182 protein-coding genes, 1 tRNA gene, 1 pseudogene and 1 riboswitch are annotated in these 181,707 nt (G+C 67.2%); of the genes and pseudogenes, 107 read left to right on the top strand and 77 right to left on the bottom strand.

Features of this window, described 5'->3' with window-relative positions; genetic code table 11:
- The first annotated feature begins 170 nt into the window (after window positions 1–170).
- A tRNA-Asn gene (locus Q0907_RS15110) sits at window positions 171–247 on the top strand.
- A gap of 68 nt (window positions 248–315) precedes the next feature.
- Here Q0907_RS15110 and Q0907_RS15105 read toward each other — a convergent pair.
- The 6 genes from Q0907_RS15105 to Q0907_RS15080 are packed head-to-tail and all read right to left on the bottom strand — an operon-like array spanning window position 316 to window position 6,470.
- Window positions 316–744: a type IV pilin protein gene (locus tag Q0907_RS15105; protein WP_299346344.1), complete on the bottom strand. Its 429-nt coding sequence runs from the start codon at window positions 742–744 to the stop codon at window positions 316–318.
- 3 nt (window positions 745–747) lie between these two features.
- The gene (locus Q0907_RS15100; protein WP_299346341.1) at window positions 748–4,047 is read right to left on the bottom strand and encodes a PilC/PilY family type IV pilus protein; all 3,300 of its coding nucleotides are present in this window, start codon (window positions 4,045–4,047) and stop codon (window positions 748–750) included.
- Entirely contained in the window at window positions 4,044–4,589 is a 546-nt protein-coding gene (locus Q0907_RS15095) for a PilX N-terminal domain-containing pilus assembly protein (RefSeq protein ID WP_299346339.1), read from the bottom strand. Before Q0907_RS15095 ends, Q0907_RS15100 begins: the two co-directional genes overlap by 4 nt.
- Window positions 4,586–5,443, bottom strand: a complete 858-nt coding sequence (locus Q0907_RS15090; protein ID WP_299346338.1) for a prepilin-type N-terminal cleavage/methylation domain-containing protein — start codon at window positions 5,441–5,443, stop codon at window positions 4,586–4,588. Before Q0907_RS15090 ends, Q0907_RS15095 begins: the two co-directional genes overlap by 4 nt.
- The gene (locus Q0907_RS15085) at window positions 5,440–5,925 is read right to left on the bottom strand and encodes a prepilin-type N-terminal cleavage/methylation domain-containing protein (protein ID WP_299346335.1); all 486 of its coding nucleotides are present in this window, start codon (window positions 5,923–5,925) and stop codon (window positions 5,440–5,442) included. Before Q0907_RS15085 ends, Q0907_RS15090 begins: the two co-directional genes overlap by 4 nt.
- Window positions 5,922–6,470, bottom strand: coding sequence for a GspH/FimT family pseudopilin (locus Q0907_RS15080; protein WP_299346332.1), 549 nt, complete (start codon window positions 6,468–6,470; stop codon window positions 5,922–5,924). Before Q0907_RS15080 ends, Q0907_RS15085 begins: the two co-directional genes overlap by 4 nt.
- Window positions 6,471–6,627: 157 nt before the next feature.
- Here Q0907_RS15080 and Q0907_RS15075 point away from each other — a divergent pair, with 157 nt between their 5' ends.
- Window positions 6,628–7,659 carry a histidine kinase gene (locus Q0907_RS15075; protein ID WP_299346329.1) on the top strand — a complete coding sequence of 344 codons (1,032 nt, stop codon included), beginning with the start codon at window positions 6,628–6,630 and terminating at the stop codon, window positions 7,657–7,659.
- Between the two features lie 6 nt (window positions 7,660–7,665).
- Here Q0907_RS15075 and ppnN read toward each other — a convergent pair whose 3' ends face one another.
- From ppnN to grxD, 5 genes are all read right to left on the bottom strand, one after another.
- Entirely contained in the window at window positions 7,666–9,048 is a 1,383-nt protein-coding gene (gene ppnN, locus Q0907_RS15070; RefSeq protein ID WP_299346327.1) for a nucleotide 5'-monophosphate nucleosidase PpnN, read from the bottom strand.
- A 129-nt stretch (window positions 9,049–9,177) separates the two neighbouring features.
- Window positions 9,178–12,594 carry a TonB-dependent receptor gene (locus Q0907_RS15065; protein ID WP_299346325.1) on the bottom strand — a complete coding sequence of 1,139 codons (3,417 nt, stop codon included), beginning with the start codon at window positions 12,592–12,594 and terminating at the stop codon, window positions 9,178–9,180.
- 261 nt (window positions 12,595–12,855) lie between these two features.
- Entirely contained in the window at window positions 12,856–13,458 is a 603-nt protein-coding gene (locus Q0907_RS15060) for a YhgN family NAAT transporter (protein WP_299346323.1), read from the bottom strand.
- The gene (locus tag Q0907_RS15055; RefSeq protein ID WP_299346320.1) at window positions 13,455–14,201 is read right to left on the bottom strand and encodes an SDR family NAD(P)-dependent oxidoreductase; all 747 of its coding nucleotides are present in this window, start codon (window positions 14,199–14,201) and stop codon (window positions 13,455–13,457) included. The genes Q0907_RS15060 and Q0907_RS15055 overlap by 4 nt, the downstream gene beginning before the upstream one ends.
- Window positions 14,198–14,518 (bottom strand): Grx4 family monothiol glutaredoxin, encoded by a 321-nt coding sequence (gene grxD / locus Q0907_RS15050; protein ID WP_296278784.1) that lies wholly within the window; start codon window positions 14,516–14,518, stop codon window positions 14,198–14,200. Before grxD ends, Q0907_RS15055 begins: the two co-directional genes overlap by 4 nt.
- A gap of 157 nt (window positions 14,519–14,675) precedes the next feature.
- Here grxD and Q0907_RS15045 point away from each other — a divergent pair, with 157 nt between their 5' ends.
- The gene (locus Q0907_RS15045) at window positions 14,676–15,254 is read left to right on the top strand and encodes a Fe-Mn family superoxide dismutase (RefSeq protein WP_296278785.1); all 579 of its coding nucleotides are present in this window, start codon (window positions 14,676–14,678) and stop codon (window positions 15,252–15,254) included.
- 156 nt (window positions 15,255–15,410) lie between these two features.
- Entirely contained in the window at window positions 15,411–15,836 is a 426-nt protein-coding gene (locus tag Q0907_RS15040) for a hypothetical protein (RefSeq protein ID WP_296278786.1), read from the top strand.
- Window positions 15,837–15,909: 73 nt separating this feature from the next.
- On the opposite strand, the gene Q0907_RS15035 is transcribed toward Q0907_RS15040, so the two are convergent.
- Window positions 15,910–17,052, bottom strand: coding sequence for a 5-(carboxyamino)imidazole ribonucleotide synthase (locus Q0907_RS15035; RefSeq protein ID WP_299346315.1), 1,143 nt, complete (start codon window positions 17,050–17,052; stop codon window positions 15,910–15,912).
- On the bottom strand, window positions 17,049–17,558 hold the full coding sequence (gene purE, locus Q0907_RS15030; RefSeq protein WP_299346313.1) for a 5-(carboxyamino)imidazole ribonucleotide mutase: 510 nt from the start codon (window positions 17,556–17,558) through the stop codon (window positions 17,049–17,051). The genes Q0907_RS15035 and purE overlap by 4 nt, the downstream gene beginning before the upstream one ends.
- Window positions 17,559–17,621: 63 nt before the next feature.
- Here purE and Q0907_RS15025 point away from each other — a divergent pair, with 63 nt between their 5' ends.
- The 3 genes from Q0907_RS15025 to Q0907_RS15015 are packed head-to-tail and all read left to right on the top strand — an operon-like array spanning window position 17,622 to window position 19,097.
- A complete protein-coding gene (locus Q0907_RS15025) occupies window positions 17,622–17,891 on the top strand; it encodes a Trm112 family protein (RefSeq protein WP_296278789.1) in 270 nt (89 codons plus the stop codon).
- Window positions 17,888–18,754: a carboxylating nicotinate-nucleotide diphosphorylase gene (gene nadC, locus Q0907_RS15020; protein ID WP_299346309.1), complete on the top strand. Its 867-nt coding sequence runs from the start codon at window positions 17,888–17,890 to the stop codon at window positions 18,752–18,754. Before Q0907_RS15025 ends, nadC begins: the two co-directional genes overlap by 4 nt.
- 7 nt (window positions 18,755–18,761) lie before the next feature.
- Window positions 18,762–19,097, top strand: coding sequence for a DUF3301 domain-containing protein (locus Q0907_RS15015; protein ID WP_296278790.1), 336 nt, complete (start codon window positions 18,762–18,764; stop codon window positions 19,095–19,097).
- A 34-nt stretch (window positions 19,098–19,131) separates the two neighbouring features.
- On the opposite strand, the gene Q0907_RS15010 is transcribed toward Q0907_RS15015, so the two are convergent.
- The 6 genes from Q0907_RS15010 to Q0907_RS14985 all read right to left on the bottom strand — a co-directional run bounded on the left by Q0907_RS15010 (window position 19,132) and on the right by Q0907_RS14985 (window position 24,134).
- Window positions 19,132–19,587: a ClpXP protease specificity-enhancing factor gene (locus tag Q0907_RS15010; protein WP_296278791.1), complete on the bottom strand. Its 456-nt coding sequence runs from the start codon at window positions 19,585–19,587 to the stop codon at window positions 19,132–19,134.
- A gap of 55 nt (window positions 19,588–19,642) precedes the next feature.
- On the bottom strand, window positions 19,643–20,278 hold the full coding sequence (locus Q0907_RS15005; protein ID WP_192269987.1) for a glutathione S-transferase N-terminal domain-containing protein: 636 nt from the start codon (window positions 20,276–20,278) through the stop codon (window positions 19,643–19,645).
- A 180-nt stretch (window positions 20,279–20,458) separates the two neighbouring features.
- Window positions 20,459–21,205: a cytochrome c1 gene (locus Q0907_RS15000; protein WP_296278792.1), complete on the bottom strand. Its 747-nt coding sequence runs from the start codon at window positions 21,203–21,205 to the stop codon at window positions 20,459–20,461.
- On the bottom strand, window positions 21,198–22,457 hold the full coding sequence (locus tag Q0907_RS14995) for a cytochrome bc complex cytochrome b subunit (protein ID WP_296278793.1): 1,260 nt from the start codon (window positions 22,455–22,457) through the stop codon (window positions 21,198–21,200). Before Q0907_RS14995 ends, Q0907_RS15000 begins: the two co-directional genes overlap by 8 nt.
- A 3-nt stretch (window positions 22,458–22,460) precedes the next feature.
- On the bottom strand, window positions 22,461–23,072 hold the full coding sequence (petA, locus tag Q0907_RS14990; protein WP_299346303.1) for a ubiquinol-cytochrome c reductase iron-sulfur subunit: 612 nt from the start codon (window positions 23,070–23,072) through the stop codon (window positions 22,461–22,463).
- 165 nt (window positions 23,073–23,237) lie between these two features.
- Window positions 23,238–24,134 carry a lytic transglycosylase domain-containing protein gene (locus tag Q0907_RS14985; RefSeq protein ID WP_299346300.1) on the bottom strand — a complete coding sequence of 299 codons (897 nt, stop codon included), beginning with the start codon at window positions 24,132–24,134 and terminating at the stop codon, window positions 23,238–23,240.
- Window positions 24,135–24,350: 216 nt separating this feature from the next.
- On the opposite strand from Q0907_RS14985, the gene miaB reads away from it, so the two are divergent.
- Entirely contained in the window at window positions 24,351–25,787 is a 1,437-nt protein-coding gene (gene miaB, locus Q0907_RS14980) for a tRNA (N6-isopentenyl adenosine(37)-C2)-methylthiotransferase MiaB (protein WP_299346296.1), read from the top strand.
- 56 nt (window positions 25,788–25,843) lie between these two features.
- On the opposite strand, the gene Q0907_RS14975 is transcribed toward miaB, so the two are convergent.
- From Q0907_RS14975 to Q0907_RS14955, 5 genes are read right to left on the bottom strand one after another with little or no spacing between them, the layout of a single operon-like run.
- On the bottom strand, window positions 25,844–26,215 hold the full coding sequence (locus tag Q0907_RS14975) for a hypothetical protein (protein WP_299346294.1): 372 nt from the start codon (window positions 26,213–26,215) through the stop codon (window positions 25,844–25,846).
- Window positions 26,216–26,249: 34 nt separating this feature from the next.
- Complete coding sequence (locus Q0907_RS14970) at window positions 26,250–27,335, bottom strand: ABC transporter permease (RefSeq protein WP_299346291.1); 1,086 nt, start codon at window positions 27,333–27,335, stop codon at window positions 26,250–26,252.
- Window positions 27,332–28,258, bottom strand: coding sequence for an ABC transporter ATP-binding protein (locus Q0907_RS14965; protein ID WP_299346365.1), 927 nt, complete (start codon window positions 28,256–28,258; stop codon window positions 27,332–27,334). Before Q0907_RS14965 ends, Q0907_RS14970 begins: the two co-directional genes overlap by 4 nt.
- A gap of 13 nt (window positions 28,259–28,271) precedes the next feature.
- Window positions 28,272–29,231: an HlyD family efflux transporter periplasmic adaptor subunit gene (locus tag Q0907_RS14960; RefSeq protein ID WP_299346288.1), complete on the bottom strand. Its 960-nt coding sequence runs from the start codon at window positions 29,229–29,231 to the stop codon at window positions 28,272–28,274.
- On the bottom strand, window positions 29,221–29,928 hold the full coding sequence (locus tag Q0907_RS14955) for a TetR/AcrR family transcriptional regulator (protein WP_299346285.1): 708 nt from the start codon (window positions 29,926–29,928) through the stop codon (window positions 29,221–29,223). The genes Q0907_RS14960 and Q0907_RS14955 overlap by 11 nt, the downstream gene beginning before the upstream one ends.
- 151 nt (window positions 29,929–30,079) lie before the next feature.
- Between Q0907_RS14955 and Q0907_RS14950 the strand changes: the two genes are divergently transcribed.
- The 10 genes from Q0907_RS14950 (at window position 30,080) to Q0907_RS14905 (ending at window position 40,308) form a co-directional block, all read left to right on the top strand.
- Window positions 30,080–30,373, top strand: a complete 294-nt coding sequence (locus Q0907_RS14950; protein WP_299346283.1) for a hypothetical protein — start codon at window positions 30,080–30,082, stop codon at window positions 30,371–30,373.
- 29 nt (window positions 30,374–30,402) lie between these two features.
- Window positions 30,403–31,389 carry a PhoH family protein gene (locus Q0907_RS14945; RefSeq protein ID WP_299346280.1) on the top strand — a complete coding sequence of 329 codons (987 nt, stop codon included), beginning with the start codon at window positions 30,403–30,405 and terminating at the stop codon, window positions 31,387–31,389.
- A gap of 92 nt (window positions 31,390–31,481) precedes the next feature.
- Window positions 31,482–31,970 carry an rRNA maturation RNase YbeY gene (gene ybeY, locus Q0907_RS14940; protein WP_296278803.1) on the top strand — a complete coding sequence of 163 codons (489 nt, stop codon included), beginning with the start codon at window positions 31,482–31,484 and terminating at the stop codon, window positions 31,968–31,970.
- 4 nt (window positions 31,971–31,974) lie between these two features.
- Window positions 31,975–32,559, top strand: a complete 585-nt coding sequence (locus tag Q0907_RS14935) for a hypothetical protein (protein WP_299346277.1) — start codon at window positions 31,975–31,977, stop codon at window positions 32,557–32,559.
- A gap of 40 nt (window positions 32,560–32,599) precedes the next feature.
- Window positions 32,600–33,475 (top strand): transporter associated domain-containing protein, encoded by an 876-nt coding sequence (locus Q0907_RS14930; protein WP_296278805.1) that lies wholly within the window; start codon window positions 32,600–32,602, stop codon window positions 33,473–33,475.
- Entirely contained in the window at window positions 33,468–34,646 is a 1,179-nt protein-coding gene (locus tag Q0907_RS14925; protein WP_299346274.1) for a DUF4105 domain-containing protein, read from the top strand. Before Q0907_RS14930 ends, Q0907_RS14925 begins: the two co-directional genes overlap by 8 nt.
- 45 nt (window positions 34,647–34,691) lie before the next feature.
- Window positions 34,692–36,728: a glycoside hydrolase family 97 protein gene (locus Q0907_RS14920; protein WP_299346272.1), complete on the top strand. Its 2,037-nt coding sequence runs from the start codon at window positions 34,692–34,694 to the stop codon at window positions 36,726–36,728.
- Between the two features lie 138 nt (window positions 36,729–36,866).
- On the top strand, window positions 36,867–37,880 hold the full coding sequence (gene corA / locus Q0907_RS14915) for a magnesium/cobalt transporter CorA (RefSeq protein ID WP_296278808.1): 1,014 nt from the start codon (window positions 36,867–36,869) through the stop codon (window positions 37,878–37,880).
- A gap of 112 nt (window positions 37,881–37,992) precedes the next feature.
- Window positions 37,993–40,080, top strand: a complete 2,088-nt coding sequence (locus Q0907_RS14910) for a carbon starvation CstA family protein (protein ID WP_299346267.1) — start codon at window positions 37,993–37,995, stop codon at window positions 40,078–40,080.
- A gap of 3 nt (window positions 40,081–40,083) precedes the next feature.
- Window positions 40,084–40,308: a CstA-like transporter-associated (seleno)protein gene (locus tag Q0907_RS14905; protein WP_142123676.1), complete on the top strand. Its 225-nt coding sequence runs from the start codon at window positions 40,084–40,086 to the stop codon at window positions 40,306–40,308.
- A 64-nt stretch (window positions 40,309–40,372) separates the two neighbouring features.
- Here the strand turns inward: Q0907_RS14905 and Q0907_RS14900 are convergent, their stop codons facing one another.
- From Q0907_RS14900 to Q0907_RS14890, 3 genes are all read right to left on the bottom strand, one after another.
- Entirely contained in the window at window positions 40,373–41,614 is a 1,242-nt protein-coding gene (locus Q0907_RS14900; protein WP_299346362.1) for a DUF819 family protein, read from the bottom strand.
- 31 nt (window positions 41,615–41,645) lie between these two features.
- Complete coding sequence (locus tag Q0907_RS14895) at window positions 41,646–43,712, bottom strand: S9 family peptidase (RefSeq protein WP_299346264.1); 2,067 nt, start codon at window positions 43,710–43,712, stop codon at window positions 41,646–41,648.
- Between the two features lie 93 nt (window positions 43,713–43,805).
- Entirely contained in the window at window positions 43,806–45,755 is a 1,950-nt protein-coding gene (locus Q0907_RS14890; RefSeq protein ID WP_299346261.1) for an oligopeptide transporter, OPT family, read from the bottom strand.
- Between the two features lie 112 nt (window positions 45,756–45,867).
- Here Q0907_RS14890 and Q0907_RS14885 point away from each other — a divergent pair, with 112 nt between their 5' ends.
- Window positions 45,868–47,679 carry an oligopeptide:H+ symporter gene (locus tag Q0907_RS14885; protein WP_299346258.1) on the top strand — a complete coding sequence of 604 codons (1,812 nt, stop codon included), beginning with the start codon at window positions 45,868–45,870 and terminating at the stop codon, window positions 47,677–47,679.
- A gap of 49 nt (window positions 47,680–47,728) precedes the next feature.
- Here the strand turns inward: Q0907_RS14885 and Q0907_RS14880 are convergent, their stop codons facing one another.
- The 6 genes from Q0907_RS14880 to Q0907_RS14855 form a co-directional block, all read right to left on the bottom strand.
- A complete protein-coding gene (locus tag Q0907_RS14880) occupies window positions 47,729–49,735 on the bottom strand; it encodes a S9 family peptidase (protein WP_299346255.1) in 2,007 nt (668 codons plus the stop codon).
- A gap of 68 nt (window positions 49,736–49,803) precedes the next feature.
- Complete coding sequence (rfbD, locus tag Q0907_RS14875; RefSeq protein ID WP_299346253.1) at window positions 49,804–50,691, bottom strand: dTDP-4-dehydrorhamnose reductase; 888 nt, start codon at window positions 50,689–50,691, stop codon at window positions 49,804–49,806.
- Window positions 50,688–51,245, bottom strand: a complete 558-nt coding sequence (gene rfbC, locus Q0907_RS14870) for a dTDP-4-dehydrorhamnose 3,5-epimerase (protein ID WP_299346250.1) — start codon at window positions 51,243–51,245, stop codon at window positions 50,688–50,690. Before rfbC ends, rfbD begins: the two co-directional genes overlap by 4 nt.
- Window positions 51,242–52,129, bottom strand: a complete 888-nt coding sequence (gene rfbA, locus Q0907_RS14865) for a glucose-1-phosphate thymidylyltransferase RfbA (RefSeq protein ID WP_299346247.1) — start codon at window positions 52,127–52,129, stop codon at window positions 51,242–51,244. The genes rfbC and rfbA overlap by 4 nt, the downstream gene beginning before the upstream one ends.
- A gap of 12 nt (window positions 52,130–52,141) precedes the next feature.
- The gene (gene rfbB / locus Q0907_RS14860; RefSeq protein WP_299346244.1) at window positions 52,142–53,197 is read right to left on the bottom strand and encodes a dTDP-glucose 4,6-dehydratase; all 1,056 of its coding nucleotides are present in this window, start codon (window positions 53,195–53,197) and stop codon (window positions 52,142–52,144) included.
- Window positions 53,198–53,258: 61 nt separating this feature from the next.
- Window positions 53,259–53,756 (bottom strand): single-stranded DNA-binding protein, encoded by a 498-nt coding sequence (locus Q0907_RS14855; protein WP_299346241.1) that lies wholly within the window; start codon window positions 53,754–53,756, stop codon window positions 53,259–53,261.
- Between the two features lie 153 nt (window positions 53,757–53,909).
- Here Q0907_RS14855 and Q0907_RS14850 point away from each other — a divergent pair, with 153 nt between their 5' ends.
- A complete protein-coding gene (locus Q0907_RS14850) occupies window positions 53,910–54,908 on the top strand; it encodes a polyprenyl synthetase family protein (protein ID WP_299346238.1) in 999 nt (332 codons plus the stop codon).
- Window positions 54,909–54,924: 16 nt separating this feature from the next.
- On the opposite strand, the gene Q0907_RS14845 is transcribed toward Q0907_RS14850, so the two are convergent.
- From Q0907_RS14845 to Q0907_RS14825, 5 genes are all read right to left on the bottom strand, one after another.
- The gene (locus Q0907_RS14845; protein ID WP_299346235.1) at window positions 54,925–55,707 is read right to left on the bottom strand and encodes a dienelactone hydrolase family protein; all 783 of its coding nucleotides are present in this window, start codon (window positions 55,705–55,707) and stop codon (window positions 54,925–54,927) included.
- Window positions 55,708–55,778: 71 nt separating this feature from the next.
- Window positions 55,779–57,182: a UDP-N-acetylmuramoyl-L-alanine--D-glutamate ligase gene (gene murD, locus Q0907_RS14840; RefSeq protein ID WP_299346232.1), complete on the bottom strand. Its 1,404-nt coding sequence runs from the start codon at window positions 57,180–57,182 to the stop codon at window positions 55,779–55,781.
- The gene (gene murL / locus Q0907_RS14835; protein ID WP_299346229.1) at window positions 57,163–58,518 is read right to left on the bottom strand and encodes a UDP-N-acetyl-alpha-D-muramoyl-L-alanyl-L-glutamate epimerase; all 1,356 of its coding nucleotides are present in this window, start codon (window positions 58,516–58,518) and stop codon (window positions 57,163–57,165) included. Before murL ends, murD begins: the two co-directional genes overlap by 20 nt.
- Entirely contained in the window at window positions 58,515–59,009 is a 495-nt protein-coding gene (locus Q0907_RS14830) for a hypothetical protein (protein WP_299346226.1), read from the bottom strand. The genes murL and Q0907_RS14830 overlap by 4 nt, the downstream gene beginning before the upstream one ends.
- A complete protein-coding gene (locus tag Q0907_RS14825; protein WP_299346223.1) occupies window positions 58,993–61,623 on the bottom strand; it encodes a bifunctional aspartate kinase/diaminopimelate decarboxylase in 2,631 nt (876 codons plus the stop codon). Before Q0907_RS14825 ends, Q0907_RS14830 begins: the two co-directional genes overlap by 17 nt.
- A gap of 87 nt (window positions 61,624–61,710) precedes the next feature.
- Here Q0907_RS14825 and Q0907_RS14820 point away from each other — a divergent pair, with 87 nt between their 5' ends.
- Window positions 61,711–62,589: a PhzF family phenazine biosynthesis protein gene (locus tag Q0907_RS14820; protein ID WP_299346220.1), complete on the top strand. Its 879-nt coding sequence runs from the start codon at window positions 61,711–61,713 to the stop codon at window positions 62,587–62,589.
- Between the two features lie 30 nt (window positions 62,590–62,619).
- A complete protein-coding gene (locus Q0907_RS14815) occupies window positions 62,620–63,498 on the top strand; it encodes a PhzF family phenazine biosynthesis protein (protein WP_299346217.1) in 879 nt (292 codons plus the stop codon).
- Window positions 63,499–63,614: 116 nt separating this feature from the next.
- Here Q0907_RS14815 and Q0907_RS14810 read toward each other — a convergent pair whose 3' ends face one another.
- From Q0907_RS14810 to Q0907_RS14795, 4 genes are all read right to left on the bottom strand, one after another.
- Window positions 63,615–65,249 carry an amidohydrolase gene (locus Q0907_RS14810; protein ID WP_299346215.1) on the bottom strand — a complete coding sequence of 545 codons (1,635 nt, stop codon included), beginning with the start codon at window positions 65,247–65,249 and terminating at the stop codon, window positions 63,615–63,617.
- A 166-nt stretch (window positions 65,250–65,415) separates the two neighbouring features.
- Window positions 65,416–66,126 (bottom strand): glycine zipper 2TM domain-containing protein, encoded by a 711-nt coding sequence (locus Q0907_RS14805; protein ID WP_299346213.1) that lies wholly within the window; start codon window positions 66,124–66,126, stop codon window positions 65,416–65,418.
- 70 nt (window positions 66,127–66,196) lie between these two features.
- Entirely contained in the window at window positions 66,197–66,892 is a 696-nt protein-coding gene (locus Q0907_RS14800) for an alpha/beta fold hydrolase (RefSeq protein WP_299346210.1), read from the bottom strand.
- Window positions 66,889–67,323 carry an OsmC family protein gene (locus Q0907_RS14795; protein WP_056878156.1) on the bottom strand — a complete coding sequence of 145 codons (435 nt, stop codon included), beginning with the start codon at window positions 67,321–67,323 and terminating at the stop codon, window positions 66,889–66,891. Before Q0907_RS14795 ends, Q0907_RS14800 begins: the two co-directional genes overlap by 4 nt.
- A gap of 203 nt (window positions 67,324–67,526) precedes the next feature.
- Here Q0907_RS14795 and fusA point away from each other — a divergent pair, with 203 nt between their 5' ends.
- From fusA to Q0907_RS14755, 8 genes are all read left to right on the top strand, one after another.
- The gene (gene fusA / locus Q0907_RS14790) at window positions 67,527–69,572 is read left to right on the top strand and encodes an elongation factor G (protein ID WP_299346206.1); all 2,046 of its coding nucleotides are present in this window, start codon (window positions 67,527–67,529) and stop codon (window positions 69,570–69,572) included.
- Between the two features lie 244 nt (window positions 69,573–69,816).
- Window positions 69,817–70,215 (top strand): HU family DNA-binding protein, encoded by a 399-nt coding sequence (locus Q0907_RS14785; RefSeq protein ID WP_296278832.1) that lies wholly within the window; start codon window positions 69,817–69,819, stop codon window positions 70,213–70,215.
- A 135-nt stretch (window positions 70,216–70,350) separates the two neighbouring features.
- Window positions 70,351–70,992, top strand: a complete 642-nt coding sequence (locus tag Q0907_RS14780; RefSeq protein ID WP_299346203.1) for a tellurite resistance TerB family protein — start codon at window positions 70,351–70,353, stop codon at window positions 70,990–70,992.
- A gap of 4 nt (window positions 70,993–70,996) precedes the next feature.
- Complete coding sequence (locus Q0907_RS14775) at window positions 70,997–71,569, top strand: M23 family metallopeptidase (protein ID WP_299346200.1); 573 nt, start codon at window positions 70,997–70,999, stop codon at window positions 71,567–71,569.
- Between the two features lie 107 nt (window positions 71,570–71,676).
- A complete protein-coding gene (locus Q0907_RS14770; protein WP_299346197.1) occupies window positions 71,677–71,988 on the top strand; it encodes a DUF3861 domain-containing protein in 312 nt (103 codons plus the stop codon).
- A gap of 25 nt (window positions 71,989–72,013) precedes the next feature.
- Window positions 72,014–72,313 (top strand): helix-hairpin-helix domain-containing protein, encoded by a 300-nt coding sequence (locus Q0907_RS14765; protein WP_299346195.1) that lies wholly within the window; start codon window positions 72,014–72,016, stop codon window positions 72,311–72,313.
- A 53-nt stretch (window positions 72,314–72,366) separates the two neighbouring features.
- Window positions 72,367–72,936, top strand: a complete 570-nt coding sequence (locus Q0907_RS14760; RefSeq protein ID WP_296278837.1) for a DUF1439 domain-containing protein — start codon at window positions 72,367–72,369, stop codon at window positions 72,934–72,936.
- A gap of 9 nt (window positions 72,937–72,945) precedes the next feature.
- Window positions 72,946–73,503 (top strand): hypothetical protein, encoded by a 558-nt coding sequence (locus tag Q0907_RS14755; RefSeq protein ID WP_299346192.1) that lies wholly within the window; start codon window positions 72,946–72,948, stop codon window positions 73,501–73,503.
- Window positions 73,504–73,543: 40 nt separating this feature from the next.
- Here the strand turns inward: Q0907_RS14755 and Q0907_RS14750 are convergent, their stop codons facing one another.
- Window positions 73,544–75,754: a DUF5916 domain-containing protein gene (locus Q0907_RS14750; RefSeq protein ID WP_299346190.1), complete on the bottom strand. Its 2,211-nt coding sequence runs from the start codon at window positions 75,752–75,754 to the stop codon at window positions 73,544–73,546.
- Between the two features lie 113 nt (window positions 75,755–75,867).
- Complete coding sequence (locus Q0907_RS14745) at window positions 75,868–76,341, bottom strand: SET domain-containing protein-lysine N-methyltransferase (protein ID WP_296278840.1); 474 nt, start codon at window positions 76,339–76,341, stop codon at window positions 75,868–75,870.
- Between the two features lie 123 nt (window positions 76,342–76,464).
- Here Q0907_RS14745 and Q0907_RS14740 point away from each other — a divergent pair, with 123 nt between their 5' ends.
- Window positions 76,465–77,031, top strand: a complete 567-nt coding sequence (locus tag Q0907_RS14740; protein ID WP_299346187.1) for a c-type cytochrome — start codon at window positions 76,465–76,467, stop codon at window positions 77,029–77,031.
- 15 nt (window positions 77,032–77,046) lie between these two features.
- Here Q0907_RS14740 and Q0907_RS14735 read toward each other — a convergent pair whose 3' ends face one another.
- Window positions 77,047–77,250: a hypothetical protein gene (locus Q0907_RS14735; RefSeq protein WP_299346184.1), complete on the bottom strand. Its 204-nt coding sequence runs from the start codon at window positions 77,248–77,250 to the stop codon at window positions 77,047–77,049.
- Between the two features lie 205 nt (window positions 77,251–77,455).
- Between Q0907_RS14735 and Q0907_RS14730 the strand changes: the two genes are divergently transcribed.
- The 17 genes from Q0907_RS14730 to Q0907_RS14650 all read left to right on the top strand — a co-directional run bounded on the left by Q0907_RS14730 (window position 77,456) and on the right by Q0907_RS14650 (window position 95,213).
- On the top strand, window positions 77,456–77,917 hold the full coding sequence (locus Q0907_RS14730; RefSeq protein WP_299346181.1) for an SUF system Fe-S cluster assembly regulator: 462 nt from the start codon (window positions 77,456–77,458) through the stop codon (window positions 77,915–77,917).
- Window positions 77,918–77,932: 15 nt separating this feature from the next.
- Window positions 77,933–79,372: a Fe-S cluster assembly protein SufB gene (gene sufB / locus Q0907_RS14725; protein ID WP_299346178.1), complete on the top strand. Its 1,440-nt coding sequence runs from the start codon at window positions 77,933–77,935 to the stop codon at window positions 79,370–79,372.
- A 158-nt stretch (window positions 79,373–79,530) separates the two neighbouring features.
- Window positions 79,531–80,295 (top strand): Fe-S cluster assembly ATPase SufC, encoded by a 765-nt coding sequence (gene sufC / locus Q0907_RS14720; protein ID WP_299346176.1) that lies wholly within the window; start codon window positions 79,531–79,533, stop codon window positions 80,293–80,295.
- Window positions 80,295–81,557 (top strand): Fe-S cluster assembly protein SufD, encoded by a 1,263-nt coding sequence (gene sufD, locus Q0907_RS14715; RefSeq protein WP_299346173.1) that lies wholly within the window; start codon window positions 80,295–80,297, stop codon window positions 81,555–81,557. Before sufC ends, sufD begins: the two co-directional genes overlap by 1 nt.
- Window positions 81,554–82,801 (top strand): cysteine desulfurase, encoded by a 1,248-nt coding sequence (locus Q0907_RS14710; protein WP_299346171.1) that lies wholly within the window; start codon window positions 81,554–81,556, stop codon window positions 82,799–82,801. Before sufD ends, Q0907_RS14710 begins: the two co-directional genes overlap by 4 nt.
- A 39-nt stretch (window positions 82,802–82,840) precedes the next feature.
- A complete protein-coding gene (locus Q0907_RS14705; RefSeq protein WP_299346168.1) occupies window positions 82,841–83,380 on the top strand; it encodes a GNAT family N-acetyltransferase in 540 nt (179 codons plus the stop codon).
- Window positions 83,377–83,709 carry a non-heme iron oxygenase ferredoxin subunit gene (locus Q0907_RS14700; protein ID WP_296278848.1) on the top strand — a complete coding sequence of 111 codons (333 nt, stop codon included), beginning with the start codon at window positions 83,377–83,379 and terminating at the stop codon, window positions 83,707–83,709. Before Q0907_RS14705 ends, Q0907_RS14700 begins: the two co-directional genes overlap by 4 nt.
- A 96-nt stretch (window positions 83,710–83,805) precedes the next feature.
- Window positions 83,806–84,174, top strand: a complete 369-nt coding sequence (locus Q0907_RS14695) for a hypothetical protein (protein ID WP_299346165.1) — start codon at window positions 83,806–83,808, stop codon at window positions 84,172–84,174.
- Between the two features lie 145 nt (window positions 84,175–84,319).
- Window positions 84,320–86,611, top strand: a complete 2,292-nt coding sequence (locus tag Q0907_RS14690) for a TonB-dependent siderophore receptor (RefSeq protein WP_299346163.1) — start codon at window positions 84,320–84,322, stop codon at window positions 86,609–86,611.
- Window positions 86,612–86,675: 64 nt separating this feature from the next.
- Window positions 86,676–87,362: a Fe2+-dependent dioxygenase gene (locus tag Q0907_RS14685; RefSeq protein ID WP_299346161.1), complete on the top strand. Its 687-nt coding sequence runs from the start codon at window positions 86,676–86,678 to the stop codon at window positions 87,360–87,362.
- 102 nt (window positions 87,363–87,464) lie between these two features.
- Window positions 87,465–87,920: a hypothetical protein gene (locus Q0907_RS14680; protein WP_296278374.1), complete on the top strand. Its 456-nt coding sequence runs from the start codon at window positions 87,465–87,467 to the stop codon at window positions 87,918–87,920.
- A 92-nt stretch (window positions 87,921–88,012) separates the two neighbouring features.
- Window positions 88,013–90,394, top strand: coding sequence for a TonB-dependent receptor (locus Q0907_RS14675; protein WP_299346157.1), 2,382 nt, complete (start codon window positions 88,013–88,015; stop codon window positions 90,392–90,394).
- 106 nt (window positions 90,395–90,500) lie between these two features.
- Window positions 90,501–91,136, top strand: coding sequence for a PepSY-associated TM helix domain-containing protein (locus tag Q0907_RS14670; protein WP_299346155.1), 636 nt, complete (start codon window positions 90,501–90,503; stop codon window positions 91,134–91,136).
- A gap of 23 nt (window positions 91,137–91,159) precedes the next feature.
- On the top strand, window positions 91,160–91,690 hold the full coding sequence (locus tag Q0907_RS14665; protein ID WP_296278377.1) for a DUF2271 domain-containing protein: 531 nt from the start codon (window positions 91,160–91,162) through the stop codon (window positions 91,688–91,690).
- Window positions 91,691–91,719: 29 nt separating this feature from the next.
- Window positions 91,720–92,532, top strand: a complete 813-nt coding sequence (locus Q0907_RS14660) for a DUF4198 domain-containing protein (protein WP_296278378.1) — start codon at window positions 91,720–91,722, stop codon at window positions 92,530–92,532.
- Window positions 92,533–92,577: 45 nt separating this feature from the next.
- Window positions 92,578–93,570, top strand: coding sequence for an FAD:protein FMN transferase (locus Q0907_RS14655; protein ID WP_299346152.1), 993 nt, complete (start codon window positions 92,578–92,580; stop codon window positions 93,568–93,570).
- On the top strand, window positions 93,567–95,213 hold the full coding sequence (locus tag Q0907_RS14650) for a sulfite reductase subunit alpha (RefSeq protein WP_299346149.1): 1,647 nt from the start codon (window positions 93,567–93,569) through the stop codon (window positions 95,211–95,213). Before Q0907_RS14655 ends, Q0907_RS14650 begins: the two co-directional genes overlap by 4 nt.
- A gap of 9 nt (window positions 95,214–95,222) precedes the next feature.
- Here Q0907_RS14650 and Q0907_RS14645 read toward each other — a convergent pair whose 3' ends face one another.
- Together Q0907_RS14645 and Q0907_RS14640 are read right to left on the bottom strand one after the other, a co-directional pair.
- Window positions 95,223–95,813 carry a HutD family protein gene (locus tag Q0907_RS14645; RefSeq protein WP_296278381.1) on the bottom strand — a complete coding sequence of 197 codons (591 nt, stop codon included), beginning with the start codon at window positions 95,811–95,813 and terminating at the stop codon, window positions 95,223–95,225.
- 284 nt (window positions 95,814–96,097) lie between these two features.
- Window positions 96,098–96,436, bottom strand: a complete 339-nt coding sequence (locus Q0907_RS14640) for a helix-hairpin-helix domain-containing protein (protein ID WP_296278382.1) — start codon at window positions 96,434–96,436, stop codon at window positions 96,098–96,100.
- A 241-nt stretch (window positions 96,437–96,677) separates the two neighbouring features.
- On the opposite strand from Q0907_RS14640, the gene Q0907_RS14635 reads away from it, so the two are divergent.
- Together Q0907_RS14635 and Q0907_RS14630 are read left to right on the top strand one after the other, a co-directional pair.
- Window positions 96,678–98,168: a M20 family metallopeptidase gene (locus Q0907_RS14635; RefSeq protein ID WP_299346146.1), complete on the top strand. Its 1,491-nt coding sequence runs from the start codon at window positions 96,678–96,680 to the stop codon at window positions 98,166–98,168.
- Between the two features lie 247 nt (window positions 98,169–98,415).
- Window positions 98,416–98,682: a GlsB/YeaQ/YmgE family stress response membrane protein gene (locus Q0907_RS14630; protein ID WP_296278384.1), complete on the top strand. Its 267-nt coding sequence runs from the start codon at window positions 98,416–98,418 to the stop codon at window positions 98,680–98,682.
- 318 nt (window positions 98,683–99,000) lie between these two features.
- Here Q0907_RS14630 and Q0907_RS14625 read toward each other — a convergent pair whose 3' ends face one another.
- Complete coding sequence (locus Q0907_RS14625; RefSeq protein ID WP_299346143.1) at window positions 99,001–100,407, bottom strand: mannose-1-phosphate guanylyltransferase/mannose-6-phosphate isomerase; 1,407 nt, start codon at window positions 100,405–100,407, stop codon at window positions 99,001–99,003.
- Window positions 100,408–100,478: 71 nt separating this feature from the next.
- On the opposite strand from Q0907_RS14625, the gene Q0907_RS14620 reads away from it, so the two are divergent.
- The 5 genes from Q0907_RS14620 to Q0907_RS14600 are packed head-to-tail and all read left to right on the top strand — an operon-like array spanning window position 100,479 to window position 104,048.
- On the top strand, window positions 100,479–101,495 hold the full coding sequence (locus Q0907_RS14620) for a phosphotransferase (protein ID WP_299346140.1): 1,017 nt from the start codon (window positions 100,479–100,481) through the stop codon (window positions 101,493–101,495).
- Window positions 101,492–102,199 (top strand): N-acetylmuramate alpha-1-phosphate uridylyltransferase MurU, encoded by a 708-nt coding sequence (gene murU / locus Q0907_RS14615; RefSeq protein WP_299346137.1) that lies wholly within the window; start codon window positions 101,492–101,494, stop codon window positions 102,197–102,199. Before Q0907_RS14620 ends, murU begins: the two co-directional genes overlap by 4 nt.
- Window positions 102,200–102,240: 41 nt before the next feature.
- The gene (locus Q0907_RS14610) at window positions 102,241–102,789 is read left to right on the top strand and encodes an RNA polymerase sigma factor (RefSeq protein ID WP_299346135.1); all 549 of its coding nucleotides are present in this window, start codon (window positions 102,241–102,243) and stop codon (window positions 102,787–102,789) included.
- Window positions 102,779–103,162, top strand: coding sequence for a hypothetical protein (locus Q0907_RS14605; RefSeq protein ID WP_299346132.1), 384 nt, complete (start codon window positions 102,779–102,781; stop codon window positions 103,160–103,162). Before Q0907_RS14610 ends, Q0907_RS14605 begins: the two co-directional genes overlap by 11 nt.
- Window positions 103,163–103,172: 10 nt before the next feature.
- A complete protein-coding gene (locus tag Q0907_RS14600; protein ID WP_299346129.1) occupies window positions 103,173–104,048 on the top strand; it encodes a PDZ domain-containing protein in 876 nt (291 codons plus the stop codon).
- Between the two features lies 1 nt (window position 104,049).
- Here the strand turns inward: Q0907_RS14600 and hda are convergent, their stop codons facing one another.
- The 3 genes from hda to Q0907_RS14585 are packed head-to-tail and all read right to left on the bottom strand — an operon-like array spanning window position 104,050 to window position 107,044.
- On the bottom strand, window positions 104,050–104,784 hold the full coding sequence (hda, locus tag Q0907_RS14595; protein WP_299346126.1) for a DnaA regulatory inactivator Hda: 735 nt from the start codon (window positions 104,782–104,784) through the stop codon (window positions 104,050–104,052).
- A complete protein-coding gene (locus Q0907_RS14590; RefSeq protein WP_299346124.1) occupies window positions 104,781–105,944 on the bottom strand; it encodes an AI-2E family transporter in 1,164 nt (387 codons plus the stop codon). Before Q0907_RS14590 ends, hda begins: the two co-directional genes overlap by 4 nt.
- A gap of 14 nt (window positions 105,945–105,958) precedes the next feature.
- Entirely contained in the window at window positions 105,959–107,044 is a 1,086-nt protein-coding gene (locus Q0907_RS14585; RefSeq protein ID WP_343229821.1) for a DUF2066 domain-containing protein, read from the bottom strand.
- Window positions 107,045–107,214: 170 nt separating this feature from the next.
- On the opposite strand from Q0907_RS14585, the gene purM reads away from it, so the two are divergent.
- Genes purM through Q0907_RS14560 form a run of 5 tightly spaced genes read left to right on the top strand, consistent with a single transcriptional unit; the run spans window position 107,215 to window position 110,932 of the window.
- Entirely contained in the window at window positions 107,215–108,231 is a 1,017-nt protein-coding gene (gene purM, locus Q0907_RS14580) for a phosphoribosylformylglycinamidine cyclo-ligase (protein WP_299346121.1), read from the top strand.
- Between the two features lie 7 nt (window positions 108,232–108,238).
- Complete coding sequence (locus tag Q0907_RS14575; RefSeq protein ID WP_299346118.1) at window positions 108,239–108,859, top strand: DUF2238 domain-containing protein; 621 nt, start codon at window positions 108,239–108,241, stop codon at window positions 108,857–108,859.
- Window positions 108,856–109,509, top strand: a complete 654-nt coding sequence (purN, locus tag Q0907_RS14570) for a phosphoribosylglycinamide formyltransferase (protein ID WP_299346116.1) — start codon at window positions 108,856–108,858, stop codon at window positions 109,507–109,509. Before Q0907_RS14575 ends, purN begins: the two co-directional genes overlap by 4 nt.
- A 53-nt stretch (window positions 109,510–109,562) precedes the next feature.
- A complete protein-coding gene (locus Q0907_RS14565; RefSeq protein ID WP_299346359.1) occupies window positions 109,563–110,240 on the top strand; it encodes a DUF3108 domain-containing protein in 678 nt (225 codons plus the stop codon).
- A 2-nt stretch (window positions 110,241–110,242) separates the two neighbouring features.
- Window positions 110,243–110,932, top strand: coding sequence for a DUF3108 domain-containing protein (locus Q0907_RS14560; protein WP_296278395.1), 690 nt, complete (start codon window positions 110,243–110,245; stop codon window positions 110,930–110,932).
- Between the two features lie 51 nt (window positions 110,933–110,983).
- Here the strand turns inward: Q0907_RS14560 and Q0907_RS14555 are convergent, their stop codons facing one another.
- The 3 genes from Q0907_RS14555 to Q0907_RS14545 form a co-directional block, all read right to left on the bottom strand.
- A complete protein-coding gene (locus Q0907_RS14555) occupies window positions 110,984–111,319 on the bottom strand; it encodes an EF-hand domain-containing protein (RefSeq protein WP_299346111.1) in 336 nt (111 codons plus the stop codon).
- Complete coding sequence (gene murA / locus Q0907_RS14550) at window positions 111,316–112,587, bottom strand: UDP-N-acetylglucosamine 1-carboxyvinyltransferase (protein ID WP_299346108.1); 1,272 nt, start codon at window positions 112,585–112,587, stop codon at window positions 111,316–111,318. The genes Q0907_RS14555 and murA overlap by 4 nt, the downstream gene beginning before the upstream one ends.
- A 63-nt stretch (window positions 112,588–112,650) precedes the next feature.
- The gene (locus tag Q0907_RS14545) at window positions 112,651–112,890 is read right to left on the bottom strand and encodes a BolA family protein (RefSeq protein ID WP_296278398.1); all 240 of its coding nucleotides are present in this window, start codon (window positions 112,888–112,890) and stop codon (window positions 112,651–112,653) included.
- Window positions 112,891–112,943: 53 nt separating this feature from the next.
- Here Q0907_RS14545 and Q0907_RS14540 point away from each other — a divergent pair, with 53 nt between their 5' ends.
- The 18 genes from Q0907_RS14540 (at window position 112,944) to Q0907_RS14455 (ending at window position 129,049) form a co-directional block, all read left to right on the top strand.
- A complete protein-coding gene (locus Q0907_RS14540) occupies window positions 112,944–113,948 on the top strand; it encodes a KpsF/GutQ family sugar-phosphate isomerase (RefSeq protein WP_299346105.1) in 1,005 nt (334 codons plus the stop codon).
- A gap of 46 nt (window positions 113,949–113,994) precedes the next feature.
- Window positions 113,995–114,540 (top strand): HAD hydrolase family protein, encoded by a 546-nt coding sequence (locus Q0907_RS14535; RefSeq protein ID WP_299346102.1) that lies wholly within the window; start codon window positions 113,995–113,997, stop codon window positions 114,538–114,540.
- Entirely contained in the window at window positions 114,537–115,100 is a 564-nt protein-coding gene (lptC, locus tag Q0907_RS14530; protein ID WP_296278401.1) for an LPS export ABC transporter periplasmic protein LptC, read from the top strand. Before Q0907_RS14535 ends, lptC begins: the two co-directional genes overlap by 4 nt.
- A complete protein-coding gene (gene lptA, locus Q0907_RS14525) occupies window positions 115,078–115,587 on the top strand; it encodes a lipopolysaccharide transport periplasmic protein LptA (RefSeq protein WP_296278402.1) in 510 nt (169 codons plus the stop codon). Before lptC ends, lptA begins: the two co-directional genes overlap by 23 nt.
- On the top strand, window positions 115,587–116,306 hold the full coding sequence (gene lptB / locus Q0907_RS14520; RefSeq protein ID WP_055936391.1) for an LPS export ABC transporter ATP-binding protein: 720 nt from the start codon (window positions 115,587–115,589) through the stop codon (window positions 116,304–116,306). Before lptA ends, lptB begins: the two co-directional genes overlap by 1 nt.
- Before the next feature lie 46 nt (window positions 116,307–116,352).
- A complete protein-coding gene (locus Q0907_RS14515) occupies window positions 116,353–117,789 on the top strand; it encodes an RNA polymerase factor sigma-54 (RefSeq protein ID WP_299346099.1) in 1,437 nt (478 codons plus the stop codon).
- 258 nt (window positions 117,790–118,047) lie between these two features.
- The gene (gene raiA, locus Q0907_RS14510) at window positions 118,048–118,368 is read left to right on the top strand and encodes a ribosome-associated translation inhibitor RaiA (RefSeq protein WP_296278404.1); all 321 of its coding nucleotides are present in this window, start codon (window positions 118,048–118,050) and stop codon (window positions 118,366–118,368) included.
- Window positions 118,369–118,574: 206 nt separating this feature from the next.
- Window positions 118,575–119,525: an HPr(Ser) kinase/phosphatase gene (gene hprK / locus Q0907_RS14505; protein ID WP_296278563.1), complete on the top strand. Its 951-nt coding sequence runs from the start codon at window positions 118,575–118,577 to the stop codon at window positions 119,523–119,525.
- The gene (gene rapZ / locus Q0907_RS14500) at window positions 119,522–120,442 is read left to right on the top strand and encodes an RNase adapter RapZ (RefSeq protein ID WP_296278405.1); all 921 of its coding nucleotides are present in this window, start codon (window positions 119,522–119,524) and stop codon (window positions 120,440–120,442) included. The genes hprK and rapZ overlap by 4 nt, the downstream gene beginning before the upstream one ends.
- Before the next feature lie 174 nt (window positions 120,443–120,616).
- Window positions 120,617–121,009, top strand: coding sequence for a PTS fructose IIA subunit family protein (locus Q0907_RS14495; RefSeq protein WP_296278406.1), 393 nt, complete (start codon window positions 120,617–120,619; stop codon window positions 121,007–121,009).
- The gene (locus tag Q0907_RS14490) at window positions 121,002–121,271 is read left to right on the top strand and encodes an HPr family phosphocarrier protein (protein WP_296278407.1); all 270 of its coding nucleotides are present in this window, start codon (window positions 121,002–121,004) and stop codon (window positions 121,269–121,271) included. Before Q0907_RS14495 ends, Q0907_RS14490 begins: the two co-directional genes overlap by 8 nt.
- A 4-nt stretch (window positions 121,272–121,275) precedes the next feature.
- Complete coding sequence (ptsP, locus tag Q0907_RS14485) at window positions 121,276–122,997, top strand: phosphoenolpyruvate--protein phosphotransferase (RefSeq protein WP_299346094.1); 1,722 nt, start codon at window positions 121,276–121,278, stop codon at window positions 122,995–122,997.
- Between the two features lie 203 nt (window positions 122,998–123,200).
- Window positions 123,201–124,562, top strand: coding sequence for a magnesium transporter (gene mgtE / locus Q0907_RS14480; RefSeq protein WP_162339172.1), 1,362 nt, complete (start codon window positions 123,201–123,203; stop codon window positions 124,560–124,562).
- 3 nt (window positions 124,563–124,565) lie between these two features.
- The gene (locus Q0907_RS14475) at window positions 124,566–125,183 is read left to right on the top strand and encodes a DUF1294 domain-containing protein (protein ID WP_299346087.1); all 618 of its coding nucleotides are present in this window, start codon (window positions 124,566–124,568) and stop codon (window positions 125,181–125,183) included.
- Between the two features lie 161 nt (window positions 125,184–125,344).
- The gene (locus Q0907_RS14470; protein ID WP_299346084.1) at window positions 125,345–126,193 is read left to right on the top strand and encodes a DNA ligase; all 849 of its coding nucleotides are present in this window, start codon (window positions 125,345–125,347) and stop codon (window positions 126,191–126,193) included.
- A 70-nt stretch (window positions 126,194–126,263) separates the two neighbouring features.
- Window positions 126,264–127,067: a prolyl oligopeptidase family serine peptidase gene (locus tag Q0907_RS14465; RefSeq protein ID WP_299346081.1), complete on the top strand. Its 804-nt coding sequence runs from the start codon at window positions 126,264–126,266 to the stop codon at window positions 127,065–127,067.
- A 3-nt stretch (window positions 127,068–127,070) separates the two neighbouring features.
- Window positions 127,071–127,349, top strand: coding sequence for a hypothetical protein (locus Q0907_RS14460; RefSeq protein ID WP_299346078.1), 279 nt, complete (start codon window positions 127,071–127,073; stop codon window positions 127,347–127,349).
- A 149-nt stretch (window positions 127,350–127,498) separates the two neighbouring features.
- Window positions 127,499–129,049 carry a GGDEF domain-containing protein gene (locus Q0907_RS14455; RefSeq protein WP_296278414.1) on the top strand — a complete coding sequence of 517 codons (1,551 nt, stop codon included), beginning with the start codon at window positions 127,499–127,501 and terminating at the stop codon, window positions 129,047–129,049.
- 154 nt (window positions 129,050–129,203) lie between these two features.
- Here the strand turns inward: Q0907_RS14455 and Q0907_RS14450 are convergent, their stop codons facing one another.
- The 3 genes from Q0907_RS14450 to Q0907_RS14440 form a co-directional block, all read right to left on the bottom strand.
- Entirely contained in the window at window positions 129,204–130,148 is a 945-nt protein-coding gene (locus Q0907_RS14450) for an aspartate carbamoyltransferase catalytic subunit (RefSeq protein ID WP_296278415.1), read from the bottom strand.
- 20 nt (window positions 130,149–130,168) lie between these two features.
- A complete protein-coding gene (ruvX, locus tag Q0907_RS14445) occupies window positions 130,169–130,618 on the bottom strand; it encodes a Holliday junction resolvase RuvX (RefSeq protein WP_296278416.1) in 450 nt (149 codons plus the stop codon).
- An 81-nt stretch (window positions 130,619–130,699) separates the two neighbouring features.
- The gene (locus Q0907_RS14440; protein WP_299346075.1) at window positions 130,700–131,266 is read right to left on the bottom strand and encodes a YqgE/AlgH family protein; all 567 of its coding nucleotides are present in this window, start codon (window positions 131,264–131,266) and stop codon (window positions 130,700–130,702) included.
- Between the two features lie 100 nt (window positions 131,267–131,366).
- Between Q0907_RS14440 and Q0907_RS14435 the strand changes: the two genes are divergently transcribed.
- Window positions 131,367–131,912 carry a DNA-3-methyladenine glycosylase I gene (locus tag Q0907_RS14435; protein ID WP_299346072.1) on the top strand — a complete coding sequence of 182 codons (546 nt, stop codon included), beginning with the start codon at window positions 131,367–131,369 and terminating at the stop codon, window positions 131,910–131,912.
- Between the two features lie 85 nt (window positions 131,913–131,997).
- Window positions 131,998–133,512 (top strand): acetyl-CoA hydrolase/transferase family protein, encoded by a 1,515-nt coding sequence (locus Q0907_RS14430; RefSeq protein WP_299346356.1) that lies wholly within the window; start codon window positions 131,998–132,000, stop codon window positions 133,510–133,512.
- 107 nt (window positions 133,513–133,619) lie between these two features.
- Here the strand turns inward: Q0907_RS14430 and Q0907_RS14425 are convergent, their stop codons facing one another.
- From Q0907_RS14425 to Q0907_RS14405, 5 genes are all read right to left on the bottom strand, one after another.
- On the bottom strand, window positions 133,620–134,129 hold the full coding sequence (locus Q0907_RS14425; RefSeq protein ID WP_299346069.1) for a DUF6622 family protein: 510 nt from the start codon (window positions 134,127–134,129) through the stop codon (window positions 133,620–133,622).
- 37 nt (window positions 134,130–134,166) lie between these two features.
- Entirely contained in the window at window positions 134,167–134,559 is a 393-nt protein-coding gene (locus Q0907_RS14420; protein WP_296278421.1) for a hypothetical protein, read from the bottom strand.
- A 99-nt stretch (window positions 134,560–134,658) separates the two neighbouring features.
- Complete coding sequence (locus Q0907_RS14415; RefSeq protein ID WP_296278422.1) at window positions 134,659–135,198, bottom strand: hypothetical protein; 540 nt, start codon at window positions 135,196–135,198, stop codon at window positions 134,659–134,661.
- A 185-nt stretch (window positions 135,199–135,383) separates the two neighbouring features.
- Window positions 135,384–136,514 carry a PilT/PilU family type 4a pilus ATPase gene (locus tag Q0907_RS14410; protein ID WP_296278423.1) on the bottom strand — a complete coding sequence of 377 codons (1,131 nt, stop codon included), beginning with the start codon at window positions 136,512–136,514 and terminating at the stop codon, window positions 135,384–135,386.
- A gap of 66 nt (window positions 136,515–136,580) precedes the next feature.
- Complete coding sequence (locus Q0907_RS14405; protein WP_062352229.1) at window positions 136,581–137,618, bottom strand: type IV pilus twitching motility protein PilT; 1,038 nt, start codon at window positions 137,616–137,618, stop codon at window positions 136,581–136,583.
- Window positions 137,619–137,711: 93 nt separating this feature from the next.
- On the opposite strand from Q0907_RS14405, the gene Q0907_RS14400 reads away from it, so the two are divergent.
- From Q0907_RS14400 to Q0907_RS14390, 3 genes are all read left to right on the top strand, one after another.
- Window positions 137,712–138,395 (top strand): YggS family pyridoxal phosphate-dependent enzyme, encoded by a 684-nt coding sequence (locus Q0907_RS14400; protein ID WP_299346353.1) that lies wholly within the window; start codon window positions 137,712–137,714, stop codon window positions 138,393–138,395.
- Window positions 138,396–138,425: 30 nt separating this feature from the next.
- Window positions 138,426–139,268 (top strand): pyrroline-5-carboxylate reductase, encoded by an 843-nt coding sequence (proC, locus tag Q0907_RS14395; RefSeq protein ID WP_299346066.1) that lies wholly within the window; start codon window positions 138,426–138,428, stop codon window positions 139,266–139,268.
- A 61-nt stretch (window positions 139,269–139,329) separates the two neighbouring features.
- Entirely contained in the window at window positions 139,330–139,785 is a 456-nt protein-coding gene (locus tag Q0907_RS14390) for a DUF4426 domain-containing protein (protein ID WP_299346064.1), read from the top strand.
- Window positions 139,786–139,913: 128 nt separating this feature from the next.
- On the opposite strand, the gene Q0907_RS14385 is transcribed toward Q0907_RS14390, so the two are convergent.
- Both Q0907_RS14385 and pdxH read right to left on the bottom strand, forming a co-directional pair.
- Window positions 139,914–140,711 carry a cobalamin-binding protein gene (locus Q0907_RS14385; RefSeq protein ID WP_299346062.1) on the bottom strand — a complete coding sequence of 266 codons (798 nt, stop codon included), beginning with the start codon at window positions 140,709–140,711 and terminating at the stop codon, window positions 139,914–139,916.
- A gap of 100 nt (window positions 140,712–140,811) precedes the next feature.
- Entirely contained in the window at window positions 140,812–141,414 is a 603-nt protein-coding gene (gene pdxH, locus Q0907_RS14380) for a pyridoxamine 5'-phosphate oxidase (RefSeq protein WP_299346059.1), read from the bottom strand.
- Between the two features lie 33 nt (window positions 141,415–141,447).
- On the opposite strand from pdxH, the gene Q0907_RS14375 reads away from it, so the two are divergent.
- Window positions 141,448–142,302 carry a kinase gene (locus Q0907_RS14375; protein ID WP_299346056.1) on the top strand — a complete coding sequence of 285 codons (855 nt, stop codon included), beginning with the start codon at window positions 141,448–141,450 and terminating at the stop codon, window positions 142,300–142,302.
- A 77-nt stretch (window positions 142,303–142,379) separates the two neighbouring features.
- Here Q0907_RS14375 and Q0907_RS14370 read toward each other — a convergent pair whose 3' ends face one another.
- Window positions 142,380–142,583: a dodecin family protein gene (locus Q0907_RS14370; RefSeq protein ID WP_299346052.1), complete on the bottom strand. Its 204-nt coding sequence runs from the start codon at window positions 142,581–142,583 to the stop codon at window positions 142,380–142,382.
- A gap of 102 nt (window positions 142,584–142,685) precedes the next feature.
- Between Q0907_RS14370 and Q0907_RS14365 the strand changes: the two genes are divergently transcribed.
- The 6 genes from Q0907_RS14365 to Q0907_RS14340 are packed head-to-tail and all read left to right on the top strand — an operon-like array spanning window position 142,686 to window position 146,838.
- A complete protein-coding gene (locus tag Q0907_RS14365) occupies window positions 142,686–143,228 on the top strand; it encodes a shikimate kinase (protein ID WP_299346049.1) in 543 nt (180 codons plus the stop codon).
- Window positions 143,225–144,328 carry a 3-dehydroquinate synthase gene (aroB, locus tag Q0907_RS14360; protein ID WP_299346046.1) on the top strand — a complete coding sequence of 368 codons (1,104 nt, stop codon included), beginning with the start codon at window positions 143,225–143,227 and terminating at the stop codon, window positions 144,326–144,328. Before Q0907_RS14365 ends, aroB begins: the two co-directional genes overlap by 4 nt.
- 9 nt (window positions 144,329–144,337) lie before the next feature.
- Window positions 144,338–144,592 (top strand): WGR domain-containing protein, encoded by a 255-nt coding sequence (locus Q0907_RS14355; RefSeq protein WP_093300856.1) that lies wholly within the window; start codon window positions 144,338–144,340, stop codon window positions 144,590–144,592.
- Window positions 144,593–144,610: 18 nt separating this feature from the next.
- Window positions 144,611–145,681, top strand: a complete 1,071-nt coding sequence (hemE, locus tag Q0907_RS14350) for a uroporphyrinogen decarboxylase (protein ID WP_299346043.1) — start codon at window positions 144,611–144,613, stop codon at window positions 145,679–145,681.
- Window positions 145,682–145,712: 31 nt separating this feature from the next.
- The gene (locus Q0907_RS14345; RefSeq protein WP_299346040.1) at window positions 145,713–146,351 is read left to right on the top strand and encodes a hypothetical protein; all 639 of its coding nucleotides are present in this window, start codon (window positions 145,713–145,715) and stop codon (window positions 146,349–146,351) included.
- Window positions 146,352–146,355: 4 nt separating this feature from the next.
- The gene (locus Q0907_RS14340; protein WP_299346037.1) at window positions 146,356–146,838 is read left to right on the top strand and encodes a hypothetical protein; all 483 of its coding nucleotides are present in this window, start codon (window positions 146,356–146,358) and stop codon (window positions 146,836–146,838) included.
- 6 nt (window positions 146,839–146,844) lie between these two features.
- On the opposite strand, the gene Q0907_RS14335 is transcribed toward Q0907_RS14340, so the two are convergent.
- Together Q0907_RS14335 and Q0907_RS14330 are read right to left on the bottom strand one after the other, a co-directional pair.
- The gene (locus Q0907_RS14335; protein ID WP_299346035.1) at window positions 146,845–147,807 is read right to left on the bottom strand and encodes a hypothetical protein; all 963 of its coding nucleotides are present in this window, start codon (window positions 147,805–147,807) and stop codon (window positions 146,845–146,847) included.
- On the bottom strand, window positions 147,804–151,379 hold the full coding sequence (locus Q0907_RS14330) for a hybrid sensor histidine kinase/response regulator (RefSeq protein ID WP_299346034.1): 3,576 nt from the start codon (window positions 151,377–151,379) through the stop codon (window positions 147,804–147,806). Before Q0907_RS14330 ends, Q0907_RS14335 begins: the two co-directional genes overlap by 4 nt.
- 114 nt (window positions 151,380–151,493) lie before the next feature.
- Here Q0907_RS14330 and Q0907_RS14325 point away from each other — a divergent pair, with 114 nt between their 5' ends.
- From Q0907_RS14325 to Q0907_RS14315, 3 genes and pseudogenes are all read left to right on the top strand, one after another.
- Window positions 151,494–152,156, top strand: a complete 663-nt coding sequence (locus tag Q0907_RS14325; protein WP_299346031.1) for a YceI family protein — start codon at window positions 151,494–151,496, stop codon at window positions 152,154–152,156.
- Window positions 152,153–152,719, top strand: a pseudogene (locus Q0907_RS14320) (cytochrome b); the annotation flags it as partial. The gene Q0907_RS14325 and the pseudogene Q0907_RS14320, both read left to right, overlap by 4 nt.
- 46 nt (window positions 152,720–152,765) lie before the next feature.
- Window positions 152,766–153,326, top strand: a complete 561-nt coding sequence (locus tag Q0907_RS14315; RefSeq protein ID WP_299346029.1) for a YceI family protein — start codon at window positions 152,766–152,768, stop codon at window positions 153,324–153,326.
- Here Q0907_RS14315 and Q0907_RS14310 read toward each other — a convergent pair.
- The gene (locus Q0907_RS14310) at window positions 153,295–153,918 is read right to left on the bottom strand and encodes a hypothetical protein (RefSeq protein WP_299346026.1); all 624 of its coding nucleotides are present in this window, start codon (window positions 153,916–153,918) and stop codon (window positions 153,295–153,297) included. The two genes, Q0907_RS14315 and Q0907_RS14310, sit on opposite strands and share 32 nt — an antisense overlap.
- Before the next feature lie 92 nt (window positions 153,919–154,010).
- Window positions 154,011–154,238, bottom strand: a complete 228-nt coding sequence (locus Q0907_RS14305; RefSeq protein ID WP_299346024.1) for a glutaredoxin family protein — start codon at window positions 154,236–154,238, stop codon at window positions 154,011–154,013.
- A gap of 71 nt (window positions 154,239–154,309) precedes the next feature.
- Here Q0907_RS14305 and Q0907_RS14300 point away from each other — a divergent pair, with 71 nt between their 5' ends.
- The 4 genes from Q0907_RS14300 (at window position 154,310) to Q0907_RS14285 (ending at window position 160,695) form a co-directional block, all read left to right on the top strand.
- Window positions 154,310–155,692, top strand: a complete 1,383-nt coding sequence (locus Q0907_RS14300) for an L-serine ammonia-lyase (protein WP_299346023.1) — start codon at window positions 154,310–154,312, stop codon at window positions 155,690–155,692.
- A 5-nt stretch (window positions 155,693–155,697) separates the two neighbouring features.
- Window positions 155,698–156,105, top strand: coding sequence for a DUF4279 domain-containing protein (locus Q0907_RS14295; protein ID WP_299346020.1), 408 nt, complete (start codon window positions 155,698–155,700; stop codon window positions 156,103–156,105).
- A 503-nt stretch (window positions 156,106–156,608) separates the two neighbouring features.
- Window positions 156,609–159,641 carry a ligand-binding sensor domain-containing diguanylate cyclase gene (locus Q0907_RS14290; RefSeq protein WP_299346017.1) on the top strand — a complete coding sequence of 1,011 codons (3,033 nt, stop codon included), beginning with the start codon at window positions 156,609–156,611 and terminating at the stop codon, window positions 159,639–159,641.
- 55 nt (window positions 159,642–159,696) lie between these two features.
- Window positions 159,697–160,695, top strand: a complete 999-nt coding sequence (locus tag Q0907_RS14285) for an alpha/beta hydrolase (RefSeq protein ID WP_299346014.1) — start codon at window positions 159,697–159,699, stop codon at window positions 160,693–160,695.
- A gap of 110 nt (window positions 160,696–160,805) precedes the next feature.
- Here Q0907_RS14285 and Q0907_RS14280 read toward each other — a convergent pair whose 3' ends face one another.
- The 3 genes from Q0907_RS14280 to Q0907_RS14270 are packed head-to-tail and all read right to left on the bottom strand — an operon-like array spanning window position 160,806 to window position 164,097.
- Window positions 160,806–161,882 (bottom strand): homoserine dehydrogenase, encoded by a 1,077-nt coding sequence (locus Q0907_RS14280; protein ID WP_299346011.1) that lies wholly within the window; start codon window positions 161,880–161,882, stop codon window positions 160,806–160,808.
- Window positions 161,879–163,102 carry an O-succinylhomoserine (thiol)-lyase gene (locus Q0907_RS14275; RefSeq protein ID WP_299346009.1) on the bottom strand — a complete coding sequence of 408 codons (1,224 nt, stop codon included), beginning with the start codon at window positions 163,100–163,102 and terminating at the stop codon, window positions 161,879–161,881. The genes Q0907_RS14280 and Q0907_RS14275 overlap by 4 nt, the downstream gene beginning before the upstream one ends.
- A complete protein-coding gene (locus tag Q0907_RS14270) occupies window positions 163,099–164,097 on the bottom strand; it encodes a homoserine O-succinyltransferase (RefSeq protein ID WP_299346350.1) in 999 nt (332 codons plus the stop codon). The genes Q0907_RS14275 and Q0907_RS14270 overlap by 4 nt, the downstream gene beginning before the upstream one ends.
- Window positions 164,098–164,232: 135 nt before the next feature.
- Window positions 164,233–164,349, bottom strand: a riboswitch (SAM riboswitch).
- Window positions 164,350–164,463: 114 nt separating this feature from the next.
- Between Q0907_RS14270 and Q0907_RS14265 the strand changes: the two genes are divergently transcribed.
- From Q0907_RS14265 to Q0907_RS14240, 6 genes are all read left to right on the top strand, one after another.
- A complete protein-coding gene (locus tag Q0907_RS14265) occupies window positions 164,464–165,558 on the top strand; it encodes a phytase (RefSeq protein ID WP_299346007.1) in 1,095 nt (364 codons plus the stop codon).
- Window positions 165,559–165,560: 2 nt separating this feature from the next.
- On the top strand, window positions 165,561–166,481 hold the full coding sequence (locus Q0907_RS14260; RefSeq protein WP_299346004.1) for a M23 family metallopeptidase: 921 nt from the start codon (window positions 165,561–165,563) through the stop codon (window positions 166,479–166,481).
- A gap of 73 nt (window positions 166,482–166,554) precedes the next feature.
- Complete coding sequence (locus Q0907_RS14255; protein WP_299346001.1) at window positions 166,555–168,171, top strand: peptide chain release factor 3; 1,617 nt, start codon at window positions 166,555–166,557, stop codon at window positions 168,169–168,171.
- Between the two features lie 188 nt (window positions 168,172–168,359).
- A complete protein-coding gene (locus tag Q0907_RS14250) occupies window positions 168,360–168,557 on the top strand; it encodes a hypothetical protein (protein ID WP_296278447.1) in 198 nt (65 codons plus the stop codon).
- A 103-nt stretch (window positions 168,558–168,660) separates the two neighbouring features.
- On the top strand, window positions 168,661–169,353 hold the full coding sequence (locus Q0907_RS14245) for a hemolysin III family protein (protein WP_299345998.1): 693 nt from the start codon (window positions 168,661–168,663) through the stop codon (window positions 169,351–169,353).
- Between the two features lie 87 nt (window positions 169,354–169,440).
- Entirely contained in the window at window positions 169,441–171,390 is a 1,950-nt protein-coding gene (locus Q0907_RS14240; RefSeq protein ID WP_299345996.1) for an AsmA family protein, read from the top strand.
- A 6-nt stretch (window positions 171,391–171,396) separates the two neighbouring features.
- On the opposite strand, the gene Q0907_RS14235 is transcribed toward Q0907_RS14240, so the two are convergent.
- From Q0907_RS14235 to mtgA, 3 genes are read right to left on the bottom strand one after another with little or no spacing between them, the layout of a single operon-like run.
- Window positions 171,397–171,825 carry a CBS domain-containing protein gene (locus tag Q0907_RS14235; RefSeq protein ID WP_296278450.1) on the bottom strand — a complete coding sequence of 143 codons (429 nt, stop codon included), beginning with the start codon at window positions 171,823–171,825 and terminating at the stop codon, window positions 171,397–171,399.
- Window positions 171,785–172,822, bottom strand: a complete 1,038-nt coding sequence (locus Q0907_RS14230) for a glycosyltransferase family 2 protein (RefSeq protein WP_299345994.1) — start codon at window positions 172,820–172,822, stop codon at window positions 171,785–171,787. Before Q0907_RS14230 ends, Q0907_RS14235 begins: the two co-directional genes overlap by 41 nt.
- Entirely contained in the window at window positions 172,819–173,598 is a 780-nt protein-coding gene (gene mtgA / locus Q0907_RS14225) for a monofunctional biosynthetic peptidoglycan transglycosylase (RefSeq protein WP_296278452.1), read from the bottom strand. Before mtgA ends, Q0907_RS14230 begins: the two co-directional genes overlap by 4 nt.
- Window positions 173,599–173,649: 51 nt before the next feature.
- Between mtgA and Q0907_RS14220 the strand changes: the two genes are divergently transcribed.
- The 4 genes from Q0907_RS14220 (at window position 173,650) to Q0907_RS14205 (ending at window position 178,415) form a co-directional block, all read left to right on the top strand.
- Entirely contained in the window at window positions 173,650–174,942 is a 1,293-nt protein-coding gene (locus Q0907_RS14220; RefSeq protein WP_299345991.1) for an aspartyl/asparaginyl beta-hydroxylase domain-containing protein, read from the top strand.
- Window positions 174,939–175,820: an Hsp33 family molecular chaperone HslO gene (locus Q0907_RS14215; RefSeq protein ID WP_299345988.1), complete on the top strand. Its 882-nt coding sequence runs from the start codon at window positions 174,939–174,941 to the stop codon at window positions 175,818–175,820. The genes Q0907_RS14220 and Q0907_RS14215 overlap by 4 nt, the downstream gene beginning before the upstream one ends.
- A 113-nt stretch (window positions 175,821–175,933) precedes the next feature.
- Entirely contained in the window at window positions 175,934–176,803 is an 870-nt protein-coding gene (locus tag Q0907_RS14210) for a hypothetical protein (protein ID WP_299345985.1), read from the top strand.
- A 73-nt stretch (window positions 176,804–176,876) separates the two neighbouring features.
- Window positions 176,877–178,415: a sulfotransferase gene (locus Q0907_RS14205; protein WP_299345983.1), complete on the top strand. Its 1,539-nt coding sequence runs from the start codon at window positions 176,877–176,879 to the stop codon at window positions 178,413–178,415.
- On the opposite strand, the gene Q0907_RS14200 is transcribed toward Q0907_RS14205, so the two are convergent.
- Together Q0907_RS14200 and Q0907_RS14195 are read right to left on the bottom strand one after the other, a co-directional pair.
- A complete protein-coding gene (locus Q0907_RS14200) occupies window positions 178,409–180,007 on the bottom strand; it encodes a methyltransferase regulatory domain-containing protein (RefSeq protein WP_299345981.1) in 1,599 nt (532 codons plus the stop codon). The genes Q0907_RS14205 and Q0907_RS14200 overlap by 7 nt on opposite strands.
- 22 nt (window positions 180,008–180,029) lie before the next feature.
- Window positions 180,030–181,574 (bottom strand): sulfotransferase, encoded by a 1,545-nt coding sequence (locus Q0907_RS14195; RefSeq protein ID WP_299346347.1) that lies wholly within the window; start codon window positions 181,572–181,574, stop codon window positions 180,030–180,032.
- Window positions 181,575–181,707 lie beyond the last annotated feature (133 nt).

Here is a 181,707-nt window from a genome sequence, read left to right as displayed (position 1 = left end):
GCATCGACCACATGCCAGCCTTGGCTACAGGCCACCCATCACCCGAATCCCACTGAACAACGTGGTGGGTTTACACAACTAGCGATGGCTGCCGGACATCCCTCGAGATTACCGGGTACAAAACCCAAGGCTTGTCCCCGCCGGAATCGCTGGCTACAATACGCGCCCCCGCCCGAATAGCTCAGCCGGTTAGAGCACTTGACTGTTAATCAGGGGGTCGTTGGTTCGAGTCCAACTTCGGGCGCCAGGTTCAAAAAGAGCCGCATCGAGAGATGCGGCTTTTTTTATGACCGACCGTCAGACTGGCCCAATCCTCTACCAGCAGCCGGTCGTCGCCGGCGAACGGGTGCCGGCCTGATTGATGGTGAGGGTGCCACAGCTGTCGCCCGCCTGCTTACCGATCGGCGTCGCGCTCAATGTGTAAGAGCGCGCAGCCACAGCGGCGGGCGCCACCGTGTAGAACTGGGCGGTGTCCCCCTCGCAAGCGAAGGCTGCTGGAGACCCCGCCCCGTTGTAGGCGAGAGCGGTCGTGTAGAAGCGCTCCATCTGCTGGGCGGCCTGCATGAGGCACGCCGTTCCTGCCGCACGACGGCTCTTGCGAATGTGTTCGTTGTACGCAGGCAGCGCGATCGAGGCGATGATGCCGATGATCGCGACTACGACCATCAACTCAATCAGCGAAAATCCGGCGTGGGCCCCTGCCTTCGCACCCTGGCGCATAGACCTATCCATCTGCATCTCCATCCGTCAGTCCCTCCGAAGCTCGCGCCATGACGCCCGATCCCACCGTGGCCGGGCTGTCTGCGGTGAGTTCAAGCCACTGCCTCCCGTGCCACCCACGACCAGCAGACCCCTGAGCAGGTTGGGCAGCGTCGGCATGCCATTGCCGACGTTCACCGAACCGACCGGCAGACCTCCGCTCACGGACGTGTCGTCCGTGCCATTCCTGCCATCGAGGTCGAAGTAGGACATGCCACCGCTCGTGCCGGTGAACGCATCCAGCGCGTTGATGTAACCCGTGCCGTTCGCATTGCAGGCATCGCCGGAGGGAATCACGCTGGCAGTGACCATGAACCGCGCCGCAAGCTGCGCATCCTGGATGATTCTCTCACCACGCACAGGCAGATCGATGTACCACCCCTTCGAAGCGGCGGGAAGCGCCGACTTCGACTCGAATGCCCGCACGTTACCTTCGGTCACCTGGATGGTGCGGGGCGTAAGGCTCGCCCGGGTAAGGCTGGCACCTTCGTCCACGAAACCATACATCGTCTGCACATCGACATTCGTGGATTGCGCGTCCTCGGCTGTCAGGTAACGACCGGTACCGAAGAATACCCAACGCTTCTTCGTAACAGGATGGATGCCCAGGGCCACCGCACCACTGATGGGCTGCGCCTTGCCGCCGGCATCCTGGGCGGTAAACAGCCGCGTTGCGCTCCAGGCACCGGGGGTCGGACTGGTCAGATCGAACTTCCATACATTGCCCAACATGTCGCCGGCGTAGACATATGCCAATGTCCGGCCATCAGGCCCGTAAATACCCGTAGGCGTCGAAAGCCCATTGGGCAATGCGGTGGAACCTACGCCAGTGTCGATCTCGCGGATCACGGCGCCTGTATCCGCATTCAACACCATCAACACAGCGCGCTCGTTGGTACTGTTGATGCCGTTGGCAGTCACCACAGCTGCCACGCCGGTCTGAACCCGTGCAAAGAAAGGCTTGCCGAGTATCAGGCCCATGTTGGCACCCGACGCACGCTCCCACTTGTAGACGGACGTTGCGCTCGCTGCTGCCGGATTCGTCACATCCAACGCGTAGAGTCCCTTGCCCCCCTTGCCCAGCGTTCCGACCAGCACGTTCCGGTTTGACGTCACCGCACGATTGCTCACTGCAACCGGCCCATCGACGAAAAACTTGTGTGCGTAGTCACCGCGACTCAGCGTCGACAGGTGGTTTATGTTGATGATGCTCGGAACGTAGGAAAACAGTTCCACGCCCGTCGCAGCATCGAACGCATGCAGCATGCCGTCGTTGGCGCCCACATAAAGGGTGTTGGTCTCCTTCACGTAAGCAGGCGACGACCCGATGATGTCACCGATCTTGGTGGCGATTCGGTTGCGGAGTACGCCCCCGCCCGTATGCTCCTCGAGTCGCTCCTCACCCTTGATGTAGTTCGCATTGTCGGACGCGCTGACCGGATAATTCAGTGTGCTGCCCGTGCGGGCCAGCAAAGGCAGCTGCGTAGCGGAAGGAAACGTCGTACCGCTCGTACCGGTGGACGTGAAAACCTTGCGACTATTCCACGCCGGCAGCGTGGCCGCCCAGCTGATCGTACTGGCCACGCCCGAAGCGGTGACCGAGCGTGCGGTCACCTCGCCCGTCCAGCTTCCTGGGACATAGCTGGCATTGAACACTTGAGCGCCCGTATCCAGCGACACCGTATTGCTTGCGACGTTGGAGAATGAGCTTGCACGCCCACGGATCTCGCTCAACGCACTACGCAGTGCCCGGGCGAAATCTTCGGCGTTGTTCGCCAACACGAACGTACCGCGACCGTTCACTGCCGCGTGCCACAAATCGTCGATGCTGGGAGGCTGGTTGTTCGTGGGGAATGGCCAGGTCTTCGTGCCCGCGGTGATTGCCGGCAGGTCCGTCTCAGGATTGAGCGTACCCGCGGCGCCGAGCGACACCGAAAAGGTCACCATGTGCTGCCAGAACGCAGGGTTGGCCGTGGACGTGGGCACCACGTTATCGAGGTCCGGGCGCAGATCGGTCTTCCAGTACCGCATGGCGATATCGGCCAGAGTACTGGAATAGGCGCTCCTGTAAGGAAGCGACGGCGTATAGGTATAGGGTGCGCCGCTGGGATTTGCGATTTCCGCGCCTGCGACATTGTCCTCTTCGCCGACGGCATTCCATCCGTCGCTATCATTCCGATAGCCATCGGTCGTCAGAATGGTGAAGTTCTGGCGGCAGGCAAACTGATCCTCGCCCCAGGGGCCCGTGTTCGATCTGTCCGTGGCGAAGTACTGACCCGCCTGGTACAAGGCTTCGCGCAGTGGGGTATTGCCGCCACCGGTCTCCGCGTAGAGCCGCTGATACCATGCCGTCTTGTTGTTGTTCGCACCGGTAGGTCCACTGGGATCCTCGAACAGACCCTTGTTGCGCGTCACGGGAATAGGCTTGCCTTGCTGGATAGGATGGCCACTCCAGCTTACGCCGCCGCTCGAGCCACTGCTGGGCGTATTGCCGGTGATGTTGCGATAACCCACGCGATACTCGGAGCCGATCTCGGCAAAGGCACGCCCCGAGGCCGCTTTGGCGATCTTGTAGCGGGTGCGATGGTAGGAATACCAGGTCGCATAATTGATCAGCTCATCCGCTTCCGAACGGGCAGTCGGCCTGACTCGGTCACAGTTCCGGAAATTGTTGCCGGTGTCCGTAGAGCACCCGCGGCCGTCAAGACCCCGGTTGTACGGGAAGGATGTCCCCACCCGTGGGCCGAAATCGCTCCGGATGATCGCACCATCCGAGTGAATCTGATAACGCCAGAAATTGGTCTGATCGTTCAGATTTCCGGCCGGATTCTTGACGACGTAAAACGTCTCGTTGATGAACGCACCCCCGGTATCGACATTCAGATACAGATCGATCGTGCTGTTGTCGAAAGGCGGAATGCGCTCAGTACCCGCATAGGCTCTGCCGAAATCCTGGCCCCCCGTCATGGTAGCGCCCGTCGAGTCCACCCAGGGAAGATAAGTGGTGGCGGGGTTGTAGGCGATGAGGTTGTGCAGGTAGCTGCTGCGCCGCCAGCCAGAGGGCGCACTGTCTGGCAAGTAGTCGTTCCGCATGGAGCCCGAATTGTCCAGGACGAACAGGATATTCGGCGGAATGCGCGCGCCCACGGTGAGCGGCTGGTCGGGGATGGCGATGCCAGCATGAGCGGGCAACGTCAGCAGTGTGACCAGGAAAGCCACGAGAAGGCTCCGCCAATCAGGGCGGCGCGCAACGTTTTGACGAAGGCGGAAAGTGCGATCGGTTTTCATGGCTCATCCGGAATACGGCTGATGACGGTGGCTTGCACGAGTACGTCGGCGCGGCCGGCGGCACGGCTGCGTGCGGTCACGCGATAGATGGGGTTGGCGCAGTTCAGGAGCGTGCCCGAAGTGGAATCGCACCCGCCGGGTTGGCCAGGCCCCGTACCGATGTATTCGATCCAGTATTCGGGCGCTTCGGGGATAAGTACGTTGTCATAACTGTTGGCGGGCACAGCGGTCCAGGCGGGCGCCGATCCGCTAGGGCAGACTCCGTTCACGCAGGGCGAACCGACCGCAGGCGTCTGTGTGTCCCAGTTTCCGACGCCCAGCACCTGGTCCTGGCCGAAGCGCAACGCACCCTCCGCCGCCTGGAAGGCAACGCTCCGGTCACGGAGATTCGCCGCCATGAGCTCCTGCATGGCCGAACTACGCATGATCACCAATCCCAGGATGGCGGTCACGACCAGCAGTATCAGTACCACGACCAGTGCAATACCCTGCTGGCCCGAGCGCGAAAATGCAGGCGACGTTCGGCAGTAACTCCGGCTCATAGCGTACGCGCCCTCAAGTTGACGACATTCGAGACCTGACGTGTGATCGCAGCGCCGTCGTCACCCACCCCGCTCAGCGTGAGGATGATTCGCACCGAGACAACATCGTCGCCAGCGACGTTCGCGTAATTGGCCGCACCGCGCTGCAAGTACTGGAACGCGATGGCCTGCACGCCGTCGATAACCTCTTCGGCCGCTCCGCCCATGCGGCTCATGTACAACGAATTGCCTGGGCGACCGCCCCCGCTCGCCGCGACAAACCAATTGACGTCGCGGAAACGTGCCATCGTGACGGACGGCAACAGCGCCGCGTCGTTGACCGGATAATCAGGCAGCGCCGCGAAGGTAACCGTATTGGCGCTCACACCGGTTGCCGTGACCACGTGCGTGCGGTTGCTGTTGCACAGGACAATCATGTCGCCTATCGAAAACGCACGTGTGGCGTCAGCGATGTCCTGATTGTTCAGCGTCACCGACGTGCTGGTCGTACCCGTAACCCGGTAAGCAGCGTCATCGCCAGCGAAAACACGAAGCGTCGTGGCGGTGCCCGCGAGCGGCGCAGTGTTCAGGCGCGTCGCCTGGAAACTCGCGCCCTCCACTGCGGAAAAGCGGGAGCATGCGCTTCCCCCTGCAGAACGGATGTCGCGGGACATCAACTCGAAGGCGATGCGGGCGTTTTCCTGCACGCGGTTCAAACCCTCATTGGAACGATAGGTAGCCTGGTTCGACTGCAGGATGGCAAGTGCTGCGCCGGCCACCAGCAACCCCAACACCAGGGCGACCATCAGTTCGATCAGACTGAAGCCTGCCGCATCGCTGCGCGACGGCCTGCCGACGGCGTCACGTATGCTCATATGGTCGTCCTCGTGACGATGGTGCGGGTCTGCCCGCCGCCGGCGCGCGAATCGTCCCACTGGACGGTGATGACGCATGCCTGCGGGCACCCCTGGATCTGGCCGCACGTGGTGGCGTCGGCCGCATTGTTGGTGATGTTGAGCTTGAGATCGCCGATCCAGTTCCGCAGGTCGTTCTGCGCCAGCGTACCGGCAGCACCTTGTGCGCATACCATCCCGCCGGTGTTGTAATTGACGGCGTTGGCGCGATTGGAACGCATCGCGTCCAGGATCGCATTGGTCTGCATGATCGCCTGACTGGTCTCCAGTGAACTCTGACCACCCCGCAACGCCACGGACTGCATGGCGGCGACGCCGAGCAACCCGATGCCCAGCACGACGACGGCCACGAGCACTTCGATGAGACTGATGCCGCGGGACGCGCGAAGGGACTGCGACCGGCTGCGCCGAGAAAATGAATGTGCGCGACTGGGGTACTTCACGGGCAAGCGCCTCCGCCGTTGTTCCTGTTGGTCACGACATGACCCGCCATGCTGACTGCGATCACGCGCTGGTTGTCGGCCGGCTTGTCGGTGGGGATGCAGACCGTCAGCACGGACCCCGCCGCAAGGAGGCCAGCCGAATTGAAGGTGAGTCCAGCCGCGGGGCCCGCCAGATCCAACGTAGCCGGGAAAATCCCTCCCCGGATGGTCGCCAGCGTTGCGTCACGGTTGTTCCGCCCTACCACAGCCCAGCCTCGCCAGCCCGCTCCTGCCGTGCAGGTGATGCCGTCGTTGCTGCCGCACAGCACCACCGGGGCGCTGCGGCGGATGGCCTCCGCACGGGCGAGCTGGATAGCGGCGGTAAGCTCGCCCGCTGTGCTGGAGAGGCGATTTGAATTCATGAGCGTGACCATGGCGGGCGAAGCCACCGCTGCAATCAGGGCGATCACCGCGATGGTCACCATCAGCTCGATCAGCGTGAAGCCCCGGCAGCGGCGCCGCCAGGTGTGCTGGGTACCGCGCGGGGTGGGTTGTAGTGCGGGCATGCCATTCCCCTAGTGGACGGCTCACGCTAGCGTCCCGGCCCGTGGGGTGCCACCCTTTCCGGAACGAACGGCATAATCCGGCGACTCAAAGGCGGGCGGAGGCCAGCCGACGCAGAGCTTGGGGCATCATGGGAATCTGTCTCGGATGCCTCGTCTCATGACTAACCCGTCCCCACCGAGCGCGCTGGCGCCGCTCGACACTCTCTGGCAGGCACGGACCCTGGTCTGGGTATTGTTGGCGGGTGAAGCCCTCGCGGCCGTGCTTGCCATTGCCCCCAACCATGAAACCGACCGCCTGACCTTCTTCGGCGTCGCCTCCCTGGCCATCCAGTGGATATCACTGACATCACTGAGCCTTCTCTATGTGTTCCGCACCCGATTGGCGAAACTCAGCCCCCCTGCTGTCGCACAGATCGGCTTGGTCGCCCTGTTGCTCAGCACCTGGATGGTCATCGTGTTGGCATGGCTGACGCTGGGCGATCTCGCGCTCATGCCACCCGGTGCGTGGACAGGTTTTGCGCTACGCGTGACGGCGATCGCACTGATCATGGGCCTGCTGGGCCTGGCTGCCTTCCAGGCGCAATGGAACGTCATGCAACTGGCCATCGGCGCCGAGCACGCCAAGCTGCAGGCACTCCAGGCACGCATCCAGCCGCACTTCCTGTTCAACACGCTCAATACGGGCATCTCGCTGCTCCACGCCAAGCCCGACTTGGCGGAGCAGTTGCTGCTCGACTTGTCTGACCTGTTCAGGGCAGCGCTGTCGCAACGCGCCTCCCTGAGCCTGGCAGAGGATCTCTCGCTGGCGCGCCGGTATCTCGAGATCGAACAACTCCGGCTGGGTGAGCGTCTGACCCTGCACTGGGAGGTTCCCGACGTGCTCCCACAGCTTCAGGTGCCCACCCTGTCCGTCCAGCCCCTGGCGGAGAATGCGATCCGTCACGGCATCGAGCCGTCAACCTCGGGCGGCGAGCTGAGCCTGCGGGTCGGGCTGGATGACGGCCATCTGCAGATCACCGTCGCCAATACCCTGCCTTCCAGCACGGCACGCGCCGCGCCGGGACACCAGGTCGGCCTGAGCTCCGTCCGCGCCCGCATCCATGCGTTGACGCAGGGACGGGGCAGCGTGGAAACGACGACAGCGGACGGTCGCTATACCGCGATCATCCGCCTGCCGCTGGACGCCTGAGGCGTCTCAGGTCACCACCCGGTAGCAGGGCTGGTACTCGCCGGCGATCTTCATGCGCCGTTGCTCGACGAACGCGCGAAGCAGTTCGTCCAGGGCCTGCATCATCGGCGCATCGCCGTGGATCTCGAACGGGCCGAATTCCTCGATCCGGCGCATGCCGTCCTCCTTGACGTTGCCGGCGACGATGCCGGAGAACGCGCGCCGCAGGTCGGCCGCGAGGTCGTGCACGGCACGGCCCGGCCGCAACTGCAGCGCTGCCATCGCCTCGTGCGAGGGGACGAAGGGCTGCTGGTAGTCCTCGGGGATCTGGATGGCCCAGTTGAAGAAGAACGAATCCTTGTGCCCGATGCGGTATTCGCGCACCTTGCGGATGCCGGCGCTCATCTTCTTCGCCACGGCGACCGGGTCGCCGATGATGATCTCGTAGCGTTCGGCCGCGGCATCGCCGAGCGTCAGCCGGATGAAGCGGTCGATCTGCTCGAAGTAAGGCGCCGCGATGGTCGGGCCGGTCAGGATCAGCGGGAACGGCAGGTCGGCGTTGTCCGGATGCAGCAGGATGCCCAGCAGGTAGAGGATTTCTTCCGCCGTGCCCACGCCGCCGGGGAACACGATGATGCCGTGGCCGATGCGTACGAACGCCTCAAGGCGTTTTTCGATGTCCGGCATGATCACCAGGTGGTTGACGATCGGGTTGGGCGATTCGGCCGCGATGATCCCCGGCTCGGTCACGCCGATGTAGCGCGTCTTGCTGCGGCGCTGCTTCGCGTGCGCGATGGTCGCGCCCTTCATCGGGCCCTTCATCGCACCCGGACCGCAGCCGGTGCAGATATCCAGGCCGCGCAAGCCCAGTTCGTAACCCACCTGCTTGGTGTAGAGATACTCGTCGCGCGAGATGGAGTGGCCACCCCAGCACACGACCAGGTTCGGATCGCTGGGCTTGAGGATGCGCGCGTTGCGCAGCAGGCCGAACACCGCATTGGTGATACCGGCGGAGGATTCCAGGTCGGCCGCGTACTCGGGGCCGAGTTCGATGGCTGTATAGGCCAGGTCGCGGACCACGGCGAACAGCAGTTCGGCGATGCCGCGGATGATCTCGCCATCGACGAAGGCCATCGCCGGCGCGTTGATCAGGTCGATGCGCACGCCGCGGTCCTGCTGCAGGACCTGGATGTCGAAATCCGGATACAGATCGCGCGCCGCGCGCGGATCGTCGGACGCGCTGCCGCTGGTCAGCACCGCCAGTGCGCAGCGGCGCAGAAGTTCGTGCATGCCGCCGCTGGATGCGTCGCGCAGTCGTGCCACTTCGGCGCGGGAAAGCACGTCCAGGCCGCCGCGCGGATAGATGCGTGCGTCCTGTACCGGCAACGCCCTCGATGCCGTCTGGTTCATGGAAAGTCCTGTCTTCGTTCGTCAGAGGCGGGACTTTAGCGCAGTCGCGCGGGCAAGAGGAGGCTGACCAAAAGAAAACGGCCGGGTTTCCCCGGCCGTTCGTGTTGCGTTCCGCGGTAAGGCAGCGGATCAGAACTCGTACTTGAAACCGACTTGCAGGGACCACTGCGAAATGCCGTTGGTCTGGCTGTCGGCATTGGTCGGGATACCGAGGGCGGTCGCCTGGCCGAACTCCGTGCCGCTGCGGTAGCCGTACACGTACTTGCCGTTGTACATGCCCTGCAGCGTGGCCACTGCGTTGTTGGCGTTGAAGCCGTAGTCGATGACGTGGCCCCAGTCCTTGTTGATCAGGTTGCCCACGTTCTGGATGTCGATCCAGAGCTTGGACTTGTGACCCTTCATGAAGCCCGGCAGCTCCTGGCTGATGCGGACGTCGAACGTGTTCACCCAGCTGCTGGTGAAGCCATTCTCGGGGGCGTACGTACCGGCGTAGCGGTTCAGGCCATCCTGGCGCGACAGCCAATCCCAGAACGCCTGCTCCATTGCCGCGTTGGCGGTGAACTGGCCGGTCGCGCTCAGGCTGCCGAACAGGACGTCGCCAGGGCCGGCGGGCACGTAGAACAGGTCGTTGAAGGTGCGGTTGTCGCCATTGGCATCGCCCGAGAAGATGTAGCTGTACGGACGGCCGCTGCGGCCTTCGTAGAACAGGCCGACCTGGGTGGCGTAGTCACCGAAGAAGTTGTGCGTCCAGTTCAGCGAACCGCTGAAGCGGTCCTTGATCTCGTAACGCGCCGTGCTGCTGGTCGGTTCGTTGATGCTGAAGCCCAGCTGCGAACCGTAGCCCGAACCCGCGGTGGAGCTGGTCAGCGCCGACACTTCCTCGGCGTTGGTACGCGTGTAGCCCAGGCTCCAGGACCAGTCGCTCTCGCTCGACGCCGGCTTGGTCAGCGAGACCGTCAGCTGCTGTCCCTTGCCCTTGTTGGTGTTCTCCAGCAGGAAGACGTCGCCGAAGTAGGTGTTACGACCGGTGCGCGCGCCATTGGGCGAGAGCAGGCCGGTGCCGGCGCTGGTGTTGCCGAACGGACGGCCGCTGTTCGGGTTCCAGTACAGCACGCGACCGTCCGGACCCACGTAGCCCGGGCCGACGTTGAGGCTGCGGTAGAACAGGCCGTTCTTGACGTCGGTCAGCAGCAGCTCGGCGGAGGCCACGACACCGTTCCACGGCGTCTCGACGTCGATGGCCAGGTTGGCCTTCCACACCGACGGCAGCTCGAAGTCGTCGCTGATGGCATTGACGTTGCGCACGCCCGTACCGCCGGCGGGCACGTTCTGGTCCAGGCCATCCGGACTGAACGGAACCAGCGTCGGGTTGGTGTTGTTCTGGTAGGAGATGTAGTTCATGCCCGTGTTGCTGTAGGCATTGCCCACCCACACCTGCGGAGCATCGCCCTGGAACAGGCCGATACCGCCGCGCAGCTGGGCCGGACGCTCCCAGTCGAAGGTGTAGTTGAAGCCGAAGCGCGGCTGGATGATGTAATCGCCGTTATAGGTGTTGTTGTTGGCGATGCCGAAGCCACCGGTGTAGGTACCGCCGGTGCACGCGGCGTTCGTCGTGCCGGGAGCGGCGGCGAAGCACGCGTTGAACGGCGCGGCCGGGCTGGCGCTGGGCTTGTCGGCGCGCACGCCGAGCGTCAGCGTCAGGTTGGGCGTGACGTACCACGTATCCTGCACGAAGAAGCCGAGACCCTTGTTCTTGTAGCGCGCGGCGATCATGCCGGGGTCGGTCGGGTTGGTCTGCAGGTCGTAGTCGAAGTAGCGACCGTTGATCAGGTTGCTGAAGTCGGACGTACGGGTGCCGCCGACCAGCGGACGCGGAACGTAGAAGCTGTAGTTGCCCCAGTAGTCCTGCAGGAAGAAGTTGTAGATCTCGTTTTCGCTGTACTCGGCGCCGAACTTGATGTCGTGGTCGCCGACGGTCCAGGTGGCCGAACCGAAGTAGTTCCAGGTCTCCGTGAGCAGCGCGTTGCCGGGCGAGCTGCGCTCGGTACCCAGGCGGATCGCGTCCAGGCCGCTGAAGCTGTTGCTGCTGGTGCCGATCGGGTTGTCGTTGCCGTTGCCGGTCACGCCATCGTCGAAGTAGACCTGGATGGTCGGCGCGGTGGTCGGGCTGACACGGACGGCCGAATAGTCGCGGTAGGACACCTTGAACTCGGTCGAGAACGTGTCGGACCAGTCGCTGAACAGCTGGCCGACGTAGCTTTCCACGGTCTTGACGTGGTTGTACCAGTTGGAGCTGAGCGACAGGATGCTGGCCGTGGAGGCTTCCGGACGCACGCGGTTCTGCTCGAGCTTGCTGTAGCGCAGGCTGGCGCGGTGCGCGTCGCTGATGTTCCAGTCCAGCTTCAGTGCGTACTCTTCCAGCTCGGTATCGCCGGCGCCGGTCAGGTCGCCCGGCTCGAAGCCCCACACATCGCGCGCGATGCGCTGCACTTCCGCCAGGTCGGTGGGGCTGAAGTCGGCGGTGCCGGCGGCCAGCGGGTTGGTGCCCTGGCTCTTGCCGGCCGGGCCGATGTTGGTCTGCTTGAACTTCTCGTAGTTGGCGAAGAAGAACAGCTTGTCCTTCACGATCGGGCCGCCCAGGGTGACGCCCCAGGTGGTCTCGTCGTCGTACTCGTCGAACGGCAGGCCGGTGACGTCGAGCGAGCTGCCGGCGATGCGCGCCGGGTAGTCGCCGAACCAGTCGCCATCACGGTAGGTGCCGTAAACGGAGCCGTGGAATTCATTGGTACCGGACTTGGTCACGGCATTGACGTTGGCGCCGGCGGCACCGGCCATGGTGACGTCGTAGTTGGACAGGTTGATGTCGATGGCCTCGATGGCCTCCATCGACACCGGCTGGCGCTGCGTCGGCATGTTGTTGCCTTCCAGGCCGAACGTGTCGCTGGCCGACACGCCGTCGATGGTGATCTTGTTGAAGCGCGGGTTCTGGCCGCCGGCGGTGATGCTGCCCGAGGCGCGGTCGCTGAAGGTCACGCGCGGATCGAGGCGCATGAAATCCTGGATGTTGCCGTTCATCGACGGCAGGTTCTCGATGGTCACGCGGTCGACGCTGGTACCCGAACCCATCTTCGTGGCGCTGAACACTTCCGAGCCACCCGAAAAGCCCACGGCGGTGACCGTCTCGAGCGTGGTCAGGTCGCCGGTCAGCGCCGCATTGACGGTGCTGGTCTGGTTGAGCTGCAGGTAGATGTTGTCTTCAGTCTTGGTGCCCGAACCCGGCTTGGTGATCGTCACCTGGTAGGGACCGCCCACACGCAGGCCGCGCGCGGTGTAACGGCCGCTGGCATCGGTGGTGGCGCGGCTGACCGTACCGGATTCGATGTGGGTGATGGTCACTTCAGCACCGGTGACGGGCTGGCCACCATTGTCGGTGACCAGGCCGCCCACACCGGCCGAGGTGCTCTGCGCGAAGGCAGGCGCGGCGGCGAGTGCGACGACGAGGCCAAGGCTGAGCTTGGACAGGCGAAGACGACGGGATTGGTTCATCGGATAAACCTCGGTACGGGAGTGATGTGGCGAAGCTGGCTGACAGGACGTGCGGAACCGCCCGGTGGGGTCGGTTCTGGAGGGCGTGCTAGGGGTTCCCATGGCCCACGCGGCGTCCGCGGAGGTTAATAACAGGTTAACACGATAGGACCATTTTGTGACCGCGGCATGACAATATTCCGCACCGCAGCATGACACTGCAGCGACTCGCGGAAGGCACCCGTCAGCCCCGCCAGCAGCAGGCCCCGGGACCCGCCGTCATCAGATGTTGGGCGGGGTCAACTTCAGGTAGGTGCCCACCCCATCGAGCACCATTTGGACGGAAATGGCGACCAGAAGCATGCCCATTAGCCGCTCGATCGCGGTCAGCACGCTCCTGCCCAGCCACTTGTACAGCACGGTCGCGGAGAACAGGATCACCGCGGTGGCACCCCAGGCCAGCAACAGGGCCAGGCTCCAGTCGCCAAGACGGGACGGGTCGTTGCTGCCCATCAGCATCACGGCGGCCATGCCCGAGGGGCCGGCCACCAGCGGGATGGCCAGCGGCACGATGAAAGGCTCGCCGCCGGGGAGTTCGCCCATCAACCCTTCGGGACGCGGGAAGATCATCCGCACGCCGATCAGGAACAGCACGATGCCGCCGGCGATCGCCACCGACTCCTGCCGCAGGTGCATCATTTCGAGCGCGTACTTGCCGCACCACAGGAACAGCATGAGTACAGCGAGCGCGATCAGCAGTTCGCGCACCACGACGATGCGCTGGCGACGCGGCGGCAGCGGCTTGAGCACGCTGAGGAACACCGGGACGTTGCCCAGCGGATCCAGGATCAGGAACAGCAGCAGGGCCGCCGACAGGACGGTCATGCCCGTACCTTCCATATCTGCCCCCTGTGCGTGGCGCCTGCCGATGACAGCAGGGTGACACAGGCGGAGGCGTATTCCTTCGCCTCGCACGCCTGCGCGTCGGTGTCGTCGGCGTACGCGCGCGCGCGGAGCCCGGTGCGCATCGGCCCCGGCTGCAGCGCGGACACCCGCACGGGGCTGGTGGCCAGTTCGGCATGCAGCATGCCGACCAGCGATGTCAGCGCATGCTCGGCCACGCCGTAAGCGCCCCAATAGGCCTGCCCGACACGCGACAGGTCGTCGACACTGAAGACCACAGCCGCGTCGGCCGACTGCTTGAGCAGGGGCAGGCAGGCCTGCGACAGCCACCAGGGCGCAGTGAGGTTCACATGCACGACGCGCGCGAATGCCGCCGGATCGGTGTGTTCGAGCGGGGTCAGCCCCTTGAACTCGGCCGCGCAATGCAGCACGCCGTCCAGCCGGCCCAAGCCGGCATGCAGGCGATCGGCGAGTTCTGCATAGTCGTCGGGCGTGGCACCTTCGAGGTCCAGCGGGTAAAGCAGCGGTTCCGCACCGACTTGGGCCACCGCGTCGTACACGCGGTTCAACTTGGGCACCTTGCGTCCGAGCAGTACCACGGTGGCGCCCGCCTCAGCACACGCCACCGCTGCGGCACTGCCCAGGCCACCATGGGCACCGCTGACCAGCACGACGCGCTGATCGAGCGCACGCGGCGCGCGCGTGGGGAGGCCGACCAGACTCACGGAGCGAAGGCCTCGGTCACGATCCGCCGCAACTCTCCGGATTCGTGCAGTTCCAGGGTGATGTCGCAGCCGCCGATCAGTTCGCCATTGATGAAGAGCTGGGGAAAGGTCGGCCAATTGGAGAAGCGCGGCAGGTTCGCACGGATCTCCGGCTCCTCCAGCACGTTGATGACGTGCAGGTGTTCGGCACCGGCATCGCGCAGCGCATGCACGGCACGGCTGGAGAAACCGCACATCGGGAACTGCGGCGTGCCCTTCATGAAAAGGACGATCGGGTGGCCATCCACTTCGGCCTGGATGCGTTCCATCACCGGCATGCTGATTTCTCCTTCCTTGACGGTTTGGCAACCACCGTCGGGTACACTTTCGGTCCGTTCCGCCGGCTGCGCCTGCGGATTGCATAGTGTAAGCCTTTGCATCGCCCACCGATGCCGGGCATCCCCCTTTGACCCGCCTAGCGTAAGGAACCGAGCCATGGCCATCGAACTGCCCCCCCTGCCCTACGACCGCACCGCGCTGGAGCCGCACATTTCCGGCGAAACGATCGACTTCCACTACGGCAAGCATCACAAGACCTACGTCGACAACCTCAACAAGCTGATCGAGGGCACCGAGTTCGCCGATGCATCGCTCGAGGACATCGTGCGCAAGTCGCAGGGCGGCATGTTCAACAACGCCGCGCAGGTGTGGAACCACACCTTCTACTGGAACTGCCTGAAGCCCAACGGCGGCGGCGAGCCAGGCGGCAAACTGGGCGAACTGATCAACAAGGCGTTCGGAGATTTCGCGAAGTTCAAGGAAGAGTTCACCAAGACCGCCATCGGCACCTTCGGTTCCGGCTGGGGCTGGCTGGTGCAGCGTCCGGACGGTTCGCTGGCGCTGGCCAGCACGTCGAATGCGGCCACCCCGCTGACGGGCGAAGACAAGCCGCTGCTGACGATCGACGTGTGGGAGCACGCCTACTACATCGATTATCGCAACGCGCGGCCGAAGTACGTTGAATCGTTCTGGGCCCTGGTCAACTGGGACTTCGTGGCCGGCAACCTGCGCTGATCGCGGGCGCCTGCACGCTTCGGAAACGGCCGGGGAAACCCGGCCGTTTTTTTTTCGCGACGCTGGCTGGCCGATGAATGCGGCGAGGCCACGCGTCAACAACGGCGCGTGCGCGGGCGTTCCAGGAGCCGTGGTCCCAACCCCGAGGAGAACACCATGGCACTGCGTTACGGATTGGCTGGATCCCTGCTCACCGTCCTGCTGGCGATGTCGGCGAACGCCGACGCGGCGCCACGCGACCGCGACAACAATCCGCCCGGCCCGGCCGGCGGCCGCGGCACCAACTGGGAGAATCCGCCCGGCTGGAAGGGCGGCCCGGGCGCGTCGCCCGATCGCCGCTGGTACCGGCACGGCGGCAAGCGCTACGAGTTCGTCGTGGGGAAGAACGGCTACTACTTCAATCCCCAGTACGGCTATTGGCATCCCCGCTACGGCCTGTGGAACCAGGCCAGGCGTTGTTGGCTGGACCTCGACAACAACCCGCCGGGACCGCACGGCGGCCGTGGTACCAACTGGGAGAATCCGCCCGGCCCGAAGGGCGGACCGGGCGCGTCGCCCGACCGCTTCGGCCGCTGTCGCTGAGGCGCGATGCCGCACACATCAGAACGGCCGGATGATCCGGCCGTTCTGCGTTTCCCGCCGATGATCGCCCGCGTCAGCCGGTCAGGCGCGCAATGACCGGCGCCACCTGCGCCTGGCGCTCGAGTGCGACACCGATGCGGGCCAAGGCGTGGGCGAGCGATGCGGCATCGTCGGCGCGGACCGTGGCGTGGCCCACCTTGCGCCCCTCCCGCGGCTCCTTCCCGTAGTCGTGCCAGTGGCCGCCGGCCTCCTGGAGTACGGACGACGCCTCCGGCATCTCACCGATCCAGTTCAACATGCAGGCGTGGCCCAGCACGCGGGTGTCGCCGAGTGGCAGGCCCAGCACGGCGCGCAGATGGTTCTGGAACTGCGACGTCTCCGCACCTTCGATGGTCCAGTGGCCGGAGTTGTGTACACGCGGCGCCATCTCGTTGGCGAGCAGTTCGCCGTTCCGGTAGAACAGTTCGAGCGCGAACACGCCCACGTAGTCGAGCGACTCCGCCAACCGCCGTGCGTGCGCACATGCCGCTTCGGCGAGTGCCGCATCGACGCGTGCCGGCGCCAGGCTGGCCGACAGCACGCCGTCGACATGCCAGTTTTCGGTCAACGGCCAAGTGCGGAATTCGCCATCGCGGCTACGCACGGCGACCACGGACAGCTCCCGCTCGAACGGGATGAAGGCTTCGACGATCAGGCCGACGGTCCCTGCCTGCGTCCCCAATGCCTTCCACGCCGCATCCACGTCCGCCGGCGACTTGATGCGGAACTGTCCCTTGCCGTCATAGCCCAGGCGACGCGTCTTGAGAATGCACGCGCCTCCGAGTCGTTCGACCTCGCGGCGCAGTATCTCGAGGCTGCCGACATCGGCGAAGTCGCCGACCGGAATCCCCAGATCGCGGAACAGGCTCTTCTCGACCAGGCGATCCTGCGCCACCGCCAGCGCGCGCGGATTGGGGAACACCGGTACGCGGCCGGCTAGCCACTCCGCGCTCTCCGCGGGCACGTTCTCGAAGTCGAAGGTGGCCACGTCGACTTTCGAAGCGAATTCGGCCAACGCCGCTTCGTCACGATAGTCGCCCACCAGTAGCGGGGCGAACTGGCCGGCGCACGCATCCGCGGCGGTATCCATCACGAGAAAGCGCAAGCCCAGTGGCGCGCCGGACAGCGCCAGCATACGCGCCAGTTGCCCACCGCCCAGGATGCCGACGGTCGTCATAGCGGCTGGCGCGGATCGTCGTGCGCCATCACGTCGTTGGTCTGGCGGCTGCGGAACGCCGCGAGCGCGGCACCGATGGCCGGATGCTCCGGCGCCAGCAGCGCCGCGGCGAACAGGCCGGCATTCGCTGCCCCGGCATTGCCGATGGCGAAGGTCGCCACCGGAATGCCCGCCGGCATCTGCACGATGGACAACAGCGAGTCCATGCCGTTGAGTGCCTTCGACTGCACGGGTACACCCAGCACCGGCACTGCGGTCTTCGCGGCGAGCATGCCCGGCAGATGGGCGGCGCCGCCTGCACCGGCGATGATGGCGCGCAACCCGCGCGAGGCGGCTTCGTCAGCGTAAGAGAACAGCACGTCCGGAGTCCGATGCGCCGAGACCACTCTCACCTCGTAAGGAACGCCGAGCGCATCCAGCTTCTGCGCAGCGTGCTGCATGGTCTCCCAATCGGACCGGGAACCCATCACGATGCCCACGATGGGGCGGGAAGCACTGGCGGTCATGGCCGTCCTCTGTCGCAAAGACGTATTCTACCCTCCTGACCGAACCGCTGATCGAGTCCCCACATGGACCGCAAACTGCTCGACCTTCTCTGCTGCCCCGCCACCCGCCAGCCCTTGGCCATGCTCGAAGCGCGCGGGCTGGAAGCGCTCAACCGCGCCATCGGCGAGGGACACGTCAAGCGCGCCGACGACACCACGCAGGCCGAGCCGCTGCGCGAAGCGCTCGTCACGCATGACCGCAAGACCGTGTATCGCGTCGAGGACGGCATTCCCGTGCTGCTGGCCGAGGAGGCGATCGCCACCGCGCAGGCGGGGGACTTCCCCTCGCGATGAGCACGCGCCCGACGCCGCCGCCCGCGGATGCCATCGCGTCGGATGTGGCCCGCGCGCTGGCCGAGGACATCGGCAGTGGCGATGTCACCGCCGCCCTGCTGCCCGACGCCGCCGACATCGCTTACCTGCTCTGCAAGGAGGCAGCCATCGTGGCGGGCAGTCCGTGGTTCGAGGCCTGCCATCGCGCACTCGATCCGGAGGTCCGCATCGACTGGCGCGTGCGGGACGGCGACCGGGTGCAGCCCGGCACCGTGCTCGCCACGCTCGCCGGGCGCACGCGCGCGCTCGTCACTGCCGAACGTTCTTCGCTGAATTTCATGCAGACCCTCAGCGGCACCGCCACCGCCACCGCCGCATATGTCGACGCGGTGCGGGGTACGGGGTGCACCGTCCTGGATACGCGCAAGACGCTGCCGGGCTTGCGGTTGGCGCAGAAGTACGCGGTCCTCTGCGGCGGTGGAAGGAACCATCGCATCGGTCTCTACGATGCGGTGATGCTCAAGGAGAACCATGTGCGTGCCGCCGGATCGCTGGCCGCCGCAATACGCACCGCTCGCCAGGCGCAGCCGTCGTTGCCGCTGATCGTGGAAGTGGAAACCCTGGCGCAGCTCGACGAAGCACTGTCCGAGGGCTGCGAACGCATCCTGATCGACGACTTCGACGCCGATGCGCGTCGGGAAGCCGTCCGCCGCGCGAAGGCGGCTCCCTATGCGGGCCGCATTCCGCTGGAGGTGTCGGGCGGCGTCGACCTGACCACGCTGCGGAGCATCGCTGACGACGGTGTCGACTTCGTGTCGATCGGCGGCCTGACCAAGCACGTGCACGCCATCGACCTGTCGATGAAACTCGGTCCCGCACCGTGAGGCCGGCATGTCGCCGCTGAGCGCCCTGCTGTGGCTGATCGCGGCCGGCGCCGCCTTCGCCTACTGGAATGCGGCGCGCGCGGCGGCCGAGCGCGCGATCGCGCTGGGGCGGAACGCCTGCGAAGCTGCCGGGGTCATCTGGCTCGACCAGAGCGTGCATGCCAGCGGGTGGCGCCTGCGCCGGGGCGAGGATGGGTGGCTGGGCTTCGAACGCAGCTTCCGCTTCGAGTACTCGCACGACGGCATCGACCGCCATGTCGGACGCCTGGTGCTGCGCAAGGGGCAGCTGGTCGCCTTCGTCGGACCGGTCACCCCGTCGGTGACGTCGATCGAGCGGCACTGACCGCCGCAGACGGCGGACGCCCGACGCAACGGACTTACTTCACCACGCGCAGGAACGGCGGACGCTTGCCGCCACCGGGCGGCGGGGTGTCGTCATCGGGGGGCGAGTCCTGTGCATGCGCGGCATCCTCGTGGTCGCCGCTCGCCTCCGCGTCGTGCGGGACGTCGTCCGGCAGCGCCATGCCCTGCCCTGTCTCGCGCGAATAGATCGCCAGCACCGCGCTGATCGGCACATGGACCGCGTAGCTCACGCCGCCGAAGCGGGCGGTGAAGCTGACCGCATCGTTGTCGATCATCAACCGCACCACGGCGCGCTCGGCGATGTTCAACACCACCTTGCCTTCCTTTACCGCGCTGGCGGGCACCTGCACGCCGGCCATCGTCGCGTCGACCAGCAGGTGCGGCGTCATGCCGTTGTCGGCGATCCACTCGTTCAGGGCCCGCAACAGGTACGGGCGATGGCTGGTCATGCGGGAAGAGGCGTCGGTCATTTCACTTCTCGGCAGCCAATCGCATCGCGTCGGCCTGATCCTGCACGGCAGCCGGTCAGGCCGGGATTTCGCGCAGCTTCTTCTCCGCATCCGTCAGGCTGCGCAGGAAGCCGGGGTGCCGGAAGATACGGTTGCCATAGTCCTCGATCGCCTTGCCGTCCTTGGGCAGCGGCACGTCCAGCGACGGCAGGCGCCAGATGATCGGCGCCATGGCGCAGTCGGCCAGGCTCATCTCGGGATTGAGGAAGAACTTGCTCGCCTTGAACAGCGGCACGGACGCCGTCAGGAGTTCCTTCAGGCGCTTGCGACCGGCTTCCGCCTGCTGCTTGTTGCCCAGCTGGATGGCCTGCACCTGCGGCACCCAGTCGTGCTCGATGCGCAGCATGGCGAGGCGCAGACGGGCGCGGGAAAGCGGATCCACCGGCATCAGCGGCGGATGCGGATAGCGCTCGTCGAGGTATTCACTGACCACCGACGCGGCGTAGAGCACCAGATCGCGCTCCACCAGCGTGGGCACGGAATGGTAGGGATTCAGATCGATGAGGTCTTCAGGCGGGTTCTGCGGATCCACCGGCACCAGGTCGTAGCTCACGCCCTTCGCGGCGAGCACCAGCCGCACGCGGTGGCAGAGCACGTCATCGGTGGAGGAAAACAACGTCAGTGTATTGCGCATACGTGGGCTCGCAGCCATTCACGGCTCTCCGACGACCGGAATCCGCCGATCGCACCGACGCCGTCGGCCCCTTGCCGAAGGTCGCCCCGGTCCCTGAGTGTGCAATCCCCGCCGGAAAAAGCCAAGCAACCCCAATGCCCGGCAACTCCGTCTACGGCGCGGGCGTGTGCCCGCGCCGTGGCGGCAGATGCGGCGTCCTTAGTGGACGTCCTTCCAGTACTCCTCCTTCAGGAGGTAGGCCAGGAACGTGAGTGCCGCCAGGAACAGGATCACCCACACGCCGATGCTCTGGCGCTTCAGGGCCGCCGGCTCGCCGACATACTCCAGGAAGTTGGTGATGTCGCGCGCAGTCTGGTCGAACTCACGCGCGTCCTGCCGGCCGGCCTGCGTCACCTTAAGGCTTTCCACATGGCGCTCGCCGGTGGCCGGATCGACCGGACCGAATTCGGCGTGCTGCAGGCCCTGCAGCTCCCACAGCGGGTTGGGCATGGAGGCGTTGGGGAACAGCTTGTTGTTCCAGCCCAGCGGACGCGATTCGTCCAGGTAGAACGACTTCAGGTAGGTATAGATCCAGTCACTGCCACGCACGCGGGAGATGACGCTCAGGTCCGGCGGCATCTTGCCGAACCACTTCTCGCCACCCGCGGCCGGCATGGACACCTGCACCTGTTCGCCGAACTTGGCGCCGGTGAAGTTGAGGTTGTTCATCACCTCGTCTTCGGTCAGGCCCAGGTCGTCGGCGATGCGCGAGTAGCGCATGTACTTCAGCGAGTGGCAGCCGGCGCAGTAATTCATGTACAGCTGCGCACCGCGCTGCAGCGACGCGCGGTCACCCAGGTCGTTGCCGGCCTGCAGCGTGGCGCCGCCTTCGGCGGCGAACGCGGAGAACGAGATCAGCAACCCGCTGGCGAACACAGCTAGGCGAGAGGCGAAAGTCTTAGTCATGCGTCGTCACCCGCTCGGGCACTGGCTTGGTCTTGTCGATCTTGGTCCAGATCGGCATGGTCAGGAAGAACAGGAAATAGAAGCCGGTCAGGAAGCGGCCGATGATGGTTTCCACCGGATCCGTACCCGGGCCCGCACCGATCTTGCCCAACCAGACGAAGCTGATCGCGAACAGGCCCAGCAGCACTTTCGACAGCACGCCGCGGTAGCGGTAGGACTTGACCTTGGCGCGGTCCAGCCAGGGCACCAGGAACAGGATCGCGATGGCGCCGAACATCACCAGCACGCCGCCCAGCTTGTTGGGCACCACGCGCAACATGGCGTAGTAGGGCGTGTAGTACCACACCGGCTTGATATGCGCCGGGGTGACCAGCTTGTTCGCTTCGCTGAAGTTGTCGTGCTCCAGGAACCAGCCGCCCATGGCCGGCGCGAAGAACACGATGAAGGCCGCCAGGATCAGGAAGCAACCGACGTAGAACCCGTCCTTGACCGTGTAGTACGGATGGAACGGCACGCCGTCCGCCGGGGCGGTGGGCGACCAGCGGTTGCCCTTCGGCCCCTTCTTGATCTCGACGCCGTCGGGGTTGTTCGAGCCGACTTCGTGCAGGGCGAAGATGTGCAGCACCACGAGCAGCAGCAGGACCAGTGGCAGCGCGATGACATGCAGCGCGAAGAAGCGGTTGAGCGTGGCATCGCTGGGCAGGTAGTCGCCCATGATCCACTCGGTCAGGCCGTTGCCGATCACCGGGATGGCGCCGAACAGCGAGATGATGACCTTGGCTCCCCAGAACGACATCTGGCCCCACGGCAGCACGTAGCCCAGGAAGGCTTCGGCCATCAGCACCAGGTAGATCAGCATGCCGAGGATCCACACCAGTTCGCGCGGCTTCTGGTACGAGCCGTACATCAGGCCGCGGAACATGTGGATGTAGACGACGATGAAGAACAGCGACGCGCCGGTGCTGTGCATGTAGCGGATCAGCCAGCCCCACTCCACGTCGCGCATGATGTATTCGACCGAGGCGAAGGCTTCCGCCGCGCTCGGCTTGAAGTGCATCGTCAGGAAGATGCCGGTCAGGATCTGGTTGACCAGCACCACGATCGACAGCACGCCGAAGATGTACCAGATGTTGAAGTTCTTTGGCGCGTAGTACTCGCTCATGTGCTTGCGGTACACGGGCATGAAGCCCGGCGCGCGCGCGTTGAACCAGTCCACTACGCCATCGGCGGCGCGGGTGATGATGTTCGCCATGGCTTACGCGCCCCCTTGCGGATCGAGGCCGATCACGATGGTGTTGTCGTCCTGGTAGAAGTGCGGCGGCACCACCAGGTTGGTGGGTGCGGGCACGCCCTGGAACACGCGGCCGGCCATGTCGAAGCGCGACTTGTGGCAGGGGCAGAAGTAGCCGCCCTTCCAGTTCGGATCGTACGGCTCGGGCTTGATCTCGGCGGCCATTTCCGGCGAGCAGCCCAAGTGCGTGCACAGGCCGACCAGCACGGAGACTTCAGGCTTCAGCGAGCGCGTCTCGCCGGTGATGTACGACGGCTGCTGGTCCTTGTTGGTGGACTGCGGGTCGCGCAGGTTCGCATCCAGCGTCGGCAGCGCATCCAGGATCGCCTTGGAACGCTTGACGATCCAGATCGGCTGGCCGCGCCATTCCAGGATCAGACGCTGGCCTTCCTGCAGGCCGGTGAGATCGGCAGTCACCGGAGCACCGGCCAGCTTGGCCCGGGCGCTCGGATTCCACGACTTGATAAAAGGTACAGCTGCAATGCCGGCACCCACTGCACCCACCACCGCGGTGGTCGCAGTCAGGAACCGGCGTCGGCCCGTATTCACAGGCCCATTGACCCCATCGATGGCCATCCGGCACTCCGCAAAACAATCAGGTAGCAAAAAAGGCTGCCAAGGCCGCACCCAGACACGGACGCGGGCCGCAAAAGACGGCAAAGTGTAACGGATGGCTTAATGGGCCGACAACGGCTGCCGTGGAATCAATGGCTTGCGTGCGCCCGAGGCGCCCGCCACGACTCAACGCGCGGCGACCGCCTGGCGGTAGCGGTCGGCCAGCACGGCGACGCGCTGCACGTAGCGCTGGGTTTCCTTGTACGGCGGGACGCCGCCATGGCGGTCCACTGCGCCTTCGCCTGCGTTGTAGCCGGCGGCCGCAAGCGTCAGGTTTCCATTGAAGCGCTTGAGCAGCCAGGACAGGTACTGCGCGCCACCGCGGATGTTCTGGCCGGCATTGTAGGAGTCGGCCACGCCGAACCGGCGCGCCGTGGCCGGCATCAGCTGCATCAGGCCCTGGGCACCCGCATGCGACAGCGCCATCGGGTTGTAGGACGACTCGGCGTGCATGATCGCGCGCAGGATGGCCTCCTCCACGCCGAACTCGCGCGATGCCGCAGCGATTTCGGCCTGATAGGCGGAGGTGTTCAGCCGCAGCCGGCCGAAGTCGACGCCGGGGTTGCCGCAGGCGAAGCACGTTTCGATGTAGCTGTACTTGATGGTGCGCAGGCTGGCCACCTGCGTGCCGCCCTGCGGGCGCGCGCTGGTGTAATGACGGACGCCGTCCTTGATGTACGAATAGACCTGTCCGCTGACCACGCGGCGCGGACCGGTCGCGGCAGGCGCCGGCGCCGGGACGGCGGCCGGGACGATGGCACTGGCGGAATCCGACAGGGCGGGCGAGACGGCGGCGCCGATGGCCGGCGTTGCCTCGGCGGGCCGGGACACGGAGGCGACCTGGGTCGGGCGACTGCGTTCGGGCGTGTAGCGGCTCACGACTTCGCAACTGGAACCACTGACGCGCTTGCTGACATACGCCGGCACGCCGTCGGCGCCGGTGCACTTGTACAGCGTGCCCGCGCTGGCCGGCAGTGCGGTCAACGCGGCCAGCACGGCCAGAAGCGTCAGAGTCCCCCTCATGCCGCGCAGTGTCCCGAATTCCCGAGGGATTGCCAAGTCCTTGTCCAACAAAGGGTTCCTCCAATCTGTGCGGCCGGTCGGAGTTCCAACAGCCGGCGGCACGGCGGCCAGGGATGGCCTGTTACCCGCTATCAACGCCATCCGGTACGGGTTCCGGCCGCCCCCAGCGCGTAAACTACGCGGCCCTGCCCGCCCCACCCGACTGGATTAAGCGCCATGACCGGGACGCAAGCCCCCGCACTGCCGACCACGGCCGGCCCTGCCGTGACCGACCCCGCACTCGTCCCCCTGCCCGTTGGCCGCGCCCGCGCGCCCGATCAGGTGCGCGGCAAGCTGTACATCAAGACCCACGGGTGCCAGATGAACGAGTACGACTCGGCCAAGATGGCCGATGTGCTCGCCGCCTCCGACGGTCTCGAGCTGACCGACAACCCCGAGGAAGCGGACGTGGTGCTGGTCAACACCTGCTCCATTCGCGAGAAGGCGCAGGAGAAGGTCTTCAGCCAGCTCGGCCGCTGGAAGGCGCTGAAGGCCGGCGGCCGCGACGTCATCATCGGCGTCGGCGGCTGCGTGGCCTCCCAGGAAGGCGAGGCGATCGTCAAGCGCGCGCCTTACGTGGACCTGGTGTTCGGCCCGCAGACCCTGCACCGCCTGCCGGAACTGATCCGCGCCCGCCGCGAACAGAACAAGCCGCAGGTGGACATCAGCTTCCCCGAAATCGAGAAGTTCGACCGCCTGCCCGAGCCGCGCGCCGAAGGTCCTTCCGCGTTCGTGTCGATCATGGAAGGCTGCTCGAAGTACTGCTCGTTCTGCGTCGTGCCCTACACCCGCGGCACGGAAGTCAGTCGGCCGTTCGAGGACGTGCTGGTGGAAGTGGCGCAGCTCGCCGCGCAAGGCGTGCGCGAGATCAACCTGCTCGGCCAGAACGTCAACGCGTACCGCGGCCCCTATGGCGACGGTGAGGTCGCCGACCTGGGCCTGCTGATCCGCACCATCGCTGAGATCGACGGCGTCGGCCGCATCCGCTTCACCACCTCGCACCCGCTGGAGTTCAGCGACTCGCTGGTGGATGCCTACCGCGACGTGCCGCAACTGGCCAACTTCCTGCACCTGCCGGTGCAGGCGGGCAGCGACCGTATCCTCTCGGCGATGAAGCGCGGCTACACCGCGCTCGAGTTCAAGCAGAAGATCCGCAAGCTGCGCGCGGTGCGGCCCGACATCTCGATCAGCTCGGATTTCATCGTCGGCTTCCCCGGCGAAACCGATGCCGATTTCGAGAAGACGATGAAGCTGCTCGAGGATGTCGGCTTCGACCAGAGCTTCAGCTTCATCTACTCGCGTCGCCCTGGTACGCCCGCCGCGGACCTGGAAGACGACACGCCGGACGCCGTGAAGCATGCGCGCCTGGAGCGCCTGCAGCAGCACATCAACGCCTACGCCGCGGGCATCTCGCAACGCATGGTGGGCACGGTGCAGTCGGTGCTGGTGGAAGGCCCGTCGAAGAAGAACCCGACCGAGCTGACCGGCAAGACCGAGAACATGCGCTCGGTGAACTTCCCCGGCCATCCACGCCTGATCGGCCAGTTCGTCGACGTAGTGATCACGGAAGCGCTGACCAATTCGCTGCGCGGCCGCATCGCCGGCACCGACTGACGTCGCACCTCAGCCGACGGCAGGCAGGGGCACGCCGTCGCGCTCGTTGTCCCAGATCATGTGGATGATCTTCCAGCCATCCTTTGGATGCTGTTGATGCCGCGGCGTTCCGCCACCGCATCGCCGGGCGCGTGGCGGGCCTCGTAGGCGCTCCAGACGTGGGCGATGTTGCCGAACACGCGGATCTCGCGCCCGGTCTCCACCTCGAAGAAATCCATCTCAGCCAGCATAGCGTCGGCGTTGGCACGGTATTCCGCCAGCGAGAAAGACAGCCGCCATGGCGTTCCCTGCGCATCCACGCCCGTGCGGATCTGGCGGCAGTCGGGATGGAAGACATCGTCCTGCGTCGACCAGTCGCGCGGACCCGCCGGACCCGAGATCATCGCGTACATGGCATCCACCACCGCACCGATCGCTGCGTCGTCCATCGCTCGCCCCTCTTGCCGGAAGGTCGCCAGCCTATCAGTCCAGCCGCTTGCGGAACCGCAGGATCGCCGCCGTCATCATCACCGTGGTGAAGGCCAACAACGCGAGCACATCCGGCCACAGCTCCCACAGGCTGGCGCCGCGCAGCATCACGCCGCGGATCAGGCGAAGGAAATGGGTCAGCGGCAGCGCCTCGGCGATCCACTGCACGACCTGCGGCATGCCGGCGAACGGGAACATGAAGCCGGACAGCAGGATCGATGGCAGGAAGATGAAGAACGTCATCTGCATCGCCTGGAACTGCGATTTGGCGCCGGTGGAGATCAGCAGGCCGAGCGTCAGGTTCGCGACGATCAGCAGGCAGGCGGCGATGTACACGTGCAGCAGGCTGCCACCCAGCGGCACCTGGAACAGCCACATGCCCAGCGCCAGCACCACCGTGGTCTGGACGAAACCGATGGCCACGTAGGGCAACACCTTGCCGATCATCAGTTCCGCGCTGCTGACGGGCGTGGCGATCAGCAGTTCCATGTTGCCGCGCTCGCGTTCGCGCACGATGGCCACGCCGGTGAACAGCACCATCGTCATCGTCAGGATCACGCCGATCAGCCCCGGCACGATGTTCACCGCCGAGCGCCGCTGCGGGTTGTAGAAGCCGACCACGCTGATCGTGCGCGTCGCCAGCGGGCTACTGCTGCCGTCCAGCGGCATCTGCGCCAGTTGCGCGGCCGCGCTCTGCACGGCGTTGTCGCTGCCGTCGACGAAGATCTGCACGGCTTCGCGGCCTTCCGCACGGCGGCGCTCGTAGTCCGGCGGGATCACCACGCCGATGCTGATCTCGCCCCGGCGCATCGCCTGCACGAGTTCCTGCGGCGTCGCAGCTTCCTTCGTCGGGGTGACCACGCCGGTGGCGACGATATCCATCACCAGCGCGCGCGACGCGGCCGTGCGCGACTGGTCGGCGATGCCGGCGGACAGGTCGCGCAGGTTGGTGTTGATCGCGTAACCGAACAACAGCAACTGCATCACCGGGATGCCCACGATCATTGCCAGCGTGATGCGGTCGCGCCGCATCTGCCGCAGTTCCTTCACCATCACGGCCATCAGGCGGCGGGACTTCATGCGGCCTCCTCGCGCGCCGGCTGGCCGCGCGTGGCGGAGACGAACACGTCTTCCAGATTGGCCTGCGCCGCCGACACCTCCGCGCTGATGCCAGCCGTGCGCAGGCCCTGTGCGATGCGGTCCGCGGCCTGTCCATTCTCGGCCAGCAGCACGCGCAGCACGTTGCCGATCTGCGCCACGCTGATCACGCCGGGCAGGCCGACGAGGACTTTCTGCGCCTGGCGCGGCTCCGGCGCTTCCACGACCAGCGTGCGTCCGGCGAGCTCCCCCGTCAGCGCATCGGGCGTGCCGTCCGCCACCAGCACCCCACGATCGAGGATGGCGATGCGATGGCAGCGCTCGGCCTCGTCCATGTAGTGCGTGGACACCAGCAGCGTGGTGCCGGCGTCGGCGAGCTCGAAGAGCTTTTCCCAGAAATCGCGGCGCGATTCGGGATCGACCGCGCTGGTCGGTTCATCGAGGAACAGCAGCTCCGGCGAATGGATCACAGCACCCGCGAGCGCGAGGCGCTGCTTCTGCCCCCCGCTCATCGTGCCGGCCAGTTGCTTCTGCCGGTCCTGGAAGTGGTACTGCTCGACCAGTTCATCGATGCGACGCCGCGCCTGCGCACGCGGGATGTCCTGCACCGCGGCGAGGAACTCGAGGTTCTCGCGGACAGTGAGGTCTTCGAACAGCGAGAACTTCTGCGTCATGTAGCCGATCCGCGTGCGCAGTTGCTCGGCTTGATCCGGGATACGCAGGCCCAGTACTTCGATGTCGCCCGCGGTCGGTGTCAGCAAGCCGCACAGCATCCGGATGGTCGTGGATTTGCCGGAACCATTCGGCCCAAGGAAGCCATAGACGTTCCGACGGGGCACGTCGAGGTCGACGTCGTTCACCGCGACCAACGCACCGAAGCGCTTGGTCAGCCCGCGGACGCGGATCGCCAGTCCCTGGTCATTCGTCGCCATCGGACACCACCTGCAGGGGCGCGCCCACTGGCAGGCTGGCGGCGTCCTTGCCCAGGCTGATTTCAGCGAGATAACTCAGGCGCGCGGCGTCCTGGCCGGTCAGCGCGAAGTACGGCGTGAAGCTGGGCTCGCTGCGGATCATCCGCACGCGGCCTTCGTGGATTGCGGCCTCGCCCTCCAGGCGCACGCGCAGCGTATCGCCGACTTTCAGCCGGTTGCGCAACGCCTGCGGCAGGTACACGCGCGCATACGGCGCGTCGCCGACCAGCATGACTGCGAGGGGCGCACCGACCGGGGCTTGGTCACCCAGCTTGTAAGGAAGGCTGTCGATGCGGCCCGCACGTGGCGCGACGATGGTGAGCTTTTCCAGTGTCACCGCCTGCACACGCGCCTGTGCATCCGCCGAAGCGACGGCGGCCTCGCCTTGGGCGACCTGCTCGACGCGCGTGCCGTGCTCCAGTTCCAGCAACGCAGCCTGCGCCGCGCGCACCTGCGCCTGTGCGCTCTGCGATGCCGCGCGCGCACGATCCACCTCGGAGGCCGCCACCAGGCGCTGGCGTCCCAGCGGTTGCAGGCGCGCGTAATAGGCATCCGCATCCCGGACTTGTGCCTGCGCAGCGGCCAGGCTGGCACGCGCCTGGGCGATGGCCTCGACGCGCGGGCCGGCGCGCAGTTCTGCCAGGGCTTCGCGACTCTGCGTGGCTTGCGCCTGTGCGGCGGCCAGTTGCGACTGGGTGCGCGCCAGTTCGAGCTGCAGCAACGGCGCGCCTGCGGCCACCTGCTGGCCTTCGCGCACGTCGATGCGCACGATCTTCTCGGCGACCGGCGACGGCAGCGTCACCCGGTCCCACTCCAGCGTGCCGAGCGCCTGCGGCGCATCCGGCTTGCAGCCGGCCAGCACCATCAGCGCGATCGCGAGGGTCGCGCGGGTCGGCTCATTTCGCATGGTCGAGCTCCAGGCCGCGGTCCAGCAGCACCAGCGTGTGCCGGCGCAGGTCGTCGAAATCGATATCGTCGGCGCCGAACAACTGGCGCCAGATCGGTGCGCTCGCCATCGGGAACATGGTCAGCCCGATCAGCGACACCATCAGCAGGCGGGGATCGAGGTCGGGGTTGAGTCGTCCGGCCTGCTGTGCGGCGGCGAAACGACCCGCCATCATCTTCGGGAGCAGCGGGCCGACCTGGCCGATCATCACCTCGCGCAGCGCGCCGCCCTCGCACAGGATTTCGCGCACCCACAGGGTCGGCAGCCAGGGATGCTGCGCGACCACGCCGCCGATGCCCTGCACGAACCCGGCCACCAGCCCCGCCACGTCGCCCTCACCCGCCTGCATCACCGGTTTGCGCATCTGCGCCACCACCGGCAGCAGCCGCTCGGCCACGACCGCCGCTTGCAACTGGGCCTTGTCACCGAAGTAGTAGTGCACCAGCGCCGGGGTCACGTGGGCTTCGCTGGCGATATCGCGCAGGGAGCTGGCGGCGATTCCCTTCCTGACGAAGCAGCCCAGCGCGGCGTTGAGCAGCGTCTCGCGGAGATCGGCGGATTCGGCGGTCGGGCGACGGCCGCGCGCGCGCCTGTGCGGCGTGGCGGTCGTTGTGCCGTTGGCGGCCATGTCGGTCTTGGGTGGTTTTGAAGAGGTCATGACTTTATTTAATTTATTATTTAATTAAATTTCAAGCGACATCCGACGAGCGGCGCGTGATGGTCCGCCTCATCGCCGCCGGGTTACGCTGCCGCCCGTCCTTGTATCCAACGGAATCGCCGCCATTTCCCCCGACAGCCCGCGCCTGTGGGTGTTCACCCTTGAAGCCCGTCCGCAGCCCGACAGCCCTGATTTCGTGGAAGCCGGCGGGGCCTTCGTCACCTGCTACCTGCGCCCGGATTTCGTGCCAGATCCGATGCATCGCGCCATCGCCTTCGTCCGCGAACAGGGATGGGAGGTCGTCGCCGTGGAGGACGAACCCGTGCGGATCGAGCGCCATGACGCGCCGGAGGAGGAACACTTCGACCAGGCCCTCGTCGACGACGAGGTCTACGTCTTCCACCAGTGGCCGGTGGACGACGCGGACGAGCACACCCGTCACTAGCGCCACGCCTTGAGACCCCTGCCTGCCCCATGACCGCACCCAGCCACCACGAATTCACCCTGCAACCTGAGAACGTCGAGCGCCTGGCCAACCTGGCCGGTCCGTTCGATGCGCACCTGCGCCAGATAGAGCTGCGTCTGGGCGTGGAGATCGCCAACCGCGGCGCCATCTTCCGCGTCACCGGGCCGGAGAAGTCCGCTGCGGCGGCAGAGAAGCTGCTGCATGCGCTGTACGAGGAAACCGCCAGCGAGACCTTCGACAGCGAAGCCATCCACCTGCGACTGAACGCCGCCAACGTCGACCGCATCGCCGACGAGGACTACGAGCCACAGGACGTGGCCATCAAGGTCAAGCGCGGCACGGTGCGCGGCCGTGGCGCCAACCAGGCCAAGTACCTGCATGCCATCGCCACCCACGACATCAACTTCGGCATCGGTCCGGCCGGCACCGGCAAGACGTTCCTGGCCGTGGCCAGCGCCGTCGAAGCATTGAACGAATCGCGCGTGCAGCGCCTGATCCTGGTGCGCCCGGCGGTGGAGGCCGGCGAGAAGCTCGGCTTCCTGCCCGGCGACCTCACCCAGAAGGTCGACCCCTACCTGCGCCCGCTGTATGACGCGCTGTACGAGATGCTCGGCGTGGAAAAGGTGGTCAAGCTGCTGGAGAAGAACGTCATCGAGATCGCGCCGCTGGCCTACATGCGCGGCCGCACGCTCAACGACGCGTTCGTGATCCTGGACGAAGCGCAGAACACCACCATCGAACAGATGAAGATGTTCCTGACGCGCATCGGGTACGGGAGCACCGCCGTCGTCACCGGCGACCTGACCCAGATCGACCTGCCCAAGCACCAGAAATCCGGCCTGAAGGACGCGCTGGAGGTACTGCGTGGCGTGGACGGCATTTCGTTCAACTTCTTCACCAGTCGCGACGTCGTGCGCCATCCGCTGGTGGCGAAGATCGTGCGGGCTTACGATGCACGCGACGGCAAGGACGCGGAGACGGAACCGGCCGCGTGACGACCGCAGTCGAGCTTGCCCGACCGCTTTGCCCCGCAGGATGATGGCGCCACGAGCAGTCGAGCGGGCTCGACTCTACCGAGACATACCCCATGACCCAAGGTCCCGTCCGCCTCGAAGTCGCCGTGAACTACGCCCTGCCGCGTGTCGGCATCCCGTCCGCGGTGAGTTTCCGCAAGTGGGTGGCGGCGGCGCTGAAGGGCCGCATCCGTGAGGCGGACCTGGCCATCCGCATTGTCGACAGCAAGGAAGGCCGCGCGCTCAACCGGCATTACCGCGGGCGCGACTATGCGACCAACGTGCTGAGCTTCCCGGCGGAGATGGCGGAAGGCGTCAAACTGCCGAAGGGCGTGAAGATGCCGCTGCTCGGCGACCTGGTGATCTGCGCGCCGGTCGTCGCGCGCGAAGCGAAGGAACAGAAAAAGCCACTCGCCGCGCATTACGCCCACATGACCGTGCACGGGACGCTGCACCTGCTCGGCTGGGACCACGAGGACGACAAGGAAGCCGAATGCATGGAACAGCTCGAGCGCGGGATCCTGGCCGAACTCGGCATCGCCGACCCCTACGCGGAAGACTGATCGCATGCGTCGCACGTCCTTGTCCGCCCCGTTGCTGGCGCTGCTGCTCCCGCTGTCCGCCACCGCGCAGGACGCATCCGTCGACCTCGCCGCCCTGATCGAATGCCGTGGCGACCTGGCCCGGCTCATGGCGTTGGCGCCGGCGCTTGAAGACCCGTTGAAGGCGGTCGCCCAGGGCTGGCAGCCGTTGCCGCAGGCGAACATGTTCATGACCGAATACCGGCTGGCGTCGCCGATCCGCGTGTTCGGGCACCAGACCGCCCACATCGCGTTTTCCGGCGGAGGCGTGGTCGCCCTGCTGGACCTGCCCGATCCACGTCCCCTGGCCAGGCAACTGGCGCTGGAGACCGCCATCGACACGCCCGAGAAGGCGATGTTCGGCAAGGAAGTCCGCAGCGAGGAAACCGTCGACCCGGACACCGGTAAGGTCATGATCGACTCGGCGGTGCTCAACGTCAGCAACGTGTCGTCGCACCCGGGCAAGACCCTCGTCGGCTGCAGTTACAGCCTGGACCTGCTGGAGGACGAGCCCGCGGACACGCCTGCCGACCCCGGCCAAGCGCCTGCGCCAGCGGTCCAACCGGGTTAGACTGGCCGCCACGCCCCGCACGGGCGACCTTTCCGAAGAGATGTCAGAAGACGACAGTACCCTCGCGCCGGATGGCTCCGACAAACCGTCGGAGAAGCGGCGCACCTGGCTGGACCGCCTCAGCTCGGCGTTTTCCGGCGAACCCAGCACACGCGACGATCTGGTGGCCATCCTGCGCGATGCGCAGTCCGACGGCCTGATCGCGGGCGACACCCTGAAGATGATGGAAGGCGCCATCGCGGTCGCTGACCTGACCGTGGGCGACGTCATGGTGCCGCGCGCGCAGATGGTCTCGCTGCCGGTGGAGGCGCGCTTCCTCGACCTGATGAAGGATGTGGTGGAGTCCGGCCATTCGCGCTTCCCGGTGCATGGCGAGAACAAGGACGAGATCCTCGGCATCCTGCTGGCCAAGGACCTGCTGCGCGGCGTCGTCGCCGACAATGGCCCGGGCAGCGTGCGCGAGTTGCTGAGGCCCGCGGTGCTCATTCCCGAATCCAAGAAGCTCAACCTGCTGCTGAAGGAGTTCCGGCTGTCGCGCAACCACATGGCGATCGTCGTGGACGAGTACGGCGGCGTGGCGGGCCTGGTGACCATCGAGGACGTGCTGGAGCAGATCGTCGGCGAGATCGACGACGAACACGATGACGCCGAGGACGGTGCCGCACTGATCGCGGCGCAGGCCGACGGCCAGTTCGTCGTGGATGCCTTGACGCCGATCGCCGATTTCAACGAGCGCTTCGGCGCCGACTTCCTCGACGACGAATACGACACGGTCGGCGGCCTGGTCACCGCCGCCATCGGCCACCTCCCGGAAACCGGCGAGGAACTGACACTCGGGCGCTTCATGTTCCGCGTGGCGCGTGCCGATGCGCGGCGCGTGCACGCCTTCCACGTCGGCGTGCTGGCCGATGCGTAGCGCGGCCACGCGCCTGGCGCTGCTGGGCGCACTGTGGTTGCTGGCGGCGACGGCATGGGCGCAACCGCGGATCGGCGTGGCGACGATGCAGCCGGGCGAGGTGTTTTTCGAGCGCTTCGGCCACAACGCCATCGTGGTGATCGATCCCGCCAGCGGCGATGCGATCTCGTACAACTTCGGCTTCTTCGATCCGGGCGAAGCGGACTTCGTTGGCAACTTCGCCCGCGGCCACATGATGTATTACCTGGTCGCACTGCCGTTCGAGCAGGACCTGACGCAGTACCGCGACAGCGGACGCGGCGTGTCGCTGCAGTGGCTGGACATCGAGCCCGAGCAGGCGCAGGCGCTGGCCGATGCGTTGGCCGAACGGGCCAAGCCCGAGAACGCGCGCTACCGCTACGACTACTTCACCTCCAACTGCTCCACCCAGGTGCGCGACGCGCTGGACGCCGCGCTCGGTGGCCGGCTGAAATCCCAACTGGCCGGACGCTCGCGCGGCAACACGTTCCGCAGCGAGGCCGTGCGGCTCGCCTCGCCGGCGACGTGGATGTGGCTGGGCTTCGACCTCGGGCTGGGTCCGAATGCGGACAAGCCCATGTCGCGATGGGAGGAAGCGTTCGTGCCGATGCGCCTCGCCGACAGCCTGCGCGAGGCGAAGAATGCCGCGGGTCGACCGCTGGTGCAGGCGGAGATGCAGTTGCTGCCGCACCGCATCGCGGCAGAGCCTGTCGAGACGCCCCGCCGCTGGCTGCCGTGGCTGGGTGCGGGCGTGCTGGTTGCGATCGTCATCGCACTGGCGGGTCGACGCTGGCCGCGCGCGCTCGTCGCCGTGGCGCTGCCGTTCTGGCTCGTCTGCTTCATCGGCGGCTCGCTGCTGGTCTATCTGTGGGGTTTCAGCGACCACTGGGCCGCGTGGGCGAACCGCAATCTGCTGCTGCTCAATCCGTTGTGCGTGCTGCTCATCCCCGGCGCAATTGCCGTGCTGCGCCGCCGCACGCCGCCGCGCTGGTTCGGCTGGTTGCTCGTGGCCATCGGCGCGGGTGCGCTGGGCGCGTGGTTCCTGCACTGGCTGCCGTTGCGGCTGCAATACAACCAGACATGGATCGCCCTGCTGCTGCCGGTGCACCTGGCGCTTGCATACGTATTCATGCCGCGACGCTTGTCGCACTGAGCCCCGCCACGCACGATGCGGCCCTCTGCCTATCGCGAGGGTCGCATGCTCCGTTTCCTCTCCACGTTTGTCGTGCCCCTGACGGTCGTGTTCGCCGTCGCCGCCTCCGCGCACGCCGGTCCCGGCCCACGCGTCGCCTCGCCGGACGGTTCCCTCGTCGTCGAGCTGTCCACCGACAACGATGGCCGCCCCGCGTACGCGGTATCGCGCAAGGGCCAGCCGGTCATCACACCGTCGCGGCTCGGCTTCCTGCTGCTGGACGCGCCGAAGTTCGAGCGCAACATCGAGATCGTGCAGCCGCGTACGCGCGCGTTCGACGAAACGTGGGAGCAGCCCTGGGGCGAGCGCCGCTTCATCCGCAACCACTACAACGAACTGACGGTCACGCTGAAGGAGAAGGCCAAGCCCTTCCGCAGCTTCGACGTGGTGTTCCGCGTGTTCGACGACGGCGTCGGCTTCCGCTACCGCTTCCCGAAGCAGCCCGGCCTGGAGCAGGTGAAGATCAGCGAGGAGCTGACCGAGTTCTCGCTGGCCCGTGACGCGACCGCGTGGTGGATTCCCGCCGGGGAATGGAACCGCGAGGAATACCTGTACCACCGCACGCCCGTGCAGCAGGTCGGCGATGCGCAGACGCCGATCACGTTCAAGTTCGAGGACGGCACCCACCTCTCGATCCACGAAGCCGCGCTGGTCGACTACAGCGGCATGAACCTGACCCGCGTCGAAGACCGCAAGCTGAAAGCCGCCCTGACACCGGGCATCGGCGAAGGCAAGGTGGTGCGCGCCGCGCCGTTCGACACGCCCTGGCGGACGCTGCTTCTGAGTGATGACGCCGCCGGTTTGGCGATGTCGTCCCTGACCCTCAACCTCAACGAGCCCAACGCGCTCGGCGACGTGTCGTGGGTGAAGCCGATGAAGTACGTCGGCGTGTGGTGGGAGATGCACCTGGAGCTGAAGAGCTGGGCCTCCGGCCCCAAGCACGGCGCCACCAACGAGAACGTCCGCAAGCACATCGATTTCGCCGCGAAGCACGGTTTCGGCGGCGTGCTCGTCGAAGGCTGGAACGTGGGCTGGGACGGCGACTGGTTCGGCAACGGCGAGGATTTCAGCTTCACGAGGTCGTATCCCGACTTCGACCTCGAAGCGCTCAGCCGGTACGCCCGCTCGAAGAACGTGGTGCTGATCGGCCACCACGAGACCTCGGGCAACGCCGCGCACTACGAGTCGCAACTCGATGCCGCGTTCGACCTGTACCAGCGCGTCGGCGTGCCGGCGGTGAAGACCGGCTATGTGGCCGATGCCAGCCAGGCCAAGGTCACCGGCACCGACGGCAAGCGCCACTATGCGTGGCACGAAGGCCAGGACATGGCACGCCACCACCTGAAGGTGGTGACCGAGGCGGCGAAGCGCCATATCGCCGTCAATCCGCACGAGCCGATCAAGGACAGCGGCCTGCGCCGCACGTATCCGAACTGGATCACCCGAGAAGGCGCGCGCGGCATGGAGTTCAGCGCCTGGGGCCAGCCCGGCAATCCGCCGGAGCACGAGGCCAACCTGGTGTTCACCCGCCTGCTCGCCGGGCCGATGGACTACACGCCGGGCATCTTCGGCATGAAGACGCGCTCCACCGACGGCATTGCCACCACCTGGGCCAAGCAGCTCTCGCTGTATGTCGTCATCTACAGCCCGCTGCAGATGGCCGCGGATCTCCTCGAGAACTACGAGAAGAACCCGGCGCCGTTCCAGTTCATCAAGGACGTGCCGGTGGACTGGGACGACACCCGCGTGCTGAACGGTGAAGTGGGCGACTACGTGACCATCGCCCGCAAGGAGCGCGGCGGCCCGAACTGGTATCTGGGTTCGCTGACCGACGAGGACGGACGCACGCTGACCGTGCCGCTCTCCTTCCTCGACGAAGGCCGCCGTTACACCGCACAGATCTACCGCGACGGCGACAAGGCGAACTGGAAGACCGCGCCGCAGGACATCGCGATCGAGGAGCGCAGCGTGACGCGTGGCGACACGCTGACGCTGAAGCTGGCACCGGGTGGCGGCCAGGCGATCCGCTTCGTCGCCCAGTGAAGTGGACCTGGTTGTGGGAGCGACGTAAGTCGCGAACCGGGATCAGCGATGTACTGGACCGGCCATCGCGACTGACGTCGCTCCCACAACAGCGGACCGGGCTTGTCGGACGCGGCTCCGTGGCGCACGATTCCCGCCATGAATGATCTCGCGACCGTCGACACGAAGCCCGCCCTGCCCCAGTGCGTCATCAACTGCGTGGTATACGACAAAGGCGGGAAGCGACGCGATATCAGCCTGGACGAGATCAGCGATGTGCTGGCCGTCGACGACGGCAGCTTCATCTGGGTGGGCCTGTACGAACCGGCGGACACCATCCTGGAGAAACTGCAGGAGGAGTTCTGCCTGCACGACCTTGCCGTCGAGGACGCGCAGAACGCACACCAGCGACCGAAGCTGGAGGCCTACGGCAACTCGCTGTTCGTGGCCGTGCATACCGCGCAGGTGGTGGACGACCGCATCAGGTTCGGCGAAACCCACGCCTTCCTCGGCCCGCGCTACCTAGTGACCGTGCGCCACGGCGCGTCGCTGTCGTATGCGCCGGTGCGCGAGCGCGTGCAGCGCGAACCCGACCTGCTCGCGCTCGGTCCGTCGTATGGACTCTATGCCGTGCTCGACTACATCGTCGACAACTACCGGCCGATCATCGACCAGTTCAAGCAGACGCTGGACACGCTGGAGAAGGACATCTTCGCCGACACTTATCGCCGGGTGACGGTGGTGAAGCTGTACGAACTGAAGCGCGAGCTGACCCAGATGCGGCTGGCGGTGGCGCCGTTGCAGGACGTGCTGGCGCAGCTGACCCGCTCGCAAAGCACGCTGATTCCCGAAGAAGTACGGCTGTACTTCCGCGATGTGCAGGACCACGTGCTGCGCGTCAACGAGTACACGGACACGCTGCGTGAAATGCTGACGACGGCGCTCAGCGTGAACCTCTCGCTGGTGACGCTGGCCCAGGGCGAGATCGTCAAACGCCTGGGTGCCTGGGCCGCGCTGCTCGCCGCGCCCACCCTGATCACCAGCTGGTACGGCATGAACTTCGAACACATGCCGGAACTCGGCGGACGCTTCGCCTACCCCGTCCTGATCGCGGGCGTAGCGCTGGCGTGTTTCGGCCTGTACCGACTGTTCAAGCGCTCTCGCTGGCTCTGATGCCAGTACGCCTGCGGACTGCGACCAAAGTCGAAGGCTGAATCGGCCATTACGGATTGACCGGCCTCCTGCATGGGGCGACCCTTGTCCCGACTTGTCGGAGGGTTCCCGAATGAACGGTTTTTCCAAGATCGGTTGGGCAGCGCTCGCGCTGCTCGGCGCGGTGTGCCTGGGCGTGGTGGCACTGCGCCAGGGCGAGCAGATCAGCGCGCTGTGGATCGTCGTGGCGGCGGTGTCCATCTACCTGGTGGCGTACCGCTACTACAGCCTGTACATCGCGAAGAACGTGATGGGGCTGGATCCCACCCGCGCGACCCCCGCCCACATCCACAACGATGGCCTGGACTACGTGCCCACCAACAAGCACGTGCTGTTCGGCCACCACTTCGCCGCCATCGCCGGCGCTGGCCCGCTGGTGGGCCCGGTGCTCGCCGCGCAGATGGGCTACCTGCCCGGCATGCTCTGGCTGATCGCCGGCGTGGTGCTTGCGGGTGCAGTGCAGGACTTCATGGTCCTGTTCATCTCCAGTCGCCGCAACGGCCGCTCGCTCGGTGATCTGGTCCGCGAGGAAATGGGCCAGGTCGCCGGCACCATCGCGCTGTTCGGCGCCTTCCTGATCATGATCATCATCCTGGCGGTGCTGGCGATGATCGTGGTGAAGGCGCTGGCCGAAAGCCCGTGGGGCATGTTCACGGTGATCGCCACGATGCCCATTGCGATCTTCATGGGCATCTACATGCGCTACATCCGCCCGGGCAAGATTGGCGAGATCTCGGTGGTCGGCATCATCCTGCTGCTGCTGGCCATCTGGTTCGGCGGCAAGGTCGGCGCGCATCCCACGTGGGGCCCGGCGTTCACCTTCACCGGCACCCAGATTACGTGGATGCTGATCGGCTACGGTTTCGTCGCCGCCGTGCTCCCCGTGTGGCTGCTGCTGGCGCCGCGCGACTACCTGTCGACCTTCCTCAAGATCGGCGTGATCGTCGCGCTGGCCATCGGCATCGTCATCGCCAGCCCGGAAGTAACCTCGCTGAAGATGCCGGCGTTCACGCAGTTCGCCAGCACCGGCGATGGCCCGGTGTGGAAGGGCGGCCTGTTCCCGTTCCTGTTCATCACCATCGCCTGCGGTGCGGTGTCTGGCTTCCATGCGCTGATTTCCTCGGGCACTACGCCCAAGCTGCTGGCCAACGAAACGCATTCGCGTTACATCGGCTACGGCGGCATGCTGATGGAATCCTTCGTCGCCATCATGGCGCTGGTCGCGGCTTCGATCATCGAGCCGGGGGTGTACTTCGCCATGAACAGCCCGGCTGCGGCCATCGGCACGACCGCGGTGGACGTGGCCGCGAAGGTCAGCAGCTGGGGCTTCGTGGTGACGCCGGAAATGCTGACGCAGACCGCGCAGAACATCGGCGAAGGCACGATCATCTCGCGCGCCGGTGGCGCACCGACGCTCGCGGTTGGCATCGCGGTGATCCTGCACGACGCTCTGCCGGGCGGCGACGCGATGATGGCGTTCTGGTACCACTTCGCCATCCTGTTCGAAGCGCTCTTCATCCTGACCGCGGTGGATGCGGGCACGCGTGCCGGCCGCTTCATGCTGCAGGACCTGCTGGGGAACTTCATCCCACCCCTGCGCAAGACGGATTCCTGGGGTGCGAACGTCATCGGCACCGCCGGCTGCGTCGCGCTGTGGGGTTACTTCCTGTACCAGGGCGTGGTGGATCCGCTGGGTGGCATCAACACCTTGTGGCCGCTGTTCGGCATCGCCAACCAGATGCTCGCCGGCATCGCGCTGATGCTGTGCACGGTGGTGCTGTTCAAGATGAAGCGCGACCGCTACGCGTGGGTCACCGTCGTCCCCGCGATCTGGCTGCTAATCTGCACGACCTACGCGGGGCTGATCAAGATCTTCGATAGCAACCCCGCGGTCGGCTTCGTCGCGCAGGCGAAGAAGTACCAGGCGTCCATCGCCGACGGCCAGCTGCTCGGCGCGGCCAAGAGCATGAGCCAGATGCACCAGGTGGTGATCAACAGCTACGTGAACACCGGCCTGACCGTCCTGTTCCTGTTCGTGGTATTCAGCGTGCTGCTGTATGCGGTCAAGGCGATCCTGAAGGCACGCGCCAGCAACGTGCGTACCGATCGCGAGTCGCCGTACGTCGCGCTGACCGACGAACAGCAGAAGGCCTGGCTGTAAGCCATGGGCACTGAACTCGTTCCGCTCTCGCACTTCGCCACGCACAAGCGTGTGTGGCGGAGGCTGGTGCAGACCGCGCGGCTATGCTGCGGCGTGCCGGACTACGACAACTACGTCCGGCACGTGCTGGAGAAGCACCCGGACCGCGAGCCGATGGACTACAAGACGTTCTTCCGCGAACGACAGGAAGCGCGATTCGGCGGCAGGAGCGGGTTCCGCTGTTGCTGAAGCAGGCACCGGCTGCATTGCCCGTTCAATGACCACCCCTCCGAAGAAGGGCGGTCATTGTTGATCAGCCGCCAGCAAGCGCCTGCAACATCAGCCCCGTCATGTAAGCGCAGTAAGTACCCAGCACGTACCCCAGAACCGCAAGCAGTACACCCACGGGCGCCAGCGCAGGATGGAATGCGCTGGCGACGACCGGCGCGCTGGCGGCCGCACCGATATTGGCCTGCGAGCCGACGGCCATGAAGAACAGCGGGGCGCGAATCAGGCGCGCGACCAGCAACATCAGGCTTGCGTGCACCGCGATCCAGATCAGGCCAAGAAGCAGCAGGAAGGGCTTGTTGGCCAGTGCTTTCAGATCCATCTGCATGCCGATGGTTGCAATCAGCACATACAGGAAAACCGTGCCGATCTTCGATGCACCGGCGCCCTCGAGTTCACGCGCACGGGTCAAGCTGAGCACCACACCCACGGTCGTGGCGATCACCACCAGCCAGAAGAAGCGCGAATCCAGGCTGTAGTCCTGCAACCGCCATTCGGCAGGCAACGATGTGATCCACGCAACCAGTGGCTCGGCGAGGAAATGCGCGAATCCGGTCGCGCCGATCGCCACGGCAAAGATCAGCATGAGGTCCGTCGTCGACGCGATCCGTGCATGCTGTGCCTGGTAGCTCGCCATCCGCTCCTTGAGCGTTTCGATCGCCGACGTGTCCGCCTTGAGCCAGCGATCCCAGAACGCCGTCCGCGACGCCATGAACAACAGGGTCGCCATCCAGACGTAGCCCACGATCACATCGACCGCCGCGAACTGTCCGAACAGGGTGGCGTCGACTTCGAACACCTCCTTCATCGCTGCCTGATTGGCGCCGCCGCCGATCCAGCTTCCGGTCAAGGTGGTCATCCCGCGCCACGTTTCGCCTGCGACCGTTTCCGGATGGATCACTCCCATTGCGGTAAAACTGACCAGCGCACCCAGCATTACGCCCACGGTGCCGGTAAGGAACATCACCAGCGCCTTCGGACCGAGCCGGGCGATGCCACGAATATCCATCGACACGCAGAACAGCACCAGCGACGCCGGCAACAGATAGTCGCGCGCCATCGGATACAGGTTCGAGCCTGCACCATCCACAAGACCGAAGCTGTTGGCGATGGCCGGCAACAGGTAACAGGGCAGGATCGCGGGGACCACCGAGTAGAACTTCTTCCAGACCCCCTTTTCGCGGGAGGCGCTCCAGAAAACGAAGCCCAGGATGATCGCCAGCAATCCGAGGACGGCGGCGTCGCCAGTGATGACGGCAGCATTGATCTGCTGCCCCTCTGCGGGTGCTGCCATGCATTTACTCCCCGATGTGCTGCTTCAGCCACGCATTGACGGTGTCGTGCCACAGGATGCTGTTCTGCGGCTTGAGCACCCAGTGGTTCTCGTCGGGGAAGTACAGCAGCTTGGATTCGATGCCCTTGCGCTGCAGCGCGGTGAACGTGGAAAGGCCCTGGTCCACCGGCACGCGGTAGTCCTTCTCGCCCTGCACCACCAGCATCGGCACTCGCCACTTGGCGATGTGGTTGACCGGATTGAACTTCTCGATGTTCTTCGGCACGTCGTACGGGGTGCCGCCGTTCTCCCACTCGGTGAACCACAGCTCCTCGGTGACGTAGGCCATCGAGCGGATGTCGAACACGCCGTCGTGGTTGACCAGACACTTCCACGGCTCGTTCCAGTTGCCGGCGATCCAGTTGATCATGTAACCGCCGTAGCTGGCGCCCAGCGCGCACGCGTTCTTGCCGTCGAGGAAGGCGTACTTCTGCTGCGCCGCCGCCCAACCCTTCTGCAGGTCTTCCAGCGGGCGGTCGCCCCAGTGCTGGCTGATCGCATCGGTGAAGGCCTGGCCGTAACCGGTCGAGCCGTGGAAATCGATCATCACCACCGCGTAGCCCTGGCCTGCGTAGGTCTGCGGGTTCCAGCGATAGCTCCAACCGTTGCCGAAGCTGCCCTGCGGGCCGCCGTGGATCAGGAACGCCACCGGGTATTTCTTGCCTTCCACGTAGTCGTGCGGCTTGACCACGTAACCGTGCACGGTCTCGTTGTTCCAGCCCTTGAAGTTGAACTGTTCGAAGTCGCCAAAGCTGACATCGCCGAGGGCTTCCTGCGCACTCGGCGTGATCGCACGCAGCGGCGCGCCGGACAGCGTCGTCGTGAACAGCTGGTCGCCGCTCTTCAGCGTATTGCGGGTCAGCGCCAGCGTGTCGCCGGCGATGTCGAAGGCGGAGATGCTGCCTTCGTCCACGACCGACTTCACCGCGCCGCTGGCGACGTCGACGGCGAACAGCGGATGCTGACCCACGTCCTGCGCCGTGGTGTAGATCGTCGCGCCGTCCTTCGACAGCGCGATGCCGTCGGCGGAGCGATCCCACGACGGCGCGATCTCGCGCACCTGCTTCGAGGCCAGGTCCATCGCCATCAGGCCGAAGCGGTCGGCTTCGAAACCCGGACGCTTCATTGCGCGGTAATACAGCGTGTTGCCGTCGGCGCTGAACACCGGGCCGGTGTCCCACGCAGGGTTGGCGGCGGTCAGGTTGACCGGCGCGCTGCTGCCGTCCGCGGCAATCTTGTACAGGTCGAAGTTGGTCGACCACGCCTCGCCCTTGCCGGCGACGCGCACCGACGCCACCACCGAGGCGCCGTCCGGCGACCAGGTGTACTCATCGGCGCCACCGAACGGCTTGGACGGCGCGTCGCCATCCAATCGGTCCGTCAACGACGTGGCCGTGCTCACGGCCTTGGCCTTGGCACCCGGCAGCGCCGCCACGAACAGGCGGCTGCGGCGGCCGTCGGCCCAGGTATCCCAATGGCGGACGAACAGGCCGTCGTAGACCACGCCGGTGCTCTTCTTCGCCGCGGTGGCGTCGAGCTTCTTCTGCGTGCAGGCGAAGTCCGCCTTGCAGTCGGCGAAGGTGTCGGCGCTGAACAGCACGCGCGTGCCGTCCGGCGACAGCTTGTAGCTGGCGACGTCCAGCGCAAACGCCGTCAGCTGGCGCGGCGTGCCGCCGGCGACCGGAATCGAATACAGCTGCTGCACACCGGACTTGCCGCTGAGGAAGTAGATCGTCTTGCCATCTGGCGAGAACGACGGCGAGTTGACGCTCCAGCCCTCCGGCGTCAACCGCTTGGGCGGTGCCATATCGCGGGTCAGCAGGTTGCGGATCCACAGACTGCTGCTGGCCTTGACCACCTCGGCATCGACGATGCGCTTGGCGAACACGACAGTACCACCGTCCGGCGAAAGGACCGGCGACGAGACGCGGTCCAGCTTCTGCAGGTCGCGCACGTCCAGGCCGCGGGCGGCGGCGAGCGACGGCAGCGCTGCCAGCAGGCAAAGGGGCAACAGGGCGGATTTCAGCTTCATCCGGGGCTCCGGCAACAGGGAAACCCCGATGGTAGGCGCTAAGCGCGCCGGGGCGCAAAGGCGTGAGGTCACGCCCTTGCGCCGTGTGTTGGCTTAACGGGGGCCGGGTTCGGCGTCGCCCAGCGCCTTCGACTTGGCGCCGGTGCGGTAGATCAACCAGCCCACTGCCAGCAGGACCGCCAGACCCACCATCTGTCCGAAATGGAATTGCTCCGGCAGCGCAAGCACATCCGCTCGGCCGCTGACCACGATGGGGATCGCGATGAAGATGCCCATCAGGGCCTCGCCGGTAATAAGGCCGGCCGAGAACAGGACACCGGGACGATGAACGCGATCGCGGACTTCCTCCTCCGCCCCAACCACGCCATGGCGGCGCTCGACCAGCCAGGCCAGCAGACCGCCCAGGAAGATCGGCACCATCAATTCCAAGGGCAGGTAGATACCGATCGCGGCGGCCAGAACGGGGACGCGGAAGCTGGAGTTTCGAGCTTTCAGCCAGCCGTCGAACGCAATGATGAAGGCACCGATCACCGCGCCCGCCCCTATCATTTCCCAAGGCAGATGCCCACCGAACATCCCTTTCGCGACCGAAGCCATCAGTGTGGCCTGCGGCGCCTGCAGCGAGCCCGGGCGTGTCGGATCGCCGATACCGTACGCCTGGTCCAGCAGGTTCAGCACCGGCGCCATGATGAGCGCGCAGGAGAATGCGCCGATGCCCAGCATCAACTGCTGCTTCCAAGGAGTCGCTCCGACCAGATAGCCGGCCTTCAGATCCTGCAAGTTGTCGCCGCCTACCGCCGCTGCACAACAGACAACGGCGCCGATCATGATGGCCGCCACGGCACCGATCTTGGAGTCGCTGCCAAGAAGGAACATCAGCACGACGGATGCGAACAGGATCGTCGCGATGGTGATGCCAGATACCGGGTTGTTCGAAGACCCGACCAGACCCGCCAGATATGCTGACACGGAGACGAACAGGAAGCCTGCGACGATCATGATCACCGTCATCGGCACGCTGACCAAGAAGTTGCCGACGATCGCCTGGTAGAGCGCTAGCAGCGGCAGCACGAATAGCACCAGTGCGATCAGCATCCACTTCATTGGCAGGTCGCGCTCCGTCTCGGCCACGTCGGCGCCGCCGGAGCCCGCGCGGGCGGCCGCGATGCCGCTCTTGACGCCGGAAAGAAGCGACTTGCGCAGCGAGAACAGCGTCCAGATACCGCCGATCAGCATGGCGCCGACACCAAGGTAACGAATCTTCTCGGCACGGATGATCGCAGCGGCTTCTGCGGCCGTCTTGCCAGCGACCTGCATCGCCAGAGCAGGATCCGAGTTCAGCAGAAACGCATGGTAGAACGGGATGGCCACGTTGTAGGCCAGGATGCTGCCCGACAGCACGACAATGCCGATGTTCAAGCCGACGATGTAACCGACGCCCAGAAGCGCAGGGGACAAGCCGGTGCCCATGTAGCCAAGGTACTTGCCGAAAAAGCCTGCACCCGCCGCATTGTCGGGAATCATCCGGAAGCCACTTTCGGCGGCCAGCTTGACCAATCCGCCGATGCCTGCCGACAGGCCGAGGATTTTCAGACCGGGGCCAGGGTTCTCACCGGCCTTCAACACTTCGGCCGCGGCCTTGCCTTCGGGGAACGGTAGCGGCTCCTCGACAATCATCGAGCGGCGCAGCGGTACCGAGAACAGCACGCCCAGCAGGCCGCCCAGGCCGGCGATCGCCAGCACCCAGGAATACTGGAAGTCCTGCCAGTAGCCGAGGATGATCAGCGCGGGAATCGTGAAGATCACACCGGCCGCGATCGACGAACCGGCGGAGGCGCCGGTCTGCACGATGTTGTTCTCAAGGATCGTGCCGCCGCCCAGCAGGCGCAGCACGCCCATCGACACGACCGCCGCCGGGATGGCCGTGGCAATAGTCAGGCCTGCGAACAGGCCCAGGTAGGCGTTGGCGGCCGACAGCACGACGGCCAGCACGATGGCCAGCACGACGGCGCGGAAGGTAAGTTGCGGGGTCCCCGAGCTCATTGCATGTTCCCGAATTGCGGAAAGCCGACACGCTAGCGTCCGCTGCCCGGCAAGTCCAGCCGGAACGCTCGCCGTCGCTATACTCGCCGCGGAATCCACGCCGGAGCGGCCCTTGACCCCCCTCGCCCCCGCGGCCACTGGCCGCGACGACTTCCTGGGCCACCCCAAGGGGGTCTACGTCTGCTTCTTCACCGAGATGTGGGAGCGCTTCTCCTTCTACGGGATGAAGGCGCTGCTGCTGCTGTACCTGACCAAGTACCACCTGTTCGCCGACGGCGCGGGCTACGACCTGATCGGCGCCTACGGCGGACTGGTCTACTGCGTGCCGGTGATCGGCGGCGTGCTGGCCGACCGCTGGCTGGGCATGCGCAAGGCGGTGGTCTTCGGTGGGTTGCTGCTGGTGGCCGGCCATGCCGGCATGGCGCTCGAAGGCGCGGCGGCGACCATGGACGCTGGCGTGGTCACGCGCGATGAAGGCGCGTTGCGCACGATGTACCTGTCGCTCGCGTTGATCGTCATGGGCGTGGGCTTCCTGAAACCCAACATCACCGGCATCGTCGGCCGGTTGTATCCGGTGGGCGACCCGCGCCGTGATGGCGGCTTCAGCCTGTTCTATGCGGGCATCAACCTCGGCGCGCTGCTCGCTTCGCTGGTGTGCGGCTATCTTGGCGAGACACTGGGCTGGAAGTACGGTTTCGGCGCCGCTGGCATCGGCATGCTGCTGGGCCTGGCGATGTTCCTCTGGGGCCAGCGCTACCTGCAGGGCCACGCCGAACCACCCTCGCCCGCGGCACTGCGCGTAGCGGTATTGGGAGTTCCACGGGAATGGCTGATCTACGCGGGCGCAGCACTGGGCGTGCTGCCCGTGGCGTGGCTGATGTGGGCGGCGGCCAACGGCGCGTTCGCGCTGGGCGGCGAATTCTCGCTAGCGCTAGCGCTGATGCTGCTGGTGCTGGCCACGGTGCTGGCGTGGTTCCTCTGGTTCATCACCACGCAATGCACGCCGGTGCAGCGTCGCCAGATGCTGGCGCTGATGGCGCTGATCTTCATGTGCCTGGTGTTCTTCACCCTGTACGAGCAGACGTATGGCTCGTGGGTGATGTTCACCGACCGGATGCTGACGAAAGACCTGTTCCCGTCATTGGTACAGCCGGCATCGGTGGTGGTCTGGTCGGATAGCGTTACCGCGAACATCGCGCTCTTCCTCGGCAGCGCGCCGTGGTCCACCTGGGCGCTGGTGGCGATGCCGCTGTCGTTCGTGATCGCGTCGCGCTGGTCGGAGCGGAGCACGCGCACGGGGCCGCCGCGCGCCTTGTTCCTCGGCACGGCCGCGCTGATGGTGGTGCTGGTGCTGCGCGACTCGTTGGTGCTGCCGCAGACGGCCGGCTCACTGACCTACCTGGGTGCGATGTTCCTGGTGGTGCTGGCGCCCGTATTCGCGTGGCTGTGGGCCACGCTGGGGCGACGCGGCCTCGATCCGTCCAAACCGGTGAAAGGCGCGCTGGGCCTGTTGTTCGGCGGCCTGTCCTTCATCCCGCTGGCACTCGCGGCGCAACAGGTGGGTGACACTGGCGTAGTCGCGAGCGTGTGGTGGCTGGTGCTGGCCTACCTGTTGCTCGAGATCGGCGAGATGTGCCTCGCCCCGGTGAGCCTGGCCGCCGTCACCGAACTGTCGGTGCCGCGCGTGGTGAGCTCGATGATGGGTATGTGGCTGCTCGCCACTGCATTCTCGGAAACGCTTGCCGCACAGTTCGGCAAACTTGCCGCGATGGATATTCCGGACGATGGCGCACTCGATATCGCGCACGCGGCCACCGGCTTCGCCGACCTGTTCTGGCTGATGATGTGGATCGGCCTGGGATGCGCCGTCATCGCGCTGCTGGCCTCGCCGTGGTTGCGACGGGCGATGCGCACGACGGACTGACCGGTCTTGCGATCGTACGGGCGGCGGATGGCCGCCCGTACAGGATGTCCTACTTTGCCGTTGCGCCACCGAGATGGCGACTGAAGAACGCCAGCAGCTTCGTGTAGTAGTCGCGCTGGTTTTCTTCCTTGTAGTAGCCGTGACCTTCGGTGCGGTAGTAAACCGCTTCCACCGGCACGCCCGCCGCCTTCAAGCGACGTTCCATCAGTTCGGTGTGCTGGACAGGCGCGCGCTCGTCTTCACCGCCCGCCGCAAGGAACACCGGCGCCTTGATGCGGTCTGCCATGTTGGCCGGTGACACGGCCGCCACGTCCTTCGCTTCCCCTATCCAGTCGCGCAGGTAATTGCGACCCGATTTCGCTTCGCGGATGTCACCGCGCGTATGCATCATGGTCAGGTCATAGACGCCGACGTTGCCAGCGGCGCATCGATACAGATCGGGCTCCTTCGCCGCGCCGGTCAACGCTGCGTATGCGCCGTAGCTCGCGCCATAGATGCAAATCCTCTTCGCATCCGCGACACCGGTCCGGACTGCCCAGCGGGTCGCATCCGTCAGGTCGTCCTGCATGGCGCCGCCCCACTGGCGGGCGCCGGCTTGACGGAAGCCGCGCCCGTAGCCGCCCGAGCCGCGGAAATTGACCTGCAGCACAGCGTAGCCTGCGGCGGCGAGCATCTGTACGTCGCCGTCGAATCCCCAGCGGTCGCGAATACCGTAAGGTCCTCCATGTGGATACACGACGAGCGGAAGATTCTTGCCGTCGGTCCCTACGGGCAACGTCAGGTAGCCATGCAGGACGAGACCGTCGCGCGCCTTGAGCTGGATCGGCGTCATCGGCGCCAGCCGCTCGGGGTCGAGCCAGTCGCGACGACTCAACAGATAATCCATCTTCCGCGCCGCGACATCGAAGACATAGAAGTCGCCCGGATTCCGATCCGAAGACACTTGCACCAGCGCCAGCTTGCCGTCGCGCGTCACGGAGGTGATTTCGACAAACTCGTTCGGGAACGCCTCCTCCACGCTCTGCAGCAATCGGGCTTCCGGATGCTGGGGATCCAGCGGAAGCACGTCCGGCTTTCCGTCGAAGAACACGGCGGCCATCGGGCTCCCGGTTCTGTCATGCGCATGCAGGACCGCATCCGGATCGACATTCGCGTTACGCAGCACGTCCTTGCGCTCACCGGTGGCGACGTTCCAGGCGATGATCGCGTCCGTCCCATCGGCCCGTTCCACGTTGAGATAGGCCACGCGGGGATCCGCACCGAAACCGAGCGGGAGCTCCACGCGGGCGGTATCCAGTTCGTCGTTGATGCGCTGCCATTCCTTCCCGTCACCCTCCCGGTAGTAGAGCTGGCTCGCGTTTTCGACGGTCCTACCATACGCGAACCGAACGACACCCGAGCCATCAGTCAGGAAGTCAGATTCCTGCACGGGCGCGCGCGCGAGCAGCACGCGACGACCGCTGTAGACGTCCATTTTCTCCGCACGCGTATAGGAATGATCTCCGAACGGGCGGATCATGACGACGACATTCCGGTCGTCATCGGGAAGCGTATCCACCAGGAAGCCCGCGACGGCCTCCGCCTTCTTTGGCTGGATGCGCGTTGCGACCCCTTCGGCTTCGACCCGGTACCCGAGCAGGTTCTCCTTCTTCGACCCGTCGGCATTCATTGCATACAGCTCACCGGTGAGCTGCGGCAGGTCGAGTGAACCGAGCTTCTGGGCGACCGAGAACATCACACGGTCGGGGTTGACCCACCAGAAATCCGCCACGTGGTTGTTCTTGCCCAACGACGCGGCGGCCAACACGCGATTGTCCTTCCGGCTCAGGACCACGAGTCCCGTCCGGTCTTCCTTCTGCACGGTGGCCGCCAGGAATTCGCCATCGGGCGACAGCTTGATGTCGGTGAAGGCATCCTTGCGGACAAACGGCCCGATATCGATAACCGTAACCGCGCCCACCGGCATGGCCACGACGCACACGCAGACCATGACGGCCCCACGGACCATCTTCGAAAACATCCCCATACTGCCTCCCCAGGCCACGAAGAAGCTCATCGTTCCACAGCCACGACGCGCATTCAACGGCGACGGGAAAGCCCTGCCACCTGCAGGACCACGCGATCTCAGCCCGCGAGTACCTTTCGCAGACCCTCGCGCCAGTCCGGCATCGCGTATCCGAGGCGTCGCTCCAGCTTGCCGACGTCGAGGCAGGAGTAAGCGGGCCGCCGCGCGCGCGTCGGATAGTCGGCCGTCGTGATCGCGACCACGCGGGGCGCGCGTGGGATCAGCCCCTGCGCGATCGCCTCGTCGAAGATGGCTTCGGCGAAGCCGTGCCAACTCGTCTCGCCCTGCGGAGTCAGGTGGTAGGTGCCGGAAACGGCATCGCCTTCTCTCAGCAGCGCCGCCGTCACCTCCGCGATCAGGGTTGCGGGTGTCGGTGTCCCGATCTGGTCGGCCACCACGCGCAGTTCGTCGCGCTCTGCACCCACCCGCAGCATGGTGCGCATGAAGTTGTGCCCATGCTGGCCGTACACCCACGCCGTGCGCAGGATCAGATGCGCGCCGCCGGCTGCCCGCACGGCCTCCTCGCCCGCCAGCTTGCTTGCGCCGTATACGCCCAACGGGGCCACGGCATCATCTTCGCGATAGGGACGCGTACCCTGCCCGTCGAACACATAATCCGTCGAGTAGTGCACGAACGGAATGCCGCGGGAGGCGCAAGCACGCGCCAGTACGCCCGGAGCGTCTGCATTGGCGCGAAACGCCGCCGCCTCGTCGTCTTCTGCCTTGTCCACCGCCGTGTAGGCCCCCGCATTGACGACGGCGATAGGCGCGATCCGTTCCACCAGATCGGCGAGCGTGTCGGGCCGGTCCAGGTCGGCCATCTCGCAGGCGCTTCCATCAGGCAGCGCGCCCGACCGGGTGGTCGCCACTATCGGTCCCAACGTTGCCAAGCTGCGCCTCAACGCATGTCCAACCTGCCCGTTGGCGCCAAGCACCAGGATCGTCATGGCATGAACGTCGGCAGGCGATCCGGCGCGATGTCCGCCAACAGGGGAGCCACTGCGTCCTTGGCCGACAACTGCGGATCACTCACGGGCCAGTCCACGCCGATCGCGGGATCGTCCCAGCGCACGCTGGCATCTGCGGCCCTGTCGTATACCGCCGTACAGAGATAACTGAAGATGGCCCGCTCGGAGACGACGGCGAACCCGTGCGCGAAGCCTTCCGGAATCCAAAATTGCCGTTTGTTCTCGGCGCTCAACATCACGGCTGCCCACTGCCCGAAGGTGGGGGAGCCGCGGCGGATGTCGACGGCCACGTCGTAGGCTTCGCCTTCCAAAACACTGACCAACTTTCCCTGCGGGTTTGGCCATTGGTAGTGCAGGCCTCTTAGTACCCCGCAGAATGAAGACGAAACATTGCTCTGCACGAACTTCGCAGGCAAGCCATGACGGTCAAAACGTGCAGCATTCCAAGCTTCAAAGAAGAACCCGCGCTCATCGCCAAACACGGTCGGCTCGACAACGACGCAACCGGGCAGCTTCGTCTCAACGATGTTCAATGAGCTGAACCCCGTCCAGCGAGAGACAACAAGTATTGTCCATACCCATTCTTAGACAGAGGCAGCGCCAACTTCTCAAGCTGCCCGGCATTGATCCAACCATTTCGGAAAGCTATTTCCTCAGGGCAGCATACCCGCAAACCCTGTCGAGCCTCGATCGTCTCTATGAAACTTGAAGCTTCCAGAAGCGACTGATGAGTTCCCGTATCAAGCCATGCGTGGCCACGCCCCAAGGGCTGCAAATGCAAGCTCTTTGCCTCGAGATAGATCCGATTGAGATCTGTTATTTCCAACTCACCTCGAGATGACGGCCTCAATGATGCTGCGTACTCACTTGCGTTGCCGTCGTAGAAATAAAGTCCTGTGACGGCGTAGTTGGAGCGTGGCTTGGCGGGCTTTTCCTCAATACCGATGAGACGGCCGTCGTTGTCGAACTCAGCAACACCATAGCGCTCAGGATCGTTAACCCGGTAGCCAAAAACGGTAGCACCCTCTTCCCGCGCATCAGCTTGACGAAGCATCTCAGTGAACCCGTGCCCATAGAAGATGTTGTCGCCCAGCACCAGACAGCTAGGCTTGCCATCCACGAAGTCGCGACCGATCAGGTAGGCTTGCGCCAGGCCATCCGGGCTCGGCTGAACGGCATACTGGATATCCATGCCCCATTGGTACCCGTCGCCCAGCAACGCCTTGAACAGCGCCGTTTCGTGCGGCGTATTGATCACCAGCACTTCGCGGATGCCCGCCAGCATCAGCACGCTGAGCGGGTAATAGATCATCGGCTTGTCGTAGACCGGCAGCAGTTGCTTGCTGATGGCCTGCGTCAGCGGATACAGGCGGGTGCCGGAGCCGCCCGCCAGGATAATGCCCTTGCGCTTTGTCATCGTCGTCCTCCCTTACGCGGCCGTGCCGATGCGTTCCAGGCGGTAGCTGCCGTCCAGCACGCGCTTCACCCAATCCTGGTTGGACAGGTACCAGTCGACGGTCTCGGCGATGCCCTGTTCGAAGGTGTAGTCGGGCTCCCAGCCCAACTCGTCGCGCAACTTCGATGCATCGATCGCGTAGCGCCGGTCATGGCCAGGCCGGTCGGCGACGAAGGTGATCTGGGTGCTGCGGGATTGCCCATCAGCGCGCGGCACGCGTTCATCCAGCAACGCGCAGATCGTGTGCACGACCTCGAGGTTTTGTTTTTCGGCATTGCCGCCGACATTGTAGGTTTCGCCGACGCGCCCCTTCTCCAGCACCCGGCGGATCGCGCTGCAATGGTCGCCGACGAACAGCCAGTCGCGCACGTTCTTGCCATCGCCATACACGGGTAGCGGTTCACCCGCCAGTGCACGCGCGATGATCAGCGGAATCAGTTTCTCAGGGAAATGATACGGGCCGTAGTTGTTCGAGCAATTGGTCGTCAGGACCGGCAAACCATACGTGTGGTGGAAGGCCCGGACCAGATGGTCGGACGCAGCCTTGGACGCCGAGTACGGTGAGTTGGGCGCATAAGGCGTGGTTTCCGTGAACTTGCCGGTCTCCCCCAGCGATCCGTAGACCTCGTCGGTGGACACGTGCAGGAAACGGAAATTCCCGCGCCGCTCGCCCTCCAATGCCTTCCAGTAGTCGCGCGTCGCCTCCAGCAGTCCCAGCGTGCCCACCACGTTGGTCTGGATGAAGGCGCCGGGCCCGTCGATGGAACGGTCGACGTGGCTTTCCGCCGCGAAGTTGACGACCGCATCGGGGCGGTGCTCGGCGAGCAGTCGCGACACCAGCTCACGGTCGCCGATATCGCCCTGCGCGAATACGTGCAGCGGATTGTCCTGGAGGGACGCCAGGGTATCCAGGTTGCCGGCGTAGGTCAGTGCGTCGAGGTTGATCACCTTGATGCCGCTGGCGACGGCGCGCAGCACGAAATTCCCGCCAATGAAGCCGGCGCCGCCGGTGACAAGCCACGTCGGCATGTAATGCTCCTTAGTTCAGTGCAGATTGCTTTCCGTTCCGTTCCGTCGCGAAGCGCGATCCTCAGAACGGAATGTCGTCATCCGCGAAATCGTCCATCGGCGCCGGCTGCGAAGCGGGCGCAGGCGCGGAACGGCGCTGACCGCCGCCGCCCCCCTGGCTACCGTAGTCCTGGCGCGGCGCGCGGGCCGGGCGGTCCCCGCCCGTGCCGCCGCCACCACCGCCCTCACGGCCGCCCAGCATCTGCATCTCGTCGGCAATGATGTCGGTGGAGTACTTCTCCTGCCCATCCTGGCCGGTGTACTTGTCGTAGCGGATCGAGCCTTCCACGTACACCGAGCTGCCCTTGCGCAGGTATTCGCCGGCGATCTCGCCGAGCTTGCCGAAGAACACCACGCGGTGCCATTCGGTGCGCTCCTGCTGGTTGCCGTCCTTGTCCTTGCGCACGCTGGTGGTCGCCAGGCTGATGCGGGTGATCGCCATGCCACCCTGGGTGTAGCGGGTTTCTGGGTCGTTGCCGAGGTTGCCGACCAGGATGACTTTATTGATGCCGCGGGCCATATCGATATCCGTTCAGGGATGCCCGCCGAGCGCGGGCAAAGACCAGTGAAGTATACCCGTCGGGGTCCCGCCATCGGCCGCCGACCGGCTCACATGTAGGGCATTGCCGCACGCCAGACCTTATAATTACGTGACTTTCCGGCACCTTGCCCCATGTCCGTCGTCGATCCCCCCCGCTCCGCCTTGCCCCTTCCCGCCATCCAGTCGCTCGCGCAAGCGGACATGGCGGCAGTCGACGCATTGATCCGGGCGCGGCTGGCCTCGGACGTGGTGCTGATCAACCAGATCGCCGACCACATCATTTCGGCGGGCGGCAAGCGTTTGCGGCCCATGCTGGTGGTCCTGGCCGGGCTGGCCTGCGGGCCGAGCACGCCGGATCACCACCAGCTGGCGGCCATCGTCGAGTTCATCCACACCTCCACCCTGCTGCACGACGACGTGGTGGACGAATCCGACCTGCGTCGTGGCCGCAGCACGGCGAATGCCCTGTGGGGCAACGCGCCGAGCGTGCTGGTCGGCGATTTCCTGTACTCGCGCAGCTTCCAGCTGATGGTGGAACTGGACCGCATGGACGTGATGCGCCTGCTGGCCGACACGACCAACCGGATCGCCGAAGGCGAAGTGCTGCAGCTCCTGCACGTCCACAACCCCGACACCGACGAAGCCGCCTACCTGCGCGTGATCGAGCGCAAGACGGCCGTCCTGTTCGCGGCGGGCACGCAGCTCGGCGCACTGGCGTCCGGCGCCGACGCCGCCACCCAACGCCGCCTCTACGACTACGGCATGGCCCTGGGCTACGCCTTCCAGATCGCGGACGACGTGCTCGACTACACGGCTGACGCGGACGCGCTGGGCAAGAACCTCGGCGACGACCTCGCCGAAGGCAAGGCGACGCTGCCGCTGATCCATGCCATCCGCCGCTCGGACGCCGCCACGGCGGACCGTTTGCGCGCCATCGTGCAGGCCGGCGAAGCCGATGCCATGCCCGAGGTGCTGGCAGCGATCCGCGCCACCGGCGGCCTGGACTACAGCCGCGAACGTGCCCATCACTACGCGACACTGGCCGAGCAGGCGCTCGACGACCTGCCGGTATCCGACGCGCTCGCCGCTTTGCGCGGCCTGGCGCGCTACGCGGTGGAACGCGGGCACTGAGCGTGCCCGCGCGCGTTCACCGGGCGAACACTTCCCCGAAAAAGTCCGCCATCATCCGGTAAGCGCGCTTCGCCGAGGGCTCGTGGTAGACGCAGCCCGGCGGGTTCTGCGCATCGGATTCGGCGAAGCAGTGCACCGCACCGCCGAAGCTCACGAACTGCCAGTCGGCGCCGGCCTTGCGCATCTCGTCCTGGAAGGCGGTGATCTCCGCCGCGGATACGTAGGTGTCATCGCCGCCGTTGAGCACCAGCACCGGCGACTTCACCGGACCGCTCGCGGGCAGATCGGTGGCGAGCCCACCGTGCAGGCTGACCACGCCAGACAACGCATCGCCCGCGCGGACCAGTTCCAGCACCGTGCTGCCACCGAAGCAATAACCGAATGCACCAATGCGGGTCACGTCGACCAGTGTTCCGGGTTGCTGCTTCAGCACCTCGACCGCCTTCTGCACGCGCGCGCGTAGTTTCGGCCGGTCGGCGCGCATCGCGGTGGCCACCGGCCCGGCTTCGGCATCGGTCTTCGGGCGGATACCTTTGCCGTAGACATCCGCCACCAGCACCACGTAGTCGTCGCCGGCGACCAGGCGCGCCTTCTCGATCGCGGAGTCGTTCACACCCTTCCAGTTGGGCACCATCACCAGGCCGGGGCGTGGCTGCTTCGCCGCATCGTCGTAGACGAGCACGCCGGCGAAGGTGTCGCCGCCGATTTTCCATTCCACCGGCTTGGCCACGGGCGCCGCCTGCAGCAGGGGCGACCAGAGCAGGGACAACAGGCAGGGCAACAGCAGCGTGCGGCGCATGGCGCGTCTCCTTGTGGGGGCCTGCGAGTGTACGCCGGCGCGGTGCAGGCGGTTTGACGGCGCGTGCGGCGTCAGGCCAGGCCCAGCCCGGGGATTGCGGTGATGGCGTCCGGATCGAAGCCGGCGAGTTCGGCGAAGTGCCGGCCACGGGCCACGTAGTCGCGGTACTGGCCGAAACTGGGCGCACCGGGCGACAACAGGACGACGCCGTCGTCGCCCAGCGCTTCGCGCGCGGCCGCCATCGCCTCCCGCAATGTTTGCACGCCGATCAGCGTGAACCCCGCCTCGCTCGCTACGGGCGCCAGCAAGGCGTGGATACGCGGGCCGTTGGCGCCCATCGTGATGATGGTGGCCGGCGCGTCGCTGCGCATGTGCGAAGCGAAATCGGACCAGTCCACCCCACGGTCGTGCCCGCCCACCAGCAGCGCGATGCGCCGTCCGGCGAAGCACTCCAGCGCGGCGAGCGTGGCATGCGGCGTGGTGCTGATCGAATCGTTGACCCAGGTGATGCCGTCGCGCGTGCCCATCGCCTGCAGGCGGTTGGGCAACGGACGAAACGACTTCGCCTGCGCCGCCAGCGGCAGCGCATCGATGCCCCGGGCTTCCAGCGCGGTCAGCACGGCGCACAGGTTGCTGCGGTTGTGGCGTCCCGGCAGCGGCAGCGGGCGGGTGTCCATGACGAACACGTCGCCGCGATACAGGTCGTCCTCGCGCAGGTGCCAGCCCTCGGCATGATTGAACCAGCGCACGTCGCTGCGTGGCAGCTCAAGCGCAGCCAGGCGCGGATCGGCGGCATTGAGCACGGCGATGCGCGGGTGCGCAGCGATGACGAGCTTCAACTTGTCCTCGATGTAGCGCGCTTCGCTGCCGTGCCAGTCCAGGTGCTCGGGAAACAGGTTCAGCACGATCGCCACATCCGGTCGCGCGCGGCTGTCGGCCACATCGCCGGTCTGGTAGCTGGACAGCTCGATCGCCCATTCTTCCGGCGCCGGCTGCGGATCCAGCACTTCGAGCATCGGCAGGCCTATATTGCCGGCCAGCACCGTGCGCTTTCCCGCCGCGCGCAATAGGTGCGCGAGCAACGAGGTGGTCGTGCTCTTGCCCTTGGTGCCGGTGACGCAGAACGTGTGCGCGACCACGCCGTCGGCGCCCGCGTGTTCGCCGAACCACAGGCCGGTGCCGCCGATGAAACACGTACCTGCGCCCGCCGCAGCCATCGCCGTGGGCGTGTTCGGGCTGATCCCGGGCGACTTGATGACGATCTCGAACGCCGACAAGCGTTCGGCGGTCACTGCGGTTTCCATCGAGAGCAGCGGATCGCCCAGCGCCGCGGCCTCTGCGGCTTCCTGCGCGTTGCAGAACAGCGTCAGCGGCAGCGTGGGAAGCCGCGCGCGCACCACGTGATGGGCGGCGCGACCTTCGCGCCCCCACCCCCACAGCGCGACACGCCGTCCCTCAAGCTGCGAAATTCGCACGCAGGCGCTCCCACAGCGCAGCGGGGATGCGGTGCTCGCCGCCGATCTCGAGCAACGGCGCCACGACCAGTTCCGATGCTTCGAGTTGCGGGCGGATCTCGCGGTTGAAGCGCGCGACGATCACGTCCTCTCGCCATTCAGGCCGGTCACCCAGCGTCGCCATCGCCGCGCGCGATTCCTGGCCTTCGCCGACGCACTCGAACGGCTTGTGGTCCTGGTACTCCAGCAACGCGTCGAAGCCGCCCGTCTGGTTCGCGTCATCCAGGAGGTTGCGTCCGAAGATGCCGACCAGGCGCGGCTTGGGCATGAACGGCGCCAGCGCGAGGAATACGAAGTGGCACTTCGGGCACACACCGCACCAGCGGTTGGTGGGGCGTTCGCCGAGCAAGTGGAAATTGCGGTTGCAGCTCGAGAAATGCGCGTCGTAATGATCGGTGCGGGCGAACTGCCGCGCCACCGCGAGCTCCGATAGCGGACGCAGCAGCGAGTAGTACTGCAGGTCGGCGGCCACGTGCGACTGCACGTGCGCGCCGAACGCGCTCTCGAACGCCCAGCCCTTCGACCACTGGTGGTTCACCTCGCCGGTGCCCGGGATCATGCTGCCGTAGCTGGCCGAGCGCTCGTTCGAGAACACCACCTGGCCCACGCCGTGCAGCAGCGCCGCCAGCACCATGATCGCCGAGTTGATCGCGGTGACCGGGATGTGCCCGTTCCAAGCGCCCTGGCGGTTGTATTCGAACAGCTCCGGCGCCAGCGCGCGGCCGATGTTGAGCGTCGACAGGCCCGTGCGCGCCGCGCAGGCCGCGATCAACTGCGAACCGCCGATCCAGGTGACGGTCTGCTCGATGCCGGCACCGCGGAGCGCCTCGATGCTGACCAGCGAGTCCTTGCCACCGCCGATGGCGACCAGTGCGTGCTCGCGCAACCCCGCCGCCGGCGCAGCCGACGGAGCCTGGGCGCCGACCGGGAAGCGCACGCGACCATGCAGGCTCAAACCGTTCCGGTAGGCGAACTCGCCCAGGCCGTGCACGTACACCTGCTCCATCAGCACGGCAGTGGCCGCGTCGATCGCGTAGCCGTCGATGCGGATCTCGTTCGGAACGGCCGCCTTGTAATAGCTAACTCCGGTGATCAGGTGCAGCAGGCGCACCGCCTGTTCGACCGCCTGTGCGCGGGTGGCGTCCAGCGCGAACGGTGCGCCCGGGATAGTCACGGTCTCGGTCAGCTCCGGACCGTTGTCGAAGGCGTACACCAACCGCGCGACACCGGTCTCCGCATCGAAGGAACAGCGGACGAAACGGAAAGTGCGGATGCTGGATTTGTCGAAAGTCGTCATGCGTGATCCGGGGAAAGTGCGGCCCGTCGGCGCAGGTAGCGGCGGCAGGCGAAATATTCGATAGCGAACAACGGCGCAGCGCCGAACACTGTCGCGAGCAGCGAGCCGTAGAAGACCAGGACCGGCAGCCAGGCCAGCGCCTCGTCCGATCCGCCTGGGTGGCTGGCGGTCAACGAGTCGATCGCGATCGCGGTGACCGCCCAGGCGGACAGCGACAGCGGAAACAGCAGCAGCACCACCAGCAGCAGGCGCAAGGTCATGCCGCCCGCCTTCCAGCGTTGGCCCGCCCGCTGCGCACGCGCCTGCCATCGCGTGACGAACCAGGCGCCCAGCCCCACCGCCAGGAGTGCAGAGGGCGCAAAATGCAACGCCGCCGTGAACTCGGCGACGCCCGGCATGCCGCGATCCGCATCCATGAGCACCACCACCGCGATGCTCAGCAACGCGGCGGTCAGCAGGCTGGACAGGACGAACTCAGTGCGCGGCGACATCGCCAAACACCCCATCGATCACATCCTCCGCCGGCAAGCCGCGCAGGTTGTAATGGCTGGCCATCACGAACCCATACGCGCCGGCGTCGGAGAACAGCAGCACGTCGCCCTCGGCCGTCGCGGACGCGAGCTTGCGGCGCTTGCCGAAGATGTCGCTCGATTCGCAGATCGGTCCGACCACGTCGAACGGCCCCTGTTCGGTGTCGTCCAGACGCGACAGGTTGGCGACGTCGTGCCACGCGTCGTACAGCGCCGGGCGGATCAGCGTATGCATGCCCGCGTCGCTGCCCACGCGGCGGATGCCGAGCTTTTCCACGACCTGCGTGACGTGGGCCAGCAGGACGCCCGACTCAGCGACCAGGTAGCGGCCCGGCTCGATGACGAGCTGGTACGCCGGGTACGCAGCCTTGATCGCGGCCAGGCCCTCGCCCCACGCCGCCAGGTCGAAGGGCTCGTCGCCTTCGGCGTAGGGAATCGGCAGGCCACCGCCGATGTCGATCGTCTCGATGGTGCCGATCTGGTCGGCCAGTCCGCCGAGCTCATCGGCGATCTGGTTCCAGTGCTGTGCGCTTTCCACGCCGCTGCCCAGGTGCGCATGCAGGCCGACGACGCGCACGTCAATCGCGCGGGCCGCTGCGAGGAAGGCCTCCAGCTTGGCCAGCGGCAAGCCGAACTTGGACGTCTTGCCGCCGGTCTTCACCTTGTCGTGATGGCCGTCGCCGCGCCCCAGGTCGACGCGCAGCCACAGGCGGCGACCCCGGAAGATCTCGGGCCACTGCTGCAGCGCCTCGACATTGTCGAGGGTGACGTTGATGCCGCGTTCCAGTGCGAATGCGTACTCCTCGCGCGGCGCGAAGCTCGGCGTGAACAGCACGCGCTCCATCGGCAGCGAAGGCGCGATCTCGAACACGCGCTCCAGCTCGCCGCGCGACACGCACTCCAGGCCGAATCCTTCTTCCACCAGCGCCCGCAGGATGGCGGGATGCGAATTGGCCTTGATCGCGAAGAAACGATGATCGACGGCCGTGATCGCGGCCAGCGCGCGGGCACGGGCGCGGACGATGTCCAGGTTGTAGGCGTAGCGCGGCGTGCCGGCCCGCGCCAGCGACAGCAGCCGTTCGCGGGCGGCAGGCGCACTCCACCAGCGCACGCCGCGATGGCGGACCGCGCCGTTGATCTCGCGCCAGCTGGGGCCGAACACGCTGGCCTCCTCGACGGGCATGGCGCCGCTGTCGATCAACGCCTCGTGCAGCAGCGGCAGCATGCCGTCGGCATCAGCCTCGTCGATCACGAAGGTCAGATTGAGGTCGTTCGAAGACTGCGAGATCAGGTGCACGCGCTCGCGACCGAACATCGCCCACACATCGGACAGCTTGTGCAGCAGCGACCGCATGCCGCGCCCGACCAGGGTGATGGCCGTGCACGGTGCGATCACCTTCACCCGGCAGATCTCCGCTAGGTCGGCCGACAGCGCGGCCAGCACGTCGGTGTTCACCAGGTTTTCGCTGGGGTCCAGCGACACGGTGACGTTGGTCTCCGACGAACCGATCAGGTCCACCGAAAGACCATGCTTCTTGAAGCGCGCGAACACGTCGGCCAGGAAGCCGACCTGCTGCCACATGCCGATGCCTTCCATCGAGACCAGCACGATGCCGTTGCGGCGGCTGATCGCCTTCACGCCCGGCACGGTCAGGGCGTTGCCGTCGATGGTGGTACCCGGCAACTCCGGCCGCTCGGTATCGAGGATGGCCATTGCCACACCGGCATCGCGGCATGGCTTGATCGAGCGCGGATGCAGCACCTTCGCGCCGGTGGTCGCGATTTCCTGCGCTTCGTAGTAATCCAGTCGCGTCAGCAGGCGCGCATCGGGCACTTCGCGCGGATTCGCGCTGAACATGCCGGGCACGTCGGTCCAGATTTCCACGCGCTGCGCACCGAGCAGCGCACCGAAATACGCGGCGGACGTATCCGAGCCGCCGCGGCCGAGGATGGCCGTGCCGCCATCCGCATGCCGCGAGATGAAGCCCTGCGTCAGCAGCATCGTCGTCGGTTGGCCCGCGAACGCGTGGCGCCAGTCCTGGTCCGGCGCGGTGTTGCACGACACCGACAGCCGCTGCGCCCACGGACTCTGGTTCGGCAGGAAGTTCGCCTGCAGCCAGTGCCGCGCATCGACCCAGCCGAAATCCAGTCCCTGCGCGCGCAGGTAGGCCACGCCGAGCGTGGACGAGAGCAGTTCGCCCTGCCCCAGCACCTCGGCCTGCCAGTCGAGCGCGCGGCTCGCGGCGCGCGGATCGGTCAGCAGGTTGCGTAGCGCCGCCAGGCGGTCGCCGAGCACGGCATCGGCGTCCAGCTCGAGTTCCGAGAGGAATTCGCGATGGCGCTGTTCCAGTTTCGCCACGCGTTCCGCGCTGTCGGCCGCGCCGTCGGCGATGGCGGTCAGCTCGTTGGTGACGCCGGACAACGCCGACACCACGACCAGCACGCGCGCGCCCTGTTCGTCCGCCCGCTGTTTCGCCAGTTTGCCGATCGTGTTCCAGCGATGGCGACGCGACACCGAGGTGCCGCCGAACTTGAGGACGATCCAACGATCAGACGCAGGCGTGGCAGAAGGCATGGATAGAATGACAGGGAATGCCCGAACCCTTCGGGCGTGAACCGTCGATTCTAGCCCAAGCTCCCGCGCGCGACCGGACCGTACCGCATGCAACGAACCTCACACCGCTATCTGCAGGTCGACGTCTTCGCCGACCGCCCCGGCGCGGGCAATCCGCTGGGCGCCGTACTGGACGCCGGTGGATGGGACACGGCGCGCATGCAGGCGTTCGCCGCCTGGACCAATCTGTCGGAGACGATCTTCTTCCTGTCCCCGACCACCCCAGACTCCAGCTACCGCATCCGCATCTTCACCCCGCGCCAGGAGCTGCCGTTCGCCGGCCATCCCAGCGTGGGCGCGGCATGGGTCGCGCTGCACGCCGGCCTGGTGCCCGCCTCCGCGACGCTGGTGCAGGAATGCGCGGCGGGCCTGCTTCCCGTGCGGGTGGAGGGCGACGGCCTGCAACGCGCGATCCGCCTGCGTGCGCCGCGGGCGCACCCGATGGAGGTCGCTGCCGCCCTGCCCGAGCGCGATGCCGTGCTCGCTCGCTTGCCTGCGGCAGGCCTGCCCGCCGCGCTCTGGAACAACGGCCCCGCCTGGTGGCTGGTGGAACTGCGCGACGCGGCCGCCGTGCGCGCCCTGCAGCCGGACCTGCCGGCGATCGCCGCGCTGGCACAGGCCACGGGTGCGGTCGGGCTGGCCGTCTTCGGCCGCGCCGGCGCGCACGACGATCATGAGCTGGCGGTACGCGCGTTCTGCCCCGCCGACAACATCCCGGAAGATCCGGTCACCGGCAGCGTCAACGCCTGCATCGCGGCCGCGCTGAATGCCGCGGGCACGTTGCCCGGCACTGCGGGCCGCTATCTGGCCAGCCAGGGCCGCGAGCTCGGTCGCGATGGCCGCGTCCACCTGGCGGTGGATGACGAAGGCGAGGTCTGGATCGGCGGTCAGGTGCAGTCGGTCATCGACGGCCAGGTGACTTGGTAAGCTGCGCGGCCCCCACGCGACAACGCCCCCATGACTCTCCGCCGCTACGTCCAGCTGGACGTGTTCGCCGACCGCCCCGGCGCGGGCAATCCGCTGGCCGTCGTCCTCGACGCCGCCGGCCTCGATGATGCCGCCATGCAGGCCATCGCCCGCTGGACGCGCCTGCCGGAAACCACCTTCGTGTTCGCGCCCACCCGACCGGGCGCGAGTTACGCCGTGCGCATGTTTAGTCCACGCCGCGAAGTGCCGTTCGCCGGCCATCCCAGCGTGGGCACCGCGCACGTGGTGCTGGAGGCGGGCCTGGCCACGCCGGTTGGCGGCCTGCTGATGCAGGAAGGCGTCGTGGGTGTGTTGCCGTTGCGTGTCGATGGCGATGGTGCGGACCGCACGATCGCCGTGCGCACGCCACGCGCGACGGTGGTGAAGGAAGGCGATCCCTCGGGCGACCGCCTGCTGGGCGCCGCCCTGGAAGGCCTGTCGCCAGGTGCGCTGCCCGCCGCTCTCGTCGACGGTGGCCGCCGTTGGTGGCTTGCCGAGGTGCGCGACGAAGCCACGCTCCGCGCTGCCTCGCCGGACTGGGATGCGATCAGTGAATTGGCGCGCGCTACCGAGAGCATGGGTGTCTGCGCCTATGCGCGGACGCCGGGCCGCGACTACGACCTGGCCGTGCGCGCTTTCGTCGGCGCGCCCGCCGCCTTCGAGGACGCGGCTTCAGGTGCGGCCAACGCGACGCTGGCCGCCTGGCTGGCGTCGCGCAACGCGTTGCCCGGCCGCGACGGACGCTACGTCGTCAGCCAGGGCCGCGAAGTCGGCTACGACGCGCGCCTGCAGTTGCGCGTGGACCCTGCCGGCGATGTCTGGTCCGGCGGCCATGTGCGCACCATCGTGACCGGCCAGATCGACTGGTAACGATGGCGGCTTCTTGTGGGAGCGACGTCAGTCGCGAAAGCGCAGTCCTTGAATGCGCGAGGCGACCGGGCGCGGTGAGCCGTCGCGACTGACGTCGCTCCCACAGAGGCAAGAACTTACTTCGCCTCGTACACCGGCCTGCCATCCACCCAGGTAGAGCGGACGTGCAGCGCATCGAGCTGTTCGCCCGGCACGGCCAGGGGATCCTCGTCGAGGATGACGAAGTCCGCACGCAGGCCGGGAGCTAGCTTGCCCACCTCCGCCTCGTCGTGCGCCGCCCATGCCGCATCGGCGGTGAAGCCGCGCAGCGCTTCGCCCGCACTCAGGCGCTGATCGGGCATCCAGCCACCCGCGGGCGCATCGTGCCCGTCCTGGCGCGTCACCGCGGCGTGCAGTCCGCGCCGCGGATCGACCGATTCCACTGGAAAATCCGATCCCAGCGCCAGCTTCGCGCCGCTCGCCTGCAGGCGCTGCCACGCATAGGCGCCCTTGATGCGCGTCGGGCCCAGGCGATCCTGCGCCCAGGGCATGTCCGAGGTCGCATGCGTGGGCTGCATCGACGCGATCACGCCCAGTGCGGCGAACCGCGGGAATTCCTCCGGCGCCACCACCTGCGCGTGCTCGATCCGCCAGCGATGGTCGGTCTTCGCAGCATCGCCGAGCACGCGGGTGTACGTGTCCAGCACCAGCCGGTTGCCACGGTCGCCGATCGCATGCGTGGCCACCTGGACGTGGCAGCCGCGCGCCCTGCGCATCGCCGCTTCCAGCGCCGCCGGCTCGGTCACCAGCAGGCCACGGTTGCCGGGATCGTCGCTGTAGTCCTCCAGCAGGGCAGCGCCTCGGCTGCCGAGGGCACCGTCGGCGTACAGCTTCACGCCCCGCATCTGCAGGCGGCCGCCCGCGTGGCGATACGGGCCGTGCGCACACAGATCCGCCAGTGCGTCCCCATTGCCGTCGGCGTAGGTATCGATGCGCAGCGGCAGGCGGCCTTCATCGGCGAACTGCTTCATCAGCGCCAGGTCCTCGCGCGACACACCCATGTCGTGCACGCCCGTCAGGCCATGGCGCACGGCGGCCTGCGTGGCCTTCTCCAGCGCCTGTCGGCGATAGGCCGCATCCGGTGCCGGGACGACGTCATTGACGAGCGACATGGCGGCATCGATGAACACCCCGGTAGGCTTGCCTGCGACGCGCTCGATGCGCCCGCCCTCGGGCTGCCAGTCGCCGTCCAACGGACGCGATGCCTTCGCAGCGACGGCACGCAGCGCCGCGCTGTTGCCCCAGCCCGCATGGCCATCCACGCGCTCGAGCCAGACGGGACGGTCGGGAAACGCCTCATCGAGATCTTCGGCCGTCGGAAAGGCCTTGCCCGGCCAGTCGTTCTGGTCCCAGCCACCGCCCAGTAGCCACGCCCCCGGTGGCAATGACATCTCGAAAGCGCGCAGGCGCGCGATGACCTCGGCCTTGTCCGCCGCATCCACCAGGTCCGCCCGCATCAGTGCGTAGCCCAATCCCATGACGTGGCCGTGCGCGTCGATCAGACCCGGAATCACCGTCTTGCCCGGCGCATCGATGCGTCTCGCGCCGGGATAACGTGCCAGCAGATCACGCGCATCACCGACCGCCAGAATGCGGCCCTGCTCGTCCCATGCCATCGCTTCGACGAGAGGGCGTGCAGGATCCAGGGTATGCACGCGCGCGCCGGTCACCAACTTCACCTGGGCCTGCACGACGCCCGTGCACGCAAGCAAGCCCGCCACCCCCCACGCCAAATGCCGCATATCCCACCCCCGCATTGATCCAGCGCGGGACTATGCGCGGAGTGGGCCGGCACGGCAACGCCCATGGAAAAGGGGCCTCGGCCCCTTCTCGCGACTCTCGCCCGCCTACCACATCGGGCTCACCATACCCGCTCCGTCATTCCGGACGCACGTCGACGCGTACGCGCATGCGATCACCCGGGTGGTAGCCGGTGCGGGTACGGTAGGTACGGCCACCATATTCGTACGTCACGTCGTACCCTGAAACGCGCCCGTCGCGTTCGTAGCGTTCATCGTATCGACCGTCGTTCGCGGGCACCGGATCGCAGACGCGCACCTGCCCGCGCTGCACCTGGCGGTTGCGCTGGCTGTTGTCGTAGATGGAGCGGCCCGCCATGCCGCCGACCATGGAGCCCACCGCCGTGCCGACATAGCGTCCGCTGCCGTCGCCCACCTTGCTGCCCAGTACCGCACCGGCGATACCGCCGATCACGGTGGCCACGGTACGGCCAGCTTCGTTGCCTCCGCTGGATACGCGGCGTTCGCCATAACCGTCCTGTCCGTAAACGTCGCGATAGTCGCCGCTGTCGTAGACATCGCCGTAGTCGCGAGTCCCGTAGACATCGCCACGATAGTCGTCCCGCGCATAGACGTCGTCGGCATCCCGGTAGTAACACTGCTGGGCCGCGCCGCGCGTCTCACGGTAGCCGTTGTCGATGACGGGGTCGACGCGGACCACGCGCGCGTAGTCGTAATAGGGTTCGTCGCCGTAGCGGTCCGTCGTGCCGTAATAGCGCGTGGACTGCGCGGATGCCACGCCGGAAGCGAGCAGACCGATGGCCAGCACGGTGGCGGATAGACGCTTCATGTCGGGTACTCCCCCACGCCGGATTGGCGTGCTGGCATGCTCGGCCGATGCGGGTGAAACATGGCTGAACTCAGCCGGTTTTCGCGGCCCGGTTTAGCCATTCGACAGCTTGCGCGGCAATGCCGGCCGCTTCGCGCCCGAGCAACGGCCCGACATGCGAACCTGAAACCGTTTGCAGCACCTCCACGCCCCACGCGTCGGCCATCGCGCGCGTGATCGCAGGCGGCACGTCGTCGTCATGCGCGGACGCCACGCACAGCGTCGGGCATGCAGGACGTTCCGCCGCGACTCCACTCTGTGCCTTGCGCATCACCACGCCGGATTCGTCGCGCCAATGGCGGAACGCGTACAGCGTCGTTGCGTCGTCCGCCTCGGGCATTGCCCTGCGCGTGCCGGACAATCGCGCGTCGCGCCGCCACGGCACCACATCGGGCCAGTCGCGTGCCGGCATGTCCACGAGCCACGGCGCCGGCGGCAACGGATTCACCAGCACCACCGCATCCGCACCCTCGGCGGCACCCAGGACGAGCAATCCGCCCAAGCTCGCGCCGACCAGCACGCGCGGCCGCGGCAATGCCGCCAACGCCGCGCGCACCTGCGCCTGGTAGTCCTCGATATGCGTGGCCGACACGTTGCCGCGCACGGGCATGAGGTCGGGGGCCGCCACCTGGAAGCCCGCCGCCTCGAACACGCCACGCCACACATTCCATTCCCAGCCGCCACCGCCCGCGCCGTGCACGAACAAGGCGGCCCGCGTGCCCGTCAAAGCAGGGTCGCCTCCAGCGATACCGGCACTGACAGTGCGCGCGAGATCACGCAACCCGCCTTGGCCTGCTGGGCGATCTCTTCGAACTGCGCCGCGCTGATCCCCGGCACGCTCGCCGAGACGGTCAGCTTGATCGCGGTGATCGTCGGGCCCGGGTCCATGCCCGGTTCCATCGTCGCCTCGGCGCGCGTCTGCAGCTTGTCGGGCGTGAAACCCGCCTTGCCGAGCACCGCCGACAACGCCATGGTGAAGCAGCCGGCATGGGCGACCGCCAGCAGTTCTTCCGGATTGGTGCCCTTCTCATCGCCGAAGCGGGTCTTGAACGAATAGTTCTGGCCTTCGAACAGGCCGCTCTGCGGCGTGCTGAGGCTGCCCTTGCCGGACTGCAGATCGCCAGCCCACACCGCATCCGCGTAACGCTTCAAAGCCATGGTCGTGCTCCTCGGGTCAGGGGAAGCGAAGGGTACACCGAGGGATGTTCACACCATGTACCGCAGTGCGACTTGACCCCTCCCCCGCACGCGCGGATGCTGGCTGCCCGCCATGACCGCCCGCCGAGCGCACGCTCACGGGACGCGCTCAGCCCGGACAGCCATGACGGCCCTTCGACCCAACCCACGGGAGGAACGGCCTCATGTCGTACAGCACACAACAGATCCGCAACGTGGCCCTGGCAGGCCACCCCGGCGCCGGCAAAACAACGCTCTTCGAAGCCCTGCTGCATGCCGGCGGCGCCCTCCAGGTGGCAGGCACCATTGAGCGCGGCACGACCGTCTCGGATCACGATCCGATCGAGAAGACGCGTGGCCACTCCATCGACACCGCCATCGCCAGCACCGACCACGGCGGCATGCACGTCAACCTGATCGACACGCCCGGCTATCCGGAATTTCGCGGCCCGGCCCTGTCTGCGTTCTCCGCGGTGGAAACCGCATTGATCGTCGTCGATGCCGACAGCGGCGTCGCCCACGGCACCCGACGGCTGATGGATCGTGCGTCCCAGCGCAACCTCTGCCGCGCCATCGTCATCAACAAGATCGACCAAGAGGGTGCGGACTGCGCCGGCGTGCTCGCTGCGCTGCGCGAGGAGTTCGGCGCCGAAGTGCTGCCGCTCAACCTGCCTGCCGACGGCGGCAAGGCGGTCATCGATTGTTTCTGGCAATCCACCGGCACGTCCGACCTGGGCGATGTCGCCGACTGGCACCAGAAGATCATCGACCAGGTGGTAGAGATCAACGAAACGGTGATGGAGCACTACCTGGACCTGGGCGAAGGCGGCCTGTCGGGCGAAGAACTGCACGATGCCTTCGAACAGTGCCTGCGCGAAGGCCACCTGGTGCCGGTGTGCTTCGCCTCCGCGCGCACGGGCGTGGGCGTGAAGGAACTGCTGGACGTGGCCGAACGCCTGTTCCCGAATCCGGCCGAGGCCAATCCTCCGCCTTTCGTGAAACTCAACGGTACCGGTCCGCAGCCGATCGAGGCCGTGCCCGACCCGCGCGCGCACGTCATCGCCGACGTCTTCAAGATCGTCAACGATCCGTTCGTCGGCAAGCTGGGCATCTTCCGTGTGTACCAGGGGACGCTGAAGAAGGACACGCAGTTGTTCGTCGACGACGGCAAGAAGCCGTTCAAGGTCGGCCATCTGTTCAAGCTCAAGGGCAAGGACCACGTGGAAGTCGACCAGGCCATCCCCGGCGACATCGCCGCCGTGGCCAAGGTCGAGGACCTGCATTTCGACGCCGTGCTCCACGACAGCCACGACGAGGACCACATCCACCTGGCGCCGATCGATTTCCCCAGGCCGATGTTCGGCCTGGCGATCGAAGCCGCCAGCAAGGGCCAGGAACAGAAGCTCTCTCTCGCGCTGCAGAAGCTGGCCGAAGAGGATCCGGCGTTCATCGTCGAACACCAGCCGGAATTGAACGAAACCGTCATCCGAGGCCTCTCCGACCTGCACCTGAGGGTGATGCTGGAGCGGCTGAAGGACCGTCACGGTGTCGCGGTGACGACGCGACCGCCACGCATCGCGTATCGCGAAACCATCGGCGCGAAAGCGGAAGGCCACCATCGCCACAAGAAACAGACCGGCGGCGCGGGGCAGTTCGGGGAAGTCTCGCTGCGCGTCGAGCCCCTGCCCCGGGGCAGCGGATTCGAATTCGTCGACGAAGTGAAAGGCGGCGTCATTCCCGGCCAGTTCCTGCCGGCCGTCGAGAAAGGCGTGCGGCAGGTGCTGGGCAGCGGCGCGCTGGCGGGCTATCCGCTGCAGGACATCCGGGTCGTCGTCCATGACGGCAAGCACCACGCGGTCGACAGCAAGGAAGTCGCCTTCGTCGCGGCCGGGAAGAAGGCCTTCCTCGACGCCATCGCCAAGGCGCGGCCGCAGGTGCTGGAACCGGTGGTCGATCTGGAAGTCGTCGTGCCGGAGGCACAGGTGGGCGACATCACCGGCAGCCTCGCGGGCAAGCGCGCCCGCATCAACGGTACCGACGCGGTGCGCGACGGGATTGTGGTGAAGGCACAGGTGCCGCTGGCGGAACTGGACGGCTATGCGGCCGAGTTGAAGTCCATGACCGCCGGCCAGGGACGCTACAGCCTGGACTTCAGCCACTACGAAGCGGTACCACCGAACGTGCAGCAGAAGCTGGTCGACGCGTACAAGCCGCGCCACGACGACGAGTGAGCCGGGGTGCGTCATGCGGTCGCGGTGGTGGCGACCGTCCTTGCGCATCGACGCATGCGAAAGGTGATTTGGTCATGCCGACAGGCGATTTCCGACACGCGGCGACAGAAAAACACGAAAAAAGCGAAAAAAAAGCGGTTCCGGGGCCTTCCTGCCCTTGGCGGCGCCATTCCTTTGCCCTACATTTCGCTTGCCGATGCGATCGGCCCGATTACCCAACCACTCGACAGTAGAGACAGGACACATGGCAAAGAGCACCAAGAAGGCCGCGCCGAAAAAGGCCGCCAAGAAAGCTGCACCGAAGGCCGCCGCCAAGCCGGCCGCCCCGAAGCCGATCAAGGAAGCGCTGAGCAAGTCGGGCCTCGTCGCCCACATCGCCGAAGCGACCTCCGTGGCCGCCAAGGACGTCCGCGCCGTGCTGGCCTCGCTGGAAAGCGCCGTGCACGCCTCGGTGAACAAGAAGGGCGCGGGCGCCTTCACGTTGCCCGGCCTGCTGAAGATCACGGCCGTCAACGTGCCGGCCAAGCCGAAGCGCAAGGGCATCAACCCGTTCACCAAGGAAGAGCAGTGGTTCGCCGCCAAGCCCGCCACGGTGAAGGTCAAGGTCCGTCCGCTGAAGAAGCTGAAGGACGCTGCCGCCTGATCGCGGCGCACCTCGCGTGACACGAACGGGACGGCCATGCCGTCCCGTTTTTTTTGATGCCGCTGGCCGCCCTTGCGAAGCCCCGTCATCGCCCGCACGTCATCCTTCATCTCCCCACGACAAGGTGCTCCGCGCATGAAGATCCAGGGCTTCCTCGACCATCTGCTGAAATCCTCCAGCGGCAGCGGCAGCGTACTCAACGCCGACTTCGGCAAGGGCGCGATCAGCGGCGGCGCGCTGGGCCTGCTGCTGGGCAAGAACAAGACCACCCGCAAGCTCACCACGTACGGCGGCCTGGCCGCGATCGGCGTGATGGCCTATCGGGCCTATGGGGACTACAAGCGGCAGCAGGGCGGGTTCGCCGCCGGCGCCGGTCCGCAGACCGTGGATCGCCTTCCGCCGCCGCAGGTGGAGCTGCACAGCCGGGCCATCCTCACGGCGCTGGTCGCGGCAGCGAAGGCCGACGGCCACATCGATGCGCGCGAGCGCGACGTGATCGAAGGCGAATTCGCCCGACTCGGCACCGACGGCGATGTACAGCAGTGGTTGCATGCCGAGCTGGAGAAGCCGCTGGATCCGGCGGACGTCGCGCGTGCCGGCAGTACGCCGGAGATCGCGTCGGAGATGTACCTGGCCAGCCTGATGGTCGCCGACGAACAGAGTTTCATGGAGCGCGCCTATCTGGATGAGCTGGCGAAGCAGCTGAAGCTGGATGCGTCGCTGAAGGCGCAGCTGGAACGCCAGCTGGCGCAGATGCAGTCCTCTCCGCAGGGCTGATCGCATGGTGCGGCCCGCCGCGCGGCGCCTGAGGCGCTTGGCCTGGACGCTGTTGTCGCTGGCCGTGCTGGCGATGCTGCTGGCGTGGGCATGGGGCCGGCCTTTCATGGCCCCTGCCCGCATGCTGTGGGATATCTCGAGGGCGCCCGCGCCGACCGCGTTGCCCGTTCCCGTCGAGGGAGTGCGGGCGCGACAGGTGGCCGACACGTTCGGCGCGCCGCGCGGCGGCGACCGTACCCATCAGGGCGTGGATATCTTCGCCAGGCGCGGCACGCCTGTCGTCAGCGCGACGCGCGGGATCGTGGTGTCGATCCGCGATGGCGGACTGGGGGGCAAGCAGGTGTGGGTGCTCGGCCCGGGACGCGAGCGCCACTACTACGCGCACCTGGACGACTGGGCGCCCGGCCTGGCCGACGGCCAGGTCGTGCAGCCAGGTGACGTGCTGGGGTTCGTCGGCACGACCGGCAATGCGCGAGGCACGCCACCGCACCTCCATTACGGCATCTATGGCGCCGCTGGCGCTTACGATCCGCTCCCGCTGTTCACGGCAGGCGCGGCCACCGCGACCGTCGACTGAACCGCCGCGCCGCCGGGCGGAACAGTCCATCGCGGGGGCGACTCTCGTTACCCACGGCGTGTGGGCCTATCTTTGATTCGTCCCCGACGCGTGCCTGTACCGCTGCCATGCCCAACGACTCCCACCGCTATCGCATCACCGTCACGCCGATCGAGGGCGATGGCCAGCCCTCCCCCGGCCGCTGCACCATCGAATTCGAGCATGGCTGCCACGACGACTGGATGCGCATCCTCGAGAACGTCCAGCGCCAGCGCGGCCTCAGTGGCGACGAACGCGCCGCACTGGTCGTCGGCACGAAGCTGCTCAGCGGACTGATGCTCGACCACCGCAAGGATGCCGACGACCTGTTCGCCCCCCTGCGTCCACACATGGGCACGTTCATCGCCGCGCTGAAGACGCGCAGCCGGGACGGCAGCTGACCTTCCCCTGCGGCAGTCCATAGCGATGAAAGCCCGCAGCGCCGACGACGCCCACCGGCTCGAGAACCTCCCGAACATCGGGCCGTCCATCGCGGGCGACCTGCGCGGCATCGGCATCCTCGGCCCCGGCGACCTGGTCGGCCAGGATCCGTACGCGCTCTACCAGCGGGTGAACGAGGCGACGGGCCAGCGCCATGATCCCTGTCTGTGCGACTGCTTCATCGCGGCGGTGCGCTTCATGGAAGGCAGTGGCCCTCTACCCTGGTGGCACTACACCGCCGAGCGCAAACAGCGATTCCGCAACGACCCTGCACTCGCCGGTTAGCCGTCGGACAGGCGGTTACGGCTAAGGTGCGGCGACCCGTCACGGAGCTTTCCATGCGCACCCGCCGCCGCTTCCTGGTCGCCGCCTTCGCCGCCACCGCCACGCTCGCCCTCTCGGGCTGCGAAACCCTCAATGCAGTCACTGGCCTGTTCGGCAACCAGATCAACTTCACCCAGCCGCAGCTGCAGCGCTACCTCAACCAGAGCTTCCCGCGCGAGTTCGACAAGCTGGGGGGACTGGTCTCGGCCACGCTGACCAATCCGCGCCTGAGCATTCCGTCGGGCGATGACCGCCTCCGGCTGGACTTCGACATCGGCGTCAGTGCGCTCGGCGCCCGCGATGTCAGCCGTGGCCACTTCGCGCTCGCCAGCCGACTACGCTATGACCCCGCGACGCGCGGGCTGCACCTGGACAATCCCGAAATCCTGTCGGTCGACGTGCCGGGGTCGGGTTCGCTGATGTCCGGCGGTACGCGCCAACTGGTCAACACCGTGCTGGCCGAATACGCGCGCAGCGAGCCGGTCTACCGCATCGACAACGACATCCTGCAGCGCCTGCCCGCCAGCAAGCGCATCGGCAGCACCCTGATCGAGGATGGCCGCGTGGTCATCCACCTGCAGTGAGGCAGCACGATGAAGACCCTGATCCCCCGTATCGCCCTGCTCTGCGCACTCGCGCTGCCCTCTCTTGCCGGAGCGGACAACGCCGGCACGCTCCGCTTCGACGCCACCCAGCTGCAGGCGGCCGCCCGCGCCGGCTTTCCTGTGGAGCATGCACTGCTCGAAGGTTTCGCCTCCCTGACCCTGACCGATCCGCAAGTGCGCATCCCCGTCCCGGGTGAGCGCCTGCAGTTGCAGATGGACTATGACGTCGGCCTGGCCAATGGCGACCGGCTCGAGAACGGCAACGTGGTGGTCAGCAGCGGACTGCGGTACGACCCCGACACCCGGGGCCTGCACCTGGTCGATCCCCGCATCGAACACATCGGCACCGGCGCGGCAGGCCGCGGTCTGCCGGGCGGCTCGCGCGAGGCGTTGCAGGAGCTGGTCGGCGAGTACGCGCGCACGCGGCCGCTCTACACCCTCACCGCCGAGGATCTCGCCCAGGCACCCGGCCCGCTGGATGCGGACTCGCTGCGGATCCGAGACGGTCACGTGGAACTGAAACTGGCCCCGCCCGTCACTCGCTGAGCGCGACAGACGCTGCGTACCGCCGTCGGGCGGTGCGCGCTCAGATCTCGAAGCGGTAACTCAGCTTGACCACCAGTTGCTCGTCGTCGCGCAAGCGCAGGCTGTCCTGCAGCAGGCCGCCCACGTCGTCGGTTCCGGTACGCTGATCGTAGCCACCACGCGCGTAGACCACGTAGAGGTACGAAAGCGGCGCCAGCTCGTAGCGGTAGCGGATCTGGAACCCGAGGTTGCGCACGCTGAAGTCGTCCACCGTATCGGACGCGGCCAGCGCATGGCCCAGCGCATCGAAGCGCCACGCATCCCGTACGCGGGCATCCAGCGCGATCGCCTGCATCTTCACGCGCAGTTCGTGGCGGTCCGACATCACCCAGTCCAGCCCCGCGTCGAGGCTGACCTGGCGGCGCCGGAAACCGCCGACCAGGTCTTCGCGCTGCCAGACCAGCCAGTCGGGGGTGTACAGCGCATAGAAGCCGCCGTAGAGGCTGAAAGCGTCGTTGATGAAGTACGTACCGGTATAACCCACGCCGCCGCCCAGCTTGCGGTTGCCCGCCAGGCCACCGCTGACGATCTCCATCTCCGTCTCGTGCGCCCAGTCGCCCTTGCGCGGCCGCTCGTACTCGAAGTAGGTGTTGAAGTTCGCCGGCAGCCGGATCACGCCATTGCCGCGCAGCACGGTATCGGCCAGTCCCGCGCTGTTGACGTTGATCTGCGCATATTCGTAGCTGCCGTTGCGCAGCTGGCCCTCGCGGCTCATGCGGAACTGGTCATTGAGCTTGTCGCCATGGTTGTTGTGGCTGCTGCTGACGCGCCAGCGCCAATCCTTGGAGGCGTAACGCGAGTCCGCCGGCATGTCGGTGAAGCGTTTGCGCACTTCCCAATGCAGGTAATTGGTGCTGTTGCGCGACAGGTAGCCGAAGTCGTTGAGCTGCAGATCGTTGCCGAAGTGCATGGCGATCCATTGCTGGCGCCAGCCGTGGTCCATTTCGTAGTCGGCCCATACCGTCGCACCGACATCGCCGGTATCGCTGCCGGCCTGGTCGATGCGGCTGCCCAGCAGGCGCGTACGGATGTTCCAGCGCGCGCTTGGGCGCCAGTTGTGGTCCACGCCCAGCACGGTGGCCTCGCGATCGCGCGAAGGATCGTCGACGCGGGTCAGCATCGCGCCGAGGTTCTGGCTCTCGAAGTCGCGTACCAGCCGCACCGCGTGGTAGCTGCGTCCGGTTGCGCCGTCCTCGTCGGCGGAGAACAGCCCGTAGTTGGCCTGGCCCAGGCTGCCGTTCAATTTCACCGCCGCGACGATGTCGCCGGTGCTGCCCACGCGGCGCGTATAGAGCTGCTGGCTGTCGTCCGACGGCGTGGTCAGTTCGAAAATGCCCTGGTTCTCGGTGAAGAACGGGCGCTTGTCGCTGATGAAGGTTTCGGTGGCGCTGAAGTTGACCACCAGGTCGTCTGCTTCGACCTGGCCGAAATCCGGCTTCAGCGTCGCGGTGAGCTGGAAGCGGCCATTCGGTTTCCAGAACAGATCGGCACCGGCATTCAGGTCGCCCCGCCCGCCGACGTTGTCGTACAGGCCGGAGACATAGGGCGTGATCGCCAGCAGCGACTGGTCGTAGCGGGCAACCGTGACCGGTGCGAAATCGGACAGGAAGCGCGGCCGCTCGAAACTCGCCTGCGGCCAGGCCATGCGCTCGCCGGTCGCGCCGATCACGCGGGCAAGGAAGACTTTCAGCGTGCGCTGGCCGTCGGTGCCGTCGCGCATCGGCGCGGTATGCCAAGGGACCAGCAGTTCCACAGACCAGCCCTGCTCGTCTTCAGCCACCGCGTGGCGCCACTGACCGTCCCAGTCGTCGCTGAACTGGTTCTCGTTGGTGATGATCTCGTCGGCGATGCCGTCAGTCGAGCTGACGGTAAAGGCATATCCCGTCCGGCCATCGCCATCGAAATCGATGAAGGCGTTCACGCGGTCGACCTGTTCGTCGAAGTCGCGTTGCACCTTCTGCCGCGTGCGCGGAACACTGGAGGGATGCGTGGCCCGGAAGGCAATGGCGAGACCATCGGGCGTGGCCAGGATCCATGCCTCCGTCGCGAGCGAGCCCGGCTCGCCGGTCAGTGGCTGGGTCTTGCGGAAGTCGGTGACGTGGCGTGCTTCCTGCCATTCGGCAGGATCGATGCGGCCGTCGATCTCGACGGCATGGGCAAGGCTGCACGGCAGGGCCAGCGCGAGCAGGCCGGCGAATCGGGTCAGGGTCATGGCAGGCGGGTGGTGGTCCGGTGCGCGCACGTTAGCGGCGGGAAACACGGGCCACACCTGCCTTCGGTCATTTCAACCTTTCGGCTTCCCGCGGCATCCGTGCCAAGTGGAGATCAGCGCCCTTTCTTGGGCTGCAGCATCGTGCCCGTGCATTTCTTGCTGCCGCAGCGGCAGGCCCAGATCTTCTTCAGGCGCGCGGTGTGCGGCTCGGCAAGGGTGATGCCGTAGTTGTAGGTCAGCTCTTCGCCAGGCTTGATGGCGCGGATCGCTTCGATGAAGACCTTGTCCTTCTTGCGGTTCTTGCCGTCATGCTCTTCGATGACGGCCTCGCAGTTCGGGTCGCAGCTGTGGTTGATCCAGCGCGCCTTGTTGCCCTTGTGGTTGGCATCGATGACGTAGTCGTCGTTGAGCGTGAACAGGAAGGTGTGGCCGGAGTCGACGTCCCCGGTGTCGTCGGCGTCGACTTCTTCATGGGTCCGCCGCTTGCCCTTGTACTCCACCACGCGCTCGCCCTTCTCGATCGGCGCGATGGCGAACACGCCGTTACCGTGGATGTCGGATTGGCGGGCTTCGATCTTGCGGGGCATGCGGGGGTCCGGCGGGAGGAAGGAAGGGGGATTCTCGCCCATGCGCAGGGCGTTTCCCAACTTTCCCTCGCCTGAACGCTGCGGCTGCGGCGGGTGGCCGGTCTGCGCAGGGCCGCGCGTTCGATGCCCGTTCCCCTTATTGCGACCACCACCATGCGCGCCAGCCCGCTCCTGTTCACCACCGCCCTGTGCCTCACTCTGTCCGCCTGCCAGCCTGCGGAAACGCCGACGACGGCCCCACTGCCGTCGGCCGCGCCGAGCGCCGCCGACCTGCTCGCCCGCGGCGAATATCTCGTGCGAACCACCGGCTGCAACGACTGCCACACGCCGGGCTACGCCGAATCCGGCGGCACGACCGACAAGGCCGGCTGGCTGGTGGGTTCGCCGATGGGCTTCCACGGGCCGTGGGGCACTACCTACCCGAGCAACCTGCGGCTGCGCATGCAGCAGCTCACCGAAGCGCAGTGGCTCGAGTACAGCGCCAACCTGCGCACCCGCCCGATGATGCCGGACTTCGCCGTGCGCGCGATGACCGAGGAAGACCGCCGCGCGATCTACCGTTTCGTGCATTCGCTCGGTGCCGCCGGCCAGCCCGCGCCCGAGGCGCTGCCTCCGGGACAGACCCCGCCGGCGCCCTACCTCGGCCTGGTGTTGCCGACCCCGCCGGCGGACGCGCCTGCGGCCCACTGAAGGCCTGCGGCCGCCTCACCAGGGGAAGAGGCGGCCGTTGAACATCCAGACCAGGCCCAGTGCCAGGCCGAACACGGTCCAGAAGAGCTGGCCCAGCCCGCGGAACAGCTTCACTGCCAGGTAGACGCCGCCGATGGCGAGCAGCACGCGCCAGAGGAAGCGCTGGTCCAGTCCATGGGCGGACGGGGCGGAAACGGAAGAGGCGTGGGTGGTGGTCATCGAAGCGTTCCTGGAAGGGACTGTCCGGGAGTGGACGGGGCCCATGTTCCCGATATGCGGGTCGCCGCATCAGTCGCAGCCGTCAACCATCGCGGGTGACATTCGTCAGCCGGAGCGGCCTCGCCTGAACAGGCAGAACCCCGGAGTTTGAGCCGGCCGGCCTGAAAGCGTACAATTTCGGTACGTTTTCCGAGTTCCCTCCCCCATGCTCCGCGTCACCAAGCTGACCGACTACGCCACCGTGGTCCTGACCGTGCTCGCCGCCCGGCCGGGCCAGGTGCTCAGTGCCTCCGACCTGGCCGAACATTCCGGCCTGGAAACCCCGACCGTCAGCAAGGTGCTGAAGCCGCTTGCGCAGGCCGGCCTGGTGGAAGGTCTGCGGGGCGTGCACGGCGGCTACCGCCTGAGCCGCGACGCGGCCGAGATCACCCTGGTGGAAATTGTGGAAGCCATGGAAGGCCCGCTCGCGATGACCGAATGCAGCCAGAGCGAAAGCCAGTGCGGCATCGCACAGAAATGCGGTGCGCGCGCGAACTGGCGCCTGATCAACGACGTGGTGGCCGACGCCCTGCGCGGCTTCACCCTGGCGCAGATGGTCGCGCCTCCCCCCTCTTCTTCCGACGACGTGCGCAGGCGATCCATCGCCGTGCAGGTCGCGACCCGCTGAACCGTAGGCAGCCCGATGGCCACCGAGAACGCTGAAATCCTAGAACAGCTGGGACGTCGCTACGACGCCGGCTTCATCACCGACATCGAATCCGATTCGCTGCCGCCCGGCCTGGACGAGGACGTCGTCCGCGCCCTGTCGGCGAAGAAGAACGAGCCGGAATGGATGACCGAATGGCGCCTGGCCGCCTACCGCCACTGGCTGACCATGCAGGCCCCGCATTGGGCCAAGCTGAAGATCGGTCCGATCGATTTCCAGGCCATCAGTTACTACAGCGCACCGAAGGCGAAGTACGCCTCGCTGGACGAGGTGCCGCAGGAACTGCTGGACACCTACGACAAGCTGGGCGTGCCGCTGCACGAGCGCGCGAAGCTGGCGGGCGTGGCGGTGGACGCGGTGTTCGATTCGGTCTCCGTCGGCACCACCTTCCGCAAGGAACTGGCCGAGAAGGGTGTGATCTTCTGTTCGATGTCCGAGGCCATCCACGAACATCCCGAACTGGTGAAGCAGTACCTGGGCAGCGTGGTGCCGGTGGGCGACAACTACTTCGCCGCGCTCAATTCGGCGGTGTTCTCCGACGGCAGCTTCGTGTTCATCCCCAAGGGCGTGCGCTGCCCGATGGAACTGAGCACCTACTTCCGCATCAACGCGGGCCACACGGGCCAGTTCGAGCGCACGCTGATCATCTGCGAAGACAAGGCCTACGTCTCCTATCTGGAAGGCTGCACCGCGCCGATGCGCGATGAGAACCAGCTGCACGCCGCCGTGGTGGAACTGGTCGCGCTGGAAGACGCCGAGATCAAGTACTCGACGGTGCAGAACTGGTACCCGGGCGACGAGGAGGGCCGTGGCGGCATCTACAACTTCGTCACCAAGCGTGCCGAATGCCGGGGCGACCGCAGCAAGGTGACGTGGACGCAGGTGGAGACCGGTTCGGCGATCACCTGGAAATACCCGTCCTGCGTGCTGCTGGGCGACGACTCCGTGGGCGAGTTCCACTCGGTCGCGCTGACCCACCACCGCCAGCAGGCCGACACCGGCACCAAGATGATCCACGTGGGCAAGCGCACCAAGTCCAAGATCGTCAGCAAGGGCATCAGCGCCGGCCGCGGCCAGAACACCTACCGCGGCCTGGTGAAAGTGGACCGCAACGCCGACGGCGCGCGCAACTACACCCAGTGCGACAGCCTGCTGATCGGCAAGAAGTGCGGTGCGCACACCTTCCCCTACATCGAAGTGAAGAACCCCACCGCGACGCTGGAGCACGAGGCCACCACCTCCAAGATCAGCGACGACCAGATGTTCTACTGCCGTGCCCGTGGCATCAGTCAGGAAGACGCGGTATCGATGATCGTCGACGGCTTCTGCAAGCAGGTCTTCCGCGAGCTGCCGATGGAGTTCGCGGTGGAAGCCAAGAAGCTGCTGGAAGTATCGCTGGAAGGCAGCGTCGGGTAGCAGAGTCCCCTTCTCCCTCCGGGAGAAGGTGGCGCGAAGCGCCGGATGAGGGTGCGGCGGAGCCAATGACGTCCAGACCATCCGGACTTCGCCGAACCCTCACCCCAACCCCTCTCCCGGTGGGAGAGGGGCTCAAGCAATCAAACTGGAAACGCACCATGTTGAAGATCGATAACCTCCACGCCAGCGTCGCCGGCAAGGACATCCTCAAGGGCCTCTCGCTGGAGGTGAAGCCGGGCGAAGTGCACGCCATCATGGGCCCCAACGGCGCCGGCAAGTCCACGCTGGGCAACATCCTGGCCGGCCGCGAGGGCTATGAGGTCACCGCCGGCAGCGTCGAGTTCGACGGCAAGCCGCTGCTGGAACTGGAACCGGAAGAGCGCGCCGCCGCTGGCGTGTTCCTGGCGTTCCAGTATCCGGTCGAGATCCCGGGCGTGAACAACACCTACTTCCTGCGCGCGGCGCTCAATGCCCAGCGCAAGGCGCGCGGCGAGTCGGAACTGGATTCGATGCAGTTCCTCAAGCTGGTGCGCGAGAAGCTGGCCGTGCTGCACCTGAAGGACGAACTGCTGCACCGTGGCGTCAACGAAGGTTTCAGCGGCGGCGAGAAGAAGCGCAACGAGATCTTCCAGCTCGCCGTGCTGGAACCGAAGCTGGCGATCCTCGACGAGACCGACAGCGGCCTGGACATCGACGCGCTGAAGAACGTCGCCGATGGCGTCAATGCGCTGCGCTCCCCGGACCGCGCGTTCGTGGTCATCACCCACTACCAGCGCCTGCTCGACTACATCAAGCCGGACGTGGTGCACGTGCTGGCCGGCGGCCGCATCGTCGAGACCGGCGGCCCGGAGCTGGCGCTGGAACTCGAACAGCACGGCTACGCCTGGATCAAGGACCGGGTCGCCCCGGAGCAGGCCGCCTGATGAGCGCGCTGCTCGACTCCCTGTCCGCCGGCTTCAGCGGCGACGCCGCGCGCCGCGCGGTGCTCGACGAGGCGCTGCGCGACGGCCTGCCCGGCCCGCGCACCGAAGCGTGGAAGTACACCTCGCTGCGCCAGTTGGAACGCCGCAGCTTCGCGGCCGTCGATGCGCTGCCGTCGCTGGACCCGATGCTGCTGGCCGACATCCCGGCGCCGCGCGCGGTGTTCGTCAACGGCCGCTACTCGGTGGCGCTGTCGCTGACCACCGATTTGCCGGACGGCGTCAGCCTGCAGCTGCTGTCCGAGGCGCTCGCCGACGGCGGCGATGCGGCGCGCTTCCTGCAGCGTCGTTTCGAGCGCACCGACGAAGTCTTCGCCCGGCTCAACGCCGCATTGGCGACCGAAGGCCTGCTGCTGCGCGCCGAAGCCGATGTGCGCAGCGAAAAACCGCTCCACCTGGTCTTCATCGGCACCGACGACGGCGCCGATCGCGCCTGGCACCTGCGCAATCTGATCGAACTGCGCGCGGGCGCCTCGCTGACGGTGGTGGAGCACCACCTCGCCGCCACGCCACACGCGCACTTCATCAACACGCTCAGCCACGTGCATCTCGCTGCCGGCGCCACGCTGTCGCACGCCCGCGTGCAAACGGACAGCGACCGCGCCACCACGCTGCTCCGCACCGACGCGGTACTGGCACGCGATGCCGACTACCGGCGCGCGGACCTGGAACTGGGCGGCGCATTGTCCCGCCATGAACTCAACGTGCGCCTGGAAGGCGACAACGCGCGCCTTGCGGCGAACGGCGTACTGCTGGCCGGCGGACGACGCCACGTCGACACCCGCCTGGGTATCGACCACATCGGTCGCGATACCGCCTGCGAACTGACCTGGCGCGGACTCGGCGCCGGGCGTGGCCGCGCGGTGTTCCATGGCGGCATCCTGATCCGCGAAGGGGCTGACGGCACCGATGCTGCGCTGTCGAACAAGAACCTGCTGCTGTCGGACAACGCCGAAATCGACACCCAGCCGGTGCTCGAAATCCACGCCGACGAAGTGAAGGCCGCCCACGGCGCCACCGTCGGCCAGCTCGATGCCAATGCCTTGTTCTACCTGCGCTCGCGCGGCCTGACCCAGCCGGAAGCGCGACAGCTGCTGACCACCGCGTTCTGCCGCGAACCGCTGGGCGTGATCGAAGACGCCAACGTGCGCGATGCATTGCTCGCCCGCGTGGATGCCGCGCTGGCGGCGCTGGAGGCGGGATGAACCGCGAAGTCGTGACAGATGCCGGCACCGCCATCGATTGGGCACGCGTCCGCGAGGACTTCCCCCTGCTCGCGCGGCAGGTCAACGGCAAGCCGCTCATCTACCTGGACAGCGCCAACACCGGCCAGAAGCCGGTGTCGGTGATCCGGACGACCGACGACTTCTATCGCCAACACAACGCCAACGTCAGCCGTGCGGTGCATACGCTGGGCACGGAGGCAACGGAAGCCTACGAAGGCGCCCGCAAGACGCTGGCGCGCTTCCTCAACGTGCGCGCGGACGAGCTGGTCTTGTGCAGCGGTACCACCTTCGCGATCAACCTGGTGGCCTACTCGTGGGCGCTGCCGCGCCTGAAGGCCGGCGACACGATCCTGGTGTCGCGCATGGAGCACCACGCCAACATCGTGCCCTGGCAACTGGTCGCCCAGCGCACCGGCGCGACCATCAAGGTTGCGGAAATCCACGCCGACGGCACGCTCGACCTCGATGCGCTGCACGCCGCGATGACCGGTGATGTGAAGCTGCTGGCGATCACCCACACTTCGAACGTGCTGGGCACGGTCAACCCGGTGCGCGATATCTGCCGCGAGGCACGCAAGCGCGGGATCACGACGGTCGTCGATGGTTCCCAGGCCGTGCCGCATCGCGCGGTCGACATCGCCGCCATCGGCTGCGACTTCTACGCGCTGACCGGCCACAAGATGTGCGGGCCCACCGGCACCGGCGCCCTGTGGGCGCGCAAGGAACACCTGCAGGCCATGCCGCCGTTCATCGGCGGCGGCGAGATGATCAAGGAAGTGAGCTTCGACGGCACGGTGTTCAACGACCCGCCGCACAAGTTCGAAGCCGGCACGCCCAACATCGCGGGTTTCATCGGGCTGGGCGCGGCCGTGGACTACCTGGATGCGCTGGGCATGGCGAACGTCGAAGCCCGCGAAGCCGAACTTCTGGCGCACGCCACCGAGGAGCTGGACCGGATCGAGGGCCTGCGCATCTTCGGCCGTGCGCCCGAGAAGGCGGCGGTGATCTCGTTCCTGATCGAAGGCGCGCATGCGCACGACTTGGCCACGCTGCTGGACCTGGAGGGCGTCGCCGTCCGCTCCGGCCAGCATTGCGCGCATCCCTTGCTGCAGTTCTTCGGCGTCGCCGCCACCCTGCGGGCCTCGTTCGCGTTCTACAACTCGCACGAGGATATCGAGCGCTTCATCGCGGCCCTGAAGAAAGCGCGCAGCCTGCTGGCCTGACGCTGGGGTAGAAGGGGTTGCCGCCCTACAATGGGCGGCATGGATACCCTGACCTTCCGCTCCGCCGTCCCCGCCGACATTCCGGCCCTCGTCGCACTGGTGACCTCTGCCTACCGCGGTGATGTCAGCAAGCAGGGCTGGACCACCGAAGCCGACATGCTCGATGGCCAGCGCATCGATCCGGACGTGCTCGCCCGCGACATCGAACGCGATCGCAGCCGCATCCTGCTGGCCGAACGCGATGGCCTGCTGTTGGCCTGCGCGCACGTGGCGGAAGACGAGGGTGCGGGCTACTTTGGCATGTTCTCCGTGCGGCCCGACCTGCAGGGCGCTGGCGTCGGCAAGGCCATGCTGGCGGAAGCCGAACGCGTGGCGCGCGAAGAATGGCGATTGCCCGCGATGCGGATGACGGTGATCGACATCCGCGAAGAGCTGATGGCGTTCTACGAGCGTCGCGGCTATGTGCGAACCGGCACCAAGAAGCCCTTCCCCTACGGCGATGAGCGCTTCGGCATACCGAAGCGCGACGATCTGCGCTTCGAAGTCCTCGAGAAGCCTCTGACGGAAGCCGCCGCATGAGCGAGACATGGACCTTCGTCTGTGCCACGGGCGAGCTGTTGCCCGGCGAAATGAAAACCGTCTTCGACGAGGTCACGGGTACGCCGATCCTCGTCGTCAATCACGAGGGCACGCTGTACGCCCTCGAGGACAAGTGTAGCCACGAGGATTTCGAGCTGTCATCCGGCACCTTCGACCCGAAGGACGCCAGCATCGAGTGCGTGCTGCACGGCGCGCGGTTCGATGTCAGGGATGGGCGTGCCCTGTGTGCGCCGGCGTATTCGCCCGTTCCCAAGTTCCCGACTCGCATCGAACACGGCGGCGTCTGGACGCGTGACGATCGCGACTGACCCAAGCCGCTGGCGCGCCTGTTGTAATCGCAAATCATTCTCATTATCCTGTCGCACCGCTGCGACAGGCTGTCGCAGCCGACCCATCGAGACCCCGTGCTGCGCGAAGTCCGCCCTCTTTCGATCCTGTCAGGCTGCCTGCTCTGGGCGAGCCTGTTCGCGCTCGCAGGCCTGTTCGTCGCGTCCACTGGCGCGGATCTCCGGGGCACGTCGCCATGGTCTTCGGCTGCCCAGTACGAACCCGACATGGACGGCCCGCACCGTAGCGGTTACACGTCCGCGTCTCCCGCCGAATACATGGTCGAAAGCCTGCCGATGCCGGCAGAGTCCGAAGCCGACGGCGACTGCATCGTTCGACGCTGTGTCGCGACCGCACCGCAGCTCGCGCGTGCCGATATCCGGCATGCGGACGCCCCGGCTTCGCCTCGCGTCCGTTCGCCCGGACGCGGGCCGCCCTTCACCTGATCCGCTTCTCGCGAGCCGCTCGGCAAGTGGCCGCGACGATGCTTGAACGATCACGGCGCCGCCGAGGCGCGCATTCCCCCTCGCCACCGATCTCTCCCGCCAGCCTTCGCCACCGGGTGTTCCCTTCCTGCACCTGAGGATGCTCATGAATCTGCGCCACTCTCCCCTCGCCGCTGCCCTGCTGCTGGCCCTCAGCACCCCTGCCCTTGCCGCTCCGGGCGGCGAGATTCCTGCCGACGCCGCCATGCAGGCCAAGGAACTGGACACCGTCGAGGTGCACGGTGAGCGCGTCCAGAAGGCCAGCTCGCCGAAGTACACCGAAGCCTTGGTCGACACGCCGCAGACGATCACCGTGGTGACCAGCGACGTCATGGCGCAACAGAACCTGCTGGGCCTGAAGGACGTGCTGAGCACGCTGCCCGGCATCACCTTCGGTGCCGGCGAAGGCGGCGGCGGCTATGGCGACAGCATCAACCTGCGCGGCTTCACTGCCAGCAGCGACATCACCACCGATGGCGTGCGCGACAGTGCGCAGTACACGCGTAGCGACACGTTCAATCTCGAGTCGATCGAACTGATCAATGGCGCCAACTCCGCCATGTCCGGTGCCGGCTCCGTCGGCGGCACCATCAACCTGGTCAGCAAGACCGCACGCGAGGGCGATTTCAACACGTTCACCGTGGGCGCTGGCTCGGACAAGTACAGCCGCGTGACCGCCGATAGCAACGTCGACTTCGAGAACGGCATCGCCGTCCGCTTGAACGCGATGGGGCATACCCAGGACGTACCCGGGCGCGACGAAGAATTCAAGCATCGCTGGGGTTTTGCGCCGTCGATCGCGTTCGGCCTGGATTCCGACACCCGTTTCACGCTGAGCTACCTGCACCAGCACGACAACAACATGCCGCAATACGGCGTCCCGTTCGCATTGAGTCCGTTCAACGACGGCCCCCTGCCGGACGTGGATCGCGAAACGTATTTCGGTTATCGGAACACGTCGCGTCAGGAAAGCGACGTCGACATGCTGACCGGTGTGTTCGAAATGGACTTCGGCCACTACGTGACCCTGCGCAGCCTGGGTCGCCTGCAGCGGGTCGAGCAGTACACCAATGCCACTGCACTGCAGGGTTCGTGGTGCCTGTCGAACAACACCAACCCCTACACCGGCCTGGCCTGCGTGGGTCAGCCGGCGGGCACGTGGAATCCGAATGGCGGCCCGCGTGGACTGGTGCGCGACACCGAGAATTTCATCGCCCACAGCCAGACGGACCTGACGGCCAGCTTCAGCACGGGCGCCGTGCGCCATGACGTCGTCGTCGGCGTGTCCTTCAGCAAGGAGGACTTCGAACTGGACACCGGCACGACGTTCCGAAATCCCGACGGATCCACGACGGGCATCACTTACCCGATCCAGAACTTCGACAATCCCTACAACATCTGGACCGGTCCGCAGAACTATTTCCGTACCGGCCGCACCGAGGGCAGCCTGAACAACCAGGCGGTGTACGTGTTCGACACGTTGAAGCTCGGCGACCAGTGGCTGCTGAACCTGGGCGCGCGCTACGAGCACAACGAAGGCGACACGGTGAACTACGCCGTCTCCACCACGGGCCAGATCACTGGCGTGAGCGGCGTCTTCGAGAACGAGGACGATCTGTTCTCGTATCGCGCGGGCCTGGTGTACAAGCCAGTCGACAACGCCAGCGTCTATCTGTCGTACGCCGACAGCAAGACGCCGTCGAAGGCGTCGGTCAATGGCGCTTGCAGCGCGGTGACGTGCAATGTGGATCCCGAAACCGCGGTCAACATCGAGCTCGGCACCAAGTGGGACGTATTGGAGAATCGATTGGCGGTAACCGCCGCACTGTTCCGCAACGAGCGCCAGAACTACAAGGTGGCGAGCGTCGACCCGCTGCAGCCGGAGCAGGTGCTAGACGGCAAGGCGCGCGTGGACGGTATCGCTTTGGGCGTGGCCGGCAACATCACGCGCGAGTGGGCGGTGTTCGCCAACTACACGTTCCTGGACAGCGAGGTCCTGCAGAACGCAGCGGACGGTGCCGCCACCGATCCGGTCAAGGGCCACGAACTGACCCAGACACCGCGCCACTCGGCGAGCCTCTGGAGCACGTACGAACTGGGCGACTGGACCTTCGGCTACGGTGCGACCTACCAGGGCAGTTTCTATCCGAACAACTCCTCTGCAACGGCCTACCTGAAGACGGAAGCCTACTGGGTCCACCGTGCGATGGTCGGTTACCAGATCAATGAACGTATCGGCCTGCAGCTCAACGTCAGCAATTTGTTCGACGAGGAGTACTACACCGGTATCCGCAACAATCTGACCGTCAACGGTGCTGGCGTGGTGACCGCCGGCAACGGTTGGGCCAATCCGGGCGAAGGCCGCTCGGCGGTGCTGACGGCCACGTTCCGGTTCTGAGTCACCCACGCGACACCACCCCGCCCATGCACAATGGGCGGGGTTTCTTTTCGAGGCGAACCGCATGTTGCTGGCGATCCCGGATGTCCTGACTCCTGCGCAGGTCGCGCAAGCACGGGCGCGACTGGATGCCGCCGATTGGGCGGACGGCCGCATCACCGCGGGCTACCAGTCGGCCAAGGCCAAGGACAACGCGCAGCTGCCGGAGGATTCGCCGGCCGCGCGGGACGTCGGCGCACTGATCCTCGACGCGCTCTCGCGCAACAGCACCTTCTTCTCGGCGGCGCTGCCCAGGCGCATCTATCCGCCACTGTTCAATCGCTACGCCGGTGGCCAGTCCTTCGGGTACCACGTCGACAATGCGATCCGCTACGACCGCAGCCGCGGCGGCGTGGACCCCGTGCGCACGGATCTCTCCGCCACGCTCTTCCTGAGTGCACCGGAAGACTACGACGGCGGCGAACTGATCATCGAGGACACCTTCGGCACCCAAAGCGTGAAGCTTCCGGCCGGACACATGGTGCTCTACCCCGGCACCAGCCTGCACCGGGTGACGCCGGTGACGCGCGGCGCGCGCGTGGCTTCGTTCTTCTGGCTGCAGAGCATGGTGCGCGACGATGGCCACCGCAGGCTGATGTTCGAGCTGGATGTCTCCATCCGTCGCCTGACCGCCGACGTGCCCGAGCACCCTGCGCTGGTGCAGCTGACGGGCGTGTACCACAACCTGCTGCGGCAATGGGCGGAGGCCTGACCGATCCAAACAAGATCCATCCTTGTTTGCATTTGATAAGTATTCTCATTTAAGATTCGCCGTGTCCGGTGGGCCGCCATGGCTCGCCGCCGGGGAAGTCAGGTGTTCCAAGCATTCGCCTCCATCGTCGGACAGAGCCGCGCGCCACAGGCCCGCGCGGGACTGTACTGCCGTCTGCTGGGCCTGCTGGCGATCGTGCTCTTCCATGCCGCGATCAGCCTTTCGCTGGGAAGTGGCCATGTCAAAGCCTTGGACGCCGCCGGGTCCGGCACGCGGATAACACTCGCAATCGCTGCGGAGGACGGTGATCCGCCACCGGTGATGCCGTATCGCGGACCGCACCTGAAGAAGCCTCGTGTCAGCGCGCTGAAGGTCTGGACTGGGTCCGCCTCCCGCGCTGCCGCGCCGGCGCCGGCATTCCTGGCCGGCCACGCTCTCAGCGTTTCGTCCGAAGGAACGCGAGCGTCGAGCGCACCTCTGTCGAACACCACGCCGATGCTTCGGTCCGACGCCACACGGCGCCTGCATCCCGGCCAGGCGCCACCGCGCGTCGCCTGATCTTCGCCGGCCGTGCGAGGCACGGCGGCCCGGTCCGCGTCGCGCCATTGCCCGCGTGATGCGCCTCCTTCTTCATCCCTGCGAAACCCGTCATGAACCTCTCTTGCAGCTCCCTGCAGGCGCCGCCGCGCCACACCCGCCTTGCACTCGCCCTTGTCGTCCTGGTGTGCGCGCCCGCGCTGGCCCAGCCCGTGCCTGAGGGCGCGGCGGAGGCCACCGAACTCGACGCCGTGGTCGTCACCGCATCCGGTTTCGAGCAGAAGATCACCGATGCGCCCGCGAGCATCAGCGTGATCACCGCCGAAGAACTGCGGCAGCGCCCCTACATCACGCTGATCGACGCCGTGCGCGACCTGGAAGGCGTGGACGTCGGCGAAACCTCGGACAAGACCGGGCAGAAGACGATCAGCATCCGCGGCATGGGGCCGGACTACACGCTGATCCTCATCGACGGCAAGCGCCAGAACAATCATGGCGACATCTACCCGAACTCGTTCGGCGGCAACCAGTTCAACCACATTCCGCCGCTGGACATGATCCAGCGCATCGAAGTCATCCGCGGTCCCGCCTCGACGCTGTACGGCGCCGATGCGCTGGGCGGCGTGATCAACATCATCACCCGCAAGGTCTCGGATCGCTGGCGCGGCTCGGCCACGCTCGGCCACGGCATCCAGGAGAACAGCGATTTCGGCAGCGACACCACGCTCGACTTCGCGCTGATGGGACCCCTGCTGCAGGATCGCCTGGGCGTTGGCGTACGCGGCTCCTGGTATGAGCGCAATGCGTCGACGCCGGAGTACGAAACGATCACCGCGCCGGATGGCACGGTGTTCGAACGCGCGCTGGGCTTCGGAGGTGGCGGCAAGACCGTGGACAACACCAACAAGAGCGCGGGGATCACGCTGAGCTGGACGCCGACGGATCTCCAGAGCGTCACCTTCGACTACGACACCTCCGAACAGGTTTACGACAACACGCCCTACATCAACAACCTGGGCACGGAAACGTATCCGCTGGGTACCGTGGATGGCCTGGCAGGCATCTGGCGTGCGGCGCCGCAGGTAGGCTACGCGGCCGACCAGGAGTTCACGCGCGACCAGTGGTCGGTCACGCACAACGGCCAGTGGGCCTTCGGCACCAGCCTCGTGTCGCTGGCGCACATCGACACTGGCAATCACGGACGCACCCTGCCCTTCACGGTGGCCGAGCGCCTGCTGCACCGTGACATCTACTGCAACAACGCCGCCACCTGCGCCACCGGCCCTTACGCCGGGCAGACGCGCGCGCAACGCCAGCAGTTGGCCCTCGCGACGTTCCTGCCTCGTCCGAAACGCACCATGGAGAGTAGCCAGTACACGCTGGACGCAAAGCTGGATTTCGCTGTCGGTGACGCACACCGATTCATCGTCGGAAGTCAGGTCATCGACGGCGAACTGCAGGACGGCGTCTTCGGCATGGAAGGGGGCGGCGATGGCGCCGGTACCGTACAGGAACACAAGATGTGGTCGCTGTTTGCGGAGGACAACTGGACGCCGATCGAGAGGCTCACCATCACACTGGGTCTGCGCCATGACGACCACAACGTGTTCGGCGGCCAGTTGAGTCCCCGTGCCTATGCCGTATGGGATGTCAGCAGCGCATGGACCCTGAAGGGCGGCGTGAGCACGGGCTTCAAGACCCCCAAGACAACCGATCTTTACGACGGCGTCACCGGATTCGGGGGCCAGGGCACCACGCCCTTCGTCGGCAACCCGGACCTGCAACCCGAGACCAGCGTCAACAGCGAACTGGCACTGTACTGGACCTCGCCGGACGACGCGCACAACTTCAACATCACCATGTTCCGCAACGACTTCGACGACAAGATCGCGCGCGGCGAGACCAGCCTGAGCTGCGAGCAGACGGGGGGCGTCCGCCCCTGCGCCAACCTGGGGGACTACGCGCTGCTGGGTTACACCACGTATGCGCAGAACATCAATATCGACGAAGTGCGCATCCAGGGGGTCGAGATCGCAGGCCGATGGGGCATCACTGACAGCCTCTCACTGCGCGCCAACTACACGTTCACCGGCAGCGAGCAGCTGAGTGGAGCGCAGAAGGGCCTGCCGCTCACCAACACCGCGCGCCACATGGCCAATGCCAGCCTGAACTGGCAGGCGACCGACGCGTTCAGCATGCAGTTGCTGGCGGAGGCCCGCTCGAGGCGCTACCGCGACACCCTCAACGGCGTGCGCCGCGACTACCAGGACTACACCGTGCTGCACCTGGGGGCGCAGTACCGCTTCAACGAACATGTGTCGCTGTCCGGCCGCATCAACAATCTGCTCGACGAGGACTTCACCACGTTCCAGACGGTCTTCACCGACCTCGACAACGACGGCATCTACACCTCCAACGAAGTGTCCTACCTCGACGATTACAACAACAAGGACAAGTCACGGAACCTGTGGCTGAGCCTCAACGTCAGCTTCTGACGTGCGCGCGCATGCGCTGTGGTGTCCGCCGCGAACGCCAGTCAATTGAGAGCGATTCTCATCTGTGATGTAATGGTCGCCCGCTTCATCTGCGCCGAGAAAGCCGTTGCCCCCTTCCGCCTCCCCTGCCCTCCCGCAACAGCGCCGCGGCTTCTGGCTGCGCACGTTGCACCAATGGCACTGGATCAGCTCGGCCGTCTGCCTGATCGGCATGCTGCTGTTCGCGATCACGGGGATCACGCTGAACCACGCATCGAAGATCGAAGCCACGCCCGACGTCGAGAACATCACGACGACCGTGCCCGCCCCGATCCTTGCGGCACTCGGCGACCGTCAGGAGGGGAATGCGCCCCTGCCAGCCACCGTCGCGAGGTGGCTGGAAAAGGAGCTGTCGGTCGCCATCGGCACGCGACCGGCTGAATGGTCGGACGTGGAGCTATACCTCTCCATGCCCGGCCCCGGCACCGATGCCTGGTTGAGCATCGACCGCGAAACCGGCGCCGTGGAATACGAGCGGACCGACCGCGGCTGGATTTCCTATTTCAACGATCTCCACAAGGGCCGCAACGCCGGGCCGGCATGGGGATGGTTCCTGGACATCTTCGCCGTGGCCTGCCTGGTGTTCTGCATCACCGGGCTGTTCCTGCTGTACCTCCATGGCAGGCAGCGCAGCATGACCTGGCCGATGGTCGGGCTCGGCCTGCTGGTGCCCCTGCTCATTGCGCTGCTCTTCATCCACTGACCCTCTTCCTTCCGGAAACCCGCATGTCGAAGATCGCCGTCCACACCACCCTGACCATCGCGCTCAGCGGCCTGCTGGCCACGCCGGCCTACGCCGCCGCGCTTGACGTCACTGTCGAGATCCCCAAGCTCAATGTGGCCGAATACCACCGGCCTTATGTCGCCGTGTGGATCGAAGGCGCGGACCAGAAGGTCGCCGCCAACCTGTCGGTCTGGTACCAGCAGACGAGCAATTCGGAAGGCCATGGCACCAAATGGCTGCCCGACATGCGCCAGTGGTGGCGCAAGTCCGGGCGCTCTTTGCAGGTGCCGGTGGATGGCGTGACCGGACCCACCAAGCCGGTCGGCAAGCACGCATTGAGCTTCAGCGACAAACAGCACCTGGCCAAGCTGGCGCCCGGCCAGTACACCCTGGTCGTCGAGGCCGCGCGCGAAGTCGGTGGCCGTGAACTGCTGAAGATTCCCTTCACCTGGCCCGCCAAGGGCGCAGCGCAGTCGGGCAAGGCGCAGGGCGCCACCGAACTGGGCGCCGTCACGCTGACGGTCAAGCCCTGATCCTTTCCCTCTATCCGCTGGAGATTCCGATGAAGCGTTCCCTCGCCGTAGCCATCGTCCTGGCCTCCGCCATTCCCGCCAGTGCGCTGGCGCACAAGGCGTGGCTGCAACCCTCGCAGACTGTCATCGCCGGTACCAACCCATGGATCACGGTCGATGCCGCGGTGTCCAATGACCTCTTCTACTTCAACCACGTACCGCTGCGCACCGAAGGCCTGGTCATCACCGCGCCGGATGGGTCTACTGTCGAGGCGCAGAACCTGGCGACGGGCAAGTACCGCACCGTGTTCGACGTCGAGCTGAAACAGCAAGGCACTTATCGCATCGCGACCGTCAACAGGAACCTGATGGTTCGCTGGGAAGGCGCCGACGGCAAGCCGGGCGGCCTACGCGGCGCGAAGCCGGAAGACCTGGCCACCAAGGTGCCGAAGGATGCGAAGAACCTGCAGGTGTCGGAATCGATCGGCCGCATCGAGACGTTCGTGACAAACGGTTCGCCGAACGACACCGCGCTGAAGGCCACGGGCACGGGCATCGAACTGGTGCCGGTCACGCATCCCAACGACCTGTTCGCCGGTGAGGCCGCCACGTTCAGGATGCTGGTGGACGGCAAGCCCGCCGCGGGGCTGGAGTTCGAGATCACCCGCGGCGGAACGCGCTACCGGAACGCGCAGGAGGAGATCAAGGTCACCACCAACGGCGACGGCGAGTTCAGCGTGACCTGGCCGGAAGCCGGCATGTACTGGCTGGAAACCGGCACCCAGGACGACAAGACCACGGTGCCGCAGGCCAAGCAGCGCCGCCTGAGCTATGTCGCCACGCTGGAAGTGCTGCCGCAATAAGCCGACCCCACGTTGCCGGACGCTCGTCCGGTGTCGTGCATCGACATGAGCACCCCCCTCTCTTCGCCTCCCGTTTCCCCCACGCCCGTGCACGCATTGCGCGGGCATACCATGGGCACGACGTGGTCGGTCCAGTACGGCAGCGCGGTGCGCACCGATCCGCATGCGCTGCATGATGCGGTACAGGCGGAACTCGACCGCGTCGTGGCCCAGATGAGCACGTGGCAGGAAGACGCTGACATCATGCGTTTCAACCGCTGTGCGCCCGGCCAATGGTTTGCCCTGCAGGACGACCTGCTACGCGTGCTCGCTGTGGCATTCGATGTCGCAGCACGCAGTGGAGGGGCGTTCGACCCGACCGTATCACCGCTCGTGGCGTTATGGGGCTTCGGCGCGCACGCCGGCCACCGCCGCCGTCCGGCAGACGTGGACCTGGTCGAGGCGCGCGCGAGGGTCGGCTGGCAACATCTGCGGCTCGACGCCGAGCAGCGCCGACTTCGCCAACCCGGTGGCGTGATGCTGGATCTGTCGGCCATCGCCAAGGGGTATGGCGTGGACCTGGTCGCCGGCCTGCTGCGGCGCCGCGGCATCGACGCCGCACTCGTCGAGGTCGGCGGCGAGCTGTACGGATACGGCCGTAAACCGGATGGGCAGTCGTGGCGGGTACTGGTGGAATCGTCGCCCGACGAAGAAGCCGACAGCGAAGGCATGGCGCCGCGCGTGCTGAGGCTTGAGGGCGTTGCGGTCGCCACGTCCGGGGACCGTTGGCATGCCTATGCACAGGATGGTCGTCGTTACTCCCACACGATCGATCCGCGCAGTGGCGAACCGGTGACGGATGCCGCCGCTGCGGTGACTGTGGTCGCCGCCGATGCCATGCATGCCGACGCCTTGGCGACCGCGCTGACGGTGATGGGTCCCCATGAAGGCCACGCGTTCGCGCTTCGGCATGGCCTGGCCGCGCGATTCCTGCATCGCACTGCCGACGGTCTGCGGGAATCGTTGACGCCTGCCTTCGAACAGCATCTCGCGGCATGAGTGCGCCATCCGCCAGCGCGCGACGCAGCATTGCTCCGCTGATCGGGAATGCATGTGCGATGGCGCTGCTGGTCGCATGCGCCTGGTGGCTCGGGGGCCTGCACGACGCCGAAGGGTGGCAGGCCATGCCATCGACGACCCGGCGCCAAGCCGCCCTCGCGGCGGTGCTGGCGTATGCCGGCCTCGTTGCAGCGTGCCTGTACCGGGCGCGCGCCCGCGACCGCTCGGCGCGCCCTGCCCCGCGCGTTCCGCAGGATGCCATCTGGGTGGTGCATGCCAGCCAGACCGGCTTTGCGATGGAGCTGGCGGACCTGACGGCAGCGGCGCTTCGCAAGGGCGGCGTGAGCGTGCAGCGCGCCGCACTGGAACGCCTGGATGAAACGCGACTGGCCGGCATCACGCGGGCCCTCTTCGTGGTCAGCACCACCGGGGAGGGGGATCCGCCCGACCCTGCACTCGGTTTCGTGCGACGGGTGATGCCACTGTCGCTGTCGCTGGACAACCTGCAGTACGCGGTGCTGGCGCTGGGCGACCGCGAGTACGACCACTTCTGTGCCTTCGGCCATCAGCTGGATGACTGGTTGCGGAAGCACCATGCAAAACCGTTGTTCGATCTTATCGAAGTGGACAACGCCGACGACAGCGCATTGCGCCATTGGCAGCACCACATCGGCCAGCTCGGCAACGGGAACGAAGCGCCGGACTGGGCGCCGCCCCGCTACGGCTCGTGGCAGCTGCGGCACCGCGTCAACCTGAATCCGGGCAGCATGGGCGGGCCTGCTTTTCACCTCGTGCTGGAGCCAGCGGAGGGCGCCTTGCCGTCCTGGACGGCGGGAGACATCGCCGAGATCGGGCCGCGCCGCGCCGCGGGGGATGTCGAAGAGGTACTGCGCCGCATCGACAAGCCGGGCAATGCGAAGGTGCGCTGGCAGGACGAAGTGCAGCCGCTGGCATCCGTCCTGGCGCGCACCCGCTGGCCCGATCTTGCGACGATGTCCACCGCAACGGACGCACAGGCGCTGGCGGATGCCTGCACGCCGCTCCCGCACCGCGAGTACTCCATCGCCTCCCTTCCCGCAGATGGCGGCGTGCACCTGCTGGTACGCATGATGCAGCGCGCCGATGGCGTGCCTGGCCTGGGCAGCGGCTGGCTGTGCAGGTACGCACAGCCAGGGGATGCGATCGCCCTTCGCATCCGGCGCAATCCGAACTTCCACCCACCCTCGCCTCACGTGCCGATGATCCTGATCGGCAACGGCACCGGCCTCGCCGGCCTGCGCGCCCACCTGCGGGCACGCGTGCAAGCGGGTGCTGCGCGCAACTGGCTGCTGTTCGGTGAGCGCCAGCGCGCGCACGACTTCTTCCACGGAGATGAATTGCTGGCCTGGCAGGCGAACGGAATGCTCGAGCATCTCGACCTGGCGTTTTCGCGCGATGGCAGTGAGCATCGCTATGTCCAGCATGCGTTGCTGGCACGCGCTGACCGGTTGCGGCAGTGGATTGCGGAAGGTGCCGTGGTTTACGTCTGCGGCAGCCTGGCCGGCATGGCCCCCGAGGTGGAGGCTGTGCTGTGCAGCCTTCTGGGCGAGGATCATGTCGACATACTGCGCGCCGAGGGACGCTATCGCCGCGACGTGTACTGACCCGTGGCCTCAGCCGGCGCCATCCTCGATGCGGATAGCCAGCAACTCCCCTCCCCCCTGGAGCGCGTAGCGCTCGCGGCCTTCGCCAGGCACCAGGATGGCCGTATCGCCGCTCCACAGCGGGCCCAGGCCACTGGCGTCATCGAAGGTCGCCTGGCCGGCGATCAGGTGGATGACCCAGTGCACGCCCGGCCGTGTGAAGAACAACATCGGCCCCACCAGCGGACGATGCAGCAGTTCGGCCCGCACGCGACCGCGCCGCCACATCAGGTTGAAATCGTGCGTCACGCCATCGATCAGTTCGCCGGTGACGCTGTCTTCGCCGGCGAACCGCACACGATCGTGCGGCGGCATCACGTCGACCACCCGTCCATCGCCGAACCGCAGGCGCAGTCCGTTGCCGCGGAGCAGCACCAGTTCGCGTTCGATGCCGGGAAATGAAGAGAACGCCGCGTCATGCTCGATCTCAGCGATCGACAATCGCCAGTCCCACGCATCGCTGTCGGGAACCCGCAGGATCTCGCGCGTCCATCCGAGACCGTTCTTCCAGCGATCACGACGGTACTCGTTCGCAGGAATGAGGCATGACGATGCCGGCATGGTGTTTCCGTGTGAGGGCGCGGCGCGATTCTAGCCGGTCCCTCTGCCGGCTACGCGAAGCGCGACCCGGAAACGACATCGCCCGGGCGCGCATCCTGCGCTCCCGGGCGATGTCCACGTCCGTGTCGGCATCCTGCCGGTATCAGGCTCCTGCCCGCTCCTGACCCTTGCGCATCCTGCGCGGTGTAGGTACGTCCTTGTCGGCTTCCTGCCTGTTTCCCTTGGCCTCCTGCCCCTGCGCCTGGCGCCGCACGTCCTGTGAGGACGCCAGGCGCGGGATTCGATCAGCGTCGCGCAACCGGTTTGGCGGGCTTCGCAGCGGCGGCCGCCGGCTTGCTTGCCGGGGTCGCGCCGGTCCGCAGTTCGATCCGTTCGCGGTTCTGCTCGATCGTGCTCAAGCCGATTCCCTTCACCATCGCCAGTTCCTCGGCGCTCTTGAACGGGCCATTCGTCTTGCGGTACTCGACGATCGCAGCCGCCTTGGCCGGCCCCACGCCGACCAGCACACGATCGAGCGCGGCTGCGTCGGCCGTATTGATGTTGACTCTCTCCGTGGCCATCGCCTGCATGGCGAACAGCAGCGACAGCGCGGTGGCGAACACGATCTGGATGAACGACTTCATGACGACTCTCCTTGTGGCATTGGACTCTCCATGCATGCGGGATGCGTCACGGCATCCGGCATGTTTCCGCCGGCGGCGCATGGCCTGCGGCGGTAGGGAAAGTGTCCAATCCCGACAGCTGCCACGGTATCGCCCATGCACGGGCGAATCTGCCCGTAAACGCCGCAGCCGGCTGTAGGAAAAGTCCTACCCCGGGCCAGGGCGTAGAATGGCGACCTGCCTTTCAGTGCCCGGAGTTGCCATGGATACCGCCAAAGTCGACCGTTACGTTGCCGAGAAATGGGATGACGACATCGTCCCGCAGCTGGTCGAGTACATCCGCATCCCGAACAAGTCGCCGATGTTCGACAAGGACTGGGTGGCCAACGGCTACATGGAGCAGGCCGTCCAACTGATGGAGCGCTGGGCCAAGGCGCAGCCGGTGCCGGGCATGCAGGTGGAGGTGATCCGCCTGGAGGGCCGCACGCCGCTGATCTTCATCGAGGTTCCCGCCAGCGGGCCGGAGACGGGGGCCGACACCGTGCTCCTGTACGGCCACTTGGACAAACAGCCGGAGATGACCGGCTGGGACGACGACCTTGGCCCGTGGGTGCCGGTCATCAAGGGCGACAAGCTCTACGGCCGAGGTGGTGCGGATGACGGCTACGCGATCTTCGGGTCGCTGGCGGCGCTCCAGGCGTTGCAGCAGCAGGGCGTGCCGCATGCGCGCTGCGTGGTGTTGATCGAAGCCTGCGAAGAGTCGGGCAGCTACGACCTGCCCGCTTACGTGGATCATCTGGCCGACCGCATCGGCAAGCCCTCGCTCGTCGTCTGCCTGGATTCGGGGTGCGGCAACTATGAGCAGCTCTGGTGTACCACGTCGCTGCGCGGCCTGGCCGGCGGCAACTTCACCGTGAAGGTGCTGGAGGAAGGCGTGCATTCCGGCGACGCGTCGGGTGTGGTGCCGTCGAGCTTCCGCCTGCTGCGCCAGCTGCTGTCGCGCCTGGAGGACGAGCAGACCGGCCGCATCCTGCCGGACTGCCTGCAGGCGGAGATTCCCGCCGCCCGCGTCGCACAGGCGCAGGAAGCCGCGCGTGTGCTGGACACGGCGGTATTCGACAAGTTCCCGTTCCTGCCCGGCATGACGCCGATGGCCGAAGACCTGGCCGAACTGGTACTCAACCGCACGTGGCGCCCCGCATTGTCGGTGACCGGCGTGGACGGCATGCCGCCACTGTCATCGGCGGGCAACGTCCTGCGCCCCTACACGTCGGTGAAACTGTCTCTGCGCCTGCCGCCCACGCTGGAGGGCAAGCAGGCAGGCCAGTTGCTGAAGGACCTGCTGGAAAAGGATCCGCCGAACGGCGCGCAGGTCAGCCTCGACCTGGAGAAGGCCAGCACCGGCTGGAACGCGCCGGCGATGTCGCCGTGGCTGGAGAACGCCATCGATGCGTCCAGCCGGGAGTTCTTCGGCAAACCGGCGATGTACATGGGCGAAGGCGGCACCATTCCCTTCATGGGCATGCTGGGCGAGAAGTTTCCCGGCGCGCAGTTCATGATCACCGGCGTGCTGGGCCCGCATTCCAATGCGCATGGCCCGAACGAGTTCCTGCACATCCCCATGGGCAAGAAAGTCACCGCCTGCGTCGCACGCGTGATTGCCGAACACCACGCTGCGAGCGTGCGTGGCGAGACCACGGGCGTGGCTGCGGTGGCGGGTGGCGAACAGCACGGTGATCACGGCTGCTGCTGATTCGCACGGGCGTCGTCATGCGCAAAAGGCCGGGGCAACCCGGCCTTCGTCGTTCCGGCACGACATCGCAGACGACGTGCGCATCGCGGCGTGGAGAGTGCGGCGCGACTCACGTCGCCTCTACATGACGCTGCGGATACTTCACATCGACCGCCTGAGGCTCCACTGCGCCTCCTCTGCCAGCAACCGCTTGGGCGATGGCTGGGTTACGCTGCGCAGGCCCCCATTTCCCAACCGGAGTGTTTCGATGGAACAGATCTTTGGCGGTGGCATCCTCTGGACCTTGCTGATCGGCTTCCTCGCCGGCCTGCTCGCACGGGCGCTCAAGCCGGGCAACGACAAGCTCGGCTTCTTCATGACCATCGTGCTGGGCATCCTGGGTGCATTGCTGGCGCGCTTCGTCGGCATGCAACTGGGCTGGTACGGTCCCGGTGAACCGGCGGGCTTCATCGCCGCCGTCGTCGGCGCCATCGTGCTGCTGGTGATCTATGCGATGGTGAAGAAGAAGCGCTGACGCTTCATCCCTGCGCAATCGAATGCCCCTCACGGGGCATTCTTTTTTTACCCTGCCGAAACGCCATGCGCGCGACCAAGCCGTCCTGCTGCGGCAATCGTTAAGGGCGAGCCACAGCGTCAGCGGCAAGCCTCACCGCATCGCGCTTCGAGGTCGCTCGGGCCTGCTGTCCGGCAGCATCGTCGACAGCGATGCACGGGAGGTCAACCTCAGTCTGGACCCGCGGGGCGCCAGAGCATGGACGCGCTGCGGGTAGGGCAAGCGCCAGCGAACGCGAAGCGTGCCGGCGAGTCCGCCGGGACTGGGCAATACGCCTGTTTACTGGCTGCGACCGTAGACATCCTCGAAGCGCACGATGTCGTCTTCCCCCAGATAGCTGCCCGACTGCACTTCGATCAGTTCCAGCGGCACCTTGCCTGGATTCTCCAGCCGGTGCTTCACGCCGAGGGGAATGTAGGTGCTTTCGTTTTCCGAAAGCAGCAATGTCTCGTCGCCCCGCGTCACCTTGGCGGTGCCGCTGACCACGATCCAGTGCTCGGCGCGGTGATGGTGCATCTGCAGGCTCAGCGCGGCGCCCGGCTTCACCTTGATCCGCTTCACCTGGTGGCGACCGCCGTTGTCGACGGAATCGTAGCTGCCCCACGGCCGATGCACCTCACGATGGAGGATGGCCTGGCTGCGCTGCTCCTTCTTGAGCCGGGCGACGACCTGCTTGACGTCCTGCACCCGGTCCTTGCGGGCGACCAGTACCGCATCGTCGGTTTCGACGACCACGATGTCGTCCACGCCCACCAGCGCGACCAACCGTTGCGCGTAGGCATAGCTGTTGCGACTGTCCACGGCGATCACGTCACCGTGATGCGCGTTGCCGTGTTCATCGCGTTCGGCCACTTCCCACAGCGCCGACCAGCTGCCGACGTCGTTCCAGCCGATATCGACCGGCAGCACCATCGCATGTGCGGTCTTTTCGAAAACCGCGTAGTCGATGGAGTCGGAAGGACAGGCAGCGAAGGCGTCCCGGTCCAGGCGCACGAAGTCGCCGTCGTTCCGCGCGCCTGCATGGGCCGCACGCACCGCTTCCACGATATCCGGGCGGAAGCGTGCGAGCTCCTCGAGATAGCGGCTGGCGCGGAACAGGAACATGCCGCTGTTCCAGTAGTAGCCGCCGGCATAGAGGTAGGACCGGGCGGTGGCGGCGTCGGGCTTCTCGACGAAGCGCGACACCTTGCGCAGGCCCTCGCCGGACTCCGCATGGATATAGCCGAAGCCGGTCTCGGGCGCGTCGGGCACGATGCCGAACGTCACCAGCGCACCGGACTCCGCGGCCGCCGAGGCTTCGCGCACGGCGCGCTGGAAACCTGCCACGTCGCGGACCACATGGTCGGACGGCAGCACGAGCAGCAGCGGGTCGGCACCGCCCGACATGGCCTGCAGCGCGGCGGCCGCAATCGCAGGCGCGGTGTTGCGGCCAACGGGCTCCAACAGGATCGACGGTACCGGCGCGCCGATCTGCCGCAGCTGTTCTGCGACCAGGAAACGGTGTTCCTCGTTCGCGACGACGATGGGCGCGAGCCCGGCGATGGCGTCCACGCGGCGCCACGTGGCCTGCACCATCGTGTCGTTGCCCGCCAGCGGCAGGAACTGCTTGGGATAGGCCTCGCGCGAGAGCGGCCACAGGCGCGTGCCGGAGCCGCCGGACAGCAGCACGGGTTGGAGAGGGGCCATGCAAGCCTCGCAAGTCGGTAGGGCGCCAGTTTACCCTGTAGCCCTTATCGCCTTTGCATGGCCGCGACTGCATGAACCCAACGATTCAGGACCCTTCGGGGCGTGGCGCCCAGCGCCTGGACTGGGCGCGCGGCGCGCTCGGCGACCCGTATGCGCAACTCGAACGCGCTTCCATGGACGCGGGCTACCGCAGCTATTGGCGCAGCCTGGGCGATGGGCCGGGACGGATCGTGATGGATTCCCCGCCCGGCCTGGAGGACGTGCGGCCCTGGTTGGCGATGCGCGAGCTGCTGGCCTCCGGCGATGTGCGCGTCCCCGAGGTGCTGGCCGTCGACACGGAACTCGGGTTCCTGCTGCTCGAGGACCTCGGCGGTCCGACGCTGGCGCACGTGATCAGCGACGACAACGCTGACACCTGGTTCGACGCGGCCATCGAACAGCTGCTGCGCCTGCAGGCCATCACGCCGCCGGACGGCATGGGCGAGTTCGGTGAAGCGCTGCTGCAGCGCGATGCCGGGTTGTTCGACGAATGGTTCCTGCGTCGCCATCTCGGGCTGACGCTGGACTGCGGCGAGATCGACGGGTTGGAGCTGTCCCAGCGCCGGCTGATGGACAACGCGCTGGCGCAGGCACGTGTACTCACCCACCGCGACTTCATGCCGCGTAATCTGATGCCCGTGACGCCGGGGCCTGCCGTGATCGACTTCCAGGATTGCGTGCGCGGCCCCGTTGCCTACGACGCCATGAGCCTGTTCAAGGATGCGTTCCTGAGCTGGCCGATCGAACGCGTGGATGGCTGGCTGGCGCGCTACCACGCCCGCGCCACGCGCGCCGGATTGCCGGTGCCGGAGCTCAAGGTGTTCCTGCGCGATGCGGACTGGATGGGCATCCAGCGGCACCTGAAGATCCTCGGCATCTTCTCCCGACTGCACTATCGCGACGGCAAGACCCGCTACCTGCCCGACGTACCGCGCTTCATCCGCTATCTGGACGAGGTGCTGCCCCGTTATCCGGAACTGGCAGGACTGCAGGCGCTGCTCGACGCGCGCATCAAACCCGTGCTGCACGCGCGCGGTGAAATCGCATGAAGGCGCTGGTGTTCGCAGCGGGACTCGGCGAGCGCATGCGCCCGCTGACCGACCACACGCCCAAGCCGCTGATCGAGGCTGGCGGCAAGCCGCTGATCGTCTGGCACCTTGAGAAGCTCGCCGCCATCGGGGTGCAGGACGTGGTGGTCAACACCAGCTGGCTAGCCGATCGCTTCCCGGCGGTGCTGGGTGACGGCGCACGCTGGGGGATGCGTCTTCACTACCTCCACGAGGGCGACACACCGCTCGAAACGGGTGGCGGCATGCTCAACGCACGGCCGTTGCTCGGCGAGGCGCCCTTCCTGCTGGTGAACGGCGACATCTGGACGGATTTCGACTTCGCTCGCTTGCCACGCGAGCCCTCGGGGCTGGCGCATCTGGTGATGGTGGATCCGCCCGCCTTCGCGCCGCGCGGCGACTTTGCCCTCGACGATGCGGGTCACCTGCACCGCGACGGCGGGCACCGGTTGACGTACGCCGGCCTGGGGATCTATCGCCCTGCCTTGCTGGATGACTGGCGGCAGCATGCCGCTGCGCAGATCCGCGAGACGCCCAGTGGAAAACCACGATTCCCGCTGCTGCCCCTGCTCCATGCCGGCATGGCGTCGGCATGCGTCACGGGCGAGCGGCTGCAGGGACGATGGACCGACGTCGGCACGCCGCAACGGCTCGCCGAACTGAACCACGAGCTCGCCGCGCGTTGACCATGTTGCGACGATAGGCGGTTCCGGCACGTATCGCTTACATGGACTCCCCCGTCACCCCGGAAGACGAACCGACCTTGGTCAGGAAGGCACGCCGGGGGGATTCGTCCGCCTTCGCGACGCTGTACCACCGGCATGCGAGCGCGGTGCATACGCTGGCCTACCGCGTGACGGGCAATACCGCGACCGCAGAGGACATCACGCAGGACACCTTTCTACGCATGGTGCAGTTCCTCGGAGGCTTCCGCGACGGCGAGCCCTTACGGCCCTGGCTCAAGCGCGTCGCCGCGAACGCAGCCATCGATCACCTGCGACGCACCGGACGGCTGGTACAGGACGACGCCGTCGAGACCCGGCTCCACGCGGCGGGCCACCCGTCCGATCTCGCGGAGGCCGACGGCCTGCTGCGACGCCTCAGCGCTACCGAACGTACTGTCGTGTGGCTGCATGAAATGGAAGGCTGGTCGCACGAGGACCTGGGCCGCCGCTTCGGGCATACCACCAGTTGGTCCAAGTCGCTGCTCTCTCGCGCACTCGCGCGACTGCGTGCCGACCTGGAAAAGGAAGAGGCATCTACCCATGAAAGTTGAATTACTGCGCACCCACTTCGCCGAGTTGCCTGAGCCTGCCCTGCCGCCTGAGTTATGGCCAAGAATCGAGCGGGCACGCGTGCGCCAGCGTACGCGGCGCAGGCAGCTGCTCGCGACCTCGGTGATGGCGGCGGCGATGGCCGTCATCTCCCTGCCTCTTCTCCACGACCGCATTGCAACCGCCCCGGACATCATGGCCGGCGCGCCGCGCGCGCCGTTGCGCGAACACCCCTTGCGTACCCTAGACCGCGAGTTGCAGCACGCGTACGAGCGCGGCGCCAGTGACCAGGAGCTGAAAAGGCTGTGGCAGCAGCGCGAAGCACTGGCACGCCAGGGTGCCGACGCCGACATTCCCCGACCCGTCGAAATATGAGGCCATCGTTATGGACGCCCTTCGTAAATCCCTTCGCGCTGTGCTTGCCGTCGCCGTGACCGCCTGCGCCGCGGCGGACAGCCAAGCGCAATCGACCCGTGAACTGGATGCCGCCCTGCTCCAGATGTCGGAGCGCGGCGAGCTCAAGGACGCTGGCCGTCCCCAGGTCATCCAGAAGCCTGCGCAGGTCCGGTACGAGTTGGGCGCGGTCGTCGACGTGCGGTCGTCGCGAGGCGCTGGATTGCCCGTCTTGGCCGTGACGCCGGAAGGGGCTGCGACCCGTATCGGCATGAAGGTGGGAGACCGGCTGGTCGCTTTGAACGGCGTGCGGCTCGATGGGACGGCAGCGCCGGCGCCGCTGTTGGAGCAGGCGATGCAAAGCGGCCAGGGTCGCATCACCGCAGCGGTGATGCGTGGCACCGCGACACAGACGCTGCAGGGCGCTGCAGACATCGTTGCGGTGCCGGCCTACCGGCTGGAAATCGGTCCCGATGCCAAGGGTGCGTGCGGATTCGTCACCGTACGGGCCGGAACCGTCCCAAAGACACGCAATATCTTCCGCGCCGAAATCACCACCATCGACGGGCGCAGTACGCCTCTGCAGTCGACCAACCGCCATCAGCTGGCGGCGGGGCGCCATGTCCTGGTCGTGCAGGAGTTGATAGACACGAATCGCCTGAGCCCTTCGCAGTTGGTGCAGATCGCCAAGATGAAGCGTTTCGCCATGGCCAGGGCGTACAAGCCACTGGTCATCGACATCAAGCCGAATACCAGCTACCGCATCGGCGCACGCCTCCTGCGCGACAAACTGGATGTCCAGAGCCTGCGCGACAATGCCTACTGGGAGCCGGTGGTGTGGGAGGAAGTCGCGGAACGCTGCCCGTGACTCAAGGAGCCGCCGTGTGACCGTGACCCAGCGCCTGCCGGAGGAAAGGCACGGTGACCCGTCGCTGCGCGGCGAGGGATGCGCGGTCCAGGCGGTCCAGCAGGGCGACGAGCGCACCCAGGTCGCGGTCGGTATGGGTGAGCAGCCAGTCCAGCGCGGCATCCTCCACGACCAGCCCGCGCCGTTGCGCACGATCGCGCAGTACGTCGCGACGGCCGTCGTCGTCGAGCGGGTGCAGCGCGACGCGCAGGCACTGCTGCAGGCGGGAGCGCAGGTCCGGCAGGACCAGGCCGATCTCGTCCGGAATGCCGCGCGCGGTGTACAGCACGTTGAGGCCGGACGTCCGGGCGCGGTTGTGGAAGTCGAACAGCGCCACTTCGTCCTCCCGCGTACCCGCGATCGCATCCACGCCATCCAGCGCGACCACGTCATGCCCTTCCAGCGCGTCCAGCGCATCGCGCAGGCGACCTGAGGCGGCCGCCATCGGCAGGTAGGCGGCACGTCGGCGTTGCTGCTCCGCCGCGGCACAGGCCGCAAGCGCGAGGTGGGTCTTCCCCGTCCTCGTCGCGCCGGACAGGTAGACCCAGTCGGCGTCCGGTTCGGCCGCCAGCGCCTGCAGTGCCGACACCGCGCCCTCGGGCGGAGCGATGAAACTCTCGAAGCGCTGGTCGGGCGGATAACGCAGTGCCAGCGGCAACTGCGGGCCGAGGCCGGTCGCCTGCGTTCCGCTGCTCACGGCAGCTCGATGTCGCGCACCGGCGCCTGTTCCACGCTGCCCTTGTCGATGTACGAATCGAGCACGATGGAAGGGCGATCGCCCGCATACAGGCGACTCTGCGTGTAGCGCTCGTGCGCGAAGCGCAGCAGGACGTTCGCGATCGCCGCGACCGGCAAGGCAAGCAGCATGCCGAGAAAACCGAACAGCTGGCCGCCGGCCATGATGGCGAAGATGACCGCCACCGGATGCAGGCCGATCCGGTCGCCGACGATGCGTGGCGTCAGTACGTAGCCTTCCAGCATCTGGCCGACCACGAACACGCCCATCACCATTGCCACCAGCGACCAGTCGCCGCCGGACTGCACCAGCGCGGCGATCACGCCCAGCACGATGCCCGTGGCCGTGCCCAGGTAGGGCACGAAGCTGATCAGTCCGGCGATGATGCCGACCAGCAGGCCCACCTTCAGGCCGACCACCGACAGCCCGAGCGCATAGATCGCACCCAGCGCCAGCATCACCAGGAACTGGCCGCGCAGGAACGCGCCCAGTACCTCGTTGGATTCCAGCGCCAGGCGCGTCACCGTCGCGATGTGGTCGCGTGGCACCAGCGCGGCGATGCGCTCGACCAGCAGGTCCCAGTCGCGCAGGAAGTAGAACGTCAGGATCGGCAGCAGTACCAGGTTGGCGATCCACGCCATCACCGCGAAACCGGAGCGCGAGAAGTACCCGAACATCGTCGCTGCGACGCCGCCCGCCTGCTGCCAGTGGCCGCGGACCCAGTCCGTCAGCCGGTCCGGGTCGAGCCAGGCGACCAGTTCCAGCCCGGTTCGACGCTCGACCCACGGCAATGCGGTCTGCACGAACCAGTCCCGGTACGCCGGCATCGATTCGATGACGGTCACCACCTGCCGCTCGATCATCGGTACCAGGATCACCAGCGCCAGCACCAGCAGCAGCGTCATCAGGGTGAACACCAGCACCACCGCCGTGGTGCGCGAACGTCCCGAGCGCTCCAGCCGGTCCACCCACGGATCGCCCAGCCAGCCGAGCAGCGCGGCGCACACGAAGGGCGTGAGCACCGGTGCCAGCAGCCAGATCAGCCAACCCACGATCAGCGCGATCAGCAACCATTGCCAGCGACGGGCCAGCGTGCCGGCAGGCGTTGAAGAGAGGTCCATGCAGCGTCCTTGTGTCAGCGCATCTGGTAGGCCGGCGGCTCGCCTTCGCCACCGGTGAACGGAGCGTCGTCGCCCATGGTGCGCCGGAAGCCGGCCAGGCCGGAGACCAGCTCCAGGTCGAATTCCAGCACGTCGCCACTTGCGCGCACGGGCGTGATGCGGCGGACCACGGCCATCTTCTGCAGGTGACCGGTCAGGCGCAGGTAGTCATCGGTGTTGCGGATGCCGGTGAACAGCACGCGGTAGGTACCTGCCGGACCCGCACTGCCGCGCTTGCCATAGCGCTTGACCAGCGCGTCGGCCGTACCGTCGGCACCGGAGGCCATCGCGCGGCGCGCATCGGCATCGGTCACCGACCACTTCGCCAGCACCTTGCCGGCGTCGACGAACACCCAGTCCGCCGTCCAGCCGCCCTTGGCGTTGCGGTAGAGCTTGCCGATCAGCTGCATCGGCGGGCTGTAGCGGGCCGAGGCACGCGCCACGGCAGCGGTATCCTGGCGCCAGATGGCACCGACCAGCGCCTGCTCCGCCGCGCCGCCCGCCGGCAGGCCGAGGCCATACCCCCGCTCGATGGCGCGGTTCAGCAGCGGTCGCGCGGCATTGGACTGCGGCAGCCCGACCAGGCGCGGCCCGCTGCCATCGTTGATCGCCAGCCACACCACCGGCTTGGGACGGGGCTGCGGCCACACGGGCAGGCCCAGCGCGCCGGCCAGACTGTTGACCTGGTCGGCATCGAAACGCACCACCAGCGTCGTGCGGAAGGTGGGCGCACCGGTGGCCGACGTGCCCTGGTCCTGGCGGTAGTCATACCCCTCCACGTAATCCTTGGCGTTGCGCAGTTCGGCGCCCACGCCCGGGCGCGACATCGCGCCACGGTCGCCCGACAGCTTGCCCAGCACGTTGCCCAGCGCGCGCGCGAAGCCGCCCTGGCGCTCCGCCTCGCCCTGCCCGTTGACCGGCACCTCCGCCTGGTACAGCCCGCGTGCGGAGACCGCGTCGCCTTCCGTGCGCAGGCCGGACTGCGCCTGCACGGGGGGCGTCGTGGTCAGTGCCGCCAGCAGCAATGCCGTGGCGAGTGCGATACCTGGGATCCGGCGCATCGAGCGTCCTTGAGCTCTACAGACCCGGTGAATTGTTGCCCGAATGACCCTGTACCGCCAACGCCACCCGTTCAGGACGGCCGCTCGACGCACCGATTCCTTTAAAATCACGCGTATTGCCCCACCGACGACGACCCGTGACCCAGCCGACGCCTTCCAGCCCCACCCCGATGACCTATCGCGACGCGGGTGTCGACATCGACGCCGGCAACGAGCTGGTCGAGCGCATCAAGCCGCTGGTGAAGCGCAGCTTCCGGCCGGAGGTGATGGGCGGCCTGGGCGGCTTCGGCGCGCTGTTCGACCTGTCGGGCAAGTATCGCGAGCCGGTGCTGGTCTCGGGCACCGATGGCGTGGGCACCAAGCTGAAGCTGGCCCAGCAACTGGGTCGCCACGACACCATCGGCATCGACCTGGTCGCCATGTGCGTGAACGACGTACTGGTGCAGGGCGCCGAGCCGCTGTTCTTCCTCGACTACTTCGCCACCGGCAAGCTTGACGTCGACACCACGGTGGCCGTGGTCGGCGGTATCGCCCGCGGCTGCGAACTGTCCGGTTGCGCACTGATCGGGGGCGAGACCGCCGAAATGCCCGACATGTACGGCCCGGGCGAATACGACCTGGCCGGCTTCTGCGTGGCGGCGGTGGAGAAATCGCGACTGTTGGATGGCGCCAGGGTGCGTGCCGGCGATGTGCTGGTCGGCATCGCCTCCAGCGGCCCCCATTCCAACGGCTACTCGCTGGTCCGGCGCATCTACGACCGCGCGGGCCGCCCGGCCGATATCGACGTCGGCGGCGTGAAACTCGCGGACGCATTGATGGCGCCCACGACCCTCTATGTGAAGCCGATCCTTGAACTGCTGCAGGCGCACGACCTGCACGGCATGGCGCACATCACGGGCGGCGGCCTGACCGAGAACATCATCCGCGTGGTTCCCGAGGGGCTGGGCCTGGAGATCGATGCCAGCGCCTGGGCGCTGCCGCCTGTGTTCGACTGGCTGCAGCGCGAGGGCGGGGTCGAGAACAGCGAAATGTGGCGAACCTTCAACTGCGGCATCGGCTTCGTACTGGTGGTCGCACCGGACCAGCTGTCCGCGGTACAGGCCGACCTCGCCCGCCTGCAGTTGACCCACTGGCAGATCGGCGAAGTCGTCGCTGCCGGCAGCGGCGAACGCGTCCACATCGGTTGAGCGCGGCATGCCGCGTAACAAGGCGATCGCCTTCGGGCTGACACTGGCGGTGTTCGCCGCCAGTTGGATCGCACCGCGCTGGCCGGTCGAACAGGCGATGCACAGCAGCCTGACCGTGCTCGGCCTGGCGTGGCTGTGGCGGCATGACCGGCGCTGGCCGCTGCGGCCTTCGCACTTCGCGCTGATCTGCGCCTTCATCGTCGCCCACTGCATCGGCGCGCGCTGGCTGTATTCGTACGTGCCCTACGACGCCTGGATGCAGTCCGCGCTCGGCTGGTCGCCCGCGGACGCCTTCGGCTGGCAGCGCAACCACTTCGACCGCTTCATCCACCTGATGTACGGCGTCTGCTTCACCCCGGCCGCATGGCACTGGCTGCGCCAGCGGTGGCCGCGGTTGTCGGTCGGACAAGCATTTGGCCTGGCGGTGATGCTGATCATGTGCACCAGCCTGGCGTACGAATGGCTGGAGTGGGGCATCGCGCTGACGATGTCTCCCGAAGCGGCCGAGTCCTACAACGGCCAGCAGGGCGACGTGTGGGATGCGCACGCAGACATGCTGCTGGCGACGCTCGGCGCCCTGGTCGTCTGGCCGCTGGCCTCCGCGGAACGCAAGGGAGCGCCGGCGTGACCGCACGCATTGCCGTCCTGGCGTCGGGTCGCGGCAGCAACCTGCGCGCGATCCTGCAAGCCATCGATGCCGGCTCCCTGGATGCCGAGGTCGTGGGTGTGTTCTCAGACAAGCCGAACGCCCCCGCCCTGCGGCAGGTACCCCGCGATCGCCGCTGGAGCGAGCGTCCCGCGTCCTTCCCGCATCGCCCGGCCTATGAAACCGCTCTGGCGGAGGCCGTCGGCGCGAGCCAGCCGGACTGGGTCGTGTGCGCGGGCTACATGCGCATCCTGGGCGACGCCTTCATCGCCCGCTTCCGTGGGCGCCTGCTGAACATCCACCCGTCGCTGCTGCCCAAGTACCGGGGCCTGCAAACCCATGCCCGCGCGATCGAAGCGGGCGACCCGGAGCACGGTGCCAGCGTCCACTTCGTCATTCCTGAACTGGATGCCGGCGCCGTCATCGCCCAGGCGAAGGTACCGATCCTGGCAGGCGATACGCCGGAGACACTGGCAGCGCGCCTGCTCCCCCGCGAACACGCCCTGCTGGTGGCGGTACTGCGGCTGGCGGCCGCAGGCGTACTGGCTGAACAGGGCGACATCACGCTCTGTCACGGTCAGCCGCTATTAAATGCCCTGTCCCTAGATTCAGCCGACCGTTTGCTGCCCTGAGCCTCGCTCTTCCGATGTTCCGCTCCCTCCGCCCTCTGCTGTTCGGCCTGGCAATGGCCGGTGCCGCTGCGCCCGCGCTGGCGCTGGAGCCGTTCGTGGCCAGCTACCAGGCCTACAACGAGGGCAAGCTGGCCGGCAGCGCTAGCATGAAGGTGGTACCCAAGGCGGGAAGCCAGTGGCAGATCGACCTGAACGTGAAAGGGACGCGCGGCTTCGCGCGTCTGGCAGGACTGAACATCGAACAGAGCACCGTCTTCGATACCGCGGGTGGCCAGTTCCGCCCCCTCAGCCAGGCCACCGTCCGCCATGCGTTGCTCATGGGCAGGAAAATGGTGGGCACCTACGATTGGAACGCCAGAACCGCGCAGTGGCAGGGTGACATCAAGAAGAGCCGGCGCGCGCCGTTGCCGTTGCAGCCGGGCGACGTGAGCGCGCTGCTGATGAACCTCGCGGTGATCCGCGATGCTGCTCCCGGCAGGCAACTCGATTACCGGGTCGTGGACAATGGCCGCATCCGCGACTACCAGTACGTGGTGTCGTCCGAGCCGGAAAACGTGACCGTCGAAGACCTCAGCTACAGCGCCCTGCGCGTCAGCCGGGCCAACGGCGGCGATGACGAAACGATTTTCTGGGTCGCCGATGGCGTGCCCACCCCCGTGCGCATCCTGCAGCGGGAAAACGGACAGGACGGCGTGGATCTCCGCCTGGTCGAATACCAAGGAGCACCGTGAACATGACGAAGAATGCACTCCCGTATCCGCGCGCCCTGTTGGCCGCCATGCTGCTGGCCGGCGCCAGCGCGCCCGCCTGGGCCGTCGAGGCGTTCACCGCGCAATACAGCGCCAGCGCGCTGGGCATGGTGGGCGAAGGACAGATGTCGGTGACGCCGCAACCGGGCAACCGCTGGCAGTACGCGTTGACCGTGCGCAACCAGGCCGTCGACCTTAGCCAGAAGACCGTCTTCGACGTGCAGGAGGGCCGCATGCGTCCCTTGAGCAGCAGCGACAGTTCGCGCCTGCTCATCAAGAAGAAGAACGTCAACACGGTCTACGACTGGGGGAAAGCGCAGGCTACCTGGAACGGTGACGTGAAGCCCGATCGCGCCGGTCCGGTGAAACTGGTCGCCGGCGACATGGATGCGCTGCTGGTCAACCTGGCCATCGTGCGCGACGTCGCCGCCGGCAAGCCGTTGACCTACCGCATGGTGGAAAACGGCCGCGCCAAGCCGATGAACTACCAGATCGCGGGCAAGGAGCGGATCACCATCGGGGGCAAGCCGCAGGACGCGACGAAGGTCGTTCGCACCGATGGGGACAAGCAGACCATCGTCTGGGTGGTCGCCGACGCTCCGGTGCCGGCACGCATCCTGCAGCGCGAGAACGGGCAGGACACGATCGACCTGACGCTGAAGTCCTGGCGCTGACGCAGCACGTTGCCGAGAACAAGAAAGCCCGGCGTTGCCGGGCTTTTTTCATTACTTGGTTGCTGCGTCGGCCTGGAACACGGTCTTGCAGTCCATCCGGATCGTGCCGGCGCCACTGCGCCAGGCGAAGGTGTTGCACTGGCGGTTGCCATCCTGCTTCTGCTCCACCACGACCGAGAAGATCGCCTGCGCGATTTCGCCCTGCGTGACCGTGCCGTCAGCGTTCCAGTCCATGTCGCGCGTGGTGATGCCGTGCGTCGCGGCGGATCCGGTGTAGTGCAACCCGGCGACCAGCGCGAGCAACCCCACCACGATGCCCAGCAGGATCTTCCGGCGCAGCGGGAAGCGCGGCCGGATGCCCGACAACGAGGGATCGGGCCGGCTCACGACACGCGCCTGATCTTCGCGCCCAAGCCACCAAGCTTCTCCTCGATGTTCTCGTAGCCGCGGTCGAGGTGATAGATGCGGTCGATGGTGGTTTCTCCCCCGGCGGCCAGGCCGGCCAGGATCAGCGACGCCGACGCGCGCAGGTCGGTGGCCATCACGGGCGCGCCGCCGAGCTGCTGCACGCCACGCACGATGGCGGTATGGCCTTCCACGCGGATGTCGGCGCCCAGGCGCAGGAGTTCGTTGACGTGCATGAAGCGGTTTTCGAAGATCGTCTCGTTGATCACGCCCACGCCATCGGCCACGCAGTTCAGCGCCATGAACTGCGCCTGCATGTCGGTAGGGAAGGCCGGGTACGGCGCGGTGGTCAGATCGACCGCCTTCGGTCGCTTGCCCTGCATGTCGAGGGTGATGCTGTCGGCGGTCGTGTCGATCTTCGCACCGGCTTCGGTCAGCTTGTCGAGCACGGCTTCGAGCGTGTCGGGACGCGCATTGCGCGCAGTGACCTTGCCGCCGGTCATCGCCGCCGCGACCAGGAAGGTACCCGTCTCGATGCGGTCCGGTACTACCGAGTGGCGCCCGCCGCCGAGGCGCTCGACGCCGTGGATGGTGATGCGCGACGTCCCCGCGCCCTCGATCTTCGCGCCCAGCGCATTGAGGCATTCGGCAAGGTCGGTGACTTCCGGCTCCATCGCTGCGTTTTCCAGCACCGTGGTGCCTTCGGCCAGGGTGGCGGCGGCCATGACGTTCTCGGTGCCGGTCACGGTGACCATGTCGAACACGAAGCGGGCACCCTTCAGGCGCGCCGCACGCGCCTTGATGTAGCCGTTCTCGACGGTGATCTCGGCACCCAGCGCCTGCAGACCCTTGATGTGCTGGTCGACCGGGCGCGAGCCGATCGCGCAACCTCCCGGCAGCGACACGACCGCGGCACCGTGGCGCGCGACCAGCGGGCCGAGCACGAGGATCGACGCGCGCATGGTCTTCACCAACTCATACGGTGCGACGAAGCGGCTGACCGTGGTGGGATCGACGGTGATGCCACGCCCCTTCGCCAGCGTGCCCTCGTCGATGGTGATGCCGGCACCCAGTTCGCCCAGCAGCTTGATGGTGGTCACCACGTCGTGCAGGTGCGGCACGTTGGTGACCTCCACCGGCGCATCCGCCAGCAGCGTCGCGCACAGGATGGGGAGCACGGCGTTCTTGGCGCCGGAGATGGTGACTTCGCCGTTGAGCGTATTGCCACCGGTGACGATGATCTTCTGCATGGAAATCCGGAAAGGAAACTGCGGGTGGGAATCGGGATCGCCGGGATCGCCGGCGGGTTCGCGTCAGCGGGCGGCACCAGCCTCATCGGGCGTTACGGTCCTGAGCTGCAAGGCATGGATCGCACCGCCCATCAGGTCGCCGAGGGTGGCGTAGACCATGCGGTGCCGCGCCAGCGGCAGCTTGCCGCGGAAGGCGTCGGCCACCACGGTCGCCTCGAAATGGACGCCATCGTCGCCCTGTACGTCGGCACGGGCGCCGGGCAGGCCGGATTCGATCAGTTTACGGATGGTTTCGGCGTCCAACGGGCTTTCCTAATAAAATACCCGGCCATTCTACCCGCCGGCGCCCCGTCCGCATGTCCCAGCCGCTGCCCCAGACCCCGTCCGTTTCCGCTGCCAGCCTGGCGGCGAGCGGGCGTCGCGTGGTCGAGATCGAGGCCAGGGCGCTGGACGCATTGGCGGCCCGCATCGACGGCGCTTTCTCGTCCGCTTGCCAGGCCATCCTGGCCGGCCATGGCCGGGTGGTGTGCACCGGCATGGGCAAGTCGGGGCACGTGGCCCGCAAGATCGCCGCGACCCTGGCATCGACCGGCACGCCGGCGTTCTACGTGCACCCGGGTGAGGCCGGGCATGGCGACCTGGGCATGATCACCGATGCCGACGTGGTGCTGGCACTGTCGTATTCCGGGGAATCGGACGAAGTGTTGATGCTGCTGCCCGTGCTCAAGCGCCAGGGCAATCTGGTCATCGGCATGACCGGCCGGCCCCAGTCCACGCTGGCGCGGGAAAGCGATGTCCACCTGGACGTGAGCGTACCGGCCGAGGCCTGCCCGCTCGATCTGGCCCCGACCAGCAGCACCACCGCGTCGCTGGCGATGGGTGACGCCATGGCTGTCGCGCTACTGGATGCGCGTGGCTTTACCGCCGACGATTTCGCCCGCTCCCATCCCGCCGGCAGCCTGGGCCGGCGCCTGCTGCTGCACATCACCGACGTGATGCATGCGGGCGAGGATGTTCCCCGCGTGGACGTGGCGGCGACGCTGAGCGACGCCTTGATGGAGATGAGCCGCAAGCGTCTGGGCATGACGGCCGTGGTCGACGCGGACGGTCGCCTGGCCGGACTGTTCACCGACGGCGACCTGCGCCGCACGCTGGACAATCCGGCGCTGGACGTCCGCAGCGCACGCATCGCCGACCTGATGACGCGCGCGCCCAAGACCATCGGTGCGGACCAGTTGGCGGTGGAGGCGGCACGCCTGATGGAAACCCACAAGATCAGCGGTCTCATCGTCGTGGACGAGGCGCTGCGTCCGGTCGGCGCACTCAACATTCACGACCTGTTGCGTGCCCGCGTGGTGTAAACCACAAGGTTGCACGCTTTCCCTCCCACGATTCCTCCGCCTGCCCATGCCCCTCCGCCACCTCCATGACCTGACCGATGACGTGCTGGCCCGCGCCGCGCGCATCCGCCTAGCGTGCTTCGATGTGGATGGCACCCTCACCGACGGCCGGCTGTTCCTCGACAGCGAGGGCCGCGAACAGAAGGCCTTCCATGTGCAGGATGGCCAAGGCTTGGTGCTGCTGAAGCGCGCCGGGATCGAGGTCGCCTTCATCACCGCTCGCGGCGGTACCGTTGCCGTGGCGCGTGGCCGCGAACTGGGTGTGCAGGTGTTCACCGGGATCAAGGACAAGCTCGCCACCGTCCAAGAATTGGGCGCCGGCCTCGGCATCGGCCTGGACCAGGTCGCCTTCATGGGCGACGACCTGCCGGATGTGCCCCCGTTCCGTGCCGTCGGACTGGCCATCGCACCGGCCGACGCACATCCGTGGACCGCCCAGCATGCGCACTGGCGCACCCGCCGCGCGGGTGGCCAGGGCGCCGCGCGCGAAGCCTGCGACCTGCTGTTGGGTACGCAGGGCCATGCGCCTTCGTTCGAGGGAGGCACGGCATGAGCTGGCGCGTCACGTTGGGCTTGGTGTTGCTGGTCGCCGCCATCGTGAGCGGCTGGTCCGCCTGGAAGAACCGCGATGTGCCCCCGCCCAACCGTGTGGTCGCGGACCGTTCGGACTACGTGATGCGCGACTTCGAGATGATCGCGCTCAACGGCGAGGGCAAGGAGGCCGTCGCCGTGCGCGCGCCGGAGATGGCGCGCAACCCGCAGGACCAGACCTACACCATCACCACGCCGCTTTTCCTGCTGCCCGAAGAGGACGGTCGCTCGTGGGAGCTGCGGTCGAAGACCGGCTGGCTCAGCGCGAAGGGCGAAGAACTGCGCCTGAAGGGTGACGTGCACGGTACGTCACCCGAGGGCGGTGCGCGTCCGGCCGAATTCCGTACCGACACGCTCAATGTCTTCCCCGACCGCGACCTGGCCCAGACCGAGGACGTGGTGACTGTGGTCCAGCCTGGCTCTAGACTGAGCGGGCGCGGTTTTGAGACCAATCTCAAGACCAAGGAATACACATTCAAATCCCAGGTGAGATCGATCTATGAACCGCGTTCTGCTCGCTAGCGCTGCGCTGCTGCTCCTGCTGCCCGCCGCGGGCGCCATGGCCAAGGCCAGCGACCGCAACCAGGCCATGACCATCGACTCCGGCAGCCAGAGCGGCAACATGGAAGGCAGCGGCAAGACCGTGCTGGGCGGCGGCGTGGTAGTGACCCAGGGCACGCTGGAGATCCGCTCGGCCGCTGCCGAGATCTACATGGCCGACGGCGAGGTATCGCGATCGGTCTTCACCGGCAAGCAGGTGAAGATGAAGCAGCAGATGGACGACGGCACGTGGATGGACGCACAGGCTGATCGCGTCGAGTACGACATGAAGACCGAGACCATCACGTTCATCGGCAACTACACGGTCAAGTCGGAGCGCGGATCCAACAGCGGCCAGCGCATGGTGTACAACACCAAGAGCGGCAACATGCAGAGCGGCGGCGACGGCACCCGCGTGCGCACCGTGATCCAGCCCAAGTCCGCTGCGCCGGCGCAGGGCAAGAACTGATGCTCACCGCCAAGGGCCTGCGCAAGCGCTACAAGCAGCGCGAAGTCGTCGCCGACTTCGGCCTGACCCTGCAGCCGGGCGAAGTCGTCGGCCTGCTGGGTCCGAATGGCGCCGGCAAGACCACCTGCTTCTACATGATCGTCGGCCTCGTGGCCGCGGATGCCGGCAGCATCGAGCTGGACGGCCAGGACATCACCGCCCAGCCCATGTACCAGCGCGCCAAGCTCGGCGTCGGCTACCTGCCACAGGAACCCTCGGTGTTCCGCAAGCTCAGCGTGGCCGACAACATCCGGCTGGTGCTGGAACTGCGCGAAGACCTCGACGGCGCCGGCATCGAGCGCGAACTGGCCTCGCTGCTCGACGAACTGCAGGTCACCCACGTGGCCGACCAGTTGGGCGCGAGCCTCTCCGGCGGCGAACGCCGTCGCGTGGAAATCGCCCGCGCCCTTGCCGCCCGCCCGCGCCTGATGCTGCTGGACGAACCCTTCGCCGGCGTCGACCCCATCTCGGTCGGCGAGATCCAGCGCATCGTCAAACACCTGAAGGACCGCGGCATCGGCGTGCTCATCACCGACCACAACGTGCGCGAAACCTTGGGAATCTGCGACCGGGCGTATATCCTCAATGCCGGTAGCGTTCTGGCGCAGGGGGCCCCGGACGCATTGCTGGCCAATCCGGACGTACGCCGGGTCTATCTGGGCGAAACCTTCCGCCTGTGATCCCGTCGGCGGCCGTGGGCCGCCTCACGGGTTTCCAAGGTCGGGAATGAAGCCACGCCTGCAGACATCGCTGGGACAACAGCTGGTCATGACGCCACAGTTGCGTCAGGCCATCCGGCTGCTGCAGATGTCCACCGCCGAGCTCGAGATCGAACTGACCGAAGCGGTCGAGACCAACCCGCTGCTCGACTGGAGCGAGCCGGAAGAAGAACCCGCGCAGCTCCGCGGCAACGACGACGACCAGCCACCCGCCGAACCGGCGCCCGAAGCCGCACGCGAGACCGCCGAGGACCGCGACGACTGGTCGCCGGACGAAGGCCCCTGGACCACGTCCGGCAGCGGCGGCTCGTTCGACGACGATGAGGACGGCAGCCCCGCCGAGCGCGTCGCGGAGGCCGACACGCTGCATGACCACCTGCTGTGGCAGCTGCACCTCTCGCATCTTTCCGTTCGCGACCGCCGCATCGGCGCGACCCTGATCGATGCGCTCGAGGACGACGGCTACCTGCGGGAGCCGCTGTCCGGCATCGTGCAGGCGCTGCGCCCCGACATCGAGGCCGACGAGGACGAGGTACTGGTGGTGTTGCGACAGATTCAGCGCTTCGATCCCGTCGGCGTCGCCGCGCGCACCCTGGGCGAATGCCTGCACCTCCAGTTGGCGGTCCTGAGCGACGACACGCCCGGCAAGGCGCTGGCGCTGCGGATCGCCGATACCGCGCTCGAGCGCCTGCCCCGCAGCGGCGTGGCAGGCATCGCGCAGGAGCTCAAGCGGCCGGTCGCCGAGGTCGAGGAAGCCGTGCACCTGCTCCGCACCCTAGATCCCAAGCCCGGCGCGCAAGTGGGCGAGCTGTCTCACGACACCTACGTGGTACCCGACTGCGTGGTGTGGCGCCAACGCGGCGTATGGCGCGCTGCCCTGTCCGGCAACACGCTGCCGCGCATCACCATCCATCGCGGGTACGAACAGATGATCCGGCAGTGCGGCGACAGCGACGCCGGATACCTCAAGGCCCAGCTGCAGGAGGCGCGCTGGCTGCTCAAGAGCGTCGAGGCCCGCGGCGACACGCTGCTGAAGGTGATGCGGTGCCTGCTCCACCAGCAGGCCGGTTTCCTCGAATTCGGCGAACAGGCCCTTCGCCCGCTGACCTTGCGCGACGTGGCGGACGAAGTCGGCCTGCACGAATCCACGGTGTCGCGCGCGATCGCCCGCAAGTACGTCCGCACCCCGCGCGGCACGCTGCCGATGCGCGCCTTCTTCGCGTCCGGCATCGACACGGACGGCGGCGGCGAAGCGTCGAGCACGGCGATCCAGGCGATGATCAGGCGGCTGGTTGACGCCGAGAATCCGCGCAAGCCGCTGTCCGACGCGAAGCTGGCCGACCTGCTGAAAGCGTCCGGCATTCCGGTCGCCCGCAGGACGGTGGCCAAGTACCGCGAGGCGCTCAACATCCTGTCCTCGCACGAACGCGTGCGCATCGCCTGAACCACGCCGACCCGGCGCCGATTCCGTGATCGCGTTCCACCCGCGCAAAACGGTTTCCTAACACGCCGCACTGGGACTCGAAAAAGAAACCCGCAACGGTTGATAGTTGCCGCGGACGGGTCCATCTTTGCTATGCAGGCGTCGCCTGCCATCGTCACCGGCACAGGAGCATCCACGGAACCCCAGACCCTGCCGCGTTGTCATTCCTGACACGCTCCGCGCCACACGCGCGGTTCTACCGACCTGAAGGAGGCATACATGCGTATCGAGACTTACGGCCATGAAATCGAAGTCACTCCCGCCCTGCGCGAATACGTCGAAACCAAGCTGAGGCGGTTGGAACGCCACTTCGAGCAACCCTGCGAAGTCCGTACGCAACTGGGCACCCGTAAACCCGATTACCTGGCCGAAGCCACGGTCAACGTTGCCGGCCGCCGGCTGCACGCCGATGCCGGCGCGCCGGACATGTACGCCGCCATCGACATCCTCGCCGACAAGCTCGACCGCCTGCTGGTCAAGCACAAGGAAAAGCGCACCGACGTCCAGCGCCACGGCGCGCGCGGCGAACTGATCGGCTGATCCCGTCCCCGACGGAGTCGCTCCGCCATGCGGAGCGGTTCCGTCTTGTCCTCCATCCATTCTCGGCGTCGCGGCCTGCGGTCGCATGCCCACGCTCCGGCCTTTACACTCCCCATGCCACTACCGGAGCGGTCGGTATCGACGCATGTCGCGCTGCCTGCACGCCGCCGGAGCTGCGTTCCCTTCCCGCCGGCTGCCTCCGCATGATGAATACCAGCATCACCGCCCGTGAACTGTTCGACCAGCAGAAAGACAAGCTGGCGTTGCGCTGGCTCGCGGGGCAGAAGGGCGAAAAGCGCGTGCTCGAATCCGGCGACACCGTCTCCCGGCGTCCCTCCCTGGCGGGTTATCTCAATGCCGTCTATCCCAACAAGGTCCAGATCCTCGGCACCGAGGAGCTGACCTGGCTCGATTCGCTCGACTCCCGTCAGCGCTGGGAAACGATCGAGAAGATCGTGCAGGCCAAGCCGCTGGCGCTGGTCATCAGCAAGAGCCAGTCCTGTCCCGAAGACCTGCGCGAAGCCGCCAACGAGAACGACACGCCGCTGTGGGGCTCGCCCAAGCGCGGGCACGAACTGCTCAACCACCTCTCCTACCACCTCGCACGCACGCTGGCGCCGCGTGTCACGCTGCATGGTGTCTTCATGGAGATTTACTCGATCGGCGTACTCATCACGGGCGAGGCGGGGTCGGGCAAGAGCGAACTGGCGCTGGAACTGTTGAGCCGCGGCCACCGCCTGGTCGCCGACGACGCGCCGGAGTTCACCCAGATCGCGCCGGACGTGCTGGACGGCACCTGCCCCGAACTGCTGCAGGACCTGCTGGAAGTGCGCGGCCTGGGCGTGCTCAACGTGCGCGAGATGTTCGGCGACACCGCCGTGAAGAAGAACAAGTACCTGCGCCTGATCGTGCACCTGACACGCCCGATGACCGAACCCAACCCGCACGGTTACGAGCGGCTGACCGGCGACTCCGGCACCCGCCACGTGCTGGACCTCGACGTGCCGCTGATCACCCTGCCCGTGATGCCGGGCCGCAACCTGGCCGTGCTGACCGAAGCCGCCACGCGCCTGCACATCCTGCGCACCAAGGGCATCGACCCGGCCGCGATGTTCATCGCCCGGCACAGCAACCTGCTCGAGCGCAGCACGCCATGACGCAGTTCGAACCGGCCTCCGACCTGCACGACGACACCGGCGCCGCGACGCCGGTGGCGCCGACGGTGGTGATCGTCAGCGGGCTGTCCGGCTCGGGCAAGTCGGTCGCGCTGAAGACCTTCGAGGACCTCGACTACTACTGCGTCGACAACCTGCCGGTCGACCTGCTGCCGTCGTTCGTGCGCAGCCTGGTGCGCGAGGATGAACTGCCGCCCAAGATCGCCGTGGGCATCGACGTTCGCAGCCGCCATAGCGACCTGTCGAAGCTGGCGCAGTGGCGCGCGGCCCTGGCGCAGCTTGGGCTGGAAGGCCGGCTGGTCTTCTTCGACGCCGACGACGACGTACTGCTGCGTCGCTACTCCGACACCCGCCGCCGCCATCCCCTCGGCCACGGCGGCCTGTCGCTGCAGGAAGCGATCCGCCAGGAACGCGCCATCATCCAGCCGCTGCGCGACGAAGCGGACGTGGTCATCGATACCGGCCAGCTCAACGTTCACCAGTTGCGTCGCCGGATCATCGCCGAGTTCGCCTTCAACAAGGGCACGCAGCTCTCGCTGCTGTTCGAATCCTTCGCCTACAAGCGCGGCGTGCCGGCGGACGCGGACTTCGTCTTCGATGCGCGCGTACTGCCGAACCCGCACTGGAATCCGGAACTGCGCCCCTATGCCGGTCGCGACCCGAAGGTGCGGGCATTCCTGGACGCGCAGCCGGAAGTGGCCGAATACGTCGGCCAGGTCAGCGGCTTCCTCGACACCTGGCTGCCCCGGCTGCGGGGCGAGACGCGCAGTTACGTGACCATCGCGTTCGGCTGCACGGGGGGCAAGCATCGCTCGGTCTATCTGGCGGAAACCCTGGCCCGGCACGCCCGCGAGCAGGGCTGGGAAGAAGTCGCGACCTTCCACCGCGAACTGGATTGACCCCGGATTCCGTAGCGCCGAGCTTGCTCGGCTGGCTGACGCTGTCCTGAGCCCCGGACAGAAAGGCAGCGGAGCAAGCTCCGCTCTACGTGGCCGATCCACGGATAGAAGGGACCCTTACCGTTCCATCCGCGCCGCTTCCAGCCTGTCATGCCCGTCTGTTAACGTTCCTGCATGGCCTGTGGCATTCTCCTTGTGACTCATCCTGGCGTGGGCGTGTCGATCCTGACGGTCGCCACTGCGCTGCTGCGGCAACTGCCCCTGAAGGCGGAGGCCTTCGAGGTGCCGTTCGACGCGGACCTGGAGGCCCTGCTCCCGCAGGCGTCGGCCGCACTGCGGCGCGTCGACGGCGGCGAGGGTGTGCTGGTGCTGACCGACCTGTACGGGGCCAGCCCCAGCAACCTGGCGGGCAAGCTCGCCCGTCTGGGCACCCCGGTGCGCCGTGTGTCGGCGCTCAGCCTGCCGATGCTGCTGCGGGTGATGAACTATTCGGAACAGGGATTGGACGAACTGCCGGTCACGGCCGCGGCCGGCGCACGCAATGGAGTCATTCACGACGATGCTTGAACAAGAACTCACCATTTCCAACCGCCTCGGCCTGCATGCGCGCGCGACCGCCAAGCTGGTGCAGACGCTGTCCGGCTTCCGCTGCAACGCGACGCTGGCGGCCAAGGGCCGGGAGGTGAACGCGAAGAGCATCATGGGCGTCATGCTGCTCGCCGCCGGCCAGGGCACGCCGGTCACCGTGCGCATCGAGGGCGAGGACGAGGCCGTCGCGATGCGGGAAGTCGTCTCGCTGTTCGAGCGACGATTCGACGAGGAAGGCTGACCCGATGAGGGCGCTGCTGCCGGGCCATGGGGCATCGCGCGGCAGCGCGCTGGGACGTGCGCGGGTCCGCTTGCCGCATGTCCTGGATGTCGCCGAGCAGCAGATCCGTGCGGACCAGGTCGACGACGAGGTGGCCCGCCTTCATGAGGCCGTCGACGCCACCCGCCGCGAAATGCACAGCCTGCGCACACGCCTGCATGGCGCGCTGGCGAAGGAGGTCGGCGAGTTCCTCGACCTGCATGCACTGCTGCTGGACGACCCGGAACTGCTGCATGGCCTGGACGAACTGATCCGCACCGGACGCTATTCGGCCGACTATGCGCTCCGCCTGCAGCGCGACCGGCTCGCCGCCGTGTTCGACGGCATGGACGACGCCTATCTCAAGAGCCGCATGGACGACCTCGACCATGTGATCGGCCGCATCCATGCGCACCTGCACCAGCGCGCGGCCGATGCCCCCGGCGTGGCCGGCGAGATCCTGGTCAGCGACAACGTGGCGCCGTCGGAACTGGCGGAGCTGCAGCAGCAGGGCGTCGTCGCCGTCATCACGGCCGCCGGCAGCACGCTGTCGCACAGCGCCATCCTCGCGCGCAGCCTGCACCTGCCGCTGGTGGTGGGCAACGCGCAGGCCCTGCAGAAGATCAACGACGGCGACGTACTGCTGGTGGACGGCGGCACCGGCGAAGTCGTGGTCAATCCCGACCCGGGCGACCTGCGCCGTTACCGCGAGCGCCTGCGCGATGCCGCGCGCGAGGCCCGCGAACTGGGACGCCTGCGGTCCAAGCCCAGCCGCACGCGCGACGGCGCCACCATCGCACTGTGGGCCAACGCCGAGTCGATGCAGGACGTGGCGAGCGCCCACGCCCTGGGCGCGTCGGGCGTCGGCCTGTATCGCACCGAGTTCCTGTTCCTGCAGCGCCGCGAACTGCCCAGCGAGGACGAACAGTTCCAGGTCTACCGCGACCTCGCGCTGGGCATGAGCGGTCGCCCGGTGACCATCCGCACCCTCGACCTGGGTGCAGACAAGGCCGATCGGACCGGACTGGTCGTCGGCGATGAAGAGAATCCCGCCCTCGGCCTGCGCGGCGTGCGCCTGTCGCTCGCCCATGGCGGCGTCTTCGACACGCAACTGCGCGCCATCCTGCGCGCGTCGGCCTACGGGCCCGTGCGCATCCTCGTGCCGATGGTGAGCAGCCGCGAGGAGATCCTTGACGTCCGCCGCCGCCTGCGCCGCGTGTCCCTTCAGCTGCGCAAGCAGGGGCACGAGATCGCCGGGCAGGTCGAACTCGGCGCGATGATCGAAGTGCCCGCCGCCGCGATCGCCTTCCACGGCTTCGTGGACGTGGTGGATTTCGTCTCGATCGGCACCAACGACCTGGTGCAGTACCTGCTGGCGGCCGACCGCAACAACGAGGCCCTGGGCGAACTCTATTCCCCACTGCACCCCGGTGTGCTGCGACTGCTCCGGCACGTCATCGGCATCGGTGCCGAACACAAGGTCCCGGTGGCCATGTGCGGCGAGATTGCCGGCGACGCCGCCCTCGCGCCGATGCTGCTGGCGCTGGGACTGCGGGAGTTCAGCCTGCATCCGGCGACGTTGCTGGAACTGCGCAAGACGATCCGCGACAGCGACCTGACGGATTTGCAGGCACGCGCGCCCAAGCTGCTGCAGGCGCGGGACCGTGCCGGCATCGAGCGCTGGCTCAAGGCTGCCGCCGCAACCTGATCCTTCCGTTGTGGGAGCGACGTCAGTCGCGATCGACCACCGCAGGCACCTCATCGCGACTGACGTCGCTCCCACGTCCATGCTTCGTTCCGGCCCCTCCTGCAGGGTGTCCATAAATCGCAGGCCGGGCGATAATGGCGGAATGAACGCTTGATGCCCCGGTCGCATCCGCCTGACGGATCGGCCCCATTCCGGAGTACCGAATGGTCGAGACCATCCGCCACGACAAGACCGCACGCCAGTTGCGCCTGCTCTCCGACGCGCTCGACAGCGGTCGGCTGGGTCCCGTGCGCCGGTTGGTCAACACGTTGTCGCCCGCGGAGATCGGCAACCTGCTGGAATCGCTGCCGCCGGGCAAGCGCGAAGTCGTCTGGGGCCTGGTCGATCCGGAAGACGACGGCGAGGTGCTGGTGCACGTCGGCGACGAGGTGCGCGAAAGCCTGCTGGCGGACATGGACACCGACGAGATCGTCGCCGCGGTCGAGGACCTCGACATCGACGACCTCGCGGACCTGGTCGAGGACCTGCCCGACACCGTCATCGACGAAGTCCTCAAGTCGATGGACCGCGAGAACCGCGAGCGCCTGGAACAGGTGCTGTCGTACGCGGAGGATACCGCCGGCCGCCTGATGAACCCGGACGTGGTCACCGTGCGCGCCGACGTCAACGTCGACGTGGTGCTTCGCTACCTGCGCCTGCGCGGCGAACTGCCGGACCACACCGACCACCTGTACGTGGTCAGCCGCCGCCACCAGTACCTCGGCCGCGTGCCGCTGGCCGCGCTGGTCACCCACGAGGACACCACGCCCATCAACCGGCTGATCGACGACGAGCAGCCGGCCATCGACGTGGGTGAGAGCGCGCAGGAAGTGGCGCGCCAGTTCTCCGACCATGACTGGGTGTCGGCGCCGGTCGTGGACGACAACAACATCCTGCTCGGCCGCATCACCATCGATGACGTGGTCGACATCATCCGCGAGCAAGCCGAGCACCAGGCGCTGGGCGCCGCCGGCCTGGACGAGGACGAGGACCTGTTCTCGCCGGTCAAGCGCGCCGTGCGCGGCCGCGTGGTGTGGCTGGGCATCAACCTGTTCACCGCGTTCATGGCCGCGACGGTGATCGGCCAGTTCGAAGTGACGCTCGAAAAGATCGTTGCACTGGCCGTGCTGATGCCCATCGTCGCCGGCATCGGCGGCAACGCGGCGGTGCAGGTGCTGACATTGATGGTGCGCGGCCTGGCCCTCGGACAAGTGGGCTCCAGCAATGCCCGCATCCTGCTGTGGAAGGAAATACGCGTCGCGCTGATCAACGGCCTGCTGATCGGTGGCATCGTGGGTGTGATCGCATTCGCCTGGTTCCGCAATCCACTGTTGTCCCTGGTGATTGCGCTGGCGCTCATCATCAACTTCTGCGCCGCCGCCACCGCCGGCGTACTGCTGCCGCTGCTGCTCAAGCGGATGAACATCGACCCCGCCGTCGCCGGCACCGTCGTCGTCACCGCCGTGACCGACGTCATGGGCTTCTTCTGTTTCCTCGGCCTGGCGACGCTGATCCTGCTGCACTGAGGCATGCGCATGGAGCGACTCGGCAAGGTCGGCGAATGGAACGACGACCGCGGCTTCGGCTTCATCGCCCCGCTCGATGGCGAGCCCGCGCGCGTGTTCTTCCACGTCCGCGACTACCGGCTCGACGGTCGTCGTCCCGAAGTCGGTGAGCTGGTGAAATTCACCGCGCAGCGCCAGCCCGACGGCAAGTGGCGCGCACGGGCGGTACGGCGGACGGTGCCCGTCGCGCGCCATGCCAAGCCCGCCACGCGCGCCGCCGCTGCGCCCCGCCCCGCGTCCCCCCTCGCCGGTGCGACGGCGGTGGTGCTGTACGCGCTCTCCATCGGTTGGGCGATCCGCGGTAGCAGGCTTCCGTTCGAAGCGGTGTTCGTGGCGCTCGGGATGTCGGCCATCACCTTCGTCGTCTACGCGCTCGACAAGCATGCCGCGCAGACAGGCCGGTGGCGCACGCCGGAGTCCACGCTGCACCTGCTCGAACTCGCCGGCGGCTGGCCCGGCGCATGGATCGCGCAGCAGTGGCTGCGGCACAAGTCGCGCAAGCCCGGGTATCGCGTCGTCTTCTGGACGATGGTGGCGCTGCACGTGTTTGCGCTGGTCGCGTGGTGCTGGACGCGGGCGTGATCCCGATCCGACGGTCTGCCCTGGCGTGGCATCGCTGACCCGGCCATCCGGGCGGAGTTTCCACGGGACACTTTCCTACCGACTGATGCGGGTTGCCCCGATGCCCATGCGCGGGCGACGCGCACGATGCTGGCGCATCATCCGTTCCGGTCATCGCCGCCATGCGCCTGCTCCTGACCCTCCTGCTTTGCGTACTGGCCTGGCCGGTCCTGTCGGCATCCCCCAAGCCGATGCTGGCGACGGCCTACCGCGATGGCGTGCCGGTCGATGCCTTCCTCGTCAGCGAGAAACTCGACGGCGTGCGGGCGCGCTGGGACGGACGCGCACTCTGGACGCGGGGCGGCGCGCGCATCGCGGCCCCAGCGGCGTTCACCCGGGGCTGGCCCGGCGAGCCCATGGACGGGGAACTGTGGATCGCACGTGGCCACTTCGACGACATCAGCGCCCTCGTCCGCCGCGCGGCCACCAACCCGCAGGCGTGGCGCGATGTCCGTTTCATGGTATTCGACCTGCCCTCACAGCCGGGACCGTTCGCGGAACGCGTCGTGCGGATGCGCCGCCTGGTGTCGACGGCGCGCAGTGCGCACCTGGCAATGATCCCGCAGCACCCCATTGCCACCCGCGCCGCACTGGACGCGGAACTGGCCCGCGTTGTCGCGGCCGGCGGGGAAGGACTGATGCTGCATCGACGCGACGCGCGCTATCGTGCTGGACGCAGCGACGACCTGCTCAAGTACAAACCCCACGAGGACGCCGAGGCGCAGGTGGTCGCGCACCTGCCCGGCAAGGGAAAGTACGAGGGCATGATGGGCGCGCTGCAGGTGCGCACGCGGGACGGGCGCCTGTTCCGCCTCGGGACCGGATTCACTGATGCCCAGCGCGCCAGCCCGCCCCCGCTGGGTGCGTGGCTGACCTATCGGTACACGGGCGTGACATCGACCGGGTTGCCGCGCTTCGCCCGCTTCCTTCGACTGCGGGACGACATGCCGCCGGCGGATCCGACGCGCTGACGAAGCGACGCGATCCGACGCCCATTCCCGCGGGTTATGCTGCGACCGTTACCCTTCGATCACGACCGTCATGCGCCTTTTCCCCACCGCCTGTATGGGCTTGCTGCTGATCCTGATGACCGCCTGTACCACCACGTCCCCGATGAATCCGACGGGCGAGTTCGTCTCGCGCGAGGTCGCGCTTGCGGGCAAGACCTACCGCTACCAGGTCTTCGTGCCGGCCGCGCGCTTCCGCAAGGCCAAGCCGCCGGTGGTGCTGTTCCTCAATGGCTCGGGCGAGCGCGGCAGCGATGGCGTGAAGCAGACCATGGCGGGATTGGGACCGTACGTGCGGCAGCATGCCGATACCTTCCCGGCGCTGGTGGTGTTCCCGCAGGCACCCGACGACACCGAGTGGACCCAATCCGCCGGCCCCATCGCATTCGCGACCCTCGATGCCGCCATGCGGGAATTCAACGGGGACCCCGACCGCGTCTCCCTGACCGGCATGTCGATGGGCGGCTACGGCACGTGGGAACTGGCGCTGCAGCAGCCGACGCGTTTCGCCGCGCTGGTGCCCGTGTGCGGCGGCATCACCGTCGACTGGGGACGTGACCGTTCCAGCATGAACGTCCACAGCGTGGCGGGCGAGGCGGATCCCTTCGCCGCCGCCGCGCAGCGCCTGAAGGACGTGCCCGTGTGGATTTTCCATGGCGGCAAGGACGACGTCGTACCGCCGTCGCAATCGCGCCGCATGGAGGCGGCACTGGACAAGGCCGGCGCGCGCGATGCGCGATACACCGAGTTCCCCGATGCCAACCACAACAGCTGGGACGCGACGTACGCCCATGCCCCTTTGTGGGACTGGCTGTTCGCCCAGCGGCGCGGGCGCTGAGCCGTGGCCGAACTCGTTCCCGACTACTTCAGTGCCGGCTGGCGCGAACGTTCCCTGGCCTGCCCCTGCGACTGGGCGGGCGACAGTCGCGCCATGGCGATGGAGTTGCACGACGCCGTCACCGACTATGCCTGCCCGCAGTGCGGCAACCTGCTGCTGATCGTCTCGCACCCCAGTCTCGAGCAGGTCCGCGCCGCCGCCGCGGAGGGCAATGAAGAAGCCAGGACCCACCTCGGCATCATCGAAGAAGCCCACGCCCGGCTGTCCCCGGCCAGCAACTGACACCCGCGCCGGCGTCACGCTTTCGGCCGCCTCCCGTCCGACACGTCCTGCCTGCCCTCAACCTGCGCCCGCCGCGGCCGATAACCCGGCATCCCCTGGTGGTCATCGGGCATCTGCCCCTGGCCGTGCGAGCGACTTGAATGGCTGACATGGCCGACGAAAATTCGGGTATCGCGGGCGGTTTCCGCCGGCTCTGGTCGCGTCGCCGCGAGGCGGGCGCGCCCGCCTCGCGCGAGTTGGCCACGACGACAACGGCCAGACCGCGGAACGCCATCAGCAGCGCGCAGCTGCAGGCGCTGTTCGCCCACGCGGAAGAACCCGGCGCCCTGCTGTCCGCGTTCGCCGACGGCGTCGCCGGCCTGCCGGGTGAACTGCACGGCATGGGCGAACGGCTGCAATCCGCCCAGGCCGACAAGGACTGGCCGCGTTATGGCCGCGCGCTGCGCCAACTCATCGACAAGTACATCCGTACGATCCAGGACGAGCCGCTCGCCGGCGAGGCCGAACAGCTGCGCGACCTGCTGTACCAGCTACTGGTCGGCGGCGTGGAGCAGCTGCTGCGCGACGACGGCGCCCTCTTGCCGCAGGCGCATGCGCTGGCGGACCGCGTGCGCCAGTGGCAGGCCAACCAGCCGCTGGGCGAACTCGGCGCGGACCTCCGCGACCTCTGCCAGCAGGTGAGCCAGCGGTCGCACGAGGTGGACGACGCGCAGGAGCTGATGCGCAGCCTGTTCGACCTGCTGCTGGAGAACGTCGGCGAGCTGATCGAAGACGGCAGCTGGCTGCAGGACCAGATCGGTGCGGTACGCCAGTTGCTCGCGGGCCCGCTCGACCGAACCGCGCTGGAGCAGACGCGCGCCGGGCTGCGCGAGGTGATCTACAAGCAAGGCCTGCTCAAGCAGGGACTGGCCGAATCGAAGGCGTCGATGAAGGAGATGATGGTCACCTTCGTCGAACGCCTGGACGGCATGGCCAGCAGCACCGGCGAGTACCATGACCGCATCAGCTTCCACGCGCAGGCCGTGCGCGAGAGCCGCAGCATCGCCGAACTGGGCAAGCGGATGGAGGACATCCTGGAGGACACCGCGCAGGTGCAGGCGCAGGCCCTACGCGCGCGCGACAGCCTGATGGAAGCGCGACGCGAAGTGGAAGACGCCGAGCGGCGCGTGATGGACCTCGAGCAGGAACTGCAGTCCGTGTCCGAACTGGTGCGCGTCGACCAGCTCACCGATGCGCTGAACCGGCGCGGCTTCGACGAGCTGTTCAAGCGCGAGTCCGTGCGTGCCCTGCGCAGCGGCCAGACGCTGACGCTGGCGATGCTGGACCTGGACGATTTCCGCCACATCAACGCCGCGCACGGACACCTGGGTGGCGATGCGGCGCTGTGCCATGTCGTGACGCTAGCGCGTGCCACCCTGCGCGCCACGGATGCCGTCGCCCGCTTCGGCGGCGAGGAGTTCGTGCTGCTGCTGCCTGAGACCAGCTTCCTCGAAGCGATGGGAACGCTGGAGCGCCTGCGCGACCGGCTCGCGCACAAGCCGCTGGTGTACGAAGGCCGCGGCATCCTGGCGACCTTCAGCGCGGGCGTCGCGCGCTGGGTGCCGGGGGAATCGCAGGACGATCTGCTGGCACGCGCGGACCGCGCGATGTACCAGGCCAAGCAGGCCGGCAAGAACCGGGTGGTCGCGGCGCCGGAGTGAGTGCGGCGCGCGAAGGCCGGCTGGCAAGCATGGATCGACGCCCTGCGACTCCGCCATCGTCATTACGGCGAACGCAGGGATGACGGCAGCGTCCGGGTTGCACGTGCGGAAATGCGCGGCCGTATCGCGAATCGCAACGGCAGACCGCTGGAACTCAACCCAGCAGCGTCTCCAGCACCGCCATGCGGATGGCGACGCCGTTGCTCACCTGCCGCAGGACCAGCGACTGCGGCCCATCGGCGACCTCGTCGGTGATCTCGACGCCACGGTTGATCGGGCCGGGATGCAGCACCACCGCATCCCTGGCGGCCAGCGCCAGCCGCGTCGCGGTCAGGCCGTAATCGCGGTGGTAGTCCTCCAGCGACGACACCAGCCCCTCTTCCATGCGTTCGCGCTGCAGGCGCAGCATCATCACCACGTCGACGCCCTCGAGCATCTCGCCGAAATCCTGCCCCACGTCGCACCCCGACAGCGTGCCGTCGTCCGGCAGCAGGGACGCCGGGCCGCACACGCGGATCCGGCCCGCGCCCAGCGTACGCAGCGCATGCAGGTCCGAGCGCGCCACGCGCGAATGCTTCACGTCGCCCACCATGAGCACGTTCAGGCGGGAAAAATCCGCACCCTTCGCCTGGCGGATCGTCAGCATGTCCAGCAATCCCTGGGTGGGATGCGCGCTGCGGCCATCGCCCGCATTGATGAGCGCGGTGCCCTCGCCGGCTTCAGCCGCCAAGGCCTCGACCGCACCATCCTCGGCATGGCGCACGACGAACCCGCGCACGCCCATGGCTTCCAGGTTGCGCAGCGTGTCGCGCGCCGTCTCGCCCTTCCGGGTCGACGAGGTCGAGGCGTCCACGTTCAGCACGTCCGCGCCCAGCCGCTGCGCGGCGATATGGAACGAACTGCGGGTGCGAGTGGACGGCTCGAAGAACAGCGTGCAGAGGGTGGTGCCGTCCAGCGCCTGCCGCCGCGGCGTGCGGCCCAGCGCCGCGTCGCGGATCTGGCCCGCGCGGTCCATCAGGCGGCACAGGGTGTCGCGCGGCAAGCCGTCGAGGGTCAGCAGGTGGCGCAGGCGTCCATCGGAATCGAGTTGTGGGGTCATGGTGTGGAGTGGGCGAAGAGTCAGGTCAGTTGGGTCGCGTCATGGGGCGCGGCCAGCCAGCGCTCGATGATGACCGCAGCGGCGACGGCGTCGAGCGCGGCGGCATCGCGGCGGCGCTTGCGGCCTTCGGCACGATCCAGGGCAAAGCGTTCGGCGGCCTCGACGGAGCTGGTGCGTTCGTCCACCAGCACCACCGGCAGCTGGTAACGTGCGCGCAGTTCGCGCGCGAAGGCATGGGCACGCTTGCGGATGGGCTGGTCGCCCCCGTCCAGGGTCATCGGATCGCCGACCACCAGGCCATCGGGCTTCCATTCTGCGTGCAGCTTGTCGATCGCCGGCCAGTCGGGACCATGGCCATGCACGTCGATCACCGCCAGCGCGCGGGCGCCGGTGCCGAACGCGCTGCCCACGGCCACGCCGATGCGGCGCGCGCCCACGTCGAATCCAAGTACGGTGCCATCCAGCTTCATGCCTGCTGCCTCCGTTCGATCACGCGTGAACCATCCTGCGCGGTGCGTCGTGGACACGACTCTGCGGGCGCAGGCGCCATGTCATGCGTGCCCGCTGTAGTCCGTCATGCGCGTCATGTCCACGCCGATCCGATGTCCCGCCGTTTGCCAGCGCTGCTCCAGCGGCACGCCGAACAGCAGCTCGGCATCGGCGGGCACCGTCAGCCAGCTGTTCTCGCCCAGCTCGTATTCCAGTTGGCCGGCGCCCCAGCCTGCGCACCCCAGGGCCATCACGGCGTTCGCCGGACCTTCGCCGATCGCCATCGCCTCGAGGATGTCGCGCGACGTGGTCAGGTAGAGGCCGGTCGCGACCTCCAGCGTCGATTCCCAAGCGTGCGCGCTGTCGTGCAGCACGAAACCCCGCTCCGGGTGCACTGGCCCGCCCGCCAGCACGATCTGGTCGTCCAGCCGCGGATCGTGGGATGCCAGGTTCATCTGCCGCAATACGTCACCGAGGGTGTATTCGGAAGCGCGATTCACGACCACGCCCATGGCGCCGTCGTCGTCGTGCTGGCAGATCAGCGTCACGCTGCGGGCGAAATTCGGGTCCGCGAGCGCCGGCAGGGCGATCAGCAACTGGTTGGCCAGGGGCGTGGCGGCGTCTTGCATGACGCCATTCTAGCCCGGCCTCGCGCACGACGCGCCGGCGAGGGCGGCCCTTGTCCGCGAGACGTCCTAGAATCCCGACTTCACTTCAGGACCCGCCCCCATGTCTGGCTACTGCGACATCGCGCCCGGCCATCCCCTGCACGGCCCCTACCACGACCACGAATACGGCTTCCCGCAGCGCGAGGAATCGGTGCTGTTCGAGCGCCTGCTGCTGGAGATCAACCAGGCCGGCCTGAGCTGGGAGACCATGCTGAAGAAGCGCGAGGGGTTTCGCGCGGCGTACAGCGGCTTCGAGGTCGAGAAGGTCGCCCGCTACGGCGAGAAGGACCGCGCCCGGCTGCTGGCCGATCCCGGCATCATCCGCAACCGGCTGAAGGTGGAGGCCGCCATCCACAACGCCCAGGTGATCCTGGACTTGCGCGCCACGCACGGCGGTTTCGCCGCATGGCTCGATGCGCACCATCCGCTGTCGAAGGCCGAGTGGATCAAGCTGTTCAAGAAGACGTTCCGCTTCACCGGCGGCGAGATCACCAACGAGTTCCTGATGAGCCTGGGCTACCTGCCCGGCGCGCACCGGGAGGATTGCCCGGCGTTCCGGCGTGCGGCAAAGCGCCGCCCACCGTGGATGGCCGCGGCGGGGCATTGATCCGGCGCAACCGCCGCGTGACCCGATGGCTTTATCCTGCGGCGCAACGTCCCAACGATGTCGTCGTGACTCAATGCTTCCACCGATAGACGAAGAACGCATCCGCCACGCCGGGCTGCGCGGGCGCGTGATCAGCGCCGAGCACGCCGCCAGCCTCATCCAGCCCGGTGAAACCGTTGCGATGAGCGGTTTCACGGGCTCGGGCTATCCCAAGGCCGTGCCGCTGGCGCTGGCGGCGCGCATCGAACGCGCGCACGCCGCCGGCGTGCCGTTCCAGATCAAGCTGATGACCGGCGCCTCCACCGCGCCGGAACTCGACGGCGCACTCGCGAAGGCCGATGCCATCGCGCTGCGCATGCCGTTCCAGAGCGACCCGGACGCGCGCAAACGGATCAACGACGGCACCCTGGACTACATCGACATCCACCTCAGCCACGTCGCCCAGCATGTGTGGTTCGGCTTCTACGGCCCCATCGATACGGCCGTGGTGGAAGTCTCGGCGATCCGCGAAGACGGCACGCTGGTGCCCTCGACCTCGGTCGGCAACAACAAGACCTGGCTGGACCTGGCGAAGAAGGTGATCGTCGAGGTCAACGACTGGCAGCCGGCCGGCCTGGAGGGCATGCACGACATCTACTACGGCACCGCGCTGCCGCCGCACCGCAGGCCGATCCCGCTGGAACACGTGCAGGACCGCATCGGCGATACCGCGCTGCATTGCGACCCGGACAAGATCGTCGCCGTCGTACGCACGCACGGCCCCGACCGCAACAGCCCGTTCAGTCCGATCGACGCCACCAGCGAGCGCATCGCCGCGCACCTGATCGCGTTCCTCAAGCACGAAGTCGCGCAGGACCGGTTGCCGGCGAACCTGCTGCCGCTGCAGTCGGGCGTGGGCAACATTCCCAACGCCGTGCTCGCGGGGCTGGCGAAGAGCGGCTTCCGCGGCCTCACGGCGTTCACCGAGGTCATCCAGGACGGCATGCTCGACCTGCTGCGCGATGGCGTGCTCGATGTCGCCTCGTGCACCGGCTTCGCGCTGAGCCCGGAGGCGAACGAGGTGTTCAAGCGCGACATCGCCTTCTACCGCGAGCGCATCATCCTGCGCACGCAGGAGATGTCGAACCATCCGGAACTGGTCCGCCGGCTCGGCTGCATCGGCATGAACGGCATGATCGAGGCCGACCTCTACGGCAACGTCAATTCCACCCACGTGATGGGCAGCCGCATCCAGAACGGCATCGGCGGCTCGGGCGACTTCGCCCGCAACGGTTTCATGTCGGTGTTCCTCAGCCCCAGCACTGCGAAAGGCGGTAGCATCTCCGCGCTGGTGCCGATGGTCAGCCACGTGGACCACACCGAACACGACGTCTCGGTGATCGTCACCGAACAGGGCCTGGCCGACCTGCGCGGCCTCACCCCCAAGCAGCGCGCCCGCACGCTGATCGCGAACTGCGCCCATCCCGACTATCGCGATGCACTGCAGGACTACTTCGACCGCGCCCTGCACAACAGCTACGGCAAGCACACCCCGCACCTGCTGCCCGAAGCACTTTCGTGGCACCAGCGGTGGTTGGAGACGGGAACGATGAAGAGCTAAAGCCGTTTGTAAGATGGGTTGAGCCGAAAGCGATACCCATCATCGCTGGATCATAAGCGCCTTGAAGACGGGTATCGCCTTCGGCTCAACCCATCCTGTGCATCTCGTCAGGCGCTGCGCTCGACCAGACGAGCCTGCTTCATCACCCCCAGCACCCGCAGCGCGCGTGCCATAAACAGGCCGCTGAAGAGGCCGTAGGTGCCGGCCACCACGGCGACGGCCGTCGTCGTCTCGAGGATGCCCGGCGTCATGGCGTGGACCACCGCCACGGCGTACTTGAAGAAGAAGATGCCCATCATCAGCGCCAGCGGCACCCAGCTGCCGGTCACGGTGAACTGCTTCGTCGATGCGTCGTAGGCCACGTGGCGCGACGGAGCGCGCAGCAGCGCGATGGCCACCACGGTGACCCACGCGCAGGCCCAGGCGGTCAGCGCGGTAAGGTGGGCGTCGAACGTCGACCAGACCGAGTACAGCGACCACGCCAGCATGGCGACCGGCAGCACGATCAGGCGGCCGCGCGAGACCTGGCGCGTCCTGCTCTGCAGGTAACCCAGGTAGACCAGGCCGAAGAACAGGCCGAAGACCCAGAGGGGGGTGTGGGTGAGGATCTGCATCATGGGGCGAGGGTCCGGGAGGGGCCGACACCGCGTCGGCTCATGCACATCCTCGGACCCGCCCGCCTTGCCGTGAGGTGCCGGAAGTCAACACTTTCAGGTGCCGGAGGTCGTGGGGCCTCCCCGCGCGTCCGGTCGGCTCGGCGATGAGGCTTGCCGTCACCGTCGCAGGGCTTTCCTGTGCCATGACGAGGAAAATATCGTCGATGGCGAACCTATCTGGTGCGTCGCCGTCGTTCTTAAGTGCCATGACAAGGAAAATTTCTTTCGACGTCGAAGCATGGAGGTGCCATGACGATGAAATTTTCATCGATGGCGAAGTTCTTTTGTGCCATGACGAAGAAAATCGCAACGACGCCGCTGTTCTTTCTTGTGCCATGACAATGAAAATATCTTCGGCATCGACGCTCCATGGTGCGATGACCGGGAACATTTCTCCGATGGCGCCCCTCTCTGGTGCGGCATCGAAGAAAAAAGCATCGCCATCGATGAAATTTTCATCGCTTCCGGTATTTCCGGCCTCGGCAGCCGATCAGAGTGCACAGCCGCGGCGGCTCATCGAAGCCTGGATCGTGTTCGCGCTGGAGGGGCTGTTGCGCATGGCGCGGCGAAGTTCTTCACAGGTCACGTTCTTGAGGAACTGCTGGTAACGGCCAACGAACGAGCTGTCGTGGAGGATCACGTTGAGCCGTGACGGTGCCTCGAACGCGCGCTTGTCCTGGCGGACGAAGAGATCACGCTCGCCTGCGCGCAGCGGCGCGGCCGGCAGCGAGAGCACCAGCGGCCCCGTGTCCTGCGATGGCAGCGGCGGCGCGTCGTGCGGTGCCGTCTCCGGAGGCGTCGCCGACATGCGCGGCGCGGGTCGCGGGCGTGCAGGCAGCGACGGCAGGTTCGGGCGCGAAGCCACGGTGCGTGGAACGACGGTCGGGCGCGCGATGAAGCGCAGGCGCAGGCGATCGCTGTCCTCCGCCATCCGTCCCTGCCCCGACGGGCGGGAGACCAGCAGCACAACGCCGACACATGCATGCACCAGCACGACCACGACGACGGCGACGATCCTGTCCCTGCGCATGCGTTCCATCCTGGCGGCGAGCGAGTGTGCGAATGGCTCGCCACCCTACCTGCACGACCGCCGCGCCACGCATCGCAGCGCGAACACGTTCAGAACGAAGTCAGCCCCATGTAAGGGATGGGTTAAACGCCTACAAAAAAAGGGGCGGTCGCCCGCCCCTCTCCGTGCGTCGCGTCGGGCGGAGGTCAGCGAACCTCCGCGATCTCCACGCCATCCAGGCCCTGCGCCAGTGTGCGGGCGTCGCCGCCCTGGGCCAGCTTGATGCGCAGGCGCACCTCGTTCTGCGAGTCGGCGAAGCGCAGCGCATCCTCGTAGCTGATCTCGCCGGCCTGGTACAGCTCGAACAGGGCCTGGTCGAAGGTCTTCATGCCGAGGTTGGTGGATTCCTTCATCACTTCCTTCAGCTTGTGGACCTCGCCCTCGCGGATGTAGTCCTGCACCAGCGGGGTGCCGAGCAGGATTTCCATCGCCACGCGGCGCGCCTTGCCGTCCGGCGTGGGGATCAGCTGCTGCGCCACCACGCCCTTCAGGTTCAGCGAAAGATCCATCAGCAGCTGCTGCCGGCGGTCTTCCGGGAAGAAGTTGATGATGCGGTCCATCGCCTGGTTGGCGTTGTTGGCATGCAGCGTGCACAGCACCAGGTGGCCGGTTTCGGCGAAGGCGATGGCGTGGTCCATGCCCTCGCGGGTACGCACCTCGCCGATCATGATCACGTCCGGCGCCTGGCGCAGCGTGTTCTTCAGCGCGGCTTCCCAGCTGTCCGTATCGATGCCGACCTCGCGCTGGGTGATGATGCAGCCTTCATGCTTGTGCACGAACTCGATCGGGTCCTCGATCGTGATGATGTGGCCGGTCGAATTCTGGTTGCGGTAGCCGATCATCGCCGCCAGCGAGGTCGACTTGCCGGTACCGGTGGCACCGACGAACAGGATGATGCCGCGCTTGGTCATCGAGAGCGTCTTGATGACGGGCGGCAGGTTCAGCTCTTCGATGGTCGGGATGCGCGTCTCGATGCGGCGCAACACCATGCCGACCTGGTTGCGCTGGTAGAAGCAGCTCACGCGGAAGCGTCCCACCCCCGCCACGCCGATGGCGAAGTTGCACTCGTGGGTCTTCTCGAACTCCTCGCGCTGCGCCGGCGTCATCACGTTCAGCACCAGGTCGCGCGACTGCTGCGAGGTCAGCGGCGTCTGCGTGATCGGCGAGATCTTGCCGTGCACCTTGATGGACGGCGGCATGCCGGACGTGATGAACAGGTCCGACGCCTTCTGGTGCGCCATCAGCTTGAGGAACGAGGTGAAATCGATGGTGCTCATGGCGATGCTCCGTAAGACGGAAGAAGCCGCGGGACGGCGGCCGCCGGTGGCGGCGCCGCGCGGCCGTTACTCGAACAACCGCTTTTCCTTGGCGTATTCCTTGGCCTGCTGGCGCGTGATCAGGCTGCGCTTCACCAGATCCTGCAGGTGCTGATCGAGCGTCATCATTCCGTAGTTCTGGCCGGTCTGGATGGCCGAGTACATCTGCGCCACCTTGTCCTCGCGGATCAGGTTGCGGATGGCCGGAGTGCCGACCATGATTTCCCAGGCCGCCGTGCGGCCGCCGCCGATCTTCTTCAGCAGCGCCTGCGAAATGACCGCGCGCAGCGACTCGGACAGCATCGAGCGCACCATTGGCTTCTCGCCGGCGGGGAACACGTCGATGATGCGGTCGATGGTCTTGGCCGCCGAGCTGGTGTGCAGGGTGGCGAACACCAGGTGGCCGGTTTCCGCGGCGGTCAGCGCCAGGCGGATGGTTTCCAGGTCGCGCAACTCGCCGACCAGGATGTAGTCGGGGTCTTCACGCAGCGCCGAACGCAACGCCTCGTTGAAGCCGTGCGTGTCGCGATGCACTTCGCGCTGGTTGATCAGGCACTTCTGCGAGGTGTGCACGAACTCGATCGGGTCCTCGACGCTGAGGATGTGCCCGTACTCGTTCTTGTTGATGTGGTCGATCATCGCCGCCAGCGTGGTCGACTTGCCCGAACCGGTCGGGCCGGTGACCAGGATCAGGCCCTGCGGCTGCTGGATCAGTTCGCGGAACAGCGGCGGGCAGCCCAGGTCTTCCAGGGTCAGGACTTCCGACGGAATCGTGCGGAAGACGGCGCCGGCGCCACGGTTCTGGTTGAAGGCATTGACGCGGAAGCGCGCCAGCGACGGAATCTCGAACGAGAAGTCGACCTCGAGAAATTCTTCGAAGTCGCGCCGCTGCTTGTCCGACATGATGTCGTAGACCAGCGCGTGCACCTGCTTGTGGTCCAGCGCCGGGATGTTGATGCGGCGTACGTCGCCATCCACGCGGATCATCGGCGGCAGGCCGGCCGACAGGTGGAGGTCGGATGCTTTGTTCTTTACCGAGAACGCCAACAGTTCGGCGATATCCATGACGCTGCTTCCCCAAGTTGCTGCGAACTGGAACCTTGATTCCCCGGAGGGCAGTATAGCGCCCTCGCCGTTCCCGCCAATGGTTGGATGAACATGCTCGCCGACACCCTCAGCGAGACCCTGCAACACCTTGAAAACGCAGCGAAAGCCGCGCATCGGCCAACCCCTGCGTTGCTGGCCGTGTCCAAGCTGCAGCCGGCGTCGGCCGTCGCCGAACTGGCCCGCGCGGGCCAGCGCGCGTTCGGCGAGAACTACGTGCAGGAAGCCCAGGCGAAGATCGGGGAACTGGCAGGCATGGGCCTGGAATGGCACCTCATCGGCCACCTGCAATCGAACAAGGCCGAACTCGCGGCGCAGCTGTTCGATTGGGTGCAGACGGTAGACCGTCACAAATTGGTTGGCGCTCTGTCACGCTATCGCCCTTCCGATCGTGCGCCGCTCAACGCGCTGGTGCAGGTGAACATCGACGATGAAGCCAGCAAGCATGGCTGCCAACCCGACGAGGTCGCCGCCCTCGCCGATGCCATCGCCGCCGAGCCGCGGCTGCGCCTGCGCGGGCTGATGGCGATTCCCGCGCCCCACCCCGACACCGCCCGGCGCATCGACGCCTTCCGCCGCATGCAGGCATTGCAGGATCAACTGGCGGCGAAACACCCCGGCGTGGATACCCTGTCGATGGGCATGAGCGAGGACTACGCGCTCGCCGTCGCGCACGGGGCCACGATGGTCCGCATCGGCACCGCCCTGTTCGGCGCGCGCCCGCCGCGACCCGCCTGACTCCTTTCGACTTTCCCGAGGCCTGACGCCATGACTCCTTCCACGTCGCGCGTGCTGACGCATCCCCTGGCCTTCATCGGCGGCGGCAACATGGCGCGCAGCCTGATCGGCGGCCTGCTCAAGCGTGGTGCGGACCCCTCGCGCATCCGCGTGGCCGAGCCCAACGAACCGCTGCGCGCGGCGCTGGCGGCCGACTTCGGCGTGCAGGTGTTCACCGAGGCCGGGGAAGCGGCCTATGGCGCGGACACCTGGCTGTTCGCGGTGAAGCCGCAGGTCATGCGAGCGGTGTGCGAATCGCTCGCGCCGATGGCGCAGGCGCAGCGACCGCTGGCCGTCTCCATCGCCGCCGGCATCACCGTCGCGCAGATGCAGCGCTGGCTGGGCGGTGGCGTGCCGGTGGTGCGCAGCATGCCCAACACGCCCGCCCTGCTCGGCGCCGGCGTCACCGGCCTGCATGCGAGCGGCGAAGTCGACGCGACGGGTCGCGAGCGCGCGGAACTGCTGCTCTCCGCCGCGGGCCCGACGGTCTGGATCGATGCCGAAGCGAAGATGGATGCCGTCACCGGCGTGTCCGGCAGCGGCCCGGCCTATGTCTTCCTGCTGGCAGAGGCGATGGAATCGGCTGCCGTGGCCGAAGGCCTGTCGGCCGACGCCGCACGCACGCTGGTGCTGCAGACCGTCCTGGGGGCGGCGCGCATGCTGACCGAAAGCGGCGAGACGCCGGCCGAATTGCGCCGCCGCGTGACCTCGCCCAACGGCACCACCCAGGCGGCGATCGAGACCTTCCAGGCCGGCGGCTTCGAAGCTCTGGTCGCGCGGGCCGTGCGCGCGGCGACCGCACGGGGCGGGGAACTGTCCGCGGCGAACGATTGACTTCGCATCCGGCCCGCTCGGAACCTCGTAACGTACCTGCAGCACACAGGCACCCACGCCGATGAAACGTCTGATCGCCTCGCTGATTCTCGCCCTGTCCTTGGTCGCCTGCTCCGGCGGCGAGACGCCGCGCGCCGCCGAATTCGTTCCACCGGCGCCAGCCGAAACCGACTTCGGCAGCCTGCGCGTGCGCTACAACGCGCTGCCCACGCTGGCGCTGAGCGCGCCCGTCGCGAAGCAGTACGGCGTCCAGCGCGATGCCGGTACCGCACTGGTGCTGGTCGCCCTGCGCGAGGTTAAAGGCGCCGAGGAACTCGATGCCGACGGCGAGGTGAGCGTCACCGCGCACGACCTCTCGGGTGCGCGCCAGGTCGTCACGCTGCGCAAGGTGGACGCCGGCGAGTACACCGACCTGATCGGCACCGCGCGTATCTCGCCACGCAACTCCTATCGCTTCGAGATCGTGGTGCAGGCGGGTAGCCGCACGGAAACGGTGAAGTTCCAGCGGAATTTCTGAGGCGAAGCAGAATCTTCCTGCGAAGAAAGCCTGCTGTGGGAGCGACGTAAGTCGCGATGAAGCATCGCGGTCGCCCATCGCGACTTACGTCGCTCCCACGCCAGACCTCCCATACAGGGAGAACTGCCTCAGCAGTGGCGAGCCGCCCACGCCTGCACGATGGCTGCGATGGCACGCACGCCATCGGTCAGCGCCGCCGGCCCCGGCTGCAGGATCAGCGGCGACTTGATCTCGTGCAGCTCACCGTCGCGCACGGCGGGGATCGCGTCCCAGCCCGGACGTGCCGCCACGCGCTCGGGCCGGAACTTCTTGCCGCACCATGAGCCCAGGATGAGGTCGGGTGCGCGCCGCACCACCTCGCTGCCGTCGGCGAGGATGCGGTGCTTGGCCAGCGACTCGCGCGCCATCTCCGGGAACACGTCGTCGCCCCCGGCGATGCCGATCAGCTCGGACACCCAGCGGATGCCGGTGATCTGCGGTTCGTCCCACTCCTCGAAGTAGACCGTCGGCCGGCGCGGCAGCCGCGCCGCCTGCGCGCGGACATCGTCCAGTCCACGCGCGAGCGTGTCGGCGTACGTGTTGGCGCGCGTCGCGGCACCGACCAGCGCGCCCAGCCGCCGCACGTAGTCGATGATGCCGTCCACGCTGCGATGGTTGCTGATCCACACCTCTACGCCCCGCCGCACAAGTTCGGCGGCGATGTCGGCCTGGATGTCGGAAAAACCGATGGCGAGATCCGGCTGCAACGACAGGATGTCGTCGATCTTCGCGCTGGTGAACGCGCTGACCTTCGGCTTTTCCTTGCGGGCTTGCGGCGGACGCACGGTGAACCCGCTGATGCCGACGATGCGGTCCTGCTCGCCCAGCGCGTACAGCGTCTCGGTCGGCTCTTCGGTCAGGCAGACGATGCGCTGCGGGCCGGTCATCGCAGTATCTGTGCTGTGGGAGCGACGTGAGTCGCGAGCTGCTGGCATGCCGGGACAAGCTCGCGACTCACGTCGCTCCCACAACGACGCTCAATAGCCATCACGGAAACAGCATCCGCTTGCTCCACGCACCCGCGACATCGCATTCGTAGCGCCAGCGCTCGTGCAGCCGGAACTGCGCGCCGTACCAGAACTCGATGGCGTCGGGCGCCACGCGATAGCCGCTCCAGCCTTCGGGACGCGGCACGTCGCTGCCGGCGAAGCGCGCTTCGACGTCGGCCATGCGGCTGTCGAAGGCCTCGCGCGAGTCCAGCGTCTCGGACTGGATCGATGCCCAGGCACCGAGCTGGCTCTGGCGTGGACGCGAGGCGAAGTATGCGTCGGCCTCTGCGTCGTCGACCGGCGTCACCCCGCCCTCCACGCGCACCTGGATGCCGGCCTCACGCAGGCTGCGCCACAGGAACAACAGCGCGGCGCGCGGATTGTCGTGCAGTTCGCGGCCCTTCTGGCTGTGCGTGTGTGTGTAGAAGACGAAGCCGCGTTCGTCGAACGCCTTCAGCAACACCGTGCGCGCGGACGGGCGGCCGTCCGGCGTGGCGGTGGCCACCGTCATCGCATTGGGCTCGACTTCAGTGCCTGCGGTTTTCGCTTCGCCGAACAGCGTAGTGAACGTGGACAGGGCCTCGGCGTACAGATCGGTCATGGCATCGCAACAGGCAGCGCCCGCATCCCGGGCATGCGCTATTGTCGCGCGATGACGACACCCGTGCATCCCGAGGGTTTCCCAGCGCTGCTCGTCGACGACGCACTGCGGACGGCATGCGCATCGCGGGCGAGCCCGCCGGTGTTCGCCATCACCGGTCTGCAGGGCAGCGGCAAGTCGACGCTGGCGGAGCAGGTCGCGGCCCGGGCGCGCGGCGAAGGCCTGCGCGTGGCGGTGCTGTCGCTGGACGACCTGTACCTGACCCGCGCGCAGCGACAGCGGCTCGCCGCCGAGGGGCATCCCCTGCTCGCCACGCGTGGCCCGCCCGGCACCCACGATGTGGCGCTGGGGTGTCGCGTGCTGGATGCGTTGCGCCATGGCGAAGGGGTGATGCTGCCGCGTTTCGACAAGCTGGCCGACGACCGCGCGCCCGACGACGCCTGGACACGGATCGACGGCCGCGTCGACCTGGTGCTGTTCGAAGGCTGGTGCCTCAAGGCGATGCCCGAGGACGACGCGGCGCTGGCCACGCCGATCAATGCGCTGGAGCGCGACGAGGACGCGGACGGCCGCTGGCGCCGCCATTGCAACGACGCCTTGCGCAACGATTACCCGGCGCTGTGGTCACGCATCGATGCGCTGTGGTTCCTGCAGCCCCCCGGCTTCAAGATCGTGCGCACCTGGCGCTGGGAACAGGAGCAGGCCCTCGTTGCGCGCGACCCGCAGCGGACCGGCATGGACCGCGCGCAACTGGACCGCTTCATCCAGCACTACGAACGCACCAGCCGGCACCTGCTGGCGACGCTGCCGGCGATCGCCGAACGCACGATCGCGCTGGACGAAAGCCGCCACCCGATTCCCGTGCAGGGCCCTGTGGGAGCGACGTAAGTCGCGATGGGGGCACCACGATGCGTCATCGCGACTTACGTCGCTCCCACGGCAATGCTTTTTTCCAGCCGACCCCGTCACTGCACCACGAAGCTGATCCGCAGGTTCACGCGCCACTCGGTGACGTTGCCGCCGTCGTCGGTGACGACCTTGATCTCGTTCACCCAGGCGCCCTTGATGTTCTTCACGGTCTCGGAGGTCTTCTTCAGCCCTACCTTGACCGCGTCTTCCATGCTGGTCTTCGATGATGCGTTGACTTCGATGATCTTGGCGACGGACATGGCTTGCTCCTCGATGGCCGGCACGGTGCCGGAGGGCCACCCTAGTCCCGGCCGTGTTAAGTCCACGCCACGTGTGCGGGCGGTGCTAGCATCTGGGGCATCATGAATCCGGCCCCCAACCTGATCCTGGTCGGCCCCACGGGGGCCGGCAAGACGTCCATCGGCAAGCGCGTCGCCGAGCGCTTCGGGCTGGTGTTCGTGGATGCCGACCAGGCCATCGTCGAACGCACCGGCGCCAGCATCGCGACGCTGTTCGAGCATGTCGGTGAGGTCGGCTTCCGCGAGCGCGAGAAAGCCACGTTGCATGAACTGCTGGCGGGCCACGGCCAGCTGATCTCCACCGGCGGCGGTGCCGTGCTTGACGCCGACAACCGGGCGCTGATGAAACAGCGCGGCTATGTGGTCTACCTGCAGGTCAGCGTGGACGCCCAGCTGAAGCGCCTCGGCCGCTGCGCGAACCGTCCGCTGCTGCAGCGCCCGGACCGCGAGCGGGTGCTGCAGGAGATGGCCACCCTGCGCGAACCGCTGTACCGCGAGATCGCCGACCTGGCCCTGGACACCGACGGGCTGACCCCGCCGGACGCCACCGCCCGCCTGACCCAGCTGCTGGCGCACCGCTGGCAGCCCATCGAAGAGAACGCATGAACCACGCACGCACCGTCGATGTCGGCGGCGAGATTCCCTACACCATCACCATCGGGCCGGGCCTGCTGGGCGACGGCGCCGCGCTCGCGCGCCATGTGCGCGGCCGGCACGTGCTGCTGGTCAGCGATTCGGTGGTGGCGCCGCTGTACGCGGGCGCCGTGCGCGAGGCGCTGCATGCCGCGCGTCCGGACCTGGCCATCGGCACCTTCATCCTGCCGGCGGGCGAAGAGTCGAAGACGCTGGCCCACTTCGGCCATGCCATCGAGGCGCTGGCGACGCTGGGCGCGACGCGCGACGCGTGTGTGGTGGCGCTGGGCGGCGGCGTGGTCGGCGATCTGGCCGGGTTCGCGGCGGCGTGCTGGATGCGCGGCGTGGATTGCGTGCAGGTGCCCACGACGCTGCTGTCGATGGTGGATTCGTCGGTGGGCGGCAAGACCGCGGTCGACATCCCGCAGGGCAAGAACCTGGTGGGCGCGTTCCACCCGCCGCGCGCGGTGTTCGCCGATACCGCGGCGCTGGCCACCCTGCCCCCGCGCGAACTGCGCGCAGGGCTGGCCGAAGTGATCAAGTACGGCGCGATCCGCGACGCACGCTTTTTCCAGTGGCTGGAACAGGAACGCGCCGCGCTGCTGGCGATGGACGGCGACGCGCTCGCCCTGGCCATCGCCGCCAGCTGCGAACACAAGGCGGAGATCGTGGCGCGTGACCCGCTGGAGAAGGGCGAACGCGCCCTGCTGAATTTCGGCCACACCTTCGGCCATGCCATCGAGACCGAACAGGGCTACGGCGGCCTGGGCAACGACAACCTCAACCATGGCGAGGCGGTGGCGGTGGGCATGGTGCTTGCGGCGCGGCTGTCCGCGGAGCTGGGCCTGGCGCCGGCTGCGGACACGGACCGCCTGGAAAGCGTGTTGGCGGCCTACGGCTTGCCGGTCCGCATGCCCGCCGGCCTGACGCCCGGGGCCCTGTTGGCCCGCATGCGCCTGGACAAGAAGAACCTCGCCGGCCGCCTGCGGCTGGTGCTGTGGCGCGGGCTCGGCCAGGCCGAGGTGGTGCCGGACGTGGACGAAAGCCGCGTGCTGGCCGTGCTGTACGGCTAAAATGCCGCCATGCGCGTCTTCCTCCAGCAACGCCCCGACGCGGGCGAAGCGCCCCGCTACGTCCAGCTGACCCTCCAGCCCGATTTGTTCGGGGGATGGGAGCTGTTGCGCGAAACGGGGCAGATCGGCGGTCGCGCCACGCTCAAGCGCGAGCAGTACCTGCTGCAGGACGAGGCGAATGCGGCCTTCGAGAAGGCGCGCGACAGCCACCTCAAGCGCGGCTTCCAGCTGATGTTCGCCCGCGGCGCCGACGCGCCCAAGTAACCTTTTCCCGGAACCACGATGACCGCTCTGAAGAACGATCGCTTCCTGCGCGCGCTGCGCCGCGAACCCGTGGATTGCACGCCCGTCTGGCTGATGCGCCAGGCCGGCCGCTACCTGCCGGAGTACCGCGCCACGCGCAAGGACGCCGGCAGCTTCCTGGCGATGGCGAAGAACCCGGAGATCGCCTGCGAGGTGACGCTGCAGCCGCTGCGCCGCTACGACCTGGATGCGGCGATCCTGTTCTCGGACATCCTGACCGTGCCGGACGCGATGGGCCTGGGCCTGTACTTCGTCGAGGGCGAGGGCCCGAAGTTCGAACGCACCGTGCGCAGTGCCGCCGACGCCGCCAAGCTCGGCGTGCCGGACATGGAAACCGAACTGCGCTACGTGATGGATGCCGTGCGCGTCATCCGCCGCGAGCTGGACGGCAAGGTGCCGCTGATCGGCTTCTCCGGCAGTCCGTGGACGCTGGCCTGCTACATGGTGGAAGGCGGCGGCAGCAAGGACTTCGCCCGCATCAAGGCGATGGCGCTGAACGAACCGGCCGCGCTGCACCGCCTGCTGTCGGTCAACACCGATGCCGTGATCGCGTACCTGGCCGCGCAACGCGCTGCCGGCGCGCAGGCGCTGCAGGTGTTCGACACCTGGGGCGGCGTGCTGAGCCCGGCGATGTACCGCGAGTTCTCCCTGCCCTACCTTCAGCGCATCGCGCATGAACTCGACCGTGGCGAAGGCGCGGAGCGCACCCCGCTGATCCTGTTCGGCAAGGGCACCGCGGCCTACCTGGAAGACCTGGCCGCCACCGGCGCCGAAGGCGTGGGCGTGGACTGGCTGGTCGAACTCGGCGATGCCGCTCGCCGCACCGGCGGTAAGGTCGCGCTGCAGGGCAACCTGGACCCGGCCACGCTGTATGGCTCGCCCGAGGCGATCCGCCACGAGGTCCGCCGCGCGCTGGACAGCTACCGCGACGGCAACGGCGGTTCGCGCGACGGTCACGTCTTCAACCTCGGTCACGGCATGTCGCCGGGCATGAACCCCGACCACGTCGCTGTGCTGGTGGACGAAGTCCACGCCTACAGCGCTCGCTGACGCCGTCCTGCCCCACCCGCGGAGTGACGCAATGGAGTGCCGCCCCCTGCTCGCCCTCACCACCAGCCTGTTGCTGGCGGCCAGCGCGCACGCCCATACGGACGAAAGCGGCGCGGCGCGCGTCCTGCACGTCGCCGGTGGCGACTTCCCTGCCCTGGTGATGGTGGTGCCGCCGGACCAGCACGCCGCGCGCAGCGTGGCGGACGCCATGCCCGGCTGCGACCGCATCCGCGCCCGCCGCCTCGACGAACTTGCGCCGGGATGGCGGCAGCGGGTGGCACGGATCGACCTGGACTGCGAAGACACGCTGGCCGACGACGCGCAGGACGTGCTGACCGCCGTGGCCGCGCGCGCGCTGCTGCATCCCGGACGCGTGCAACTCGCCGGCCAGCCGGTGGTGGAGGTCCGGCTGATGGATTCGCAGCGTTGGGGCGACCACCAGTATGTGGTCGCGTCGACCTACACCGAGGCCGCCCCGGTGCTGAAGGCCTTCGTGGAGGACGCCTGTCGTGCGCGTGTGCTCGCGGAGGAAGTGGCTCCGGCCACCTGCACCATGCTGCAGGCCGACGACGGGTACTTCCTGCCTGCCGGCGATGCCGGCGGCATCTGGATCCATGCCGACAGCGACGACGCCACGCGCACGCTGTACGTCGAAGCCTGGGCGGACTGATCCGGTGCGCCGCCTCTTGCTGCTGGCGCTGTCGGCGTGCCCCGCCATCGTGATCGCGGGGGATGCGGATCGCTTTGCCGGTGACTACGGTCATGACGCCACCGCCACGGCGGATGAGGTCGTGTGGACGGTGGTCGCGGTCGGCGACCAGTGGCGGATCGTGCGCACGGCCGATGGCGAGGCACAGGCGGCGCACCGCCTGCAGGCGCGTGGGCGCGCGACGTTCTGGGACCGCATGGGGTGGCCCGCGGACACGGCCACCGACGCGGACTGCCTGAGCTGGGGGGAGAAGCCGGCTTCGCTGGCCGACCTGCTGGCCGAACCGCCGACCTCGGCGACGGCACCCGGCGACGAGGCCGGACTCGGCGTGCTCTGCCACGTGCCGCCCGCCAGCCGGGCGCGCATCGACTGGCTGGCGAGCCATGCGGGCGAGTGGTTCTATTACGACCCTGTCGCGGGCGTCATGGACGTTCGCCGCCTGCGCTGAACGCCCTCACCCCAGACCCGACCGCGGACTCCGCAGGCGCGGCGTGGTGCCGTCGGTACGATCGGCCGGCAGGCGGTATTCGAAGCGGATCTCGCGCATGCCATCGGGCACGGTGATCTCCATCGCGTCGGGCGCCACGCAGCGGCCGCGCAACAGGTCGCGGACCGCTTGTGCTTCCTGCCGCAGCGTCTCCGCCTGGTCCTTCCGCGCGATGACGGCCGGACGCAGGTAGACCGCATCGTCGGCGATCCACATCTCGTCCTCGCGCCCCTCATGGGTGCTGGCCAGGACGGTATCGGGCCGGGCGTCGCCACTCGGCATGCCGCGTACCTGCAGCACCTGTCGGCAGCGCCCCGTATTGAGCACGCGGACGTCCGCCGCGAAGCCGGCGAGGAACGCCTCGGCCTGGCGCTGGACCTCGTCGTCCGACGTACTGTCGGCTTCGACGCTGTAGCGCACCTTGATGAAGTAGAGGTCGCGGACGGTCATCGCGAGCGCCGAGCGATAGCGCTTCTCGCGCATCGGGACTTCCATCGCGAACGAGCGCGCTTTCACCGCCATGGCGCCGAGCATGTCCTGTCCCCCCACCGGCGCGGTTTCGAAGGTACGGCTTTCGCCGAGCCGCACCTCGCCCGCGTTGCGACCCCGCGCGATCTGCACGATCTCGTCGACCCCCTGCTGGAACGCACGCTCGAAAACCGGATCGAACACGACGCCGGCGGGATACAGGTACAGATCCATCCAGCGGTCCGGCTGGCGCGAGTCCTGGTAGCGCACCGACACGCCCAGTTCCTGCTGCTCGTAACGCTTCTCGCCGATCGCCTCCCAGCCCTGCACGCGCAGCGGATACAACGCGCGGGTCGCGGTGATGTAGTCGCCCAGCAATGGCGGTTCGGGCGTTTCCGCACGCGCCGTCGCGGCCAGCAAGCCGAACGCGAGCACACCCAGGCAGCGGCTGAACGCCCTCACGGCATGTCCTCCTGTACTCCGGATGCCGCGCGCGCGACCTGCGCCGCGATCACGGCAGCCAGCATGTCGCCGGTGACGGGCTTGCGCACGAAGTCGTCGAACCCGGCCTGTCGCGCCAGCGGCTCGGCTTCCGCATCGGTGCGTGCGGTCAGGGCGATCAAGGGCGTGGTCATGCCGTGCAGCCGCAACTGGCGGGCCAGCGCCATGCCGTCCAGGCCCGGCAGGTCCAGATCGAGGAAGGCCACGTCGAATACCGTGGTCACCACCTCCGTCAGCGCGGCCAATCCATGCGGCGCATGCGTCACGCGGTGGCCGCGCGCGCGCAGCAGCCCCGCCACCACCTCGGACACGGTCACATCGTCTTCGACCAGCAGGATGTCCAGCGTGCCGACATCGACTGGGGCCGATACCGCTTCGGCCGGCGTCGCGTCCCCGGCCGGGTCGGTCGCGAGCGGCTGCAGCGCGGGCAGGTCGACCGAGAAGCGCGTGCCCTTGCCCGGAGCGCTGTCCACGTCGATGCGCCCCCCCATGGCGACCGCCAGTTCCTGGCAGATCGCCAGGCCCAGCCCGCTGCCGCCGTAACGCGCCGTGGTCTGCGCGCCTTCCGCCTGTTCGAACCGACGGAACAGCCGCGCCTGCTGTTCGGCGTTGATGCCGGGGCCGGTATCGCCCACCGTCAGCCGCACCCCGTGCGGCGACAGCGGCACCGCGTGCAGGGACACATGGCCGGCCTCGGTGAACTTGATCGCATTGCCCAGCAGGTTGAGCAGGATCTGCCGCAGCCGCAGCGGATCGCCACGCACCAGCCTCGGCACGCCCGCGGCGACGCCGTCATGGAACGCGAGCCCGCGCTTGCCCGCCACCGGCCCCATCAGCGCGACCACGTCGGCGAGGAGCGCATGCAGGTCGAACTCCACCTGCTGCAGCTCCAGCTTGCCCGCTTCGATCTTCGCCAGGTCCAGCGCATCGTTGACCAGCCGCAGCAGGTGCGTGCCCGCCCGCTGGATTGCATCGGCATAGCCGCGCTGGCGTTCGTCCAGCGGCGTGGCCTGCAGCAGCTCGGTCATGCCCAGCACGCCCGTCATCGGCGTGCGGATCTCGTGGCCCAGCGTGGCGAGGAAGCGGGTCTTTGCCAGCGAGGCCTGTTCGGCCAGTTCACGCTTGTGTTCGGCCAGTTGCCACGCGCTGCGGCGACGCACCCGCCGGCGATACGCCGCCGCGGCGAAAAGCAGCAGCAGCACGCCGACCACGGCAAACAGCGCCATGCCCCACGCACTGCGCCACCACGGCGGCAGTACGTGCAGGGACAGCACCAGTTCGCGCGACGCATTGCCGGCGGCGTCGTAGGCCTGGACGCGCAGCCGGTAGCGGCCGGGCGTCAGCGCGGAGAACACGCGCTCGCCGCTGGCGCCCTGGTCCATCCAGCCGCTGTCGAAGCCCTCCAGCAGCGAACGGTAGCGGTTGCCCAGCGGATTCTCGTAGCTCAGCAGTCTCGTGCCGACGAGCAGTTCGTGGTCTTCGGGCTGCAGTTCCAGTGGCTGGTCTATCCGCAGGTGGACCACGTCGTCGCCGCGGCTCACCTGCAGGCTGTCCAGCACCAGGTTGGGAGTCACCGGTTTCGGATCCGGCAGCTGCGTGTCCAGCAACGCGACCGAACCGTCTGCTGCGGTGGTGGCCAACAGGCCGTCGGCGGTCATCAGCAGGCCGCGGTCGTTGAGCTCCTGGCTCAGCAGCCCTTCGCGCACGCCGAAGTTGCGCAGCAGCGCGCGCGATCCCTGCAGGTTGGGATCGATGCGGAACAGGCCACGCCGGGTGCCCAGCCAGACCCGTCGCTGCGGATCCACGGCCAGTCCCGTCGACTCGACCGCCGGCAATCCCTGTTCGGCCCCGATCAGCCGTTCGCGTACCCAGCGGCCGCCCTCGCGGCGCCACGCCTCCACGCCCGAGAGGCGATGCAGCCACAGCCGGTCGGCATGCTCGAACGCGAACGCGTACACCCGCTCGCGACCCATCGCGCCCTGCGCGACGAACCGGCCTGCCGCCGCATCCCAGACCATCATGCCGGCAGCGCCGCCGAGCCAGACGTGGCCGTCGGGCGCCACAGCAATGCCTTCGATGTCCGGCAATCCGCCGCCGTCCTCCTGCTTGGCGACCGTGCGAAGCACGCGACCGCTGGCGATGTCGCGCTGCTGCACGCTGCCCATCTGCGAGACCAGCCACAGCGTGTCGTCCGGTGCCTCGACCAGCCAGTCGATCGAGGTATTGTCGGGAACGGCGTCCTCGCCCTCCTGCCCCCACTGCCGCGAGGCGCCGGTGCGGGGATCGATCCGGATCAGGCCGCTGCGATGGCCGATCCACAGCTGCCCCCGGCGATCCTGCCGCAACGAGGTGAGCCGCAGTTCCCCCAGCGCCGCGGCATGGTGCGGCAACGGCACGACATGGCCGCTGCGCGTGTCCAGGCGTTCGACCTTGCCCGTGCTGCTGGCGATCCAGAGGCCGTCGGCGCCCGCCTGCGACAGGCCGCGGTAGAGTCCGCCGCCCAGTCCCTGCGCCGACGAGAAGGCCGCGATACGTCGCCAGTCCGAACGCAGGTAAGCCAGCCCGCGCGTGGGTACCGGCACCCACAGTCCACCGTCCGGCAGCGCCAGCACGGTCTGCAGCACGCGGCCGATGCCCACGTTCTGCGCGTCGTAGTTCACCGGCGCCGGCGCACGATCACCTTCCGTGCGCCACAGGCCGCCCTGGCTGGCCAGCCAGTACTCGCCCTGGCCGTCGCTGGTCATCGCGATCAGTGCATTGGGGCGCGCGAACATGGGCGACCACGGCGGCGACACCCAGCGCCCGTCCGGCGTCCAGCGATGCACGCCGTCGGCCGCGCCGACCCACATCGCCCCGCCGTCGGCGGTCACCGAGTAGATGATCAGGCCCTCGCCGCCCGGCAGCGCCAACCGGCGCAGCCGGCCATCTTCAAGACGCGCCAGGCCGCCCATGGTGCCGACCCACAGCGTGCCCCGCGCGTCGAAGGCCAGCGACAGCACGTTGTCGGACGGCAGGCCATCGCTTCCCTCGGCCGCCGCCGCGAAGCGGGTGATGCGACCGTCGGCGGCGAGCCGGTGCAGGCCGCCGCCGAACGTGCCGAACCAGAGTTCGGCGCCGCGGCTGGTGATGGCGAACACGTCATCGCTGCCCATCTGCGGGTACTGCGCCTGGCGGTAATGGCGGAACCCGCGACGGTCGACATCCATCATGCTGAGTCCGCCGTTCTCGGTCGCCACCCAGATGCGGTCCGCGGCGTCGATGTGCAGCGCCTGCACCACGTTGCCGGGCAGCGATGCCGGATCGGCGGGATCATGCCGCCAGACCTTGAAGCTGACGCCGTCGTAGCGCGCCAGGCCATCCCACGTGGCGACCCACAGGTGGCCCGCGCGATCGCGGGCGAGCGCCGGAATGGTGGTGGACGGCAGGCCATCGCCCGCACCCAGCAGGCGGAAGCGGGGAATCTCGGGTACCGCAGCCGGCGCGAGCACGGGCGCGCACAACAGGCAGAACAGCAGCCACCAGCACGCACGCATCGCCATTCCTGCCCGCCCCTCGTTCCCTGGTCACCCCTGCCGGGCATCGTCGCAACGGACCGTTGCAGGCGCAAGCGGGGTATCTTCATGGGCCGGCCCCTAGAATCCGTCCCCATGCCCGGATCGACCCCCCGCCGCCTGCTGGCGCGCAGCCTCTGCCTGCTGGCGCTGCTGCCCGCACTGGCCTCCGCGCGCGACGCGCGCGCGGAATACCGGCTGGACCCGGTGCACACACGAGTGATGTTCGCGATTTCGCATGCCGGCTTCTCCCATGCGCTCGGCACCGTGTCGGGGAGCACCGGCACGGTGGTGTTCGACCCCGATGACTGGACGCACGCGCGTGTCGATGTGCGCGTGCCGATCGCGCGCATCGACCTGGGCGATGCCGACTGGAACAAGGCGACGCTGGCGAAGTCGTTACTGGACGCGGAAGCGCACCCAGACGCGCGCTTCGTCTCCACGCGCATCGAACCCGTCGATGCGACGCATGCGAAGGTGCATGGCGACCTCAGCCTGCGCGGCGTGACGCGCGAGATCGTCCTCGACGTCACCCTCAACGCCGCCAAGCGCCATCCGATGCCGCCGTTCCGCCGCACGGTCGGCTTCTCCGCCACCACCACGCTCAGCCGCGCCGATTTCGGCATCACCGCGTGGAAGTCGGTGATCGGCGACGAAGTGACGCTGCGCATCGAAGCGGAAGCGACCTACGATGGCAAGGCCGACGACGCCGATGCCGCGCCGCCCCCTTCCCCCTCGCCACCGGAGCCGACGCCATGACCCTCAAGAACACCGACGAGCGCTGGGGCGCCGTCAGCCAACTGTTCCATTGGGTGATCGTGGTGCTGATCCTGGTGATGGCCTACTTGGGCCTGACCATGGGCGACCTGCCCAACGGGCCGCGCAAGATCGACATCTATGCGCTGCACAAGTCGATCGGCCTGACCATCCTGGCGCTGGTCGTGCTGCGCGTGCTGTGGCGCATGTATGCCGGCACGCCCTCCCCGGTCGCCGGCACGCCGACGTGGCAGCAGCGCGTGGCATCGGTGACACACTTCCTGTTGTACGCGCTGCTGTTCGCCATCCCGCTGTCGGGCTGGGTGCTGAACTCGTCCGCGGGCTATCCGCTGCAGTGGTTCAAGCTCTTCAACCTGCCGGCGATCACGGGCCGCAACGACGGCGTGCACGAAGCGGCCGAAGGCGCGCACGAGCTGCTGTTCTGGGTGCTCGTGGCGCTGGTGCTGGCGCACGCCGGCGCCGCGCTGTACCACCACCTGTTCCAGGGCGATGCCACGCTCACCCGCATGCTGCCGGGGCGCCGCAGGGCCCTTGCGCCGGCACCGGCGGCAGTGCCTTCTCCCTCTTCCCCCACTCCGCAGGATTCTCCCGATGAAAACCCCTGATCGCGCACGCCTCGCGCTCGTCTCCCTGTTGCTCGCCACCGCAGGACACGCGGCAGCGGCCGACTACGTACAGGCCCCCGGCTCGACGCTGGTGTTCGCCAGCAACTACCAGGGCGAAACCTTCACCGGCAAGTTCGGCAGCTTCGCCACCACGATGAGCTTCGACCCCAAGCAGCTGGCCACCAGCAAGCTGGACGTCGCCATCCAGCTGGCCGGCACGCAGACCGGAAACAAGGACCGCGACGACACGCTGGTGTCGAGCGATTTCTTCAACGTGGGCAAGTTCGCGCAGGCGCGCTACACGGCGACCAAGTTCCGCGCGCTGGGCGGCAACCAGTACGCGGCCGACGGCACCCTCACGCTGCGCGGCGCCAGCAAGCCGGTGACGCTGACGTTCACCTGGACCCCCGGTGCGCAGCCGGTGCTGACCGGAAAGGCGACGGTGAAGCGGCTCGACTTCGGCGTCGGCGGCGGCGACTGGGCGGACACCTCGACCATCCCGAACGACGTCGCGATCAGTACGAAGGTCGTGCTGAAGCCGCGTTGATCCCTTGGGGCCGGCAGTCGCGCCGGTCCGTCGCATCCGGCGCCAAGGTGATGCAGCCCAGCCCGTAACTGAGGGCGCCCAATACATCGCCCTCGCGGTGATTGCGATGGCACGCCAGGCAATCCGGGCGGGCGCGGATGGGTCCCATCGCGCGCTCGCCGCCTGGCCCTGCCTGCACCACGATATCGGTGCCACCGATCAACCGGGCCAGGGCCTCGCGTTCCCATGCCTGCAGCGTACGGGTCGATGTGGGTAATGCGGGCATGGCGGCATCGTCGTCGCGATGCTGGAAGCCCATGAATCCCGCGCGATGGACGACGGGGGGATCGTGCCGGGCGACGCCCACCAGTTCGACGTCGAACACGCAGCGCCCTTTCTCGCCTACGCCTTCGAACTGGTAGTGGCGCATGCGCGCCATCATCGGCGTGACCCGCCGCTTGCCGAATCCCTGGCTGTCGATGAAGGCCTCGACGAAGGCGTCGTGCATGCGGCGCAAGGCCGCGTCGTCTTCGCCCGGGGTTTGGCCGCGGGCATTCTGCGCGCCGATCGCGACTACGGCCAGCGCCAGCAACGCCCATCGCATCCGACCCATCGGTAAACCCCCGTGCACAGACGACGCCAGCCTAGCCCGTCACGCTCACGCCGCGATGTCGCGTGCAGCGACCGTTTCGCGGACGGACAGCTTCAGCGCTGCACAAATGCCACCACGGCCTCGATGCCGAAAGGCCAGTCCAACTCCGCACCCGTGTCGCTGCGATGCAGCACGGGCACGCGGATGCCGTAGCGCACTTCGAGCGCGTCGTCACCGTCGATGAAAACGCTTTCGAACTCGGGAATGCGTGCATGGGCGAGCGTATCGAGTGCAAGGTCGCACAGGTGGCAATCGTCGCGCTGGTAGAGGATCAGGGACATCGTGGCCGGGAATGACGGGCGGCGCGCGTCTACCCGCTTAGAATAGCGGCCTTTCCGAAGCGGCCCGCAACATGGCAGTCAGCACGTTCGACCTGTTCAAGATCGGCATTGGTCCGAGTTCCTCGCATACGGTCGGGCCGATGCGCGCCGCGGCGCGCTTCGTCGCGCGCTGGCTGGTCGACGCCGGGCGCCTGCAGGACGTGGCGCGGATCCGTGCCGAAGTGTTCGGTTCGCTCGCCCTGACCGGGCGTGGGCACGGCACCGACAAGGCGGTGCTGATGGGCCTGGAAGGCCACTATCCCAACGAGATCGATCCGGACATCATCCCGCCGGCGCTGGAGCGCATCCGCACCGGCAAGCGCATCCTGCTGGGCGGTACGCACGAGGTCGCCTTCGACGAGAAGCGCGATCTGCTGATGAACAAGCGGCAGAAGCTGCCGTACCACACCAACGGCATGCGTTTCACCGCCTTCGATGTGAACGACGAAGTGATCGCCACGCGCGACTACTACTCGGTCGGAGGCGGTTTCGTCGTCAATCAGGACGACGCGGCGGTGGACCGCATCGTCGCTGACGAGACGCCATTGCCGTACCCGTTCAAGAGTGGCGACGAGTTGCTGGCGCAGTGCCAGCGCAGCGGTCTGAGCATCGCGGCGTTGATGTTCGAGAACGAGAAGGCCTGGCGCAGCGAGGACGAGATCCGCGACGGCCTGCGCGCGATCTGGAACGCGATGCAGTCGTGCATGGCGCGTGGTATCCGAGAGGAAGGCACGCTGCCCGGCGGCCTGCACGTGTCACGCCGTGCACCGACGCTGCATCGCGAGTTGTCCAGCAAGCCGGAAGCCGCGATGCGCGATCCGCTGACCGTGCTGGACTGGGTGAACCTGTATGCGCTGGCGGTGAACGAAGAGAATGCCGCCGGCGGCCGCGTGGTCACCGCGCCCACCAACGGTGCGGCCGGCATCATTCCGGCGGTGCTGCACTACTACGATCGTTTCTGCCCCGGCAACAGCGAGCAGCGCGTGTTCGACTTCCTGCTCACCGCGGCGGCCATCGGCATCCTCTACAAGGAGAACGCCAGCATCAGCGGCGCCGAAGTCGGCTGCCAGGGCGAGGTGGGCGTGGCCTGTTCGATGGCGGCCGGCGGATTGGTCGCCGCACTGGGAGGCAGCCCGAGCCAGGTCGAGAACGCGGCGGAAATCGGCATGGAACACAACCTGGGCCTGACCTGCGACCCGATCGGCGGCCTGGTGCAGATCCCGTGCATCGAGCGCAACGCGATGGGCGCGGTGAAGGCGATCAACGCCAGCCGCATGGCGATGCGTGGCGACGGCAAGCACAAGGTCTCGCTCGACAAGGTGATCAAGACCATGCGCGACACCGGGCGCGACATGCAGGACAAGTACAAGGAAACCAGCCGCGGCGGGCTGGCGGTGAACGTCATCGAGTGCTAGATCCGATGGGCACGCTCCACCACTCGGAGGCGACGCTTCGATTCTTCGGGGAAGATCTCGTACCCGAGGAAATCACCGCACTGCTGGGCGTCGCCCCGACCGAGTCCTGCCGCAAGGGCGATGACATCAGTCGCAGAGCCGGTGTCGTGCGCCTGGCCAAGCGAGGAAGCTGGAGACTCCACGCCGAGCGTCGCGAACCCGAGAATCTCGAGGCGCAGATCGTCGAACTCTTGGAGCAGCTCCCCTCGGATTCGCGCATTTGGGCGTCTTTGTCCCGCTACAAGCCAGACGTGTTCTGCGGCATCTTCATGGAGAGTTTCAATGATGGCTTGCCGCTTTCGGCGAAAGTGCTCCTCGCCCTGGGAGAGAGGGGTATTTCATTGGATTTCGACATCTACAACCCGAATGGATGAGAGGTTGGCCGGCACGCAGGCGATCCATTCGCGCTGACGCCAGCGTAGTCCGAGCAAGCGGTGCGCATCCGGGGTCCGATAGACCCGCGAACGTCCGCGGCATGGCCTTCCGAATTGCGGTTCACGTGGCTCACCGGGTGGGGCCTTCGGCCTTGCCCGTGCTACGACGTCTCTGCCAACTCCGCACAAAGTGGATGGTTCGACAGGCTCACCACGAACGGATCCGGCGCCCACGCAGTCCGGTAGGACACAGCGCGACCGGGGTACTGGATCTCGGCCAGGCTGGCCACGCAGCGGCACCCACCGCATTTTCACGACCACGAGGCGACCCTGGGTGGGCGGGGATTCCCGGCCCTTTAGCGCGGCCGACCCGCGCCGATACCGTTCTTGGTAAACCTACTTACCGGAGACGCGTCCTGTCCGACCCCGTCGACAAGACCCGCCGCGGCACGCCCTCGTGGCGGCGCCGGCTGGCGGCCTGGCTCCTGCCCCTGCTGGGCGGGATGGCCGCGCTTTGTCCGACGGCGCACGCGCTGGACCCGTCCAAGTCGTTTCATCACTACGTCCGCAACCACTGGAGCCTGGAACAGGGCCTGCCCCAGCTCAGCGTGCTGGCCATCGCCCAGGACAAGCCCGGCTACCTCTGGTTCGGCACGCAGGCGGGCCTGAGCCGTTTCGATGGCGTGCGCTTCACCAATTTCGACCTGGACAACACGCCCGAACTGCCCAGCACCTGGATCCAGGCGCTGCAGACCGACCGCGAGGGCCGGCTGTGGATCGGCACGCCGCAGGGTCTGGCGGTGCGCGAAGGCAACCGCATCCGCACGATCGCGCTGGCTCCCGGCGGGGCGCCGGGCGTGGTCGACGTACGCGCACTGGCGCGCGATGGCCGCGGCCGCCTGATCGTCGCCACGAACCGCGGCGTCATGACGGTGGCGGCCGATCGGCTGCGGATGCTCCATCCGCTCGATGATGGCGGCGCGTTGGCCGTGCACGTGGATGACGACGACGCGCTCTGGGTCGGCGGCCGCGGCCGCGTGCACGTATTCGACGGCGCGGGCGAGCGGATCCTCGCCTTGCCTGCGCGTGCGGCGCTGGCCACCGTCACGTCGCTGGCGCGCCACGATGGCCGACTGTGGGCCGGCTGCGATGCCGGCTTGTTCGCGCTCGTGGGCCAGCACTGGCAGCCTCAGCGCGACGTGGCACCGGCCAGCGGAGGCGTACAGGCGCTCTACGGGGACCGCGACGGCATCCTGTGGGCGAGCACTCGTGACACGCTCTACCGCCTGCAGGCGGGACGGCTGCTGGAACGTATCGCGGCCGACGGTCCGTTGGCGGAAATCCGGGCGTTCTACGAGGACCGCGAGTCCAACCTGTGGCTCGGCAGCAACAACGAAGGTGCCAGCCGCGCGTGGAATGGCTGGACGCGCAGATACAGCCGCGCCGAGGGCCTGCACCAGCCGTTGCTGTGGTCGGCTGCGCAGGCCCCCGATGGCCGCGTGTGGGTCGGTAGCGACGACGGCGTGAGCGTGCTGGACGCCGGGCGCTTCCGCACGGTGGTACCCGGCCGGGCGCTTCCGCATCCCGCCGCTTACAGCCTGTTGCCCGAGAACGGGCAGACGTGGATCGGTACCCGCGACGGCGCGGCGCTGTATCGCGATGGCCGCGTGCAACAGCCGGCAATGCTGGCCGCCATGGATGCCGCCCAGGTCAACGGCATCGTGCGCGACCGCCGCGGTCGCCTGTGGTTCGCCACCAGCAAGGGCCTGTACCGCGAACAGGATGGACGCCTGAAGCACTACGGCGAATCCGCGGGCCTGCGCGACGTGCGCGTGCGCGTGCTGATGGAGACGCGCGACGAACGCCTGCTGGTCGGCACGCAGAGCGGCCTTTACGAATTCGTTGACGAGCGCCTGATCGCCGTGCCGTTCACCGGCACCGGCCTGGACGCGCCGCACGTCGTTTCGCTGCACGAACTCGCCGGCGGCCAGTGGCTGGTGGGGGCGCTGTCGGAAGAACTGCTGCTGCTGTTCGACGGCCAGCGCTGGACGCGCCTGGACAAGAAGCGCGGCATCCCGGCGAACGCGCCGTTCTTCTTCGCCGAAGACGCCCGCGGATTCCTCTGGGCGGCGGGCCTGCGCGGCATCTACCGCGTGCCGGTGGCGGACCTGCTGACCGCCGCCGACGACCCGGCCTTCCGCGTGACGGCGCGGACATTGCTCAACGAGCGCGGCGATCGCCATGGTGGACAGAAGGGCGACTGCTGCAACGGCGCCGGCAACAGCCGCGGTTTCATGGTCGACAACGCACTGTGGCTGCCGACGCGCGACGGCGTGGTGGTGATGGCGACCGACCAGTCGCTCGCGAACGACTACGTACCCGAATCGGTGATCGAGCGCGTACAGGTCCAGGGCGAGTGGCGGCCGGCGGAACGCGCCACCGAATGGTCGTTGCCGAGCGGCGCGCGCGACCTGCGCTTCGAGTTCACCACCCTCAGTTTCCAGGCCTCGGACCATATCGACATCCGATACCGCCTGAAGGGCTACGATGACGCGTGGAAGCTGCTCGACGATCCGCACCAGCGCAGCGCCACCTACACCAACCTGCCGGCGGGGCGCTACGTCTTCGAAGTGCTCGGCACCAACAACAGTGGCGTGTCGGGGCGAGCCGCCGCCACCCAGGCGTTCTCCATCGCCCCGTACTTCTACGAAAGCCCGTGGTTCTACCTGCTGCTCGCGCTCGCACTCGCGATCCTCGTGCTGCTGTCCAACCGCTGGTTGCTGCGGCGCCACCACAACCGGCGTGTCGCGCTGGAACGCCTCGTGCAGCAGCGCACGCGCGACCTGCAGCAGGCGAACCGCCAGCTGGAAGCGATCAGCCTGACCGATCCGCTGACCGGCCTGCACAACCGTCGCTACCTGACCCGCCAGTTGCCGGCCGACATCGCCTATTACCAGCGCATGCCCGGCTTCGCGGCGGGCGTGGACGTGCTGGCGTTCGCGCTGCTCGACATCGACCATTTCAAGTCGATCAACGATGGCCACGGCCACCAGGCGGGCGACCACGTACTGCAGACCGTCGCGCACCGGCTGCGCACGCTGTCGCGCGATGGCGACTACGTCATCCGCTGGGGCGGCGAGGAATTCCTCATGGTCTTCCGCCCCATGCCGCGCCACGAACTGCATGCGCTGGGGCGCCGCATCTGCCTGGCGATCGCCGCAGAGCCCGTCGACGTGGCGGGCGCGCGCCTCCAGGTGACGGCATCGCTCGGCGTGATCGGTTACCCGCCGTTCGCCAGCGCGCCGGACCTGCTGGGGTGGGAGCAACTCGTCTCGCTGGCGGACCGTGCGCTGTACGAGGTGAAGGCGCACGGGCGCAACGGCTGGGCACTGTACGAAGCCACGCCATTGGCGCTGCCCGCGCTCGATGCCGACCAGGTCCGGCGCGATCCCGCCGAACTCGTTCGCCGCGGCCACCTCGTCTTGCGCGGACCGCATCACCCGGACAGGCTGCCGCCGCACACGCGGCAGCCTTGACGTCTCCCCACGCCGTGCGCGCTACGCTGGCCCGCCATGTCGCGGAAGATCCAGCATGAAGACCCTCCACGCCCTGCTCGCCACGGTCGCGATGTCGCTCGCCACCGTCGCCCATGCCGAGCCCCTGCCCCGCCATGGCGCGCGCCTGGAGGGCTTCGCCTATCCGCATCCCGTCAGGATCTTCGCCTTTACCTCGCAGGCGCAACCGCTGGAGATGGCCTACCTCGACATCGCGCCGGCCACGCCGAACGGCCGTGCCGTCGTGCTGTTGCACGGAAAGAATTTCTGCGCGGCCACCTGGGAATCGGCGATCGACGCCCTGACCGGCGCCGGATATCGCGTCGTCGTGCCGGACCAGGTCGGCTTCTGCAAATCCAGCAAGCCGCCGCACTACCACTACTCGTTCGGCCAGCTGGCGGCCAACACGCATGCATTGCTGGCGGCTCTGGGTATCGAACGTGCGTCGGTGGTCGGACATTCCATGGGCGGGATGCTCGCGGCGCGCTATGCGCTGCAGTATCCCCAGGACACGGAGCGCCTGCTGCTGGTGAACCCGATCGGCCTTGAGGACTGGAAGGCCGAAGGCGTGCCGTGGCGCAGCATCGATAGCTGGTATGCGCGGGAGTCTAAAACGACTTTCGACAGCATCCGCGACTACCAGCGCACCGTGTATTACTCGGGCCAATGGAGGCCGGATTACGAACGCTGGGTGCGCATGCTGGGCGGCATGTATGCCGGCGACGGGCGCGAGGCCGTGGCTTGGAGCCAGGCACTGACTTCGGACATGGTCTTCAACCAACCGGTGGTCTACGAGTTCCCGAAGATCGCGGTGCCAACCGCGCTCTTCATCGGCCAGAAGGATCGCACCGCCATCGGCAAGGATCTTGCCCCGCCGGACGTCGCGAAGCGGCTCGGCGACTATCCGGTGCTTGGCAGGCGCGCAGCGGCGGCGATCCCTGGCGCGACGCTCGTGGAGTTCGCCGAGCTTGGCCACTCGCCGCAGGTGGAGGATCCGGCGCGTTTCAACGCCGCCCTGCTTGACGCCTTGAGGTGAGCCGGCGCATCGCCTCGAAGCAGCAGTGAGCGGAGTGGAGTGCGCGAAGGCGCTTGCTCATGATTTCCCGCCCTGCCGGCTTTGCCGCGCACTCCTCACTCCCCACCTCTCTAGACTGACGCGCTGATCGCCAGCACGTCGTCCAGCAAGGCCGCCGCGGTGACATCGGCACCGGCCCCCGGTCCCTGGATGACGAGCGGCTGTTCGGGATAGCGATCACTGTAGATCGCGACGCGGTTGTCGGTGCCGCCGCCGCCACACAGCGGATGATCCAGCGGCAGCGCTTGCAGACCCACGCTGGCGCGCGCATGGTCGAAACGGCCGAGGAAGCGCAGCCGCGCGCCATGGCGGTAGGCCTCCTTGAAGCGCGCGGCCAGCGGCGCATCCAGCTGGCTGAGCGCGGCATCGAGCGCGGGCAGCGGCAGGGCGGCGAGTTCCGTGGGTACCAGCGAATCCACGCGGACGTCGCCGGACTGCAGCGGAAGTCCTGCCGCCCGCGCGAGGATCAGCAGCTTGCGGCGGACGTCTTCGCCGGACAGGTCGAGTCGCGGATCGGGTTCGGTGTAGCCGGCCTGGCGCGCCTGGCGCACGAAACCGGAAAAGGGGCGCATGCCGTCGTACTGGTTGAACAGCCATGCCAGCGAGCCCGACAGCACGCCTTCGACGCGATGGATGCGGTCGCCTCCGTCCACCAGCGCGCGCAGGCTGCGCAGCAGTGGCAACCCCGCACCGACCGTGGCGGCGTCGCCGTACCGCGCACCGGAACCCGCGCGTGCGCGAGCGATCGCGTCGGCGCGCAACCATGCGCCCCCGAGGCCGAGCTTGTTGGCGGTCACCACGTGCACGCCGCGCGACAGCCATTCGGCGTGCCAGTCGGCCACCGAATCGCTGGCCGTCGCATCGACCACGATGTCGCCTGGTCGCAGTGCTTCGCCCTCGGCCCATGGCGGAATGGCATCCTCGCGGGATGCCGCTTGGTTCGCCTCCTGCAGGGCGCGCTGTGCCGACGTCCCACACGCATGCAGGGCGCGGGAATTGGCCAGCCAGGCCAAGGCCGGCACCGGCAGTGCGCGCTCCTGCAGGCGCTGGTAACGCGCGACGAAGGCGCTGCCGACGACGCCGGTGCCGAGCAGCGCCAGCTTCGGCGCGGTACGCGGTGCCGTCGCAAGCCGGACGACCGTGCTCATGCGTCGGCGAGCTTGCGCTTGGATTCGGCGGCGACGGCTTCGGCGCGCGCGAGTGCGGCAGTGATGTCCGCCAGCAGGTCGTCGGTCGCTTCGATGCCTACCGACAGGCGCAGCAGGCCGTCGGAGATGCCGGCCTTGGCGCGAGCTTCCGGCGTCATCGCGGCGTGCGTCATGGTGGCCGGATGCGCCACCAGGCTTTCCACGCCGCCCAGTGATTCGGCCAGGGTGAAGTAGCGCAGGCCCTCGACGAAGGCGCGCACGGCTTCTTCGCCACCTTCGAGCTCCAGGCTCAGCATCGCGCCGAAGCCCTTCTGCTGACGCGCCGCTACCGCATGTCCGGGATGCGTGGCCAGGCCCGGGAAGTAGACCTTCGACACCGCAGGGTGCGTCTCCAGCAACGCGGCGATGGCGTCGGCGTTCTCCTGGTGCGCGCGCAGGCGGGCGTCCAGCGTGCGCAAGCCGCGCAGCGTCAGGAAGCTATCGAACGGCGAGCCGGTCAGGCCCAGCGCATTCGCCCACCACACCAACTGCTGATGGGTCTCCGCATCGCGCGCGATCACCGCGCCACCGACCACGTCGCTGTGGCCGTTGATGTACTTGGTGGTGGAGTGCAGCACGAGGTCGGCACCGAACGCGATCGGCGTCTGCAATGCGGGCGACAGGAAGGTGTTGTCAACCACCGTGCGCGCTCCCGCCTTGTGTGCGGCCTCGATGACGAAGCGCAGGTCGGTGATCCGCAGCAGCGGGTTGGACGGGGTTTCGATCAGCACCAGCTTCGGCGACTGCGCCAGCGCATCGGCCAGCGAACGCGGATCGGTCAGGTCGGCGGTGATGAGTTCGAAATGCCCCTTCTTCGCCAGCGCGTTGAACAGGCGCCAGCTGCCGCCGTACGCGTCGTGCGGCACGACCAGGCGGTCGCCCGGTTCCAGCAGCGCATTCAACACCAGCGTGATGGCGCCCATGCCGGTCGCGGTGACGACGGCGCCGACGCCGCCTTCCAGGTCGGCCAGCGCTTCGGCCAGCAGGTCGCGCGTGGGATTGCCGCTGCGGGTGTAGTCGTATTCGCGCTTCTGCGCGAAGCCGGCGAAGCTGAAGTTGGACGACAACACGATCGGCGGCGTCACCGCGCCATAGGCGGTGTCGCGGTCGATGCCGGCGCGCACGGCGGCGGTGGCGGGACGACAGGGCGCGTCGCCATCGGTGGGGACATAGCTGCTCATGCGGAATCTCCGGCGGCGCGCAGGGCCGAGGTCAGGATGGAATCGATGCGGTTGGTTTCTTTCAGGAAGGCGTCGTGGCCGTAGGGCGAGCGCAGCACGCGCAACTGGCCCAGCGTGCCGAGGCCTTCGACCAGCGAGACGGAGTCGGACAGCGGCACCAGGCGGTCGCCTTCCACCGCGACCACCAGGGTGGCCACGCGCACATCGGCGGGGTCGACGCGGTGCAGGTCGATGGATTCGGACAGGCGCACGTAGGCGGTCACCGGCGTGCGCGCCACATACTGGGCACCGGCGGCATCCAGGTAGTCCTCGGCAGCCACGCGCACGCGGCCATTGACGATCTCGGGCGCCGCGTCGAAACGCTCGCCGAATTCCTCCGGTGTGCGGTAGCTCAGCATCGCGAACTGGCGTGCCAGCGACAGGCCCTGCGCATCGGCGCACTGCAGCTGGCCCAGCGTCACCGCGCGACGCTGCAGCGCGCGCCAGGCAGCGGCATAGGGATGGGCGCGGTGCGCGCCGCTGACGGCGATGAGCTTCTCCAGCCGTTCCGGATGGCGCACGGCGAACTGCAGGCCCACCAGCGCACCGTAGGAATAGCCGACGAAGGCCTGCAGGCGCGCGATGCCCAGCGCCGACAGCAGCTTGGCGATGGCATCGGCCTGGTCGGCGGTATCGATGGGCGCGTCGAGGCGCCCGTCGGCGCCGACGAAGTCGAACGCGAGCAGCTGGCGTTGCGAAGGATCCAGCGCGCGGTCGGCGCCGACCAGTTCGTTCAACCACCCGCTTTCGGCGAACACGTCGCTGGCGGCGAGGTGGCGATGCGCGGAGATGCCGCCGGCGACGAACACGACCGGGGCGCCCGTCGCGCCCTGGAGTTCGTAGCGCAAGGTCACCGCCCGCGTGCCGGCATGGCGCATGGCCAGCTCGACCACCACTTCACCCCGCAGCGCGCGCGGACCTGCGTCCTGCGGGGAAGACAGCGGAAACGCCTCGATCGGCGAGGGTTCGGGCAAGCGGTTCAGCGCGGGACTGGCGTAACTCATGGCGGCTTCCGGTGGGCATCCCTCGCGGGACGGGACTGCACCACCGAGCTTCGCGGAGCTCGCGTTCGCCGTGCGAGGGCACGGTACGAACCATCTTCCGGCAGACGCTGAGGTCCCCGCAGGATTTGGCACCACCACGGCGCTTGCGCGTCGCTGGCTGCCCCGGCTTCTTCGGGCCTGTCCCTCTGCCGGTCTCGATGGTGGGGCTACTTTGCCCCCGGCTCCGTACGATGTCAATCGCTTTATTCGGATGAAGCGATGGATTCTTGACCGCGATCCCGCTGCCGGCGGGTGCGGCAATGCCGCATAATCCCTGACATGACCTTGAAACCCCTTCTGGGCGGCCTGTTCGCGGCCTTGCTGGCCGGCTGTTCCACTGCCCCCCTGCACACCTCGACTCCGCCTGCGCCGCCGCCCAAGACCGCCGCCGACGCCATCCTTCCGGAAGCGTGGGTGTCCGCGCCGGTCGCCGGCGACGAACTGGATTCGCTGGTGGCGTGGCCGACCGAAGACGGCCCGGTGTGGCTGATCGCCACCGCCAAGGCGACCCACCACCTGGCCATCTACGATGCCGACACCGGTCAGCGACTGCGTACGGTCGGCACCCCGGGCGACGCGGTGGGCCAGTTCAACCGGCCGAACGGCATCGCCGTGTTCGGCGACCTGTTGTTCGTGGCCGAACGCGACAACCACCGCGTGCAGGCCTTCCACCTGCCGGAGTTCGCACCACTGGGCGCGTTCGGGGCCGATGTGCTGCGCTCGCCCTACGGCCTGTGGGTGCACGAGACCGCGCCGGGCGAGCTGGAGCTGTTCGTCACCGACAGCTTCATGGTCGATTTCCGCACGATGACCCTGCCACCGATGGCCGACCTGGATGGTCGCGTGAAGCGGTTCCAGGTGCGCGTCGAGGAGGGCGGGAAGCTGGAAACCCGACTGCTCGGGCAATTCGGCGATACCGGCGCGGCCGGCGCGCTGCGCATGGTCGAATCCATCGCCGGAGATCCGGCGCACGACCGCTTGCTGATCGCCGAGGAAGACCGCCGCGTCGGATCCACCCTGCGGGACTATCGGCTGGCGACCGGCGCCTACCGCGGCCACAGCCTGCCAACATTCGACGCCGATGCCGAAGGCATCGCGCTGTGGTCGTGCACCACCGAGGCCGGTTACTGGATCGCCGTGGACCAGCTGACCCCGACGCGCTTCCGCGTCTTCGACCGCGCCACGCTGGCGCCGTCCGGTGTGTTCTCAGGCAAGGTGACGTCCAACACCGACGGCGAGACCGTCTACGCCATGCCGACCAAGCGGTTCCCGGCCGGCGCGCTGTTCGCGCTCCACAACGACGTCTCGCTGGCCGCCTTCGACCTGCGCGACATCGCCCGCGCGCTCGACCTGCAGGGCGATTGCCCGCGGTGAGCATGCGCGGGCTGGCCCTGGCCTGCGGCATCATCATGCTGGTCGGCAGCGTGGGCGACCTCGCGGCTGCCCGCCTGTATCGATGGAAGGACAAGCAGGGCTATACGCAGTACGGCGACCAGCCGCCTCCGCCGGAGCAGTTGGCCGGCAGCGGCCTGGACGTCATGCGGTTCCGCAATCCGCCCAGCGCGCTGGTGCGGCTGCGGCTTGAGAAGCAGGGCACGCGCTACCAGGCGTGGGCCGACAACCTCATGCACGGGCCGGTGCAGGTGCAGCTGGGGTTCCGTCGGCAGCGCGACGTGCGCAGCGCGCCCGCCCTGCCCGCCCGTGCGGTGGTGCCTGCGCGCAGCAGCGTGCTGGTGGCCGACATCAGCGTGACCGATCCGCTGCGCGGCGGCGATTTCGAACTGACCCTCGACGGCATGCCGGGTGACCCCGCCAGCCAACCGCAGGATTACGAGTACCGCCTGCCGTTCGACTACGGCCGCGTGCGCGTGGACCAGGGCCCCGGCGGTCGCTTCAGCCACAGCGATGCGCAGAACCTGCACGCGGTGGATTTCGCGGTGCCGGAAGGCACCCGGATCGTCGCCGCGCGCGAGGGCCTGGTGATGCAGGTCGAGTCGGACTTCGACAAGGCCGGCCTGAACCGCGAGAAGTACGGTGGCCGCGCCAACTTCATCCGCATCCTGCATCCCGACGGCACCATGGCGCTGTACGCGCACCTGAAGGCCGAAGGCGCGCAGGTGCGCGTAGGCCAGTACGTGCGCAAGGGGCAGTACATCGGGCTGTCCGGCAACACCGGCTTCTCCACCGCCCCCCACCTGCACTTCGTGGTTCAGGCCAATCGCGGCATGCGGCTGGAGTCGGTGCCGTTCCGTATGTTCGGCCCGCTTGGCCAGCTGCAGTTCCCCTCGAGCCGCTGAGACGGCTGACCCGCCGCGGCCGGTATAATCGCCGCCTTCCCGCTCCTTCAGCGCCCGTCCGGGCGCCCGCCCCATGTCCAATCCGACCAGCGCCGTGGCCGATGAAGCCGCGCGCCGCCGCACCTTCGCCATCATTTCCCACCCCGACGCGGGCAAGACCACGCTGACGGAGAAGCTGCTGCTGTTCGGCGGCGCGATCCAGATGGCCGGCTCGGTGAAGGGCCGCAAGGCGGCGCGCCATGCGACCTCCGACTGGATGGCGCTGGAAAAGGAGCGCGGCATCTCGGTCACCTCGTCGGTCATGCAGTTCCCGTACGAAGGCAAGATCGTCAACCTGCTCGATACCCCGGGCCACGCCGACTTCGGCGAGGACACCTACCGCGTGCTGACCGCGGTCGACAGCGCGCTGATGGTCATCGACGTGGCCAAGGGCGTGGAAGAGCGGACCATCAAGCTGATGGAAGTCTGCCGCCTGCGCGACACGCCCATCATGACCTTCATCAACAAGCTGGACCGCGAGGGCAAGGACCCGATCGAGCTGCTGGACGAGGTCGAAAGCGTGCTGGGCATCCAGTGCGCCCCCGTCACCTGGCCGATCGGCATGGGCCAGCGCCTGAAGGGCGTGGTGCACCTGCTGACGGGCGAAGTGCACCTGTACGAACCGGGCCGCAACTTCACCCGCCAGGACTCGACGATTTTCCCGTCGCTCGACGCGCCCGGCCTTGCCGACAAGATCGGCGCCGAAATGCTGGCGCAACTGCGCGACGAACTGGAACTGGTGCAGGGCGCCAGCCATCCCTTCGACAAGCAGGCCTACCTCGACGGCAAGCAGACGCCGGTATTCTTCGGCTCCGGCGTCAACAACTTCGGCGTGCAGCCGCTGCTCGATTTCTTCGTCGAGCACGCGCCATCGCCCCAGCCGCGCGAAACCACCGGCCGCGAAGTGCAGCCTGCGGAGAACAAGCTGACCGGCTTCGTCTTCAAGATCCAGGCCAACATGGACCCGCAGCACCGCGACCGCGTGGCGTTCATGCGCGTGTGCTCGGGCCGCTTCGAGGCCGGCATGAAGACCTTCCACGTACGCAGCGGCAAGGAGATGAAGCTGGCGAACGCGCTGACCTTCATGGCCAGCGACCGCGAGATCGCCGCCGAGGCCTATCCCGGCGACGTGATCGGCATCCACAACCACGGCACGATCTCCATCGGCGACACCTTCACCGAGGGCGAGGCGCTGTCGTTCACCGGCATCCCGAACTTCGCGCCGGAACTGTTCCGCCGCGCGCGCCTGCGGGATCCGCTCAAGCTCAAGCAGTTGCAGAAGGGCCTCGCGCAGCTGAGCGAGGAAGGCGCGACGCAGTTCTTCCGTCCCCTGATGAGCAACGACCTGATCCTGGGTGCGGTGGGCGTGCTGCAGTTCGACGTGGTGGCCTACCGGCTGAAGGACGAGTACGGCGTTGACGCCTCGTTCGAGAATGTCAGCGTCGCCACGGCGCGCTGGATCCGCTGCGACAACGCGAAGAAGCTCGAGGAATTCCGCGACAAGAACGCCATGAACCTGGCGCTGGACGCGGCCGGCGAACTGGTCTACCTGGCCCCGACGCGGGTGAACCTGCAGCTCGCCCAGGAACGCGCGCCCGACGTGCAGTTCCTCGCCACGCGTGAGCACGCGCACAGCGTCGATCCGGGATGAGCCCCTCTCGCCACGGCACGACGGTGACATCGTGTCTTGCAGGTTACGTTCGGCGGACACGGGCCGCCCCGGGATGCCGACCGGCGCGTTGATCCATTAGGCTTTCCGTGGCCGCCATCCGGCGGCGTCATGGGGAGATGTCGATGTATTTTCTCGGGATAGTCCTGCTGTTGGCAGGGGCGATCTGGATGACGGTGAACGCTGCGAAGAAGGACGGCGCGCTGGCTGCCGTCTTCTGCTTCATCTGCGGTATCTACACGATCTACTACGGCATCAAGAACTTCGCCGAGAACAAGATTCCGCTGATCCTGTTCCTGGCCGGATTCGCGCTGTGCCTGGTCTTCCGCCCGGACATGGCGGCACTGAGCGGCGCGGCAGTGATCTGATCCGCCTCGAGGCGGGCTGCCGGACCCTTCGGCAGCCCGCCGCAGGCTGACTGGACGGCCGCGGAGGCATGCACCTCATGCTGCATTGCGGTAACGTTGCGACATGAACGAGCCGACCTCTTTCGAAGCCCTTCGTGCACGGAAACGCGCCGACCATCTGGTCGATCTGCGCGACGAGATCGCAAGCGCGCTGACGCACGGCCTCGGCGCCGTGGCGGCACTGGCGGGAGGCGCGGTGCTGATCACGCTCGCCGCCATCTACGGGGACGGCTGGCAGCTAGGCGCGTCGATCGTCTTCGGCATCACGCTGCTCCTGCTCTATACCGCGTCCACGCTCTATCACGCCATCCAGCATCCGGTCGCCAAGGGCCGCCTGAAGGTTTTCGATCACTGCGCGATCTACCTGCTGATCGCGGGCACCTACACGCCCTTCACGCTGATCGGCCTGCGCGGGCCGTGGGGCTGGGGACTGTTCACCGCGATCTGGACGATCGCCATCGCCGGCGTGATCTTCAAGCTGTTCTATACCGGCCGCTTCAAGCTGCTGTCGACGATCCTCTACATCGCGATGGGCTGGCTGGTGGTGGTGGCGATCAAGCCGTTGCTGACCTCGGTGGATCCGTGGACGCTCGGCTGGCTGCTGGCCGGCGGCCTGTTCTATACGCTGGGCACCTTCTTCTACCATCGCGAATCGATCCGCTATTCGCATGCGATCTGGCACCTGTTCGTGATCGCCGGCAGTGTGTGTCACTTCGTCGCCGTCACCCAGCAGGTGCTGATGCCGCGGCTGGCGTGAAGCGCGCGTCGACGTTCGTGTCCCGCACATGAACCGCCTGGCCTGCGTTTCGCAACCCGTGAACACGCGGTTGCCAACCATGGGCCCATGACCGCGACTTCCACTCATCGTCGTCGTTTCGCCTTGCGCCCCCTGTCGCGTACCGGCGCGATCGTGATCGGCGTGCTGGCGGCGATCATCGTGGTCATCGCCGTGCTGTTCGAATGGAACTGGCTGCGTCGCCCCATCGAACGCATCGTCGAATGGCAGACCGGCCGCAGCTTCCACATCGCCGGCAATCTCGACGTGGATCTCGGGCGTGTGACCACGGCGCGCGCGGAGGGGCTGACGTTCGGCAATGCCTCGTGGTCCCGTGTGCCGACCATGGCGGCAGCGGATCGCGCCGAGGTGAGCGTGGAAGTCTTCCCGTTTCTCTTCAGGCGCGAGACACGGATCCCGCGCGTGCGCCTGACCCATCCCCGGCTGCGCCTGGAGACAGGGCCCGAAGGCGTGGGCAACTGGGTCTTCGGTGACCGCTCTGGCGAAAACCGGACGCGCTTTCGCGAGCTGTGGATCGATGACGGTCGCTTGCTGTTTCTCGACCCCTCACGCAAGACCGACTTGGACATCCAGCTTTCCAGCATCCGCCAGGCGACACCGGATGCACCGGCGGCAGTCGACCTGAAGGGCAAGGGCCGCTGGGCAGGCAATGCGCTCACGCTGCAGGGCCAGGTGGCCTCACCGCTCGCGCTGCGCGACACCGACAAGCCCTACCGTATCGACCTGCGCGCCAGGGCCGGGGCGACACGCGCGCATGCACGCGGCACGCTGCTCGATCCGTTCCGCTTGCGCGACTTCGACCTGCGCTTGATGCTTGCGGGGCAGGACATGGAGGATCTGTTCCCCCTGATCGGCATCGCGACCCCTCCCACGCCCCCCTATCGCCTGGACGGGCGATTCACGCGCGACGGCAACACATGGCGCTACGACGATTTCACCGGCGTGGTCGGCGACAGCGACCTTGCCGGTACGGCCAGCGTCACAGTGGGGCGCGAACGCCCGCTGTTCAAGGCGAACCTGGTGTCCAAGCGCCTGGATTTCGACGACCTGGCCGGGTTCGTCGGCGCGCCTCCGCAGACCGACGCCCGCGAAGCCAGCAACGCAGAGCAGCGTGCGGAAGCGGCGGCGTTGGCGGCGGATGCACGCGTGCTGCCACACACGCCCTACAACCTCGCCAAGCTGCGCGCGATGGATGCCGACGTCCGCTGGAAGGCGCACCGCATCAACGCGCCGGGCCTTCCCATCGACGACATGGACGCGCACCTGCTGCTGGATGCCGGCCTGTTGCGGCTGGAGCCGTTGAACTTCGGCGTCGCGCAGGGCGATATCCGGTCGCAGATCCGCATGGATGCCCGCAGCGACACCATCCGGACACAGGCGACGATCGCCGCGCGCCGGCTGGACCTGGGTGAGCTGTTTCCGCAGGCCGAACTGACGAAGACCGCCATCGGCCGCATCGGCGGCGACATCAAGATCACCGGGACCGGCAACTCGGTCGCCGGCATCCTGGGCACGGCCGATGGCGACATCGCGCTCGGCATGGGCCGTGGGCAGATCAGCAACCTGCTTATGGAACTCGCCGGCCTGGACATCGCGGAGTCATTGAAGTTCCTGGTCACCCGGGACAAGACCGTGCCGGTACGCTGTGCCTTCGGCGACTTCGCGGTCAAGGACGGCGTGATGGACGCCCGGTCGCTCGCCTTCGATACCAGCGACACAATCATCGTCGGCACCGGCCGCATCAGCCTGAAGGACGAAACACTGGATCTGGAAATGAGGCCGCGTCCGAAGGATCGCAGCATCCTCGCGTTGCGCTCGCCGCTGGTCGTCGGCGGCACGTTCAAGGACCCTTCGTTCCGTCCCGACTTCAAGCGCCTGGGCCTGCGCGGCGCGGTCGCGGTGGCGCTGGGCAGCATCGCCCCGCCTGCGGCGCTGCTGGCGACGATCGAGGTGGGGCCGGGCGAAGACAGCGCGTGCGGCGGCCAGTACGCGAAGTGATGCGGCTCAGCTGGCGATGTAGCGCTGCAGCTGGTCCAGTTCCACCTGCTGGTCTTCGATCACCGCCTTCACCAGATCGCCGATCGAGATGACGCCGACGATGGCGTCCCCGTCGGCCACCGGCAGGTGGCGGATCCGGTGCTCGGTGACGACCTTCATGCAATGGTCGACGCTGTCGTCGGGCCGCACGGTGACGACTTTCGCCGTCATGATGTCGCGCACCGGCGTGTTCGAAGACGAGCGCCCCTGCAACACCACCTTGCGGGCGTAATCGCGCTCCGACACGATGCCGCACAACCGTGGCCCCTGCATGGCGAGCACGGCGCCGACGCCTTTTTCGGCCATCAGCCTGATGGCGTCGAGGACGGAGGCGTCGGGGGATACGGCGAAGACTTCAGGGGCCTTGGCCCCCAGCAACTGACGAACCGTGCGCATGGCGATCTCCGGGATAGGGAGCGGGTCGATCTGGCCCGGCCAAGGATACTCCTGCCGACGCGGGTTGCCACGCATCCACCAGGTACAGGGGTCGCTGCTTGGATTCCTCGTACAGGCGCCCCAAGTACTCGCCGATCAGTCCCAGTGCCACCAGCTGCGTGCCGCCGAGGAACAGGATCACCGTCATCATCGTCGGCCAGCCGGCCACCGGATCGCCGAACAGCAGCGCCTTCCCGACGATGTAGATCGCAAAGGCGAAGGCGAGCAGCGCGGTCAGCACGCCGATGTAGGTCGCCACGCGCAACGGTGCGGTGCTGAAGCTGGTGATGCCCTCCAGCGCGAAGTTCCACAACTTCCAGAAGCCGAAACTGCTGCTCCCCGCCACGCGCGCATCGCGATGGTACGGCACCGACTTCTGGTTGAAGCCCACCCAGCCGAACAACCCCTTCATGAAACGGTGGCGCTCGCGCAGTTCGCGCAGCGCCGCCAGGGCACGCGGCGACAGCAGGCGGAAGTCGCCGGTGTCGGCCGGGATGGGCGTCTTCGACAGGCGACCGATCACGCGATAGAACGCATGCGCGGTGGCGCGCTTCAGCCAGCTTTCGCCCTCCCGCTCGACGCGCGTGCCGTGCACGTTGTCGTAGCCGGCCTGCCAGGCGCGCACGAAGTCCAGGATCAGCTCCGGCGGGTCCTGCCCGTCCGCATCGAGGATCACGGCCGCACCGGTGTCCACACGGTCCAGGCCGGCGGTCAGCGCCGCTTCCTTGCCGAAGTTGCGCGACAGCCGCAACAGCGACACCCGCGAATCGTCCGCCGCCAGCGCGCGCATCACCGCCCATGTGTCGTCGCGGCTGCCGTCATCGACGTAGAGCACGCGACCCTGCACGCCCTCCAGCGCGTCCAGCGACGCAAGGATGCGTGGGTGCAGCAGCGGCAGCGCTTGCGCTTCGTTGTACGCGGCCACCACGACGGTGACCTGAGGCGCCGCGCCGATCATGGCAGCGCCTCGAGATAGGTGGTGCCGCCGATCTGCCGCACCTGGCGTTCGATACGTGTCGCGCGCCGCTGCACGTACGGCCCGGGACGAGGGGCGCTGTAGCGGCGGGGGGACGGCAGCACGGCGGCCAGGCGCGCACTTTCGTTGGACGTCAGGCGTGCGGCGTCCTTGCCCCAGTAACGTCGTGCCGCCGCCTGCCCGCCATAGACGCCGTCGCCGAACTCGGCGACGTTGGCATAGACCTCCAGGATGCGGCGCTTCGACCACAGGGTTTCGATCAGCAGCGTGTACCAGGCCTCCAGCCCCTTGCGCGTCCATCGGCTCACGCGGTTGCTGCCCTGCCAGAGGAAGAGGTTCTTCGCGACCTGCTGGCTGATCGTGCTGGCGCCGCGCAGGCGCGTCACCGGCCTGCCGCGCTTCTCCGCGCGCTCGACCATCTTGCGGTTGTGCACGCGCGCCTTCTCGATCGCCGCCAGGTCGAAGCCGCGGTGCGTGGCGAAGTTCTGGTCCTCCGCCGCGACCATCGACAACGGCAGGCTGGGCGCCATCTCGTCCAGATCGCGCCAGTCGTAGGCCAGCCGGAAACCGACGTCTCCCTTGCCCCAGGCCTCGACCAGGCGCGCCGCCATGAAGGCGGTGAACGGCGGGTCGACGAAACGCAGCACGACGACCTGCAGCACGCTGGCTGCGGCGAACAGGAAAGGCAGTGCGAGCAGCCAGCGGAGCCATCGGCGACGGGCTACGCGGGGAATGGAACCGTCCGATTTTGAGCGCATGGCATCCAAATGCGAGAATGGGGTCTCAACAGTCCGCTGGTCATCCGCCTTATGAACGCACGCACCGAGACGCTGGTAGCCGACTTGATGAGAGAGGGCGACCAGCTGGCCCAAAGCGGCCAGTCCGTCTCCGCAGCGGTCCGTTGGCACAAGGTGCTCGAGCTCGAGCCGGAGTTTCCGCCAGCGCTCAACCACCTGGCCATGCAGGCCATGCAGCGGGGCGATCTGTCCGTCGCGCGCGACCTGTTGCAACGCGCCGTGGCAGCGGCACCGGACTATACGATGGCGCACGCCAATCTGTCCCGGGTCTACTCCGCCATGGGCGACGCGGATGCCGCCCTGGCCCAGATCAATGCCGCCCTCAAGGCAGAACCGGTCGCATGGGGCGTGCACATCGAAAAGGCACGCCTGCTGGAGGAACGCGGCAAGGACCGCGCGGCCGCGTCCTCCTACGGCGCAGCGATGGCCTACATGCCCGAGGCGCTCCAGCAGGCGCCCGAACTGCAGCCGTTGATCCAGCATGCTCGCCGCAAGGTGGCGGAGAACCAGGCGCAGATGCGCGAGTTCCTGCTCGCCCGGATGGGGGACCAGTTGCGCACCGGCTCGCCGCGCCAGCTCGAGCGCTTCCAGCACAGCCTGGATGTGGTGACCGGACGTCGCGACATGGCGCTGTCCCGGCCGCTGACGCTGCCGTTCCCTCGCTTGCCGTCGATACCGATCTTCCATCGCGAGGATTTCGACTGGGCGCCCACCGTCGAAGCCGCTTTCCCCGACATGCTCCGTGAGCTCCAGTCATTGCTGGAGGAAAACGCAGAGTTCGTCCCCTACGTGGAAATGTCGGACTACGAGCCCAAGGGACAGTTCGCGCCGCTCGATCGCAATCTGGACTGGGGCGCCTACTATTTCTGGAAAAGCGGCAAACTGGACGAAGACCACGCCAGGCGCTGTCCCAAGACCGTTGCCGCATTGTCCGACCACGCCCCCATGTGCAGGGTGCCGGACCGCGCGCCGGTGACGTTCTTCTCCGCGCTCAAGCCGGGCACGCATATCGCGCCGCATCACGGGGCAACGAACACCCGCCTGACCGTCCACATGCCGCTGATCATCCCCCCCGACTGCGCACTCCGCGTCGGCGGCGAAACGCATGTCTGGAAGCCCGGCGAGTTGGTGATGTTCGACGACACCATCCTGCACGAAGCCTGGAACAACAGCGATCGCCTGCGCGTAGTGCTCATCTTCGACGTATGGCATCCCATGTTGACGCCAGTCGAACGGGAACTGGTCTGCACGACCATCCAGGGAATGCTGGATTACAACGGCCACGACGCCATGGGTGAGCTGTGAACGACGGGGTGACCCGCTTCCTGCTGCCCGCCGCCGGCGTCCGCGGCGTGGCGGTGCGTCTCGAAGACACCTGGCAGACCGTCGGTGGCCGCGCCGACTACCCGCCGTCAGCCCGCGAGCTGCTCGGCGAAGCCAGTGCGGCGGCGGTGCTGTTCACGGGCCATACCAAGGTCGACGGGCGCCTGTCGATCCAGCTCCGCAGCCAGGGCACCTTGCGGAGCCTGTTCGCCGAATGCACCGCGGCGGGTACGGTGCGCGGCATCGCGCAGTTGTCCACGGCCGGAGACGCGCCGCGCGACCTCCGCGACCTGGGCGAGGACGCCCTGCTGGCGATCACCGTTGAAAACCCCGGCCTGGACCCGCGCGAGCCGCAGCGCTACCAGAGCCTGGTCGGCCTGCAGGCCAGCCGCCTGGCAGAAGCCTTCGAAGACTACTTCCGCCAGTCCGAGCAGCTGCCGACGCGCCTGCTGCTGGCCGCCGACGGTGACCGGGCCTGCGGCCTGATGCTGCAGAAGCTGCCCGGCGACGAAGGCGATGACGATGGCTGGAGCCGGGCGGGCGCCCTGTTCGATACGCTGGGCGAGGCTGAGCTGCTGGCCACGCCCGTGCCGGTGCTGCTGCACCGCCTGTTCCATGAGGAAACCCCGCAAATCCTGACGGAGCGCGCAGTTCGCTTCGGCTGCTCTTGTTCGCGGGAACGGGTCGAGAGCATGCTGCAGTCGTTGGGAGAAGAGGAAGCGACCGCGGCGCTGGCCGATGGGGTGGCGGAAGTGCGTTGCGAGTTCTGTGGGCAGGAGTATCGGTTCTCCGCCCCGCAGATCGCGGAACTATTCAGCCAGCTGCGGGTCGACATGGAAGCGCCCAGCCGCCTTCAGTAGTTCCGGCGGTCGGCGGACAGCGTCGGGGACTTGTTAAAGAAACATAAACGGCATAGCATCGGTTCCCCTTCGGGAGGGGAACTCCGGGTCGACCCAGGAGTCTGAAGCCAGCCATGAACCTTCGTAGCCTTTCACTGCCGCTCGCCCTGCTGCTCGCCCTTTGCGGGGCGGCGGATGCGCATGCGCAGAAAAGCACGCGTAAGCCGGCCGCGGACCCGCAGGCGACCGCCCTTCCCATCTGGAACAATGACGGCAAGGTCGAGGCCGTGCTGCTGCTCGAGCCGACCGGCCAGGCCGAGGCCGGCGCGCGCTGGCGCCTGGGGCGCAACTCACTGACCACCGCATTCGGCCTGGACAGCGGCGACGCCCTGGGCCTGGTGTGCAACCGCAAGGCGGGGGTCGTCGGCAACATCGGCAACCTGGCGAGCCACTGCATGCTGGCCACGCTCGGCGACGACGATCAGGACACGGCAAGCCAGCGCGTGAGCGCATCCGCCGTCCTGAGCCGTCCCGGCGGCAAGCTGGGACTGTCGGCCGGCACCGGCCGCGACACCCTGCCGGCCTGGCTGTCCTCGGGCCGCGGCGGAAGCCGGGTCGAGCAGAACGACCTGGCCGTGTTCGGGCAGAAGAACATCGGACGCGAAGGGTTCGTGTCGATCGGTGGCGCCGTGGCCAAGGCCACGCTGGTGCCCGTCTCCGACCTGCCGGCCCTCGCCGACCGCTGGAACAGCCGCAGCCTGACCGTCGGCGGTGGCTACGGCCCCTTCAGCGCCAATATCGTCGGCCGCGTCATCGACGTGCCCGGCCAGCCTGGCAAGTTCGAAGGCCTGGGCCTCGGCCTGACCTGGCGCACTCCCTGGAGTGGGCAGCTGACGGTCGGGGCCGAAAACGTCATCACTCGCGGCAAGAATCCCTTCTCGTTGACCAACGAGAACGCCGACGAAGGCACCGTGCCGTACGTGCGTTACGAGCAGGACCTCTAGTTTGTCCAGCAGCAGTGACCGTTCGTCCGCCGCGCGCGGACCTCGTCTCGATGTCGAAAACAAGCTCCTCAGGGTGCGGAGCCTGATCACGGCAGGCGATCTGGTGGGGGCGCGCAGCATCAGCGACGCCATCCTGGCCGAGCATCCGACCGATGCGGGCGCCCTCATCCAGCGGTCGCGCCTGGAGTCCATCGACGACAACTACCGGCGCGCACGCGAGTACGCGCTTTCCGCCTATCGCGTCGGCGTGCAGAACAAGCGCCAATGCATGTTCCTGTTGCGCCGCCTGAAGACCTTCAACCTCATTCCGGAGTTGCATGGATTCATTCCGCGCATTCCCGAGGGATTGCGGCACGATGTGGATGTCGCCCAGCTGGTGGCCTTGTTCCTGCAGACCTTGAACCACCCCCAGCAGGCTCTCCAGCATCTGCAACTGGCGGCGGCGCACCATTCCTCCTCTGCGCCCCTGACGTCGGATATCGGGCTGGCGCTACTCAACCTCGGAAGGTTCGAAGAGGCGGAACAGCATTTCCGCGAATCCCTGGTGCTCCAGCCGGACCACGCCCCCGCCTGGTGGCACCTTTCACGCTTGCGCTCGGAAAGCGGCACCGACGCGGGCCACGTCGACGCACTGAAACGCGCGGTGGCGCGCGCCACGGAACCGGGCAATGCGGCGCTGCTGGCCTACGCGCTGCATCGGGAGCTCGACCGCCTCGAGGACTATGCAGCCGCAACGGACGCGCTCGAACTGGCCTGCACCTCCATGCGGAAAGTGGTCGCCTATTCCGGCGAAGAAGACGAGCGGCTGTTCGGACTGCTGAAATCGCTGGACGTCGGCGCCGCCGAGCGCCCGTCGTCGATGGACGCGCCGTTCACGCCCGTCTTCATCGTCGGCATGCATCGCTCCGGTACGACGCTGCTGGAACAACTGCTTTCGGCACACACCGACATCTGCTCGGGGGGCGAACTCTACGACTTCACCAGCCAGCTACGACTGGCCGCGGATCACCACTGCAGCACCGAGCTCGATTCGGCCATCGTCCAGGCTTCGGCGGACTTCGACTATGGCGCCATCGGCAGGGGCTACCTGGAATCGGTGGACTGGCGTCGCGCGGGGCAGCGATTCGTCACCGACAAGTTGCCGTCCAACTTCCTCAACCTCGGTTTCATCCTCACCGCGTTGCCTGGCGCGAAGATCCTGCACATGTCGCGCGATCCGATGGAAACCTGCTTCTCCAACCTGAGGGAGCCGTTCTCGGCCACCACCTGCCGCTATTCGTACGACCAGGCCGAGCTCGCCAACCACTATCGCCACTACTTCAACCTGATGCAGCACTGGCGCCAGCGCTTCCCGGGGCGCATCCATGACGTGACCTACGCTGCGCTCGCCACCGATCCGGCGGCGGAACTGAAGCGCGTGACCACGTTCCTGGGCACAGGCTTCCAGCCGACGATGCTGGATCCGGCGTCCGCCACTGGCAGCGTCAACACCGCGAGCGCGGTGCAGGTACGGCAGAAGCCGGGCCTGCCCCTGCGGCCCAAGTGGCACGCATACCGCGACTACCTTACGCCGCTGGCGTGGCGCCTCTCGGAACTCGGCCAGCGTTACTGACCCGCTGGTCGCACCAGTATCGCGGCGCCGGCAAGACGCTGCAGCATCTCCGCCACGCGTGCCTCCGCCTGCGACTCCGTGTCATCCGCTGCCGCCTGCGGCAGGGCAGGTAGCCGTCCCTCGCGCAGGGCGGCGGCGGCGGCGGCCACCAGTCCGTTCCTGTCCAGCGAACCGTCCATCAACGGGATCAGCAACCGATCGATATCCCCTATTTCGATGCTGTCGTGCCAGAGATTGGCCACATGCCTGCGCGGCGGCACTAGGGCGGCGACCTGGCGCCTGACCGCCGGATCCACCACCGGCCGATCACCTACGCCCGTTGCCTCCACGGCAGCCAGACGAACCTGCGCCATGCCGCGCAGGGTCAGGCGCTCGCATAGTTCATCCACGGCCTCGCTCAGGATCTCCGGCGAAACCGCGTCCTTGTCGCCCTGCGTGAGCATCGCGTGGCGGAGCATATCGTCGCGCGTCACCGTGCCCGGCCACGCTCGCGCGAGCGCATCGATCGCCTGCTTGATACCGCTCAGGCTGGCGCCGATGCTCGCCGTATTCGGGAGCGCGACGAACTCCTGGTGCTGTCCGTCCAGGCGGATCGGTCCGTCGGTGGCGGACAGGTTCGCCGCGAAATGCATCCGATGCAGGGTCGCGCGATCCAGCTCCCAGCGGAGGTCTTCGGCGCGTTTCGCGTGCACCAGCAGGGTCTGGCGGAAGACACGGCTCACGGCGAAGTCCAGATACTGTTCGACGCGCACCTGATCGCCACCGAGCGCGCCGTACAGTTGCTGCGAGAGCTCCTGGCTGTAGTTGGACGGCAGCATGGTCGACGGCTGCGCTTCGCCCAGGTAAGCCAGGCCATGGCGACCTGTCCGCTCCACGAATTCATGGAAATAGCAGGGGCGGTTGTTCGGGGCGAGATACTCGTGCGCCACGTAATCGGTGGGGCCGTTCATGATCGACGGCATGCACTCGTCGACCGCGGCGGCGGTCAGCCCCCCCGGCAGCGCCGTCTGCTTGAGGAAGTTGAGCATGGAGCGGCCGTAGCCCACCTGCTCGTCGACGGTCGGTCGCGCACCGCCATGCATCAGCATCGCATCACGGACGATCTCCTTGGTCTTCCAGCCCGGATAGGTGTTGTAGCTGACGTAGGCGACGCCGTCCGCCGCAAGACAGCGGGCGATCAGACGCAGGACAGCGTCCTGCACCTCGGCGGGCACCCAGCTGTAGACGCCATGGGCGATGATGTAATCGAACTCGCCGAGCGAATCCGCATCGAGATCGAGCAGGTCCGCTTCGACGAGGGAGGCATTGCCGATGCCCAGGCGATCGATGGACGCCTTCCCCTCGGCGATCTGGACTCCCGAGATATCCACGCCCACCACCCTCGCTTGCGGATAGCGCAACGCGATGGGGATCAGATTGCCGCCCGACCCGCATCCGAGCTCCAGGACGCGCGCCGTCGATACCTGTCCCGACGGCAACCCGAACAGGCTCGCAACGGCGGCCAGCTGTTCCGGGGCGCTGTACTGGTAGGCGTATGAGCTGTACGGCATGTCGTCGTAACGCGCCCGCGTATCTTGGTTGACGGGATTCATGGCTCTCCGGAATACGTTGGCGTCAGCGCAGCTCGTTGAGGAGCGGCTGCAGATAGGTTTCGTAGGGTGCCCACTTGGGCACGTCACGCGCGATCACTTTGTCGCGCACCTGCACGGCACTGGCCGTTGCCACACTCTTGCCCTGCGAATTGGGCTGCAGCAGCTTGTCGGTGAACGGGAAGCCACAGAAGGCCGCCACCTCGCGCATGGTGGCTTCCGTGTTCCGCGTCAGGTCCGTATAGGTGATGTCCAGGATCCGGCCAGGGAACGCCTGGTGCCAGTGCTCCATGAGGTCGCGGTACTGGTTGCTGTAGTCCGCCAGCTCCACCTGGTCGTAGGAATACGGCGCGGCGTGGGCAAACAATTCGCGCAGGTTGGAGAAGCAGGTCTCCCGGGGGTCGCGCGACATGTGGATGATCTTCGCGTGCGGCATCGCCTGGCAGATGAAGCCCACGTTCATGTGGTTGGGCGGCCACTTGTCCGTGATGTGGGTGTGCCCGTTCAAGCGCCAGGCGACGCCTTCCATGTAGTTCCGGCCCAACTCGGTGTAATCGATCCCCGACGCACGCGCCACCGCGACCGGATCCGTGGCGCTGGGAAAATAATGATCGGTCGCATAGCGGACGCGCGCCGCCATGTCGTGGAGTTCGCCTGCGTTGAACACGCCGGGATCACCACCCATCAGCTGCTCCAACAGCGTCGTGCCGGAGCGGTACATGCCGACGACGAAGATCGGCGTGATGTCCGACGCGTAGCCCGATGCGTCGACCTTCAAGGGCATCTGCTTCAGCTGCGCGAACAGGCGGCGCGTCGACTCGCGGTCGTACTTGTTCGCCGCGCGATGGATGCGGTTGGCCGTGTCGAGCGCCTGGAAAGCACCCGCGACATCGCCGATGTCGTCGAGCTCCTTGTGCAGGGCGTAGTAGAGCCTCGTCTTGTCGACCAGGCCAAGGGAAGGCTTCTGCAGCGCGCGCCGGATGCCATCGACATGGTGCGTGTCCGCACTCCACTTGCGCATCCATGCGAGCACCCAGTAGGCGTTCGCGAACCCCGGATCCATGCGCAGGCATTCCATGATGTCCGCTTCAGCATCGTCGAAACGGCCCAGGAACAACTCCATCGTCGCGCGCGCCAGGCGAAGCGACGGCATCTGCGGCTGCAGCTGCATGGCACGGGTGACGAACTCGATCGCCTGCGCCTGGTCGCCCAGCCAGCTGAGCTGTGCGGACACCAGATGGAGCGTCTTGGGGTCGGCCATGCTGCGGAGGAACGGCGAAGCATCGATGTAGCGGCGCATGGCGGCCGACTCTTCGAAATGCCTCAGGCAAAGCAGGACGCTGGGCACCAGCGCCGGGTTGCCTACCGCGGAAGACAGCGCGCGTATCGCGTACTCGCGTCCCTTCCGGTAGTTGTCGTTCGCCCGCGCCTCGAAACTGGACAGGTGCAGCAATGCTTCCGCGTTGTCGCCTGCGTCCAGGACCTTGCGGTAGTGCACGGTGGCGCCGGCCATGTCCTTCGCTGCGACCGCACGCCGCGCATGCGACAGCGCTTCCTCGATTTGCGGCATACCCACGTGTGTCTTGCCCTGCTCAATTCGTCACACATTCTACACGCAAAAAAAAGGGTTAAGTGCAAAAAGTGGTTGATGGCCGAGCCAGGAGCCCGACCCTGCCGCCGTCTTGTTCTGTGCAATATCTGGT

The sequence above is a fragment of the uncultured Pseudoxanthomonas sp. genome (assembly GCF_947498795.1).
Taxonomy (GTDB): Bacteria; Pseudomonadota; Gammaproteobacteria; order Xanthomonadales; family Xanthomonadaceae; genus Pseudoxanthomonas_A.
This window is presented reverse-complemented; position numbering and strand designations above follow the sequence as displayed.

Bases quoted from the DNA above. Each gene is read 5' to 3' on its own strand.
- Q0907_RS15105 (WP_299346344.1), bottom strand. From the start codon at position 744: ATGGAGATGCAGATGGATAGGTCTATGCGCCAGGGTGCGAAGGCAGGG.
- Q0907_RS15100 (WP_299346341.1), bottom strand. From the start codon at position 4,047: ATGAAAACCGATCGCACTTTCCGCCTTCGTCAAAACGTTGCGCGCCGC.
- Q0907_RS15095 (WP_299346339.1), bottom strand. From the start codon at position 4,589: ATGAGCCGGAGTTACTGCCGAACGTCGCCTGCATTTTCGCGCTCGGGC.
- Q0907_RS15090 (WP_299346338.1), bottom strand. From the start codon at position 5,443: ATGAGCATACGTGACGCCGTCGGCAGGCCGTCGCGCAGCGATGCGGCA.
- Q0907_RS15080 (WP_299346332.1), bottom strand. From the start codon at position 6,470: ATGCCCGCACTACAACCCACCCCGCGCGGTACCCAGCACACCTGGCGG.
- Q0907_RS15075 (WP_299346329.1), top strand. From the start codon at position 6,628: ATGACTAACCCGTCCCCACCGAGCGCGCTGGCGCCGCTCGACACTCTC.
- ppnN (WP_299346327.1), bottom strand. From the start codon at position 9,048: ATGAACCAGACGGCATCGAGGGCGTTGCCGGTACAGGACGCACGCATC.
- Q0907_RS15065 (WP_299346325.1), bottom strand. From the start codon at position 12,594: ATGAACCAATCCCGTCGTCTTCGCCTGTCCAAGCTCAGCCTTGGCCTC.
- Q0907_RS15060 (WP_299346323.1), bottom strand. From the start codon at position 13,458: ATGACCGTCCTGTCGGCGGCCCTGCTGCTGTTCCTGATCCTGGATCCG.
- grxD (WP_296278784.1), bottom strand. From the start codon at position 14,518: ATGCCGGTGATGGAACGCATCCAGGCCGAAGTGGATGGCCACCCGATC.
- Q0907_RS15045 (WP_296278785.1), top strand. From the start codon at position 14,676: ATGGCCATCGAACTGCCCCCCCTGCCCTACGACCGCACCGCGCTGGAG.
- Q0907_RS15040 (WP_296278786.1), top strand. From the start codon at position 15,411: ATGGCACTGCGTTACGGATTGGCTGGATCCCTGCTCACCGTCCTGCTG.
- Q0907_RS15035 (WP_299346315.1), bottom strand. From the start codon at position 17,052: ATGACGACCGTCGGCATCCTGGGCGGTGGGCAACTGGCGCGTATGCTG.
- purE (WP_299346313.1), bottom strand. From the start codon at position 17,558: ATGACCGCCAGTGCTTCCCGCCCCATCGTGGGCATCGTGATGGGTTCC.
- Q0907_RS15025 (WP_296278789.1), top strand. From the start codon at position 17,622: ATGGACCGCAAACTGCTCGACCTTCTCTGCTGCCCCGCCACCCGCCAG.
- nadC (WP_299346309.1), top strand. From the start codon at position 17,888: ATGAGCACGCGCCCGACGCCGCCGCCCGCGGATGCCATCGCGTCGGAT.
- Q0907_RS15015 (WP_296278790.1), top strand. From the start codon at position 18,762: ATGTCGCCGCTGAGCGCCCTGCTGTGGCTGATCGCGGCCGGCGCCGCC.
- Q0907_RS15010 (WP_296278791.1), bottom strand. From the start codon at position 19,587: ATGACCGACGCCTCTTCCCGCATGACCAGCCATCGCCCGTACCTGTTG.
- Q0907_RS15005 (WP_192269987.1), bottom strand. From the start codon at position 20,278: ATGGCTGCGAGCCCACGTATGCGCAATACACTGACGTTGTTTTCCTCC.
- Q0907_RS15000 (WP_296278792.1), bottom strand. From the start codon at position 21,205: ATGACTAAGACTTTCGCCTCTCGCCTAGCTGTGTTCGCCAGCGGGTTG.
- Q0907_RS14995 (WP_296278793.1), bottom strand. From the start codon at position 22,457: ATGGCGAACATCATCACCCGCGCCGCCGATGGCGTAGTGGACTGGTTC.
- petA (WP_299346303.1), bottom strand. From the start codon at position 23,072: ATGGCCATCGATGGGGTCAATGGGCCTGTGAATACGGGCCGACGCCGG.
- Q0907_RS14985 (WP_299346300.1), bottom strand. From the start codon at position 24,134: ATGAGGGGGACTCTGACGCTTCTGGCCGTGCTGGCCGCGTTGACCGCA.
- miaB (WP_299346296.1), top strand. From the start codon at position 24,351: ATGACCGGGACGCAAGCCCCCGCACTGCCGACCACGGCCGGCCCTGCC.
- Q0907_RS14975 (WP_299346294.1), bottom strand. From the start codon at position 26,215: ATGGACGACGCAGCGATCGGTGCGGTGGTGGATGCCATGTACGCGATG.
- Q0907_RS14970 (WP_299346291.1), bottom strand. From the start codon at position 27,335: ATGAAGTCCCGCCGCCTGATGGCCGTGATGGTGAAGGAACTGCGGCAG.
- Q0907_RS14960 (WP_299346288.1), bottom strand. From the start codon at position 29,231: ATGCGAAATGAGCCGACCCGCGCGACCCTCGCGATCGCGCTGATGGTG.
- Q0907_RS14955 (WP_299346285.1), bottom strand. From the start codon at position 29,928: ATGACCTCTTCAAAACCACCCAAGACCGACATGGCCGCCAACGGCACA.
- Q0907_RS14945 (WP_299346280.1), top strand. From the start codon at position 30,403: ATGACCGCACCCAGCCACCACGAATTCACCCTGCAACCTGAGAACGTC.
- ybeY (WP_296278803.1), top strand. From the start codon at position 31,482: ATGACCCAAGGTCCCGTCCGCCTCGAAGTCGCCGTGAACTACGCCCTG.
- Q0907_RS14935 (WP_299346277.1), top strand. From the start codon at position 31,975: ATGCGTCGCACGTCCTTGTCCGCCCCGTTGCTGGCGCTGCTGCTCCCG.
- Q0907_RS14930 (WP_296278805.1), top strand. From the start codon at position 32,600: ATGTCAGAAGACGACAGTACCCTCGCGCCGGATGGCTCCGACAAACCG.
- Q0907_RS14925 (WP_299346274.1), top strand. From the start codon at position 33,468: ATGCGTAGCGCGGCCACGCGCCTGGCGCTGCTGGGCGCACTGTGGTTG.
- Q0907_RS14920 (WP_299346272.1), top strand. From the start codon at position 34,692: ATGCTCCGTTTCCTCTCCACGTTTGTCGTGCCCCTGACGGTCGTGTTC.
- corA (WP_296278808.1), top strand. From the start codon at position 36,867: ATGAATGATCTCGCGACCGTCGACACGAAGCCCGCCCTGCCCCAGTGC.
- Q0907_RS14910 (WP_299346267.1), top strand. From the start codon at position 37,993: ATGAACGGTTTTTCCAAGATCGGTTGGGCAGCGCTCGCGCTGCTCGGC.
- Q0907_RS14905 (WP_142123676.1), top strand. From the start codon at position 40,084: ATGGGCACTGAACTCGTTCCGCTCTCGCACTTCGCCACGCACAAGCGT.
- Q0907_RS14895 (WP_299346264.1), bottom strand. From the start codon at position 43,712: ATGAAGCTGAAATCCGCCCTGTTGCCCCTTTGCCTGCTGGCAGCGCTG.
- Q0907_RS14890 (WP_299346261.1), bottom strand. From the start codon at position 45,755: ATGAGCTCGGGGACCCCGCAACTTACCTTCCGCGCCGTCGTGCTGGCC.
- Q0907_RS14880 (WP_299346255.1), bottom strand. From the start codon at position 49,735: ATGAGCTTCTTCGTGGCCTGGGGAGGCAGTATGGGGATGTTTTCGAAG.
- rfbD (WP_299346253.1), bottom strand. From the start codon at position 50,691: ATGACGATCCTGGTGCTTGGCGCCAACGGGCAGGTTGGACATGCGTTG.
- rfbA (WP_299346247.1), bottom strand. From the start codon at position 52,129: ATGACAAAGCGCAAGGGCATTATCCTGGCGGGCGGCTCCGGCACCCGC.
- rfbB (WP_299346244.1), bottom strand. From the start codon at position 53,197: ATGCCGACGTGGCTTGTCACCGGCGGCGCCGGCTTCATTGGCGGGAAT.
- Q0907_RS14855 (WP_299346241.1), bottom strand. From the start codon at position 53,756: ATGGCCCGCGGCATCAATAAAGTCATCCTGGTCGGCAACCTCGGCAAC.
- Q0907_RS14850 (WP_299346238.1), top strand. From the start codon at position 53,910: ATGTCCGTCGTCGATCCCCCCCGCTCCGCCTTGCCCCTTCCCGCCATC.
- Q0907_RS14845 (WP_299346235.1), bottom strand. From the start codon at position 55,707: ATGCGCCGCACGCTGCTGTTGCCCTGCCTGTTGTCCCTGCTCTGGTCG.
- murL (WP_299346229.1), bottom strand. From the start codon at position 58,518: ATGACGACTTTCGACAAATCCAGCATCCGCACTTTCCGTTTCGTCCGC.
- Q0907_RS14830 (WP_299346226.1), bottom strand. From the start codon at position 59,009: ATGTCGCCGCGCACTGAGTTCGTCCTGTCCAGCCTGCTGACCGCCGCG.
- Q0907_RS14825 (WP_299346223.1), bottom strand. From the start codon at position 61,623: ATGCCTTCTGCCACGCCTGCGTCTGATCGTTGGATCGTCCTCAAGTTC.
- Q0907_RS14820 (WP_299346220.1), top strand. From the start codon at position 61,711: ATGCAACGAACCTCACACCGCTATCTGCAGGTCGACGTCTTCGCCGAC.
- Q0907_RS14815 (WP_299346217.1), top strand. From the start codon at position 62,620: ATGACTCTCCGCCGCTACGTCCAGCTGGACGTGTTCGCCGACCGCCCC.
- Q0907_RS14805 (WP_299346213.1), bottom strand. From the start codon at position 66,126: ATGAAGCGTCTATCCGCCACCGTGCTGGCCATCGGTCTGCTCGCTTCC.
- Q0907_RS14795 (WP_056878156.1), bottom strand. From the start codon at position 67,323: ATGGCTTTGAAGCGTTACGCGGATGCGGTGTGGGCTGGCGATCTGCAG.
- fusA (WP_299346206.1), top strand. From the start codon at position 67,527: ATGTCGTACAGCACACAACAGATCCGCAACGTGGCCCTGGCAGGCCAC.
- Q0907_RS14785 (WP_296278832.1), top strand. From the start codon at position 69,817: ATGGCAAAGAGCACCAAGAAGGCCGCGCCGAAAAAGGCCGCCAAGAAA.
- Q0907_RS14780 (WP_299346203.1), top strand. From the start codon at position 70,351: ATGAAGATCCAGGGCTTCCTCGACCATCTGCTGAAATCCTCCAGCGGC.
- Q0907_RS14775 (WP_299346200.1), top strand. From the start codon at position 70,997: ATGGTGCGGCCCGCCGCGCGGCGCCTGAGGCGCTTGGCCTGGACGCTG.
- Q0907_RS14770 (WP_299346197.1), top strand. From the start codon at position 71,677: ATGCCCAACGACTCCCACCGCTATCGCATCACCGTCACGCCGATCGAG.
- Q0907_RS14765 (WP_299346195.1), top strand. From the start codon at position 72,014: ATGAAAGCCCGCAGCGCCGACGACGCCCACCGGCTCGAGAACCTCCCG.
- Q0907_RS14760 (WP_296278837.1), top strand. From the start codon at position 72,367: ATGCGCACCCGCCGCCGCTTCCTGGTCGCCGCCTTCGCCGCCACCGCC.
- Q0907_RS14755 (WP_299346192.1), top strand. From the start codon at position 72,946: ATGAAGACCCTGATCCCCCGTATCGCCCTGCTCTGCGCACTCGCGCTG.
- Q0907_RS14750 (WP_299346190.1), bottom strand. From the start codon at position 75,754: ATGACCCTGACCCGATTCGCCGGCCTGCTCGCGCTGGCCCTGCCGTGC.
- Q0907_RS14745 (WP_296278840.1), bottom strand. From the start codon at position 76,341: ATGCCCCGCAAGATCGAAGCCCGCCAATCCGACATCCACGGTAACGGC.
- Q0907_RS14740 (WP_299346187.1), top strand. From the start codon at position 76,465: ATGCCCGTTCCCCTTATTGCGACCACCACCATGCGCGCCAGCCCGCTC.
- Q0907_RS14735 (WP_299346184.1), bottom strand. From the start codon at position 77,250: ATGACCACCACCCACGCCTCTTCCGTTTCCGCCCCGTCCGCCCATGGA.
- Q0907_RS14730 (WP_299346181.1), top strand. From the start codon at position 77,456: ATGCTCCGCGTCACCAAGCTGACCGACTACGCCACCGTGGTCCTGACC.
- sufB (WP_299346178.1), top strand. From the start codon at position 77,933: ATGGCCACCGAGAACGCTGAAATCCTAGAACAGCTGGGACGTCGCTAC.
- sufC (WP_299346176.1), top strand. From the start codon at position 79,531: ATGTTGAAGATCGATAACCTCCACGCCAGCGTCGCCGGCAAGGACATC.
- sufD (WP_299346173.1), top strand. From the start codon at position 80,295: ATGAGCGCGCTGCTCGACTCCCTGTCCGCCGGCTTCAGCGGCGACGCC.
- Q0907_RS14710 (WP_299346171.1), top strand. From the start codon at position 81,554: ATGAACCGCGAAGTCGTGACAGATGCCGGCACCGCCATCGATTGGGCA.
- Q0907_RS14705 (WP_299346168.1), top strand. From the start codon at position 82,841: ATGGATACCCTGACCTTCCGCTCCGCCGTCCCCGCCGACATTCCGGCC.
- Q0907_RS14700 (WP_296278848.1), top strand. From the start codon at position 83,377: ATGAGCGAGACATGGACCTTCGTCTGTGCCACGGGCGAGCTGTTGCCC.
- Q0907_RS14690 (WP_299346163.1), top strand. From the start codon at position 84,320: ATGAATCTGCGCCACTCTCCCCTCGCCGCTGCCCTGCTGCTGGCCCTC.
- Q0907_RS14685 (WP_299346161.1), top strand. From the start codon at position 86,676: ATGTTGCTGGCGATCCCGGATGTCCTGACTCCTGCGCAGGTCGCGCAA.
- Q0907_RS14675 (WP_299346157.1), top strand. From the start codon at position 88,013: ATGAACCTCTCTTGCAGCTCCCTGCAGGCGCCGCCGCGCCACACCCGC.
- Q0907_RS14665 (WP_296278377.1), top strand. From the start codon at position 91,160: ATGTCGAAGATCGCCGTCCACACCACCCTGACCATCGCGCTCAGCGGC.
- Q0907_RS14660 (WP_296278378.1), top strand. From the start codon at position 91,720: ATGAAGCGTTCCCTCGCCGTAGCCATCGTCCTGGCCTCCGCCATTCCC.
- Q0907_RS14655 (WP_299346152.1), top strand. From the start codon at position 92,578: ATGAGCACCCCCCTCTCTTCGCCTCCCGTTTCCCCCACGCCCGTGCAC.
- Q0907_RS14650 (WP_299346149.1), top strand. From the start codon at position 93,567: ATGAGTGCGCCATCCGCCAGCGCGCGACGCAGCATTGCTCCGCTGATC.
- Q0907_RS14645 (WP_296278381.1), bottom strand. From the start codon at position 95,813: ATGCCGGCATCGTCATGCCTCATTCCTGCGAACGAGTACCGTCGTGAT.
- Q0907_RS14640 (WP_296278382.1), bottom strand. From the start codon at position 96,436: ATGAAGTCGTTCATCCAGATCGTGTTCGCCACCGCGCTGTCGCTGCTG.
- Q0907_RS14635 (WP_299346146.1), top strand. From the start codon at position 96,678: ATGGATACCGCCAAAGTCGACCGTTACGTTGCCGAGAAATGGGATGAC.
- Q0907_RS14630 (WP_296278384.1), top strand. From the start codon at position 98,416: ATGGAACAGATCTTTGGCGGTGGCATCCTCTGGACCTTGCTGATCGGC.
- Q0907_RS14625 (WP_299346143.1), bottom strand. From the start codon at position 100,407: ATGGCCCCTCTCCAACCCGTGCTGCTGTCCGGCGGCTCCGGCACGCGC.
- Q0907_RS14620 (WP_299346140.1), top strand. From the start codon at position 100,479: ATGAACCCAACGATTCAGGACCCTTCGGGGCGTGGCGCCCAGCGCCTG.
- murU (WP_299346137.1), top strand. From the start codon at position 101,492: ATGAAGGCGCTGGTGTTCGCAGCGGGACTCGGCGAGCGCATGCGCCCG.
- Q0907_RS14610 (WP_299346135.1), top strand. From the start codon at position 102,241: ATGGACTCCCCCGTCACCCCGGAAGACGAACCGACCTTGGTCAGGAAG.
- Q0907_RS14605 (WP_299346132.1), top strand. From the start codon at position 102,779: ATGAAAGTTGAATTACTGCGCACCCACTTCGCCGAGTTGCCTGAGCCT.
- Q0907_RS14600 (WP_299346129.1), top strand. From the start codon at position 103,173: ATGGACGCCCTTCGTAAATCCCTTCGCGCTGTGCTTGCCGTCGCCGTG.
- Q0907_RS14590 (WP_299346124.1), bottom strand. From the start codon at position 105,944: ATGGACCTCTCTTCAACGCCTGCCGGCACGCTGGCCCGTCGCTGGCAA.
- Q0907_RS14585 (WP_343229821.1), bottom strand. From the start codon at position 107,044: ATGCGCCGGATCCCAGGTATCGCACTCGCCACGGCATTGCTGCTGGCG.
- purM (WP_299346121.1), top strand. From the start codon at position 107,215: ATGACCTATCGCGACGCGGGTGTCGACATCGACGCCGGCAACGAGCTG.
- Q0907_RS14575 (WP_299346118.1), top strand. From the start codon at position 108,239: ATGCCGCGTAACAAGGCGATCGCCTTCGGGCTGACACTGGCGGTGTTC.
- Q0907_RS14565 (WP_299346359.1), top strand. From the start codon at position 109,563: ATGGCCGGTGCCGCTGCGCCCGCGCTGGCGCTGGAGCCGTTCGTGGCC.
- Q0907_RS14560 (WP_296278395.1), top strand. From the start codon at position 110,243: ATGACGAAGAATGCACTCCCGTATCCGCGCGCCCTGTTGGCCGCCATG.
- murA (WP_299346108.1), bottom strand. From the start codon at position 112,587: ATGCAGAAGATCATCGTCACCGGTGGCAATACGCTCAACGGCGAAGTC.
- Q0907_RS14540 (WP_299346105.1), top strand. From the start codon at position 112,944: ATGTCCCAGCCGCTGCCCCAGACCCCGTCCGTTTCCGCTGCCAGCCTG.
- Q0907_RS14535 (WP_299346102.1), top strand. From the start codon at position 113,995: ATGCCCCTCCGCCACCTCCATGACCTGACCGATGACGTGCTGGCCCGC.
- lptC (WP_296278401.1), top strand. From the start codon at position 114,537: ATGAGCTGGCGCGTCACGTTGGGCTTGGTGTTGCTGGTCGCCGCCATC.
- lptA (WP_296278402.1), top strand. From the start codon at position 115,078: ATGAACCGCGTTCTGCTCGCTAGCGCTGCGCTGCTGCTCCTGCTGCCC.
- lptB (WP_055936391.1), top strand. From the start codon at position 115,587: ATGCTCACCGCCAAGGGCCTGCGCAAGCGCTACAAGCAGCGCGAAGTC.
- Q0907_RS14515 (WP_299346099.1), top strand. From the start codon at position 116,353: ATGAAGCCACGCCTGCAGACATCGCTGGGACAACAGCTGGTCATGACG.
- raiA (WP_296278404.1), top strand. From the start codon at position 118,048: ATGCGTATCGAGACTTACGGCCATGAAATCGAAGTCACTCCCGCCCTG.
- hprK (WP_296278563.1), top strand. From the start codon at position 118,575: ATGAATACCAGCATCACCGCCCGTGAACTGTTCGACCAGCAGAAAGAC.
- rapZ (WP_296278405.1), top strand. From the start codon at position 119,522: ATGACGCAGTTCGAACCGGCCTCCGACCTGCACGACGACACCGGCGCC.
- Q0907_RS14495 (WP_296278406.1), top strand. From the start codon at position 120,617: ATGGCCTGTGGCATTCTCCTTGTGACTCATCCTGGCGTGGGCGTGTCG.
- Q0907_RS14490 (WP_296278407.1), top strand. From the start codon at position 121,002: ATGCTTGAACAAGAACTCACCATTTCCAACCGCCTCGGCCTGCATGCG.
- ptsP (WP_299346094.1), top strand. From the start codon at position 121,276: ATGAGGGCGCTGCTGCCGGGCCATGGGGCATCGCGCGGCAGCGCGCTG.
- mgtE (WP_162339172.1), top strand. From the start codon at position 123,201: ATGGTCGAGACCATCCGCCACGACAAGACCGCACGCCAGTTGCGCCTG.
- Q0907_RS14475 (WP_299346087.1), top strand. From the start codon at position 124,566: ATGCGCATGGAGCGACTCGGCAAGGTCGGCGAATGGAACGACGACCGC.
- Q0907_RS14470 (WP_299346084.1), top strand. From the start codon at position 125,345: ATGCGCCTGCTCCTGACCCTCCTGCTTTGCGTACTGGCCTGGCCGGTC.
- Q0907_RS14465 (WP_299346081.1), top strand. From the start codon at position 126,264: ATGCGCCTTTTCCCCACCGCCTGTATGGGCTTGCTGCTGATCCTGATG.
- Q0907_RS14455 (WP_296278414.1), top strand. From the start codon at position 127,499: ATGGCCGACGAAAATTCGGGTATCGCGGGCGGTTTCCGCCGGCTCTGG.
- Q0907_RS14450 (WP_296278415.1), bottom strand. From the start codon at position 130,148: ATGACCCCACAACTCGATTCCGATGGACGCCTGCGCCACCTGCTGACC.
- ruvX (WP_296278416.1), bottom strand. From the start codon at position 130,618: ATGAAGCTGGATGGCACCGTACTTGGATTCGACGTGGGCGCGCGCCGC.
- Q0907_RS14440 (WP_299346075.1), bottom strand. From the start codon at position 131,266: ATGCAAGACGCCGCCACGCCCCTGGCCAACCAGTTGCTGATCGCCCTG.
- Q0907_RS14435 (WP_299346072.1), top strand. From the start codon at position 131,367: ATGTCTGGCTACTGCGACATCGCGCCCGGCCATCCCCTGCACGGCCCC.
- Q0907_RS14425 (WP_299346069.1), bottom strand. From the start codon at position 134,129: ATGATGCAGATCCTCACCCACACCCCCCTCTGGGTCTTCGGCCTGTTC.
- Q0907_RS14420 (WP_296278421.1), bottom strand. From the start codon at position 134,559: ATGTTCCCGGTCATCGCACCATGGAGCGTCGATGCCGAAGATATTTTC.
- Q0907_RS14415 (WP_296278422.1), bottom strand. From the start codon at position 135,198: ATGCGCAGGGACAGGATCGTCGCCGTCGTCGTGGTCGTGCTGGTGCAT.
- Q0907_RS14410 (WP_296278423.1), bottom strand. From the start codon at position 136,514: ATGAGCACCATCGATTTCACCTCGTTCCTCAAGCTGATGGCGCACCAG.
- Q0907_RS14405 (WP_062352229.1), bottom strand. From the start codon at position 137,618: ATGGATATCGCCGAACTGTTGGCGTTCTCGGTAAAGAACAAAGCATCC.
- Q0907_RS14400 (WP_299346353.1), top strand. From the start codon at position 137,712: ATGCTCGCCGACACCCTCAGCGAGACCCTGCAACACCTTGAAAACGCA.
- proC (WP_299346066.1), top strand. From the start codon at position 138,426: ATGACTCCTTCCACGTCGCGCGTGCTGACGCATCCCCTGGCCTTCATC.
- Q0907_RS14390 (WP_299346064.1), top strand. From the start codon at position 139,330: ATGAAACGTCTGATCGCCTCGCTGATTCTCGCCCTGTCCTTGGTCGCC.
- Q0907_RS14385 (WP_299346062.1), bottom strand. From the start codon at position 140,711: ATGACCGGCCCGCAGCGCATCGTCTGCCTGACCGAAGAGCCGACCGAG.
- pdxH (WP_299346059.1), bottom strand. From the start codon at position 141,414: ATGACCGATCTGTACGCCGAGGCCCTGTCCACGTTCACTACGCTGTTC.
- Q0907_RS14375 (WP_299346056.1), top strand. From the start codon at position 141,448: ATGCGCTATTGTCGCGCGATGACGACACCCGTGCATCCCGAGGGTTTC.
- Q0907_RS14370 (WP_299346052.1), bottom strand. From the start codon at position 142,583: ATGTCCGTCGCCAAGATCATCGAAGTCAACGCATCATCGAAGACCAGC.
- Q0907_RS14365 (WP_299346049.1), top strand. From the start codon at position 142,686: ATGAATCCGGCCCCCAACCTGATCCTGGTCGGCCCCACGGGGGCCGGC.
- aroB (WP_299346046.1), top strand. From the start codon at position 143,225: ATGAACCACGCACGCACCGTCGATGTCGGCGGCGAGATTCCCTACACC.
- Q0907_RS14355 (WP_093300856.1), top strand. From the start codon at position 144,338: ATGCGCGTCTTCCTCCAGCAACGCCCCGACGCGGGCGAAGCGCCCCGC.
- hemE (WP_299346043.1), top strand. From the start codon at position 144,611: ATGACCGCTCTGAAGAACGATCGCTTCCTGCGCGCGCTGCGCCGCGAA.
- Q0907_RS14345 (WP_299346040.1), top strand. From the start codon at position 145,713: ATGGAGTGCCGCCCCCTGCTCGCCCTCACCACCAGCCTGTTGCTGGCG.
- Q0907_RS14330 (WP_299346034.1), bottom strand. From the start codon at position 151,379: ATGCGTGCGTGCTGGTGGCTGCTGTTCTGCCTGTTGTGCGCGCCCGTG.
- Q0907_RS14325 (WP_299346031.1), top strand. From the start codon at position 151,494: ATGCCCGGATCGACCCCCCGCCGCCTGCTGGCGCGCAGCCTCTGCCTG.
- Q0907_RS14315 (WP_299346029.1), top strand. From the start codon at position 152,766: ATGAAAACCCCTGATCGCGCACGCCTCGCGCTCGTCTCCCTGTTGCTC.
- Q0907_RS14310 (WP_299346026.1), bottom strand. From the start codon at position 153,918: ATGGGTCGGATGCGATGGGCGTTGCTGGCGCTGGCCGTAGTCGCGATC.
- Q0907_RS14305 (WP_299346024.1), bottom strand. From the start codon at position 154,238: ATGTCCCTGATCCTCTACCAGCGCGACGATTGCCACCTGTGCGACCTT.
- Q0907_RS14300 (WP_299346023.1), top strand. From the start codon at position 154,310: ATGGCAGTCAGCACGTTCGACCTGTTCAAGATCGGCATTGGTCCGAGT.
- Q0907_RS14295 (WP_299346020.1), top strand. From the start codon at position 155,698: ATGGGCACGCTCCACCACTCGGAGGCGACGCTTCGATTCTTCGGGGAA.
- Q0907_RS14290 (WP_299346017.1), top strand. From the start codon at position 156,609: ATGGCCGCGCTTTGTCCGACGGCGCACGCGCTGGACCCGTCCAAGTCG.
- Q0907_RS14285 (WP_299346014.1), top strand. From the start codon at position 159,697: ATGAAGACCCTCCACGCCCTGCTCGCCACGGTCGCGATGTCGCTCGCC.
- Q0907_RS14280 (WP_299346011.1), bottom strand. From the start codon at position 161,882: ATGAGCACGGTCGTCCGGCTTGCGACGGCACCGCGTACCGCGCCGAAG.
- Q0907_RS14275 (WP_299346009.1), bottom strand. From the start codon at position 163,102: ATGAGCAGCTATGTCCCCACCGATGGCGACGCGCCCTGTCGTCCCGCC.
- Q0907_RS14265 (WP_299346007.1), top strand. From the start codon at position 164,464: ATGACCTTGAAACCCCTTCTGGGCGGCCTGTTCGCGGCCTTGCTGGCC.
- Q0907_RS14260 (WP_299346004.1), top strand. From the start codon at position 165,561: ATGCGCGGGCTGGCCCTGGCCTGCGGCATCATCATGCTGGTCGGCAGC.
- Q0907_RS14255 (WP_299346001.1), top strand. From the start codon at position 166,555: ATGTCCAATCCGACCAGCGCCGTGGCCGATGAAGCCGCGCGCCGCCGC.
- Q0907_RS14250 (WP_296278447.1), top strand. From the start codon at position 168,360: ATGACGGTGAACGCTGCGAAGAAGGACGGCGCGCTGGCTGCCGTCTTC.
- Q0907_RS14245 (WP_299345998.1), top strand. From the start codon at position 168,661: ATGAACGAGCCGACCTCTTTCGAAGCCCTTCGTGCACGGAAACGCGCC.
- Q0907_RS14240 (WP_299345996.1), top strand. From the start codon at position 169,441: ATGACCGCGACTTCCACTCATCGTCGTCGTTTCGCCTTGCGCCCCCTG.
- Q0907_RS14235 (WP_296278450.1), bottom strand. From the start codon at position 171,825: ATGCGCACGGTTCGTCAGTTGCTGGGGGCCAAGGCCCCTGAAGTCTTC.
- Q0907_RS14230 (WP_299345994.1), bottom strand. From the start codon at position 172,822: ATGATCGGCGCGGCGCCTCAGGTCACCGTCGTGGTGGCCGCGTACAAC.
- mtgA (WP_296278452.1), bottom strand. From the start codon at position 173,598: ATGCGCTCAAAATCGGACGGTTCCATTCCCCGCGTAGCCCGTCGCCGA.
- Q0907_RS14220 (WP_299345991.1), top strand. From the start codon at position 173,650: ATGAACGCACGCACCGAGACGCTGGTAGCCGACTTGATGAGAGAGGGC.
- Q0907_RS14210 (WP_299345985.1), top strand. From the start codon at position 175,934: ATGAACCTTCGTAGCCTTTCACTGCCGCTCGCCCTGCTGCTCGCCCTT.
- Q0907_RS14200 (WP_299345981.1), bottom strand. From the start codon at position 180,007: ATGAATCCCGTCAACCAAGATACGCGGGCGCGTTACGACGACATGCCG.
- Q0907_RS14195 (WP_299346347.1), bottom strand. From the start codon at position 181,574: ATGCCGCAAATCGAGGAAGCGCTGTCGCATGCGCGGCGTGCGGTCGCA.